Origin of the sequence: Variovorax sp. Root411 (assembly GCF_001425205.1) — a bacterium.
In the GTDB taxonomy this organism is placed as follows: domain Bacteria; phylum Pseudomonadota; class Gammaproteobacteria; order Burkholderiales; family Burkholderiaceae_C; genus Variovorax.
Map to the genome: position 1 here is coordinate 223,484 of NZ_LMDW01000015.1, position 225,552 is coordinate 449,035.

Annotated in this window: 206 protein-coding genes, 2 pseudogenes and 1 riboswitch (2 of these 209 only partly in view); of the genes and pseudogenes, 79 read left to right on the forward strand and 129 right to left on the reverse strand. The window is 67.3% G+C overall.

Annotation, left to right across the window (positions count from 1 at the left end; genetic code table 11):
- The 4 genes from ASC92_RS15140 to ASC92_RS15155 form a co-directional block, all read left to right on the forward strand.
- Positions 1–862, forward strand: the 3' portion of a protein-coding gene (locus ASC92_RS15140) for an ABC transporter substrate-binding protein (protein WP_056516944.1). The gene continues 167 nt to the left of window position 1, outside the view; the window shows 862 of its 1,029 coding nt (coding positions 168–1,029); its start codon lies off the left edge, out of view; its stop codon occupies positions 860–862.
- A 155-nt stretch (positions 863–1,017) separates the two neighbouring features.
- The gene (locus ASC92_RS15145) at positions 1,018–1,608 is read left to right on the forward strand and encodes an NAD(P)H-dependent oxidoreductase (protein ID WP_056516948.1); all 591 of its coding nucleotides are present in this window, start codon (positions 1,018–1,020) and stop codon (positions 1,606–1,608) included.
- Between the two features lie 34 nt (positions 1,609–1,642).
- Complete coding sequence (locus ASC92_RS15150) at positions 1,643–2,602, forward strand: PDR/VanB family oxidoreductase (protein WP_056516953.1); 960 nt, start codon at positions 1,643–1,645, stop codon at positions 2,600–2,602.
- Complete coding sequence (locus ASC92_RS15155) at positions 2,599–3,249, forward strand: TetR family transcriptional regulator C-terminal domain-containing protein (RefSeq protein ID WP_056516956.1); 651 nt, start codon at positions 2,599–2,601, stop codon at positions 3,247–3,249. The genes ASC92_RS15150 and ASC92_RS15155 overlap by 4 nt, the downstream gene beginning before the upstream one ends.
- Here ASC92_RS15155 and ASC92_RS15160 read toward each other — a convergent pair.
- The 11 genes from ASC92_RS15160 to mdeB all read right to left on the reverse strand — a co-directional run bounded on the left by ASC92_RS15160 (position 3,242) and on the right by mdeB (position 15,722).
- Positions 3,242–3,709 carry a RidA family protein gene (locus ASC92_RS15160; protein ID WP_056516959.1) on the reverse strand — a complete coding sequence of 156 codons (468 nt, stop codon included), beginning with the start codon at positions 3,707–3,709 and terminating at the stop codon, positions 3,242–3,244. The two genes, ASC92_RS15155 and ASC92_RS15160, sit on opposite strands and share 8 nt — an antisense overlap.
- Positions 3,706–4,902, reverse strand: a complete 1,197-nt coding sequence (locus ASC92_RS15165) for an amidohydrolase family protein (protein ID WP_056516961.1) — start codon at positions 4,900–4,902, stop codon at positions 3,706–3,708. Before ASC92_RS15165 ends, ASC92_RS15160 begins: the two co-directional genes overlap by 4 nt.
- Positions 4,899–5,717, reverse strand: a complete 819-nt coding sequence (otnI, locus tag ASC92_RS15170; RefSeq protein WP_056516965.1) for a 2-oxo-tetronate isomerase — start codon at positions 5,715–5,717, stop codon at positions 4,899–4,901. The genes ASC92_RS15165 and otnI overlap by 4 nt, the downstream gene beginning before the upstream one ends.
- A 12-nt stretch (positions 5,718–5,729) precedes the next feature.
- Positions 5,730–6,398 (reverse strand): aldolase, encoded by a 669-nt coding sequence (locus tag ASC92_RS15175; RefSeq protein WP_056516968.1) that lies wholly within the window; start codon positions 6,396–6,398, stop codon positions 5,730–5,732.
- 230 nt (positions 6,399–6,628) lie between these two features.
- On the reverse strand, positions 6,629–7,900 hold the full coding sequence (otnK, locus tag ASC92_RS15180) for a 3-oxo-tetronate kinase (protein WP_056516973.1): 1,272 nt from the start codon (positions 7,898–7,900) through the stop codon (positions 6,629–6,631).
- A 3-nt stretch (positions 7,901–7,903) separates the two neighbouring features.
- A complete protein-coding gene (denD, locus tag ASC92_RS15185; protein ID WP_056516977.1) occupies positions 7,904–8,917 on the reverse strand; it encodes a D-erythronate dehydrogenase in 1,014 nt (337 codons plus the stop codon).
- A gap of 26 nt (positions 8,918–8,943) precedes the next feature.
- Positions 8,944–9,837: an alpha/beta fold hydrolase gene (locus ASC92_RS15190; RefSeq protein ID WP_056516979.1), complete on the reverse strand. Its 894-nt coding sequence runs from the start codon at positions 9,835–9,837 to the stop codon at positions 8,944–8,946.
- Positions 9,834–10,760 carry an L-threonate dehydrogenase gene (gene ltnD, locus ASC92_RS15195; protein ID WP_056516983.1) on the reverse strand — a complete coding sequence of 309 codons (927 nt, stop codon included), beginning with the start codon at positions 10,758–10,760 and terminating at the stop codon, positions 9,834–9,836. The genes ASC92_RS15190 and ltnD overlap by 4 nt, the downstream gene beginning before the upstream one ends.
- A 16-nt stretch (positions 10,761–10,776) precedes the next feature.
- Entirely contained in the window at positions 10,777–12,111 is a 1,335-nt protein-coding gene (locus ASC92_RS15200) for an MFS transporter (RefSeq protein WP_056516985.1), read from the reverse strand.
- Positions 12,112–12,237: 126 nt separating this feature from the next.
- The gene (locus ASC92_RS15205; RefSeq protein ID WP_056516988.1) at positions 12,238–13,014 is read right to left on the reverse strand and encodes a FadR/GntR family transcriptional regulator; all 777 of its coding nucleotides are present in this window, start codon (positions 13,012–13,014) and stop codon (positions 12,238–12,240) included.
- A gap of 56 nt (positions 13,015–13,070) precedes the next feature.
- Positions 13,071–15,722, reverse strand: a complete 2,652-nt coding sequence (gene mdeB, locus ASC92_RS15210) for an alpha-ketoglutarate dehydrogenase (RefSeq protein WP_056516991.1) — start codon at positions 15,720–15,722, stop codon at positions 13,071–13,073.
- Between the two features lie 105 nt (positions 15,723–15,827).
- Between mdeB and ASC92_RS15215 the strand changes: the two genes are divergently transcribed.
- Positions 15,828–16,295 carry an Lrp/AsnC family transcriptional regulator gene (locus tag ASC92_RS15215; protein ID WP_007829154.1) on the forward strand — a complete coding sequence of 156 codons (468 nt, stop codon included), beginning with the start codon at positions 15,828–15,830 and terminating at the stop codon, positions 16,293–16,295.
- A 116-nt stretch (positions 16,296–16,411) separates the two neighbouring features.
- Here the strand turns inward: ASC92_RS15215 and ASC92_RS15220 are convergent, their stop codons facing one another.
- Both ASC92_RS15220 and ASC92_RS15225 read right to left on the reverse strand, forming a co-directional pair.
- On the reverse strand, positions 16,412–18,667 hold the full coding sequence (locus ASC92_RS15220; protein WP_056516993.1) for a PhoX family protein: 2,256 nt from the start codon (positions 18,665–18,667) through the stop codon (positions 16,412–16,414).
- Positions 18,668–18,887: 220 nt separating this feature from the next.
- Complete coding sequence (locus ASC92_RS15225) at positions 18,888–20,036, reverse strand: murein transglycosylase A (protein WP_056516996.1); 1,149 nt, start codon at positions 20,034–20,036, stop codon at positions 18,888–18,890.
- On the opposite strand from ASC92_RS15225, the gene ASC92_RS29075 reads away from it, so the two are divergent.
- The 3 genes from ASC92_RS29075 to ASC92_RS15235 all read left to right on the forward strand — a co-directional run bounded on the left by ASC92_RS29075 (position 20,035) and on the right by ASC92_RS15235 (position 21,694).
- The gene (locus ASC92_RS29075; RefSeq protein WP_200935992.1) at positions 20,035–20,196 is read left to right on the forward strand and encodes a hypothetical protein; all 162 of its coding nucleotides are present in this window, start codon (positions 20,035–20,037) and stop codon (positions 20,194–20,196) included. The two genes, ASC92_RS15225 and ASC92_RS29075, sit on opposite strands and share 2 nt — an antisense overlap.
- Before the next feature lie 196 nt (positions 20,197–20,392).
- Positions 20,393–21,052, forward strand: a complete 660-nt coding sequence (locus tag ASC92_RS15230) for an OmpA family protein (protein WP_056517000.1) — start codon at positions 20,393–20,395, stop codon at positions 21,050–21,052.
- 84 nt (positions 21,053–21,136) lie between these two features.
- Positions 21,137–21,694, forward strand: a complete 558-nt coding sequence (locus tag ASC92_RS15235; protein ID WP_056517003.1) for an OmpA family protein — start codon at positions 21,137–21,139, stop codon at positions 21,692–21,694.
- Between the two features lie 115 nt (positions 21,695–21,809).
- On the opposite strand, the gene ASC92_RS15240 is transcribed toward ASC92_RS15235, so the two are convergent.
- From ASC92_RS15240 to ASC92_RS15255, 4 genes are read right to left on the reverse strand one after another with little or no spacing between them, the layout of a single operon-like run.
- Positions 21,810–22,436, reverse strand: coding sequence for a response regulator transcription factor (locus ASC92_RS15240; protein ID WP_056517008.1), 627 nt, complete (start codon positions 22,434–22,436; stop codon positions 21,810–21,812).
- 42 nt (positions 22,437–22,478) lie between these two features.
- On the reverse strand, positions 22,479–24,530 hold the full coding sequence (locus ASC92_RS15245) for a two-component system sensor histidine kinase NtrB (RefSeq protein WP_056517011.1): 2,052 nt from the start codon (positions 24,528–24,530) through the stop codon (positions 22,479–22,481).
- Positions 24,531–24,532: 2 nt separating this feature from the next.
- Positions 24,533–25,348 (reverse strand): carbon-nitrogen hydrolase family protein, encoded by an 816-nt coding sequence (locus ASC92_RS15250; RefSeq protein ID WP_056517014.1) that lies wholly within the window; start codon positions 25,346–25,348, stop codon positions 24,533–24,535.
- A complete protein-coding gene (locus tag ASC92_RS15255; RefSeq protein ID WP_056517016.1) occupies positions 25,345–29,469 on the reverse strand; it encodes a YhdP family protein in 4,125 nt (1,374 codons plus the stop codon). Before ASC92_RS15255 ends, ASC92_RS15250 begins: the two co-directional genes overlap by 4 nt.
- Before the next feature lie 25 nt (positions 29,470–29,494).
- Here ASC92_RS15255 and glnE point away from each other — a divergent pair, with 25 nt between their 5' ends.
- Both glnE and ASC92_RS15265 read left to right on the forward strand, forming a co-directional pair.
- Positions 29,495–32,290 carry a bifunctional [glutamate--ammonia ligase]-adenylyl-L-tyrosine phosphorylase/[glutamate--ammonia-ligase] adenylyltransferase gene (gene glnE / locus ASC92_RS15260; RefSeq protein ID WP_056517018.1) on the forward strand — a complete coding sequence of 932 codons (2,796 nt, stop codon included), beginning with the start codon at positions 29,495–29,497 and terminating at the stop codon, positions 32,288–32,290.
- A gap of 130 nt (positions 32,291–32,420) precedes the next feature.
- Positions 32,421–33,563 carry a septal ring lytic transglycosylase RlpA family protein gene (locus tag ASC92_RS15265; RefSeq protein ID WP_056517020.1) on the forward strand — a complete coding sequence of 381 codons (1,143 nt, stop codon included), beginning with the start codon at positions 32,421–32,423 and terminating at the stop codon, positions 33,561–33,563.
- A gap of 18 nt (positions 33,564–33,581) precedes the next feature.
- Here the strand turns inward: ASC92_RS15265 and ASC92_RS15270 are convergent, their stop codons facing one another.
- The 3 genes from ASC92_RS15270 to ASC92_RS15280 form a co-directional block, all read right to left on the reverse strand.
- Positions 33,582–34,043, reverse strand: a complete 462-nt coding sequence (locus ASC92_RS15270) for a carboxymuconolactone decarboxylase family protein (RefSeq protein WP_056517023.1) — start codon at positions 34,041–34,043, stop codon at positions 33,582–33,584.
- Between the two features lie 90 nt (positions 34,044–34,133).
- A complete protein-coding gene (locus ASC92_RS15275) occupies positions 34,134–35,024 on the reverse strand; it encodes an RNA polymerase sigma-70 factor (protein ID WP_056517026.1) in 891 nt (296 codons plus the stop codon).
- 83 nt (positions 35,025–35,107) lie between these two features.
- Positions 35,108–35,965 carry a hypothetical protein gene (locus ASC92_RS15280; protein WP_056517030.1) on the reverse strand — a complete coding sequence of 286 codons (858 nt, stop codon included), beginning with the start codon at positions 35,963–35,965 and terminating at the stop codon, positions 35,108–35,110.
- A 128-nt stretch (positions 35,966–36,093) separates the two neighbouring features.
- Between ASC92_RS15280 and ASC92_RS15285 the strand changes: the two genes are divergently transcribed.
- On the forward strand, positions 36,094–36,708 hold the full coding sequence (locus tag ASC92_RS15285; RefSeq protein WP_056517036.1) for a glutathione peroxidase: 615 nt from the start codon (positions 36,094–36,096) through the stop codon (positions 36,706–36,708).
- A 267-nt stretch (positions 36,709–36,975) separates the two neighbouring features.
- Here ASC92_RS15285 and ASC92_RS15290 read toward each other — a convergent pair whose 3' ends face one another.
- Positions 36,976–37,587 carry a glutathione S-transferase N-terminal domain-containing protein gene (locus ASC92_RS15290; RefSeq protein WP_056517040.1) on the reverse strand — a complete coding sequence of 204 codons (612 nt, stop codon included), beginning with the start codon at positions 37,585–37,587 and terminating at the stop codon, positions 36,976–36,978.
- Between the two features lie 129 nt (positions 37,588–37,716).
- Between ASC92_RS15290 and purB the strand changes: the two genes are divergently transcribed.
- Positions 37,717–39,096, forward strand: a complete 1,380-nt coding sequence (purB, locus tag ASC92_RS15295) for an adenylosuccinate lyase (protein ID WP_056517043.1) — start codon at positions 37,717–37,719, stop codon at positions 39,094–39,096.
- Positions 39,096–39,656: a YaeQ family protein gene (locus ASC92_RS15300; protein ID WP_056517047.1), complete on the forward strand. Its 561-nt coding sequence runs from the start codon at positions 39,096–39,098 to the stop codon at positions 39,654–39,656. Before purB ends, ASC92_RS15300 begins: the two co-directional genes overlap by 1 nt.
- 10 nt (positions 39,657–39,666) lie before the next feature.
- On the opposite strand, the gene ASC92_RS15305 is transcribed toward ASC92_RS15300, so the two are convergent.
- Complete coding sequence (locus ASC92_RS15305; RefSeq protein ID WP_056517050.1) at positions 39,667–39,972, reverse strand: putative signal transducing protein; 306 nt, start codon at positions 39,970–39,972, stop codon at positions 39,667–39,669.
- A 2-nt stretch (positions 39,973–39,974) separates the two neighbouring features.
- The gene (locus tag ASC92_RS15310; protein WP_056517871.1) at positions 39,975–40,448 is read right to left on the reverse strand and encodes a DUF3717 domain-containing protein; all 474 of its coding nucleotides are present in this window, start codon (positions 40,446–40,448) and stop codon (positions 39,975–39,977) included.
- Between the two features lie 495 nt (positions 40,449–40,943).
- Between ASC92_RS15310 and ASC92_RS15315 the strand changes: the two genes are divergently transcribed.
- The 3 genes from ASC92_RS15315 to ASC92_RS15325 all read left to right on the forward strand — a co-directional run bounded on the left by ASC92_RS15315 (position 40,944) and on the right by ASC92_RS15325 (position 42,681).
- Positions 40,944–41,693 (forward strand): TerC family protein, encoded by a 750-nt coding sequence (locus tag ASC92_RS15315; protein ID WP_056517053.1) that lies wholly within the window; start codon positions 40,944–40,946, stop codon positions 41,691–41,693.
- 79 nt (positions 41,694–41,772) lie between these two features.
- Positions 41,773–42,237 carry a hypothetical protein gene (locus tag ASC92_RS15320; protein WP_056517054.1) on the forward strand — a complete coding sequence of 155 codons (465 nt, stop codon included), beginning with the start codon at positions 41,773–41,775 and terminating at the stop codon, positions 42,235–42,237.
- Positions 42,238–42,324: 87 nt separating this feature from the next.
- On the forward strand, positions 42,325–42,681 hold the full coding sequence (locus ASC92_RS15325) for a phage holin family protein (protein ID WP_056517057.1): 357 nt from the start codon (positions 42,325–42,327) through the stop codon (positions 42,679–42,681).
- Between the two features lie 9 nt (positions 42,682–42,690).
- Here ASC92_RS15325 and ASC92_RS15330 read toward each other — a convergent pair whose 3' ends face one another.
- Positions 42,691–44,253, reverse strand: a complete 1,563-nt coding sequence (locus ASC92_RS15330; protein ID WP_056517061.1) for a M48 family metalloprotease — start codon at positions 44,251–44,253, stop codon at positions 42,691–42,693.
- A gap of 54 nt (positions 44,254–44,307) precedes the next feature.
- Here ASC92_RS15330 and moaC point away from each other — a divergent pair, with 54 nt between their 5' ends.
- Positions 44,308–44,790 carry a cyclic pyranopterin monophosphate synthase MoaC gene (gene moaC / locus ASC92_RS15335; RefSeq protein ID WP_056517873.1) on the forward strand — a complete coding sequence of 161 codons (483 nt, stop codon included), beginning with the start codon at positions 44,308–44,310 and terminating at the stop codon, positions 44,788–44,790.
- A 22-nt stretch (positions 44,791–44,812) separates the two neighbouring features.
- Here moaC and ASC92_RS15340 read toward each other — a convergent pair whose 3' ends face one another.
- Positions 44,813–46,459, reverse strand: coding sequence for a PglL family O-oligosaccharyltransferase (locus ASC92_RS15340; RefSeq protein WP_056517066.1), 1,647 nt, complete (start codon positions 46,457–46,459; stop codon positions 44,813–44,815).
- Positions 46,460–46,645: 186 nt separating this feature from the next.
- On the opposite strand from ASC92_RS15340, the gene pilV reads away from it, so the two are divergent.
- The 7 genes and pseudogenes from pilV to ASC92_RS15375 form a co-directional block, all read left to right on the forward strand.
- Positions 46,646–47,245, forward strand: coding sequence for a type IV pilus modification protein PilV (gene pilV / locus ASC92_RS15345; protein WP_056517069.1), 600 nt, complete (start codon positions 46,646–46,648; stop codon positions 47,243–47,245).
- Positions 47,242–48,258, forward strand: a complete 1,017-nt coding sequence (locus ASC92_RS15350; protein ID WP_056517072.1) for a PilW family protein — start codon at positions 47,242–47,244, stop codon at positions 48,256–48,258. The genes pilV and ASC92_RS15350 overlap by 4 nt, the downstream gene beginning before the upstream one ends.
- 1 nt (position 48,259) lies before the next feature.
- Complete coding sequence (locus ASC92_RS15355; protein WP_056517074.1) at positions 48,260–48,862, forward strand: PilX N-terminal domain-containing pilus assembly protein; 603 nt, start codon at positions 48,260–48,262, stop codon at positions 48,860–48,862.
- Between the two features lie 15 nt (positions 48,863–48,877).
- Positions 48,878–53,272: a pilus assembly protein gene (locus ASC92_RS15360; protein ID WP_082519602.1), complete on the forward strand. Its 4,395-nt coding sequence runs from the start codon at positions 48,878–48,880 to the stop codon at positions 53,270–53,272.
- Positions 53,273–53,274: 2 nt separating this feature from the next.
- Positions 53,275–53,751 (forward strand): type IV pilin protein, encoded by a 477-nt coding sequence (locus ASC92_RS15365; RefSeq protein ID WP_056517079.1) that lies wholly within the window; start codon positions 53,275–53,277, stop codon positions 53,749–53,751.
- Positions 53,748–54,323, forward strand: coding sequence for a GspH/FimT family pseudopilin (locus ASC92_RS15370; protein WP_157609064.1), 576 nt, complete (start codon positions 53,748–53,750; stop codon positions 54,321–54,323). Before ASC92_RS15365 ends, ASC92_RS15370 begins: the two co-directional genes overlap by 4 nt.
- Positions 54,324–54,431: 108 nt before the next feature.
- Positions 54,432–55,485: pseudogene (locus tag ASC92_RS15375) on the forward strand (IS5 family transposase); the annotation flags it as partial.
- Positions 55,486–55,625: 140 nt separating this feature from the next.
- On the opposite strand, the gene ASC92_RS28630 reads toward ASC92_RS15375, so the two are convergent.
- The 9 genes from ASC92_RS28630 to sucC all read right to left on the reverse strand — a co-directional run bounded on the left by ASC92_RS28630 (position 55,626) and on the right by sucC (position 66,021).
- A complete protein-coding gene (locus ASC92_RS28630) occupies positions 55,626–57,641 on the reverse strand; it encodes a hypothetical protein (RefSeq protein WP_157609065.1) in 2,016 nt (671 codons plus the stop codon).
- 100 nt (positions 57,642–57,741) lie between these two features.
- The gene (locus ASC92_RS15380; RefSeq protein ID WP_056517087.1) at positions 57,742–58,245 is read right to left on the reverse strand and encodes a pilin; all 504 of its coding nucleotides are present in this window, start codon (positions 58,243–58,245) and stop codon (positions 57,742–57,744) included.
- A 206-nt stretch (positions 58,246–58,451) separates the two neighbouring features.
- Positions 58,452–59,255: a 3',5'-cyclic-nucleotide phosphodiesterase gene (locus ASC92_RS15385; RefSeq protein ID WP_056517090.1), complete on the reverse strand. Its 804-nt coding sequence runs from the start codon at positions 59,253–59,255 to the stop codon at positions 58,452–58,454.
- Between the two features lie 29 nt (positions 59,256–59,284).
- A complete protein-coding gene (locus ASC92_RS15390; RefSeq protein WP_056517093.1) occupies positions 59,285–61,537 on the reverse strand; it encodes a CHASE2 domain-containing protein in 2,253 nt (750 codons plus the stop codon).
- Between the two features lie 51 nt (positions 61,538–61,588).
- Positions 61,589–62,242, reverse strand: coding sequence for an FHA domain-containing protein (locus ASC92_RS15395; RefSeq protein ID WP_056517096.1), 654 nt, complete (start codon positions 62,240–62,242; stop codon positions 61,589–61,591).
- A 66-nt stretch (positions 62,243–62,308) separates the two neighbouring features.
- Positions 62,309–63,118 carry a Stp1/IreP family PP2C-type Ser/Thr phosphatase gene (locus tag ASC92_RS15400; RefSeq protein ID WP_056517098.1) on the reverse strand — a complete coding sequence of 270 codons (810 nt, stop codon included), beginning with the start codon at positions 63,116–63,118 and terminating at the stop codon, positions 62,309–62,311.
- Between the two features lie 28 nt (positions 63,119–63,146).
- Complete coding sequence (locus tag ASC92_RS15405) at positions 63,147–63,830, reverse strand: TerC family protein (protein ID WP_056517101.1); 684 nt, start codon at positions 63,828–63,830, stop codon at positions 63,147–63,149.
- A gap of 120 nt (positions 63,831–63,950) precedes the next feature.
- Positions 63,951–64,844 (reverse strand): succinate--CoA ligase subunit alpha, encoded by an 894-nt coding sequence (sucD, locus tag ASC92_RS15410; protein ID WP_007828710.1) that lies wholly within the window; start codon positions 64,842–64,844, stop codon positions 63,951–63,953.
- Positions 64,845–64,854: 10 nt separating this feature from the next.
- A complete protein-coding gene (sucC, locus tag ASC92_RS15415; RefSeq protein WP_056517104.1) occupies positions 64,855–66,021 on the reverse strand; it encodes an ADP-forming succinate--CoA ligase subunit beta in 1,167 nt (388 codons plus the stop codon).
- Between the two features lie 205 nt (positions 66,022–66,226).
- On the opposite strand from sucC, the gene argC reads away from it, so the two are divergent.
- Positions 66,227–67,150 (forward strand): N-acetyl-gamma-glutamyl-phosphate reductase, encoded by a 924-nt coding sequence (argC, locus tag ASC92_RS15420; RefSeq protein ID WP_056517107.1) that lies wholly within the window; start codon positions 66,227–66,229, stop codon positions 67,148–67,150.
- Positions 67,151–67,166: 16 nt separating this feature from the next.
- On the opposite strand, the gene ASC92_RS15425 is transcribed toward argC, so the two are convergent.
- Positions 67,167–67,895 (reverse strand): hypothetical protein, encoded by a 729-nt coding sequence (locus ASC92_RS15425; RefSeq protein ID WP_056517110.1) that lies wholly within the window; start codon positions 67,893–67,895, stop codon positions 67,167–67,169.
- A gap of 130 nt (positions 67,896–68,025) precedes the next feature.
- Between ASC92_RS15425 and yiaA the strand changes: the two genes are divergently transcribed.
- Positions 68,026–68,463, forward strand: a complete 438-nt coding sequence (gene yiaA, locus ASC92_RS15430; protein ID WP_056517112.1) for an inner membrane protein YiaA — start codon at positions 68,026–68,028, stop codon at positions 68,461–68,463.
- Between the two features lie 27 nt (positions 68,464–68,490).
- On the opposite strand, the gene recX is transcribed toward yiaA, so the two are convergent.
- Together recX and recA are read right to left on the reverse strand one after the other, a co-directional pair.
- On the reverse strand, positions 68,491–68,949 hold the full coding sequence (gene recX / locus ASC92_RS15435; RefSeq protein ID WP_056517115.1) for a recombination regulator RecX: 459 nt from the start codon (positions 68,947–68,949) through the stop codon (positions 68,491–68,493).
- Positions 68,950–68,994: 45 nt separating this feature from the next.
- Positions 68,995–70,107, reverse strand: coding sequence for a recombinase RecA (gene recA, locus ASC92_RS15440; protein ID WP_056517118.1), 1,113 nt, complete (start codon positions 70,105–70,107; stop codon positions 68,995–68,997).
- A gap of 146 nt (positions 70,108–70,253) precedes the next feature.
- On the opposite strand from recA, the gene ASC92_RS15445 reads away from it, so the two are divergent.
- The 3 genes from ASC92_RS15445 (at position 70,254) to ASC92_RS15455 (ending at position 72,956) form a co-directional block, all read left to right on the forward strand.
- Entirely contained in the window at positions 70,254–70,736 is a 483-nt protein-coding gene (locus tag ASC92_RS15445; RefSeq protein WP_056517123.1) for a MarR family winged helix-turn-helix transcriptional regulator, read from the forward strand.
- 65 nt (positions 70,737–70,801) lie between these two features.
- Positions 70,802–71,476: a response regulator transcription factor gene (locus ASC92_RS15450; protein WP_056517126.1), complete on the forward strand. Its 675-nt coding sequence runs from the start codon at positions 70,802–70,804 to the stop codon at positions 71,474–71,476.
- Positions 71,477–71,513: 37 nt separating this feature from the next.
- Complete coding sequence (locus ASC92_RS15455) at positions 71,514–72,956, forward strand: sensor histidine kinase (protein WP_056517129.1); 1,443 nt, start codon at positions 71,514–71,516, stop codon at positions 72,954–72,956.
- A gap of 9 nt (positions 72,957–72,965) precedes the next feature.
- On the opposite strand, the gene ASC92_RS15460 is transcribed toward ASC92_RS15455, so the two are convergent.
- Genes ASC92_RS15460 through ASC92_RS15470 form a run of 3 tightly spaced genes read right to left on the reverse strand, consistent with a single transcriptional unit; the run spans position 72,966 to position 74,604 of the window.
- Positions 72,966–73,163, reverse strand: a complete 198-nt coding sequence (locus ASC92_RS15460; RefSeq protein WP_007828694.1) for a hypothetical protein — start codon at positions 73,161–73,163, stop codon at positions 72,966–72,968.
- A 5-nt stretch (positions 73,164–73,168) separates the two neighbouring features.
- The gene (locus tag ASC92_RS15465; RefSeq protein WP_056517133.1) at positions 73,169–73,984 is read right to left on the reverse strand and encodes a biotin--[acetyl-CoA-carboxylase] ligase; all 816 of its coding nucleotides are present in this window, start codon (positions 73,982–73,984) and stop codon (positions 73,169–73,171) included.
- A 2-nt stretch (positions 73,985–73,986) separates the two neighbouring features.
- The gene (locus ASC92_RS15470; RefSeq protein ID WP_056517134.1) at positions 73,987–74,604 is read right to left on the reverse strand and encodes an SET domain-containing protein; all 618 of its coding nucleotides are present in this window, start codon (positions 74,602–74,604) and stop codon (positions 73,987–73,989) included.
- A gap of 88 nt (positions 74,605–74,692) precedes the next feature.
- On the opposite strand from ASC92_RS15470, the gene ASC92_RS15475 reads away from it, so the two are divergent.
- The 3 genes from ASC92_RS15475 to ASC92_RS15485 all read left to right on the forward strand — a co-directional run bounded on the left by ASC92_RS15475 (position 74,693) and on the right by ASC92_RS15485 (position 78,896).
- Positions 74,693–77,641: a DNA topoisomerase III gene (locus ASC92_RS15475; RefSeq protein ID WP_056517138.1), complete on the forward strand. Its 2,949-nt coding sequence runs from the start codon at positions 74,693–74,695 to the stop codon at positions 77,639–77,641.
- 3 nt (positions 77,642–77,644) lie between these two features.
- On the forward strand, positions 77,645–78,625 hold the full coding sequence (locus ASC92_RS15480) for a Bug family tripartite tricarboxylate transporter substrate binding protein (RefSeq protein WP_056517141.1): 981 nt from the start codon (positions 77,645–77,647) through the stop codon (positions 78,623–78,625).
- 88 nt (positions 78,626–78,713) lie between these two features.
- Positions 78,714–78,896 (forward strand): hypothetical protein, encoded by a 183-nt coding sequence (locus ASC92_RS15485; RefSeq protein ID WP_056517144.1) that lies wholly within the window; start codon positions 78,714–78,716, stop codon positions 78,894–78,896.
- A 30-nt stretch (positions 78,897–78,926) separates the two neighbouring features.
- Here ASC92_RS15485 and ASC92_RS15490 read toward each other — a convergent pair whose 3' ends face one another.
- Complete coding sequence (locus ASC92_RS15490) at positions 78,927–79,808, reverse strand: gamma-glutamyl-gamma-aminobutyrate hydrolase family protein (protein WP_056517148.1); 882 nt, start codon at positions 79,806–79,808, stop codon at positions 78,927–78,929.
- Positions 79,809–79,948: 140 nt separating this feature from the next.
- On the opposite strand from ASC92_RS15490, the gene ASC92_RS15495 reads away from it, so the two are divergent.
- The gene (locus ASC92_RS15495; protein WP_056517152.1) at positions 79,949–81,004 is read left to right on the forward strand and encodes a sugar phosphate isomerase/epimerase family protein; all 1,056 of its coding nucleotides are present in this window, start codon (positions 79,949–79,951) and stop codon (positions 81,002–81,004) included.
- A gap of 8 nt (positions 81,005–81,012) precedes the next feature.
- On the opposite strand, the gene ASC92_RS15500 is transcribed toward ASC92_RS15495, so the two are convergent.
- Entirely contained in the window at positions 81,013–82,392 is a 1,380-nt protein-coding gene (locus ASC92_RS15500; RefSeq protein WP_321164587.1) for a PLP-dependent aminotransferase family protein, read from the reverse strand.
- A gap of 162 nt (positions 82,393–82,554) precedes the next feature.
- Here ASC92_RS15500 and ASC92_RS15505 point away from each other — a divergent pair, with 162 nt between their 5' ends.
- The 7 genes from ASC92_RS15505 (at position 82,555) to ASC92_RS15530 (ending at position 87,847) form a co-directional block, all read left to right on the forward strand.
- Entirely contained in the window at positions 82,555–83,793 is a 1,239-nt protein-coding gene (locus ASC92_RS15505) for an MFS transporter (protein WP_056517156.1), read from the forward strand.
- 353 nt (positions 83,794–84,146) lie between these two features.
- Positions 84,147–84,416, forward strand: coding sequence for a hypothetical protein (locus ASC92_RS15510; protein ID WP_056517159.1), 270 nt, complete (start codon positions 84,147–84,149; stop codon positions 84,414–84,416).
- Between the two features lie 58 nt (positions 84,417–84,474).
- Positions 84,475–84,744 (forward strand): translation initiation factor IF-1, encoded by a 270-nt coding sequence (gene infA / locus ASC92_RS15515; protein ID WP_007828652.1) that lies wholly within the window; start codon positions 84,475–84,477, stop codon positions 84,742–84,744.
- A gap of 83 nt (positions 84,745–84,827) precedes the next feature.
- On the forward strand, positions 84,828–86,252 hold the full coding sequence (dbpA, locus tag ASC92_RS15520) for an ATP-dependent RNA helicase DbpA (RefSeq protein WP_056517163.1): 1,425 nt from the start codon (positions 84,828–84,830) through the stop codon (positions 86,250–86,252).
- Positions 86,253–86,375: 123 nt separating this feature from the next.
- On the forward strand, positions 86,376–86,546 hold the full coding sequence (locus ASC92_RS29080) for a hypothetical protein (protein WP_165403299.1): 171 nt from the start codon (positions 86,376–86,378) through the stop codon (positions 86,544–86,546).
- 80 nt (positions 86,547–86,626) lie between these two features.
- On the forward strand, positions 86,627–86,947 hold the full coding sequence (locus ASC92_RS15525) for a hypothetical protein (protein WP_056517166.1): 321 nt from the start codon (positions 86,627–86,629) through the stop codon (positions 86,945–86,947).
- A 12-nt stretch (positions 86,948–86,959) separates the two neighbouring features.
- Positions 86,960–87,847 carry an EamA family transporter gene (locus ASC92_RS15530; RefSeq protein ID WP_056517169.1) on the forward strand — a complete coding sequence of 296 codons (888 nt, stop codon included), beginning with the start codon at positions 86,960–86,962 and terminating at the stop codon, positions 87,845–87,847.
- On the opposite strand, the gene ASC92_RS15535 is transcribed toward ASC92_RS15530, so the two are convergent.
- The 27 genes from ASC92_RS15535 to ASC92_RS15665 form a co-directional block, all read right to left on the reverse strand.
- Positions 87,835–88,773: a fatty acid desaturase family protein gene (locus ASC92_RS15535; RefSeq protein ID WP_056517170.1), complete on the reverse strand. Its 939-nt coding sequence runs from the start codon at positions 88,771–88,773 to the stop codon at positions 87,835–87,837. The two genes, ASC92_RS15530 and ASC92_RS15535, sit on opposite strands and share 13 nt — an antisense overlap.
- A 62-nt stretch (positions 88,774–88,835) precedes the next feature.
- Positions 88,836–89,504: a GntR family transcriptional regulator gene (locus tag ASC92_RS15540; protein WP_157609066.1), complete on the reverse strand. Its 669-nt coding sequence runs from the start codon at positions 89,502–89,504 to the stop codon at positions 88,836–88,838.
- 23 nt (positions 89,505–89,527) lie between these two features.
- Positions 89,528–90,805, reverse strand: coding sequence for an FAD/NAD(P)-binding oxidoreductase (locus tag ASC92_RS15545; protein WP_056517177.1), 1,278 nt, complete (start codon positions 90,803–90,805; stop codon positions 89,528–89,530).
- Positions 90,802–91,050, reverse strand: a complete 249-nt coding sequence (locus tag ASC92_RS15550) for a (2Fe-2S)-binding protein (RefSeq protein WP_056517179.1) — start codon at positions 91,048–91,050, stop codon at positions 90,802–90,804. The genes ASC92_RS15545 and ASC92_RS15550 overlap by 4 nt, the downstream gene beginning before the upstream one ends.
- Entirely contained in the window at positions 91,047–92,150 is a 1,104-nt protein-coding gene (locus ASC92_RS15555; protein WP_056517182.1) for an NAD(P)/FAD-dependent oxidoreductase, read from the reverse strand. The genes ASC92_RS15550 and ASC92_RS15555 overlap by 4 nt, the downstream gene beginning before the upstream one ends.
- Before the next feature lie 11 nt (positions 92,151–92,161).
- Entirely contained in the window at positions 92,162–93,097 is a 936-nt protein-coding gene (locus tag ASC92_RS15560; RefSeq protein WP_056517188.1) for a 4-hydroxyproline epimerase, read from the reverse strand.
- 14 nt (positions 93,098–93,111) lie between these two features.
- Positions 93,112–94,245 (reverse strand): branched-chain amino acid ABC transporter substrate-binding protein, encoded by a 1,134-nt coding sequence (locus tag ASC92_RS15565; RefSeq protein ID WP_056517191.1) that lies wholly within the window; start codon positions 94,243–94,245, stop codon positions 93,112–93,114.
- A 38-nt stretch (positions 94,246–94,283) separates the two neighbouring features.
- Positions 94,284–95,198: a dihydrodipicolinate synthase family protein gene (locus tag ASC92_RS15570; protein WP_056517194.1), complete on the reverse strand. Its 915-nt coding sequence runs from the start codon at positions 95,196–95,198 to the stop codon at positions 94,284–94,286.
- A 65-nt stretch (positions 95,199–95,263) separates the two neighbouring features.
- Positions 95,264–96,580: a type II toxin-antitoxin system HipA family toxin gene (locus tag ASC92_RS15575; RefSeq protein ID WP_056517197.1), complete on the reverse strand. Its 1,317-nt coding sequence runs from the start codon at positions 96,578–96,580 to the stop codon at positions 95,264–95,266.
- Positions 96,580–97,104, reverse strand: a complete 525-nt coding sequence (locus tag ASC92_RS15580) for a helix-turn-helix domain-containing protein (protein WP_056517200.1) — start codon at positions 97,102–97,104, stop codon at positions 96,580–96,582. The genes ASC92_RS15575 and ASC92_RS15580 overlap by 1 nt, the downstream gene beginning before the upstream one ends.
- A 120-nt stretch (positions 97,105–97,224) precedes the next feature.
- Positions 97,225–98,223, reverse strand: a complete 999-nt coding sequence (locus tag ASC92_RS15585; RefSeq protein ID WP_056517202.1) for a tripartite tricarboxylate transporter substrate-binding protein — start codon at positions 98,221–98,223, stop codon at positions 97,225–97,227.
- Positions 98,224–98,245: 22 nt separating this feature from the next.
- Positions 98,246–99,451 (reverse strand): M20 aminoacylase family protein, encoded by a 1,206-nt coding sequence (locus ASC92_RS15590; RefSeq protein ID WP_056517205.1) that lies wholly within the window; start codon positions 99,449–99,451, stop codon positions 98,246–98,248.
- A gap of 89 nt (positions 99,452–99,540) precedes the next feature.
- Entirely contained in the window at positions 99,541–100,815 is a 1,275-nt protein-coding gene (locus tag ASC92_RS15595; RefSeq protein WP_056517208.1) for an aspartate aminotransferase family protein, read from the reverse strand.
- Positions 100,808–101,887, reverse strand: coding sequence for a phosphotransferase (locus ASC92_RS15600; RefSeq protein ID WP_056517212.1), 1,080 nt, complete (start codon positions 101,885–101,887; stop codon positions 100,808–100,810). Before ASC92_RS15600 ends, ASC92_RS15595 begins: the two co-directional genes overlap by 8 nt.
- Positions 101,884–102,912 (reverse strand): histone deacetylase family protein, encoded by a 1,029-nt coding sequence (locus ASC92_RS15605; RefSeq protein ID WP_056517216.1) that lies wholly within the window; start codon positions 102,910–102,912, stop codon positions 101,884–101,886. The genes ASC92_RS15600 and ASC92_RS15605 overlap by 4 nt, the downstream gene beginning before the upstream one ends.
- The gene (locus ASC92_RS15610; RefSeq protein WP_056517219.1) at positions 102,909–103,643 is read right to left on the reverse strand and encodes a GntR family transcriptional regulator; all 735 of its coding nucleotides are present in this window, start codon (positions 103,641–103,643) and stop codon (positions 102,909–102,911) included. The genes ASC92_RS15605 and ASC92_RS15610 overlap by 4 nt, the downstream gene beginning before the upstream one ends.
- 13 nt (positions 103,644–103,656) lie before the next feature.
- On the reverse strand, positions 103,657–104,574 hold the full coding sequence (locus ASC92_RS15615) for a DMT family transporter (RefSeq protein ID WP_056517222.1): 918 nt from the start codon (positions 104,572–104,574) through the stop codon (positions 103,657–103,659).
- Positions 104,571–105,965, reverse strand: a complete 1,395-nt coding sequence (locus tag ASC92_RS15620) for an aspartate aminotransferase family protein (protein ID WP_056517225.1) — start codon at positions 105,963–105,965, stop codon at positions 104,571–104,573. The genes ASC92_RS15615 and ASC92_RS15620 overlap by 4 nt, the downstream gene beginning before the upstream one ends.
- A 36-nt stretch (positions 105,966–106,001) precedes the next feature.
- Positions 106,002–106,940: a 2-hydroxyacid dehydrogenase gene (locus tag ASC92_RS15625; RefSeq protein WP_056517228.1), complete on the reverse strand. Its 939-nt coding sequence runs from the start codon at positions 106,938–106,940 to the stop codon at positions 106,002–106,004.
- Positions 106,940–108,592, reverse strand: coding sequence for an ABC transporter ATP-binding protein (locus tag ASC92_RS15630; protein WP_056517231.1), 1,653 nt, complete (start codon positions 108,590–108,592; stop codon positions 106,940–106,942). The genes ASC92_RS15625 and ASC92_RS15630 overlap by 1 nt, the downstream gene beginning before the upstream one ends.
- Positions 108,593–108,595: 3 nt before the next feature.
- Entirely contained in the window at positions 108,596–109,441 is an 846-nt protein-coding gene (locus ASC92_RS15635) for an ABC transporter permease (RefSeq protein ID WP_082519604.1), read from the reverse strand.
- On the reverse strand, positions 109,438–110,412 hold the full coding sequence (locus ASC92_RS15640; protein WP_056517234.1) for an ABC transporter permease: 975 nt from the start codon (positions 110,410–110,412) through the stop codon (positions 109,438–109,440). The genes ASC92_RS15635 and ASC92_RS15640 overlap by 4 nt, the downstream gene beginning before the upstream one ends.
- 16 nt (positions 110,413–110,428) lie before the next feature.
- Positions 110,429–111,997 (reverse strand): ABC transporter substrate-binding protein, encoded by a 1,569-nt coding sequence (locus tag ASC92_RS15645; RefSeq protein WP_056517239.1) that lies wholly within the window; start codon positions 111,995–111,997, stop codon positions 110,429–110,431.
- A gap of 70 nt (positions 111,998–112,067) precedes the next feature.
- The gene (locus ASC92_RS15650) at positions 112,068–112,859 is read right to left on the reverse strand and encodes a class II aldolase/adducin family protein (RefSeq protein WP_056517242.1); all 792 of its coding nucleotides are present in this window, start codon (positions 112,857–112,859) and stop codon (positions 112,068–112,070) included.
- A 274-nt stretch (positions 112,860–113,133) separates the two neighbouring features.
- Positions 113,134–113,988, reverse strand: a complete 855-nt coding sequence (locus tag ASC92_RS15655) for a pirin family protein (protein ID WP_056517245.1) — start codon at positions 113,986–113,988, stop codon at positions 113,134–113,136.
- Positions 113,988–114,572 (reverse strand): NADPH-dependent FMN reductase, encoded by a 585-nt coding sequence (locus ASC92_RS15660; protein WP_056517250.1) that lies wholly within the window; start codon positions 114,570–114,572, stop codon positions 113,988–113,990. Before ASC92_RS15660 ends, ASC92_RS15655 begins: the two co-directional genes overlap by 1 nt.
- 31 nt (positions 114,573–114,603) lie before the next feature.
- The gene (locus ASC92_RS15665; protein ID WP_056517253.1) at positions 114,604–115,002 is read right to left on the reverse strand and encodes a DoxX family protein; all 399 of its coding nucleotides are present in this window, start codon (positions 115,000–115,002) and stop codon (positions 114,604–114,606) included.
- Positions 115,003–115,089: 87 nt separating this feature from the next.
- On the opposite strand from ASC92_RS15665, the gene ASC92_RS15670 reads away from it, so the two are divergent.
- Both ASC92_RS15670 and ASC92_RS15675 read left to right on the forward strand, forming a co-directional pair.
- The gene (locus ASC92_RS15670) at positions 115,090–116,016 is read left to right on the forward strand and encodes a LysR family transcriptional regulator (RefSeq protein WP_056517258.1); all 927 of its coding nucleotides are present in this window, start codon (positions 115,090–115,092) and stop codon (positions 116,014–116,016) included.
- A 40-nt stretch (positions 116,017–116,056) separates the two neighbouring features.
- Entirely contained in the window at positions 116,057–116,533 is a 477-nt protein-coding gene (locus ASC92_RS15675; RefSeq protein ID WP_056517262.1) for an FKBP-type peptidyl-prolyl cis-trans isomerase, read from the forward strand.
- 24 nt (positions 116,534–116,557) lie between these two features.
- Here the strand turns inward: ASC92_RS15675 and ASC92_RS15680 are convergent, their stop codons facing one another.
- A complete protein-coding gene (locus ASC92_RS15680; RefSeq protein WP_056517265.1) occupies positions 116,558–118,105 on the reverse strand; it encodes a CYTH and CHAD domain-containing protein in 1,548 nt (515 codons plus the stop codon).
- 175 nt (positions 118,106–118,280) lie between these two features.
- Here ASC92_RS15680 and ASC92_RS15685 point away from each other — a divergent pair, with 175 nt between their 5' ends.
- Positions 118,281–118,703, forward strand: a complete 423-nt coding sequence (locus tag ASC92_RS15685; protein ID WP_007828571.1) for a VOC family protein — start codon at positions 118,281–118,283, stop codon at positions 118,701–118,703.
- 128 nt (positions 118,704–118,831) lie between these two features.
- Positions 118,832–119,899 (forward strand): pirin family protein, encoded by a 1,068-nt coding sequence (locus ASC92_RS15690; protein ID WP_056517272.1) that lies wholly within the window; start codon positions 118,832–118,834, stop codon positions 119,897–119,899.
- Between the two features lie 22 nt (positions 119,900–119,921).
- On the opposite strand, the gene ASC92_RS15695 is transcribed toward ASC92_RS15690, so the two are convergent.
- From ASC92_RS15695 to ASC92_RS15705, 3 genes are all read right to left on the reverse strand, one after another.
- Complete coding sequence (locus ASC92_RS15695) at positions 119,922–120,212, reverse strand: YciI family protein (RefSeq protein ID WP_056517273.1); 291 nt, start codon at positions 120,210–120,212, stop codon at positions 119,922–119,924.
- Between the two features lie 120 nt (positions 120,213–120,332).
- Complete coding sequence (locus ASC92_RS15700; protein WP_056517276.1) at positions 120,333–121,340, reverse strand: tripartite tricarboxylate transporter substrate binding protein; 1,008 nt, start codon at positions 121,338–121,340, stop codon at positions 120,333–120,335.
- Positions 121,341–121,407: 67 nt separating this feature from the next.
- On the reverse strand, positions 121,408–122,499 hold the full coding sequence (locus ASC92_RS15705; protein ID WP_056517280.1) for a tartrate dehydrogenase: 1,092 nt from the start codon (positions 122,497–122,499) through the stop codon (positions 121,408–121,410).
- A 221-nt stretch (positions 122,500–122,720) separates the two neighbouring features.
- Between ASC92_RS15705 and ASC92_RS15710 the strand changes: the two genes are divergently transcribed.
- From ASC92_RS15710 to ASC92_RS15720, 3 genes are all read left to right on the forward strand, one after another.
- On the forward strand, positions 122,721–123,029 hold the full coding sequence (locus tag ASC92_RS15710) for a putative quinol monooxygenase (RefSeq protein WP_056517286.1): 309 nt from the start codon (positions 122,721–122,723) through the stop codon (positions 123,027–123,029).
- 102 nt (positions 123,030–123,131) lie between these two features.
- Positions 123,132–123,725, forward strand: a complete 594-nt coding sequence (locus ASC92_RS15715; RefSeq protein WP_056517287.1) for a hypothetical protein — start codon at positions 123,132–123,134, stop codon at positions 123,723–123,725.
- 53 nt (positions 123,726–123,778) lie between these two features.
- Entirely contained in the window at positions 123,779–124,366 is a 588-nt protein-coding gene (locus ASC92_RS15720) for a hypothetical protein (protein ID WP_235505840.1), read from the forward strand.
- A gap of 55 nt (positions 124,367–124,421) precedes the next feature.
- On the opposite strand, the gene gap is transcribed toward ASC92_RS15720, so the two are convergent.
- On the reverse strand, positions 124,422–125,423 hold the full coding sequence (gene gap, locus ASC92_RS15725; protein WP_056517288.1) for a type I glyceraldehyde-3-phosphate dehydrogenase: 1,002 nt from the start codon (positions 125,421–125,423) through the stop codon (positions 124,422–124,424).
- Between the two features lie 59 nt (positions 125,424–125,482).
- The gene (locus ASC92_RS15730) at positions 125,483–127,588 is read right to left on the reverse strand and encodes a transketolase family protein (protein ID WP_056517290.1); all 2,106 of its coding nucleotides are present in this window, start codon (positions 127,586–127,588) and stop codon (positions 125,483–125,485) included.
- 147 nt (positions 127,589–127,735) lie between these two features.
- Between ASC92_RS15730 and speD the strand changes: the two genes are divergently transcribed.
- The 3 genes from speD to ASC92_RS15745 are packed head-to-tail and all read left to right on the forward strand — an operon-like array spanning position 127,736 to position 130,250.
- Positions 127,736–128,116: an adenosylmethionine decarboxylase gene (speD, locus tag ASC92_RS15735; protein WP_056517294.1), complete on the forward strand. Its 381-nt coding sequence runs from the start codon at positions 127,736–127,738 to the stop codon at positions 128,114–128,116.
- A gap of 23 nt (positions 128,117–128,139) precedes the next feature.
- Positions 128,140–128,853 carry a nucleotidyltransferase family protein gene (locus ASC92_RS15740; protein ID WP_056517882.1) on the forward strand — a complete coding sequence of 238 codons (714 nt, stop codon included), beginning with the start codon at positions 128,140–128,142 and terminating at the stop codon, positions 128,851–128,853.
- Positions 128,850–130,250, forward strand: a complete 1,401-nt coding sequence (locus tag ASC92_RS15745; RefSeq protein WP_056517296.1) for an aminopeptidase P N-terminal domain-containing protein — start codon at positions 128,850–128,852, stop codon at positions 130,248–130,250. Before ASC92_RS15740 ends, ASC92_RS15745 begins: the two co-directional genes overlap by 4 nt.
- A 72-nt stretch (positions 130,251–130,322) precedes the next feature.
- Here ASC92_RS15745 and pbpC read toward each other — a convergent pair whose 3' ends face one another.
- The 7 genes from pbpC to ASC92_RS15780 all read right to left on the reverse strand — a co-directional run bounded on the left by pbpC (position 130,323) and on the right by ASC92_RS15780 (position 145,334).
- Complete coding sequence (gene pbpC / locus ASC92_RS15750) at positions 130,323–132,611, reverse strand: penicillin-binding protein 1C (RefSeq protein ID WP_056517299.1); 2,289 nt, start codon at positions 132,609–132,611, stop codon at positions 130,323–130,325.
- A gap of 140 nt (positions 132,612–132,751) precedes the next feature.
- Positions 132,752–138,757: an alpha-2-macroglobulin family protein gene (locus tag ASC92_RS15755; RefSeq protein WP_056517302.1), complete on the reverse strand. Its 6,006-nt coding sequence runs from the start codon at positions 138,755–138,757 to the stop codon at positions 132,752–132,754.
- Between the two features lie 411 nt (positions 138,758–139,168).
- Positions 139,169–140,812 (reverse strand): FAD-dependent oxidoreductase, encoded by a 1,644-nt coding sequence (locus ASC92_RS15760; RefSeq protein WP_056517305.1) that lies wholly within the window; start codon positions 140,810–140,812, stop codon positions 139,169–139,171.
- Positions 140,813–140,819: 7 nt separating this feature from the next.
- Positions 140,820–142,376, reverse strand: coding sequence for a polyamine aminopropyltransferase (locus ASC92_RS15765; protein ID WP_414820412.1), 1,557 nt, complete (start codon positions 142,374–142,376; stop codon positions 140,820–140,822).
- Positions 142,373–142,591: a DUF350 domain-containing protein gene (locus ASC92_RS15770; protein ID WP_007828540.1), complete on the reverse strand. Its 219-nt coding sequence runs from the start codon at positions 142,589–142,591 to the stop codon at positions 142,373–142,375. The genes ASC92_RS15765 and ASC92_RS15770 overlap by 4 nt, the downstream gene beginning before the upstream one ends.
- A 51-nt stretch (positions 142,592–142,642) precedes the next feature.
- The gene (locus ASC92_RS15775; protein WP_056517308.1) at positions 142,643–144,130 is read right to left on the reverse strand and encodes a DUF4178 domain-containing protein; all 1,488 of its coding nucleotides are present in this window, start codon (positions 144,128–144,130) and stop codon (positions 142,643–142,645) included.
- A 154-nt stretch (positions 144,131–144,284) separates the two neighbouring features.
- Positions 144,285–145,334, reverse strand: a complete 1,050-nt coding sequence (locus tag ASC92_RS15780; RefSeq protein WP_056517309.1) for an SPFH domain-containing protein — start codon at positions 145,332–145,334, stop codon at positions 144,285–144,287.
- A 173-nt stretch (positions 145,335–145,507) separates the two neighbouring features.
- On the opposite strand from ASC92_RS15780, the gene ASC92_RS15785 reads away from it, so the two are divergent.
- From ASC92_RS15785 to ASC92_RS29320, 4 genes are all read left to right on the forward strand, one after another.
- Positions 145,508–147,856: an NADP-dependent malic enzyme gene (locus ASC92_RS15785; RefSeq protein ID WP_056517311.1), complete on the forward strand. Its 2,349-nt coding sequence runs from the start codon at positions 145,508–145,510 to the stop codon at positions 147,854–147,856.
- A gap of 181 nt (positions 147,857–148,037) precedes the next feature.
- Complete coding sequence (locus ASC92_RS15790; RefSeq protein ID WP_056517314.1) at positions 148,038–148,451, forward strand: ribonuclease domain-containing protein; 414 nt, start codon at positions 148,038–148,040, stop codon at positions 148,449–148,451.
- A gap of 50 nt (positions 148,452–148,501) precedes the next feature.
- Positions 148,502–148,927, forward strand: a complete 426-nt coding sequence (locus ASC92_RS15795; protein ID WP_086011111.1) for a barstar family protein — start codon at positions 148,502–148,504, stop codon at positions 148,925–148,927.
- A 77-nt stretch (positions 148,928–149,004) separates the two neighbouring features.
- Positions 149,005–149,151 carry a hypothetical protein gene (locus ASC92_RS29320; protein WP_155403714.1) on the forward strand — a complete coding sequence of 49 codons (147 nt, stop codon included), beginning with the start codon at positions 149,005–149,007 and terminating at the stop codon, positions 149,149–149,151.
- A 130-nt stretch (positions 149,152–149,281) separates the two neighbouring features.
- Here the strand turns inward: ASC92_RS29320 and rsmA are convergent, their stop codons facing one another.
- Genes rsmA through ASC92_RS15810 form a run of 3 tightly spaced genes read right to left on the reverse strand, consistent with a single transcriptional unit; the run spans position 149,282 to position 154,056 of the window.
- A complete protein-coding gene (rsmA, locus tag ASC92_RS15800) occupies positions 149,282–150,043 on the reverse strand; it encodes a 16S rRNA (adenine(1518)-N(6)/adenine(1519)-N(6))-dimethyltransferase RsmA (RefSeq protein WP_056517316.1) in 762 nt (253 codons plus the stop codon).
- Positions 150,043–151,455, reverse strand: a complete 1,413-nt coding sequence (locus tag ASC92_RS15805; protein WP_056517329.1) for a peptidylprolyl isomerase — start codon at positions 151,453–151,455, stop codon at positions 150,043–150,045. Before ASC92_RS15805 ends, rsmA begins: the two co-directional genes overlap by 1 nt.
- 21 nt (positions 151,456–151,476) lie before the next feature.
- Entirely contained in the window at positions 151,477–154,056 is a 2,580-nt protein-coding gene (locus ASC92_RS15810; RefSeq protein WP_056517331.1) for an LPS-assembly protein LptD, read from the reverse strand.
- A gap of 238 nt (positions 154,057–154,294) precedes the next feature.
- Between ASC92_RS15810 and ASC92_RS15815 the strand changes: the two genes are divergently transcribed.
- The 6 genes and pseudogenes from ASC92_RS15815 to ASC92_RS15840 all read left to right on the forward strand — a co-directional run bounded on the left by ASC92_RS15815 (position 154,295) and on the right by ASC92_RS15840 (position 162,298).
- Positions 154,295–155,392, forward strand: coding sequence for an aminoglycoside phosphotransferase family protein (locus ASC92_RS15815; protein WP_056517332.1), 1,098 nt, complete (start codon positions 154,295–154,297; stop codon positions 155,390–155,392).
- 36 nt (positions 155,393–155,428) lie between these two features.
- Positions 155,429–156,157, forward strand: a complete 729-nt coding sequence (locus tag ASC92_RS15820; protein WP_056517333.1) for a 16S rRNA (uracil(1498)-N(3))-methyltransferase — start codon at positions 155,429–155,431, stop codon at positions 156,155–156,157.
- 91 nt (positions 156,158–156,248) lie between these two features.
- Positions 156,249–157,549 (forward strand): annotated as a pseudogene (locus ASC92_RS15825) (M20/M25/M40 family metallo-hydrolase).
- Between the two features lie 100 nt (positions 157,550–157,649).
- On the forward strand, positions 157,650–158,102 hold the full coding sequence (locus ASC92_RS15830; protein ID WP_056517334.1) for a YidB family protein: 453 nt from the start codon (positions 157,650–157,652) through the stop codon (positions 158,100–158,102).
- Positions 158,103–158,207: 105 nt separating this feature from the next.
- Positions 158,208–161,120, forward strand: coding sequence for a DUF4132 domain-containing protein (locus tag ASC92_RS15835; protein WP_056517337.1), 2,913 nt, complete (start codon positions 158,208–158,210; stop codon positions 161,118–161,120).
- A complete protein-coding gene (locus ASC92_RS15840; protein WP_056517343.1) occupies positions 161,117–162,298 on the forward strand; it encodes an MFS transporter in 1,182 nt (393 codons plus the stop codon). Before ASC92_RS15835 ends, ASC92_RS15840 begins: the two co-directional genes overlap by 4 nt.
- On the opposite strand, the gene ASC92_RS15845 is transcribed toward ASC92_RS15840, so the two are convergent.
- Complete coding sequence (locus ASC92_RS15845; protein ID WP_056517345.1) at positions 162,270–163,127, reverse strand: alpha/beta hydrolase; 858 nt, start codon at positions 163,125–163,127, stop codon at positions 162,270–162,272. The two genes, ASC92_RS15840 and ASC92_RS15845, sit on opposite strands and share 29 nt — an antisense overlap.
- Positions 163,124–164,635, reverse strand: a complete 1,512-nt coding sequence (locus ASC92_RS15850) for a M20 family metallopeptidase (protein WP_056517346.1) — start codon at positions 164,633–164,635, stop codon at positions 163,124–163,126. Before ASC92_RS15850 ends, ASC92_RS15845 begins: the two co-directional genes overlap by 4 nt.
- Before the next feature lie 92 nt (positions 164,636–164,727).
- Between ASC92_RS15850 and ASC92_RS15855 the strand changes: the two genes are divergently transcribed.
- Positions 164,728–165,507 carry a DUF72 domain-containing protein gene (locus ASC92_RS15855; RefSeq protein ID WP_056517347.1) on the forward strand — a complete coding sequence of 260 codons (780 nt, stop codon included), beginning with the start codon at positions 164,728–164,730 and terminating at the stop codon, positions 165,505–165,507.
- 107 nt (positions 165,508–165,614) lie between these two features.
- Here the strand turns inward: ASC92_RS15855 and ASC92_RS15860 are convergent, their stop codons facing one another.
- Positions 165,615–166,133 (reverse strand): bactofilin family protein, encoded by a 519-nt coding sequence (locus tag ASC92_RS15860; protein ID WP_007834862.1) that lies wholly within the window; start codon positions 166,131–166,133, stop codon positions 165,615–165,617.
- Positions 166,134–166,247: 114 nt separating this feature from the next.
- Between ASC92_RS15860 and ASC92_RS15865 the strand changes: the two genes are divergently transcribed.
- Positions 166,248–167,165: an ion transporter gene (locus tag ASC92_RS15865; RefSeq protein ID WP_056517350.1), complete on the forward strand. Its 918-nt coding sequence runs from the start codon at positions 166,248–166,250 to the stop codon at positions 167,163–167,165.
- Here ASC92_RS15865 and ASC92_RS15870 read toward each other — a convergent pair.
- The 4 genes from ASC92_RS15870 to ASC92_RS15885 form a co-directional block, all read right to left on the reverse strand.
- Positions 167,110–167,697, reverse strand: coding sequence for an IMPACT family protein (locus tag ASC92_RS15870; RefSeq protein WP_056517353.1), 588 nt, complete (start codon positions 167,695–167,697; stop codon positions 167,110–167,112). The genes ASC92_RS15865 and ASC92_RS15870 overlap by 56 nt on opposite strands.
- A 19-nt stretch (positions 167,698–167,716) precedes the next feature.
- Complete coding sequence (metW, locus tag ASC92_RS15875) at positions 167,717–168,307, reverse strand: methionine biosynthesis protein MetW (protein WP_007834857.1); 591 nt, start codon at positions 168,305–168,307, stop codon at positions 167,717–167,719.
- On the reverse strand, positions 168,304–169,467 hold the full coding sequence (metX, locus tag ASC92_RS15880) for a homoserine O-succinyltransferase MetX (protein WP_056517356.1): 1,164 nt from the start codon (positions 169,465–169,467) through the stop codon (positions 168,304–168,306). The genes metW and metX overlap by 4 nt, the downstream gene beginning before the upstream one ends.
- A gap of 124 nt (positions 169,468–169,591) precedes the next feature.
- Complete coding sequence (locus ASC92_RS15885; RefSeq protein WP_056517357.1) at positions 169,592–170,155, reverse strand: TMEM165/GDT1 family protein; 564 nt, start codon at positions 170,153–170,155, stop codon at positions 169,592–169,594.
- A gap of 17 nt (positions 170,156–170,172) precedes the next feature.
- Positions 170,173–170,349, reverse strand: a riboswitch (yybP-ykoY riboswitch).
- Between the two features lie 261 nt (positions 170,350–170,610).
- Between ASC92_RS15885 and ASC92_RS15890 the strand changes: the two genes are divergently transcribed.
- Positions 170,611–171,162 carry an RNA recognition motif domain-containing protein gene (locus tag ASC92_RS15890; RefSeq protein WP_056517361.1) on the forward strand — a complete coding sequence of 184 codons (552 nt, stop codon included), beginning with the start codon at positions 170,611–170,613 and terminating at the stop codon, positions 171,160–171,162.
- An 83-nt stretch (positions 171,163–171,245) separates the two neighbouring features.
- Here the strand turns inward: ASC92_RS15890 and ASC92_RS15895 are convergent, their stop codons facing one another.
- From ASC92_RS15895 to ASC92_RS15910, 4 genes are read right to left on the reverse strand one after another with little or no spacing between them, the layout of a single operon-like run.
- Entirely contained in the window at positions 171,246–172,028 is a 783-nt protein-coding gene (locus ASC92_RS15895) for an SDR family oxidoreductase (protein ID WP_056517363.1), read from the reverse strand.
- Positions 172,029–172,679 (reverse strand): LPS export ABC transporter periplasmic protein LptC, encoded by a 651-nt coding sequence (gene lptC / locus ASC92_RS15900; protein WP_056517365.1) that lies wholly within the window; start codon positions 172,677–172,679, stop codon positions 172,029–172,031.
- On the reverse strand, positions 172,676–173,224 hold the full coding sequence (locus tag ASC92_RS15905; protein WP_056517371.1) for a KdsC family phosphatase: 549 nt from the start codon (positions 173,222–173,224) through the stop codon (positions 172,676–172,678). Before ASC92_RS15905 ends, lptC begins: the two co-directional genes overlap by 4 nt.
- Positions 173,224–174,225: a KpsF/GutQ family sugar-phosphate isomerase gene (locus ASC92_RS15910; RefSeq protein ID WP_056517378.1), complete on the reverse strand. Its 1,002-nt coding sequence runs from the start codon at positions 174,223–174,225 to the stop codon at positions 173,224–173,226. Before ASC92_RS15910 ends, ASC92_RS15905 begins: the two co-directional genes overlap by 1 nt.
- Positions 174,226–174,401: 176 nt before the next feature.
- Here ASC92_RS15910 and ASC92_RS15915 point away from each other — a divergent pair, with 176 nt between their 5' ends.
- On the forward strand, positions 174,402–176,387 hold the full coding sequence (locus ASC92_RS15915; RefSeq protein ID WP_056517381.1) for a monovalent cation:proton antiporter family protein: 1,986 nt from the start codon (positions 174,402–174,404) through the stop codon (positions 176,385–176,387).
- A gap of 54 nt (positions 176,388–176,441) precedes the next feature.
- On the opposite strand, the gene ASC92_RS15920 is transcribed toward ASC92_RS15915, so the two are convergent.
- The 7 genes from ASC92_RS15920 to rpmH form a co-directional block, all read right to left on the reverse strand.
- On the reverse strand, positions 176,442–177,398 hold the full coding sequence (locus tag ASC92_RS15920; protein ID WP_056517385.1) for a zinc ribbon domain-containing protein: 957 nt from the start codon (positions 177,396–177,398) through the stop codon (positions 176,442–176,444).
- A 93-nt stretch (positions 177,399–177,491) separates the two neighbouring features.
- Positions 177,492–177,953 carry a Crp/Fnr family transcriptional regulator gene (locus tag ASC92_RS15925; RefSeq protein ID WP_056517386.1) on the reverse strand — a complete coding sequence of 154 codons (462 nt, stop codon included), beginning with the start codon at positions 177,951–177,953 and terminating at the stop codon, positions 177,492–177,494.
- A 90-nt stretch (positions 177,954–178,043) separates the two neighbouring features.
- Positions 178,044–179,450, reverse strand: coding sequence for a tRNA uridine-5-carboxymethylaminomethyl(34) synthesis GTPase MnmE (gene mnmE / locus ASC92_RS15930; protein WP_056517387.1), 1,407 nt, complete (start codon positions 179,448–179,450; stop codon positions 178,044–178,046).
- Positions 179,451–179,564: 114 nt separating this feature from the next.
- On the reverse strand, positions 179,565–181,271 hold the full coding sequence (gene yidC, locus ASC92_RS15935; protein ID WP_056517388.1) for a membrane protein insertase YidC: 1,707 nt from the start codon (positions 181,269–181,271) through the stop codon (positions 179,565–179,567).
- A complete protein-coding gene (yidD, locus tag ASC92_RS15940; RefSeq protein ID WP_007834832.1) occupies positions 181,268–181,555 on the reverse strand; it encodes a membrane protein insertion efficiency factor YidD in 288 nt (95 codons plus the stop codon). The genes yidC and yidD overlap by 4 nt, the downstream gene beginning before the upstream one ends.
- On the reverse strand, positions 181,552–181,974 hold the full coding sequence (locus tag ASC92_RS15945; RefSeq protein WP_056517389.1) for a ribonuclease P protein component: 423 nt from the start codon (positions 181,972–181,974) through the stop codon (positions 181,552–181,554). Before ASC92_RS15945 ends, yidD begins: the two co-directional genes overlap by 4 nt.
- Positions 181,975–182,060: 86 nt before the next feature.
- Positions 182,061–182,195, reverse strand: coding sequence for a 50S ribosomal protein L34 (gene rpmH / locus ASC92_RS15950; RefSeq protein ID WP_007834827.1), 135 nt, complete (start codon positions 182,193–182,195; stop codon positions 182,061–182,063).
- Between the two features lie 307 nt (positions 182,196–182,502).
- On the opposite strand from rpmH, the gene dnaA reads away from it, so the two are divergent.
- The 3 genes from dnaA (at position 182,503) to gyrB (ending at position 187,846) form a co-directional block, all read left to right on the forward strand.
- The gene (gene dnaA, locus ASC92_RS15955; protein ID WP_056517396.1) at positions 182,503–183,882 is read left to right on the forward strand and encodes a chromosomal replication initiator protein DnaA; all 1,380 of its coding nucleotides are present in this window, start codon (positions 182,503–182,505) and stop codon (positions 183,880–183,882) included.
- 90 nt (positions 183,883–183,972) lie between these two features.
- Positions 183,973–185,079: a DNA polymerase III subunit beta gene (dnaN, locus tag ASC92_RS15960; RefSeq protein ID WP_056517399.1), complete on the forward strand. Its 1,107-nt coding sequence runs from the start codon at positions 183,973–183,975 to the stop codon at positions 185,077–185,079.
- A 145-nt stretch (positions 185,080–185,224) separates the two neighbouring features.
- Positions 185,225–187,846, forward strand: coding sequence for a DNA topoisomerase (ATP-hydrolyzing) subunit B (gene gyrB, locus ASC92_RS15965; RefSeq protein ID WP_056517402.1), 2,622 nt, complete (start codon positions 185,225–185,227; stop codon positions 187,844–187,846).
- Between the two features lie 482 nt (positions 187,847–188,328).
- On the opposite strand, the gene ASC92_RS15975 is transcribed toward gyrB, so the two are convergent.
- A complete protein-coding gene (locus ASC92_RS15975) occupies positions 188,329–188,586 on the reverse strand; it encodes a hypothetical protein (RefSeq protein WP_056517408.1) in 258 nt (85 codons plus the stop codon).
- A gap of 321 nt (positions 188,587–188,907) precedes the next feature.
- Here ASC92_RS15975 and ASC92_RS15980 point away from each other — a divergent pair, with 321 nt between their 5' ends.
- The 3 genes from ASC92_RS15980 to ASC92_RS15990 all read left to right on the forward strand — a co-directional run bounded on the left by ASC92_RS15980 (position 188,908) and on the right by ASC92_RS15990 (position 191,389).
- Positions 188,908–189,426, forward strand: coding sequence for a hypothetical protein (locus ASC92_RS15980; protein ID WP_056517410.1), 519 nt, complete (start codon positions 188,908–188,910; stop codon positions 189,424–189,426).
- A gap of 89 nt (positions 189,427–189,515) precedes the next feature.
- Positions 189,516–190,007 carry a hypothetical protein gene (locus ASC92_RS15985; RefSeq protein ID WP_056517413.1) on the forward strand — a complete coding sequence of 164 codons (492 nt, stop codon included), beginning with the start codon at positions 189,516–189,518 and terminating at the stop codon, positions 190,005–190,007.
- 134 nt (positions 190,008–190,141) lie between these two features.
- Complete coding sequence (locus ASC92_RS15990; protein WP_056517416.1) at positions 190,142–191,389, forward strand: metallophosphoesterase; 1,248 nt, start codon at positions 190,142–190,144, stop codon at positions 191,387–191,389.
- 9 nt (positions 191,390–191,398) lie between these two features.
- Here the strand turns inward: ASC92_RS15990 and ASC92_RS15995 are convergent, their stop codons facing one another.
- The 4 genes from ASC92_RS15995 to ASC92_RS16010 form a co-directional block, all read right to left on the reverse strand.
- The gene (locus tag ASC92_RS15995) at positions 191,399–191,899 is read right to left on the reverse strand and encodes a polyhydroxyalkanoate granule-associated phasin (RefSeq protein WP_056517418.1); all 501 of its coding nucleotides are present in this window, start codon (positions 191,897–191,899) and stop codon (positions 191,399–191,401) included.
- Between the two features lie 146 nt (positions 191,900–192,045).
- Positions 192,046–193,002, reverse strand: coding sequence for a lysylphosphatidylglycerol synthase domain-containing protein (locus tag ASC92_RS16000; protein WP_056517421.1), 957 nt, complete (start codon positions 193,000–193,002; stop codon positions 192,046–192,048).
- A gap of 22 nt (positions 193,003–193,024) precedes the next feature.
- Positions 193,025–194,299 carry a cardiolipin synthase ClsB gene (gene clsB / locus ASC92_RS16005; protein ID WP_056517426.1) on the reverse strand — a complete coding sequence of 425 codons (1,275 nt, stop codon included), beginning with the start codon at positions 194,297–194,299 and terminating at the stop codon, positions 193,025–193,027.
- 20 nt (positions 194,300–194,319) lie between these two features.
- Positions 194,320–195,114, reverse strand: coding sequence for an endonuclease/exonuclease/phosphatase family protein (locus ASC92_RS16010; RefSeq protein WP_056517427.1), 795 nt, complete (start codon positions 195,112–195,114; stop codon positions 194,320–194,322).
- 219 nt (positions 195,115–195,333) lie between these two features.
- Between ASC92_RS16010 and ASC92_RS16015 the strand changes: the two genes are divergently transcribed.
- Positions 195,334–195,762, forward strand: a complete 429-nt coding sequence (locus tag ASC92_RS16015) for a hypothetical protein (protein WP_056517428.1) — start codon at positions 195,334–195,336, stop codon at positions 195,760–195,762.
- A gap of 89 nt (positions 195,763–195,851) precedes the next feature.
- Here ASC92_RS16015 and ASC92_RS16020 read toward each other — a convergent pair whose 3' ends face one another.
- From ASC92_RS16020 to ASC92_RS16055, 8 genes are all read right to left on the reverse strand, one after another.
- A complete protein-coding gene (locus tag ASC92_RS16020; RefSeq protein WP_056517429.1) occupies positions 195,852–196,424 on the reverse strand; it encodes a Spy/CpxP family protein refolding chaperone in 573 nt (190 codons plus the stop codon).
- A gap of 151 nt (positions 196,425–196,575) precedes the next feature.
- The gene (locus ASC92_RS16025; protein ID WP_056517430.1) at positions 196,576–197,649 is read right to left on the reverse strand and encodes a flavodoxin family protein; all 1,074 of its coding nucleotides are present in this window, start codon (positions 197,647–197,649) and stop codon (positions 196,576–196,578) included.
- A 77-nt stretch (positions 197,650–197,726) separates the two neighbouring features.
- On the reverse strand, positions 197,727–198,623 hold the full coding sequence (locus ASC92_RS16030; protein ID WP_056517433.1) for a pirin family protein: 897 nt from the start codon (positions 198,621–198,623) through the stop codon (positions 197,727–197,729).
- A 67-nt stretch (positions 198,624–198,690) separates the two neighbouring features.
- Complete coding sequence (locus ASC92_RS16035) at positions 198,691–199,461, reverse strand: GNAT family N-acetyltransferase (protein WP_056517435.1); 771 nt, start codon at positions 199,459–199,461, stop codon at positions 198,691–198,693.
- Positions 199,458–200,726, reverse strand: coding sequence for a biosynthetic peptidoglycan transglycosylase (locus tag ASC92_RS16040; protein ID WP_056517438.1), 1,269 nt, complete (start codon positions 200,724–200,726; stop codon positions 199,458–199,460). The genes ASC92_RS16035 and ASC92_RS16040 overlap by 4 nt, the downstream gene beginning before the upstream one ends.
- A gap of 11 nt (positions 200,727–200,737) precedes the next feature.
- Positions 200,738–201,307 (reverse strand): hypothetical protein, encoded by a 570-nt coding sequence (locus tag ASC92_RS16045; RefSeq protein WP_056517440.1) that lies wholly within the window; start codon positions 201,305–201,307, stop codon positions 200,738–200,740.
- The gene (gene xrtQ / locus ASC92_RS16050) at positions 201,288–202,217 is read right to left on the reverse strand and encodes an exosortase Q (protein WP_056517443.1); all 930 of its coding nucleotides are present in this window, start codon (positions 202,215–202,217) and stop codon (positions 201,288–201,290) included. The genes ASC92_RS16045 and xrtQ overlap by 20 nt, the downstream gene beginning before the upstream one ends.
- A gap of 19 nt (positions 202,218–202,236) precedes the next feature.
- On the reverse strand, positions 202,237–204,297 hold the full coding sequence (locus ASC92_RS16055; RefSeq protein ID WP_056517446.1) for a VIT and vWA domain-containing protein: 2,061 nt from the start codon (positions 204,295–204,297) through the stop codon (positions 202,237–202,239).
- A gap of 203 nt (positions 204,298–204,500) precedes the next feature.
- On the opposite strand from ASC92_RS16055, the gene creD reads away from it, so the two are divergent.
- From creD to ASC92_RS16075, 4 genes are all read left to right on the forward strand, one after another.
- Entirely contained in the window at positions 204,501–205,994 is a 1,494-nt protein-coding gene (creD, locus tag ASC92_RS16060) for a cell envelope integrity protein CreD (RefSeq protein WP_056517449.1), read from the forward strand.
- On the forward strand, positions 205,991–206,389 hold the full coding sequence (locus ASC92_RS16065) for a glycoside hydrolase family 3 N-terminal domain-containing protein (protein WP_056517452.1): 399 nt from the start codon (positions 205,991–205,993) through the stop codon (positions 206,387–206,389). The genes creD and ASC92_RS16065 overlap by 4 nt, the downstream gene beginning before the upstream one ends.
- A gap of 17 nt (positions 206,390–206,406) precedes the next feature.
- Positions 206,407–208,824, forward strand: a complete 2,418-nt coding sequence (locus ASC92_RS16070; protein WP_056517454.1) for a penicillin-binding protein 1A — start codon at positions 206,407–206,409, stop codon at positions 208,822–208,824.
- Between the two features lie 85 nt (positions 208,825–208,909).
- On the forward strand, positions 208,910–209,527 hold the full coding sequence (locus ASC92_RS16075) for a hypothetical protein (RefSeq protein WP_056517885.1): 618 nt from the start codon (positions 208,910–208,912) through the stop codon (positions 209,525–209,527).
- On the opposite strand, the gene creC is transcribed toward ASC92_RS16075, so the two are convergent.
- Positions 209,521–210,969, reverse strand: a complete 1,449-nt coding sequence (gene creC, locus ASC92_RS16080) for a two-component system sensor histidine kinase CreC (RefSeq protein ID WP_056517456.1) — start codon at positions 210,967–210,969, stop codon at positions 209,521–209,523. The two genes, ASC92_RS16075 and creC, sit on opposite strands and share 7 nt — an antisense overlap.
- Positions 210,966–211,760 carry a two-component system response regulator CreB gene (creB, locus tag ASC92_RS16085; RefSeq protein ID WP_056517459.1) on the reverse strand — a complete coding sequence of 265 codons (795 nt, stop codon included), beginning with the start codon at positions 211,758–211,760 and terminating at the stop codon, positions 210,966–210,968. The genes creC and creB overlap by 4 nt, the downstream gene beginning before the upstream one ends.
- 566 nt (positions 211,761–212,326) lie before the next feature.
- On the opposite strand from creB, the gene ASC92_RS16090 reads away from it, so the two are divergent.
- Entirely contained in the window at positions 212,327–213,265 is a 939-nt protein-coding gene (locus tag ASC92_RS16090; protein ID WP_056517462.1) for a YcjF family protein, read from the forward strand.
- A 1-nt stretch (position 213,266) separates the two neighbouring features.
- Here ASC92_RS16090 and cueR read toward each other — a convergent pair whose 3' ends face one another.
- Together cueR and ASC92_RS16100 are read right to left on the reverse strand one after the other, a co-directional pair.
- On the reverse strand, positions 213,267–213,671 hold the full coding sequence (gene cueR, locus ASC92_RS16095) for a Cu(I)-responsive transcriptional regulator (RefSeq protein WP_056517465.1): 405 nt from the start codon (positions 213,669–213,671) through the stop codon (positions 213,267–213,269).
- Positions 213,668–213,862: a heavy-metal-associated domain-containing protein gene (locus tag ASC92_RS16100; RefSeq protein WP_007833622.1), complete on the reverse strand. Its 195-nt coding sequence runs from the start codon at positions 213,860–213,862 to the stop codon at positions 213,668–213,670. The genes cueR and ASC92_RS16100 overlap by 4 nt, the downstream gene beginning before the upstream one ends.
- Positions 213,863–214,005: 143 nt before the next feature.
- On the opposite strand from ASC92_RS16100, the gene ASC92_RS16105 reads away from it, so the two are divergent.
- On the forward strand, positions 214,006–216,240 hold the full coding sequence (locus tag ASC92_RS16105) for a heavy metal translocating P-type ATPase (RefSeq protein ID WP_056517468.1): 2,235 nt from the start codon (positions 214,006–214,008) through the stop codon (positions 216,238–216,240).
- Positions 216,241–216,246: 6 nt separating this feature from the next.
- On the opposite strand, the gene ASC92_RS16110 is transcribed toward ASC92_RS16105, so the two are convergent.
- Genes ASC92_RS16110 through ASC92_RS16130 form a run of 5 tightly spaced genes read right to left on the reverse strand, consistent with a single transcriptional unit; the run spans position 216,247 to position 220,419 of the window.
- On the reverse strand, positions 216,247–216,729 hold the full coding sequence (locus ASC92_RS16110; protein ID WP_056517471.1) for a GNAT family N-acetyltransferase: 483 nt from the start codon (positions 216,727–216,729) through the stop codon (positions 216,247–216,249).
- Between the two features lie 58 nt (positions 216,730–216,787).
- Positions 216,788–217,918, reverse strand: coding sequence for a sterol desaturase family protein (locus tag ASC92_RS16115; protein ID WP_056517474.1), 1,131 nt, complete (start codon positions 217,916–217,918; stop codon positions 216,788–216,790).
- Positions 217,919–217,953: 35 nt separating this feature from the next.
- A complete protein-coding gene (locus tag ASC92_RS16120; protein WP_056517477.1) occupies positions 217,954–219,237 on the reverse strand; it encodes a beta-ketoacyl-[acyl-carrier-protein] synthase family protein in 1,284 nt (427 codons plus the stop codon).
- Complete coding sequence (locus ASC92_RS16125) at positions 219,234–219,524, reverse strand: acyl carrier protein (protein ID WP_056517480.1); 291 nt, start codon at positions 219,522–219,524, stop codon at positions 219,234–219,236. The genes ASC92_RS16120 and ASC92_RS16125 overlap by 4 nt, the downstream gene beginning before the upstream one ends.
- Before the next feature lie 34 nt (positions 219,525–219,558).
- A complete protein-coding gene (locus ASC92_RS16130; protein WP_056517483.1) occupies positions 219,559–220,419 on the reverse strand; it encodes an alpha/beta hydrolase in 861 nt (286 codons plus the stop codon).
- 138 nt (positions 220,420–220,557) lie between these two features.
- Here ASC92_RS16130 and ASC92_RS16135 point away from each other — a divergent pair, with 138 nt between their 5' ends.
- The gene (locus ASC92_RS16135) at positions 220,558–221,247 is read left to right on the forward strand and encodes a response regulator transcription factor (protein ID WP_056517490.1); all 690 of its coding nucleotides are present in this window, start codon (positions 220,558–220,560) and stop codon (positions 221,245–221,247) included.
- Between the two features lie 7 nt (positions 221,248–221,254).
- A complete protein-coding gene (locus tag ASC92_RS16140; protein WP_056517493.1) occupies positions 221,255–222,649 on the forward strand; it encodes a sensor histidine kinase in 1,395 nt (464 codons plus the stop codon).
- 12 nt (positions 222,650–222,661) lie between these two features.
- Here the strand turns inward: ASC92_RS16140 and ASC92_RS29605 are convergent, their stop codons facing one another.
- The 4 genes from ASC92_RS29605 to ASC92_RS16160 form a co-directional block, all read right to left on the reverse strand.
- Positions 222,662–223,411: a VOC family protein gene (locus tag ASC92_RS29605; RefSeq protein ID WP_056517496.1), complete on the reverse strand. Its 750-nt coding sequence runs from the start codon at positions 223,409–223,411 to the stop codon at positions 222,662–222,664.
- An 84-nt stretch (positions 223,412–223,495) separates the two neighbouring features.
- Positions 223,496–223,981: a RidA family protein gene (locus ASC92_RS16150; RefSeq protein WP_056517499.1), complete on the reverse strand. Its 486-nt coding sequence runs from the start codon at positions 223,979–223,981 to the stop codon at positions 223,496–223,498.
- A gap of 80 nt (positions 223,982–224,061) precedes the next feature.
- Positions 224,062–225,165: an alkene reductase gene (locus tag ASC92_RS16155; RefSeq protein ID WP_056517502.1), complete on the reverse strand. Its 1,104-nt coding sequence runs from the start codon at positions 225,163–225,165 to the stop codon at positions 224,062–224,064.
- 85 nt (positions 225,166–225,250) lie between these two features.
- On the reverse strand, positions 225,251–225,552 hold the 3' end of the coding sequence (locus tag ASC92_RS16160) for an acyclic terpene utilization AtuA family protein (RefSeq protein WP_056517505.1). It continues 1,516 nt past the right edge of the window; the window shows 302 of its 1,818 coding nt (coding positions 1,517–1,818); its start codon lies beyond the right edge, outside the window; the stop codon is at positions 225,251–225,253.

The following is a 225,552-nucleotide window of genomic DNA, read 5'->3' on the forward strand; positions in this document are numbered from 1 at the left end:
GTACGGCCTCGACGTCGACATCCAGCAGGGCGGTCCGATGGTCAACAACCGGCCGATGCTGCCGGCCGGCAAGGTCGACTTCCTGATGACCGGCAACCTGCTGCAGTCCTTCGACAACGTGAAGAACGGCGTGCCCACCGTGGTCGTCGCGGCCTTCTTCCAGAAGGACCCGCAGGCCATGTTCGCGCACCCGGGCCAGGGCTTCGACACCTTCAAGGACATGGCCAAGGCGCCCGTGGCCTTCATCGGCAAGGACGGCCAGTTCAGCTTCTGGCAGTGGATGAAATCGGAGCACGGCTTCAAGGATTCGCAGCTCAAGCCCTACACCTTCAACGTCGGCCCCTTCCTGGCCGACAAGAAGTCGATCCAGCAGGGCTACGCGATTTCGGAGCCGCTGTCGATCAAGGCGCAGGCCGGCTTCGACCCGGTGGTGCAGCTGCTGGCCGACAACGGCTTCTCGACCTACTCGACCACCGTCGAGACGCGCGCCGACCTCATCAAGAACAAGCCCGAGACGGTGCGCAAGTTCGTCGAGGCCTCGATCATCGGCTGGAACAACTACCTCTACGGCGACAACAAGGCCGCCAACGAGATGATCGCCAAGATCAACCCCGACTCGCCCGTGGCCGCATCGCAGGGCTCCATCGAACTGATGAAGAAGATGGGCATCGTCGACAGCGGCGAATCGATCGCCAAGGGCATCGGCGCGATGGATGAAGCCCGCGTGAAAGACTTCTACGACAAGATGGTCAAGGCCGGCCTGTACAAGCCGGGCGAGGTCGATCTGTCGAAGGTGGTCACCACGCAGTTCGTGAACAAGGGCGTCGGTGTCGACGTCCGCAAGAAGCTGACGGGCAAGTAGACAGCTTCGTTTTTTCCCGTGGGTCGCGCGGGGCTTGCGCCGGGGTCAGATGCCGGCGCCTGGGTTGCCATAAGGCACTGCGCGGCCTTTCATCCCCTGGGCTCTGACCCCGTCTCGCCAGCGACAAAAAGCGCTGAGCGAACCGGCCCTCAACCATGAAAACGCTAGTCATCCACTGCCATCCGAACCCTGACAGCTTCAACCACGCGCTCTACCGCACCGCGCTCGAAGCGCTCCAGCCGCGGCACGCCGTCAAGGCCATCGACCTGTACGCCGAGGGCTTCGATCCGACGCTGACCCGCGAAGAGCGCGTCGCCTACCTCGACAACCCCGACCTGATCCGCGAACGCGTGAAACCCCACGTCGAGGCGCTGCTGTGGGCCGAGCACCTAGTGTTCGTTTTTCCGACCTGGTTCCACGGACCACCGTCGATGCTCAAGGGCTGGCTCGAACGGGTGTGGCTGCCGGGCGTAGCCTTCCTGCCGGCGCAGCGCAAGGGGCAGATCGCGAAGTCGGGGCTGCGGCACATCCAGCGGCTCACGGTGGTGACCACCGGCGGCTCGCCGCGCTGGTTCGTGATGGCGATCGGCGACCCGGGCCGGCGGCTGTTCACGCGCGCTTTGCGCGCGCTGTTCGCATGGCGCTGCAAGGTGACGTGGCTGCAGTTGCACGACATGAACGCCGTGACTGCAAGCGACCGCAGCCACTTCATCGAACGCGTGTCGCGCAAGCTGGGCAGCATCTAGAAGAGAACGAAGAAAGCAGGGAGACAGACACACCATGAGCCTCGAACGCACGCTCACCGTCCGCGTCGAACGCATCTCGCGGCAGACGCCTGAAATACTGGCCTTCGAGCTGGCCCATCCGTGGGGCCGGCCGCTGCCTGCCTACGAGGCGGGCGCGCACATCGACGTGCACATGCCTGGCGGGTTCTCGCGGCAGTATTCGCTGGCACGCGCGCCTTCCAGCGCCAACTCGTACGTGATCGGCGTGAAGCGCGAACCCGACAGCCGCGGCGGTTCGGCTTCGATGCATGAGCGTGTGCGCGAAGGCGACCTGCTCGCAATCAGCGCACCTCGCAACACCTTTCCGTTGCGCGAAGAGGCAAGACACCATCTGCTGCTGGCCGGTGGCATCGGCATGACGCCGCTGCTGGCAATGGCGCAGGCGCTTGCCGCGCGCGGCGCCGGGTTCACGCTGTGCGTGTTCGCGCGCAGCGAAGAGCATCTGGCGTTCGCCGAGGCGCTGCGCGCGCCCGCGCTGGCACCGCACCTGCGGCTGCATCTCGACCAGGGCGATGCCTCGCAGCGCATCGACCTGCGAGCGCTGCTGGCCCGACCCGCACCTGGCACGCACCTGTACGTGTGCGGACCCGGCGGCTTCATGCAGGCGGTGCGCGACGCGGCCTCGCACTGGCCCGAAGACGCGCTGCACGCCGAATATTTCGCCGCGCCGGCCGATGCCAGCACCACGGCCGGCCTTCCCTTCACGCTGAAGCTCGCCCGGCGCGGCATCAGCGTGCCGGTCGCCGCGGACCAGACCGCCGTCGATGCGCTGCATGAAGTCGGCATCGACATCCCCGTGTCGTGCCAGCAGGGCCTGTGCGGCACCTGCGTGGTCGACGGCGACGGCGAAGGCGCCGAGCACCGCGACTTCTGCCTCACAGGGACCGAGCGACGCACGAGGGTGGCCCTGTGCTGCTCGCGCGCCAAGGGCCTGGAACTGGTGCTTCAGCTGTGAGCGTCGAAGAAAGCGACGGCGAGGCGCCCGCCACGCGTGGCCGCTCGCGCAAGTACACGCAGGTGCTCGGCCTCATCAACCAGGCCGCCATCGAGGTGTTCGCGAGCGAGGGGCTGGCCGGCGCATCGACGCAGGCCATCGCCGACAAGGCTGGCCTGTCGAAGGCGCAGCTGCACTACTACATCGAGAGCAAGGAAGCGCTGTACCGCCAGGTGCTGCAGGACATCCTCACCGAGTGGATCGTGGTGTTCGGCTTCAGCGACGAGGCCTTCGGCCCGCGCAAGGTGCTGGGTGACCTGATCCACCGCAAGATGATGTTCTCGTTCGAACATCCGCTGCGCTCGCGCATCTTCACCGCCGAGATGATGCGCGGCGCGCCGGTACTCAACACCATGATGGACACGAGCAAGCAGCGCACCGACCAGGCCGCCGCCGTGATCCAGAACTGGATGAACCAGGGCCTGATGGACAAGGCCGACCCGATGCTGGTGCTGTTCCACATCTGGGCCGTGACGCAGTTCTATGCCGACCACGCCACCCAGGCCGCGTACTTCCGCAACGTGGCCCAGCAGGGCGACGACAAGGACCGGCGCTACCTGATCGAGCAAGTGACGGAGTTTTTGCTGAAGGGGGCGGGGGTCAGGTAGCGCGTTGCTGCGGCAGGTACATGGTCGCCTCGACCTCGACCAGCACCTCGTCCCCTGGCAGAAAACGCGACACCTCGACCACCGTGCTCACCGGCGGCTCACTCGGATAGAACAGCCCGCGCACGCGGTTGTAGAACGCGTAGTGCGGCAGGTGTCGGAAGTACTGCACCAGCTTCACCACGTCTTCCATCGTGCCGCCATGCTCGGCCGCGATCTGGCGGATGCGCTCGAGCACGAACCAGCTCTGCGCGACGATGGGCGCCTCGAACACGTCGACCGACATCTGGCCCGTGGCGTAGCCCACGCCCTGCAGTGCGGTGCGGGCTGCTTCGGGAATGTCGTCGTAGCCGGCGACGGCGCGGCGCGTGGCCGGATCGACCGCGACCACGCCGCTCATGAAGACGAAATCGCCGACACGCCTGGCGGCGGCGTAGTTGGCCATTGGCTTGCCCATGCTCATTGTGTTTTCTCCAGTACCCGGCCGCCGCGGATGACGGTGCGTTGCCGCCCGCGCGGGCCGATGAGTTCGTGTTCGTCGGTGGCCGCCAACACCAGCAGGTCCGCCGGGCAGCCCGGCGCGATGCGCCCGTTCCAAGCGAGCCCCAGGGTTTTCGCGGGGCTCACGGTGACGGCGTCGAGCCAGTCGGAGGCCGGTGCCAGGTGCGCCATCTGCACACCGAGGCCGAAGGTCTCCAGAAGGTCGTAGCTGCCGTAGGGATAGAAGGCGTCCTGCACGTTGTCGGTTGCCAGGCTCGCACGCAAGCCCCATGCCGCCGCCTCGCGGATGCGCGTGATGCCGCGCTGCACGGGCGTGCGGTCCCACGCGCCTTGCAGGTAGAGGTTGGTGGTGGGCAGCGCGACGAGGTGAATGCCCGCGCCGGCGCACAGCGCCAGCGTTTCGTTGGCAATTCCATCGCCCTGCACCGACAGCGAGCAGGCATGGCCGCAGGCCACGCCGTTCCTGAAATTGCGCGCACGCACCAGTTGCGCAATGCTGCGCAGGCCGCTGGCTTCGGCGTCGAGGCCTTCGTCGACATGGAAGTCGAGCCCCAGCCCATGCAGCTGCGCGAGATCGAACACGCGCCCGAGCTTGTGGACGATGCCTTCGTTGCGGTAGACGAACGCGCCAAGCACGCCGCCCGCACGCTTCACCTCGCGTGCGATGCGTTCGCCGGTGGCGAGGTCGGCGAACAGGTCGAGCGGCGTGAGCGAGACGAACTGCAGTTCGACGCGGCCGCGCCATTCTTCGCGCAGTGCCTCGAACACGGGCAAGGCGGCGGGCGGCTCGGGCTGCACCCAGTCGAGGTGCGTGCGCAGCGCGCGCGTGCCCGATTGCCATGCGTCGTGCAGCGCGCGCTCCATGCGCAGGCGCAGCGACTCGCCGGTCCAGCTGTCGCGGTGCTTGTTCATGCGGTCGATGGCGGCGAACAGGTTGCCCTGCGCCGCACCCACGTCCTGCACGGTGTAGTTCTTGTCGATGTGCGCATGCGCCTCGACCAGTGCGCTCAGCAGCGTGCCGCGCGCGTGCTGCTGTTGAGCGCTGGCCACGATGGAGCCGACCTTGTCGTCGGCCAGCGTGACGTCGAACAGCTGCGCATCACCCGCCGCGAAACCTCGCAGCCGCACCGGGATGCGCAGCGCCTCGAGCCTCATGTGCGCTGCTGCAAGGCGCGCAACCAGCCGAGCCCGGCCGAGGTGCCGCCCAGCTCCGAACCGCGGCGCGGCCGGTATTCGCAGCCGACCCAGCCCTGCCAGCCGCACTGCGCCGACACCTCGTCGATCACGTCGAACAGATACGGATAGTTCTGCTCGCCGATGTCGGGCTCGTGGCGCTCGGGCACGCCGGCGATCTGGATGTGGCCGACGCGGCCGGTGGGCAGGTACTTGCGGATCTTCATGGCCACGTCGCCTTCGACGATCTGGCAGTGGTACAGGTCCATCTGCACCTTGAGGTTCGGTGCGCCGACGGCCTCGACGATCTCGTGCGCCTGGTCCTGGCGGTTGAGGAAGAAGCCCGGAATGTCGCGCGTGTTGATCGGCTCGATCAGCACGTCGCGGTTTGCCTTGGCAGCTTCGGCCGCGGCCCAGCGCAGGTTGTCCAGGTACACGGGCCGCAGCGCATCGCGCTCCAGGCCTTCGGGCACGAGGCCGGCCATGACGTGGATGCGCGGGCAGTCGAGCGCCACGGCGTAGTCGATGGCCCTGGCGATGCCTTCGCGGAACTCGGCGTCGCGTCCGGGCAGGCAAGCCAGGCCGCGTTCGCCGTCGTTCCAGTCGCCGGGAGGGCCGTTGAACAGCACCTGCTGGAGGCCGTTGTGCTTCAGCCTTGCAAGGATTTCGTCCTTCGAAAAGTCGTACGGAAAGAGGTACTCCACGGCCTTGAAGCCGTCTTTCGCGGCGGCGTCGAAGCGGTCGAGAAAGGCGAGCTCCGGATAGAGCATCGAGAGGTTGGCGGCGAATTGGGGCATGGGGTGTTTCTACTACCAGCGCGCCCCGAAGGTGCGGCGCAGTTCATCGATCTGTTCGGCGTTCAGCGGTGCAGGCCTTGCGGCGCTCGCAAGCATTTGAAGCCGGGCGGTTTCCTCGAGTTCCTCGAGCACGGCCATGGCAGCGGCCGGCGTGTCGTGCCAGACATTGGGGCCCAGGCGCGTGAGCATCACGGCGCGGATCGGCGTGCCGGCAGCGCCGAGGCGCTCGATGGCCTGCGCCACCTGCTCGGCCGCTTCGGGTGCGCCGGGCCGGTGGTACGGAATGACCGGCACATGGCCGACCTTCATCACGAAATACGGCGTGAGCGCGGGCAGCAGCTCGTCACCCGGATTGTTCAACGTGAGCGCCACGCAGTGCGTGCTGTGCGTGTGGATCACGCAGGCCGTGTTCGCATCGAACTTGCGTGCGGCTGCGTAGATGCGTGTGTGCAGCGCGATGGTCTTGCTGGCGCGGTCGCCGCCGGTCTGCTGGCCATTTGCATCGAGCCTTGCAAGCCGCGCCGGGTCGAGAAAACCGAGGCAGGCGTCGGTTGGCGTGATGAGGAAGCCATCGTCGTCCAGCCGCACGCTGATGTTGCCGGCCGTGGCATGCACGTAGCCGCGTTCGAACAGGCTGCGGCCTACGCGGCAGATTTCTTCTCTTGCTTCGGGTTCTTTCATGTCTGGTTTCGTCGCTTATGTTTCTTGGCGCTGTTGTTCAGGGCGCGTGCACAGGGCACGCTGCTGGTGTGCGGCCGATCGACAAGTGCTCTGAGCGATCACGCCGATGCGGGGGCCTTTTTCGCGAAATAAAGGAAGAGCGAAGCGGGGGACATTCGCGAAAAAGGCCCCCGCATCGGCGTGATCGCGCCCCGAACAGTCCCGGTATGCACGAACACGGAACATGGGCGTCATGCGAGCACTGTAAAGGCCTTGGTGAAGAAATCGTCCCCACCGAAGTTGCCGGACTTGAGCGCGATGTGCAGGCCCGCCCCGGGTGCGGCATCGGAACGCGCGTGGCACCACGGCACGCCCGGGTCGATCTGCGGCCCGATCTGCATCTGCGCGATGCCCAGCGCCTGCACGCAGGCACCCGAGGTCTCGCCGCCCGCCACCACCAGCTGGCGCACACCGCGTTCGACCAGGCCGCGCGCAATGGCGGCGATGGTGCGTTCGACCATCGCGCCGGCTTCCTCGACGCCGAGCCTGCCCTGCACCGACTTCACCGCGCCGGCTTCGGCGGTGGAATACACCAGCACCGACTGCTTCTCGACGAGCGGTGCGGCCCATGCCAGGGCTTCGGCCGCGACATCCACGCCCGCCGCGATGCGCAGCGGATCCACGGCCAGCGCCGCGCCGCCGCGCTGGATGAAGTCGAGCACCTGCCGGTTGGTGGCGAGCGAACAGCTGCCCGAGACCACGGCGCGCAATCCGCCGGCCGCCGGCAACGCACTGGCCTGCGACGAGGGCGCGAGGCCGAAGTTGGACGGCAGGCCGATGGCCACGCCCGAACCCGCGGTGAGCAGCGGCATCTTCGCAAGCGCGGGGCCCATGCGCAGCAGGTCGTCGTTCGACACTGCATCGACCACGGCGATCGACACGCCCTCGCCCTTCAGCTGGCCGATGCGCTCGCCGATGGCCTCTGCACCGCGCGCCACCACGGCGTAGTCGATCAGCCCCACCTTGCGCGTGCACTGCGCCTGCAGCACGCGCACGAGGTTCGGGTCGGTCATCGGCGTGAGCGGATGGTTCTGCATGCCGCTCTCGTTGAGCAGCACGTCGCCCGCGAACAGGTAGCCCTTGAACACGGTGCGCTTGTTGTCCGGGAAGGCGGGCGTGGCAATGGTGAAGTCGCATTGCAGCGCGTCCATCAGCGCCTCGGTCACCGGGCCGATGTTGCCCTGCGGCGTGCTGTCGAAGGTGGAGCAGTACTTGAAGTAGATCTGCCGCGCGCCCTGCGCCTGCAGCCAGCGCAGCGCGTCGAGCGACAGCGCGATGGCTTCGGCCGGCGCGACGGTGCGCGACTTGAGGGCGACGACGACGGCGTCGACATCAGCGTCGAGCGGACCTGCCGGCACGCCGATGGTCTGCACCACGCGCATGCCCGCACGCACGAGGTTGTTGGCAAGGTCGGTGGCGCCGGTGAAATCGTCGGCGATGCAGCCGAGGAGCAGCTTGGCCATGGCTCAGTCCTTCACCGGCAGCTTCACCGCCTGCGGGTTCTCGCGCACGTAGTCGCGCAGGATCGCGTCGAAGCTCGCGTCGGCCTGGAGGCCCAGTGCCTCGGCGCGCGCCGCATGGATGCGGCTGGGCCAGCTGGTGACGATCTTCGCGATGTTTGCATCGGGTTCCCAGTCGATCAGACCGGTGGCGTCGGTGCCGGCGATGCGTTCGAGCGCATCGGCCATCTCGCGCACGGTGGTCGTCAGCGCGGGCAGGTTGACGGCGGTGCGCGCCCCCCATTCGGCGGCGCTGGCGGTGGCCGCGCGCACGATGCCGGCGACGGTGTTGCCGGGCGAGGCCAGCGCCACCGCCGTCTCGGGCGCCACCGGGCAGCGCGCACGCTCACCCGCCAGCGGCTCGCGCAGCATGCCGCTCAAGAAGCTGGAGGCCGCGCCGTTGGGCCGGCCCGGCCGCACCGAGACCGTCATGAGCCGCACGTTGCGGCCCTGCACGAAGCCCTTGCGCGTGAAGTCGGCCACCAGCTGCTCCCCGATGAACTTCTGGATGCCGTAGCTGTTCTGCGGCGTGGGCAGCGTGGTGTCCTCGATCACCGCGGGCAGGCGCTGCTCGGGCGAATCGCCGAACACCGCGACCGAGCTGGAGAACACGAACACCGGCGCATGGCCCGCGCGGCGGCAGGCGTCGAGCAGGGCGCGCGTGGTGTCGAGGTTGCTGCGCATGCCCAGGTCGAAGTCGGCCTCGCATTCGCCGCTCACGGCCGCGGCCAGGTGGAACACGGCGTGGGTGTCCGCCAGCGGCAGCGCGCCGTTGGCGGCCTGCTCGTACAGGTCGCCCTGCACGAACCGCACGCGCGCATCGCCGGCCAGGTCGACGGGCGGCGGCACGCGGTCGGCCAGGGTGATGCGCGAGATCGGCTGTGCCGCGGCGCCGGCCAATGCCAGCGGACCGCCCGCGAGCAGCGTGCGGGCGAGCCGCGCGCCGAGAAAGCCGCAGCCGCCGGTGATGAGGATGTTCATGGTGTCGTCTTCTCTTTCTGGATTCTTCAGGGAATGGCGGGCAGGAAGCGCAGCAGCGCGGCCGCCACCGCCGCGGGCGCTTCGCGCTGCGGGAAGTGGCCGACGCCGTCGAGCAGTTCGCGGCGGTAGGGGCCGCTGAAGAATCGCTCCTTGCCTGCCGAAGTATCGGGATGATTGCAGCTGTCGGCCGCGCCATGCAGCACGAGCGTGGGCACCGGCAGCACCGGCGCCGGATCGAGCGCGGCGTCGTCCGCCGCATAGCGCGGATCGCCGGACGCGTAGCCCCAGCGGTGGCGGTAGGAATGCAGCACCACCCGCGCCCAGTCGTCGCCTGCGAAGGCGGCGGCTGTGGCCTCGAATTCGGCTTTCTCGTACCAGCCCGTGGGCGCCCAGGTGTCCCACATCATCCGGGTGAAGGCGATGCGGTCGTCGTGCACCGTGCGTTCGCCGCGCGGCGTGGCCATGTACCAGTGATACCAGTAGTTGCGCGCCTGCTCGAGCGCCATCGGCTGGTCTGGCGCATTGGTGCCGTAGCCGACCGACATCAGCACCAGCGCGCGCGCCACCTCGGGCCTCAGCCCGCAGGCGTTGGCCGCCGCGCGGGCGCCCCAGTCGTGGCCGACCAGCGCGGGCTTGTCGAGGCCGAGCGCGTCGATGAAATCGAGCAGGTCGCGCCCGAGCGCGGAGAGCTGGCCGCTGCGCGGCGTGCCGTCATGCAGGAAGCGCGTGGGTGCGAAGCCGCGCAGGGCGGGTGCGAGCACGCGCCAGCCGGCCTCGGCCAGGCTCGGCGCCACGCCATGCCAGCTGCGCGGGCTGTCGGGCCAGCCATGCATCAGCACCACGGTGGCGGTGCCGCCGGGGTTCCACTCTTCGTAGCCGATGCGAAGCAGCGGCGTGTCGATGGTCTTGAGATCGCTCACGAAGCCTTTCCGTTTGCGGCCGGCAATTCGATGCCGGGAAAAATCTTGATGACCGCACTGTCGTCCTCGCGCGCGTAGCCCGAGGTCGAGGCCTGCATGAACATCTGGTGCGCGGTGGATGACAGCGGCAGCGGGAACTTGCTGGCCCGCGCCACGTCGAGCACCAGCCCCAGGTCCTTCACGAAGATGTCGACGGCCGAGAGCGGCGTGTAGTCGCCCGCGAGCACGTGCGCCATGCGGTTCTCGAACATCCAGCTGTTGCCCGCGCTGTGCGTGATGACCTCGTAGAGCGCATCAGGGTCCACGCCCTCGCGCAGGCCCAGTGCCATCGCTTCGGCCGCGGCCGCGATGTGCACGCCGGCCAGTAGCTGGTTGATGACCTTCACTTTGCTGCCCGCGCCTGCCGAGTCGCCCAGGCGGTAGACCTTGGCGGCCATGGCGTCGAGCACGGCGCCGGCCCTCTCGTAGGCGGCGGGCGTGCCGGCGGTCATCATCGTCATCTGGCCGCTTGCGGCCTTGGCGGCGCCGCCGGAGATCGGCGCGTCGAGGTACAGGATGCCCAGCCTTGCAAGGCGCGCCTCGAGCGCCACCGACCAGTTCGGGTCCACCGTGGAGCACATCACGAACAGGCTGCCGGGCTTCATCGACGCGGCGCATCCGGGCGTGGTGCCGTCGCCGAACAGCACCGACTCGGTCTGAGCGGCATTCACGACCACGCTGACCACGATGTCGCACTGCGCGCCGATCGCGGCCAGCGTGTCGCAGGCCGCGCCGCCGTCGCGCGCGAAGGCTTCGGCCACTTCGCGGCGCACGTCGAACACGTGCGGCGCATGGCCCGCGCGGCGCAGCGATTGCGCCATGCCGGCGCCCATGGCGCCCAGGCCCACGAGGCCGACGACTGGAGAGTTGGAGGAAGAGGTCATCAGGGTGTTCTTTCGATCAGCGATTCACGAGTTGCTTGGGCGTGAGCCACACGCCGACGGCACCGAGCACCAGCGCGGCGGCCAGCACGTACATGCCGATCTGCGTGCTGCCCGTCAGGTCTTTCAGGTAGCCGATGAGGTACGGGCTCACGAAGCCCGCGAGGTTGCCCACCGAGTTGATGGCCGCGATGCCCGCAGCCGCCGCCGTGCCCGAGAGGAAGGCGGTAGGCAGCGACCAGAACAGCGGCGCGCAGGTCAGCACGCCGGCCGCGGCGAGCGACAGGAAGGCGAGCGACACGGCGGTGTTCTGCGTGTACGAAGCCGCGACCGTGAAGCCGATGGCGCCCATCAGCGCGGGCACGATCAGATGCCAGCGGCGCTCCTGGCGACGATCGGCGCTGCGGCCGAAGAGGTTCATCGCGACGATGGCGCAGACGAACGGGATCGCGCTGAGCAGCCCGATATGGAGGTTGCCCTGCACGCCCGTGGCCTTGACCAGCGTGGGCAGCCAGAAGGTCAGCGCGTATTGGCCCATGACGAAAGCGAAGTAGATCAACGCCATCCACCATATGCGCACATCGCGGAACACGCCAGCCACCGAGTGCGGGCCCTTGGCGCCGTGCTCGGCATCGCGCGCCACCTCGCGCTGCAGCAACGCCTTTTCCGCGCCGTTGAGCCAGCGCGCCTGCGCAATGCCGTTGTCGAGGTACACCAGCACCATCACGCCCACGATCACGGCCGGGACGGCCTCGATGATGAACATCCATTGCCAACCGCTCAGCGACGAGGCGCCGTGGAAGCTGTCCATGATCCAGCCCGACAGCGGGTTGCCGAAGATGCCCGCCACGGGAATCGCCGACATGAACACCGCGACGATCCGCGCGCGCCGGTGCGCTGGGTACCAGTGCGTGAGGTACAGGATCACGCCGGGGTAGAAGCCCGCCTCGGCCACGCCGAGCAGGAAGCGCAGGATGTAGAAGCTGGTCGGCGTCTTCACGAACATGAAGCAGGCCGACAGCAGGCCCCAGGTGATCATGATCCGCGCGATCCAGATGCGAGCGCCGACACGGTTGAGCAGCAGGTTGCTCGGCACCTCGAACAGGAAGTAGCCGAGGAAGAAGATGCCCGCGCCCAGGCCGAACACGGTTTCGCTGAAACCCAGGTCCTGCCCCATCTGCAGCTTGGCGAAGCCGACGTTGACGCGGTCGAGGTAGGCGACCACGTAACAGAGCATGAGGAAGGGCACGAGGCGCCAGAACACCTTGGCGTAAGTGCGCTTTTCGAGCGCGGCATCGGCTGTGGCGGACGGCGTGGCGCGCGTGGCGCCGGCCGGGAGGGTGGAAGAAGTCATGAAAAGGTTTGTCCCGCTTGATTTGTCAGGTCATCATACAAATTTGAGTTTTGTTGATTGACCCGGGGAAACCCGGAGGCAACGCCTCTTGCGGCGACTTTCTGGTGTCTTTGTGTGTCGGCGGACTCAGCTGCCGACAGGCCAGCCTTCAACCAGGGGCCGCGCGAGTTGCGCGCCTTCCTGCTGCCAGAACGCGGGATCGGCCAGCTCGATACGGCGGATCGCGTTGTCCATGTGGTTCTTGGCCGCCTCGCGCGCGCGCAGCGGGTCGCCAGCCTCGATGGCCTCGACGATGCGGGCGTGCTCCTGCGCCACCTCGCGCGCGAAGTCGGCGCGGCGCGCCTCGTTGGCGCGCGTGACGCGGGTGGCGCCGTGCAGGAACTGCCGCAGGTATTGCAGCGTACCGATCAGGAACGGGTTGCGCGCGGCCTCGGCGATGGCGCGGTGGAAGCGCACGTCCTCGTCGGCGCCGTTGCCGCCCGCCTCGACCGCCGCATGCAGCCCGGCTATGGCCTCGCGGATGCGCTGCACGTCGTCGGCCGTACGGCGCTCGGCGGCCAGCGCGGCCACTTCGGCCTCGAGCGCACGGCGCACCTCGACCATCTGGATCACGGCTTCGCGCGAGGCCACGTGCGGCATCTCGAAGCGCAGCGGCTCGACGCCGGCGGGGCGCACGTACACGCCGCTGCCCTGACGCGAATCGAGCAAGCCCAGCGACTTGAGCCGCGACACCGCCTCGCGCACCACCGTGCGGCTCACGCCGAACTGCTCGGCCAATGCGGTCTCGGTCGGCAGGCGGTCGCCTTCGGAGAGACGCCCGCTGCGCACCTCGGCCGCGAGCGCATCGGCCACCTGGTCGGCGAGGCGGACGGTGGGAGCGAGGGACTGGAAGCGGGCGGTCATGGGTGGGAAGAGGTGGGCCTGCGACTCTAACGCAGGCCCTGCGCGACCGCCGACGCTCAACTCAGCGCGTGGCGAGCGGCGTTTGCAATGCTCGCGGCATCCACCCCGAAGAACCCGCGCAGCGCCGCGCGCGTATCGCTGCGCCCGAAGCCGTCGGTGCCGAGCGTGAGGTAGCGGCGGCCTTCGGGCAGGAAGGCGCGCACGCTCTCGGGTACGGCGCGCACGTAGTCGGTGGCGGCAATGACCGGTGCCTTGCCCTTGCCGAGCTGCTGCGCGATGAAAGGCGAGCCGGCTTCTCCGCCAGCGAGTGCGCGCTGCTCGCAGGCCAGCCCGTCGCGCGCAAGCTCGCTCCAACTCGTGACGCTGAACACCTCGGCCTCGATGCCTTCGTCGGCCAGCAGCTGTGCAGCTTTCACGACCTCGGTGAGGATCGCGCCCGAGCCCATCAAGGTGACCTTCTTCTTCGCCTTGCCCGAAGTGGACGCGTAGGTACCGAAGCGATAGCACCCACGCAGGATGTCCGCCTCAGCGCCCGCGGGCACATCGGGCTGCGCGTAGTTCTCGTTCATGAGCGTGACGTAATAGAAAACGTCCTTCTGCTCGACCATCATTTCGCGGATGCCCGCATCGACGATCACCGCCATCTCGCCCGCATAGGCCGGGTCGTAGGCCTTGCAGTTGGGAATGGTCGCGGCCACGAGGTGGCTGCTGCCGTCCTGGTGCTGCAGGCCTTCGCCGCCGAGCGTGGTGCGGCCCGACGTGGCGCCCAGCAAAAAGCCGCGTGCGCGCTGGTCGGCCGCGGCCCAGATCGCATCGCCCACGCGCTGGAAGCCGAACATCGAGTAGTAGATGTAGAACGGCAGCATTGCCAGGCCATGCACGCTGTAGCTAGTGGCGGCCGCGGTCCAGCTCGCGATGGCGCCGGCTTCGCTGATGCCTTCTTCAAGAATCTGTCCGTCGGTGGCTTCGCGGTAGCTCAGCACCGAGCCGATGTCTTCCGGCGCATAGCGCTGGCCCACGCTCGAATAGATGCCGACCTGCTTGAACAGGTTAGCCATGCCGAAGGTGCGCGCCTCGTCGGCCACGATGGGCACGATGCGCGGGCCGAGCGCCGTGTCCTTCATGAGGTTGCCCAGCATGCGCACGAAGGCCATGGTGGTGCTCATCTCCTTGCCGGCCGCAGCGGTCGCGAACTGCGCGTAGCTTGCGATGTCGGGCTTGGGCACGATGTCGCAGGCGGTCTCGCGGCGCGGCATGGCGCCGCCGAGGGCTTCGCGGTGCTGGCGCAGGTAGCGCATCTCGGCGCTGTCCTCGGCCGGGCGGTAGAAATCCATCGCGATGGCCTGCGCATCAGTGAGCGGCAGGTTGAAGCGGTCGCGGAATTCGATCAGGTCGACGTCGCCCATCTTCTTGTGCGAGTGCGTGGTCATCTTGCCCTGCGCGGCGCTGCCCATGCCGTAGCCCTTCTTGGTGTGGGCGAGGATTACTGTGGGCTGGCCCTTGTGCCTGGCCGCCGCGGCGTAGGCGGCGTGGATCTTCACGAGGTCGTGGCCGCCGCGCTTCAAGCGGTCGATCTGCTCGTCGGTCATGCCTTCGGCCAGGCGCGCGAGTTCGGGGTTCTGGCCGAAGAAGTTGTCGCGGTTGAAGCGACCGTCCTTGGCCGCGAAGGTCTGCATCTGGCCGTCGACGGTGTTGGCGAACACGCGGGCCAGCGCACCGCTCACGTCCTGCGCGAAGAGACCGTCCCAGTCGCTGCCCCACACGAGCTTGACGACGTTCCAGCCCGCGCCGGCGAAGAGCTTTTCGAGCTCGTCGATGATGCGGCCGTTGCCGCGCACCGGGCCGTCCAGCCGCTGCAGGTTGCAGTTGACGACCCACACGAGGTTGTCGAGCCTCTCGCGCGCGGCGAGCGTCAGCGCGCTCATCGATTCGGGCTCGTCCATCTCGCCGTCGCCGAACACGCCCCACACTTTTCGGCCTTCGCAGTTCAGCAGGTTGCGATGCGTGAGATAGCGCATGAAGCGCGCGTGGTAAATCGAGCTGATGGGGCCGATGCCCATCGAGCCGGTCGGGAACTGCCAGAAGTCCGGCATCAGGTACGGATGCGGATAGCTGCTGAGGCCGCGTGCGCCGCTGCCTTGCGTGAAGGCCGGTGCCGTCAGCTCCTGGCGGTAGTGCTTCAGGTCTTCTTCGCCGAGACGGCCTTCGAGGAACGCGCGCGCATAGACACCAGGGGCGCTGTGCGGCTGGAAGAACACGAGGTCGCCGCGGTGCTGCTTGCTGCGCGCATGGAAGAAATGGTTGAAGCCGGTCTCGAACAGGTCGGCCGCGCTCGCGTAGCTGGCGATGTGGCCGCCGAGTTCGCCATACGCCTGGTTGGCCTTGGCCACCATCGCGAGCGCGTTCCAGCGCATCAGCGAGGCGAGCTTTTCCTCGATGGCGAGGTCGCCGGGGAACGGCGGCTGGTCTTCCACCGCGATGGTGTTGACGTAGGGCGTCGCGAGTTCGGGCTGCCAGCCGATGCGCTGCTGCCGCGCGAGGCGCGCCAGTTCGACCAGCATCTGCTTCGCGCGCTGCGGCCCCTGCGTTTGCGCCAGCGCCAGGAAGGCGTCGCGCCATTCGGCGGTCTCGGCGGGGTCGGGGTCATGCGAGAGCGGCGTGTCGAGCAGCAGGGCACGCATCTGGTCGGGCGAAATCGGGGCGTTCATATCGGCACTTTAGGCCGCCACGCGAAAAATTAGCTACTGGCGAAGCCAAGTCCCTGCGCGCGCCGCAGCATAAAATTCCGTCAATCTTCCACTTGCCGGCACTTCATGCAACTCGACGCCATCGACCTGCGCATTCTCGACGAGCTGCAGCGCGACGGCGCGCTCTCGAACGTGGAGCTGGCGCGGCGCGTGCACCTGTCGCCATCGCCCTGCCTCGCGCGCGTGAAGGTGCTCGAAGCGAACGGTGTGATCGGCCGCTATGTGGCGCTCCTCAGCGCCAAGGCGCTGGGCCTCGGGCTCAACGTGTTCATCTCGATCAGCCTCACGACGCAGAGCAAGCAGTCGCTCGCCGACTTCGAGCAGCGCATCGCCGAGCACGACGAGGTGATGGAGTGCTACCTGATGACGGGCGACAGCGACTACCTGATCCGCATCGCGGTCGCGGACATGGCGGCGCTGGAGAAATTCATCCTGGAACAGCTCACGCCGATTCCAGGGATCGAGAAGATCCGCTCCAGCTTTGCGTTGAAGCAGGTCAGGTACAAGACGGCGCTGCCGTTGCCGAGAGAGTAGGTACTCCCCCAGGCTTCGCGCACTTCGTGTCATCCCCCTCGCCGGGGTCAACACCGGAGGCCCGGCAAAGCCGGTTCCTCGGTGTTTCCCGAAGGGGGTCGAGGACGCTTGGACGCTTACAGGCCGATCAGGCCGCCGTCGTCCTTGGTGATCACCAGCGTCGCCGAGCGCGGGCGCGCGGTGCCGCCCTGGGGCCAGTGGCTGAGGTACTTCGACGGATCGGCGATGTCGGCCTTGGCCGTGTTCTCGCCCGGATGCTGGATGTTCACGAACAGCGCACGGCCGTCGCCCGATTCGGCGATGCCGGTGATTTCGCAATCCACCGGCCCGACGAGGAAGCGGCGCAGGCCGTCGGTGCCCGGCGCCTTGCCGACGAACGTGGCTTGCGTGGCGGTGGTCGCGCCGTCGACGTTGGTGATGGTCTTCGCCGCACCGTCGCCCACCTGGCCCGGCAGAGCGCCGAGCAGCATGCAGTTGGTCACGTCGGTGTACTTACCGTCATCGGTCTCGAGCCACAGCAGGCCGGGAGCGGCCTGGCTGAACCACATGCCGTCGGGGCTGGAGAAGTCGTTGTCGGCCACGAGGTTGGACAGGTTGATGTCGGCCGATGCCGTGGAGCGGGCGCCGAACAGGTAGACGTCCCAGGTGAAGGTCGTGGCCGCCGGGTTGCCGCCGGCATCGGCGAAGCGGATGACGTGGCCGTTCGGGTTGCCCTTCTGCGCCGTCTGGGCCGCGCCCTTGGGGTCGTTGTAGTAGCGCGGATTGGCGGCATCGGTGTTGGCGATGGTGCGCGCGGCGTTGTTGGTAAGCGTGAGGTACACCTCGCCGTTCTTCGGGTTGACGGCCGTCCACTCGGGGCGGTCCATCTTCGTCGCGCCGGCCACGTCGGCCGCCAGGCGGGCATTGACCACCACGTCGGCGGCGTCGGCGAACGCGTAGGCCGCGTTGCCGGAAGTGATGCCGTTCACGCCGAGCGAAAGCTCCAGCCAGTTGCCGGTGCCGTCGGCATTGAACCTGGCGACGTAGAGCTTGCCGTCGTCCATGTACTTGTCGCCGGCAGCCATGCCGCCCCCGACGTCGGCCGCGTCCCAGGCCTTGGTGGAGACGAACTTGTAGAGATATTCGTTCTGCGAGTCGTCGCCCATGTACCAGACCAGCGGCTTGCCGGCCAGGACCGGGCCGAGGCAGGCGCCTTCGTGGCCGAAGCGGCCGAGAGCGGTGCGCTTCTTCGGGGTGCTGGACGGGTTGAACGGATCGATCTCGACGACCCAGCCGTAGGTGTTGGAGCCGTTGCGGAAGTCGTCGCTGGCGGTGGCGCCGACCACCTGGGTGTTCCAGCGGCCGTAGATGCTGTCGGCCGTGTCGGGCGTGACGGTGGCCCAGAGTTCGCGGCCGGTGCTGGCAACGCCGTAGCGGGTGAACGAGGCGATTTCCTTGGCGCTGCGGCTGGGGTTATCGGTCGCGGCGATGCGCCGGAAGTAGCCGGCCCAGTTCTCTTCGCAAGTGAGGTACGTGCCCCAGGGCGTGGTGCCGTTGGCGCAGTTGTTGAGCGTGCCGCGGGTCTTGCTGCCGTCGGTCGAGTACTTGGTCTTCAGGTAGTCGGTTTTCGCGGCCGGGCCCGAGAACTGCATTTCCGTCAGCGTGTGCACGCGGCGGTTGAAGCTCGAATCCTGCTTGTAGCTCCAGGCACTGCCGTTCTTGCTGACCTCGACCACGCTCACGCCGTGCAGGTAGAACTCGCGCAGCACTTCGTCGGCGACGGTACGGACGGCCGCGTTGCCGCTGCCGGTGATGGTCTGCCCCGTGGGGTGCAGGAACAGCGGCGTGATGGCTTCGTGGTTCATCGCGAGCAGGCCGCGCGAGGCGCTGGCAGCGTCCCACTTGTTCGACGCGCTCATGCCGAAGAAGGTCATGCCGTCGTGGTGGTCGCCGGCACGGCGGTCGTAGGTGGTCGCGTCGTCGGTGCCGTCGTTCTTGTAGGCAGCGACGCCCGCGGCGATCGGGTCGCCCAGGCGGTACAGCACGCTCGCGGTGTAGCCGGCGGGCACGGTCACCACGTCGGCGAGGCTCTTGGCGACGGCATTGAAGCCGAGCTTCATCGGGGTGGCCGGCGAAGGCGCAGGCGCGGGTGCAGGCGGTGCGGGGGCTGGTGCCGGCGCCGGGGGCAGCACCGGGAAGCCGGCACTTCCGCCGCCACCGCCGCCGCACGCCTGCAGCAGTGCCGTGCCGGCGGTGCCGACACCCAGGCCGAACAGGCGGCGGCGGCTCAGGCGCGAGGCGATCAGGTCGGTGAACGAGGGGTTCGACGTGGGGTTGGTGCCGATGTCGTCGAGATCGACCGAGGGATCGTCGGTGCGGGTGTTTGCGGTCATGCGCAATGTCTTTCTTCGTGGATTGGGGGGAAACCAACCCGCGAAGTTAGGCAGTTCGTATGACGGCTTAGTGAAACACTCAGCCTCCCGTCAGGTTGAGTTGGTCCCCCCCCCAGGCTTCGCGCACTTCGTGTCGCTTCGCCTTCCCCCTCGCCGGGGGCAACACCAGAGGCCCGGCAAAGCCGGTTCCTCGGTCTTCCTGGAAAGTGCCGCGCCCTGCTCAGGGAGCAGGCGACTGCCTCGGCCACAGCGCCCACAGGCGCAGCGGCTGGTTCATGCTCGCCGCGAGGCGGCCCGCGTCGGCGCCGGTGCCCGCGAAGTAGTCGGCGCGCACCGCGCCGAGGATGGCGCTGCCGGTGTCCTGCGCCACCACCAGTTTCTGCAGCTGCGCCGCCGGCCCGCTGGATGCCAACCACACCGGCGTGCCGTACGGGATGCTCTCGCGGTCGACCGCGATGGAGCGGCCGGCCGTGAGCGGCACGCCTTGCGCGCCGCGCGGGCCGAAGGCGGCGTCGACCTCGCTCATCGTCTCTTCACGGAAGAACACGTAGCGCGGGTTGCTCCACATCAGTTGCGACACGCGCTGCGGGTTCTGCGCGGCCCAGGCCTTGGTGTCGTCGGGCCACTTGCCGACCTTGGTCACGCCCTGGCTCATCAGCCACTGCTGCACGCTGCGGTAGGGCTGCTCGTTGGTGGCCGAGAAGGCCACGCGCACGGTGTGCTGCCAGCCGTTGGCCTCGGTGATGCGCAGGCGCCCCGATCCCTGGATGTGCAGCATCAGCGCGTCGATGGGGTCGGCCATCCATGCGATCTCGCGGCCGCGCAGCGCGGCCTGGGCCTCGGGCAGGGTCTCGATCTCCTGGCGCGTGTACCAGGGGCGGCGCGGCACCAGCCCTTCCGGGGCCTGGTAGATCGGCACGTTGAAGGTGGCGGTGGGCACGCGCGAGGCTTCGTACACCGGCTCGTAGTAGCTGGTGAGCTTGCCCTCGGTCTGGCCGTTCAGCGCCTCGACGCGGTAGGGCTGCAGCCGCTCGGTCATCCACTGGCGCTGCTCTTCGGGCGTGGCGATGGTCAGCTGGCGCACATCGCGGCACAGCGGCGCGAAGGCGGCGTTGGGTCGCACGCAGTTCGCCAGCAGCGCTATCCACGCTTCGTGCAGCGGGTCTTCGCCGAAGCCCGGAAGCTCGGCCCAGCCGACCGGCACCCAGCGGCTCTTGGGGTGCGCGAGCGAGCCGGTGAGCGGACCGAGGTCGCGCGGCGGAGTGGCGGAGGGGCGGGCGGGGGCCTCGGGCGTGCGCGGGCCGGTGGAACAGGCGGCGAGCGTTGCTACGATCACAAGCCCGACCAGCCACTGGAGTCCATTTCTCATGGGTTTGATTCTGCTTGAAGCCCTCGCCGCAGGACTTGTGTTCATCTTGATCATCTGGTGGACCATGTTTTCCGGCCGCAACAAGGGTGAATTGCATGACGACGACGAGCCCGAAGCCGGCCGCGACGCCAACGATCGGAATCCGCCGCCGGAAACGTGAAATGCTTGCGCAGTCCCGCGCCGCGCAGCCGTGTCGGACAAGCACCCCATTGCTATTACTTTAGTAGCAATCATCGCAGCATTCATGCGCGATGGCGAAACTTTTCTTATTTTCCGTAGGGCTTTGAGCCCGTACCATCGCGTACTTCCGGCAGCTAAGCTGTGGCCCGCCTGAATCATCCTTGAAAGGGATTGCCATGAAAAAGTTCGTACTCGCAACCACCGCCACGGCGCTCATCCTGTCCGGCTGTGCCGGCGGCATGACAGACACGCAGCGCAATACCGGCATCGGCGCCGGCATCGGCGCACTGGGCGGCGCCGCCATCGGTTCGGCCACCGGCGGCAACCGCGGTGCCATCGGCACGGGCGCCGTGGTCGGCGCGGCAGCCGGCGCGCTCGGCGGCTACCTGTGGTCGCAGCGCATGGAAAACCAGAAGCGCCAGATGGAAGCCGCCACGCAAGGCACCGGCGTCGCCGTGACCCAGACGCCCAACAACGAGCTGAAGCTGCAGATCCCGAGCGACGTGTCCTTCGACGTGGGCCGCGCCAACATCAAGCCGAACTTCGCGCCGGTGCTCGACCAGTTCGCGAATGGCCTGCGCAACAACCCGAACGCCGAGGTGCGCATCATCGGCCACACCGACAGCACCGGCTCGGACGCCATCAACAACCCGCTGTCGGTCGAGCGCGCGGCCAGCACGCGCGACTACCTCGTGGCGCACGGCGTGAACGCCGCGATCTTCCGCATCGAGGGCCGCGGTTCGCGCGAGCCCATTGCCGACAACAACAACGACGGGGGCCGGGCGCAGAACCGCCGCGTCGAAATCTACATGGGTGAACGCGGGCCGCGAGGCTGAGCGTTCACCGCACAGGGAAACCGGCCGCGTTGAAAGGCCGGTTCCCGCCACTCCCGTTCCATTGGTCCATTAAGAGGGAATCTCATGAGGAAGTTTGTCGTTTCGAGTGCGGCCGCGGCCGCGTTGCTTTTCATCGCGGGCTGCGCTTCGCAGTCGCCGCCGCCGGCCGCACCGGCCGCCGCAACGGCCGCGCCAGCCAACAGCTGGACGGCGCGCCTGGCCGCGCTGAAGACCGATCTCGAAACCTCCACCAAGGGAACGGGCGTGGTGATCGAGCAAACCGCCGACAACCAGCTGCACGTGGTGATCCCGAACGAGCTGTCGTTCGACACCGGCCGCGCCAACGTCAAGCGCAACCTCGCGCAAGTGCTCGACAAGGTCGCCGAAGGCTTGAAGAGCGCCACCGCCGCCAGCGTGCGCGTGGTGGGCCATACCGACAACACCGGCAGCGAGGAAGGCAACGAGCGCCTCTCGGTGAGCCGCGCGGACAGCGTGCGCAACCACCTGGTGGGCCGCGGCGTGTCGACCACGGCCATCACGACCGATGGCCGCGGCTCGCGCGAACCCCTGGCCGACAACGGCACCGTCGCCGGCCGCGCACAAAACCGCCGCGTCGAAATCTTCGTCGCGGAAAAGGCCTGACCCCCAGGCTTCGCGCACTTCGTGTCGCTTCGCCAACCCCCTTTCAGGGGGCAACACCTGCGGCCCGGCAAAGCCGGTTCCGCGGTGTTCGCCTGGAGGAGGCCGGGCGCCGCCGTTAAAGATCTCTGAGGCGGTTGGCGAGTTCTACGGCCGACTTCACTTCCATTTTTTCGAACACGCGCGCGCGATGGACTTCCACCGTGCGCACGCTGATCGCGAGCTGGTCGGCGATCAGCTTGTTCGGCAGCCCCTCGACCACCAGCCGCATCACGTCGCGCTCGCGGTCGGTCAGCTCGGCGATGCGCTCGCTCAGCCCGCGGCGCAGGCGTTGCACTTCCAGCGCCTGCAGCGACGCATTCAACGCATGTTCGATGCGGTCGACGAGCGCGTTGTCCGAGAACGGCTTCTCGCAGAAATCGAACGCGCCACGCTTCACCGCATCGACGGCCGTCGGCACGTCGGCATGGCCGGTCAGGAAGATCACCGGCATCGCCGGCAGCAGGCCGCGCTCGGCCAGCCGGTCGAACAGCACCAGCCCGCTGGTGCCGGGCATGCGCACGTCCAGCAGCAGACACAGCGGCTGCGCGGGCAGCGGGCCCTGGTCGAGAAACTGCTCGAACGCCTCGGCACTGCCGAAGTGCTCGCTGGCCAGGCGGCGCGAGCGCAGCAGCCAGGCCAGTGCCTCGCGCACGCTGGCGTCGTCGTCCACGATGAAGATCAAGCCGTCGATCAGTGGTTGCATGTCATGGGATCCAGCAGAAGATTGATTGTCTGAAGGCCGCCGTCAAGCGGCCGGCAGCGTGAAACGGAACACGGTGCCGCGCGGCTTGTTGGGCTCGAACACCAGCGCCCCGCCATGCTGCTCCACCACCGTGCGGCACAGGCTCAGGCCGAGCCCCATGCCGTCGGCGCGCGTGGTGAAGAAGGGCGTGAAGAGCCGCTCGGCCACGTCCTCGCCGATGCCGCTGCCCAGGTCGGCCACCGAGAACTCGAGCCAGCGCCGCGCGTCTTCCTGCCCCGTGCCACCCACCGCGACGGCACGCGCCACGCGCAGCCGCAGCACGCGGCTGCCGACGTTGTCGGGCCCGTCCATGGCCTGCATCGCATTGCGTGCCAGGTTCAGCAGCACCTGCTCGACCAGCGTGCGGTCGCACATGGCCGCCGGCAGGCGGTCTTCCAGCACCACCTCGATGATCACGCCGAGCTTGCGCGCCTGCAGCCGCACCAGGGGCAGCACCGCGTCGATCAGTGCCTGCGGCGCGACGGCCTCGCGCGTGCGGTCGCGCCGGCGCACGAAGTCGTGCACGCTGCGAATGACCTGGCCCGCACGGTCGGCCTGCTCGGCGATGCGCTTCACCGCCATCGCCACTTCGCCCTGGTCGCCCTTCGCATGCGGGCCGAGCAGGTTGAGCGAGCCGCTCGCATAGCTGGCGATGGCGGCCAGCGGCTGCGTGAGTTCGTGGCTCAGCAATGACGCCATCTCGCCGACGGTCGCCAGCCGTGCGCTGGCCTGCAGCCGCTCCTGGCTGGCGCGCGAGAGCTCCTCGATGCGGCGCTGCTCGCTCACGTCGATGAACGCACTCATCCAGCCGGTCTGCACCTTGTGCGCGTTGATGAGCGGCGCCTCGAAGATCAGCACCGGAAAGCGCGTGCCGTCCTTGCGCATGAAGACCGACTCGAAGCCTTCGCGCGGCGGCATGCCGCCGGCAAGGCGCCGTGCCTGCCGCTGCTGGTACTCGTGCGCCAGTTCGGTCGGCCAATAGGGTGCATCGGGCGCCTCGGCGTTGCCGGCCATGAGCTCCTCGGGGCTGAAGCCGACCATCTCGCAGAAGGCCGGGTTCACGTAGGTGATGCGGCCCTGCAGGTCGCGCGCGCGCAGGCCGGTGATGACCGAGTCTTCCATCGCCTTGCGGAAGGCCAGCGCGTCGGCCAGGTCGCGCTCGGCGCGCAGGCGCCGGCGCGTGTCGCGCGCAAGCAGCACCAACACCGACACCAGCGCGATCGAGATCGCCGTGACCAGCGCGGTGAGCATGTTCGGGAACAGGTCGGGCGCGGCGCGCCAGCCGTCTACGCGCAGCATCAGCGCGGCGCCCGGCAGGTCGATCAGCTGCTGCGCGGTGAACACCCGCGTACCGACGCGCCGCGAGCTGCCGAGTGCCACCAGCCGCGTGCCGTCGGCCTCGGTGAAGGCCACTTCCTGGCCGCGCGTGAGCGTGGGGCCGACCAGCTCGATCAGCGCGTCGCGCAGCGAGTAGCTGGCCACGAGGTAGCCGCCGCCATCGATCGGCAGGCACAGCTCCATCACCTCGATGCCGCCGCCGCCGGCGATCGGCACATAGTGGCTCGGCGAATAGGCCGGCGCGCCGAGCTTGCGTGCGGCGGCGCAGGCCAGCATCACGTCGGACTGGTCAGGGCCGCGGCTCTCCTCGTCGAGGATGCGCATGCGGTAGGGCGTGTTGACGGCCTGCTGCGTGCGCATGGCGGCATCGCGCCATTCGAGCCGCAGCCATTCGCGGTGCTCGCGCAGCAGCGCGGCCGCGGCCGTGGACCATTGTGTGCGGTCGGCGCCCGGGGCCTGCGTGGCGCGCAGGCTCTGCGCATTGCGCTGGAAGCCGCTGCGCAGGTCGGAGACGGCATCGGCGGTGTCGCGGTCGAGCGCGGCCTGCACCTGCTCGACCTCGTGCCGGCCGGCGAGCCACACCACCGTCACCAGCAATACCGACACCAGCACCGCCATCAGCAGCCACAGGAACCAGCGCTGCCACAGCGAGCGCAGCCGCGCGAACGCCAGCAGCGCCCACCGCTGCGGTGCGACGGTCAGCAGCGCATCAGACATCGCTAGATCACGCAGTGCGAGAGCACGGGTAGCTGCGCGCGCGTGCTCTCGACCCTTGCGGCATCGATGTCGAACAGCACCACGCCTTCTTCGCTGTCCTGCTGCGCCACCACCGTGCCCCAAGGGTCGACGATCAGCGACTGGCCCCAGGTCCGGCGGCCGTTCTCGTGTGTGCCGCCCTGCGCGGGTGCGACCACCCAGGCCAGGTTCTCGATGGCACGGGCGCGCAGCAGCACCTCCCAGTGGGCGGCGCCGGTAGTGCGCGTGAAGGCGCTGGGCACCAGCAGCAGGTCGGCGCCCTGCTTCGCGAGCGCGCGGTAGAGCTCGGGAAAGCGCAGGTCGTAGCAGACGCTCATGCCCACGCGCCAGCTGTGGCCGTCGCGCGATGGCAGGTCGAACACCACGGGCTGCGTACCGGGCGCGATGACGCGACGCTCGTCGTAGCGCTCGGTGCCGTTGTCGAAGAAGAACAGATGGATCTTGTCGTAACGCGCCACGCACTGCCCCTCGGGCGAGAAGGCCAGCGAGCTGTTGAACACGTGCTCGGCATCGTTGCTCTCGATGGGCAGCGTGCCGCCGACGATCCACAGGCCGAACTCGCGCGCCGCATCGGCCAGGAAGCCCTGCACCGCGCCCGCGCCGGCGGTCTCGCGCAGGCCCAGCTTGTCGGTGTCGCGTGCGCCCATCATGCAGAAATACTCGGGCAGCACCGCGAGCTCGGCGCCGGCTGCGGCCGCCTGCGCGAGCAGGCCGTGGGCACGGGCGAGGTTGGCTTCGCGGGCGATGGCCGACACCATCTGGATGGCTGCGACTTTCATTGCGTGGTCTCCGTTTTCTTGCCTTCGTTCGCGGCCGGCGAACCCGGCAGGCCGGGGATGGCCGGAATGCTGTGGGGCAGCAGTTGCAGCGTGCGTGGCACCTTCGCTATTTTGGGGTCGGCCCAGGTGCCTTCGATATGGAACTCCTGCGTGGCGGCCGCCGCCAGCGGCTTGCTCAATACCCATTGGGCCAGGAAGGTGCCCAGGCCGATGGCCGGGTTGATGGCGGTGGCCACGAGCGCGGCCGTGCCCGCATTGATCTCGGGCACCACCACCACGCGCAGGTTCTGCGTCTCGCGCACGATGTCGGCCGAGCCGTCCATCAGCGCGGCGGCGTTGACGCCCTTCATCTGCAGGTTGTTGGTGCTGGCGATGCCCTTGTTGATCTTCGCGTCGCCGCGGATGAAGTCGAAGGCGAAGCCCTGGCTGAAGACGTCGCGGAAGTCGAGCGTGAGCCGGCGCGGCAGCGCCTGCAGGCTCAGCACGCCGAGCAGCTTGGCCAGGCCCGGGTCGGCCTTGAGGAACTGGCCCTGCTCCACGTCGACCTGCAGCTGCCCGCCCAGGCTCGGGTAGTCGAGCGAGAACGGCGAACCGCGCCAGTTGACGTCGCCCTCGAGCCGCCCGCGGCCGCGCGACAGCACACCCGGCATGCCGAAGCGCGTGAGCAGGTCGCCGGCATCGGTGATGTCGAGCTTGAACGTCATGGCGGTGCGGCGCTGGCCGGCCGCGGCACCGGGCACCGCCGCCCAGGTGCCCTTGGCCGCGAAGCTGGCCTCGGGCATGGTGAAGGTCAGCTTGTTGAGCGCCCATTCGCGGCTCGCGCCCCCGCGGTTGACCGCATCGATCTCGGCGCGGCCGAGGCGCTTGCCGAGCAGTTCGAAATCGTCGATCACGATGTCGAGGGCCGGCAGGGTGCCGGGCTGCTCGTCGAGCAGGGTCTCGACCTGCGTGGCCTCGGCCGGTGCGATCTTCAGCCGCGCGAGCCGCGCATGGAGGCGCCCGGCCTGCGCGTGGCGGTATTCCGCATAGCCGCTGAGTTCGGTGGCGTCGATGTTGGCGCGCCAGACGGCGCCGTCGCGCGTACCGCCGAGCACCACGTTGTGCAGTGTGCGGCCCGCGATGCCGAGCTGCTGCGCGCGCACCGCGATGCGCGTGGGCAGGTAGGCCTGCGAGGGGTCGTCGGCGCGCTCCGCGGTCTCGGTGCCGGTGCCGGTCGCCTCGCCGAGCAGCGCCTGCCATGCCGCCATGTCGAGCTTGGCGACGTTGACGTTCGCGAACACGCCCTTGTCGGGCAGGCTGGCCGTCTCGCCCGCCGCGAGGCCGACGCCGATGCTACCGCGCAGCACGCGTGCCTCGTTGCCGACGAGATCGCGCACGTACTGGACGGCGCCGACGCGGCCAAGGTCGAGCGAGAGCTGGTCCTGCGTGGCCACGATGGCGCCCTGTTTCGTGGTTTCGCGTGCGAGCACCTTCTTCTCGATGCGCAGCGGCATCTGCTCTTCGGCCGTCTTCACGAGCGGCGGCGGCAGCTGCAGCGCCAGGCCCTGCAGGCTGCTGGTGAGCGAGAACTCGGGCGTGCCGTCGCGCATCGAGAAAGTGGCCGCATAGGGTGTGCTGCCGGTCGCCTTCTTCGCGAGGCGGGCGAGCCAGTCGACCTCGCGCGCGCCGCGCAGGCCCTCGGCCGTGGCCGTGCCCTGCGCCTTCAAGGCCACTTCGCGATTCGGGCCGGTGAAGCGGCCGCGGCCTTCGACGCGGATGTCGCCGCCGAGCAGCCTGGCCTGCACGCCGGCCAGCGAAAAGCCGGTTTCGGTGAAGCTGAGCGTGCCCTTGGCCTGCGTGAATGAAGGCGCCTCGGGCACGACCTGCAGCTCGTTGTCGGCCAGCGCCACGGTGGCCTGTACCTTGGCGTTTTCCATGGCCGCGAGGGGCAGTTCGAGGTGCAGCTTGTAGTCGGCCGAACCGGTGGCGCGCGCGGTTCGCATGATCTCTCCGGTTTCTCCGGCCAGCGGCGCGCCCGCGCGCAGCACCTCGCCGAGCGGCCCCTTGGCCTGCGCATCGACGCGCAGCATCGAGGCGTGGTGCGACATGTCGGGGATCTGCGCCTCGGCCTTCGTGATCTCGACACCGGGCGCACCGACGATGCGGCCGCGCGCGTTGCGCACCAGCATGCCGGCGCGCTCGAACACGAGCTCGCCCGACAGGCCGGTGAGCGGCGGCCACACCGGGGCGGGCGTGCCGTTGCGCAGCGGCGCGGAGGACGGCGGCACGTAGGCGTAGTTGACGTCGGCCACCTTGGCGGCGATGCGGAAGTCACCCTGTTTCGGGTCCATGAAGGGCATGTCGTGCAGGTCGCCGCGCACGCGGAAGTCGACGCTGCTGGCGATGCCCTTGGTGACGGCGTTGCGCACGTAGTCGCGCGTGTGCTGGGGAATGTCGAGCGGCAGGTAGCGGAACACGCGCGTGCCGTCGGCGCGGGTCAGCTTGCCCTGCAGGTCGAGCACGCCGGGAAAGCGCCCGTGGCCGCTGGAGACAGCCGGGTCGCTGGTGCGCCAGGTGGCTTCGGCATCGCCCTCGGCATCGGTGTTGGCAAAACGCAGCTTCGACAGCTGCAGCTGCGCGTTGCCGTTGTCGAGCTTCCATTGCAGCTGCGCCGAGAGCCGGTCGATGGGAATGACCGGCTCTTCGAACACGCCCGGGAACTCGAGCGTGCCCTGTGCGATGGCGAGCGTGGCAGTGCCGCCGGTGTGGGTGGCGTCGAAATCGACCGCGGCGCCGCTCAGGCCGGGAGTGCCGGGATGCGCCCTGGGCGGGGTGGTTGCCGCATCCGTCTTGCCGGGCTGCGAAGCGATGCGCAGGCCGCTGACGCGGCCCTTGGCCTGGTAGCGGCTGGGCGCCCCCAGCGGGCCCTGCCAGTTCAGGTCGACGTGCTCGACGAGGCCGCGTGGCGCGTAGGCGTCGAGCACGCGGTGCGTGGCATCGCCCAGCGGCAGCCGGTCGGCGATGAGGGCCAGCGCAGCCAGGTCGAGGCGGTCGGCGCGCAGCGCGCCGTGCTCGGGCGTGCGGCCCCGGTTCGGCGTGTGCTGCAGCCACAGGTTGCCGCCGGGCCAGCGCAGGCCGTCGCTGGTGTCGAACTGCAGCGCGGTGGTCGAGAACTCCAGCGTCTCCTCGGTGAACTGCCCCGCGAGGCGGCCGGTGACGGCGCGCAGCACCAGCGGCTGCAGGCCCTTGTCGAGCGACACGTCGACCTTGTCGAGCCCCAGGTCGGCCGCGCCGCCGACGACCTGGCCGTCGTCCACGTCGGCCCACACGCGCAGCGCGCCGTTGCCTTCGCGGATGCGGGCGTCGAGCGACACGTACTGGCCCAGCCGGGTCACGTCGATGTAGGGCAGGTCGGCATAGAGCTGGCCGTCCCAGGTCTGCCAGTGGCCGCTGCGGATGGACAGCAGCGGCTGGCGGAACTGGCCGCGCAGGGTGAAGCGCTCGCCCCAGCCGGCCGGCGGCGTGGCGTCCAGCCGCAGCCCGTGGCGCCGGGCGCTGTTGCGCGCGACGAAGCGCACGTCGGTCAGCAGCAGCGGTTCGGCCTGGCGCTGCTCGTCGGTCCAGCGCACGGTGCCGCCTTCGATGACCAGTTCGCGCTGGGCAAAAAACCAGTCGGCGCCGCGGGTTTCCCCGCTCGTGTCTGTCGCCATGTGCAAGCCGGCCACATGGAGTTTTCCCTGGGTGTCGCGGCGCACGTCGAGCTGCGGACCCTCGATGTAGAGCTGCTCGAAGTTGAGCCTCCAGAGCGAGCGCGGCGACACGCTGGCCACCACGCGCACGAGGCGCAGGGCCTCGCGGTTGCCGGCGTCGTGCAGCACCACGTCGCGCAATTCGAAGGCCGGGAAAAGCCCTTCGGAGCGGGCGGTGATCGATCCGATGCGGACCGGCACGCCGATCGCCTTGCTAGCCTGTGCCTCCAGTGCGCCGCGAAAATCGCCGATTCGCGGCACAATCCACGCGTGTAGGACAACGACTGACAGTGCCAGCAGAAGCCATGCAGCGATCAACAGACTCAGCAGCCAGCGCGCTGTCACAGCGGTTAATTTGAGCAGACGTGAAGGGGAAGACGCCGTGTCGTTCATTGAGGATCGCGCTGTGTCGGGAATTATGACCGCCAGCATTCAGAGGGGTTCCACGGAAACCAGCATCAGTGTGAACCACTTGCCAGACACTTCGACGCAGGCCGCGTCATCTTCTTACTCACGCTTCGTGCAGCGCCTGCGTCGCAGGTATGCGGCCGAGCTTTCATTGCTTCCCCCTGGTGCGCCGCGGCGCGAGTCGATGATGGTGGCTTACGAGGCATTGCGCCGGCGTGGGGACAGCGTCGGCGATGCACTTCGGATTGTGCGGCAGCTCGTGATGGAGCGGCTCGTGACGCTCGACTGCGACGAGCAGGCGCCGCTGGCCGTGGTGACCACCGCCGTCACCGAACTGGCCGAGCTGGCACTCGATATTGCGTGCCAGGACGCCTGCCACGAACTCGACGCGGTGCACGGCGCGCCGCTCGGCCCCGAGGGCCAGCGCTCGCAGCTGTGGATCGTCGGCATGGGCAAGCTCGGCGCGCGCGAGCTCAACGTGTCGAGCGACATCGACCTGATCTACCTCTACGACGTCGACGGCGAAACGAAGGGCGACGCCGACGGCCGCGGCCGGCTGGCCAACCAGGAGTACTTCTCGCGCGCCGTGAAGCGCATCTATGCGCTGGTGGGCGACACCACCGAGCACGGTTTCGTGTTCCGCGTCGACCTGGCGCTGCGGCCCAACGGCAATTCGGGCCCGAGCGTGGTTTCGCTCGATGCGCTCGAAGAATATTTCCAGGTGCAGGGCCGCGAATGGGAGCGCTTCGCCTGGATGAAGAGCCGGGTGGTGGCGCCGCGCGACATCGTGCTCGCGGGCCAGGCCCAGGGGCTGCGCGGTGCGGTGCTGCCCTTCGTGTTCCGGCGCTACCTCGACTACAGCGTGTTCGATTCGCTGCGCGTGCTGCACCGGCAGATCCGCGAGCAGTCGGCGCGCCGCAGCGCCGGGCGGCCGGAGCGAGCCAACGATGTGAAGCTGTCGCGCGGCGGCATCCGCGAGATCGAGTTCACCGTGCAGCTGCTGCAGGTGGTACGCGGCGGCCAGTTCCCCGAACTGCGCACGCGGCCCACGCTCGATGCGCTGCAGCGCCTCGCGCGCGCCAACCTCATGCCGCAGGAAACCGCCGATGCGCTGGCCGCGGCTTATGAGTTCCTGCGCCGCGTGGAGCACCGCATCCAGTACCTCGACGACCAGCAGACCCACGCGCTGCCGGTGTCCGATGACGACCTGCGCTGGATTGCCCAGACCATGGGCTACGACTGCTGCGCCTTCCTCGAGCAGCTCGACACGCACCGCGAGTTCGTCGCGCAGGAGTTCGACAAGCTGCTCGGCGGCGAGAAGCCCTGCAACGGCAAGTGCAATGGCAAGAAGGCCTCCGCCGCGCCGGCCGATCTCGCCGATCTGCTCGACGATCTGCCGGCCGCTTTCGCCGACCGCATCCGCGACTGGTGCGAAACGCCGCGCGTGCTCGCCCTGCGCGAGGAGACGCGCGGGCGGCTGCGCCAGCTGGTGCAGCGCACCGGCCAATGGCTCAAGGAGCCCGATGGCGACGGCCCGGGACAAACGCCGCGCCACGTCGACGCGGCCTTGCGCTGGGCCGACTGGATCGAGCCGCTGCTGCGCCGCGAGAGCTACCTCGCGCTGCTGGTCGAGCGCCCGGCCGTGCAGGAACGCCTGCTGCGCCTGCTCGGCGCCGCGAAGTGGCCCGCGCGCTACCTGATGCAGCACCCGGGCGTGATCGACGAACTGGCGAGCGACGAAATGCTGTCGGGCCGCTTCGTGGCCGCCGAGTTCGAGCGCGAGCTCGAGGCGCGCCACACCTCGCTCACCCGCACCGGCGAAGCCGACGAAGAGCGCCTGCTGAACCTGCTGCGCCACGCCCACCACGCCGAGGTGTTCCGCACGCTGGCGCGCGACGTCGACGGCCGCATCACCGTCGAGCAGGTGGCCGACGACCTGAGCGCGCTGGCCGACACCACCTTGCGCGTGACCGCCCACTGGTGCTGGCCGCACGTGCGCAACCGGCACCGCGAGGTGCCGCAGTTCGCGATCATCGGCTACGGCAAGCTGGGCGGGAAGGAACTGGGCTACGGCAGCGACCTCGACATCGTGTTCGTCTATGACGACGACGACGAGCGCGCTGGCGAGGTCTACGCGGCCTACGTGCGCAAGCTCATCAACTGGCTCACGGTGAAGACGCGCGAAGGCGACCTGTTCGAGATCGACACCGCCTTGCGGCCCAACGGCAACTCCGGCCTGCTGACCACCAGCTTCGAGGCCTACGAAAAGTACCAGCTCGGCCGCGGCAGCAACACCGCGTGGACCTGGGAACACCAGGCCATGACGCGCGCGCGCTTCGTGCTCGGCAGCGAGGACCACGGCGCCGAGCTGGGCGCGCGTTTCGACCAGGTGCGCGAGGCCGTGCTGGTATCGCCGCGCGACCGCGAGGCGCTGAAGGCCGAGATCATCGCCATGCGCGACAAGCTGCGTGGCGCGCGGCCGGTGAAGGCCGACCGCTTCGACGTGAAGCACAGCCCCGGCGGGATGGTCGACGCCGAATTCGCAGTGCAGTTCCTGGTGCTGTCGTCGTCGGGCGAGCACCCCGAGCTGATCCCGAACGTGGGCAACATCGCACTGCTGCTGCGCGCCGAACTCGCGGGACTGCTGCCTGAAGGCGTGGGCCGCAATGCGGCACGGGCCTATCGCGAGCTGCGCCGCGTGCAGCATCGCGCGCGCCTGAACGAAGAACCGACGCAGGTCACCCCGCCCGCACTGGCCGCCGAGCGCGACGCCATGCTGGCACTATGGAAGGCCGTATTTGGCTGACTTGGCTCACCCCCAGGCTTCGCGCACTTCGTGTCGCTTCGCCTCCCCCCTTGCAGGGGGCAACACCGGCGGCCCGGCAAAGCCGGTTCCGCGGTGTTTCTGGCGCGAACCGTATCGAGAAGCTGCGGCAGTGTGTGCTGCAGTCGCAATCGCCATCCTTCTTGCGGGCTGCGCCAGCGGTCCGCGCAGCGGGGGCGGCGTTGCCAGCGGCCGCGACGGGCCGGGCACGAACATTCCGCCGGACCTCGCCAGCGTGCCCGACGCCGAGCCCCGCATCGAATCCGTCCGTGCCAGCGGCGGCACCAGCAAGCCGTACACCGTGCTGGGCCGCGGCTACCAGCCGATCACCGACGACCGGCCTTTCCGCGAATCGGGGCTGGCCTCGTGGTACGGCCGCAAGTTCCATGCGGCATCCACCTCGAGCGGCGAACCCTACGACATGTACGCCATGACGGCCGCGCACAAGACGCTGCCGCTGCCGAGCTACGTGCGCGTGCGCAACCCCGCCAACGGGCGCGAGGTGATCGTGCGCGTGAACGACCGCGGGCCGTTCGTGGACGGCCGCGTCATCGACCTGAGCTACACGGCCGCGCTGAAGCTCGACCTGCTGCGCGGCGTGGCGCCGGTGGAGATCGAGCGGATCACCAACGAGGAGATCCGCACCGGCGCATGGCGGCGCGACGCCGGCACGGCCTACGCCGCGGCGCCCGCGTCCGCCCCTGTGGCCGTACCCGTCTCCGCACGAGTACCGCCAGCGCGCGTGGCGAGCGCGCAGCAGGTGCGGGTGCCGGCCGAATGGGTGGCGCCGATCACCGCGGCGGACAACGACATCCCTCCGCCCGCATCGACGATGCCGGTCGCGCCGCAGACACCGATGGCGACAACCAATCCGCCCGGCGCCGAAACCGAATCGGCACAGTGGCCGCCTTCCACGCCGCCGCGCCAGGCCATCGTGGTGAACGACCTCGCGCCGCTGCAGGCCGCACCTTCGCCGCCGCCCCCGTTGCGGGCAGGAGCGCCCGCACCGTCCATCGCCCTACCGGGCTTCTGGGTGCAGCTCGGCGCGTTCCGCGAACGCGAAGGCGCGGAGAGCCTGCAAAACCAGGCGTCCCGCGGCGTGCCTTCGCTGGCATCGCAGCTGCGGGTTTTCAGCGAGGCTGGCACGCACCGGCTGCAGGCCGGTCCCTTCGCCTCGCGCAATGCGGCCGGCGAGGCGGTCACGCAGTTGCGCGAGAGCCTGCGCATCTCGCCGATGGTGGTGGAGCGCCGCTGAGCGCTGCCCTGAGGCGGTTCAGGGCATGGCCTTGGCGGCCACCGGCATGCGCATGCCGACGCCCATGCGGTTCCAGGCATTGATCTGCGCGATGGCGACGGAAAGCTCGGCAATCTCGACTTCGCTGAAATGCGCCTGCAGCGCCTCGAACTCGGCGTCGCGGCCGCCATGGTGCTCGGACAGGCGCGTCAGCGTTTCGGCCCAGGCGAAGGCGGCGCGCTCGCGCTCGCTGAAGAAGCTTACTTCGCGCCAGGTCGCGAGGCTGTTGATGCGCTGCCAGTCTTCGCCCTGCTGGCGCAGGTCGCGCACGTGCATGTCGAGGCAATAGGCGCAGCCGTTGATCTGCGAGACGCGGGCGTAGACCAGGTCGAGCAGTGTCTTGCCGAGCGTGCTGGCCTCGAAGGCGCCGTTCACGCCGAGCATGGCCTGGAAGGCCTTGGGGACGGTCTTGTACCAGTTGAGACGGGGGGTGCTGTTCATGGTGCTCTGACTCCAATGAGTGGGTTGAAACGAATCTGCCTACCCCCTGAAGACGTGGCGGCCGAACGCCTTGTGACACGTCGCGCGAAATTATTTTTTCGGCGAAGAAAAATACAGGCGTGCGATGTGCGCCAGCTTGTCCGGGTTGCGCTGCGCGCGGATGCGCACGATGCGGTCGTTCTCGATCTCGAAGGTCTGGGCCGATTCGAGTTCGCCGTCGAAAAACCGCAGCATGCCGGGCTCGCCATTGATCTCGACCAGTTCCATGCGTACCGCCGGCCCCATGCGGCGCCAGAGCGCGAAGTACAGCTGGGCCAGGCGCTGGCTGCCGCGCAGGATCTTGCTGAAGCTCTGCACCTTGCCGCCGCCGTCGCCGATGAGTTCGGCGTCCTCGGCCATCAGCGACTTCAGGTCCTGCAGGCTGCCGCGCGCGGCGGCGTCGGCGAAGGCGCGCAGCAGGCGCTGGTGAGTTTCGCGCGGCACGCTGAAGCGCGGGCGCCCTTCCTGCACCTGCGCCTTGGCGCGGTGCACGAGCTGGCGGCAGGCGGCCTCGGTCTTTTCGAGCGTGCGGGCGATCTCGTCATAGTCGGCGTCGAAGACTTCGCGCAGCAGGAAGGCGGCGCGGGCCTCGGGCGCGAGGCGCTCCAGCACGGCGAGGAAGGCGACGGAGATGTTGTCGGCGCGCTCGAGCAGCTGTTCGGGGCTTTCCGACGCATCGGTCAGCACGGGCTCGGGCATCCAGGCGCCGATGTAGTGCTCGCGCTGGACCTTGGCGGCGCGCAGCCGGTCGATCGACAGGCGGGTGACCACCGTCACGAGCCAGGCTTCGGCGCTGTCGAAGCTGGCCTTGTCGGCTTCGTGCCAGCGCAGCCAGGCGTCCTGCACGACCTCCTCGGCCTCGGCCATGGAGCCGAGCATGCGGTAGGCAATGCCCTGAAGGCGGCGGCGGTGGCTGTCGAAGGCGAGGGTCGGGTCGTCCATGCCCGATTAGACGGTTGGCACCCGCAGGTTGTGAACCCCGAAACTCCAAAAAAATCGCCCCGGGGTGCGGGGCGAGGTTTTGTTTACGCGCCTTGGTATTCAGGCTTGGGGCCGAGGGTGGCCGCGACTTCCTTGCGGTAGCGGTTCAGCTCCTGCACCGTCTTGAAGCTGCGGTTCATCAGCAGGCTCAGGTTGTGCAGGATGCGCTCGCCGACCTTGGTTTCCCAGACGGCATCGAACTTGATCTGCTTGTCGAGCCAGTGCTCCAGCCAATCGGGGTCGGGCATGCGGCTCTGGATGGTGTCGTTCGGGAACAGCGCCTTGTTGACGTGCAGGTTCGTCGGATGCAGCGCCTGCGCGGTGCGGCGGGCACTGGCCATCAGGACGCCGACCTTGGTGAACGCGGCACGGGCCTCGTCGCCGAACTTTTCCATCGCGCGCTTCATGTAGCGCAGGTACGCGCCGCCGTGGCGGGCTTCGTCCTGGCTCAGCGTGGTGTAGATGTGCTTGATGACCGGCTCGGTATGCCACTGGGCGGCGCGGCGGTACCAGTGGTTCAGGCGGATCTCGCCGCAGAAGTGCAGCATGAGGGTTTCGAGCGGCGGGGCCGGGTCGAAGTCGAAGCGCACTTCGTGCAGTTCCTGCTCGGTGGGCGCGTGCTTGGGGCTGAAGCGCTTCAGGTATTCCATGAGCACCAGCGAATGCTTCTGCTCCTCGAAGAACCAGATCGACATGAAAGCGGAAAAGTCGCTATCGTGGCGGTTGTCGCGCAGGAACATCTCGGTGGCCGGCAACGCCGCCCACTCGGTGATCGCATTCATCTTGATGGTCTGTGCCTGCTCTTCCGACAGCAAGGAAGCGTCGAACGACTGCCAGGGAATGTCCTTGTCCATGTCCCAACGGACGGATTCGAGTTGTCTGAAGAGTTCCGGATAGAGCATCAATGTCTTTCTTTGGCCGCCGATTTTAGTCGGCCCGTTTGGCGCGACCATGACAGACGCGCGATGATGCGAATACGCGCGCCGTTGCGGCACGGATGCACACCTCCCTTTTGAACCAGGATCCCGCGATGCGAACCCTTTTCTTATTGTCGACGCTCTGGCGATGCGCCCCTGCGGTTTCCCTCGTGGCGGGCCTCGTTTCGATCGTGCCGGCACAAGCCCAGACGGCCTCCGCGGCACCCGCTCCGGCAGAGGCCTCGGGATGCCCTGCAATCCTGCAACACACCTTCCCAAGGCTGCAGGATGAAAAACCCCAATCTTTGTGCCAGTATTCCGGCAAGGTGGTTCTGGTGGTCAATACGGCCAGCTTCTGCGGTTTCACCCCGCAATACAAGGGGCTGGAGTCGCTGGACATGAAATACCGCTCGCGCGGGCTGGTGGTGCTGGGCTTTCCGTCGAATGACTTTGCCCAGGAATCGGGTTCCAACAAGGAAATTGCCGACTTCTGCGAAAGCACTTTCGGGGTGAAATTCCCGATGTTCGCCAAATCATCGGTGCGCGGCACCGACGCGAATCCGCTGTTCAAGCAGCTCGCGCAGGCCTCGGGCACCACGCCCAAGTGGAATTTCTACAAATACCTGATCGGGCGCGACGGCAAGGTCGTGCAGGCGTGGTCGAGCATGACGGCGCCGGATGAAAACGGCTTCGTGAACGTCATCGAGAAGCAGCTCGGACCCAATTGACACCGATGCGCCCGGTGAGGAATTTGAAGACACAAACGTTTACCAAACCAGCGGGAACCGTCCGGCGGATGCCGCGCTCCTAACTCGCGTGGGCAGTGATTGCCCACCCGTTTTCATGTTGCGAGGTCTTCCGGGCGCTTGCCGTCCGGTCGAAATCCCGAGGCGATTCTTCTCCTCCTCCCTCCCTCCCTCCTTCGCGTCGGGGCGCCTCGCAGCATTTTTGTCTTCCAGCCGCAGACGTTGAAAAGGCGCCTCGCGGCGCCTTTTTCAGGGTTTGGTGTCGATGAAGCTGGGCCTCAGCATCAGCTTGTCGTACAGCTTGGCCAGGTTGCCGTGCTCCCCGCGCCAGTCGATATCGGGAAAGCGCAGGTCCAGCCAGCCCAGCGTGCAGCCCACCGCGATGTCCGACAGGCTCAGGTGGATGCCGCTGCAAAAGGGCTTGTCGCCCAGGCCCTTGGCCATCGCGGCAATTCCGCCCTCTACCTTGTTGCGCTGGCGCTCGATCCAGGCTGCGCTGCGCTCGCCGTCGCTGCGCCCGGTCCAGGTGGCTTCCAGGCGCCAGAGCACGCCGGCGTCCATGACGCCATCGGCCAGCGCCTCCCAGGTCTTGACCTCGGCGCGCTCCCGACCCTGCTGGGGAATCAGCTTGCCGACCGGCGAGAGGGTGTCCAGGTATTCGACGATCACGCGGGAGTCGAACATCGCCTCGCCGCCTTCCATGATCAGGCAGGGAACCTTGCCGAGCGGGTTGGAATGGGAGATCGTGGTGTCGGCGGCCCAGACGTCCTCGAGCACGAACTGGTAATCGAGCCGCTTCTCCGCCAGCACCACGCGCACCTTGCGCACATAAGGGCTGGCGGCGGATCCGATCAGTTTCATGAAGACTCTCTCCCTGCTTGATTGACGTTTGTTGAAAGTCATTTTAGGTGAACGAGGAAACCGGAGCCCCGAATCAGCCGCAATCTGTCGGGACCACCCCACGGACCGGCGGCCGCCTAAAATTCGGGCATGAGCTTTTCCACCGTCTCCGCCCTCTCCCCCCTTGACGGCCGCTATGCGGCCAAACTCGCGGCGTTGCGTCCGCTGATGAGCGAACAGGGCTATATGCACCGCCGCGTGCAAGTCGAGGTGGCGTGGTTCATTGCGCTGTCCGACTGCGGCTTCGCCGAATTCAAGCCCCTTACTGGCGGCGCCCGCAAGTACCTGCTGGGCCTGGTGTCCCACTTTTCCGAGGCCGACGCGCTGGCCATCAAGGAAATCGAGAAAACCACCAACCACGACGTGAAGGCGGTCGAATACTGGATCAAGTCCAAGTTCGAAGCCCGGCCCGAGCTGCTCGCAGCCGCCGAGTTCGTGCACTTCGCCTGCACCAGCGAAGACATCAACAACACCAGCCACGCCCTGCAGATCCAGGCCGCGCGCGACAAGGTGGTGCTGCCGGCCATCGACGGCCTGATCACCAAGCTGCGCGAAATGGCGCACCAGTTCGCCGACGTGTCGATGCTCTCGCGCACGCACGGCCAGACCGCCAGCCCGACCACGGTCGGCAAGGAAATCGCCAACGTGACGGTGCGCCTGTCGAAGGCCCGCGCGCAGATTGCCTCGGTGCAGCTGCTGGGCAAGATGAACGGCGCGGTCGGCAACTACAACGCCCACCTGGCCGCCTGGCCCGAGTTCGACTGGGAAGCCTTCAGCCGCAAGGTCATCGAAACGCCCGCGCCGCTCGGCCTGGGCCTGAACTTCCAGCCGTACAGCATCCAGATCGAGCCGCACGACTACATGGCCGAGCTGTTCGACGCGGTGGCGCGCGCCAACACGATCCTGGTCGACTTCTCGCGCGACATCTGGGGCTACGTGAGCCTGGGCTATTTCAAGCAGCGCCTCAAGAAGGGCGAGATCGGCTCCTCGACCATGCCGCACAAGGTCAACCCGATCGACTTCGAGAACGCCGAAGGCAACCTGGGCCTGGCCAACGCAGTGCTGCGCCACCTGAGCGAGAAGCTGCCCATCAGCCGCTGGCAGCGCGACCTGACCGACAGCACGGTGCTGCGCAACATCGGCGTGGCCTTCGGCTATGCCACGCTGGCCTACGCGAGCCTGGCCACGGGCCTGGGCAAGCTCGAACTCAACGAGGAAGCGCTGGCCGAAGACCTCAATGCTTCGTGGGAAGTGCTGGCCGAGCCGATCCAGACTGTGATGCGCCGCTTCGGCGTGCAGGGCGCCTACGAGCAGCTCAAGGAAGTGACGCGCGGCAAGACCGTGACGGCCGAGGCGCTACACGGGCTGATCCGGTCGCTGGAGATTCCCCAGGCCGAAAAGGACCTGCTGCTGGCCATGACCCCCGCGAGCTACGTCGGCAAGGCCGCCGAGCTGGCGAAGCGCGTCTGATGGCGCTCAAGTCCACCATCTTCAAGGCCAACCTCGCGGTCGCCGACATCGACCACGGCTACTACGCCGACCATGCGCTGACGCTGGCGCGCCACCCGAGCGAGACCGACGAGCGGATGATGATCCGGCTCGTCGCGCTCGCGCTCAACGCGCACCAGCTGCAGGACGTGTGCAACGGCGACGGTACGCTGGCCTTTGGCGCCGGCCTGTCGAACGTCGACGAGCCCGACGTCTGGCTGCGCGACTTCACGGGCGAAGTGAAGATCTGGATCGAGGTCGGCCAGCCGGAAGACAAGCCCGTCATCAAGGCCTGCGGCAAGGCGGACGAGGTGATCGTCTACTGCTTCAACCACGCGGCCGAGATCTGGTGGCGCGGCATCGAGAACAAGCTCACGCGGCCGCAGAACCTGAAGGTCTATCGCGTGCCGACGAATGCCTCGCAGGCACTGGCCGCGCTGGCGCAGCGCAGCATGCAGCTGCAGGCGACGATCCAGGAAAACACGCTGACGCTGGGCGACGGCGTGAACAGCATCGACGTCGAGTTGCTCAAGTGGAAGTAGCCCCGCGCGGTTAAACCGCCGGCATCATCGCGCCGCACTGCCAGCACTGCTCGAAGCCGCCTTCGACCTGCTCGCCGCACACGCACCGCCAGCTGCGCTGCGGGCGATGCTGCAGTTCATGCAGCAGGCGCCTGGCGAGGTCGAACTGGGCCTCGTCGTCGATCCAGATCTCGGGCAGGCATTGGTCGGGCGGCAGCTGGCCCATCACCGCGCCGAGGAATTCGCGCTGCACGGTGGCGGCCACGCCTTCTTCGCGCAAGGCGTGCGCCCACACGGCCGCGATCGCAAGGTTGGGGGCTTGCGCGAGGCGGCGCATGGTCAGGGGGCCCAGTTTTTCTCGTCGTCGGGGTCGAACTCGGGCTCGGCCGCGGATGGCGGCGAGGGCTCGGCTTCGCGTGCGCGCTCGGCATAGCGGTTGAAGCGCCAGGCCGAGTCTTCCATCGTGATGCGGCGCCAGGTGGCGCGCTTCTCGACGGGCGTCATGGCGGGCCAGTGCTGCACCTCGTCGAAGCTGCGGCCGCAGCCCTTGCATTCGTCGTCGCCCTGGCTGGTGGAGCAGATCGCGATGCAGGGGGTGTCGGGCGTGCTTTCGTACCAGGCCATCCAGGCGGCCCAGGCCTTGGGCGGAAAACCGAGCTCGTCGACCTCGTCCTCGTGATGGAAGACCATGAGCGCGTAGACCTCGGCCAGCGCGCGCAATTCGGGGCCGAGCGTGACGCCGTCGGGCGACGGCGTCTTCTCGCGCCAGTGGTTGATGGCGGCCTCGATGTCGGTGATGTGTATGGCGGCCATGAACGTGAAAATGCAGCGGACGGCGATCATAGTCCGGCAATGTCCCGAAACGGCGAAGGGACAAGATTGCTATTAATAAAAGAGCATCCAGCGCACTGTTCATGCGCTTCTCGAGGCGGTTCTCTTTAAACCCCTGAAAACTTTCGATTGCGCCGCCGCGAGCTTCGATGCTCTAATTCCCCCACGAAGGGGAGTAGCTCCCGACCGCTGTCCACCGCAGCGCGAATCGTCAGGTCGTCAATACGAAGCAAAACACTTCCGGCCTGCCGGACAACGTACGTGCACTCGCACGCAGCGCTGTCGAGCGAGACCTTCGATTTGAACCTGTGCAGGTTTGGTCGAAGCGTCGCCAGTCTCTGGAGTCCCCGGTGTCACCCGGCCTTCATTCCTCGCTTTCGACCTTCCCCGCATGGGATGAATCGAAACGCATCTGCATGCGCCTCCGTCGCCGCCCCTGAAGGGAGAGACAGGGGCGCGAAGACAAAAGAGGAATCTATGGAAATGTTCATGACCCCGGAGTTCTGGGTCGCGGTCGGTCAGATCATCATGATCGACATCCTGCTCGGCGGCGACAACGCCGTCGTCATCGCGCTGGCCTGCCGCAAGCTGCCGCCGGCCCAACGCACCAAGGGCATCCTGTGGGGTACCGCCGGCGCCATCGTGCTGCGCGTGATCCTGATCTTCTTCGCGCTGACCCTGCTGGCCATTCCGTTCCTGAAGCTGGTGGGCGCGATCCTGCTGCTGTGGATCGGCGTCAAGCTGCTGGCCCCCGAGCATGACGACGCACACGGCAACATCACCGGCAGCGACAAGCTGTGGGGCGCGGTCAAGACCGTGATCGTGGCCGACCTCGTGATGAGCGTGGACAACGTCATCGCCATTGCCGGCGCCGCCCAAGGCGCGGGCGAAAGCCACCAGATGCCGCTCGTGATCTTCGGCCTGCTCGTGAGCATCCCGATCATCGTCTGGGGCAGCCAGCTGGTCATCAAGCTGATGGACCGCTTCCCGATGATCATCACGCTGGGCGGCATGCTGCTCGGCTGGATCGCCGGCACGATGGCGGTGTCCGACCCCGCGCTGGCGAACACCGCCGCCTGGACCTGGGTGCCGAAGGTGCCGCAGACCGACGTGATCAAGTACGCCGCCGGCGTGGCCGGTGCGCTGCTGGTGCTGGCAATCGGCAAGTGGGCGGCCGCGCGGCATGCCCGCAACAAGAATGAAGAACAGGCGGCGACGGCCAGCTGAACGCCGGTGGTCGCTCCCCTGCCCCGAACTTCCTGTCCGAACCAGTCCCAGTCACTCTAACTACCTGAAGGAGCACCCCATGGAAAAGGTCATTCTTTATGTCGACGACGTCACTTACGCCTGTGGGCAGTTCGCCGAACTTGCGCCGGACGCGAACAGCGTCGTGGCACGCCATTGGGTGCTCGTGGCCTGCGCGCCGCGCATGACGCATCGCATCAGCAAGTGGGTGAGCCACAGCGCGCGCGAGAACTGGCGCGCCAAGTGGTTCAGCAAGGTGCAGGCGCAGATGCTGCCGCTGCTGGAGCGCAATGGCGGCCAGGTGACCCCGGTGCTGGCCAAGGGCCCGCTGGCCGAACTGACGGCACAGCTCAAGCGCGAGCACTCGGCCGTTCACGTGGTCGATGCGCGCCGCCCGAAGATCGGCGTCGACCTGGAACCGGTCACGCCGGAGCAGACACCGGCCCATCAATCGGGCTGGGCTTTTCCCGGCGCCGTGATGGGCATGGGTGCGCTGCTGGTGCTGGCGAACGAGCTGGCCGAGTAAGACGGCACGAAACTCCCCGACGAGCCCCGGTGCGGCAACGCCCCGGGGCTCGTTGTTTTACAGGCCCTGGGGTATCCTGCCCGCCATATGCGCATCATCATCAAATGGCTGCTCAGCGCCGTCGCGCTGCTGGCGGTGGCTTATCTCTACAGCGGTGTCCAGGTTGCCAGCTTCGGCTCCGCGCTGATCGCGGCCGCGGTGATCGGCCTGCTCAACATGGTCGTGCGGCCGGTGCTGGTGGTGCTGACGCTGCCGGTCACCGTCATCACGCTCGGGCTGTTCCTGTTCGTGATCAACGCGCTGCTTTTCTGGGCCGCGTCGGGGCTGCTCGGCGGCTTTCACGTCAACGGCTTCGTGGCCGCGCTGATCGGCTCGCTGCTGTATTCGCTGCTGGGGCTGCTGATCGAGGCCGCGCTGGGCGGGCTGGTGCCCAGCAGGCGCTGAGCGCAGCGGCTACTTCAGCGGCGGCTCGGCCGCCTGCTCCTTCACCAGCACTTCCACGGCCCGTGCGCGGGTGTCGACGATCGACGCCTCGTAGTGATCGACCACCTTGGACTGGCGAATGAGTTCCTGCGCCGCCTTGAAACGGTCGCGCGCGGCCGGGTAGTCGAGGATCGCCACGTTCGCCTCGGCATCGGCGCGCACCGCGCGCAGCGTGTCGTTCTGCGCGCCGTAGAGGTTGGCGAGCGCGTGCCACGCCCCCGCATCGCGCGGGTTCGCGGCGACCCAGTCGCGCAGCACGGGAACCATCGGTGCGGGCTGTCGCATTGCCGCCGCGGCTTCGGCCGCGAGCAGCATCTCGGGCCGCTCCTTCGACCTGGCATCGAGCAGCGCGGCCGCCTTCGGCGCTGCGCCCGCGGCCAGTTCGATCTCCGCGCCAAGCCAGCGCGCCTGCTTCGCCGCGGCCGGGTCGTCCGCCGTGCGCGCGGCCAATCGCTCCGCCAGTGCGCGGGCCGTCTTGTAGTCACGCATCTCCCTGGCCGACAGCGCAGCCGCGTACAGCGTGCCGGCCTGCTGGGCCGGCGAACTCTTCGCGAACTCGCCGCTGGAGGCGGATTCGACCCAGAGCCGGAGCACGTCGACGCCCGGGCGCGTGAGCACGCGGGCGCGCGAGGCGATCATGGCGTGGTCCATCGCCAGCGGGACCGGCGGCGCCGCGTCCATGCGGAACTGGAAGCGGCCCTGCATGTCGGAAATGCGCTCGGTGGTCAGCGGATGGCTGCGCAGGTAGGGGTACGAGCCGTTGTCGTTGAGGCGCGAGGCGTACTGCAGCTTCTCGAACATCGCGGCCGCGCCCTGCGGCGCGAAGCCGGCCTGCGTCATCACGCCGAAGCCGATGCGGTCGGCCTCGCGCTCCATGTCGCGCGAAAAGCTCAGTTGGTTCTGCGCAAAGAGCGCCTGGCTGCCCATCATCACGGCCTGGCCTGCATCGCCGTTGCGGCTCTTGCCGGCCGCGATCATCCCGAGGATCAGGCCGGCGAGCATCAACGGCATCTGCTTGCCCTGCCGGGTCATGATGCGCGAGATGTGGCGCTGCGTGACGTGCGAAAGCTCGTGCCCCAGCACCGTGGCCAGCTCGTCGCGGCTGCCGACCGCGGCAACGAGGCCGAGGTTGAGCCCCAGGTAGCCGCCCGGCAGCGCGAAGGCATTGATGTTGCGGTCGCGGCCCAGCAGGATCGTCCAGGCGAAGCGCTCGTCGAGCTCGGGCGTGAGCTCGCCGCGCGCGCGGGCGGCCGCCAGCAGGCGCTGCCAGATGTCCTGCACGTAGGCGGCGATCACCGGGTCGTCGATGTAGTCGGTGTCGCGGTACAGCTCGCGGGCGATCTGGTCGCCCAGGTGGCGCTCGGCGCTGGCCGTCATCTCGCCGCCGTCGCCGAGGCCGGGCAGCACCTGCATCTGCGCCAGGGCCGATGTGGGCAACAGCACCTGCGAAGCTATCAGGAACGTAGCGCACAGCGACCGCAGGGCGGGCTTCAGCTGGCTTTTTCTGGGGTGTCGTGGAGTCAAGCGCGGCATTCCTCGTCTGTGGCTCGGGCTCGTATGATGCACCTCCAACCCGATCGTTCACACATGAGCTCTCTCACCCATTTTGACGCCCAGGGACAGGCACACATGGTCGACGTGGCCGCCAAGTCCGCCACCCACCGCGTGGCCGTGGCCACCGGCCGCATCGAGATGCAGCCGGCGACGCTGGCGCTGATCGAGTCCGGAACGGCCAAGAAAGGCGACGTGCTTGGCGTCGCGCGAATCGCGGGCATCCAGGCGGCAAAGAAGACGAGCGACCTGATTCCGCTGTGCCACCCGCTGGCGTTGACGCGCGTGGCGGTGGCGTTTGCGATTGCCGATGCGGGGGCGGTGCCTCAGGTGACCTGCACGGCGACCGTCGAGACGGTCGGGCCGACCGGGGTGGAGATGGAAGCGCTGACGGCGGTGCAGGTGGCGCTATTGACGATCTACGACATGTGCAAGGCGGTGGACCGGGGAATGCGGATTACCGATGTGCATGTGCTGGAGAAGCATGGGGGGAAGTCGGGGAGCTGGGTGGCGGGCTAAGTCACCGGGCACGCCCCGATGCTCACGGCGCGGGCGCATCGCCCGCAGGCTCCTCGAGCCAGCGATTGAACGCCGCGGGAAAGGCGATGCGGAAACGCTCGGCCTGGGCCCGCGCTTCGTCTTCGCGCCCAAGCAACTCGGCGCTTTCGATCAGCTTGATGATGACGCGTGGCTCCGGTGAAAAGTGCAGCGTGCGTTCGGCGAGCGCGTACATGCCGGCCGCGTTGGCAGGGGTCACCGTCGTGAGCGTCAGTTCGGCAAAACCCACCTGGCGCCCGAAGAGCCACGAGCCTCGCAGCTTGGCGAGCGTGTCGTCCTCGTACGCCGGCAGGCGCTCGCTGCGAGGCATGTAGATCTGGCTGATGCGGATGTAGTCCCAGCCTGCGTACACGACGATCGCCATGAGCGCTGCCGCAGCGAAGGCAGACACCCGCGGCGCCTTTGAAAATCGCACGGACGTCCGACCCGGCCACAGCATGCCGAGGCACAGGCCGAACACCAACTGGAACGGCCCGTACCAGAGCGGGTACTCGAGCAGGCTGTGCAGCACGATCATGGCCAGCACGCCCCATGCCATCAGGCGCGCCGGATCGCGCTCGCGCCACGGCTTGGCGGCAAGCACCATCCAGACGAAGCCGCCGCAGATCAGCACCGCCGCGGGAATGCCGAGCTCCACGGCCAGGTGCAGCGGCAGGTTGTGGGCGTTGTCCAGGATTTCGGAGAATCGCGGGCCTGGGTACAGCGTGCTGTAGTGGGCAAAGCTCAGCTCGCCCCAGCCCCAGCCCGTCCACGGACGCTCGGCAATCAGCGAAAGCACGTTGTGCCAGAGGATCAGGCGGCTGTGGTCGTCGGGCGCGCCCTTCTCGAGGCGCTGCAACATTCCTTCCACCCCGCCGCCAGCCACCAGGTGCGGCAGCACCCAGCAGATGGCGAAATAGAGCGGGATCGCGGCCAACAACGCCATCGGGGGCGGCAAGCTGAAAACACGCGGGCCGGCCGACCCAGGAACACTCCGGCGCTCCCTCCAGGCGATGACACTCGCCACGCCGACGATCGACAGCAGTTGCAGCAAACCCGTCCGCGAGGTGGATGCCGCCTGGGCCACCAGCAACAGCAAGGCGGCAACCACCAGCCCGCGCCGTGTGCGCGGCGAGGCCTGCGTGGCGTAGAGCCACAGCGCCGCGACGAGCGCCATGCTGATCAACGTGGCGAACTGATTGCGCTGCCTCAGATTGCCGTAGGCCTGGCCCAGCGGGGGCGAGGTGGTCCAGGGGGCCAAGGGTTCGGCGAGGCCGTAGTACTGGAGCAGGCCGAGGACGGCGCTGACGAGACCGGCGGCCAGAATCCCCCACGCCAGGGCGCCAGAAGCGGCGGCGGCACTCGACATGCGCGCACCCACCAGCGCCGCCATTGCGATAACCGCCATCGCGGCGCAGGCGGGGACCCAATAGCCCGGCACTTCGCCTCGAAAAAGCACGATGCATACAGCGCAGAGCATCAGCCAGCACAGCACGCCGCCGCTCGGCGTCTTTTCCCTCGCGTCTCCCAAGAGCAACAAGAAGGCAACGCAGGCCCACGCGCAAAGCAGCTGCCAGACATTGACGGACGGACCGGCCACCCACGGAAACAAGAAAGGAAGGGCGATCAGCGCCGCGCTGAGGGAGGGCATCGGCGGAATTGTGCAATGTCGAGGCGCACGCACCTTTAACGGTCTCGCAACAAATATTTCCGAGCGGTTGCCCGGGGCCGACGAGCGGCACGCGCGCCTCCGGAGGCCTGCGGCATCATCGCAGGTCACATTTAGCCACATTCCGGCACGTTTACTCACATTTAGCCGCGTCCGCGCCCTGCCCCGATGAACTCCTTGTCTCGCCACGTCCGAAACGTTCGCCGCGTTGCCGGCTTCACGCTGGTCGAAGTGCTGGTGTCCATCGTCGTCCTCTCGTTCGGCCTGCTCGGCATGGTCGGTCTTCAGGCTGGATCGCTGCAGGCCAACCGCGACGCGCGGCTGCAATCGACGGCCGTGGTGCTCGCTCGCGAACTCGCGGAAATGATGCGTGGCAACAAGGATCAGGCGCTGCTCGCCACCAGCCCCTATCTGATCGGCGAGATCTCGTCCAACCCGTTGGTGCCTCCCACCGCGTCCTACTGCCTGGCGATCGGCCAGAACTGCGGCACCGACAAGGCTGCCGTCGCACAGGCCGAACTCACCGACTGGCTGGCGCGTGTGAGCGATGCGCTGCCGGGTGCTCGAGTAAGCATTTGCCGCGACACAGCCCCCTTCGCCTCGGACGGCACAGCGCAATGGACCTGCACCTCGACCGACAACACCGACCCGATCCTCGTCAAGATCGGCTGGAGCCGTCCGTCATTGAAGACGGGGGATACGACAGTCCAGCAGGCGTCGGATCGACCTTCCGTCGTTCTTCCGGTCACGCCTGGGAGCACGCTGTGAGCGCCACTCCACACCGCCGCGCCATTCGCGGCCTGACATTGATCGAACTGCTTGTCGCGATGGCGGTGGGCCTGGTAGTAGTGCTGGCGGCCGTGTCCGCCCTGACCGTGGCCCGCCGCGGCTTCACCACGGTCGATGCCGCTTCGCAACTGCGCGACAACGGCCGGTTCGCGGCGGACATGATCCAGCGCATCGGCGTGCAGACCGGCTACCGGGACGTGTTCTTTGCGGCGACCCCCCGCCAGCCCACAACGACCGATCCGGCGCCGAGCATCATGGGCTTCAACAACGCCAAGGTGAACCTGACCAGCCCGCTGACCTCGTCCACCGCGCGACCCGCGACGGAGGCGGGCACGGGCAGCGACGTACTCATCATGCGTTACCAGCCGGCCCAGATCCACACCATGACAGTCAGCTCGACAGACGCTGACAAGACCATGATCGATTGCGCCGGCAACGCCCCGGCGACGGTGGCGGACATCAACACCACCGCGGCACGCGACGCGCTGATGGCCAGCGTCTTCTCTATCGGCGTCAACCAAGGCGAGCCCACGCTCATGTGCACGTACTACGACTCGGCCACGAGCGCATGGTTGTCGAGCCCCATTGTGCAGGGCGTCGAGAATTTCCAGGTGCTGTACGGGGTCGATGGCGTGACGGCGGGAACAGCGACGGCGGCGGGCGCGGCGTCGCCCAACGTGCCGAACGCCTATCTGCGTGCGGACCAGATCGGTGTGAGCGGCAACAGCACCGCAACCAACGCGAACTGGCGCCGGGTGCGCAGCGTGCGCATCGGCATGGTGCTGCGTAGCGCGAAGGGCGCCGCCCAGGATTCGCAAACGCAGACTTTCTATCCGTTCGGCCCTACCAAGGGCAGCGCAACCGGTACGACCGGCAGCGCCTTCGCAGACGCCACGAACGATCCGGGCACGGTCTTCCAGCCCACGCCGGACGGGCGGCTGCGCCAGACATTGACCTTCACGATCCACCTGCGCAACGACCAGGGGCTCTGACATGAAACACACACTTCCCCCTCGTCCCATCGACCAGCGCGGCGTATCGCTGATCATTGTTCTGTTGCTACTGGTGATCGTGTCGATCCTTGGCGTGGGCGCAGCGCAGATCGCGACCATGGGCGAGCGCAGTTCCCGGAATGACCGAGACATGCAGGTGGCCTGGCAGTCGGCCGAAGCCGCCCTGATGGATGCCGAGTTCGACATCCACGGCCCGAATACCTCCTCCGCCAACCGCCGGGCTGTGTTCACCAACATGGCCAACACCAACGCTTTCGTCAGCGGCTGTGGCAGCTCTGGCACCAGCAAGGGCCTGTGCACGCTCGAAACGACCGCGCAGCCCGCCTGGCTGTCCGTCGATTTCACCGCGACGAACAGCGCCAAGACAGCCGCTTACGGCGATTTCACGGGACGCAGCTTTCCGGCCGGCACCACCGGCATCCAGCCCGTCAAGGCGCCGCGCTACGTGATCGAGCCGATCGAAGACCCAGCCAACCGCGACATCACGGGCTCGACAACCAGCTACATCTACCGCGTGACGGCCATGGGCTTCGGCCCCCGGGCCGACATCCAGGGTGTCGTCCAGATCATCTATCGCGACTGAAGCGAACCGCCTTCCATGAAATCGTCCAACTCCAAATCCCGACCCTGGTTCGCGCGTCCGCGCACGCTGGCATGGCTCGCCTTTCCGGTAGTGGCCGCGACGCTTGCGCTGTCCTTTGCGGCCATCTCCAGCACGGCGCCCAACATCAAGGCCATTGCGCTGGCCAGCGACCCGCTGTATGCCACCACGTCCGGCGACAAGCCGGTGCTGGCGCTCGCGCTGTCGGTGGAGTATCCGACCGTGGGCGCGCAGTACACGCCCGGCGGCGACTCCGACAACACGTACAGCAATCTCACCGAATACATCGGCTACTACGACGCAAACGCCTGCTATTCGTACAACAACGCGCCCACCGAGACGCCAGCCACCGGCCTCTCGGCCGCCGACTACAAGCGCTTCGACCGCATCCTGACGAACACGCGCACCGACCGCAAATGCGATGACGGCTTCAGCGGCAACTTCCTGAACTGGGCCAGCAGTTCGGCCATCGACATGCTGCGGCTGGCCCTGTCGGGTGGCGATCGCTATATCGACAATACCGACCTGACCATCCTGCAGCGTGCCGTGCTCCCTAACGGCGATCCGATCTGCATGTGGAACTCCACCAATTTCCCCGCCAAGCAGTTGACGCGAAATGGCGGCGGCGCCGGAAGCTACTGGGGAGCAGTGCCGCAAAGCATGGTGAGTGCGGCAGGCACCAATGACATCTGGGTGGCCAACACCTTGAACCGGATCTACTTCGGAACCGCCAAGGCCGGAAGTTGCACCGACACGAGCGGCTATCGCCTCAGCACAACCTCGGCAGGCTCGGCCGTCGGCCCGGTGACTGACTACACGCGAAAGAAGCCAAACGACGTATCGAACACCAGTTGTGCTGCTGAAGGAGGCACGTGCGCATTTACGGGCGTCCAGGAAGTCTGGTACGGCAGCGACAAGTCCTGGAAGGTGGCGCCAGTTTCCAACGGCGTGGCTTGCACCAATGCGGTTTTCGGCGACCCCATCTCCGGCACAGTCAAGGCTTGCTACACGCGGCCCTATACCGGAAGCTGGACCCCCCCTGGTTCGACCAATGGCCTCAACAGCGATGGATTCTTCTATTCGCGCGTCAAGGTCTGCGAGAAGAACGCTGCGGGCAACCTGATCGACAGTCGCGACTACACCTTCTGCACCAAGTACCCCAGCGGCAACTTCAAGCCGACCGGCACGGTTCAGAAGTACAGCGACCAATTGCGCCTCTCTGCATTCGGCTACCTGCTCGACCAGACCAACAGTGCCGCCACCCCGGCGGGACGCTACGGCGGCGTGCTGCGCGCACCTATGAAATACGTTGGTGCCAAGACCTACGACACCAACGGCATCGAGAACACGCCGACCGGCGGCAATGCCGCGGCCGAGTGGGACGCGACGACCGGCGTCTTTGCCGCCAACCCCGACAGCAGCACGCTGACGGGTACCAACGCCGGCTTCGGAGTGAGCGGCGTCATCAACTACCTGAACAAATTCGGACGCACCGGGGTGGCCGGCCGATACAAGATTTACGACCCGGTCAGCGAGCTCTACTACGAGTCGTTGCGCTACCTGCAGGGCTTGCAGCCGAGCGATATCGCTGTGAGCAACCTGACAGCGGCCATGTACGACGGGTACCCGGTGTTCACCACCTGGAACGACCCCTATGGCGATGGCCGCACGAGTTCGGGCAACTATTCGTGCCTGAAGAGCAACATCGTGGTCATCGGCGACATCAACACGCACGATGGCAGCCGCTACCCAGCTGCCGATGTGGCGGCCAACATTCCAAACCTGGCCACCTGGACGACCGCGGCCCAGAACTTCGAGAAAGGCGTGGACACCACCTATCTCGACGGGCAGAAAGTCCAGCAGCACACCACCGGCAACCCCAGCACCAACACCAATCCACGCGGCGAAGCGATCATCGGTTACTCGTACTGGGCACATACGCACGACATCCGCGGCACTGACTGGACTGCCCAGACCAGCATGCAGCGCCCCGGCCTGCGCGTGAAGAGCTTCTTCTTCGACGTGAACGAATACGGCGACCAGAACAACGACGCCACCCGCCGCAACCGCAACCAGTTCTTCACATCGGCAAAGTACGGCGGCTTCGAATCGGATCCAGCGAACAGCGGTAGCAAGCCCTTCAACACCTTCGGCAACCCCTTCAAGCGGCAAGACGGCACGGTCGATGCCAACGTCTGGCAAGACAGCGTGCGTACGGGCGAGGCCAGCACCTATTACCTGCAGAGCAGTGCGCGCAGCGTGCTGAGCGCGTTCGACAGCATCTTCAGCCGGGCCTCCACTTCCGCGCGCAGCATTGCCGGCAGTGCGGTGCAGTCCAAGTCGCTGCAGACGAGCAACTCGGTCTACCAAGGTGCCTTCGACACCAGCGACTGGAGCGGCGACCTGCTGGCCCAGCCGATCACGATCACCAGTGGCAGCGTTAGCATTTCACCTACGGCCACCTGGTCTGCCTCGTCGCGCCTGTCCCAGCTTTCCGCGCCGGCAACCTCGCGGAACATCGTCGTCGGGCGTCCAGGCAACGCGGTGCCCAAAGCCAGTACGTTCCTGTGGGGCTCGCTGACCACCGCCCAGCAAACCGACCTGAACAAGATCACGCCCTCGGCCACCGCCGATGCGCTGGGCTCCGACCGCGTGAGCTACCTGCGCGGCAGCAACGCCCTGGAAGGATCGCCGTTCCGGCGCCGCAACAACAAGCTGCTGGGCGACATCATCAATTCGGGCGTCGTGTACTCGGGGGCACCGGCCAACAACATCAACTCCAGCACGTACGCGGCGTTCAGGACGGCCAACCTCAGCCGCACCGCGGCCGTGTTCGTGGGCGCCAACGACGGCATGCTGCACGCCTTCAACGCCGGCACGGGCGACGAACTGTTCGGCTACATCCCGAGCTGGATGACGCCCAAGCTGGCAGCGCTCACCGACGCGAACTACGTGTCGAACCACCAGAGCTATGTCGATGGGCCCCCAGTGGTTGCAGAAGCGCAAGTGGGCTCCGCCGGCACCGCCGCCGACTGGAAGACGGTGCTGGTGTCGGGCACCGGCGCAGGCGGGCGCGGCGTGTTCGCGCTCGACGTGACCGACCCGACTTCTTTCAGCGCAAGCAACGTGATGTGGGAGTTCACGCAGGACGACGACGTGGACATGGGCTTCGTGGTTGGCCAGCCGCAGATTCTCAAGATGCGCACCAGCGCACCGACGGCCACCACGGCGACCTACAAGTGGTTTGCAGTGGTGGCGAGCGGCGTCAACAACTACACGAAGGTCAACTCGGCCAACAACTACAGCACCGGGAATCCCGCGTTGTTCCTGCTCGACCTGTCGAAGGCGCCCGAGGCTGCCTGGACCCTTGGCAGCAACTACTACAAGGTGGCGCTGCCCTTCAACGCCACGCTGGCCGTTACCAAACCCACCGGCGTGCTGAACTTCAAGGCGGCCATCGCGACCGGCGGCAACCGTGAAGTGGCGCAGATCTATGCGGGCGACCTGCACGGCAACATGTGGAAGCTCGACTTCCGCAGCCACGGCACCTCCGAGTGGAACATGGCGAACCTGTCGGCCTTCAAGAATGCCAGCAGCAGCAACGCGCCCTATCCGCTCTTCGTTGCCAAGGACAGCGCGGGCAACGTGCAGCCGATCAGCATGGCCCCCGCGCTGGTGGCTGCGACGAACAACGTCAACGCGATCCAGGTGGCGTTCGGCACCGGCAAATATCTGGAAACGGACGACCGGTCATCGACGGCACAGAACTCGTTCTACGTGGTGTACGACGACGGCACCACCGTTGCCGATGCCACGCCCATTGGCAGCGGGGCCATCAGCGGGCGCGCGCGCCTCAAGGCGGCCAGCATCGACTCTTCTTCGGGCGCAATCACCATGCCCAGCTTCACCTGGGGCCGAGCCACAAGCGACCTCACGACGTCGTCGACCGTGAGTTCGGGTTGGTACATGGACTACGCCCTCAGCACCGAACGCCAGGTCAGCGGGGCATTGTTGACGGGCAGCACGCTGGTCTTCGGCAGCCTGATTCCCGGCACCTCGGGCGGCGCGGCCGCTTGCGGCGTGAGCGGCGGCAGCGGCAATTCGTACATCGTCGACGTGGACACCGGTAGTGGAACCCGGAGTGCATCGACCGTGGGCATCATGGGACAGCCATTGGTGATCGAAGTGGCCTCCTCGATCGAGAGCATCAGCGACAGCACGGGCCGGCGCAAGAAGAAGATCACCAGCCAGACCATTGCTCAAGGCTCCGGCGGTGTCGGCAACGCCGCGGGTGGACCGGGGAACACCGGGCAGACGAGCGTCATCATCACTGCCGGACGACTGAGCTGGCGGCAGATCAACAACTACCTGGACCTGAAGCGCGGATCGTGAATATGACCAACATCAAGAGACGCGCGTCGGTGCGTGGCTTCACGCTGATCGAGTTGATGATCGTCGTGGCTGTCATCGGAATCCTGGCGGCCATTGCATATCCGGCATACACCGATTCAGTGCTGAAAGGAAGACGGACACAGGCACGCACCGCGCTGCTGGAACTCATGCAGCAGCAGGAGCGATACATGACGCAGCGCAATACCTATTTGAAATTTGACAATATCTCGGGAACCACGACCCCTGCTACGGCGGCAGGTACCTTCAAGGTTTTTTCAGGAGATACCACTGCAAATACGGCGTACTGGCTTTCTGCAGATGTGTGTTCGAGCACCCAACCGATCACCGAGTGCGTCAAGCTCACAGCAACGCCAACACGCACTGATGCCACCGTGGGACCACTCAGCCTGACCAGTACCGGCGTAAAGACATGCAGCCTTGCCTCGACGGATGCCAAGTTCAGGCTGTGCTGGCCATGAGGACACTTGGCCAACGCCGGACTGCCGGCTTCACGCTCATTGAATTGATGGTGACGATCGCCATTGCTGCAACATTGCTCGTTATTGGCATACCAAGCTTTGTTGCCTTTCAGCGAAATTCAGAGCTCACGTCGGCGACCAATTCTTTCGTTGCTGCGCTGGGGGCCGCACGGGGAGAGGCAATGAAGCGCGGCCGACAGGCAGTCGTGGTCCCCCGCACGGGCAACGACTGGGCGACGGGCTGGACTGTTTTTGTCGACACCGACAACGACCAGCAGTTCGACGGATCGGACGTCCTTATCGTCCAGCAAGGCGCGTTGGCCAGCTACTTCTCGACAACGGGGCAAGGAACCGCACAGAACAGCCCAGCTTACATCATGTTCAACCCGTCGGGCTACACCCAGACCAGCGGGTCGGTTTTTCAGTCGGCCACATTGAAGATCGAACGCAACGACATTTCGGGCACTGCGAAGACACAGCAAACACGGATCGTCGTGATTGCAAAAACGGGGCGAGCACGAGCTTGCCAGCCCGCGACAGATACGACTTGTACAACGTCCGCGACTGAGTAGTGACGAGATTGGCGGAATTTCGCGAACGAGAACTAAACCACGCCTTTCGCGAAATCTCGCACCAACGATGCATAGTCCGAAAAGGCGTTGGCTTGGCATACAAGAGCCCCGCTGCGCCCGATCCGCACGATGCCCATGAAGCTCTGCTCAAGATGGACGGCCTGTTCGCCGGCATGTATGAGGCCAACGTCAAGGGCGAGCGTCCCAGCATCGCGCCGGAGAAGCTGCTGCGCGCAATGCTCTTGCAGATCTTCTTCAGCGTTCGCTCGGAGCGCCAACTCATGGAGCAGACCCAATACAACCTCCTGTATCGCTGGTTCATTGGCCTGGCCATGGACGATGCGGTCTGGGTTCCCAGCGTCTTCACCAAGAACCGCGAGCGACTGATTGCGCACGACGCCGTCATCGAACTGTTCAACCACATCGTGGAGACCGCGGATCGCAAGGGCTGGCTGTCGGGTGAGCACTTCAGTGTCGACGGCACCCTCATCCAGGCATGGGCTAGTCATCGCAGCTTCGTATGCAAGGATGGCGGCAGTGACGATGACAAGGGTGGAGATGGCACCACCACCGACACGAGTAGCCCAACCAGCTTCAAGGGCCAGAGCCGGAGCAATGACACCCACGCCTCGTGCACCGACGCCGATGCGCGGCTGTATCGCAAGGGCAAGACCGCCAGTGAATTGCGCTACATGGGCCATACCCTCTCGGACAACCGCCATGGCCTGATTGCCAATGCCATGGTCACCACGCCGATGGCTATGCCGAGCGGGAAGCGGCCAAGGTCATGATCAACGCGGCTTGCGAGGCGGCGCGCGATGACACGATCAGCATCACGCTGGGCGCGGACAAGGGCTATGACGCGCAGGAGTTCGTCGATGCATGCCGGGACATGGGAGTGATCCCGCACGTGGCCCGGAACACGTCTGGGCGGCGCTCGGCAGTGCCCGATGTCATTGCTGCCAGCGAGGGCTACGCCCTGTCGCAGCAAAAGCGCAAGCTCATCGAGCAGGGCTTCGGCTGGGCCAAGACGGTGGGAGGAATTCGTCAGGTGATGGTGCGCGGCCTCACGCGCGTGGACCACTTGTTCGTGCTGACGATGACGGCCTACAACTTGACGCGCATGCGCTCCCTGGGACAAATCCGTCCGCAAGCGCTCTGAGGCACACCTCCCCAAAAGCGCTTCACCAATCAGCGAAAGTGGATCCGGAATTCGCCGCCCGACGCGCCTGTGAAAGCCCTCCTCGCCGCCGACGAGGAGGGCTCGCTTCGGCGGGGAGTATTTCATCAGCCTGCTCTAGGTCAGTCTGCCAAATAGCGATGAGTCGGCAGTGAAGGACATACAAAATCCGTTGACTTGGCTTTCTCCAAAATTTCGTTCAGTTGCCCCAAGTAGGTGGGAAAGAGCACTCTATACCCAGTCATATAAAGAGCTCCATGGTCTGTGTATAAACCGGACGCCGTATTGAAATAGGAGCGAACATATTCATCATTATGGTGAATTGTGACCACTCTTTTTGGAGCAAATACCTCAGGGCATTTGTCTTCGATCAAATCGAATATCCCATCATTCGCACGGCTCTTCTTTACTGCTTCATCCTTTTCAATCGATGATGTTTTTGCGAGCTTACAGAAAGCAAATACGTAGTCCTCATTGATGCTCGGCTCAGGCGACCAGCTATGGATTTTCCTATTGAAAGGTAACCCCCCGTACTCGCAGGCGGTCGAAGCCGGCTCCCGCTCGGTCTTCAACCCATAAGGCGCCAATTTTTCATTCAGGATTTTCAGGCGCGCAACGGAAATTTGCGTCTTCTCTGAAGCATTAAATTGCCCTATAGCATAGAGAACGTACAAGTTGCTGTTGTACCTTTGAATCAAGGAATTTAAGCGCGCTGGCATTTCAGCGCCGTTGGCCACCGTGTGCATGCCGTTGATCGTTGCCATACCCGATTCAGGATGCAATGACGGAACGATGGCCGAGAACGATAACGTGTCTGTCGAAATTATCCCGGCGGGTTGATCCGTAACTGCGCGGGGCAATTGAAAGTTGAGCCACGATGATTCCCATGCGACCGGTGTCCATCGATAAGCTCCGTGAACGAGATGCATATACACCTGCAGAGAGAGCACTACTCCAAGTGTGATGCGCGCAAACCTCATACCGCCCAAGTGAACCGCAGCGAGCCCAAGCAGCGGTCCCACTAGAAGCCACAGCGAAAACGCATACCGCCCAATACGGGACGTCGTGCCCCAAAGCAGGAAAGACACTAGCGCGAAGGCGACTATGGTTAATGCAGGCGTCCAAATTGCGCCTTGGCGCGCCGACAAAGTGTTGTGTGCCGAAACTTGCGAACTGCCCTTGAGCAATCTGCGCGAGCGCCATAGGCCTAGGCATGTACCGGCTACGGCAAGTAGCACAAGCGCTGACGGGCGGACGTCCGGAGACACAGCTTCACTGTAGATCCAACTTTGCACGCGCAGCATGTCGAATGGCAGGAAAAAGAGTCCCGACAAACCGCTCCCGAGAAAGCGAAAGTCGCGATTGTTGACAAAGGAAAATTCAGGAGCCCTGAATATTGCATTGAAAAATGGAAAGACCGGACTTCCAAATTCTTGCCAAAGGCGAACAGACCAAAATCCATGAACGATCAAAAAAGCTGTCGCTGCGGCCACCGCGTAAAAGCCAAATTGCCTTACGAGAGAAACAAACGAAACACGACGCTCAAAAACAGCACGGGCCACAAAGAGAACCGCAAATGCAATTGCAAAAATAGCATTTGTCAATTTTATTCCAGTTGCAATCCCTGAACAAAACCCAACGAGGACAGCCTGTCGTTCGATGCGAGAATCGCCATGCACTAAAACACGGAGGCCCAACAAGATGAAGATGGAACCAAACGGATCATTAAACGACGAACCGTTCGCCTGCAAATATGGCGGGGCAACCATTGCCAGCAAGCATATTACGTAAATTAGCGCTCGACTGTCTTCGGCTTGTTTAGATAATAGCTTTTCTGCAATGCCTCCAACAATAACCACATTCAGAAAATGAAAGGCAGAAAGTATCAACCCAATGAGTAGCGCAGGCCAACCCCATTTAACCATCAAGTAAAATGGGACGTAGGCAATCGGATTCAAATAGGATTGAATGCTGCCCGCAAAGTAATCTTGATTCCAACGATTACCCAATAGCAAAGCGGGGCCATAGAAGTGATAATTTAGTAGATCCCAATTGTAATCTTTACCAGCAAGATAACAAAAAACCAGATTCAGTGCGCACAACGAAATCCAGTGCCCGATCGAAAGTCGATTGCGCATAGTTTTATTTAAAGGATAAATTAAAAAAGGCCCCAAGAGGGGCCTTTTATCATTTTCGACGCAATTTCAAACTTGCTCCACGAAGCGGAGCTCAGCATTTTTAGAATTGGCCGCGGCAGGATCCAGGAAGATACTTCGCCGGAACATCGGTGCCGTCGCCAGTGTTTCCGCAACGCCAGCCGTAAATGGTCTTTTGAACGTCGGTATTGGCCAGCGCAGTTGTGGCGTTTGCCATGGGGCGCATAGTGACCTTTTTGCCAGAGGCATCCTTCAGATCGGCGGCAGTGGCCGCAGTGATCGTAATCAAACCCGTATTGTCAGTCACGATCGATGCGACGTATTTGCTGGCAGCAGTAGATGCTTCGCAACCCCACTCGCCTGCTGCGGGGAGAGTGCTGCCCACCGTGCTCTGCACGGTTTCCGTAATACTCGTGCGGCAAGAAGATGCCGACAAGATCAGTTCCGAAAGTTTCGCACGAATGGTGTAGTCCTGATAGGCAGGTAGAGCCACGGCGGCCAGAATACCGATGATCGCCACAACGATCATCAATTCGATAAGGGTGAAACCCTTTTGCACGTTACGTGCGATGGAACGACGGTTCATTCACTAACTCCAGGTTGGTTGGTTGTTACGCCCGGGAACCTGCCCGGAGCGAGGTATCTTCCGCAGCATCCATGCCACCCGTTCGCGGGGCTCCCAGCTGACCGAACCCGTCACCTTCGCGCACTTCAGCGTTACACCATGTGACACAACTTGCTTCAAGATGCTACACATGATGACAATTTTGTCATGTCCGTGCGCCACCAAAGTCAGAAGGTCAGCACCCCACCCGCCTTCAACCACCGTATATCCCGCTGCGCCAACCCCGCCACCTGCTCGACCGCCAGCGTCTCGATCTGGCTCATGATCTCGTCCGTTTCGGCAGGCTTGGTATGCGTGATGTAAATGGGGTACTGCTTCCCCGGCTCGATATGCGCCAGCTCATCGGCCAGCACCGCAGGCGACAGATGCAGGCTGCGCTCGGCCAGCGCCTGTTCCCGGCTGCTGAAGGCCGTTTCAATCACCAGCATCGCCACGTCGATAGCGTTCACGCGCTCCCAGAACGGCGCGTTGCGCTCGGTGTCGCCGCTGAAAACCCAGTGGGCGCCGCCGTCGGCCCGCCGCACGGCGAAGCCGCAGGCCGGCACCGTATGGACCGCGGGCAGCACCTCGACGAGCTTGGGCTCGCGGCTCCCCAGCTGCAGCTTCTGCCCCACCGCGATGTCGTGAAAGCTCACGAAGGGCGCCTCGGCGCTGGGAATGCTCTCGAAATTCGGCCAGATGACGTTGTTGAACACATGTGTGCGCAGCGCGTCGATGGTGGCGCGCAACGCATGCACGCGCAGGGGTCGGGCGCGGCGGCCGCCGACGGCGTCGAGCATCAGAGGCAGGGCGGCGATGTGATCGAGGTGGCTGTGGGTGAGCACGACGTCGTCGATGCGGGCCATCTCTTCGAGCGTGAGGTCGCCGACGCCGGTGCCCGCATCGACGAGCAGGTCCGTGTCGACCAGAAACGAGGTGGTGCGGCAGTCTTTGGCGATGGCGCCCGAGCAACCCAGCACACGAACCTGCATTGTGAGAGACCCCTCGTATGTGTCTGCCGTCATTTGGTTTCGAACCGGGTTGCGCCGTCCCAATCCGGGTCTTGCGGGCGCAACGCCATCGAGGCTAAACGCTGGGCGTAGAGCTGGTAAAGGACTTTTTTTGCGTCCGCGGCGAGCAGGGGAGCCAGCAAGTTTCGGCCCACCGCCCAGTCCTGCCGGCGGTAGGCGGCGAGCACTTCGCTCCAGCGGCCGAGCAACGGCTGCGTCTCTTTCGCCGCTTCAGGCGTGTGCGCGGCCAGGGGCGTAAAAACGGCAACGGCTTGTGCCTTGCCCTTGACGAGCACGCTGTCGAGCTCCTGCCAGATGTAGCCGGGCGCCAGCTCGCGTGTTGCGCCGCTGGCGACGATCTCCATTCCGTAGTATCCGCTCAGGCCCTCGAGGCGGGATGCGAGATTGACCGCATCGCCGACCACGGTATAGCTGCGGCGCGCGGTGGAGCCCATGTCGCCCACGCTCATCACGCCGCTGTTGATGCCGATGCCCACGCTGATCTCGGGCCGGCCGCTGGCGCGGTGGATGCGGTTGATGTCGTGCACGGCTTCAGCCATGTCGAGCGCGGCGCGCACGGCGAGGGTGGCGTGGTCGGGCGTGTCGATGGGGGCGCCCCAGAAGGCCATGACGCAGTCGCCCATGTATTTGTCGACGGTGCCGCGGTGGGCGCTGATGACGTTGGTGAGCCGGCTGAAAACGGTGTTGAGAAAGGCCTGCAGCTCGGCCGGCGCCATCTGTTCCGACAGGCGGGTGAAGTCGCGCATGTCGCAGAACATCACGGTCATGGGCTTGCTCTCGGCGCGCATGCTGTAGCGGTCGGGCTGCGCCATCATTTCGTTGACGAGCTGGGGCGGCACGTAGGTGCCGAAGATCCGCACCAGGCCGCGCCGAGCGCGCGATTCGACGAAGTAGCCCCAGCTCATGTTGAGCGCGAAGGCAAGCGCCGTCATCGTCAGCGCCGATGCAAGTGGCAGCACGAGGCCCTGGCTCGCGTACAGCCAGGTGTTGAGGCCGATGAGCACGGCGATCGCTCCGGCGGCCAGCAGCACTGCACGCGGCGCCGACAGCAGCGACAGCCCGAAGGCCAGCACGAGCCCCGTTGCGGCGACCAGCAGCGCCTCGTAGCCCGAGGCGTAGTCGGGCACGCTGAGCAGCCGATGGTCGAGCAGGCCGGAGACGATGTTGGCATGCACTTCCACGCCAGGAAACGCGGCCTCGACGGGTGTGGCGCGCAGGTCTTGCAGGCCCGGGGCGGTGGCGCCCACGAGCACGATCTTGTCCTTCAGTTCGCCCGGCCCGAGCCGGCCTTCGAGCACGTCGGCGGCGGGCACATAGCGGAACGATCCCCCGTCCGCACCGCCGTGGCCCCGAAACGGCACTTGCATGCTGCCCGTTGCGTCGACTGGAATGCGCAGGCGGCCCACTCTCAGCGATTCGAGCTGTGGCTTGGTGCCGCCGGGCGCGAAGGCGGGCTGCACGGGCGGCAATCCGTTCGCGAGGCGGTAGACCGCGAGCCCGAGCGACTCGTAGTAGCCCGGCTGCGCCTGGTTGCCCTCGTAGCGGGCGATGAGCGGCACGCTGCGAATGACGCCATCGCCGGTGGCGCCGACCAGCGTATTCAGGAAACCCGCAATGGGCGCGGCCTGCGCCAGCGTCGGCAGGCTGGCTCCGAAGCCGTTCCAGTTGGTGGCGTAAACGCCGCCCGGGGGGAAGGCTCCCTCCGGCAGCGAGGGGGCAGGAGGCAGCTGTCCCTTGGCGCTCAGCGTGTCGGTCCGCGTGAAGTAGTAGCCCAGCGCCACGCGCTGGCCCTCGAGCGCCGCGGCGAGCGTGGCATCGTGATCGAGCGAGGGTGCAAGCCGTTCGACCTCGGCGGCCAGACCCGGCATCTTGCCCAGCGGCCCGCCGGCGATTTCCCGCAGCCTGTCGAGGCCGGAGCTGCGGTCGGGTTCGAGGAACATGACGTCGAAACCGAGCACGGCGGCCTGCTGGCGGGCCATCAGTTCGGTGGTGAGGCGGGCAATCTTGTCGCGTGCCCAGGGCCATTGCCCCTGGCGTGCGAGGCTGGCGTCGTCGACGTCGACGATCACGATCCGCGCATCGAAGGTGCCCGGCATGGTGGCGCGCAGGCGGATGTCGTAGATCAGCCGGTCAAGGCGTTCGAGCGCGCTCAGCTGCCAGATGCCGGTGGCATGCGCCAGCGCCAGCAGGACCGGCAGCAATGTGATGCCGATTCGCGGCCAGTGACGCCGCAGTTCTCTCACGGTGCGGCACCGGTGCCGGCTTTGCCGCCGCAGGCCGGAAGAAAAAGCGGCTCAGATGCGCACGAACTGCATGCGCGTGGCGCCGCCCAGCTCGAGCACATCTTGCTCTTGCAGCGCGACCGCCTCGGCCCCCAGCTGCTGGCCGTTGAGCATGACGCGTCCTTCGACACCCGCGGCCACGTAGCCCATGCGCCGGCGCGTGACCACCGCCACCGCGACACCGGGCTTGCCGATGGTGGTGACGACCTTCTGCAGCGCGACGTCCTGCCCCTCGTTGGCGCCGGACAGCACGCGCAGCACCGGAACGCCGAGTTCGACGAGGGCGCCCGATTCCGTGGGGGCCGACGACAGAGGCATGGTCCCCGAAGGGAGCTCGGCCGATGCGGTGCGGACCGAGCCGGCGCTGACGGCCAGGTTGCTGCGCGCGCGGAAATGGATGCGGCAGCCGCCGACCTCGACGACATCGTTGTCCTTGAGCGCCTGCTTCTGGATGGCGAGCGCATTGACGTAGGTGCCGTTGGTGCTGTTGAGATCTTCAATTTCGACATCGCCACCGCTCATGTGCAGCACGGCGTGTTCGCCGCTGACCGCCAGATTGTCGATCACGATGTCGTTGTAGGCACGGCGTCCCAGTGTCGTGCGCTCCTTGGCAAGCGCCACTTGCCCGATGACAACGCCATCGACCGAAATGATCATCCTCGGCATTGCCGACCCCCGGTGTCCAAAGCTTGAAAGACGGCAAGCGTATCGGCGCGATGCCGCCTGTGCCTGCTACCTGGCCGTGCGAGGCGCTTGTGCAACGCTCGCGCTGGCCAAGACAACCGAGATGTTGTCCCGTCCGCCATTGTCGTTGGCATTTGAAACCAAAAGTGATACTTTTTTCTGAAGCCCGACATCGTGTCCTAGAAGCGTGAAAAGCTGCTCGTCCGAAACCATCTCGCTGAGCCCGTCGGAGCAAAGCATATAGAGATCGCCCGGTCTTGCGCTGTGTTCGTGCATCTCCAGCAAGACTTGGGCCTCCACGCCCACGGCGCGGGTCACCAGGTTGCGCGTGGGCGAATTCAGGGCTTCCTCGGCGGTGATGGCGCCGGCGTCGAGCTGCTGCTGACGCAGCGAGTGGTCGCGCGTGAGCAGTTCCAGCTTGTTGTTGCGCACGCGGTAGCACCGCGAATCGCCGATGTGGCCGACCACCACGCGCTGCGGGCGGAACGCCGCGAGCACCAGGGTCGTTCCCATGCCCTGCAGTTCGGGGTTGGTCGTGCCGGCATGCAGGATCGAGCCGTTGGCCTCGTCCGTGGCCGCCTGCAGCGCCCGCCGGACCACGCGGGCCGGCGCCTGCATCCCGGCCTGGGCGAACCAGCGGCTGAAGCTGGCGTGCATCAGGGAGACAGCCATGGCGCTCGCCACCTCGCCGCCCTTGTAGCCGCCCATGCCGTCGGCCAAGAGGGCCAGACCGAGGGCGGGGTCCACGTGCACGGCGTCCTCGTTATGGGCACGCGTTCGGCCGACGTCGGTCAGGGAGGCGAACTCCCAGGTCAGCGCAGGGCGAGTGGAGAACAGGGAAACGCCGACACTCGCCATGGTTTGTCAGTACTGACTTTTTGAAAACTCAGTGAGCAGCGGCACGTGCGCGCCGTTGCAGCAAGCGGCCACCGGCCACGACGAACACCGCACCGGCGGCAGCCGCCGCGTAGTGCAGCCAGGGGTTGGCCGCCAGTGTGTCGCGCAGGATCGCGTCCTGCACGATGGTTTCGCCGCCGACCCAGCCGATCAGCGCCGCACCCAGCATGACGATGATCGGGAAGCGTTCCATCAACTTGATCATGAGCGTGCTGCCGAAAATCACCAAGGGAATGCTGATCGCCAGGCCGAGGACCAGCAGGACCATGCTGCCCTGCGCGGCGGCCGCGACGGCAATCACGTTGTCCAGGCTCATCACCAGGTCGGCCAGCAGGATGGTGCGCACGGCGGCCATCATGCTGCCGTATTCCTTGCTTTCTCCTTCGCCATCATCGTCTTCGCTCAGCAGCTGCAGGCCGATCCACAGCAGCAGCAGGCCGCCGATGATCTGCAGGTAAGGCAGCGCGAGCAGCTTGGCCGCCACCACCGTGAGCACGATACGCAGCACCACGGCCGCGCCCGAGCCGAAGAGCACGGCCTTTTTCTGCTGTGCGGGCGGTAACGACCGCGCCGCCATGGCAATCACCACCGCGTTGTCTCCCGACAGGATGATGTTGATCCAGACGATCTTGAGCAGACCGAGCCAGAAGTCTGTGCTTTGAAGAATTTCCATGTCTCTGATCCCACTGTGTTTTATTTGAAAAAAGCGCCCGCAATCGAGTGCGGGCGCTTTTCTGTTTCTGCGTGGTCCTCTCATGACCCGGCTCTGCGGCCGGTGTCGCGGGGCCGTCTCTTAGAGCTGTGCCTTGAGCAGCTTGGCCAGTTCCGAGAAGTTGCGCGTCACGGTGAAGCCGCATTCTTCCATGATGGCGAGCTTGGCATCGGCCGTGTCGGCACCGCCCGAGATCAGCGCACCGGCGTGGCCCATGCGCTTGCCGGGAGGGGCGGTGACACCGGCGATGAAGCCGACGACCGGCTTCTTCATGTGTTCCTTGCACCAACGAGCCGCATCGGCTTCGTCGGGGCCGCCGATTTCGCCGATCATGATGACCGCGTCGGTGTCCGGATCGTCGTTGAAGGCCTTCATCACGTCGATGTGCTTGAGGCCATTGATCGGGTCACCGCCGATGCCGACTGCCGACGATTGGCCCAGGCCGATTTCGGTCAATTGAGCCACGGCTTCGTACGTCAGCGTGCCCGAGCGCGAGACCACGCCGATGCGGCCCTTGCGGTGGATGTGGCCGGGCATGATGCCGATCTTGATTTCGTCGGGCGTGATCAGGCCGGGGCAGTTCGGGCCCAGCAGCAAGGTCTTCTTGCCGCCGGCCGCTTCCTTGGCCTTCATCTTGTTGCGCACTTCGAGCATGTCGCGAACCGGAATGCCTTCGGTGATGCAGATCGCCAGGTCCAGGTCGGCCTCGACGGCTTCCCAGATGGCGGCCGCGGCGCCTGCCGGCGGCACGTAGATCACCGACACGGTGGCGCCGGTTTGCGAAGCGGCTTCCTTCACCGAACCGAAGATCGGGATGTTGAAGATCGACTCGCCGGCCTTCTTCGGGTTCACGCCCGCCACGAAGGCGTTCTTGCCGTTCGCGTATTCCTGGCACTTTTCCGTGTGGAACTGGCCGGTCTTGCCGGTAATGCCTTGCGTGATGACTTTGGTGTCTTTGTTGATGTAGATCGACATGACTTGTTCCTTAGGCCTTCTTGACTGCTGCGACGACCTTCTGGGCCGCGTCCGCCATGGTGTCGGCGCTGATGATCGGCAGGCCCGAATCGGCCAGCAGTTTCTTGCCTTCGACTTCGTTGGTGCCCTTCATGCGCACGACCAGCGGCACTTGCAGGTTCACGGCCTTGCAGGCTGCGATCACGCCGGTGGCGATGGTGTCGCACTTCATGATGCCGCCGAAGATGTTCACGAGGATGGCTTCCACGTTCTTGTTCTTCAGCATGATCTTGAAGGCTTCGGTGACCTTCTCGGGGGTGGCGCCGCCGCCCACGTCCAGGAAGTTGGCCGGCTCGCCGCCGAACAGCTTGATGGTGTCCATGGTGGCCATGGCCAGGCCGGCACCGTTCACCAGGCAGCCGATGTTGCCGTCGAGGCTGATGTAGGCGAGGTCGAACTTCGAGGCTTCGACTTCGGCCGCGTCTTCTTCGTCGAGGTCGCGCAGGGCCACGATTTCGGGGTGGCGGAACAGCGCGTTGCTGTCGAAGTTGAACTTGGCGTCCAGCGCCATGACCTTGCCCTTGCTGTCACGGTTGAGCGGGTTGATCTCGACCAGCGAGGCGTCCGTCTCCATGTAGCAGGTGTAGAGCTTCTTGAGGATGTCGACCGTTTGCGCGGTCGAATCGGCCGGCATGCCGATGCCGTCGGCGATCTGCTTGGCCTGTTCGTCGGTGAGGCCCTTTTCGGGGTCTGCGAACACGGTGATGATCTTCTCGGGCGAGGAGTGGGCCACTTCCTCGATGTCCATGCCGCCTTCGCTCGAAGCGATGAACGCCACCTTCTGGGTGGCGCGGTCGGTCACGGCCGAAATGTAGTATTCCTTGTTGATGTCGGCGCCGTCTTCGATGTACAGGCGGCGGACCTTCTGGCCTTCGGGGCCGGTCTGGTGCGTCTTGAGCTGCATGCCGAGGATTTCGCCGGCGATCCGCTTGACGTCTTCGATGGTCTTGGCGACCTTGACGCCGCCGCCCTTGCCGCGGCCACCCGCGTGGATCTGGGCCTTGACGACCCAGACCGGGCCTCCAAGTTTCTGGGCGGCTTCCACCGCCTCCTGGACCGTGTAGGCCGGGATGCCGCGCGGCACCGGCACGCCGAACTTGGCAAGGATTTCCTTGCCTTGGTACTCGTGAATCTTCATGAGGGATGTCTCTCGGAAGGAGGAGGTTGAGAACAGGAGATCTGGGGTCTGAGGCTTCGTTGGCTCTGTTGCTCGCGGGCGACGGCAGCCTGACGGCTGGGGGCGGCGAACAACCGCGGACTGTATCATGGTGCGCCGCACCAATACCGTACGCGGGTTTGCGGTCAATACGTACTTTCTTCTAGCCACCCGAGCACACTCCATCATGGCCAAGGTTTTCATCGACGGCGAAGCCGGTACCACCGGCCTGCAGATTCGCGAACGGCTCCAGGCGATGCCGCAGATCGAACTCGTGAGCATCGCACCCGAGCTGCGAAAAGACGCCAACGCCAAGCGCGACCTGATGGCCGGTGTCGACCTGGTCGTGCTGTGCCTGCACGACGACGCGGCGCGCGAATCGGTCGCGCTGATCGACCAGCTGCCCGGCAAGAAGCCCAAGATCATCGACGCCTCCACGGCGCACCGCATCGCCCCGGGCTGGGTGTTCGGCTTTCCAGAACTGGTGGAAGGCCACTGGCAGGCCGTGGCCAAGGCCGATCGCGTCGGCAACCCTGGCTGCTACGCCACCGGCGCCATCGCCATGGTGCGTCCGCTAGTCGACGCAGGCATCCTGCCAGCCGATTTCCCGATCTCGCTGCCCTCGGTGAGCGGTTACTCGGGCGGCGGCCGGACCATGATCGAGGCCTACGAAAAGGGCGAGGCCCCGCCGTTCGAGACCTACGCGCTGGGCCTGAAGCACAAGCACATCCCTGAAATCATGATCTACACCGGCCTCACCCGCCGGCCGGTCTTCATTCCGTCGGTGGGCAACTTCAAGCAGGGCATGCTGGTGCAACTGCCGCTGCACCTCGACCTGCTGCCAGGCAAGCCGAAGGCCGGCGACCTGCAGGACGCACTGGCCGCGCACTACGCGCGCAGCAACACGCCCGAGAAATTCGTGAAGGTGCTGCCGCCGACCGAGGACGGCAAGCTCGAGGCCTTGGCGCTCAACGACACCAACGAGCTCGAGATCCGCGTGTTCCCGAACGAAGACCACCGCCATGCCGTGGTGATCGCCCGCCTCGACAACCTCGGCAAGGGCGCCAGCGGCGCCGCAGTGCAGAACCTGAAGCTGATGCTGGCGCTCTGAGCGCCGCGCCTCCTCGTCAGTTCACCAGCCAGAGTCCGACGCCCAGCAGCGCCGCGTGCGCGCCCAGCGCGATGTACAGCGGCTTGCGCGAGGGCGTCGCCATGTCCTGCAGCGTCTCGTGGATGCGGCGCGCGAGCAAGGCACGCAGGGCCGGGTCCTGCGCAGCGCCCTCGCCCACCGGCGGCTCGCCATGCTCGGCGCGGCTTTGCTGCCACTCGGCCAGCATCTCGCTCAGCGGCAGCCGGTCGAGCACGAAGGCCACCACCGAACGCACCGCCCTGCCCTCGCCCAGCAGGGGCGCGAGCTGCTTGGCCAAGGCATCGACCGACAGCCATTCGGCCGCGCGCTGCAGGGTGCCGTGGGCACGCGGCATCGCCTCGATGCGCCCGGCAATCGCGCCACCGAGCAGCTGCGACACGGCCTCCCCTCGCGCCGCGACCAGGTGCTGCATTGCACGCGCGCGGCCCTGCTGCACGCCGAGCATCGCGTAGACCGCCACGAACAGCAGCAACAGAACCGCGACCAGCAGCGGCGGCGAAGTGACGAGCGCGAGGATGGCGCCAGCCCCGCCCGCACGCGCCGCCGTGTTGCCCGGCCCGTGCAGTTGGCCCAGATAGAAGAAGAAAACGCCTCCGCCCAGGATCAGGCCGAGAAGACTGCCCTTGATCACGGAGCCGGCGAAGGAAAGGCCGGCCTTGGCGCCGGTGCGAACGAGAGACGGCTGGCCGATGGGCTCAGATGACACGGAAAAGCTCCTCCGAAAGTTGACGGCCGGTCCTTGTTGTTGGTTGCTGCGCGAGCTGCCGGCGCGCGGCGGATCATGCCATTGGCACTCCACACCATAATCGCGCACCCAATTACACGAGGAGGATTCCATGGCCATCAAATTCCAGAAGCCGACTGCGGCATTCGTTGCCGCTTCCTGGGCCGCACTGCTCATCGGCGCCATCGTCTACCTGATCGGGCTGTGGAACGCCTCCATGCAGCTCAACGAGAAGGGCTACTACTTCACCATCCTGATGTACGGCCTGTTCTCCGCCGTGTCGCTGCAGAAGACCGTGCGCGACCGCCTCGAAGGCATGACCGTGACCGGCATCTACTACGGCCTTTGCTGGATCTCGCTGCTGCTGTCGGTCGCCCTGCTTGCGGTCGGCCTTTTCAATGCCACGCTGGCTGCCAGCGAGAAGGGCTTCTACGCCATGGCATTCCTGCTGAGCCTGTTCGGTGCCGTCGCGGTACAGAAGAACGTGCGCGACATCGCCGCGCACAAGAACGAGATGCCCTCGCTCGACGACGCGCCCGAAGCGAACTGATTCAGCCCTCGGGAAGATTGCGCAGCGTCATTCGCCGGTTTCATCGAAATCGCTCCTGAGCACCTTCGACACGACGGCACCTGAAAAGCCCCGCGCCATCAGGAATCGCATCTGCTTCGCCCGCTCCTTCGCATCGGCGGGTGGGGCGTCGAAGCGGCGGCGCCACAGGGCGGTGGCGCGCTCGACTTCCGTGTCTTGCAAGCCGGCCACCGCTTCTGCAATGGCCTCGGGCGTGATGCCCTTGGCCTGCAGTTCCTGCTTGACCCGCAGTGCGCCCGAGCGGGCCGCGCGCTGGTTCAGCACCGAGGCCACCACGCGCGGTTCGCTGATGAAGTCCTTCGCGGCCAGTTCGTCGAGCGCCTTCGCCAGCGTGCCGGGCTCTTCTTCATGCCTGGCCAGCTTGCGCTCCAACTCTGCGCGCGAATGCTCGCGCTGGCTCAGCAGGCGCAGTGCGCGGCCTTTGAGGGAGGGGGCGCCGAATGCCATTCGAGGGGTCGCTCGCGCGGCCCGCGAAAGGCCGCTTTCGAGAACTTACTCCGCTGCCGCCTTGTCGGCCTTGGGCGCCTTGGCGGGCTTCTCGGCCTTTTCGGGTTCTGCGCCGGCATCGGCGGCCAGCAGCGGGATGCCCAGCGACTCGCGCACCTTGTTCTCGATCTCGCGCGACAGCTCGGGGTTCTCGCGCAGGAACTCGCGGGCGTTGTCTCGGCCCTGGCCGATCTTCTCGCCGTTGTAGGCGTACCAGGCGCCCGACTTGTCGACGATCTTGGCGGTCACGCCCATGTCGATGATTTCGCCTTCGCGGCTGATGCCCTCGCCGAACAGGATGTCGAACTCGGCTGTCTTGAACGGCGGCGACACCTTGTTCTTCACCACCTTCACCTTGGTTTCGTTGCCGATGGCCTCGTCGCCCTTCTTGATGGTGCCGATGCGGCGGATGTCCAGGCGCACCGAGGCGTAGAACTTCAGCGCGTTGCCGCCGGTGGTGGTTTCGGGCGAGCCGAACATCACGCCGATCTTCATGCGGATCTGGTTGATGAAGATGACCATGCAGTTGGTCTTCTTGATGGTGGCGGTGAGCTTGCGCAGTGCCTGGCTCATGAGGCGGGCCTGCAGGCCGGGCAGCGAGTCGCCCATTTCGCCTTCGATTTCGGCCTTGGGCGTGAGCGCGGCGACGGAGTCGATGACGATCAGGTCGACGGCGCCCGAGCGCACCAGCGAATCGACGATTTCGAGCGCCTGCTCGCCGGTGTCGGGCTGGCTGATGAGCAGGTCGGACAGGTTCACGCCGAGCTTCTGGGCGTACTGCACGTCAAGCGCGTGCTCGGCATCGACGAAGGCGCAGGTGCCGGCCTGCTTCTGCATGGCGGCGATGACCTGCAGCGTGAGCGTGGTCTTGCCCGACGATTCAGGGCCGTAGATCTCGATGACGCGGCCGCGCGGCAGGCCGCCGACGCCCAGCGCGATGTCCAGGCCCAGCGAGCCGGTGGAGACCACCTGGATGTCTTCCAGCGCCTCGCCTTCGCCGAGCCGCATGATCGTGCCCTTGCCGAACTGCTTTTCGATCTGGGCCAGTGCGGCCTGGAGGGCCTTGGCCTTTTCACTGTTGGCGACCGAGATGCTTGCGCCTTTGACGACTGCGTCCATGTGGAAACTCCTTGAATATCAACGGTTTGTGTTGGGTTTCAATCCATCTGCTTTTAATTACAGGCTGGATGCTTGAACAGTAGTGTAGGGGTTCATGGATTTGAGTAAACCCATTTTTTGGTCAGTTTGCCTTACCATTTGCGGGCATGTCCGACTCTGTTTTTCCCGCCGCCGACGCTTGGCGCCAGACCCACCTGGGCCGCCTGCTGGGCCACGCGATGCGCCGCTTCGACGAGCGTGTGCTGGAGCTGATGGCACATGACGTCGGCGTGCCGCTGGCCCTGTCGAACCTCGCCGCGCGTGCGCAGGTGAGTGCGGCGCACATCCACATCACGCGCCATCTGGCGCGCGAAGGCTCGCGCCTGACCGAGCTGGCAGAGCGCGCCGGCATGACCAAGCAGGCGATGGGCGCGCTGGTCGACCAGTGCGAGGCCTGGGGGCTGGTGACGCGCGGCCCCGATCCGCTCGACGCGCGGGCACGGCGCGTGCTGTTCACCGCCGATGGCCTGGCCTGGCTCGACGCCTTCCGCAGTGCGGTGACGCAGGCCGAAGGCGAGTTCCGCGGCAGCGTGGGAAACGACATTGCCACCGTGGTAACCATCGGACTCGAAGCCTATACGGCGGGCTAGACTCGGCGAAGAGACATATGTGAACGCGGCGCCGGCGCGGCGCCCGAACCGGCCGGAGGTGGCTCATGCGGATTCTGATTGCCGAAGACGACCAGGTGCTGGCCGATGCCCTGCTGCGCAGCCTGCGCACCTCGGGCGCGGCGGTCGACCACGTGGCGAACGGCTCGCAGGCCGACACCGCCCTCATGACCCACGACGAGTTCGACCTGCTGATCCTCGATCTCGGGTTGCCCAGCCTGCACGGCATCGAGATCCTCAAGCGCCTGCGCGCGCGCGGCTCGCAGCTGCCGGTGCTGGTGCTCACGGCGGCCGACAGCGTGGAAGAACGCGTCAAGGGCCTGGACCACGGCGCCGACGACTACATGGCCAAGCCCTTCAGCCTGCAGGAGCTCGAGGCGCGCGTGCGCGCCCTCACCCGGCGCGGCATGGGCACCACCAGCAACACGATCCGCCACGGCCCGCTGGTCTACGACCAGGCCGGCCGCGTGGCGACCATCGACGGCAAGATGATCGAGCTGTCGGCGCGCGAACTCGGCCTGCTCGAAGTGCTGCTGCAGCGCGCCGGCCGGCTGGTGAGCAAGGACCAGTTGGTCGACCGCCTGTGCGAATGGGGCGAGGAGGTGAGCCTCAACGCCATCGAGGTCTACATCCACCGCCTGCGCAAGAAGATCGAAAAGGGCCCCGTGCGCATCGCGACGGTGCGCGGGCTGGGCTACTGCCTCGAGAAGATCCAGCCCTGATGCCCCTTGCCAAGCGCGAAGCCTGGGGGCGAGCCCGGTGAAGCTTTTCCAGCGCGCGCAGCGCTCCCTGTTCGGCGAGATCCTCGACTGGATGCTCACGCCGCTGCTGTTGCTGGTGCCGGTGAGCATCGGCGTTACGTGGCTGGTGGCGCAGGGCATTGCCAACGCGCCCTTCGACCGTGCGCTCGAACACAACGTGAAGGCCCTGGCCGAGCTGGTGACGGTGAAAGAGGGACACACGCAGTTCGTGCTGTCGCAGTCGGCGCGCGAGATCCTGCGGGCCGACGACACCGGCCACGTGTACTACCAGCTGTTCGACGGGCACGACACGCTGCTGAGCGGCGAGCGCGACATTCCGCTGCCCGGGCTCGACGAGCCGCTGCCGCCCGGCCAGGTGTTCCTGCACAACAGCGACGTGCACGGCAAGCCGGTGCGCGTGGCCTCCCTGTGGATCGCCAGCGGCGACGAGGATGTACCGCCCTCGCTGCTGCAGCTGGCCGAGACGCGCGAGAAGCAGTCGGTGCTTGCGGCCGAGATCATCAAGGGCGTGCTGCTGCCGCAGTTCGCGATCCTGCCACTGGCGGTGCTGCTGATCTGGCTGGCGCTGGTGCGCGGCATCAAGCCGCTGTCGGTGGTGGAGGCGCGCATCCGCGAGCGGCGCCCGGGCGACCTGAGCCCGCTCGACGAATCGTCGGTGCCGCAGGAAGTGGTGCCGCTGGTGTCCTCGGTGAACGAGTTGCTGGACAAGCTCAACGATTCGATCGGCACGCAGAAGCGCTTCCTGGCCGACGCGGCGCACCAGCTGAAGACACCGCTGGCGGGCCTGCGCATGCAGGCCGACCTGGCGCAGCGCGAAGGTGCCAATGCCGACGAGCTGAAGCAGTCGCTCAAGCAGATCGGCCGTGCGAGCAAGCGCGCCACGCACACCGTGAACCAACTGCTCTCGCTGGCCCGCGCCGAGGGCAACAGCGCCAACGCGCACCACCAGCCCTGCGACCTGGCGCGGCTCACCATCGAGGTGGTGCGCGAGGCCGTCCCGCGCGCTATCGAGAAGCGCATCGACCTGGGCTACGACGGCGCCGAGGCCGGGGCGCCCGGTGTGGTGTTCGACGGCAACGCGACGCTGCTGAAGGAACTGGTGCGCAACCTCGTCGACAACGCGATCAACTACACGCCCTCGACGCCGCAGCGCCCGGGCCTGATCACCGTGCGCGTGCTGGCCGACCCCTTCGGCCACGTGCTGCTGCTGCAGGTGGAAGACAACGGCCCCGGCATCGCCGAGAGCGACCGCGAGCTGGTGTTCGAGCCCTTCTACCGCGTGCTCGGCAACGAAGCCGACGGCTCGGGGCTGGGACTTCCGATCGTGCTGGAGATCGCGAACCAGCACCGCGCGCAGGTGAAGCTGGAGGATGCGCATCCCGGCAAGCAGCCGCCGGGCGCGCTGTTCACGGTGCGCTTCGAGAGCGAGACGCCCTCCTGACCCGCTGGATCAGGGCGTCGGCGCCCCGGTTCTCGCTTCCTTGCGGATCTGCAGCCACTCGGGGTGGATCTGTCGCGCCACGCGCTGCGGCTCGCGCTCACTGAGCGCAGCGGGAGCCAGGCCGAAGCCGGCGAGATCGCCGCGCGCCCAAAGGAAATAGCCGGCGTTGGCAATCAGCAGAACGACGAGCAGCAGGCGCAGCTTCATGCGGATCAGAACCCCATGCCGCGAGGGCGAACGCTAACTTCGTCGCTGGAGACCAGCTGCAGGCCGGCGTCGGTGCGCACCTGCAGCTCGCCGCCCCAGGCCACGCCTTCGCACAGCCCGGCGGTGCCGTCGCTGAGCGCCACTTCGCGGCCGCGCAGCACGTCGCGTGCGGCAAAGCGCTCGGCGAACGGCGCGAAGCCCCGGGCTTCGAAGTCGAGCACGCTGCGCACCAGCGGCTCGGCCAGTTCGTGCAGCACCTCGGGCGCAGTGGCCTCGGGGCGCCACTGGCGCAGCCAGGCCGGCGGCGTGCGCATGCCGCCGGCTTCGCGCGCGCCGATGTTGATGCCGATGCCGATCACGAGGTAGCGCGACGCATCCGGCCGGCCGGTGGACGGCAGCGCGGTCTCGATGAGGATGCCGGCCAGCTTGCAGTCGCCGACCCACACGTCGTTGGGCCACTTGAGGCCGATCTTGTGCGCGCCCAAGGGGTCGAGGCTTTCGGCCACGGCAACGCCGACGGCCAGCGACAGGCCCGACCAGTCGGCCGGCGCGAGCGGCAGGCCGAGAGAGAAGGTCAGCGACGCGGGCTCTTCGTTCTGCTGCGCGCTCTGCCAGGGCCGCCCGAGGCGGCCGCGCCCCGCAGTCTGGCGCTCGGCCACGAGCAGCACGGGCTCGACGCGGCCGGCGCGCGCGCGGCGCATCAGCTCGGTGTTGGTGGAATCGATTTCGGCCACGGCCTCGACCGTGAAGCCGGGCAGCAGCGGCGTGACCGCCGCGGCGATCCGGTCTTCGAACCAGTCGGCCGTTGTGCTGCTGCTCATGGTCAGTCCTTGTCGGACTTGTCTTTCTTCGCGGACTTCTTTTCCGCCTTCTTGTCGGCTTTCTTTTCCGCTTTCTTGGCTTCTTTCTTCTCGGCTTTTTTCTTTTCAGCCTTCTTCTTGGCCTTCTTCTTCTTTTTCTTCTGTTCGTCCTCATCCTTGGGCGTCAGCAGCGTGCCGCGGCACTCCTCCGAGCCGCACCAGCAGGGAAATTCGGACAGGAGTTTCGGCGTGTACGGCTCGTCGATGATCAGGCCGTAGTCGTAGTTGAGTTCTTCGCCTGCAGAGATGTTTCGCAGCGCCTTGATATAAACGCGCCCATCGACTTCGTCCGCTTCGCAATTCGGTTCGCACGAGTGATTGATCCAGCGCGCGTCGTTGCCCTTGACGTTGCCGTCGATCACACGCCCGTCGTCGATGTGGAAGTAGAAGGTGTGGTTCGGCTGGGCCGGGTCGTGCGGATGGCGGCGCAGCGCCTCTTTCCAGCTGATGACCTCGCCCTTGTATTCGATCAGCGTCTCGCCTTCGGCCAGGTCCTGCACGGCGAAGACACCGTTGCCGTGGACATCCGAGCGCCGCATCTGGATGCGGCGGCCGGCGGAAAGTGGGGATTTGGAAGGCATCGCCGGAAGTCTGTTAGTTTGAATATGCACACATGCGCGTGTGCGCGTGTGCACACGCGGGAAGCCGCAGAGTATAGAGAGCCCTTAGATGACAAAGACTTTGGTAATCGCAGAAAAGCCGTCGGTGGCACAGGACATCGTCCGCGCCCTCACGCCGGTGGCAGGGAAATTCGACAAGCACGACGAGCATTTCGAGAACGACAGCTACGTCGTGACCAGCGCCGTGGGCCATCTGGTCGAGATCCAGGCGCCCGAGGAATTCGACGTGAAGCGCGGCAAGTGGAGCTTTGCCAATCTGCCTGTGATTCCGCCGCACTTCGACCTGAAGCCGGTCGACAAGACGAAGACGCGCCTGAACGCCGTGGTCAAGCAGGCCAAGCGCAAGGACGTGACGCAACTGATCAACGCCTGCGACGCGGGGCGCGAGGGCGAGCTGATCTTCCGGCTGATCGAGCAATACGCCGGCGGCAAGAGCCCGCTGGGCAAGCCGGTCAAGCGCCTGTGGCTGCAGTCGATGACGCCGCAGGCCATTCGCGACGGCTTCGACGCGCTGCGCACCGAGAAGCAGATGCAGGGCCTGGCCGACGCCGCGCGCTCGCGCTCGGAGGCCGACTGGCTGGTGGGCATCAATGGCACGCGCGCCATGACCGCATTCAATTCGCGCGACGGCGGCTTCTTCCTCACGACCGTGGGCCGCGTGCAGACGCCGACGCTGTCGGTGGTGGTGGAGCGCGAGGAGCAGATCCGCAAGTTCGTCTCGCGCGAGTATTGGGAAATCCACGGCAGCTTCGCGGCCGAGGCCGGCGACTACCCGGGCAAGTGGTTCAACCCCGACTGGAAGAAGGCGAATGCGCCGCTTCTCCCGAATGGAGAACCGGACCCTGAACAACGGGCGGACCGCGTCTGGCACGAGCAGGAAGCCCGCGCCATCGCCGACGCCTCGCGCGGCAAGCCCGCCACGGTGACGGAAGAAAGCAAGCCCACCACGCAGGCCTCGCCGATGCTGTTCGACCTGACCTCGCTGCAGCGCGAGGCCAACGGCCGCTTCGGCTTCAGCGCCAAGACCACGCTGGCGCTGGCGCAGAGTCTGTACGAACGCCACAAGGCGCTGACCTACCCGCGTACCGATTCGCGCGCGCTGCCGGAAGACTATCTGCCCGTCGTCAAGCAGACCATGGGCATGCTCGCCAACAGCGGCATGAAGCACCTGGCGCCGTTCGCCCAGCAGGCGGTCGACGGCAACTACGTGAAGCCGAACAAGCGCATCTTCGACAACGCCAAGGTGTCGGATCACTTCGCGATCATCCCGACCCTGCAGGCGCCCAGCGGCCTGAGCGATGCCGAGCAGAAGCTCTACGACTTCGTGGTGCGCCGCTTCATGTCGGTGTTCTTCCCGAGCGCCGAATACCAGGTGACCACGCGCATCAGCACGGTGGAGCAGGGCGGCAAGAAGTATCCCTTCCGCACCGACGGCAAGGTGCTGGTGAAGCCGGGCTGGCTCGCCATCTACGGCAAGGAAGCGCAGGACGACGAGAAGGAAGACGACAAGGATGGCAAGCGCCTCGTGCCGGTGAAGCCGGGCGAGATCGTGAAGGCCGAGTCGGTCGACACCAAGGGCCTGAAGACGCGCCCGCCGGCGCGCTACTCCGAAGCCACGCTGCTCGGCGCGATGGAAGGCGCAGGCAAGACCATCGACGACGACGAACTTCGCGAGGCCATGCAGGAGAAGGGCCTCGGCACGCCAGCCACGCGCGCGGCCACCATCGAAGGCCTGATCACCGAGAAGTACATGCTGCGCGAAGGCCGCGAGCTGATCCCGACGGCCAAGGCCTTCCAGCTCATGACGCTGCTGCGCGGCCTGGGCGTGGAAGAACTCTCCAAGGCCGAACTCACGGGCGAATGGGAATACAAGCTCGCGCAGATGGAAAAGGGCGCGCTGAGCCGCGATGCCTTCATGCGCGAGATCGCCGAGATGACGGAGCACATCGTCAAGAAGGCGAAGGAATACGACCGCGACACCGTGCCGGGCGACTACGCGACCCTGCAGACGCCGTGCCCCAACTGCGGCGGCGTGGTGAAGGAAAACTACCGCCGCTACGGCTGCGTCGGCAAGAGCGGCACGGGCGAAGACGCCTGCGGCTTCTCGTTCGGCAAGTCGCCGGCCGGGCGCACCTTCGAGGTGGCCGAGGCCGAGGCGCTGCTGCACGACAAGCACATCGGCCCGCTGGAAGGCTTCCGCTCCAAGGCCGGCTGGCCCTTCACCTCCGAGATCGTCATCAAGTACGACGAGGAAGCGAAGAACTGGAAGCTGGAGTTCGACTTCGGCGACGACAAGAACGGCGACACCGGCGAGATCGTCGACTTCAGCGAGCAGGACACCGTGGGCCCATGCCCGGTCTGCGGCGCGCCGGTGTTCGAGCACGGCAGCAACTACGTCTGCGAGAAGTCGGTGCCGACCAACGCGCAACCCACGCCGAGCTGCACCTTCAAGACCGGCAAGATCATCCTGCAACAGCCGGTGGAGCGCGCGCAGATGGAAAAGCTGCTCGCCACCGGCAAGACCGACCTGCTCGACAAGTTCGTGAGCATGCGCACGCGCCGCGCCTTCAAGGCCTTCCTGACCTGGAACGCCGAAGAGGGCAAGGTGACCTTCGAGTTCGCGCCGCGCGAGGGCGGCAGCAAGTTCCCGCCGCGCAAGACCTTCGGCAAGGCCGCGCCCGCGGCCAAGAAGGTGGCGGCGAAGAAGACGCCCGCCGCGAAGAAGGCCCCGGCAGCGAAGAAGGTAGCCGCGCCGCGCAAGCCCGGCGCGGGCCTGAAGCCCAGCGACTCGCTGGCCGCGGTGATCGGCGCCGAACCGGTGGCGCGCACCGAGGTCATCAAGAAGCTGTGGGACTACATCAAGGCCAACGGCCTGCAGGACGCGGCCAACAAGCGCGCGATCAATGCCGACGCCAAGCTCAAGCCGGTGTTCGGCAAGGACCAGGTGACGATGTTCGAGCTCGCGGGCATCGTGGGCAAGCACCTTTCGGCGCCCTGAGCCATGCGGCGCCGACATCTCGTCGCCGACTTGGCTGCAGCGATGCTGCTGGGCACGGCCTGCCTCGCACAAGCCGCGAACTGGCCCGAGAAGCCCGTCAAGCTGGTCGTGCCCTTCCCGCCGGGACAGGCCACCGACATCTTCGCCCGCGCCCTCGCCGAACAGCTCGGCAAGCGGCTGGGCCAGCCGGTGATCGTCGACAACAAGGCCGGTGCCGGCAGCAACATCGGCACCGAGTTCGTGGTGCGCTCGCAGCCCGACGGCTACACGCTGGTGGTGGCCGGCAGCGCCATGGCGGTGAACCAGACGCTCTATGCCAAGCCGGGCTTCGACCCGCGCAAGGACCTGGTCGGCATCTCGCTGATCGCCAAGGTGCCGCTGGTGTTCCTGGCCACGCCCGAGAGCAGCATCCGCACGCTGGCCGACCTCACCACGCGCGCCAAGGCCGAGCCGGGACGTCTGAGCTACGCGAGCGCCGGCATCGGCGGCACGCAGCATCTTTCGGGCGAGATGTACAAGTCGGCGGCGCACGTGTTCATCACGCACATTCCGTACCGCGGCAGCGGGCCCGCGCAGTCGGACTTCCTGGGCAACCAGATTCCGCTGATGGTCGACTCGGTGACGGCCGCGCTGCCGCACATCAAGTCGGGCAGGGCGGTGGCGCTGGCCGTGACCTCGGCCACGCGCTCCTCGCAACTGCCCGACGTGCCCACGGTGCGCGAAAGCGGCGTGGCGGGCACCGCGAATTTCGAGGCCGTGGGCTGGCTCGGCCTGATGGCGCCGCGCGGCACGCCGCCCGACATCGTCGAGCGGCTCAGCCGCGAAGTGACGGACATCCTGAAGAGCGAGCAGATGGCGCGCTTCATCCGCGAGCGCGGCTCGGAGCCCGCGCCCACCAGCGGGCCCGAGTTCGACCGCTTCGTGGCGAGCGAGATCGGCGTCTGGGGCGCGGCGGTGAAGGCCTCCGGCGCGAAGCCGGAGTAGCAACGCAGCAAGGGCCGGGGCTGTTACAAGGCCGGCTGGGGCTGCGGCCTATAGTGGTCTGCAGTCCCTCCCTTTCCTGGAGTTTTCCGTGAAGTCATTCATTGCTGCTGTGTTCGCCCTTGCGATGGGGGCCTTCCTGGCGGGCTGCGCCGGAACGGGCTCGGCCGGATCGTCCAGCTCCGCCCGTGCATCGCCGGGCAGCGGTGTCACGGTGTTCGGCACCATCGATGCCGGCGTCAGCGGCAGCACGAACCGCTCCGACCGGCGCTAGGCCCGGCCGGCGGCCATTCTCCCGATCGCGTCAGCGCCGCAGCAGCGCCTGTCGCAGCACTCGCGCCGCGCGGTCGCGGATCTTGGCGGGGCCGGACCCCGGCGACGTCTTGGGCGCGACCCTGGCAGTCGCGCAGGCCCACAAAAAGTCATGCAGGATCGGCGTGTCGTCGACCGTCTCGGTGCTGCCGTACTTGTGGAACTCGGGGTGCCACTGGGTCGCGGCGATGTAGCTGCGGCCCTTGTCGGACCGGCGGCGGATGGCCTCAGGCACGCGGTCGGGCAGGCTCCAGGCCTCGATCTCGAAGCCCGGCGCGAGCCCCTTGATGCCTTGGTGGTGGATGCTGTTGACGCGCGCCTTCTGCACCTGCGGAAAGAGCTTGGACAGCCGCGTGCCCTGCACCAGCTCGATCTCGTGGAAGTTCTGGTCGTAGGTCACCGGGTCGCGGTGGCGCAGGCCGTCGGGATGCTGCGCCTCGATGTCCTGGTAGAGCGTGCCGCCGAAGGCCACGTTGATGAGCTGCAGCCCGCGGCACACGCCGAAGATCGGCTTGCCGGCCTGCTCGAAGGCTTCGACCAGCGCGAGGTCGTAGAGGTCGCGGATCTGGTCGCCGATCCACGCATCCTTGAGCGGCACCTCGCCGTAGCTGCCGGGCCAGACGTCGGCACCGCCGTGCATCACGACGCCGTCGAGCCACTCTGCGTAGTGTGAAAGCTTGGTGTCGCCGCGCGCGGTTTCGCCGGTGGGGCAGGGCACCATCACCACCATCGCGCCGGCGGACATGAGCCAGTGCGCAATCGACTGCTCGACGTACTGCAGCGTCTTGTTGGTGAAGAGCGAGCGGGCCGGGTCGGCATGCGAGAAGCAGGCGGACAGGCCGATCTTGAGTCGGGCGGAAACAGGTTGTGTCATCGCGGGACTGTCGTCAGTGGGAACCGGACGAGGGATGCGGAAAGGAAAGTCCATTTTGGCTCGTTGGCCTCTCGCACGGGGTCGGACGACACGCCAAGTATGCTTTCAACGCCGCCCCAACGAAGAAGGAAGACAAGCCGATGAAAACCATCAAGGGCCCCGCCATTTTTCTGGCCCAGTTCGCGGGAAACACCGCCCCGTTCGACACGCTCGACGGCATCGCCGGCTGGGCCGCCGGCCTGGGCTACAAGGGCGTGCAGATCCCGAGCTGGGACGCGCGCCTGTTCGACCTCCGGCGCGCCGCCGAGAGCAAGACCTACTGCGACGAGGTGAAGGGCGCGCTGGCGAAGCACGGCCTGGAGATCACCGAACTCTCGACGCACCTGCAGGGCCAGCTGGTGGCGGTGCACCCGGCCTACGACGCGGGCTTCGACGGCTTTGCGGCGCCCGAGGTGCGCGGCGACCCGGTGCGGCGGCAGCAGTGGGCGGTCGAGCAGCTGCACTTCGCGGCGAAGGCCTCGGCCAATCTGGGCCTCACGGCGCACGCGACCTTCTCGGGTGCGCTGGCATGGCCGTATCTCTATTCGTGGCCGCCGCGCCCGCCGGGGCTCATCGAGGAAGCCTTCGACGAGCTGGCGCGCCGCTGGCGGCCGATCCTCGACGCCTTCGACGCCGTGGGCGTGGACGTGGGCTATGAGATCCACCCCGGCGAAGACCTGCACGACGGCGTGAGCTACGAGATGTTTTTGGAGCGCGTGAACAACCACCCGCGCGCCTGCCTGCTGTACGACCCGAGCCACTTCATGCTGCAGCAGCTCGACTACCTGGCGTACATCGACCACTACCACGAGCGCATCAAGATCTTCCACGTGAAGGACGCCGAGTTCAATCCGACCGGCAAGCAGGGCGTGTATGGCGGTTTCCAGAGCTGGATTAACCGGGCCGGGCGCTTTCGCTCGCTGGGCGATGGGCAGGTGAACTTCAAGGCCATCTTCTCGAAGATGGCGCAGTACGACTTTCCGGGCTGGGCGGTGCTGGAGTGGGAGTGCTGCATCAAGCACCCGGAAGACGGCGCGCGCGAAGGCGCGAAGTTCATCGCCGACCACATCATCCACGTGGCGGACCGGGCGTTCGACGACTTCGCGGCGGGCGGGGTGGACGTGGCGGCCAACAGGCGGATGCTCGGGATCGGCTGACCTGACCGTCAGAGCAACGCGACCAGCCGACGGATCGCGCCGTCGATCTGCTGCTCGGCGATCAGCCCGTAGCCGAAGGCGAGGCCGTTGGCCACGCCGGGCGCGTGCGGATCGAGCGCAAAACGCGAGAGCGGCGGCAGCGTAATGCCGGCCGCGGCGGCGCGCTCCACCACCGCATCGGCGCGCGTACCGCCGTGCAGCCGGGCCGACAGGTGCAGGCCGGCGTCCGAACGAATCACTTCGAGCCGGCCCGCACCGTGGCGTGCCAGCGCCTCGAGCAATGCGGTGCGCCGTGCGCCGTAGAGCTTGCGCATCTTGCGGATGTGGCGCGCCAGGTGCCCTTCGGCGATGAAGGCGGCCAGGGCCTCCTGGCCCAGCACCGGGCCGTGCCAGTCGGCCAGTTCGCGCGCGCGCACCAGCGCCGCGCGGGCCCAGGGCGGCGCCACCACGAAGCCCAGCCGCAACGCGGGGAACAGGCTCTTGGAAAAGGTGCCGATGTAGAAGACCGACTCGGCGCGGTCGAGGGTCTGCAGCGCATCGAGCGGGCGGCCGGCGAAGCGGAATTCGCCGTCGTAGTCGTCCTCGATGACGACCGCGTTGCGCGCCCGCGCGAAAGCCAATAGGGCGGCACGGCGCGGCGGCGACATCGCCACGCCAGTGGGGAATTGGTGCGAGGGGGTCACGCAGACCACGCGGGCCTCGGTCGGAATGCGGTCCACGCACATTCCTTCGTCGTCGGTCGGCACAGTCACCACTTTCGCGCCAGCGGCCAGCATGGCTTCGCGCAGCGAGGGATAGAACAGCTGCTCGACCGCGACCACCGTGCGCCCCGGTACGACGAGGATGCGCGCGAGCAGCCCGAAGGCCTGCTGCGCGCCGGCCGTGACCACGATGTCGCCGGCGGTGCAGCCGACGGCGCGGGTGAACGACACGTGCTTCGCGATGGCCTCGCGCAGCGCGCCCTGGCCCTGCGGGTCGGCGTAGTCGGCGGTCTGGCGTGCGACGCGGCGCAGCGTGCGGTCGCTCAGGCGGCGCCAGATGTCGAAGGGAAAGGCGCTCACGTCGGGCAGTCCGACGCGGAAGTCGTCGCGCGCTGGCAATGGCTGCAGCGTGGGTGCGAGGTCGGCGCCCGGAAGGGTGAGCGGCACCAGACGGGGGTCGCGCCGGGCTGTCGAGGCTTTGGTGGCGCGGCCGCGCCGGGAGGCCGGCAGCGTGTCGGCCACGTATGTGCCTGCGCCGGGGCGCGCCAGCAGGTAGCCCTCGCTCAGCAGCAGATCGTAGGCCGCGAGCATGGTGTTGCGCGACACGCCCAGCCGCTGCGCCAGCGCGCGCGTGGCGGGCAGGCGCGCGCCGGGCTGCAGCCGGCCGTCGAGGATGGCGCCGCGCAGCTAGCGGTGTACCTCGCGCAGCAGTTCGCGCGAGCCGGCGCCCGGCAGGCGGATGGCGAGTTCGAAAAGTGGCTCCATGAACTTCGTCAATTGTGGTTCTTTTGAAGAGCCAATTGCAAACGTACTCTGGAGGCCTCGAACACAGCTTCAACGGAGTTCCTCATGAACGGCACCGATCTCCCGACCTCGCAACCGCCTGAACGCCTGCCCCTGAGCCTGGGCTGGCTCGCGCTGGGCGCCTTCGCCATCGGCACCGAAAGCTTCATGGTCGCGGGGCTGCTGCCGGTGCTGGCGGCCGACCTGCAGGTCAGCGCCGCGCGGGCCGGGCAGTTGGTGCTGCTGTTCGCGCTGAGCTATGCGATCGGCTCGCCGGTGATGGCGGCTCTGCTGGCGCGCTTCGGTCGCCGGCCGCTGCTGATCGCCAGCCTCGCGGCTTTCTCGGCGCTGACGCTGGCGGCATCGATGGCGCATGGCTTTGCGCAGCTGGCATTCGCGAGGGTCGCGCTGGGGCTGGTGGCTGGCGTGTTCCTGCCGACCGCGAGCGCGGTGGCGGCCGCGATGGTGTCGCCCGCGCTGCGCGGCCGGGCGCTGGCCATCGTGACCGGCGGCGGCACGGTGGCGGTGGCGCTGGGCGTGCCGCTGGGTGCGTGGATCGCCGGCTGGGGCGGCTGGCGCACGGCCTACCTGCTGATCGCGGCGGCTGCGGCGCTTGCCACCTTGGGCCTCGCCCTCGGGCTGCCGCGCCAGCTAGCGCAGGCCCCGGTGGCTGCAAGGCGCGCGCCGGCCTTTGCCGTGGCCCGCGAGCCGGGCGTGCTGCCGGCACTGCTGATCAGCATGCTGTGGGCCACGGGCGGCTTCAGCTTCTACACCTACATTGCACTGTTCCTCTCGGAAACGCTGGGCTTTGGCGCCGAAGGCGCGAGCGCGGTGTTCTTCGCCATCGGCGTGGCGGCAGCCATCGGCACCGCGGCCGGGGGCTGGGCCACCGACCGCTTCGGCGCCGATCGCATGGCGCAGGGCTTCGCGCTGATGCTGGTGCTGATCCTGGGTGGGCTCTCGTTCTCGGCGCAGATGCTGCCGCGCGGTTTGGCGCTCCCGCTGATCGTGGGGCTGTCGGCGCTGTGGGGCTTCGCGGGCTGGGGGTTTGGCCCGGCGCAGGCGGTGCGGCTGATCCGGCTGGCGCCGGAGCGCGCGCCGATGACGCTGTCGCTCAACGCGTCAGCGATCTACCTAGGCATTGCGGCCGGCTCGGCACTGGGCGGCATGGCGATCGAACTGGCCGGCGTCGGCGCGGTGGGCTGGGTGGGGGCGGCCTGCCAGTTCACGGGGCTGATGCTGCTGTTGCGCGGTCCAAGCGTGGCCCGCAGCGCCTCGTCAAACTACGGTTTTGATAGCAAATAGTGCTAGAACAACGGCCCTTCGGGGCCTTTTTCATGAGACCGTTGTTTTAAAGACAAGCAACTGTCATGCCCTGCAAGCTATAATGGCGGGTTCGTTTCGATACCACGACGAAGCACTTCGTCATATTGCCGGCTGACCTGCACTGTCCCTTGGATTTTTCAGGCCCCCCTCACTTTCAGTCGGCTTCACAGTGTGTTGGAGCGCCAGACCGGGCGCCCATGATTGCCACCACTGCCTTCGTTCCTGTTGAAGCGAATAGCGCGTCCGCCGCGCCATTCCGGCCGGCCCACGCCCGTTTTCAATTATTTTTCAGGCATTTCGCGCTTTGCATCTGCGCGCTGTGCCAAGGCTTCATGGACATCATTCAACACAGTATCGCGGTGGGCAAGTACCTTGTTTCCCCGCTCATCCGACATCAGGACGACGGCAAGTACGCCGCTTCGGTCTCGATCCGCTCCGGCCACGGCAGCGGCATGCACGACCGCGTGATGCGCTTCACGCCGCGCTTTGCCAGCCATGCCGCCGCCGTCGGCTACGCCATCGACCAAGGCCTCGGCTGGGTGCGCGAACGCGCCCCCCAGGTTTCGAAGAAGGCCCCTCTCGCGCTTCCGTGCGCGGGCTGAAACAATTACGCCCAATTCCATCTCCAACAAACATCGAACGAGTCAGAGGTAACCACATATGCCCAAGGAAGAACTGATCGAAATGAACGGCGCAGTGACCGAAGTCCTGCCCGACTCGCGCTACCGCGTCACGCTGGACAACGGCCATCAGCTGATCGCCTACAGCGGCGGCAAGATGCGCAAGCACCACATCCGCATCCTGGCGGGTGACAAGGTGTCGCTCGAACTCTCGCCCTACGACCTGACCAAGGGCCGTATCACCTTCCGTCACCTGGAACGTCGCGGCCCGCCGCCGACCACCGGCGGCAACAACTCCCCCCGCCGCTGATCCGCGAGGGACGAAAGGCCTTGCGGCGCCCGCAAAGGGCGCCGGCAAGGCTTTTGTTTTTTGCACTTCCCGGCTGCTGCACGATGACCACACCCAACCCCACAGCCGGCGGCACTCCAGCCGACAACGGCTTTGCCTCGCTGGCGCTCTCGCCCCAGATGCTGGCCAACCTCACCCAGCTCGGCTACACGCAGATGACGGCCATCCAGGCCGCCGCGCTGCCGCCGGCGCTGCTCGGCAAGGACCTGATCGCGCAGGCCAAGACCGGCAGCGGCAAGACCGCCGCCTTTGCGCTGGCGCTGCTTTCCAACCTGAACCCGCGCCGCTTCGCCATCCAGGCGATGGTGCTGTGCCCGACGCGCGAGCTGGCCGACCAGGTCACGACCGAAATCCGCCGCCTGGCGCGTGCCGAAGAAAACATCAAGGTGGTCACGCTCTGCGGCGGCGTTGCGCTGCGGGGGCAGATCGCCAGCCTGGAGCACGGTGCGCACATCGTCGTGGGCACGCCGGGCCGCATCATGGACCACCTCGAGCGCCAGAACCTCGACCTCGAGGCGCTCAACACACTGGTGCTCGACGAAGCCGACCGCATGCTCGACATGGGCTTCTTCGACGACATCGTGACGGTGGCGCGCCAGTGCCCTTCGGCCCGCCAGACGCTGCTGTTCTCGGCCACGTACCCCGAAGGCATCGCCAGGCTCGCGCAGCAGTTCATGAAGAACCCCGAGCAGATCACAGTGCAGGCGCAGCATGAAGGCAGCAAGATCCGCCAGCGCTGGTACCAGGTGAAGGACAGCGAGCGGCTGCACACCGTGAGCCTGCTGCTCGACCATTTCCGCCCCGTCAGCACGCTGGCCTTCTGCAACACCAAGCAGCAGTGCCGCGACCTCGTCGAGGTGTTGCAGGCGCAGGGCTTCAGCGCGCTGGCGCTGTTCGGCGAGCTGGAGCAGCGCGAGCGCGATCAGGTGCTGGTGCAGTTCGCCAACCGCAGCTGCTCGGTGCTCGTCGCCACCGACGTGGCGGCGCGCGGTCTTGACATCTCGCACCTCGAAGCCGTGATCAACGTCGACGTGACGCCCGATTCCGAAATCCACATCCACCGCGTCGGCCGCACCGGCCGCGTGGGCCAGCAGGGCGGTTCGGAAGGCCTGGCGCTGAACCTGGCCAGCATGAACGAAATGGGCAGCGTCGGAAAAATCGAGCAGTTGCAGGGCCGCGAATCCGAATGGCACGAACTGGCCGAGCTCACGCCGGGCAAGGGCGAGCCGCTGAAGCCGCCGATGGCCACGCTGCAGATCGTGGGCGGCCGCAAGGAAAAAATCCGCGCCGGCGACGTGCTGGGCGCGCTGACCGGCGACTGCGGCTATGCCAAGGACCAGGTCGGCAAGATCAACGTCAACGAGTTCTCGACGTACGTGGCGGTGGACCGCGCCATTGCAGAAGAAGCGGCGCGCAAACTCTCGAGCGGCCGCGTCAAGGGCAAGTCGGTCAAGGTGCGGCTTATCTAAGGCTGCCCAGGCTTCGCGCACCTCGTATCGCTTCGCCAATGGCCGTTTCGGTTATTGGCATGTGAAATTTCCGCTGTGGCCTAATTGCAGGTCGAACATTCATCACTTTTACCCGAGCTTTTCATGCCCAAGACATTCCGTACCGAAGCCGAACGCGTTGCCACCCCCAAGCCGACGCCGATGCCCGGCTACACCGTGCCCCGCTCCGGTGGCGGCCAGAAGGTCAGCCTCGAACGCGGCACCGCAACGCGCAGCAAGAAGAACCCTGGCAAGCGCCCCACGAAGGGCGGCTGACCCAGCCCCGCTGGCTCCCCGGAGCCACGACGAACGCGCCCACGGGCGCGTTTTGTCGTTGGGGCAGCTATAAGCAAGCGATGTCCGACGACAACCAGATCCTCATCCCGCCCTCGTTCTTCGCGGTCTACACCGACGCGCGCCAGCGCCTGAGCGAGCCGATCGGCATGGTGCGCGAGCGCTACGAGATGTGCGAAGACCTCGCCTGCCATCTCGTGGGCCACGCGCAGATCCAGCACCACACCGAGGTGCCGGTCGAAAGCGAGATCCTGCGGCGCATCCACGCCGGACTGGCGACGCCCGAATCGGGCGTGTCGACGGCCGAGGCCATGTGGATCGTGCAGCGGCTGGCCGAGCTGCTGGGCTGGGGCGCACCCGAGCCCGAGCCGGCCGACGACTGATGTAGCGCAAGCATGACCAGCCGCACCGCCGACATCCTCCTCACCGCGACAGCGCCCGCCATCTGGGGCAGCACCTACATCGTCACCACCGAACTGCTGCCCGCGAACTACCCGCTGACGGTCGCGTTGCTGCGCGCGCTGCCCGCGGGCCTGCTGCTGCTCCTGATCGTGCGGCAGTTGCCTGGGCGGGCGTGGTGGGGCCGCATCTTCTTGCTCGGCGCGCTGAACTTCTCGATCCTCTGGGCCATGCTGTTCCTTGCGGCGTACCGGCTGCCGGGCGGCGTGGCCGCGACGATCACTTCGGTGCAGCCACTGCTGGTGGTGTTTCTCGCGAGCGCCTTCCTGGGCTCGCCGGTGCGCGCGCTGTCGGTGGGGGCGGCAATCGTCGGCATCGGCGGGGTGGCGCTGCTGGTGCTCACGCCGAACGCGGCGCTCGACGCCATCGGCATTGCCGCGGCCATTGCCGCCGCGGTGTCGATGGCCTTCGGCACGGTGCTGAGCCGGCGCTGGCAGCCACCGGTGTCGGCGCTCACCTTCACGGCGTGGCAGCTCACCGCTGGCGGCCTGCTGCTGTTGCCGGTGGCGCTGCTGCTGGAGCCGCCGCTGCCCGCGCTGACGGCGCAGAACTGGATCGGCTTCGGCTGGCTCGGCCTCGTGGGCGCCGCGCTGACCTACATCGTGTGGTTCCGCGGCGTGGCGCGGCTGGAGCCCTCGGCGATCGCGCCGCTGGCTTTCCTGAGTCCCGTGACGGCGGTGATCCTGGGCTGGGCGCTGCTGGGGCAGACGCTGTCGGCGTGGCAGGTGACGGGGATCGTCATCGTCATTGCGAGCATCTGGCTCAGCCAGCGCAGGGCGCAGCCTGTGGTGCGGGCCGTGCCGCCTGCGCGTCAGGCCGGCTGAGCCGAGGGCGAGGTCGCGCGCTTCAGCAGGCTCAGGTAGCCGGGCTGCACTTCCATCCGCGCGATCGCTCCCCGCCGCTGCAGCAGGCGATGCGCCTTCGGCAAGGCCCAGCAAGGCAGATTGGTGAACATGTGATGCTCGCAGTGGTAGTTGACCCAGTAGGGCGCCACCAGGATGCGTTCGAGCCAGCCGGCGTGCGTAGTGCGGGCCTGGCGCAGCGGGTCGGCCTCGTTCTGCGCCACGAGCGCATGCTCGGCGATGTTGCGCACGCGGCTCACGAGCGGCAGCCAGGTGGCCATGGGCAGCAGCCACATCAGCAGCCATGCCCACCAGAAGCCGGCGAGCGCAAATGCGAGGAAGCCGAGGGCGTTGGCGATGAGGAAGCGCTTGTCTTTCGCAATCTCCCGGCCGAGCACCCTCAAAGCCGACTCGCCCGGCGCACGCTTGCGAATGCCTTCGGCGACATGCCCGAAGCGCTGCTTGTAGAAGGTCTGTCCGCTCAGGTCGCGCACCACCTTGCGCCACATCGAAGCCCGCGTGACCGGGAAGGGCGCCGACAGCACGAGGTCCGGGTCTTCGGTCTGCTGCACGAAGCGGTGGTGCTGCAGGTGGTACGGCCGGTAGTCGCGCAGCGTCGACGAGCACAGCCAATAGCCCACCCAGTCGTTGATCTTGCGGTTGCTGTGCAGCCCCGCGTGCGCTGCGTCATGCATGAGAATGAACAGCCCCAACTGCCGCGCACCCACGACCGGCACCACGAGCGGAAGGGTCCACGGCCACACGATGCCCACCAGCATGGCGGCGCCGATCACGGCCCAGCAATGCAGCACCAGCCACAGGCCCTTCCACGAAGAACGCGCAGTGAGCGACTGCCATTCTTCGGCGGTGAAGAATTCTTCGGGTTGGGCGCGGGGAGCGGCGGCCATGCGGGCCAGTATGCGCCGCTGCCCGCGGCGGGGCACGCGGAATTCCCCGGAGGCCCTTCGGCCTACTTGTCGATGATCTTGCGCGCGAAGACTTCGAGGTAGTCCATCAGCCGCTCGGCGCCCGCGATGGCGGCGGCTTCGTCGCCGGTCGCGATGCCCTGCGCCAGTTCGAGGTGCGCGTTGGCGCCTTCGACGATCTCGCCTTCGTGCTGATAGGCGTACCAGAAGCGGCGGCACTGCACGATCGGCGGGATCACCGCCCTCACTGCCGAGTCGTTGTGGCTCGCCTGGTGGTTGACGAGGTCCAGCGCATGGTCGGCGCGCATGTAGCCGGTGAGGTCGCCGCGTGCCGCGGCGTCGACCATGGTCCGGGCACAGCGGACGATGTCGGTGCGCTGCTGCGCGGTGGCCCGGCGCGCCGAGCAGGCGGCGATCAGCCGTTCGAGCACGCGCCGGGTCTGAATCACGTCGAGGTGGTCGGCCAGGTCGATGGCCGACACGAGCAGCCCGCGGCGCGGTTGCTGCACGATGAGGCCGATGGACACCATGCGCATCAGCGCCTCGCGCACCGGTGTGCGGCCGAGCCCCGTGCGCTCGGCGAGTTCGGCCTCGACGACCTGACTTCCGGGCTGCAGCTGCATGGTCGACAGCAGCGTCTCGATGGCATCGTAGGCCAGGTCGGCGGCGCGACGCTTGGGCGGGGGGCGGGAGGCGGTCGTCGGGGCGGGCATGGTCTTGTTCTGCGGAGGCGGCGTCATTGTCGGGGATCGCCGTCGTTCGCCAGGCCTGCGAGCGTCGAGATGCGGGCCGGCGACAGCGGCGGGCGCGGCGCGGGCGGCGTCCATCCGAAGAGGAAATGCGCCGCGTCGCCGCAGACGCGGCCCTGGCAGGCGCCCATGCCGCAGCGGCGGTGCAGCTTGGCGTCGGTCCAGCCGCTGCAGCCTGCCAGCGCGGAGAAGGGAACGTCTTCGCAGCGGCACACGAGCGTGTCGGGCTGCGGCATCGTCTTGATAGCTGGCGCCAGCGCGAAGCTGCGGTGCAGCTGCGCGGCGAAGGCGTTCCAGCGGGCGCGTTCGCCTTCGTGCGCCTTGGCTGCGCGTTCGTTGCCGACGGCCGCATGGCCTGCGATCGTGCCCTGCGCCAATGCGCGTTCGCTGCCGCCGAAGCCGGTGCATTCGCCGGCTGCATGGATGCCGGGGACGCTGGTGGCTTGCAGGGCATCGACCCACAGGGCTTGGGCCTTCAGCGCGCAGCCGAGCAGCTGGCCGAGCTGCGTATTGGGTGTGAGGCCGAAGCCGCAGGCGATGCGGTCGCAGGCAATCTCGGTCTCCTTGCCGCCTTGCCGCAGCTGAACCGACTCGACGCGCTCCATGCCCTGCGCCGCAATGATGCGCGACGAAGTGCGGTACTGCGGATCGGCCAGCGTCACTGCCTGCGCGGCCTTGCCGGGCCAGCGCGCGAGGCTGGCGCCGAAGCGCGCGACCGAGGCGAACGACGCCTGCTCCGCGATGCGCAGCACCTTCGCGCCGGCTGCGCGCGCAGTGGCTGCAGCGGCAAGCAGCAGAGGCCCGCTGCCCGCGATGACGATGCGTTCGCCCTCGACCGGCATGCCCGCCTTGACGAGCGCCTGCAGGCCGCCCGCGCCGGTCACGCCGGGCAGCGTCCATCCGGGGAAGGGCAGCAGAAGTTCGCGTGCACCGGTGCAGAGAATGAGCTTGCGCCACCGCATGCGCGTGGCGCGCTCGGCGTCTTCGAGCAGCAGTTCCCTGGGCGAGGGCGCGGCGACGACGCGCGTGCCGCTGCGCACGCGGATGTTGGCATGGCGCTCGAGCGCATCGCGCCACTTGCGCGCCGCAGGCGGCAATGCCGCGCCGGGGCCGTCGCGCCAGATCTGTCCGCCGGGCGCGGGGTTGTCGTCGATCACGACGATCGATGCGCCGCTGGGCGCAGCCGCCACCGCGGCGGCCATGCCGGCCGGGCCTGCACCGACGACGAGCACGTCGCAATCTTCCTGTGCCATGCCGGTCGTCATTCCGTCGTCTCCACGCGCATGCCTTCGATGCAGACCGTCTGGCACGCGAGCCTGCGCCGGCCATCGACCAGCACGCGGCATTCCTGGCAGACGCCCATGCCGCAGAACGGCGCGCGCGGCTGGCCCGAGACCGAGGTGCGCGCCACGCCCATGCCGCCGGCAACGCGCAGCGCGGCAGCGACCGAGCTGCCCGCCTTCACGCGCACCAGATGGCCGTCGATGTTCAACAGGGTGTGGCCGCTCATGCGATATCCCGGAGGCTGCGCGGCGCGTAGGGCGCCGCATCGAAGTCGGGGGTCGCACCGGTCATCAAGGCAGCAAGCAGATGCGCGCTGCCCGGCGCAGTGGTCACACCGAGCCCTTCATGTCCGACAGCGAGCCAGAGCTTCTCGCGCCACGGGTGCTTGCCCAGCAGCGGAAGCCCGTCGGGCGATGCCGCGCGCATGCCGGTCCACGAGCGCACCGCGTTGAGGTTCGCGAGCCCGGGCAGGTAGTCCAGCGTGCGCTGGAGCATGCGCGCGAGCATCGGCGCCTCGACCGCCGGGTCGGTCGTGTCGAACTGGCGCGACGAGCCGACCAGCAGCTGCCCCGTGGGCCGTGGCTGCACGTTGAAGGCGACCGAATCGCCGTCACTGTGGTGCGCGCTGGTCACGTAGCCGAGTTCGACCAGTTGGTGATGCACGGTGCCCGGATAGCGGTCGGTGATCAGCAAATGGCCCTTCTTCGGGCGAATCGGGAGTTCGGGGCACAGCGCCGTCGCCTGGATGCCGTTGGCCAGCACGATCTGCGGCGCTGTGCGGCGGCTGCCGTCGGCGAGCCGCAACGTGCCGTCGTCTTCGATGGCCTCGACCTTCGCGTGCTCGACGCGGATCGATTCCGTGTTCTGGGTGAGCAGCCAGCGCGCGGCATTCGGCGCATAGAGGATGCCGTCGCCCGGCACTTCGAGCGCGCCCGACAGCCCCTTGCGCAAGGCGGGCTCGGCGGTCGCCAGTTCGCGCGCACCGAGCAGCCGGCTGTCGATGCCATGCGCGCGCAGCCGCTGCTGCTTGCGCTCGGCCTCCGCCATCTCTTCGTCGTTCGCGGCGATCCAGAGCGTGCCGCAGGCGCTGTACGCGCAGTCGTCGCTCATGCGCGGCGCCAGCTCGCGCCACTGCGCGACTGAATGGCGGCTCAGTTCGAGCTCTGCCGCGTTGTCGTCCATCACCACGAGGTGGCCCATGCCCGCGCCGGTGGCACCGCCGATGCTCGCATCGAGCACCAACACCCTGCGCCCCGCCTGTGCGAGCGCCTGCGCGCATGCCGCGCCGACGATGCCGGCGCCGATGACGATGACATCCGCGTCCATGCCGCCCGATGTCAGAGCCGGATGCCCCAGCCGAAGGGATCGTCTTCTTCGATCAGGAGCGTGGCTTCGGCGCTGATGTATGCGCGGCCGCGCAGCGTGGGAATGACCTTGCCATCCGCTATCTCGTAGCTGGCCTCGAAGCGGCTGCCGATCACGCTGGCCTGCGTCCACACTTCGCCCGGTGCGAGCTTGCCGTCGGCGGCGAGGCAGGCGATCTTGGCGCTGGTGCCGGTGCCGCAAGGCGAGCGGTCGTAGGCATTGCCGGGGCACAGCACGAAGTTGCGGCTGTCCGCGCCTTCGCTGTCGTTGGCAAAGAGTTCGACGTGATCGATCTCCGCACCATCCGCGCCGGTGATGCCTTGCGCCGCCAGTGCACGACGCAAGGCAGAGGTGTAGCCGGTCAGCGCCGCGAGGTTGTCGCTCGCCACGCGCTGGCCGTGCTCGCTCACCAGGAAGAACCAGTTGCCGCCCCAGGCCACGTCGCCGCGCACGGTGCCATGGCTCGGCAGCTCGACCGCCACCTGGTGCAGATGCCGGTAGGCCGGCACGTTGCGCACGCTCACCGAGCCGTCTTCGTGCAGCGTGGTCGTGACCGTGCCGACGGGCGTCTCGATCCGGTGCTCGCCCACGCCGATGCGTCCCATGTGCGCAAGGCTCGCGACCAGCCCGATGGTGCCGTGGCCGCACATGCCGATGTAGCCGGCGTTGTTGAAGAAGACCACGCCGGCAGCCGCATCCGGAGACACGGGCTCGCAAAGCAGCGCCCCCACCACCACGTCGCTGCCGCGCGGCTCCAGCACGGCCGCCGCGCGCCACTTGTCGTGCCGCTCGGCCAGCAGCGCACGGCGCTCGGCCATGCTGCCGCCGCCCAGATCGGGAAACCCGCCGATCACAAGGCGCGTGGGCTCGCCGCCCGTGTGCGAATCGATGACCTGGATGCGTTGCATGTGGCTGGGTCCGATCAGTAGCTGGCGAGGGGAACGGGCGCCGCGTTCTTGAAAGTGAAGACGGTGATGGGCGCCTGCTTCATGTTGCCCTTGTCGTCGTACGAATAGGTTGCGGCCACGCCCTTGTAGGTGGTCTTGTAGAGCTCGGCGCCCACCTTGTCGGGGTCGATGGAGTTGGCCTTCTTCATCGACTCGCCGATGAGCAGCACCTGGTCGTAGTACGAAGCAGCGTACGCGTCGGGATCGACGTTGAAGCGCTTCTTGAACTTCTCCTTGAAAGCCGGGCCGCTCTGCGCCTTCTCGAGGATGGAGCCGCCCTGCGCGCAGAACACGAGGTCGTTGACCGCGTCGCCGCCGAGCTTGCCGGTGGCCGGGCTGCACACGGTGTCGCCGCCCAGCAGCTTGCCGGGTACGGCCAGCTGCTTCATCTGGCGCGCCATGGGCGCGGCCTGCGGTGCATAGCCGCCAAAGAAGATGGCCTCGGGCGCCTTGGCCTTCATGTTGGTCAGGATGGCGGTGAAGTCCACGGCCTTGTCGGTGGTGAACTCCTGGCCGACCACGGTCAGGCCCTGCTTCTTCGCTTCCTTGGTGAACTCTTCGGCGAGGCCCTGGCCGAAGGCGGTGCGGTCGTCGATCACGCCGACCTTGGTCACCTTCAGCACCTTGGCCGCGTAGACCGCCATGGCGCCGCCGATCTGGTTGTCGCTCGCGATGATGCGGTAGAGGTTCTTGTAGCCACCCTGCGTGACCTTCGGGTTGGTGCCCACCGTGGAGACCATGGTGCCGCCGTCGCTGTAGATGCGCGACGCCGGAATGGCCACGCCCGAGCAGTACGGGCCCATGACGAACTTGACGCCGTCGTCGACGAACTTCTGCGCCACGCTCACGCCGGTCTTGGCGTCGCACTGGTCGTCTTCCGACACCATCTCGAACTTCAGCGTCTTGCCGCCGACGCTGAGCTTCTTAGCGTTGAGTTCCTCGACGGCGAGGCGCACGCCGTTTTCATTGTCCTTGCCCGCGAAGGCATTGGGGCCCGAGAGCGGACCGCTGTGACCGATCTTGACCACCTGCTCCTGTGCCTGTGCCTGGCCCGCGATGGCGATGGCCACGAGGCCGAGAAACGAAACCATGTTTGCTTTTGACTTCATGCTTCTTCCTAGGTTGGGACAATGAAAAGAGGGGCTTATTACATAACCGATTGATACTGCGCAGGCCGCGTGGCGAGCGCCTTCTTCACGACGGCCTCGACGAAAGCGCGCTCCTCGCCGATGAGCGGCAGGCGCGGCCGGCGCATGTGCTCGGTGCCCACGCCCACCAGCAGGTCGATGAGCTTGAGGTTCTGCACCAGCTTGGTCGACACGTCGAGGTGCAGCATCGGCGTCATCCACTGGTAGAGCTTGAGCGCCTCGGCGAACTGGCCGGCCTTCATCAGGTCGTACAGCGCGACGGTCTCGCGCGGGAAGGCACAACCCACGCCGGCCAGCAGGCCGTCGCAGCCCAAGGCCAGGCCTTCGTAGGCCAGGTCGTCCACGCCAAGGAACAGCTGGTAGCGGTCGCCCACCGTGTTGCGCAGGTCGGTGATGCGGCGGATGTTGTCGGTGCTCTCCTTGATCGCCGCGATCCAATCGCAGTCAGCCAGCTCGACCATGTGCTCGGGCTTGAGGTCGACGCGGTAGGCCACCGGGTTGTTGTAGACCATGATCGGCTTTTGTGCCGCGTTGGCGATGGTGCGCACGTTGAGCATCGCCTCGCGCGCGTCGGCCACGTAGATCACCGAAGGCATCACCATGAAGCCGGCCACGCCGAGCTTGTTGGCGCCCTCCACGTAGCGCAGCGCCTCTCGCGTGCTGGTTTCCGACACGTTGGCCAGCACCGGAATGCGGCCGTCGGCGGCGTCCAGCGCGATCTTCGCGACCTGGAGCTTTTCTTCCAGCGTCAGCGTGCTGGCTTCGCCGAGCGAGCCGCAGGTGACGAGGCCATGGATGCCGTTGCGGATCTGGAAGTCGATGTGCCGGGCGGTGCCCTCGGCATCGATGCTCTCGTCGGCGTGGAACTTGGTGGTGATGGCGGGGAAGATGCCTTGCCAGCGGGGATTGGTCACGGATGGTGCTCCTGATGGTGTGCGGTGGAAATCAGGCGCACTTTAAATATATTAAGGATATATCGTCAAGATTTTTCTATCCCCCCGAGGAAGCGCTCGGCTTCGCTTCGCATGCCCTGCGAAATGGCTTCCCAGGTCCGCGCGGGAAAGTCGCCCGGCAAAAGGGCTTCGACTTCGCCCAATGCTTGGCCGAGCGACGCCACCATCTCCAGCATGGCGTTCCACACGTCGATGCCACCGTTCTTCATTGCCAGCTGGTGCCAATGTCGCGCCTGGATGGTGTGAAAAACGTAGTGCTTGCTCTTGGAGCGAACCGCCATGGCCAAGCCTGCCTGGCGCGGCTGGAAATGGTTGGGCCCATTGCCGAAATAGGGCCACATCGAAATGATGTCGTAGAGCGGCGTCATGTCGTAGACATCGCCCTGATACAGGCGGACCGAAAAGTTCTTGGCGTGGCCGTCCGTTGCGGCGAGAAGAAAGAAGGCCAGTTGGGTCAGCAGGAACCGGGTGCTGTCGTCGGTGCTCCGGCTTCCCTGCAGGAGCTGCAGGCACCTGGGCATGCCGGGGCCTCCATGCTGCTCGTATTTTTCGTTCGACGGCAGTCCCATGGCCTGGCAAAAATCTTCTTGCGGCAGGCGCGCGATCCATGTGCCACCGTCCATCCACTCGCGATCGAAGCGCTCCACCACCAGGACCGTCTGGCCACCGAAGCTCGCCATGGATGTGGGCGCCACAGGCAGCCCGAGCGCCTCGACGATCTGCGCGCAAACCCATTCGTTCTGCACCGAGTCGGATGCGTCCACGCGCCTGGAGCCGCCAATGAGCCCGAGCGGCAGCTTGATGATGTGCGTGGTGGGCGTGGCGCCGTGCGGGCGGCACCACGCGCCGTTCCAGCGGGTCAGGGCGGTCTTCTCCTGGGCTCCGGCAAGGGAGATGCGGAACAGGTCTTCGTCGCGCATGCTTTCGGGGGTGGCGTCGGACGGAACGGCCCGCAGCAGCTCGGCGATTTCCTCTTCGTCGAGAGGCTCGCAGTTCATGGTCTTCCAGCCTTCGGGCGCGGCGCCTTCGGGCAGCAGCTGCACGGCGCCGACACAGTCGCGCCCGATGGCTTCGAGCAGGTCGAAGGTGTTGATGTCCTTGAGCTTGAAACGATGGCCCAGGCGCGCGCGGATCCCGATGTTGTCGGGCAGCAGGTTGTCGAAGTAGTTCCTGACCACCTCGCCCTGGACTTCGAGCGTGCTGTTGATCGGAATCGACAGCGACAGCGACCGCTGTCGCGGCGATTCCAGCCACCCGGGGTGATACCTGAAAGCGTGGGAGTCGCGATCGACAGACCAGGTGCCGACCAGCTCCCCGTTCATCCACGCGTTCAGCGACTGCATCACCAGGAACCTGTCTTTGGCCGGATGACGAAGCTGCGGCGCGATGTCGGCTTGACGTCCATGCCTGGGTTCAGCGCTTGAAGCAGCCGGAGCAATGCACCCGGTGCGGTCGATGGAACCTGAGCCGGCGCGTCCTCGAACGATGGCGGCGCCGGAGCGTCCGGCTCCCCGGGGGCCAGCGTCGCCAGCACGGAGCCGCCACTCATCTTCCGGGTTTCCCACCCTGGCGGGACTTTCACGGCCGTGTCCTGTGGAGGCTCGTACTTCACGCGCTCCTCCATCGCGTACAGGGGGCCGCCGCTCGAAGGTGTTTCTTCCCGCAGGTAGAAGGACGCCCCCAGCACCGACAGCAGCTTCATCAACTGCTCGAAACCCACGGCACCGGGATTCGCCTCGATCTCTGCGATCCGGGCCTGGCTGACGCCGACGAGCGCACCCGCTTGTGCCTGTGTCAGGCCGCGTTTTTTCCGCAGCGCCTTCAGGTGTGGCCGTAGCTGGTCGACGAAGCGAAGGGGAAAGTCCATCTTGCGAGCAAGATATCGGTCCTGGCTTATTTTGTCAACATACAAGCTTTGGCATATGTTTACAACTTACAAGCCTAAGCTTGTAATGACCAAAAACAAGAACTGGCTTGTAATTCGCGACTAGTCGATCTTCGCGCCCGAGGCCTTCACCACCGCTCCCATCGCATCCCAATCCGCGCGCAACAGCTTCTGGAACTCCTCGGCGCTCTGGCTGCGCGGCTCCACGCCCAGGCGCTTGAAGCGCTCCTGGATCGCCGGCTCGGCCAGCACCTTGTTGGCCGCGGCGTTAATGCGTTCCACCTCCGCCTTCGACGTGCCGGCCGGCGCAAGCAAACCGATCCACGAATCGAAGGCATAGCCCGGCAGGCCGCTCTCGGCCACGGTCGGCAGCTTGGGCAGGAAGGGGCTGCGCGACTGGCCGGTGGAGGCCAGCAGCTTGATGCGCGCATCGTCCTGGAAGCCGATCACGCCGATGCTCGACGAGATCACCGCCTGCACGCGACCTGCCAGCACCTCGTTGACGGCCTCGCCGGTCGACTTGGTCGGGATGTGCGTCATCTGCAGCCCGGCCTTCGCGAGGAACGATGCCATCGCAAGGTGCGTCGCGCTGCCGTTGCCGGCCGAGGCGTAGTTGTACTTGCCAGGGTTGGCCTTGACCACCTTGATGAAGTCGGCCGTGGTCGACACGTTCATGCCGCTCGCCACCGCCAGCACATAGCCCGCGTTGCCGACGTTGGCCACGCCGACGAAATCCTTCAGCGGGTCGTAGCTCAGCTTGTTGTAGAGGAAGCCCGCGATGTTGTGGCTCGCGGCCGCGAGGATCAGCATGTTGCCGTCGGCCGGCGCGCGCGCCACCAGGGCCGCGCCCACGGTGCCGCCCGCACCCGCGCGGTTCTCGACGATGGCGCTGGCGCCGAGCGCCGCGCCCAGCTCGTTGTTGAAGGCGCGGGCCACCGTGTCCTGCACCGCGCCGGTGGCGAAGGGCACGATGATGTGGATCACGCGCTGCTGCGCATGAGCCGGTGCGATGGCACCAAGCACCGCCGCGGCAGCAAGCGCGGTCAATGAACGTCGGGTGAGCGGGGTGGAGGTCATCTGTGTGGCCACTTTCTTGGTCATCGTCAACAGGAAGGGAACAACTTCAAGCGCCCGGCGGCAGCCAGCGCTGCACCAGCTTCACGAAGTAGCTGGCGCCGATCGGAATGATCTCGTCGTTGAAGTCGAACGAGGTGTTGTGGATGATGCAAGGGCCGGGCCCGTGGCCGTCGAGCCGGTGGTCGCCGTCGCCGTTGCCCAGGAAGGCGTAGCAGCCGGGGCGTGCGAGCAGCATGTGCGCGAAGTCTTCTGCGCCCATCACGGCGGGGAAGTTGTCGGTGACCATGTCGTCGCCCACCACCTCGCGCATCACGCCGGCGGCAAAGCGCGCTTCGGCCGGATGGTTCACGGTCGGTGGCGACGAGCGGTTGAAATACACCTCGGCCGTGCAACCGTGCGCCGCCGCAACGCCCGCGGCCACTTCGCGCAGGCGGGCCTCGAGCTTGTCGATGGCCTCGATGGAGAAGGTGCGGATGGTGCCGCCCACCGTGGCCACGTCGGGAATCACGTTGGGCGCATCGGAGCCTTGCAGCTGCGTGACCGCCAGCAGCGCACGCTCGGTGCTCGGGATGGTGCGCGCCACGATGGTCTGCAGCTGCTGCGCGAGCGTGACCACCGCCGCCACCGGGTCGATGCCCGTGTGCGGCATCGAGGCATGCGTGCCGCGCCCACGCAGCGTGATCTTGTACGTGTTGCTCGACGCCATCAGCGCGCCTTCGTTGAGCGCAAAGCGGCCCACGTCGCCGACGGGGAAGTTGTGCAGCCCGAAAACCGCGTCGCAAGGAAAGCGCGCGAACAGGCCCTCGTCGATCATCTTCTTCGCGCCAGCCTTGCCCATCTCCTCGGCGGGCTGGAAGATGAAATGCACCGTGCCGTCGAAGTCGTCGGGCCCCTGCTGCGACAGGTGCCACGCGGCGGCCAGCAGCATGGTGGTGTGGCCGTCGTGGCCGCAGGCGTGCATGCGGCCGGGGTTCGTCGACTTGTGGGCGAACTCGTTGGCCTCGTGCAGCGGCAGCGCGTCCATGTCCGCGCGCAGGCCGATGGTGCGACTGCCCGTGCCCTTGCGCAGCACGCCGACGAGGCCGGTGCCGGCAATGCCGCGGTGCACCTCGATGCCCCACCCGGTCAGCAGGTTCGCGACCTTCTCCGAGGTGCGGTGTTCCTCGAAACCGAGTTCGGGATGGGCGTGGATGTCGCGTCGGATCTCGACGAAACGCGCGGCATTGGCGAGAAAGGAGTCGGCGATGTTCATGGGGCGGCAGCGTGGACAGTTCGTTCGAAGCGAACGATTCTGGCCCAAGGCCGCCTCGCTCGCCAATGGCAAGAAGGCAAGCCGACTGGTCAGAGCCCTGCCAGCACCTCGTCCAGCGTCGAGACCAGCAGGTCGGCATTGGCTTCGGAGAACACCAGCGGCGGACGGATCTTCAGCGTGTTGGCGTGTTCTCCGGTGGCGCTCAGCAGCACCTGTCGCTCGCGCAGGCCATTGACGACGCGCACGGTATCCGCGGTCGCGGGAGTGCGCGTGCGGCGGTCCGTCACGAGTTCCACGCCCACGAACAGCCCCGCGCCGCGCACGTCGCCGATCAGCGCATGGCGCTCAGCCAGCCCAGCCAGCCCGGCGCGCAGATGGCGGCCCACGCGCTGCGCATTGGCCATCAACCCTTCGCGCTCGATCACGTCGAGCACGGCCATGCCTGCGGCCATCGACACCGGGTTGCCGCCGAAGGTGTTGAAGTAGCGGCACTCGCGGCCGAACGCGGCCAGCACCTCGGGCCGTATGGCCAGCCCGGCCAGCGGATGGCCGTTGCCCAGCGGCTTGCCCATGGTCACGATGTCGGGCACCAGGCCTTCGTGGCGCATGAAGCCCCAGAAGGCATCGCCGGTGCGGCCCAGCCCCGGCTGCACTTCGTCGGCGATGAAGATCCCGCCGGCCTCGCGGATCGCGGCGACCGCTTCGTTCAGGAAGCCCGCCGGGTCGGTGAAGATGCCGTCGCTCGAGAACACGGTGTCGACCATCAGCGCGGCCGGCCGAATGCCATGGGCGTGCAGATCGGCGATGGCGGCGCGCACGCCGGCAGCGAAGGCCCTGCCTTGGTCTTCGGGCGGCACGCGGTAGCTGTCGGGCGGCGGCACGGTGCGCACCGTCTTGCCGAGCTGCACGAAGCGACCGAGCGAGGGCGAGGCCTGCGCGATCGACTCCGTCACGCCGTGGTACGCGAAGCGCGTGACAATCAGCCCTTCGGCCCTGGTGTGGGCCTTGGCGATGCGCATCGCGAGGTCGTTAGCCTCGCTGCCGGTGCAGGTGAACATCGCATGGCCGAGCGCGGGCGGCATGGTGGCCAGCAGGCGCTCGGCGTAGTCGAGCACGCCTTCGTGAAGGTAGCGCGTGTGCGTGTTGAGCACACCGGCTTGCCGTGCAATTTCGGCCACCACATGCGGATGGCAATGCCCCACCGACGCGACGTTGTTGTACGCATCGAGGTAGCGTTTGCCGTCGGCATCGTCGAGCCACACGCCATCGCCACGCACCGGATGCAGCGGTGCTTCGTAGAACAGGCGATAGGCCGGGCCGAGCAGGCGTGCACGGCGTTCCAGGAGCGATTCTTCTTCAGGCATGTTCGTGACTCTCGTTCATGCCACAGGCGCGCCGGAACGCGGCACTGGCGACATCGTTGCCGATGCGGTCGCAGGCTTGCAGGCGGGCCCACGACAGCGGGTTGTTGCGCAGCAGGTAGGCCGCGTTGTCGGGATGGCGCGCGGCGCGCCAGCCGCTGATCGCGACCACCATCACGAGCCGCGCGGTGATGAGCGTGAACAGCACGTCGACTTCCTCGCGCGTCAACGGCAGCACGGCGTGGTACGCGGCGATGAACGGCACGATGCCGGCCAGCGCATCGCCCGCCGGATCGAGCTGGTAGGCCGCAGCCACCGCGAGGTCGTCGATCAGCGGTGCACGCACCATGTCGCCGAAGTCGAGGATGCCGGCAATGCGGTCGGTGTCACCGGGGTCGACCAGCACGTTGTAGATGTTGAAGTCGTTGTGGATGGGCTGCGTGCGCAGGCCCGCCAGCACCGGCTTTGCATCACGCTCGAAGCGGTCGAGCGAGCGTTCGGCCAGCGCGCGCCGCGCCGGGTCGGCGATGTGCGCGAGCAGGCCGCGCACACTGTCGGCGCGCTGGATGTCCCAGGGCAGGGCGAGCGCACCGGCTGGATGGTCGAAGCCGCGCAGCGCGAGGTCGAGCCGGGCCAGCGTGCGCGCGAGGTTCAGTTGCTGCACGGAACTGCGCGGCGCTTCGGGCAGGGGCACGCCCGGCAGGTAGCTGAAGAGCCGTGCCACACGCGGCAGGCCGTCGCCCGGATCGCAGAGCAACGAAGGCTGACCGTCGCATGTGGGCACGATGCGCTGCACGGGCAGCCCCGGATCGGCTCTTGCAATGTGCAGCAGCGCCTGCGTCTGGAAATCCGCCACCAGCGGCGTTTCCGACGGGTGCGAGATCTTCAGCATGAAGCGCTCGCCGCTGCGCGCCGATTCAAGGCGGTAATTGCGGTCGCGCTCGCCGGTCAGCGGCCGCATCTCGCCTTCGATGCCGTAGTGGCGCAGCGCGAACGCGCGCACCCAGTCGGGGTCGAGCTCGGGCGAGCCTTCGCTCAGGACTTCCGCGTCGTCGAACCCGACCGTTGCCGTCATGCGGCGCTCGCGAAGCCGCGCAACGCGCTGGCGAGATTCGGGCCCAGGTCGTCCGACAGGTAGCCGCCTTCCTGCACCAGCACCGTGGGCAAGCCGAGGCGCGCGATCTCGGCCAGCAGTTGCGCAAAGCCGGGCGTCGTGATCTTCATGCCCTTGTAGGGATCGCGCTCGTGCGTATCGAGGCCCAGCGCCACCACCAGCGCGCCGGGCGCGAAGGCGCGGATGCTCTCGCAGGCATCGCGCAGCGCGGGCAGGTAGCCGTCGATGTCGGCGCCCAGTGCAAGCGGCTTGTTGATGTTGTAGCCCAGGCCTGCGCCCTCGCCGCGCTCGTGTGCATAGCCGGTGAAGAAGGGCGTGAAGTTGCGCGGGTCGCCGTGCAGCGAGATCGTCAGCACGTCGGCGCGGCGGTAGAAGATGCCCTGCGTGCCGTTGCCGTGGTGCACGTCGATGTCGAGGATCGCCACGCGGTCGTGCGCCGCGCGCAAGTGCTGCGCCGCGATGGCCGTGTTGTTCAGGTAGCAGAAGCCGTTGGCCCGGTCGGCATAAGCGTGGTGGCCCGGCGGACGGCACAGCGCATAGGCCGCGCGCTCGCCCTGCAGCACGAGTTGCGCTGCATGGGTGGCCACGTGGGCCGAGCCCACGGCCGCGGCCCAGGTGTGCGGGCCGATGGAACACGCGTTGTCGCCCATGTGGAAGCCAGCCTGCCCGACCACGCTCTCCGGATACGTGCAGGGCTCGCCTGGAAAGGGATGGATATTGGGCATGACCTCGTCGGACGGGTCGTCCAGCAGCCGCCAGCGCGCGTAGGCTGTCTCCAGGAATCGCAGGTACTCCGGCGTGTGGATCGCGGCGCGCGGGCCTGCGCCGAAGTCTTCGCCCGCGACGACCTCATGACCATCGTGCTCGACCGCCGACAGCAGGCGGAAGGCCCGCTCGGGCTGCTCGTTGCTGCGCTTCAGGCGGCCGCGCACCATGAAGAGCTGCGGGTCGTGGTCCTTGTGGGCGTCGCTGTAGATGATCTTCATCTCGCGGGTCCTTGCGTGGAAGTGGTGAGGGAGACGTCGCCGTGCTGCTTCACAAACAGCGCGCGCACCTGCTGCCAGGCGTCGTCGAGATGCTCGCGCATGGCCAGGCGTGACGCCTCGACGTCGCGGCTCATCAGCGCATCGACGATGGGGTAGTGCGTGTTGGCCATGGTCTCGGGGTCGTGGTAGACCGCGTCGATCAGCGCGATGATCATCTGCATCTCGGTCTGGGTGTTCGAGAAGATGCGGTGCAGGTGCGCGTTGCCCGAGAGCTCGCTGATCAGCGTGTGAAAGGCCAGGTCGGTCGCGATGCGCACGTGCTGCGGCTGCGTGGGCGCCTCGCGCACCATGTCGTCCACCAGCGTGCGCAGGCGCCGCAGCCCTGCGTCGTCGGCCTTGCGGCAGGCCAGCTCGACCGAGGTCATCTCCAGGCTCAGGCGCACTTCGAACAGGTCGTCGATTTCCTGGACGCTGATGGTGCGCACCGCGAAACCATGGCGCGGGCGCGCCACCAGCACGCCCTGGCGTTCGAGCCGGCGCGCGGCCTCGCGAACGGGGGCGCGGCTCACGCCCATGCGGCGCGCGATCTCGGCCTCGACGATGCGGCTGCCGGGCGCGAGGCGCCCTTCGACGATGGCGCGCGTCAGCTGCGCTTCGACCAGCCCGACCAGGTCGGGCGCCTCGACGGACTCGAAGCCGGTGCTGTCGGCGGTGGAAGAAGAAAAAGCCATGGTGTTTGTCTCGTCATGTGAGGGGTAGCGGGGCCTTATTCTTGATCGGCCGTCGCGCCAGGTAGACCCCCGCGGCCACGATCAGCGCAATGCCCGCCATCGCCAGCCCATCGGGCGGCCTGTGGAACCAGAAAGTGCTGAAGACCACCGCGAGCAGCAGCTGGAAATAGTTGAGCGGTGCCAGCGTCGCGGCCTCGACGCGCTCGAAGGCGGCCAGCAGCAGCCACTGCGCCAGCCCGCTGCAGGCACCGCCCGCGAGCAGCAACAGCACCGCGCCGGCAGCGGGCCGCTCGGCCGGCAGAAAGAAGGGCGCGGGCAGGGCGGTGACGACCAGGCACACCAGCGCCGTGTACGCGTACTGCACCGGGCTCGCGACCAGCCCCGCGAGGCGGCGCGTGAGCAATTGGAAGATCGCATAGCAGACGGCCGACACCGCCATCAGCACCGTGCCCACCCAGGGCAGGTTGCCGCCGGGCCGCACGATCAGCAGCATGCCTGCGAAGCCCACGCTCACCGCCACCCAGCGGCTGCGTTGCACCTGTTCGCCGACCAGCCAGGGCGACAGCGCCACCATGAGCAGCGGCGCGGTGAAGTAGATGGCGGTGGCCTCGGCCAGCGGCATCCAGATCAGGGCCGTCATGAAGCAGGTGGCGACAGTCGCGAGCATCACGCCGCGCAACAGCAACAGCTTCTTCTGCGGCGCGCGCCAGATGCGCAAGTCGCCGTGGCGCAGCAGCATCGCGAAGGCAATGCAGATCACCGACAGGTAGCGCATCAGGTTGACGAAAGGCGCCGGGTAGAACTGCAGCATGTGCTTGCAGAAGGCGTCGTAGCTCGCGAAGGCCACCAGCGCGCAGAAGAACAACGCAACGCCGGTGCTCCTGGAGCCCGGCGGGCGCAGCAGCACTGCGGCGCTCGCGGCGGTGTTCACGCCAGCGAAGCCTCGAAGCGGCCCATCGCGCGATCGAAGCGTTCGAACATCTCGTCGATCTGCGCGGGCGTGATGATGAGCGGCGGGCAGAAGGCGACGGCATCGCCCATGGCGCGCACGATCAGGCCCTCCTGCAGCGCGAGTTCGGCCAGCCGTGCGCCGGCCTTCATCGCCGCATCGAAGGGCATGCGCTTCGCCGGATCGGCCGCAAGTTCGAGCGCGCCGATCAGCCCCACGCCGCGCACCTCGCCCACATGCGGATGGCCGGCGTAGCGGCGCAGGCCGGCCTGGAACTGCGGCGCCACCGCCTGCACGTGCGCGAGCACCTGCTCGTCCTCGTAGATGCGCAGCGTCTCGAGCGCGACCGCTGCAGTCACCGGATGGCCCGAGTAGGTGAAGCCGTGGCCGAAGGTGCCGATCTTTCCGCTGTTGGCGGCCACGGCCGCATGCACCTGCTCGGACACCATGACGGCCGAGATCGGCACATAGCCCGACGACAGGGCCTTGGCTGCGGTAAGGATGTCGGGCCGCAGGCCGAAGGTGGTGGAGCCGAACATCTCGCCGGTGCGGCAGAAGCCGCAGATCACCTCGTCGGCGATCAGCAGCACCTCGTACTTGCGCAGCACCGCCTGGACCTTTTCGAAATAGGTGGCCGGTGGCACCAGCACGCCGCCGGCGCCCATCACCGGTTCCGCGATGAAGGCACCCACGGTGTCGGGCCCTTCGGCCAGGATGCGCTGCTCGAGCGCGTCGGCCAGCCGCGTGGCGAAGGCCTCTTCGCTTTCGCCGGGCTCGGCGTAGCGGTAGTGATGCGGGCAGTCGACGTGCAGCACGCGGTCGATCGGCAGGTCGAAGTCGCGGTGGTTGGGCACCAGCCCGCTCAAGCTGGCCGCCGCCACGGTGACGCCGTGGTACGCATTGCGGCGCGCGATGATCTTCTTCTTGCCGGGCTTGCCGATGGCGTTGTGGTAGTACCAGACCAGCTTGACGGCCGTGTCGTTGGCCTCCGAGCCCGAGTTGGCGAAGAACACCTTGGACATCGGCACCGGCGCCATCGACAGCAGCTTCTCGGCCAGCGCGATGGCCGCCGCATTCGAGCGGTGGTTGAAGGTGTGATAGCAGGGCAGCGTGTGCAGCGCCTCGCTGCCGGCTTTCGCGAGGCGCGCGTTGCTGAAGCCCAGCGAGACGCACCACAGGCCCGACATGGCTTCGAGGTAGCGGCGGCCCTGGTCGTCTTCCACGTAGATGCCGTCGCCGCGCTCGATCACGAGCGGATCGACCTGCGGATGCGCCGCGAGGTTGGTGAAGGGGTGCAGGTGGGCCGCGATGTCGTTGGCGGCGCGCTCTGCATGTGCCGCTTGCAACGCGGCGGTGGAGATGGATGCGTTCATGTGGCCTGCTCCGTTGTCTTGAAATGCGAGGGCAGCTCAGTAGCCCCGGTCGAGGTCGACGGCCGTGCCCGGCCGCTCGCCGCGCCGTACGAGCGCGAGGTTGTGCAGTGTCTGCTGCGCGATCACCGACGTGTCGGTGCGTGTGGCGATGTGCGGCGTGACCAGGATGCGCGGGTCGCCCCAGAAAGGGTGGTCGGCCGGCAGCGGCTCCTGCGTGAAGGCATCGAGCGTGGCGGCGGACAACTGGCCGTTGTCGAGCGCGCGCAGCAAGTCGGCCTCGACAAGGTGTGCACCGCGTCCGACGTTGACCAGGTGCGCGCCGCGCGGCAGCCGCGCGAACAGGTCTGCGCTCAGGAAGCCCTGCGTCTGCGGCGTCAGCGGCAGCAGGCACACCAGCGTGTCGCAGCCCGCGAGGAATTCATCGAGCTGCGTATCGCCATGGAAGCCCGCGACACCGGCCGGCAGGTCGGTCTTCGCGCTGCGGCTCCAGCCGCGCACCGCATAGCCGATGGCGGCCAATGCCTCGGCACAGGCCAACCCCAGGGTGCCGAGCCCCGCAATGCCGACACGGTGGCGCCCCGGCGGGCTCATCGGCTGCTCCTGCCATGCCCCCATGGCCGCGCTCGCAAGGTACGCAGGCATTTGCCGCTGATGCTGGATCACCGCCCAGCACACATACGCCTTCATGCCCGTGGCCATCTCCGGATCGACGATGCGGCACAACGGCAACGCGCGCGGCAGTTGCGGGTCGGCCGTGATGTGGTCGACACCCGCGGCCAGCGACTGCACCAGCTGCAGCTGCGGCAAGCTCGCCAGCAAGCCGTGCGGCGGATACCAGCAGACGGCCGCATCGATCTGTTCGAGCGGGCCGAGGTCGGTGCCCAGCCGCAGGTCGATGCCGGGGCAGTGCGCGCGAAAGGCGGGCGCAAGGTAGTGCATGTCGAGCACATCGCTCAGCAGCGCAACGCAAGGCATCAGGCCACCTTCGCAGACACATCGGCCTGCCCCGCCAGACGCGGCACCGCGTCGATCAGCTTGCGCGTGTAGGCGTGCTGCGGATCATTGAGCACCTTGTGCGTCTCGCCGTACTCCACGACTTCGCCGCGCTGCATCACCGCGATGCGGTCGCACATCTGGCCGGCCACGCGCAGGTCGTGCGTGATGAAGACCATCGCGAGCTGGAACTGCGCGCGCACCTGCGCGAAGAGCTCCAGCACCTGCGCCTGCACCGACACGTCGAGCGCCGACACCGGCTCGTCGGCCACCAGCAGTTCGGGCTGCATCGCGAGTGCGCGGGCGATGCCGATGCGCTGGCGCTGCCCGCCCGAGAACTCGTGCGGATAGCGCTGTGCCGCATCGGCGCCCAGGCCCACAAGCTGCAGCAGCTCCATGGCGCGCGCCATCGCCTCGGCCTTGCCCACGCCTTGTGCAATTGGCCCGCCCGCGATGGCCGCGCCGACGCGGTGGCGCGGGTTGAGCGAGGCGTACGGGTCCTGGAACACCATCTGGATCTTGCCGGCCGCCGCACGCCGGAAGCTCTTGCCCTGCGCGAGGTTGCGGCCCTTGAAGAGAATGCGACCGCTGTCGAAGGGCGCGAGCCCCACGAGGCAGCGCCCCACGCTCGACTTGCCCGAGCCCGACTCGCCCACGAGCCCCAGGGTCTCGCCGCGGTGCAGCTCGAAGCTGATGTCCTTCGCCGCCTGCACCGCGCGGCCGCGCTTGAACAGGCTGCCGCTCGAACGGTAGGTCTTGCACAGGTCCTGCACCTGCAGCACGCGCGTCAGGTCGTCGTGCGGCACGGTCTGCGCCTGGCCGTCTGGAATGGCGGCGATGAGCTTGCGCGTGTAGGGATGCTGCGGCGCACCGAGCACCTGCGCGGCCGTGCCGCTCTCGACCACGTGGCCGGTCTGCATGACCACCACGTGGTCGGCAATTTCGGAGACCACGCCGAAGTCGTGCGTGATGAAGAGCACGGCCGTACCGCGGCGCTGCTGCAGCTCGCGCACCAGCGCGAGGATCTGCGCCTGGGTGGTGACGTCGAGCGCGGTGGTAGGCTCGTCGGCGATCAGCAGCACGGGCTCCAGCACCAGCGCACAGGCGATCATCACGCGCTGGCGCTGGCCGCCCGAGAGGCGGAAGGGATAAGCGTCGATCAGCAGCTCGGGGTCGGGCAGGCCCACGTCGGCCAGCGCCGCGAGGATGCGGCGACGCTTCTCTGCAGCAGGCACGTTGCCGTGCGCATCGAACACTTCGCCGATCTGCTCGCCGATGCGCATCACCGGGTTCAGCGCGGTCATCGGCTCCTGGAACACCATGCCGATGCGCCGCCCGCGCAGCTCGCGCATCTGCGGCTCGGTGAGCTGCAGCAGGTCATGGCCGTCGAACAGGATGCGGCCCGCGACCGGCGCCACGTGCGGGCGCGGCAACAGGCCCATGACCGCGTTGGCGATCATCGACTTGCCCGAACCCGACTCGCCGACCACGCACAGCGTCTGGCCCGGCATTACCGAGAGCGTGGCGCCTTCGACGGCCAGCGCGCGGTCGGCGCCCGAGGGCAGCGAGATGCTCAGGTCGACGATGTCGAGCACGGGATGCAGGGGTTTCATTGGCGTGACGGTGGCGTTCATTCTTCACTTGCCCTTTCCGTGCAGCCGCGTGTTGAGCCCGTCGCTCAGGCCTTCGCCCACGAGGTTGAGCGCGAGCACGGTCAGCACGATGGCCAGCCCCGGGAACAGCGCCATCCACCAGGCCTGGCGCAGCACGGTGCGCGCCGCACCGACCATGTAGCCCCAGCTCATCTGGTTCGGGTCGCCAAGGCCGAGAAAGCTCAGGCTGCTTTCGAGCAGGATGGCCGTGGCCACCATCAGCGAGGCCATCACGATGATGGGCGACATGGCGTTGGGCAGGATCTGCGTGAGGATGATGCGCGGCGTCGACTGTCCCGCGAGCAGCGCGGCCTGCACGAAGTCGCGCTGGCGCAGCGTGAGGAACTCGCTGCGCACGAGGCGCGCCACAGGCGGCCACGAGACGATGGCGATGGCCACGACGATGGACTTGATCGAAGGCTCGAAGATCGCCACCAGCACGATGGCCAGCGCGAAGCTCGGCACGGCCTGGAACAGCTCGGTGAAGCGCATCAGCGCCGCATCGATCCAGCCACCGAAGTAGCCGGCCACCGCGCCGAAGCTGACGCCGATCAGCAGCGCCACGAAGGTGGACACCACGCCTATCAGCAAGGAGATGCGCGCGCCGTAGACGAGGCCGGAGAGGATGTCGCGGCCCAGCGTGTCGGTGCCCAGCAAGAAGCCGGGTTCGGTCCACGGCCGCAAGAAGGGCTGCTCGACCATGGCCCACGGATCGTTGGTGGCGAGCCACGGGCCGAGCAGCGCGACGGCTGCCACGATCAGCAGCACGACCATGCCCGCCACGGCGCCCTTGTTGCGGCGAAAGCGCCGCCAGAAATCGCTTTGCATCATGTCAACTCGATCCGCGGATCGACCAGCGTGTACACGAGGTCGGTGATGAGGTTGAAGAGCACGGCCATCGCGGCCGTCACCAGGAAGGCGCCGAGCAGCAGGCTGTAGTCGCGCTGCAGCAGCGCGTCGAACATCAGGCGGCCGATGCCGGGCCAGGCGAAGACGGTTTCGGTCAGCACCGCGCCGCCGATCATGCCGCCGGCCTGGATGCCTGCGAGCGTGACCACCGGCAGCAGCGCATTGCGCAGCACGTGCGCGCGCAGGATGCGGCCGGGCCGCACGCCCTTGGCGCGCGCGGTCTTCACGAAGTCCATCTGCGCCACCTCGAGCATCGCGGCGCGCGTCATGCGCGCATAGACGGCCATGTAGAAAAGCGCGAGCGTGAGCGCGGGCAGCACCAGGTGCTTCGCCACGTCCAGCACCAGCGCGAAGCCGGTGTGGCCCGAGCCCACGGTCATGAGGCCGAAGCCCGGCAGCCATTCGAGCTGCACCGTGAACACCAGCACCGCCATCAGCGCGAGCCAGTACAGCGGCGTGGCATAGAACAGCAGCGCCACCACCGTGATGGCGCTGTCGACCCAGGTGCCCGCGCGCCGCGCCGACAGCGCACCGAGCGTGATGCCGAACAGCAGCGAGAGCGCGAAGGCACTGCCGGTGAGCAGCAGCGTGGCAGGCAGCCGGTCCAAGATGAGCTTGAGCACCGGCTGCTGCTGGCGGTACGAGTAGCCGAGGTCGAGCCGCACCACCTTGCCGACGTAGGTGGCGAGCTGCGTCGACAGCGGCTGGTCGAGCCCGAACTGCGCGCGCAGCTGCGCGACGAACTGCGGGTCGGACGCGCCGGCCTCGCCCGCCAGCACCGACACCGGATCGCCCGGCGCGGCGCGCACCAGCATGAAGTTGACCGTGGCGATCAGCAGGATCGCCACCAACCCCTGCAGCACGCGGGTCAACATGAACTGCGTACGTTTCATTCGCTGCTCCGCGCGGTCAGCCGATGCTTGCGGTGCCGAGGCTGTCGTTCAGCCCGATGCCCGAGCTGATGATGTTGTTGAGCTTGGTGCGGTAGAGCGTCGGGAAGTTGAGCTCCAGCAGCCAGGCCACGGGCACTTCGTCGAGCAGGATCTTCTGCGCCTGCAGGTAGGTGGCCTTGCGCTTCTCGGGATCGGTCTCGCGTGCGCCGGCATCGAACAGCTCGTCGATCTTCGGGTTCGAGTAGCCCTCGACGTTGTTGAACGGCGAGCCCTTGGCGATGTTGGCGGTGGTGTAGTTGCGCGCCACGCCCAGCGCCGGGTCCCCATACTGGTAGACATAGGTGAAGGCGAGGTCGTAGTCCCAGTCGTTCAGGCGCTGGTTCCAGCCGGCCACGTCGGTGGCGGTCATCTCGACCTTGATGCCGGCCTGGGCCAGGTTCTGCTTCAGGATCTCGGCCTGGCGCGACCAGGTCTCGCCATAGGGCAGCGGCAGCAGCCGCAGGGTTTCGCCCTTGTAGCCCGATTCGGCCAGCAGCTTCTTGGCCGTCTCGACGTTGCGCGGGTACTTGGCGACGTCGGTGCTGTGGAACTTGATGTTGCTGTTGAACGGTCCCGTCGCCGGCTTGGCAAAGCCCTGCCACGCAATCTTGGCCATGGCCTCGCGGTCGATGGCGAACATCACGGCCTGGCGGAACTTGACGTTGTCCATCGGCGCCTTGCGGTTGTTCAGCCACAGCCACGAATGCGGCGCGAAGAACTCCCAGCCCTTGGTGGTGACGGCAACGCCCGACAGCTTGGACAGCCGCTGCACGTCGAAGTACTCGACCGCGCCGCCGGGCACCAGGTCGACCTTGCCCGACTCGAAGGCCGCCGCGCGCGAAGCCGCGTCGGGAATGACGTGGAAGTAGACGCTGTCGACCAGCGGCACGTCCTTGACGTGGTACTTGTCGTTGGCCACGAGCTGGATGTACGAGCCCTTGACCCACTCCTTGAACTTGAACGGCCCGGTGCCGATGGGCGTAGCGTTGGCGGGGTTGGTCGCGAAGTCGGTGCCTTCGTAGATGTGCTTCGGGATCATCGGCATGCTGCCGACCTCGAAGATGCCGATGAAGGGCCCGAAGGGGTACTTGAGCTTGAACTCGACCGTGAGCGGATCGACCGCGCGGATGCTTTCCACCGCGGCCAGGTTGGCGCGCAGGCGTGCATGCGTCTTGCGCAGGAATACGTCGGCGGAGAACACCACGTCGGCCGAGGTGAAGGGCTTGCCGTCGTGCCAGGTGACACCGGGCTTGAGCTTGAAGGTGTAGAGCGTGCCTTCCTTGTTGACGGTCCACGCGGTGGCCAGCGAAGGCAGCGGCGTGATCTTCTCGTCGTAGCGCAGCAGGCCTTCGTAGATGTTGCCGGAGATCATCTGCGTCGGGCCGTTCTGCGTGATCCCCAGCATCAGCCCCGGCGGTTCGGGCTGGACGACGGCGTTGATCGTGCCGCCCTTCCTGCCCGCGGCCAGAAGGTGCAGGGGAACGCCAGCCAGCGTCAGGCCGGCGGTGGCGGCGGCACCCATCTGGATGAGGTTGCGACGTTTCATGGGGCGAACTCCTTCTGGCTCTTTCGAGGTGGTGGACAGGGTCAGGGAACGGGAGGGGAAAGCGGGGCGATCAGTCGCGAAACGAGGTGGCCGGCGCGGACTCGATGCGCTGCAGCAACGCGCGCCATTCGCGCGCGTTCGGGTCGGCCTGGCCGGGCAGGTGGCTGCCGCCGCCAGCTTCGTATTGCTGCGCGGTCTTCTCGCTGACCTCGGCCGACACAGGGTAGACCGGCTGGCCGCTCGATTCGATGGCCACCTGCACGCGGCAGGCGCGCTCCAGGTTCAGCATCAGGATGAAGGCCTCCGACACCGTGCGGCCCAACGTCACCAGGCCGTGGTTACGCAGGATGAGCGCGCGCGCCGTCGGGCCGAGGTCAGCCACGAGACGCTCGCGCTCCTCGGGGTCGAGCGCGATGCCCTCGAAGTCGTGATAGACCACGCGCTGATAGAACTGCAGCGCCCACTGGTTGCAGGGCTGCAGCCCGCCGGCCAGCGACGACACCGCCACGCCGGCCACCGTGTGCGTGTGCAGCACGCAGGCCGCGTCGTGGCGCGCCGCGTGCACCGCGCTGTGGATGGTGAAGCCGGCTGGGTTCACGTCGTACGGCGAGTCGTCGAGGATGCGGCCCGCAAGGTCGATCTTGACCAGCGACGAGGCCGTGATGTCGCGAAACAGCATCCCGAAGGGGTTGATCAGGAACTGGTCTTCGGTGCCCGGCACACGCGCGGAGATGTGCGTGTAGATGCTGTCGTCCATGCCGTAGTGCGCCACCAGCCGATAGGCCGCGGCCAGGTCCTGTCGGACCTGGCGCTCGGCGTCGGAGACCGGCGGGGCCTTGCGGTCCACTGCGTGCAGTTGCATATCGCGTTCCTTTTCACCGGCCCGGCTGGCAGGCCAAGCCCTTGTTTGGGTTCATCGGGGTGACTGCAAACTGTCGACAGTCAACCGACGACAGTCTTAAGCAATATGCGGGCCCGAGTTATGGGGTAAGCCCTCGGTCCTCGTCTTTGGAGGCGGGAAAAGCGGCGCCACCAGGGAAGCGGAGCGCCAAAACGCCGGCCGCGCGCACCCGAAGATGCGCGCGGCCGGCGTGGCTGGATGGGTCAGTGGTGCGCCCAGGCGCACCGATGAAGTGCTAGGGCAGGCGGCCTTCTGCGCGCAGCCGCGCACCGATGCCCCGGATCTCGGCCTCGCCCTGGTCGAGCGCCGCCTGGCTGGTGTGCACCGAGTAGTGGCCCATCGCCAACTCGTGCGGATGCTTCACCGCCGAACCCAGCACGAAGGCCGTATCGCCACGGGCCACGAAATCGATGGCCTCTTCGGACTCTTCGAAGACCGCGAGTTCGCCGGCGACGATCGGACCGCCCGTGCCGTCGTCCGCTTCGAGCCCGCCGGCGTTGACCGCGACCCAGCCCACCGTGTGGCCCGCGGGCGGCGTGTAGCGCCAACGCTCGCCGTCCTTCAGCTCCACGGCCAGGTAGTTCATCGACGCCGGCGCGGCAATCGCGCTCTGCGCCGCACCGTAGCGCCCGAGCAGCACGCGCGCCGGGCCTTCCTTCGGCACCTGCGAGGGCGCGAGGTACATGCTCTGCGCCGGTGCGTTCTCTTCCGAGGCCGGCAGCGCCACCCACAGCTGGAAGCCGCGCACGCGCTCCACGCCCGGCGCGGGTGCGCCGGTGTGCCATACGCCGTTGCCGGCGCGCATCCACTCGACGCCGCCGCCGAGCAGCGTGCCTTGCTCGCCGGTCGTGTCTTCATACAGCGTGTCGCCCTCCATCAGCCAGGTCAACGTGGCGATGCCCGAGTGCGGGTGCAGCCCGAAGCCCTTGTGGCCGCCCGTGACGTCGAAGCCGAAGAGGTCGAGGAACACGAAGGGCTTGAGGAATTCGCCCAGGTCGCCGGGGCTCATCAGCCGTGTGATGCCGCCATGGCGCGAGCCGCGCGTGCGGTAGACGATGGCGCGGGCCGGTGTTTCGACAGCGGTGGTCATCATGCGGCCTCCCTCGCGTTCTTCAGTGCCTTGGTCCACCAGGCGATGTCGTCGAGCATGGCGGTGGCGGCCTGCGCAAGGTGGGGGAAGTCGCCGAAGCTCTTGCCCTGCTGCCAGATGCCCAGGAACTCGACCATGCCGATGTGCACGGCGTTGCGCACGGGCGCCATCTGCATCTCGACGGCCACCAGCCGCAGCTGCTCGATCGCGCGCGCCGCGCCCACCCCGCCGTAGCCCACGAAGCCGATCGGCTTGCGGATGAATTCCTTGTAGGCCCAGTCGATCGCGTTCTTCAGCACCGCGCTCGGGCCGTGGTTGTATTCGGGCGTCACGACGACAAGACCGTCGAAGGTGGCCAGCTTCGCCTGCCAGCGCTGCGCGGCCTCGTTCTTTACCGGCCCCCAGGCCGGCGCGCCCGCCTCGTTGAAGAAGGGCAGCGGATGGTCGCGCAGGTCGACCAGCTCGAAGGCGAGGTCGATGCGCTGCTTTGCGATCTCATGAATCCATTGCGCGGGCTTCTCGCCGAAGCGGCCTTCGCGGGTGGAGCCGAGGATGACGCCGATACGGGGTTGCTGCTGTGTCATGGGGTACTCCGGGAACGTTGAAGAAAAGGGGTCAGGCGGCCATGACAGCCCGCCTGGACGCGGGACGCAGCCGCCAGGCTACGAAGCCCGACAGCAGCCCCAACACCACCGCCGGCGCGGGGTTGCCGCCGATCAGCACGAGGTGCATGGCCACGGCGCAGACCATGGTCGCGGCCAGCAGCAGGCCGCCGAGGAAGCCGGTCGCGGGCACCAGCAGCAGCAACGCCCCGCCGACCTCGACCAGTCCGGTCAGGTAGCGGAACCACTGGCCGAAGCCGATCGCGTCGAACACCTGGACCATCTGCTGCGCGCCGGCCAGCTTGGCGGCGCCCGCGGCGCCGAAAGCCAGCGCCAGAAGGATGCGGACGCCCCAGACGATGCGGCGCTGCACCGGGGTGGAGGAGGGAGAAGGAAGTGATGTGGAAGTCATGGGCACAAGGTTAGGCACGCACCCATTGATCGACTAGACGGTAGAGTCGGATTGCACTCGTCCACAGCTCGAAGGAATCAACCCCTCATGTTCGATCTCAACGACATCGCCTTGTTCGTGCAGGTAGTGCGCCACGGCAGCTTCGCCGAAGCGGCCCGGCGGCAGGGCCTGCCGCCGAACACGGTCAGCCGGCGCATCCAGCAGCTCGAGTCGCAGCTCGGCACGCGGCTGATGCAGCGCTCGACCCGCAAGCTGACGCTGACCAGCGCCGGGCGGGAGTTTCATGACCAGTGCGCGGGGTCGATCGACGGGCTGGTAGCGGCCGGGCAGGCGCTGGTCGCCGGAGGGCAGGAGCCCAGCGGCCTCGTGCGCGTGGCCGCGCCGGCGGATTTCTTCGATTTCTTCCCGATGGAATGGGTGTCGGACTTTCTGGCCGCGCATCCGCTGGTCAAGCTCGACTTCGTGCTCAGCGACGCGAGCGCAGACCTCATCGCGGAACAGATCGACGTGGCCTTCCGGGGCGGCGTGCTGCGCGATTCGGGCTACATCGGCCGGCGGCTGGCAACGCGCAACGGCGGCCTGCTGGCAAGTCCCGACTACATCGCGCGGCGCGGCGAGCCCCGGAACCTGCAGGACCTCGCGAACCATGACTGCGTGACACCGCCACACGCAACCGGCACCACCACCTGGCGCCTTGCAGGCCCCGATGGGGTCGAAGAAGAAGTGCAGGTCACCGGGCGATTCACCGGCAATACGGCGCAGGCACTGCGCAAGGCGGCGCTGGCCGGGCTGGGCATCGCGCAGCTGCCGCCGGCGATGGCGACGCGCGACGAACAGGAAGGACGGCTGGTGCGTGTGCTGCCGCAGTACCGGTACACCGGCCGAGGGCTCAGTGTGGTGTACCCGAGCCGCAAGCACCTGCCGCTGGCGGTGTCGGCGTTCATCGACCTGGTGATCGGCAAGCTCGACCAGATCGACGTGCTGCAGGAGCCTCCGCCTCCGCCGAAGGCCTGAGCGCCGGCGCCTTTTTCGTTTCCACTGAAAATGCCACCCCATGAAAATCGAAAAAGACACCGTCGTCACCATCAAGTACAAGGTCTCCGACGCCCAGGGCAAGCTCATCGAAGCCAGCCCCGAGCCCATGGCCTACCTGCATGGCGGGTACGAGAACACGCTGCCGAAGATCGAGGAAGCGCTCGATGGCAAGGAAATGGGCTACCAGACCGTGCTGAACCTCTCGCCCGAAGACGCCTTCGGCCAGCGCGACGAAACGCTGGTGCGCAGCATTCCCAAGACCGACTTTCCGCCGGGCGTGAAAGTGGGCGGGCAACTGCAGGGCCGGCTCGACGATGGGCGCGAGCATGTCTTCACGGTCACCAAGATCAAGGGCCCGGTCGTGCTGCTCGACGGCAACCATCCGTGGGCCGGCAAAGCGCTTAAGTTCAGCCTGCAGGTGACGGAGGTGCGCGCGGCGCTGCCGGTGGAAATCGAGCACCGGCATGTGCATGGGGCGCACGGGCACCATCACTGAACGACAGGCCCCCGGCCGTTCAGTTCAGCTCTTCTTCCAGAACCGCTGCGCATCCCCGATCTTCTCCAGCGCCTTGCGGCAGGCCCTTGCGCCGTCCGCATGGCGCGCGGAGAACCAACCCACCGCAAACCACGCACGCGCATCGCGCGCGGCGGCTTCGCGATACAGCGCGAGCGCGACGGCCTCGTCGTTGAATTCGCCCAGCGCGTCCTGTGCGGGGCGCAGGGCTTTCAGGTAGCGGCTGGCGGTGCCGCCGTCTTCCTTTTCATCGAACAGCGGCGCCACGAACTCGGCGAGGTAGCGCAAGCGCTTGAGGCGCTTGCGTACGCGGTGCTGGCTTTCGGTGTCGAGCGACTCGAAGCGCTTGCCGTCGCGCCGCACCTGTTTGTGCAGGTGCTGCAGGTGTGCACGCAGCAGGCGGAGGGCTGCATCGGCGTCGATCGGTGCGGATTCCGATGATGCTTCCGCGGGCTTCGCGGCAGTAAAGCCGATCAGCGAAACGAGCACGTTCTGGAATGCCGGGGCGCGCACGACGTCGCCGGGCGAGGGGGTGTGGGCTGCCGTGTCGTCGCCGGCCAGCGGGTCGAGATCCGGCGCGCCGGCCTCGCTCAATCGGGGCTGCGCGAGCTTCACGACCTGTTCGCGGTCGCGCAATGCCCCGAGCGCGCGGAAGGCGTCGACCAGCGGCGGCTCCCAATTGGCCGCGTCGAACAGGTCCGAAGCCGTGTCGAGCCCAGCCAGTTCGCGCAGCGCCGTGCGCAGCCGGCGGATGCCGATGCGCAACTGGTGGATCTGCTCTTCGTCCGCGCTGCCCGCTGCGATCTCGCTGGCATTGGGCAGCATCTGCGCCAGGCACGATGCCACCACGGCCTGTTGAATGCCCCGCCCGTCGGGGTGCTGCGCGCTGAATCGCGGGGCTTCGGCCTTCACCGCCTCCACGGTCTCCTGCGCCGCCAGCAAGCGCGCCCCGCGCTCCGCCTTGGACACCGTGCTGAACCACAGTCCATGCTGCTGCGACCAGCGCCGCGCGAGCGACACGAGGCCCTGCACGTCGCCGCGCTTCAGTTCGAGCTCCAACTCGCACACCGGCGATTCGCGCTGCCCGGGCGTGCCGGCGTGCGCGACGACCTTGCCGACGTCGAGTGCCATTTCCACCACCGCGCCATCGGGCCCCGCAACGCGCACGTCGCGCGTGAGCCGCACGATGTCGGTCGATTGCCGCTCGACCAGCGGCGCGCCACCGCCGTCGGCCAGCAGCTTCGCGAGCCGGTCACCCACGGGCGTGCCCTGGTGGCGCTGCGGATCGATCTGCGGCGCCGCGCCCGCCGCGCCCAGGTCGACGTTGTGCTCCAGGCGGTGCAGGGCGTTGTCGCCGGCGGCCTTCACCGTCTGCACCCAGCGCGGTCCCTCCTTGCGCAGCCGCAGCACCATGCCGTGGGCGGCCAGCCGCTGGTCGGCGGTGTCGAAATAGCGGGCCTGCAGGCGGGTGCGCACGACGGCGCCGCGCTTCAGGGCGGCTTCGACGGCTTTCAGGCGGCCGGGGGGAATGCAGAACTTGAACTCGATTTCCATGAAGCCATGATGCTCCGCCTTTTTCGCTCCCCGCAGTGGCTCGCAGTGCGCCCGATCCGCTCGATCGAAAGAAGATGTGGACACCGTCCATTTTCTTTGATATCTTTTGTGGACGGCGTACACAAATATGCCGGCAAGCAGCCAATCCAACCCTTCATCGACACAGGAAAACACCATGGCCAACAAGCAGATCTTCGTGAACCTCCCCGTCAAGAACCTGGAGAAGTCCAAGGCTTTCTTCGCCGCGCTGGGCTACACCTTCAACGAACAGTTCACCGATGCGAATGCGGCGTGCATGGTGATCCAGAAAGACAGCATCCACGCCATGCTGCTGGTCGAGGACTTCTTCAAGACCTTCACGACCAAGAGCCTCACCGACACCAGCAAGAGCACCGAGGTGCTGCTGTGCCTGTCGTGCGAGAGCCGCGCCGAGGTCGACGCCATGGTCGCCAAGGCGGTGGCCGCCGGCGGCACGGTGCCGCGCGAGCCGCAGGACTACGGCTTCATGTACGGCCACGGCTTCCAGGACATCGACGGCCACCTCTGGGAGCTGATGTACATGGACCCGAACGCCGCCGTGACGCATCAGAACCCCTGATGCCGATCGTTCCATACGCGCTCTTCACTGTTGCAGGGAAGGCGTCTACCGGAAGGCGGCGGCGGCCCGATATTCCAGGCACCGGCACGGCATCATCGGCCGAGCCTCACCTGGAAAGGAACAACCGCATGTCCGACAACAACAACGAGCGCAACAGCCCCATCGTGAAGGTCGCACCCCTCGGTTTCCCGTGGCAGACGATCGACCCGTTCCTGTTCTGCGTGTACCACGACGACGCCTACCCGAAGGCCAACGGCCGCATGGGCCCCGAGGCCTCGCTGGCCGGCCGCCAGATCGGCCAGGACTTCAGCCGCAAGGACGGCTGGAGCATGTACCACGGCGACACGGTGCCGGGCTTTCCCTCGCACCCGCACCGCGGCTTCGAGACCGTGACCATCGTGCGCAAGGGGCTGGTCGACCATTCCGATTCGCTGGGCGCCACCGCGCGCTTCGGCGGCGGCGACGTGCAGTGGCTCACGGCCGGCAAGGGCATCGTGCATTCGGAGATGTTCCCGCTGCTCGACAACGGCGCGGCCAATCCGCTCGAGCTGTTCCAGATCTGGCTCAACCTGCCCGCGAAGAACAAGATGGCCGAGCCGCACTTCACGATGTTCTGGTCGGAGGCCATTCCGCGCTTCGCATCCGATGACGCGAAGGGCGGGCGCACCGAGGTCGCGGTGATCGCAGGCCGCCTCGGCGATGCAGCGGACGGCCAGGAGCCGATCCACCCGCTTTCGCCGCCACCCGATTCATGGGCCGCGCAGGCCGGTGCCGACGTGGCGATCTGGACGCTGAAGATGACGCCCGGCGCGCAATGGACGCTGCCGGCCGCCACGGGCGAGGGCACGCGACGGATGCTCTATTTCTTCAAGGGCGCGATGGCGTACATCGCCGGCCAGCGCATCGAAGGCCCGGCCGCCGTCGAGCTGCGCGCGGATGCCGCGGTCGAGCTGGTCAACGGCGACGACGAAGCCAGCGAATTCCTCGTGCTGCAGGGCCGCCCGATCGCAGAGCCGGTGGCGCAGTACGGCCCCTTCGTGATGAACACGCAGGCCGAGATCAGCCAGACCATGGCCGACTACCGGCGCACGCAGTTCGGCGGCTGGCCGTGGAACGACCCGGCGCCGGTGCACGGCCGCGAGGCTGCGCGCTTTGCGCTCCATCCGGACGGCCGCAAGGAAACGCCCGCAGGCTGACCGGAGAGGATGAGGCGGGCGATCAGAATTTTTTCAGGGCTTCCATGCCGGGAGCAGTCATGCTCGGCACGAACTCGGTCACGTCCACCCGCGCGACGCCGCCCTGCACGAACGGGTCGCGCGCCAGCACCGATTCGAGCCCCTCGCGGTCGCCCGAACGCGCGAGGATCACGCCGCCCGTACGCGGCACCTGCCGCCCCGACGCCACGAACAATCCGCTTTCGTAGTGCTTCTTGAGCCAGGTCATGTGCGGGTCCATCAGCGCATCGACCTCTTCGAGGGGGCGGGTGTAGGTGAGGGTGACGATGAACATGGGCAGGACGGCGGCGATGAATTCGAAGGCCCCGATCCTATGGCCTGCGCACGGTGCCGGCGCCGCCGGTGTGTGTCTTGCAGGTAACGAACCGCTTCTTGCGGCCGCCCGCCCCGCGGCCTACTCGATCGTCACGCCGCCTTCTTTCACCAGCTTCCCGAATTTGGCGGTTTCTTCGCGGATCTGCCGCGCCATCTCTTCCTGCGTGCCGCCCAGCGGCTCGGCGCCGATGGCCTGCATGCGCTGAGCGAAGTCGGGCGATTTGATGATCTTCACCATCTCGGTGTTGAGCCGCGCAACGATCTCCTTCGGCGTGGCTGCCGGCGCGAGCACGCCGAACCAGGTGCCGATGTCGAAGCCCTTGAGCCCCGCCTCTTCCAGCGTCGGCACGTCGGGCAGCACCGACGAGCGGCGCGCGGTGGTCACGGCCAGCGCGCGCAGCTTGCCGCCCTTGATGTGCTGCAGCACCGGCGTGATGGTGTCGAAGGACATGGCCACCTGCCCGCCGAGCAGGTCGGTGGTGAGCGGGCCGCTGCCCTTGTACGGCACGTGCAGCAGCGAGGTGCCCGTGCTGGCCTGAAACTGCGTGCCGATCAGGTGCTGCGCCGTGCCGTTGCCGTTGGAGCCGTAGGCCAGCTTGCCGGGCGCGGCCTTGGCGAGCGCAACCAGCTCGGCCACGTTCTTCGCGGGCGTATTGGCCGCGTTGATGACCAGCACGTTGGGCACCATGGCCACCACGGTGATCGGCGCCAGGTCTTTCTGGAAATCGTAGGGCAGCTTCTTGTAGACGCTGGTGGCGATGGTGTGGTGCACCGCGCCCATCAGCAGGGTGTAGCCATCGGGCTTGGCCTTGGCGACGTAATCGGCGCCGAGTGTGGCGCCCGCGCCGGGCCTGCTCTCGACCACGACAGGCTGGCCGAACGACTGCGACAGCTTTTCGGCCAGCGCACGGGCCAGCACATCGGTGGTGCCGCCGGCCGGGAAGGGCACGACGAGGCTGATGGGCCGCGTGGGCCAGGCGGCCGGCTGCGCGAAGGCCAGTGCGGCAGCGCCGAGGCCGAGCGCCATGGCGCCGGCCTGCAGCACGGTGCGCCGGCCCTGGATGAAAGGAAAAGAAGAAGCGGTCATGGTCTTGTCTCTGGCTCGTTGTTGTCGTGCCTGCGTGCATCGAGGCACGCTGCGGCGCGGCCTGGGTTCAGGCCGAGTGGCTTTGCCGCGCACTGGCGATGTGCTCGCACACGGCGCGTGTCACCTGCGCGGTGGTGGCGTTGCCGCCGAGGTCGCGCGTGTGCAGCGACCGGTTCGCGGTGACGTGCTCCACGGCCTCCATCACGCGGCGCGCGGCCTGGGCTTCGCCCAGGTGCTCGAGCAGCATCACGACGGACCAGAAGGTGCCGACCGGATTGGCCAGCCCCTTGCCCATGATGTCGAAGGCCGAGCCGTGGATCGGCTCGAACATGGAGGGGTAGCGCCGCTCCGGGTCGATGTTGCCGGTGGGCGCAATGCCCAGGCTGCCCGCCAGCGCGGCCGCAAGGTCGCTGAGGATGTCGGCGTGCAGGTTGGTCGCGACGATGGTGTCCATCGATGCCGGCCGGTTGATCATGCGTGCAGTCGAAGCGTCGACCAGTTCCTTGTCCCAGGTGACGTCCGGGAACTCCCTGGAGATCTGCAGCGCGATCTCGTCCCACATCACCATCGCGTGGCGCTGGGCGTTGCTCTTGGTGATGACGGTCAGCAGCTTGCGGGGGCGCGACTGGGCCAGCTTGAAGGCGAAGCGCATGATCCGCTCGACGCCCGCGCGGGTCATCATGCTCACGTCGGTGGCGGCTTCGATCGGGTGGCCCTGGTGCACGCGGCCGCCGACGCCGGCGTACTCGCCTTCGGAGTTCTCGCGCACGATGACCCAGTTCAGGTCGTCCGGGCCGCAGCGCTTGAGCGGGCCGTCGATGCCCGGCAGGATGCGCGTGGGGCGCACGTTGGCGTACTGGTCGAAGCCCTGGCAGATCTTCAGGCGCAGGCCCCAGAGGGTGATGTGGTCGGGAATGTGCGGGTCGCCGGCGGAGCCGAAGAGGATGGCGTCCTTGTCACGCAGTGCGTCAAGGCCATCGGCCGGCATCATCACGCCGTGCTCGCGGAAGTAGTCTCCGCCCCAGCCGAAATCCTCGAAGGTGAAGTTCAGCGCGCCGTTGGAGGCGGCGGCCAGCGCCTCCATCACTTCACGTCCGGCCGGGATCACTTCCTTGCCGATGCCGTCGCCGGGAATGGTGGCAATGCTGTAGCTGCTCATCGATGTCCTTCATGGAATGCTGCTGGGGAGCCGGCACTTTAGGATCAGGTGCACCGAACGATTCGCACTCGAAGTCAATCCATCGTTAACCTGAGTTCAACAATCGGACAGGCACATGGGGAGACTGCGCGGCCTGGTGTTGTCGCCGACCGGACCTGCATGGCGGCGCCGTTTCTCTTAGATTCGACCGTCGCATCTTTTACCCACTGGAGACTCTTTCAATGATTCACGTCGTCGCCGTCATCACCGCCAAGCCCGGCCAGCGCGCCAGACTGCTCGAAGCCTTCGCCGAGAACCGCGCGGCCGTCCTGGCCGAAGCGGGCTGCATCGAATACGGCGCCGCGGTCGATGCGCAAGGCGTCCCGACGTCCAAGGCCAGCTTCGGGCCCGACACTTTCGTCGTCGTCGAGAAGTGGGAAACGCTGGCGCACCTGCAGGCGCATGCCGTGGCCCCGCACATGAAAGCCCACGGAGAGAAGACCAAGGAATTCGTCGAGAGCAAGCTGATCCACGTGCTCGAACCTGCCTGAGGCCGCAGGCGCAAGCCCGGCTTCGCGCGCGCCGCGATGCGTGCTACCGTCGCGGCGGGAGAGCAGGCGTCACCGATGCCCACGGAGAGAGGGACCGAAGACATGGCGATCTTTCATTCGCATGGTTTCCGCTTGCGCGCTGTCATCGCACCCGGTGGGCTGCTGGCAGCCTTTCTTCTGACGACCGGCTGCGCGCCGCTTCTCGCGCCGCCCTATGCGGCCGACTACGAGACGCTCGACCGGCTCGAGGCCACGCGCCCCGGCATGGTGGCCGTCGCGAAGGCGCAGCCCATCGACACGGAAGACAAGATCAACACGGTGCGCCTGCGCGGCGCGAAGCTGGTGTCGCCCAGCGGCAGCTTCGCGCGGTACCTGCAGGACGCGCTGATGCGCGACCTCGGCGAAATCTCGGCCTACGACCCGAAGGCGCCGACGCGCATCGCGGCGCGCATCCTGGCCAACGAGATCGACCTGGGCATCATCAACGGCACGGGCCGCATGGACGTGGAGGTGACCGTCATGCGCGACGCCACGCAGCGCCTGCGCAAGACCTACCGTGCGGAGACCGCCTTCGATTCGAGCTACGCGAACATCGTCGCCGTGCCGGCGGGGCAGGCCGCGTATCCGCGCCTCGTGCGCGCCCTGCTGCGGGAGGTGTATGCCGATCCGCAGTTCGTGGCCGCCATCGGCCGTTGACGACATCCCCAAGGTCCGGAGGCGCTTCGATGATGCCGTTCTTCTTTCTTCCAATGACCGCGATTCGACATGCCGCAACCGCGGCGTTCGCGGCCCTGCTGCTCGCGGGATGCGTGCACCCGATCACCATGATCACCGAGACCGCGCCGCCGCGCTCGCAGGCGCACCTGGTCCCGAAGAAGGTCGCCTATGTGATGACCGACGCCGACCGCGACGTGGAAGTGATCACGCCCGGTGGCAGCGGCGACCGCGTGAGCTACTACCCGTATCGCGACCTCGAGAAGTCGATACGCGACGCATTGCGCGCGGTGTACCGCGACGTGGTGGTGCTGCGCACCGCGGCCGACGCGAAGGCGAACGAGGCGACGGGCGTGTCGCTGGTGTTCGCACCGCGCATCACCACCGCTTCCAGTTCGTCGTCGTGGATCAGCTGGCCGCCGACGTCGTTCACCGCCGAGGTGGCATGCGTGGTGACCGATGCGGCAGGCGCCGAAGTCACGCGCGTGCGCGCGGCGGGCAATGGCACGGCGGAGTTCGGCGAATTCAAGGGCGACTTCGGGCTGGCGGCGCGAAGGGCTGCGACGCGGCTGACGTCGCAATTGAGCAGCGAGGTTCGCAGGAACGAGAAGCTGCTGCATTGAACGCACCATGAAAAAACGCGCCCTCGGGCGCGTTCTTCATTGAAGCCGCAAAGCCTTACTTCGACACGACCTTCACCATCTCCAGGCACTTGTTCGAGTAGCCCCATTCGTTGTCGTACCAGCTCACGAGCTTCACGAAGGTGCTGTCCAGCGCAATGCCGGCTTCGGCGTCGAAGATCGAGGTGCGCGGGTCGCCGCGGAAGTCGGTGGCCACCACCTTGTCTTCGGTGTAGCCCAGCACGCCCTTGAGCGCGCCTTCGCTCTGTGCCTTCATTTCGGCGCAGATTTCCTTGTACGTGGCTTCCTTCACCAGCTCGACCGTCAAGTCGACCACCGACACGTCGGAGGTCGGCACGCGGAAGCTCATGCCCGTGAGCTTCTTGTTGAGCTCGGGGATCACCACGCCCACGGCCTTGGCAGCGCCGGTGCTCGAGGGAATGATGTTTTCCAGGATGCCACGGCCGCCGCGCCAGTCCTTGTTGCTCGGGCCGTCCACGGTCTTCTGCGTGGCGGTGGCAGCGTGCACGGTGGTCATCAGGCCGCGCTTGATGCCCCACTTGTCGTTCAGCACCTTGGCCAGCGGCGCCAGGCAGTTGGTGGTGCAGCTGGCGTTGCTGATGATGGCTTCGCCGGCGTACTTCTTGTCGTTCACGCCGTAGACGAACATGGGGGTGTCGTCCTTCGACGGTGCCGACAGGATGACCTTCTTGGCGCCCGCGTCGATGTGCTTCTGCGCCGTTTCCTTCGTGAGGAACAGGCCGGTCGATTCGAGCACGATGTCGGCGCCGACTTCGTTCCACTTGAGCTGCGACGGGTCGCGCTCCTGCGTCAGGCGGATCTTCTTGCCGTTGACGATCAGCGTGTTGCCTTCAACCGTCACTTCGCCCTTGAAGCGGCCATGCACCGAGTCGTACTGGAGCATGTAGGCAAGGTAGTCGGGCTCGAGCAGGTCGTTGATGGCAACGATCTCGATGTCGTTCTTGAAGTTCTGCACGGCTGCGCGCAGCACGTTGCGACCGATGCGGCCGAAGCCGTTGATACCGAGTTTGATAGCCATCTGACTTGCTCCTAAGGTTGAAAAACTTTTGATCGAACGGGAAGAAACGCTTGGCGGGATCAGTCCCGCAGTGCCGCTTCCACCGTGGCGGCAACGTTCTCCGCCGTGAACCCGAAATGCTTGAACAGCGCCGGTGCCGGTGCCGATTCGCCGTATGTGTCGATACCGACGACGGCCGCGCAGCCGTACTTCCACCAGCCGCCCGTGCAGCCCATTTCCACGGCGATGCGCGGGATCTTCTTCGGCAGCACGCTCTTCTTGTAGGCCACGTCCTGGCGATCGAAGGTGGTGGTCGAGGGCATCGACACCACGCGCACGGCGATCTTCTTCTCGGCCAGCAGCTTCTGCGCTGCCAGTGCGAGCGGCACCTCGGAGCCGGTGGCGATGATGACGGCGGCCGTCTTCTTGCTCTTCAGGCCGACGACTTCGGGCTCGGACAGCACGTAGGCGCCGCGGCTGATGTCGCCGAGCTCGCTCTTCGGTGCATAGGCGATGTTCTGGCGGCTCAGCAGCAGCGCGGTCGGGCGCGACTGGTTCTGCAGCGCCACGGCCCAGGCCACGGCCGTTTCGGCCGTATCGCCCGGACGCCAGACGTCGAGGTTCGGAATCAGGCGCAGCGACGCGGCGTGCTCGATCGACTGGTGCGTCGGGCCGTCTTCGCCGAGGCCGATGGAGTCGTGCGTGAACACGTGGATCACGCGGCGCTTCATCAGCGCGGCCATGCGGATGGCGTTGCGGCTGTAGTCGCTGAAGGTGAGGAAGGTGCCGCCGTAGGGGATGTAGCCGCCGTGCAGCGCCACGCCGTTCATGATGGCGGCCATGCCGAATTCGCGCACGCCGTAGTTGATGTGGCGGCCGATCCCGCCATGCGGCGGCTCGACGGCAGCGCCTTGTGCGGCTTCGTCTTCGGCGCCCTGGAGCACCAGCGGCGCGGCGGGCGCGTTCAGCACGACGGCGCCGGTCTTGGCGTCGAAGCGCAGCGCGGCGGTGCTCTTGGTGTTGGTGAGGTTCGAGCCGGTCAGGTCGGCACTGCCGCCGAGCATTTCGGGCAGCGCGGCGGTGAAGGCTTCCAGCGCGAGCTGGCTGGCCTTGCGGCTGGCGACGGTCTCGCCCCTGGTGTGGGCGGCCACCACGGTGTCGAACGCCACCTGGTGGAAGTCCCTGGGCAGCTCGCCCTTCATGCGGCGGGTGAACTCGGCGGCCAGTTCGGGGTACGCGGCGGCATAGGCGGCGAACTTGTCGTTCCAGGCGGCTTCGGTCTTCGCGCCTTCGGCCTTGTGGTCCCAGTCGGCGTACACCTCGGCCGGGACTTCGAAGGGCGGGTAGTGCCAGTCGATCGCGTCGCGGGTGAGCTTGATTTCTTCGGCGCCCAGCGCCTCGCCGTGCGCCTTGGCGGTGCCGGCGCGGTTCGGGCTGCCCTTGCCGATGGTCGTCTTGCAGATGATCAGCGTGGGCTTCGATTCTTCCTTCTTGGCCTTGGCGATGGCCTTGGACACGTCCTTGGCGTCGTTGCCGTCGATCGGACCGATGACGTTCCAGCCATAGGCCTTGAAGCGCTCTTCCGTGTTGTCGATGAACCAGGGCTTGACCTGGCCGTCGATGCTGATGCCGTTGTCGTCGTACAGCGCGATCAGCTTGTTCAGGTGCCAGGCGCCAGCGAGGGCGCAGGCTTCGTGGCTGATGCCTTCCATCATGCAACCGTCGCCCAGGAAAGCGTAGGTGTGGTGGTCGACGACGTTGTGGCTATTGCGGTTGAACTCGGCGGCGAGCAGCTTCTCGGCCAGCGCGAAGCCCACGGCGTTGGTGATGCCCTGGCCCAGCGGGCCGGTGGTGGTTTCGACGCCCGGCGTCACGTCGACTTCGGGGTGGCCGGCGGTCTTGCTGTGCAGCTGGCGGAAGTGCTTGATTTCCTCCATCGGCAGGTCGTAGCCCGTGAGGTGCAGCACCGAGTACAGCAGCATCGAGGCATGGCCGTTCGACAGCACGAAGCGGTCGCGGTCGAACCAATGCGGGTTGGCGGGGTTGTAGCGCAGGTGTTCGCCCCAGAGTGCGACGGCCATGTCGGCCATGCCCATCGGTGCGCCCGGATGTCCGGAATTTGCTTGTTGGACGGCATCCATGGCCAGAGCGCGGATTGCGTTGGCCATCAGGGCGTGGTTTGCCATTTGCGGTGGACTTTCGGGGGAAAAGGGTGGGAGAGGATAGGGGGGAACCCGCGATTTTACCGGGCGAGCCCGGACACCCGCCGATACAGGGCAAACACCCCGCCGATGCTCCTTTGTGCAGCGGCCGGACTGCTAGAGTTGCGCCCCATGCACGGGCTGCACCTCACCGCCGACCTTCACGACTGCCAATGCGGCCTTCAATGGCTGACCGACCGGGAGGCCCTGGGCGCCGTTTGCCTCAAGGCGGTGGACGCCGCCGGGCTGCAGGCGGTGGGCAGGCTGGTCCACGGTTTCCCGGCCACGCCGCAGGGCCCGGGCGGGGTCACGGCCACGGTGCTGCTGGCCGAATCCCACCTGTGCATCCACACCTGGCCCGAGCAGCGCGGCGTGACGCTCGACGTGTACGTGTGCAATTTCAGCGGCGACCACTCGGCCAAGGCGCATGCGCTGATGGAATGCCTGGTGGCGCTGTTCCAGCCCCGCCACAGCGAACGCAACGAACTGCAGCGCGGACGGGTCCCGGCGTGAGCGCGGCGACCCGGGTCCGCGCCATGATCCTTGCCGCTGGTCGCGGTGAGCGCATGCGGCCGCTGACCGACACCACCCCCAAGCCCCTGCTCGAAGTGCGCGGCAAGCCACTGATGCAGTGGCCGATGGAGGCGCTGGCCGTGGGCGGGTTCACCGAGCTGGTGATCAACACGGACTGGCTGGGCACGCAGATCTCCGGGCGCTTCGGCGCCGAGCCCTTGTTGCAGGGGCCATCGGCACTGTCGATTTCATACTCCGACGAGGGCCGCGACTTCGGCGGCGCGCTCGAAACGGCCGGCGGCATCGTGCGTGCGCTGCCCTTGCTCGGCGATGTGTTCTGGGTCGCGGCCGGCGACGTGTTCGCGCCTGGCTTCGCCTTCACGCAAGACTCGGTCGACCGCTTCATCGCCAGCGGCAAGCTCGCGCACCTGTGGCTGGTGCCGAACCCCGCGCACAACCTCAAGGGCGATTTCGGCTTGTCTGCCGAGGGCCTCGCGCTCAACACGGCCGACCGGAAGTTCACCTTCTCGACCATCGGCCTGTACCGCGCCGAGCTCTTCGCGCCGCCGTACTGCGACATCCCGAGCGGCAACCCGGCCGGCCGCAAAGCCCCATTGGCGCCGATCCTGCGCGCCGCGATGGACAATGAACTCGTGAGCGCCGAGCTCTACACCGGCCCCTGGACCGATGTGGGCACCCCCGAACGACTCGCCCAACTGAACACGCCAAGCAGATGACTTCAGCAGCAGCCACCACCACGATCTACGCCGAGCGCCGCGCGCGCCTCGCCTCGCAGCTGGGCAAGGACGGCATCGCGATCATCCCGACCGCGCCCGAACGCCCGCGCAACCGCGACACCGATTTCCTCTACCGCCACGACAGCTACTTTTATTACCTGACCGGCTTCACCGAGCCCAACGCCTGGCTGGTGCTGGCGGGCGACGGCCGCGCCACGCTGTTCTGCGCGCCGAAGGACCTGGAGCGCGAGATCTGGGACGGCTACCGCCTCGGCCCCGACGCGGCGCCCGCGGCACTCGGTGTCGACGAAGCCTTCTCGGTCGCCGACCTCGATGCCAGGCTTCCGAAGCTGCTCGAGAACCGCTCGACCGTGTGGTTTCCGTTCGCGATCCACAAGGGCCTCGAGACCCGCATCGACGGTTGGCTGCAGTCCGTGCGCGCCCGCGTGCGCTACGGCGCGCTGTGCCCCGAGGAGCAGCGCGACCTGTGCGGCCCGCTCGACGAGATGCGCCTGATCAAGGACGCGCACGAGCAAGACATCATGCGCCGCGCCGCGCAGATCAGCGCCCGCGGCCACGTGCGCGCGATGCAGCTCTCGGCCCGCATGCTGCGCGAGGGCAAGGACGCGCGCGAGTACCACCTCGACGCCGAGCTGCTGCACGAATTCCGCCTTGGCGGCTCGCAGTACCCGGCCTACTACTCCATCGTCGCGGCCGGCGCCAACGCCTGCGTGCTGCACTACCGCGCCGATGCGGCGCCGCTGCGCAAGGGCGAGCTGGTGCTGATCGACGCCGGCTGCGAACTCGACGGCTACGCGAGCGACATCACCCGTACCTTCCCGGCCGACGGCAAGTTCAGCGGTCCGCAGCGCGCGCTGTACGACCTTGTGCTGGCCAGCCAGGACGCCGCGGCCGCCGTCACCAAGGCCGGCAACCGCTTCACGGACCCGCACGACGCCGCGGTGAAGGTGCTGGCGCAGGGCATGCTCGACTTCGGCCTGCTCGACGCCAACAAGGTCGGCAACGTGCAGGACGTGATCGACTCGCGCGCCTACTTCCAGTTCTACATGCACCGCACGGGCCACTGGCTCGGCATGGACGTGCACGATTGCGGCAGCTACGTCGAGCCCACGCAGGTCGGCGAGGTGAGCGAGCGCAAGGATCCGCTGTCGAACGAGGTCATCAAGAACCGCCCGAGCCGCATCCTGCATCCGGGCATGGTGCTGACGCTGGAGCCCGGCATCTACGTGCGGCCCGCCGACGGCGTGCCGGAGCAGTTCCACGGCATCGGCATTCGCATCGAGGACGACGCGATCGTCACGGCCACCGGCTGCGAACTCATCTCGCGCGGCGTGCCCGTGAAGGCGGACGAGATCGAGGCGCTGATGCGGGCTTGACGGCTCGCCCGGCCTCGGGTTGCGGCATCGAAGCAACCCGGGTCTGCCGGCATGACGCCGCCGTGACGCCCCTCAGGGTGCGATGTCCACCGTCACTTCGCGCGACTCCGCGCGGCCCTGGTCGTCGACCGCGCGCAGCACATAGCGCCGGCCCGACGCCGCGAGATCGGGCATCCAGGTGATGCCTTCGCCGGGCGCGGTGCGGCCGATGAGCGCATCGTCGGCAAACCAGTAGATGGCCTGCATGCCCGCTGCAGCCTCGGCGCGCAGCACCAGCGGCTCGGGCTTCTTCACGCGCAGCGTGTGGCGCACGCCGCGCAAGGGCGAGGTGATGAGCGGTGCGCTTTCGGGCGCATCGCCATCCTTCTCGCAGCCGTCCGCCGGTGCGCTCGCGCGCGGCAGGCCGGCCTGGCGGAACAGGCGGCGCATGTCGCTGCCCCATTGCTCCACCACCTGCTGGCGCGCATTGGGCTGCGGGCCGCAGACCACCTTGCCGGTCGTTTCGTCGACCCACACTGCGCGGTGCAGGTTGCTGACCTGGATCGGCGACTTGCCGGCGATGAACCACGTCGTGGTGCGCACCGGGCACAGTGCGTCGGGCAGGCCTCCCGTCGCGGCGCAGACCTCGACCTGGCGCAGGTCGGGCGGCTGACGCGACGCCACCTCGCCGGGGTCGAGCCGCTCGGCGCGCAGCGCATCGACCATGCGCAGGAACAGCGGTGCGGCCGCGTCGACGCCGACCAGCGCGGGGTTGCTGGTGCCGTCGAAATTGCCGACCCACACCACGAGCACATGCCGCCCGAACACGCCGGCCGTCCACGCATCGCGAAAGCCCCAGGACGTGCCCGTCTTCCATGCAATGGCGGGGCGCGCGGGCAGCGTGGTGTCGGGGCGCGGCGTGTGGCGCAGCATGTCGAGCGTGATGAACGATGCTTCCTCGCTCAGCAGACGCAGCGGCTGCACGGGCCGCTCGCCAGGCGCGGGCTGCGTGTAGCGGATGGGCTGCGAGATGCCGCCATTGGCCAGCGTCGCGTACATGCCGGCCAGCTCCTCGGGCGTGACCTCGCCACCGCCCAGCACCAGCGCGAGGCCGTAGTGCGATTCGCCCTGCAGCTTCTGCACGCCGGCCAGGCGCATGAAGTCGTAGAGCCCCGGTTTCGAGAGCTTGGCCGCCACGGCCACGGCCGGAATGTTGCGGCTGCGGATCAGCGCGTCCTGCGCCGGCAGCGGACCGGCGAAGCGATGGTCGAAGTTCTCAGGCGTGTACGGGCCGAAGGAAGTCGGCGCGTCCTTCAGCATCGTCTTCGGATGCAGCAGCCCCTGGTCGAGCGCGAGCGCGTAGATGAAGGGCTTGAGCGTGGAGCCCGGCGAGCGCTTGGCCAGCACGCCGTTGACCTGGCCCGAGATGGCGTCGTTGCGGAAGTCGGCCGAGCCGATCATCGCGCGCACCTGCATCGTCGATGCGTCGAGCAGCAGCGCGCTCGCGTTGGTCATGCCCACGTCGGCATGCGCGCGCAGGTACTGGCCCATCACGCGTTCGAGCGTGGCCTGCATGCGCAGGTCGATGGTGGTCCGGATCTCTTGCACGCCGCGCTCTTGCGCGAGCAGCATGTCGGTGGCGTGCGGCGCGAGAAACGGCAGGCTGCCGCGCGACTGCGCCGACAGCGCCAGTTGCGCATCGGGCGCATGCTGCTTCGCCGTCGGATCGCGCTCGGCCCACAGTGCCCACAGGCGTTCGCGCGCCGACTGCAGCTCGGCGTTGCGGCCGCGCTCGGCGATGCGCTTGACGGGGTTCTGCGGAATCACCGCAAGCGTCAGCGCCTCGGGCAGGCTGAGCTTGGCCGCGTCCTTGCGGAAGTAGATGAGGCTGGCGGCCTGCACGCCCTCGATGTTGCCGCCGTAGGGCGCGGTGTTGAGGTACGCCTCGAGGATGTCGTGCTTGCCGAAGCGCGCCTCCAGCCACAGCGCCGCGAAGATCTGCGCGACCTTGCCGGTGGGCGTGCGGCTGTCGATGCCGTAGACGCGGCGCGCGAGCTGCATGGTGAGCGTGGAGCCGCCCTGGCGGCGCTCGCCGCTGGCGATGCGCCAGGCGCTGCGCGCCAGCGCGGCGGGGTTGACGCCGGGGTGTGCATAGAAGCGGCGGTCTTCGTACAGCAGCACCGCATCGACCAGCGTGGGCGAGATGCGTTCGAGCGGCACCCAGAGACGGTATTGCTCGTCGCCTGCGAGCGTGAGGCGCAACAGCTGGCCGCCTTGTGCGTAGACGGCGCGGGAGCTGCCGACGGTTTCGCTGAGCGGGGCGTGGGGCCACAGGCGAAGCAGTGCGAGCACGAAGACGACGAACGCGAAAGCGATGCCCATCTTTCTCCCTCTTCCTCCGGGAGAGGGTTGGGGTGAGGGCATCGGCGACGGATCGAGCACGGTGGTCATGTCGGTGCCGCACCCTCACCCTAACCCTCTCCCGCAAGCGGGAGAGGGAACCAGGCGCGAGCGCGTCATGATCAATTCGCCACCACCTGGAAGCGCGCGCCGGCCGAGCGCGAGAACACGCGCCGGTCGTACATCGCCTCGCCGTACGCCGCGGGCACCACGTAGTCGCCCACGTTGGTGGCGCGCGCCTTGTAGGTCACTTCGAGCAGGTCCTTGTTCACGGCCCCGTAGAACACGACGCGGTCTTCGCGGATGTCGGCGTACTGCACCTTCCACGAACCGCTGCCGCCCAGGCGCTTCTTCCAGATCGGCGCGTCGGCGTTCGCATCGTCGTCGCCCACGGCCTGCAGCACCGGCTCCAGCCCACCGGGCAGCACGTCGACAAGCGCCACGTCGTTGATGTTCGCGCGCTCCAGGCTGCGCACGCGCACCCGCACCGTGACCTCTTCACCGAGCTTTGCCTTGGCGATCGGGTTGCCCTTGGCATCGAGCACCTCATGGAAGATCTCCAGGCCCTTGTTCACCGGCGTGGCCGGCACATTGCGCTCGAAGCCCTGTTCGGCCCAGCTGTAGTACAGGTTGAAGTCGCTGTCATTCGACAGCTTCAGCTTCGCGGTGCCGGCCGGCACCGCGGCGCGCGTGATCGGGTTGACCGCGCCCAGCGCGAGCGCGGCGGCCTGGCCCTGCGCATTGACTGTCTGCGCCGTGAGCTTGCCTTCCACGTTCTGCCCCACGGCCTCGAAGTACGAGTCGACCGCGAGCAGCATCGAGGCCGACGACAGGCTGTTGTACCAGCCATCGCGCACCATCGCGCTCATGCCTTCCCACACCGCGGGCTTCAGCGTCTTCAGGCGCGACGGGAAGTGGCGGCCCACGAGGTGCAGCGTCATGCTGTCGTGAACCAGCGGGTCGTAGTACGCGCCCCAGACGTTGCGGCGCTGCTTCTTCTCGGTACGCGCGAGCAGGTCGGCCCACACCGGGTTGAGCAGCTCGTTGGCCACCTGCTCCTGCTTCACGAGCTGGTAGCTCGCGGCGAGGTACACGGCGCCGAGGTCGTCGCTCCAGCCTTGCGTCTGCTTGCTGCGCCATGCTTCGCGCAGGTTGGCCAGCGCGGCCGGCGCGATGATGCCCTGGCGCGTCAGCAGGTAGGCGGCCTGCGTGCGCTGGCGCCAGCCGTCGAGCGAGCTGTCGCCGCTGCCGAGCCAGCCCTGCAGGTAGGTGTTGGCCTTCTGCAGCAGGTCTTGCGGCACGGGCAGCTTGTGGTCCTTGGCCTCGACCAGCAGGTGCACCGCGTAGAGCGTCGCGAAGGCATCGGTGCCGGCGCCGGGCCACAGCGAGAAGCCGCCGTCGGCCGTCTGCCTTGCGCGCAGCTGCACGAGGTAGCGCTCGAAGGTCTTGCGCGCTTCGGGCAGCGGCCCTTGCTCGGCGGTGCGGCCGCGCGCCATTTCCTTCACCAGCTCGGGGCGGCCCGAGAGCAGCACGGCCGGGAAGGTCTGGCTCGTGATCTGCTCGGTGCAGCCGTGTGGGTAGGCCTCCAGGTACTGCATGAGGCCGGTCGCGAAGGCCCACGGCGCGGCCGACACGGCCACGTCGCTCTGGCGGAAGTTCGGGTACAGGTCGGCTTGGCTCGAGATTTCTCCCGCACGCTGGAAGCTGCCGGCCTGCACCAGCGTGACGAAGGGCGATGCGGGCCGCACGCTCACTTCGGTCGACAGGCGTGCGCTGAAGGTCTTGTGCGTCGAGGTGAACACCAGCGCCGAGGAACCCAACACCGCCTGCTCGCCCGGCTTGGCGCGTACGTTGAACTTCGTGCTGGCTTCGCCGCGCTCGTTGACCTTGAGCGTCTGTGTGGCGTCGCCCACCACTTCGAGCCCGCCGGAGGCAGTGAGCGTGAGCGCGATGGGCGCTTCCTTGCCCGAGCCCGCGATGTTGTTCGCGAGGCCCACACCCACCTCGACGGTGTCGCCAGGCGCCATCGCGAGCGGCGCGTTCGGCAATATCACCATGTCGCCGCGCACCACGGTGCGGGTGCTCTTGGCGGCGGTGGTCTCATCGTTCACCGCGACGGCCATCACGCGCAGGCTGCCGTTGAAGCTCTCGGGCACGGTGTAGCTGAACTCGCGGCTGCCGTTCACATCCACCAGCCCCGACCAGTAGGCCACCGGCTTGTCGCGCTTGCGCTTGAACGGGTTCAGGTGCTTGCCGAGTTCGCCTTCGCCGTCGCCGCCGGGTGCGGCGCCCTGCATGAGCTTCTTGAACTCCGGCAGGATCAGGTCGAGCGTCTGCAGCGTGCCGACCTCGAGCGCGCGCTTCTGGAAGAAGTGCTTCAGCGGATCGGGCGTCTTGTAGCGCGCCACCTGCAGGATGCCCTCGTCCACCGCGAACAGCACGGCGCGCGTGGGCTTGTCGCTGGTGAGCTTCATCTTCACGGTCTGGCCGGGCTTCACCAGCTCGCTGCTGGTGAGCTGCAGGTTGGCGGTGCGCTTGGTCAGCGCGGTGGCGAAGGGCACGACACCGTACGACAGCGGGCTCATGTAGACCTCGTCCGAGGCCGGGTCGCGCACGAAGTGCACGTTGACGTAGCCGGTGCCCTCGAAGTCCTTGGGCAGCACGATCTTCTGCACCGAGGCGGTCTTGTCGGTCTTGAACCATGCATGGGCGTAGACCTTGTCGCGCTCGATGGTGATAAGGCCGGCGCCGACGTAGGGCGCGCGGATGCTCACCGCAATCTCCTGCCCCGGCTCGTAGTCCTTGCGGTCGAGCGTGAGCTGCAGCTCGGCATTGCGGTCGAGCGAGCGCGACACGTTGGCGTTGCCCGCCACGCTGTATTCCACGCGGTTGAGCTCCAGCCCGTCGGCATTGCGCACCACGTAGGCGAAGTTGCCGGGCGCGGCGGTGTCCAGCGCCACGGTGTTGCCGGCGGCAGCGATGGCGAAGGGCTTCTCGTCGAGCACGATCTCCTTGCGGCGCGACTCGTAGCGGTACAGGCCGCTGTCCTGCTTGATGAGCACCGACAGCACCTTGCGTTCGACGCGCTCGATCTTCAGGCCGGGCACGGCCGTCTTCCTGGCCTGCGGATCGATGGCGATCACGGTGGCGTTGCGCGCGGCGCCCTTGCTCACGTAGCTGGTGTCGCCGTCGACCTTCATGCCGACGAGATAGGGCATGTCGCTCACCAGCGTCTGCGCCTCGGCCGACACGCTGCGCCCACCCTCGGGCTCGAAGGCCTTGGCGAGCACGTGCACCTGGTAGGTGGCGGCGTCGAAGCGTGACAGGCGCAGGTCGAACTCGGCCTTGCCGTCGGCGCTGGTCTGTACGCTGCCCAGGTCGTCGACCTGCTTGTCGGCGGCGCGCTGCGGATCGAAGAAGGCGTAGTCGGTGAACGCGCGGAACACCGGGAAGCCGGGGCTCAGCGTGAGCGTGCCTTCGACCTTGCGGTCGGGCGCGGGTGTGCCGAACAGGTTCTGCACGTCGATCAGCGCCTTCAGGTCCTTCGGCTTGACCCAGCCTTCGGCAACTTCGCTGCTGAGCTTGACCGTGACCTTGGTGCGGTCGGGCAGGAACTCCTGCACCTTGACGGTCGTGCTGCCGATCAGCAGGCCTTCGACCTCGGGCGTGCCGGGCGACGATTCGCGCGGCAGGTAGAGGTTGACCGTGTAGTTGCCGGTGGGCGAGCTGTCCTGCGTGGTGTGGGCGATTTCCGCGGCGCCGCCGGGGCCGAGCTTGAGTTTTTCGCGGCGCACGCTGAGGCCGCGCGCATCGATGATCTCGGCTTCGAGCGGCAGGTCGCGCAGCGAGGTGCCCCAGTTGCCGGCCTTGACCATCATCGCGATGTGCATGGTGTCGCCGGGGCGGTAGATGCCGCGGTCGCTGAAGACGTAGGCCGTCATCTGGTTCGGCACGCCGGCCGCGCGCAGGCCGCCGACGTCGAAGCGCGAGATGTCGAGCGTGCGGTCGCTGCGGTTGAAGGGCAGGAAGCTCAGGTCACCGTCCTTGCGCACGACCAGCACCACCGGCGCCTTCTCGCGCTGGTAGCCGGCGAGATTGGGCAGCCTGGCAGCGCCCGTGGCATCGGTGGCCTGCGACGCGACGATCATGCCGTTGCGGCCCCACACCTCGACCAGCGCGCCGGCCACGGGCTGGCCGTTGGCAATGCTCTGCACGAACACGTCGCGCGTGCCGTCGAGCGACTTCTTGGCGACGATGCCGAGGTCGGTGACGAGCACGAGGCGCTGGTCGAGTTGCTGCTCGGGGTTGCCGCCTTCGCCGTTGTTGCCTTCTTCCTCGGACGATTGCTCCTGCTGCTGTTCGTCTTCGGGCTGGGCCTGCGCATCGCCTTCGGGCTTCTTCTTGGCCTTGGGCTCGTAGCCCTGCACCTTGAGCAGGAACACGCCGCGCCGGTCGGCCACGTCATTGCGCAGGTATTCGGCGAAGTCGACCGTTTCGTAGTGCGCCTTGCCGGCGGGAATGCTGAGAGGAATCTCCTTCTGGAAGCGGTCGACGAGGTTGTCCGACTGCAGGCCGCCGTAGAACTGCGGATGCGCGAAGTCGCCGTTGGTCTGCGTCACCAGGTGCTGCAGCTGCTGCGGCAACAGGCGGCCGATTTCGAGTCGGATGCCGGGCAGGTCGCGCACCAGGATCGGCAGCTTGCGTTCGCCCGACAGTGCGAGCAGCGAGCCCTGGCTCATGATGGTGAGCTCGGGCGCGAAGGTCTTGAGCAGCAGCACGTCTTGCCGCGCAGCGCCGAGCTGGTAGCCGCCCGGCGTCTTCAGGCCCTTGGCCACGCGCACCAGCAGGTAGCGGCCGCCTTCTGCCTGCGGCATGCGAAAGCTGACCATCTCGGTCACTTCACGCTCGCTGGCGATGGGCTGCAGGTTGATCTTCTTCGCGCGGCGCAGCACGGCGTCGGTGATCTTCGCGGGCTCGGCCGACCAGTCGAACTTGTCGTCGGGGTCGCCCTTGGCTTCTTCCGTGGCGGGCAGCAACCAGGCCTGCACCACGCGCGCCATTTCGCGCTCGTGCACCGGCATCGAGGCGGTGACGTGCATCACGTGCTCGGGCTCGCCGTTCTCGCCGGTGACGATGGTGGGCTCGATGCCGGCGATGGCCAGGCTGAAGAGGCCGGGAATGTCGACCGCGCGCGACTGGTCGTTGCGCAGCGCCGGGCCGCCCTTCTGCGCGACCGTGCCAGCCGTGAGGCTGAGAATCGCTGGACGCGTCTTCTCGGGAATCGGCAGCGGCTCCGACTGCAGGGTGGCGTTGAGGCGCAGCTTGTCGTAGCTGACCGTGAACTTCTCGCTCGCGCACTTGCCGACGCTGAAGAACGAGGTGCTGCAGGGCTGGTCGTAGGTCAGCACCAGGCGCTTCTCGAACTCGGCGGTATTGACGGGGTGCGAGAAGCGCACCTGGAAGAGGGCGCGGCGTACGTTGGCCTGCACCGGGTCCTGATAGAACTCGGCGCTGGCGATCTGGGCGGTGAATTCGGGCGAGGTGAACTCGTACTTGCGCTGCGCCATCTCGATGTGCGGCGCGAGCGCGTTGCCGGCGATCTGTACCTTGTAGGGCTGGCCGATGGGCCAGTCCTGCGCGGGCAGGAATTCGAGTCGGTTCTGTTTGGTCCAGCTCCAGCGGCCGGCAATGGCAGGCTCGATGGTGACGCCGGTGGCCTCCTGGCCGATGCGCGCAATGGGCGCGACCGACGCGGAGAAGTTCATGACGAAGGGGTTCGGCCCCTTGTCGAGCTCGATCTGCGTGCGCTGCGGCAGCTCGGTCTTCGCGGTGGCGACGACGGGCTCGACGCGATCAGGCGTGAGGCCGTGCCACCACTTCAGCACATGGGGGCTCGCCATCCAACCGGCCAGCACGAGCAGGAGGAGCAGCACCAGCCACGCCAACCGCTGCTGCAGCCACTGCAATCCGAGCAGCAGGAAGGCGCCGGCAATGCGCAGCCAGCCCGGGGGTCGCCAGGAACCGATGAGCCCGCGGGCCAGCGGACGCAGGAAGCCGAGCACGCGGCCCAGTCCGGTGAAGAGCACGTCGCTGAGCGACGCGAGTTTTCTGTTGGCGACTTGAAGCATGGAAGCTCCCCCGATGTTTTTGTTGGCGTTCGCGAGTTTGCCGACCGTCTGTGAAGCAATGGCGCCGTGTGTGAAGTCCGCGTGAAAACTGCACAGGGCGGCCGGGGCCGTTTCAAGGGTTCATGGTGCGTTTGCTTTGCTGGGTGTTTTTTTCGGGGCGAGTGCGAAGGACACCGGGTGTCCCCCTCCGCGAATGTCCCCCGCTTCGCTCCTCCTTTATTTCGCTGCGGGGGACACCCGGTGCCCTTCGCACAGGACACGCTGCTTTTCTTCCGCTCGATCAATCAGTGCTCCGAACGATCACGTCGATGGGGTGCTCTGCGCAGCGAAATATAGGAGGAGGCCGCAGGCCGGGGGACGTTCGCGGAGCAGAGCACCCCGTCGGCGTGATTGCACCTCGGACGTGTGTCCTCATACCGCCGCTGCGCTCATCCCCGCGAGGTGCCCACGCGTGAACGCCTCTTCGAAGATCGAGTAGCCCGACCAGTCGGCATGCGCGAACGACAGGCGGCCGGCCACGACGCTGCCGCGGTGTGCGCCGTCCGGCGCGTTGCGCTGCGAGCCGATTTGCGAGAGCAGTCCCGGTCTGGGAATGGACATGGCATGCCCATAGCGCGTGATGTCGATGCGCGTGGCGAGCGACGGCAGGTCGGAGTGCGGCACCGACAGCTCGGCAAGCAGATCGTCGCGCCAGCCGCTCCATGGCCGGTCGAGCAGCAGCTTGCGGCCGTCTGCCGTGTCGTAGCTGCTCGGCCCCAGCGGGCGGTACCAACTGAGCACCGTGCCGCGCGGCGTCGGGTCGAGCGACTGGTGCCGCGCGTCGACGTAGCCGAGGCCGCGCGTGCCGTGGATCACGTTGTCCCAGCTCGGCGCGGCGCCGTGGCGGTCGGCCAGCGGGCCGCGCAGGTGGATGTTTGCCACGAGCCAGGGCGCGTAGCGCACGTGGGCCGCGGCGTTCTTCAGCACGGCCGGCGGGTTCTCGACCACGCGCGCGGCGATGAACACGGGCAGCGCGACGATGCAGCGTTCGGCCTGCCAGCGCACGAGCGATTTCGTGGCCGCATCCCACGCATCGACCTCTACACCGTCGCGCACTTCGGCAATGCGCGTGACGACCTGGCCGGTGCGCAACCGGTCGCCGAGCGGTGTTGCCAGTTGCTTCGTGAGCCAGCCGTTGCCTTCGGGCCAGGTGAGGATGCCGTCGCGCTCGGGGCTCGAATCGTTGACGCTGCCGGTGGGATCGCCGGGCGCATGAAAGCCGTGGCGGCTCGCGAAGTAGTGGATGCCGGCCCAGGCCGAGACGTGTTCGATGCCGGCCCCGTAGTCGTCGCGGCAGCAGTAGTCGAGGTACCAGCGCAGCTGTGCATCGCTGAAACCTTCGCTGTCGAGCCAGCTGGCGAAGGTGATGGCGTCGAGCGCGAGCAGCTCGGGCGTGACGGCGACCTTGAGCGTGGGAATGGCGAAGTGCGCCGCGTGCTGCATCGCGTCGATGCGCTGTGCGAACTTGCGGTATTGCACGAGCGTGCCTTCGCCCACGCCGTGCATGGGCAGCAGGCCGTCCTGCCACTCGCCGCGGAAGAACAGGCGCTCCTGCGGGCTGTGGCAGAGCGTGGCCTCGTCGTATTCCCAGCGGCCCGCCACGCGGCGGCGCAGGCCGAGTTCTTCGAGCAGGTCCTGCACTTCGCGCGCGTCGTCGCCGGGCACGGGCAGGTAATGCGCACCGAGCGGGCAGGCGATGCCGTTGACCATGCCGCCGCGCGCGTTGCCGCCGGCGGTGTCTTCGAGTTCGAGCAGCGCGAAGTCGTCGATGCCCGAAAGCCGCAGGGCGCGTGCAGCCGCAAGGCCCGCGACGCCACCGCCGGCGATCACCACGCGTGTGCGTTTCACGATGGTCGGCGGCGAGTTCTTGAGTGCGCCATCGCGCATGGCGTGGCCGCGCGTGACGTCGATGCCGGTGAAGCCGCCTTCGATGGGCGGTGGCGGCGCCTTGCAACCAGCGAGCGCCAGCACGCCCGCCGCGCCGGCCGCCACCCCGAGGAATTCGCGCCGTTGCATGACTCGGCTAATGCGCCATGACCTTGCCCCATTCCTGTTCGTAGGTGGTGACAAGGGTCTGGTTCGACAGCCGGTTCACTTCGGCCGGCACACGCGCCATGTCGAGCGGGAAGTCGAACATCAGCGGCAGCGTGGAGGGCGAGAGAAAACGCAGGCCCGGCGGCAGCGCATCGGGCATGCGGTACGGCCGCCGGCTCGCGATGATGTAGCCCCACTCGCCGAAGCTCGGCACGTGCGCGTGGTACGGCGTGGCCGTGAGACCCACGGACTCGATGGTGGACGCCACGGTCCAGTAGCTCTTGCGCGCCACCAGCGGCGAGGTGGTCTGGATCACCGCGTAGCCACTGGCCGACAAGCGCTTTTCGAGGAGTGCGTAGAAGCTGTTGGTGTAGAGCTTGCCGATGGCAAAGTTGGTCGGATCGGGAAAGTCCACCACGATGACATCGAAAGTGTCCCCGGGCTGCTGCAGCCACTGGAAGGCATCGGTGTTGACGATCTTCACCTTCGGCGACGAGAGCGAATGGCCGTTGAGCGCGGCCAGCGTCTCGTGCTCGGTGAACAGCTTCGTCATGTTCGGATCGAGCTCCACGAGCGTGACCGACTCGACCGAGGGGTACTTGAGAATCTCGCGCACCGCCATGCCATCGCCGCCGCCCAGCACGGCGACCTTCTTCGGCGCCCCTTGCGCGGCCATCACCGGGTGCACGAGTGCCTCGTGATAGCGGTATTCGTCGCGCTCGGCGAACTGCAGGTTGCCGTTCAGGAACAGGCGATGCCCGAGCAGCCCGCGCGTAACGACGATGCGCTGGTAGGGCGAGGTGGCACTGAAGACGATGCGGTCCTGGTAGAACTTGTCCTCGGCCAGCGTGGTGATGTGGTCAGCCCAGGCGAAGGCCGCGACCAGCGCGGCCAACGCCAGAAAGCACGCGACCGCATGCGCGCCGACGCGGCGCAGCTCATGGCGGAACAACCACAGCGCCCACACCGCCACGGCCGCGTTCATGAAGCCGAACAGCAGGCCGGTGCGGATCATGCCGAGCTGCGGCACGAGGACGAGCGGAAACGCCACCGACACCGCGAGCGCGCCGAGGTAGTCGAAGGTGAGCACTTGCGACACGAGGTTCTTGAGCACGATGTTGCGCTTCAGGATGCGCATCACCAGCGGAATCTCGAGCCCCACCAGCGTGCCCACGACCATCACGAGGCCGTACAGCAGCAACCGGAAGGCGCTCGGCACGTAGGCGTTTGCCAGGAACAGGATCGCCGGCAACGCACCGCCGACGAGCGCCACCATCAGTTCGATGCGAAGGAAGTGCGCCGGCAGCTGTCGCTCGAAATAGCGCGAGAGCCATGAGCCCACGCCCATCGCGAACAGGTAGGTGCCGATGATGGTGCTGAACTGCAGCACCGAGTCGCCGAGCAGGTAGCTGCTCAGCGCGGCCGCGCTCAGTTCGTAGACAAGCCCGCAGGCGGCGACCACGAACACGCTGGCGAGCAGCGCGATTTCCACGGGTTGCGGCCCCCGCGCATCCGGGGTGCGCGCGGGCAGGGCCGCGCCGCTCAATGGATTGCAGCAGCCACGATGATGCTGATGCCCAGACTCATTGCCGCCACGACGAGGCCCAGCGCCACGTTCTGCTTCTCGACGATCTCGCCCCACAGGTCATAGGGTGTGATCTTGTCGATGATCAGGAAGCAGAGCCAGAAGACCAGGACGCCGATCAGCGCATACACGAGCGATCCGAGGACCACGCCCGGTTTCAGCCATTCAAATCCCATGGGGACCTCCAGTCGTAGTAGTGAGAAACAACATCGCGTGCATCTTCGCCGTCATTTGTGGCCGCCGCCACTCGAATAGCCGCCGTACGAGCCGCCCGAGCTGCGGTAGCCGCCCGACGAGCCGCTGGAACTGCTGCAGGTGCTCATGATGATCAACACGATGATGATCACGACGACGATGAGGACGATGGTGCCGCAGCCCATGCCGGATGCGGCACTCACCGGCAGCGCGTCGGCGCGCTTGAACATGTCCTTCCTGGCGTCGAGCTTGAAGGCGGTGGCCACCAGGCCGCTGTCGAGCTTGCTGCCCGACGACCACGTGAGCTCGTTGGCCGAGCGCTCCATCGACAGCAGTGCGCCGCCGCTGGCGAAGTCGCGGTTGAAGGTTTTCTGCCCGCGTTCGACCTGCCAGTAGAACTCGCCCGCCACGTAGGTGGTCTCGGCGTTGTAGGCGTACTGCTGCTGGTAACGCTTGTTGAGGTAGGTGGCGGTGTTGCCGCTCTCGGCCATCACGGGCGCGCCGGTGGTCGGCTTGACCATGCTCCAGCCGTCCTCGGCGTCCACCAGGAAGCTGAAGCCGCGCTTCTTGTTGTAGAGCAGGTACTCGTCCCAGCCGAACAACTCGTCGTCGCCGGGCTCGCTGCCCATGCGGTGCTGGAAGCCGACCACCTGCCACTGCGCGCCCTGCAGCTGGCCCATGCTGCCGAGCGCGATGAGCGGGCGCACGGGCTCGTCCTGCGCGGCGTGCTTGAGCTCGCCGCCGATGCCTTGCGACAGGTCGATGATGCTGTTGCACGAGCGGCAGGTGATGCTCTTGCTGTCGGCGAAGTTGACGGTGACGGGCGAGCCGCAGTTGGGGCAGTTGAAGCTGCGACCCTTTTCGTCCTTGGCGGATTCCTCGCGCAGGCCGGTGAGCTGCAGGTCTTCGAGCTGCACCGAGCGGCCGAGGTAACCCGCGGGCGGCTCCGTGCCGTAGTCGATGCTGAGGACCAGGCCCTTGTCGTTGCGCAGCTCGACCATCGCGAAGGAACGGCCGAGCTCGGGCAGGTGCGGCAGTTCGCCCTGCGCGGAGGTCAGCGCCACTTGCTCGTTGGAGGTGACGGTGTAGCTCTGGCCGGCGAAGGCGGTGGTGGCGCCCACGCGCAGTTCGTTCCAGGGCGGCGCGGTGCGCTGCAGGTCGAAGGGCAGCGCGAAGACGTAGGCGCCGTTGTCCTCGCTGAGCACACCCGTGCGGTCACCGTCGAGCGCGGCGATCCACTCGGTCCAGCGGCCGCCGGGGTACGTGTACTGCAGCCGACCGATCAGCGTGAAGGGCTTGTCCTGGATGCGGCCGGCGGCGAACAGCTGCAGTGGGCTGAAGTCGTCGAACAGCTCGGCCATCTTGCCGGTGCGCGCGAGCGTGTCGCCCTGGCGCACGACGGTGCTCTGGCAGTAGGGGCAGACCGCATGCGTCGATTGCGCCGAGCGGAATTCGACCGGTGCGCCGCAGCCGGGGCAGGGCGCGCGGTAGTAGCGTTGGTTGCCGTTTTCCTCAGCCATGGCGGCTCAGGAGATCGACGGCTGTAACCACGGATGCAGTTGCGGGAAACACCACGGAACCGGCTTTGCCGGGCCGTCGGTGTTGCCCCCTGCAAGGGGGGAGGAGAAGCGACACGAAGTGCGCGAAGCCTGGGGGTTAGACCAATACTGGGGGTCAGACCAGTTTTTTAAGGAGTTCCACCTTCTTGGCGTCGAACTCTTCCTGGGTGAGGATGCCCTTGGCCTTGAGTTCGCCGAGCTTCTCGAGCGTGGTCATCACGTCGGTGGGGCTCACCACGGCCACCGCGGGTTGTTGCTGCGTCGCGGCAGCGGCCGCCGCCGCGTTGGGGCTCAGGCCCTGCGCGAGGTTCTGCGCCAGCACCTGGCCCAGCGCCACGCCGGCGCCCAGGCCCATGGCATCGCCCGCAATGCCGCCGCCACCGGCCGCGCCTTCTGCGAACTTCGGAATGGCCTGCGCCGTCTGGTACTGCATGAACTTGCCCATGTCCTGGCCGACCATGCCCATGCCGATCTTCTGGTCGAGGATCTTCTGCAGCTCTTCGGGCAGCGAGACGTTCTGCACCGTGATGTTCTCGAGCTTGATGCCGATCTTCTCGAACTCGGGCACGAGCTGCGCGGCGAGCGCCTGCGCGAACTGGATCTGGTTCGCCGCAAGGTCGAGGAAGGGCACGCCGCTCGAAGCGATGGCGTTGCTGATGTTCTGCAGCACCAGCCCGCGCAGCTGGCCGTCGAGGTCGGCCACGGAATAGATGTCGCGCGTGCCGGAGATCTCGGTGTGGAAGGCCTTGGCGTCGCCGATGCGGAAGCTGTAGTTGCCGAAGGCCCGCAGGCGCACCGCGCCGAAGTCCTTGTCGCGGATGGTGATCGGCTGGGGCGTGCCCCACTTCTGGTCGACCTGCTGGCGCGTGCTGAAGAAGTAGACGTCGCTCTTGAAGGGGGACTCGAAGAGCTTGTCCCAGTTCTTCAGGTACGTGAGCACGGGCAGCGTCTGCGTCGTGAGCTTGTACATCCCGGGGCCGAATACGTCGGCCACCTTGCCTTCGTTGATGAAGACGGCAACCTGCGATTCGCGAACGGTGAGCGAGGCGCCGTTCTGGATTTCCATCTCGGCCATCGGGAAGCGCCAGGCCAGCGTGCCATCGCCGGTCTCGGTCCACTGGATGATGTCGATGAACTGCTTCTTGATGAAATCCATCAGGGCCATGGTCGCTCCTCGTTTTTTCAGGTTTTGTCCGAACCGTGCATATTGCCACATCGATTTGACGGCGCACCAGGGCTTTTGGCCATGGCTTGCACCAGCCATGCGGCTTATGGCCGGTGCGCAGCGAGGTCTACAATCGGCGCCCCCAGAAGAAGCGCCACCAGGAGCTACGGCACATGTCAGATTCGACCCCCTCGACCTCATCGACTCCCACGCCCGAAGACAAACGCGCCGAGTTGCGACGTGCCGCCCTCGAGTACCACGAGTTTCCCGTGCCCGGCAAGATCGCCATCGCGGCGACCAAGCAGATGATCAACCAGCGCGACTTGTCGCTGGCCTACTCGCCCGGCGTGGCCGCGCCCTGCGAGGAAATCGTCAAGGACCCGGCCAATGCGTTCAAGTACACCTCGCGCGGCAACCTCGTGGCCGTCATCACCAACGGCACCGCCGTGCTGGGCCTGGGCGACATCGGCCCGCTGGCGTCCAAGCCGGTGATGGAAGGCAAGGGCGTTCTCTTCAAGAAATTCGCCGGCGTCGACGTGTTCGACATCGAGATCGACGAGAAGGACCCGGCCAAGCTGGTCGACATCATCGCGTCGCTGGAGCCGACCTTCGGCGCCATCAACCTCGAAGACATCAAGGCCCCGGACTGTTTCTACGTCGAGCGCGAGCTGCGCAAGCGCATGAAGATCCCGGTGTTCCACGACGACCAGCACGGCACGGCCATTACCGTGGCGGCGGCCATGGTCAACGGCCTGAAGGTGGCGGGCAAGGACATCGCCGAGGTCAAGCTGGTGGCGTCGGGCGCGGGTGCCGCGGCGCTGGCCTGCCTGAACCTGCTGCTGAAGGTCGGCCTGAAGCGCGAGAACGTGTTCGTCACCGACCTCGCCGGCGTGGTCTACGAAGGCCGCACCGAGCTGATGGACGACGACAAGCGCCAGTACATGCAGAAGACCGACGCGCGCACGCTCGCCGAGGTGATCGAGGGCGCCGACGTGTTCCTGGGCCTGTCGGCCGGCGGCGTGCTGAAGCCCGCGATGGTCGCCAGGATGGCCAAGCGCCCGGTGATCTTCGCGCTGGCGAACCCGAACCCCGAGATCGCGCCCGAAGACGCCCATGCGGTGCGCGACGACGTCATCATGGCCACCGGCCGCACCGACTACCCGAACCAGGTCAACAACGTCCTGTGTTTCCCGTATATCTTCCGCGGCGCGCTCGACTGCGGCGCGACCACGATCACCGACGAGATGGAGATCGCCGCGGTGCACGCCATTGCCGACCTGGCGCAGGCCGAGCAGAGCGAGCGCGTGGCTGCGGCCTACGTCGGTGAAAAGCTGTCCTTCGGTCCCGAATACCTGATTCCGAAGCCCTTCGATCCGCGCCTGATGATGAAGATCGCGCCCGCCGTGGCCAAGGCGGCGGAGGAAAGCGGCGTGGCGTCGCGTCCGATCAAGGACATGGACGCCTACCGCGACAGGCTGCAGAACTTCGTCTATGCCTCGGGCACCACGATGAAGCCGATCTTCGAAGCGGCCCGCCGCGCGGCGAAAAAGCGCGTGGCGTATTGCGAGGGCGAGGAAGAGCGCGTGCTGCGCGCCGCGCAGATCGTGGTCGACGAGGGCATTGCGCGTCCGACGCTGATCGGCCGCCCGGCCGTCATCGCCCAGCGCATCGAGAAGTTCGGCCTGCGCCTGAAGGAAGAGCTCGACTACGACATCGTCAACGTCGAGCAGGACCATCGCTACCGCGACTTCTGGCAGACCTACCACCGCATGACCGAGCGCAAGGGCCAGACGGTGCAGACCGCCAAGATCGAGATGCGCCGCCGCCTCACGCTGATCGGCGCGATGCTGCTGCACAAGGACGAGGTCGACGGCATGATCTGCGGCACCTGGGGCACCACGCTGATCCATCTGCACTACATCGACCAGGTGATCGGCAAGCGCCCCGGCGGCTGCGAAAGCACGCCGCAGGACGTGCCGGTGTACGCCTGCATGAACGGCCTGCTCCTGCCGGACCGCCAGGTGTTCCTGGTCGACACGCACGTCAACTACGACCCCTCGCCCGAGGAACTGGCCGAGATCACGACGATGGCGGCCGAGGAAATGATGCGCTTCGGCCTGAAGCCGAAGGCGGCGCTGCTGTCGCATTCGAACTTCGGCACCAGCAACGAGCCCAGCGCCATCAAGATGCGCAAGACGCTCGAACTGCTGCGCGTGCAGGCGCCCTGGCTCGAAGTGGATGGCGAAATGCACGGCGACGTGGCGCTCGACAGCAAGCAGCGCGCGGTCGTCATGCCGCACAGCGCGCTGGCCGGCGACGCCAATCTGTTGGTTTTTCCGAACATCGATGCCGCCAATATTTCGTACAACCTGCTCAAGACGGCGGCTGGCGGCAATATCGCGATCGGCCCGGTTCTGCTCGGAGCGGCCAAACCTGTGCACATTCTCACGGCCAGCGCGACTGTTCGGCGCATCGTGAACATGACGGCCTTGACAGTGGCTGACGCAAACGCCGAAAGATAGGCCCTTTGGCGAGAGTGGTCGCCAACTTAAAGTACCACTCACTCCCCTTGCGACTGCTCAAACTTTGAGCAGTCGCTTGCTATTTTCGCCAGCGTGGTGCACACTCGCGGGCTTGAATTTGCGGGTTAACCCCGACGTTGATCGCCGATTCGAACCCCCCGCTCTTTTCTTGTGGTGCCCCATGGCGGCTTACGCCTCGATCACGTCCTCGTTCACAAAGTTTGCGCTCACCAGCCTGATGCTGGCGGCGTTGGCGACGGGGGCCGAGGCCCGCGGATGGTTCAGCGCCGGAAAAACGTCCGCCGAGGAAACAATTGCACTGTCCGACTTGCCGGTGCAAGGCCAGCGAACCTACCAGGCCATCCTCAGTGGCGGCCCCTTTCGGCATGACAAGGACGGCACGGTGTTCGGCAATCGCGAGCGTCTTTTGCCGCCGGCGCGGCGTGGCCATTACCGCGAGTACACGGTGCAGACGCCCGGTTCGCGCAATCGTGGTGCACAGCGGATCGTCTGCGGCGGCGAACAGCGCACGACACCCGAGGCCTGCTGGTACACGGCAGATCACTATGCGAGTTTCAGACGGATTGCGCCATGAGCGATGAAAACGACCTGAGCGGCGCCCTGAAGCGCCCCGACGAAATGATGATGACTATGGAAAGACCAGCGGAGATGACCTTATCCCTTCGTGCCGTACGCCCGAACATCGTGCAATCGATCCGCGCGTTCCGCGTGAACGACCTGCAGGACGCGGCCAACGCGGCCGGCCAGCACTTCCTGTACGCCAACCTGGGCAACGCCCAGACCAAGCAGGACGTGCTCGACCTGATCGCGCAGCAGTTCACGTTCCCGGCCCACTTCGGGAAGAACTTCGACGCGCTGTACGACTGCATGACCGATCCGTTGCATAAATCGGGCCCACAGCCGGGCTTCGTCATCGTGCTCGAGCAGATCCCGGCCAACGCCAAGTTCGACAAGGAAGCGCGCGAGCAGCTGCTCGACATCTTCCGCGACGCCTCGGACTACTGGGGCGACCGCAAGGTCCCGTTCCGGTGCTTCTATTCTTTTCTGTAGCCCGTTCTGCATCTACCAGCCAAGCAGAACGGGCGAACGAGGCTCAGCCGAACGCTGAAACCCTCGATGGCATCGAAGTGAACCCCAACGCCGCCGCAACGGCCGCCGCCAGCACCGAGCCGGCCGGCGAAAAAATGCCGACCGACAAACTGGTCGACGTGTCGCCCCTGGCGCTGCGCATGAGCAGCCCCTTCAACGCTGGCTACTGGCTCGCCGCCGCGTAATCGGCTCACCCCCAGGCTGCGCGCACTTCGTGTCGCTTCGCCTACCCCCTTCCGGGGGCGACGCTGGCCGACCGGCAGAGCCGGATCGGCGGCACCCTGGAATTGAAAGCCCCGCTTCTGCGGGGCTTTTTCATGGGGGAACGGCTTGGGCCAGGGCGACGTATTCGGCGACTGGCACCTCCTCGGCGCGGCGCTGCGCATCGAATTCGCCTGTGTAGCCATGCGTTTCGAGCCATTTACCAAGCGTATGCCGCAGGATCTTGCGGCGCTGGCTGAAGGCGGTCTGCACGATCTCGCCGAGCCGCGCCGCATCCACGGCCGGCGGTTCGGCCAGTGGCACCATCCGCACCACGGCGCTGTCCACGCGCGGCGGCGGGTCGAAGCTCTCGGGCGGCACGAACAGCACGTTTTCCATGTCGTAGCGCCACTGCAGCATCACGCTCAGGCGGCTGTAGTCCGAGGTGGCGGGTTTCGCCACCATGCGGTCGATCACTTCCTTTTGCAGCATGAAGTGCTGGTCGGCGACCAGGTGGGCATAGCCCAGCAGGTGGAACAGGATCGGCGTGGAGATGTTGTAGGGCAGGTTGCCCACCACGCGCAGGGGCTTCGACGCCTTGGCCGCGAGTTCGGCGAAATCCACCTTCAGCACGTCGGATTCGATGACGTCGAGCTGCGGATGCTCGCGCAGGCGCTTGGCCAGGTCGCGATCGAGCTCGATGACCGTCAGGCGGCCGAGCCGCTCGACCAGCGGCTGCGTCAGCGCCGCGAGCCCCGGGCCGATCTCGACCATGGGATCGCCGGGCTGCGGTGCAATCTCTTGCACGATCGCGTCGATGATCCCGCCGTCGGACAGGAAGTGCTGTCCGAACCGCTTCCTGGCGATGTGTGCCATCAGGACGACTGGGGCGGGTCGCGGTATTCGACGTAGGCGCGCGCACGCACTTCCTGCACCCAGGTGGTGAAGGCTTCGTCCACGCGCTGTTCGCGCAGCGCGGCGCGCGCGGCTTCGCGCTGCTCCGACTGGCTGAGCTTGGCATCGCGGCGTCCGACCACCTGGATCAGGTGCACGCCGAAGCGCGACACCACGGGGTCGCTGATCTGGCCCGGCGCGAGCCGGTCCATGGCTTCCTCGAATTCGGGCACGAACTGGCCCGGGCGCGACCAACCGAGGTCGCCGCCTGCCTTGGCGCTGGCGTCCTGCGAGTTGTCGCGCGCCAGGCCGGCGAAGTCGGCGGTGCCGGCCTGCACGCGGCGCTTGAATTCGGCCAGCTGCGCCACCGCCTGCGCCGTGGTGCGCTTGGGATCGTTGAGCAGCAGGATGTGGCGCACCTGCGTCTGCGTGACCGTCGCGTCGCCCGAACCGATCTGGGCCTTGGCCAGCACCTTGAGCACGTGGAAGCCGGCGCTGGAGCGCACCGGCCCGGCGATGCCGTTCACCGCCGTCGATTGCGTGGCCTCGACGAACAGCGACGGATAGCGGTCGGCACTGCGCATGCCGATGGCGCCACCATTGGCGCGGTCGGGCGAATCGGAGTTCTCGCGCACCAGCTTGGCAAAGTCTTCGCCGGAGCGGGCGCGCTGGGCGAGGTCCTGCGCCTTCTTCTGCGCAGCGGCCACCTGCGCGTCGGTGGCGTTCTCGGGAACGGCCACCAGCACCTGCGCGAGGTTGAGGTTTTCCAGCGCCGCATTCTTGACGGCGAGGTTGCGCTGGTCGCGCAGGTATTCGTCAGCCTCGGCGTCGCTGATCTTGACCTTCGACTCGACTTCGCGGTCGCGCAGGCGCGTGAGCAGCAGCTGGTCGCGCAGGTCGTTGCGGAAATCCTGCAGCGCGATGCCTTCGGCAGCCACGCGGCGGCGCAGCTCGACGAGGCTGATCTCGTTCTGGCGCGCCACGGTCTGCTCGGCCTGGTCGATGGCCACTTCGTCCACCTTGAGTCCGGCTTCCTTCGCGAGCTGAAGCTGTGCACGTTCCGTGATCAGCCGCTCGAGCACGAGCCGCGTGAGCTCGCTGCGGGGGACGCGTTCGGCGTCGGGGTTCTCCTTGATCAGCCGCGACACGCGCGTCTGCACGTCGGTGTTGGTGATCGGCTCCGAGTTGACCAGCGCAACGATGAATTCAGCCGAGCGCTGCACGGGGGCCGCAGCGGGCGCCGCCGCCGGCGCACGCGCTGCGGGCGGGCCCAGGCGCGGCCCGGCGCGCATGATGTCCGTGATGCCGCTGCCGGCGCGGTAGCCCTGTGCGCCCGAGCTTGCAGCGATTGCCGCGAGGCAGCCCAGGGTGATGATGGAACGGATGTATTTCATGGCGTCGCTCAGTCAGTCGTCTCAGTCGTAATTGGTGAAGCGGCTCGGCGCCTCGCCCGGTTGGCGCAAGGGTTCGTAGCGCTGGATGTTCTGCCGCAGGGCCTGCATGGGGCTGGAGCCGATGCTCGAGAAACCGACGAATTCGAGCTGGAACATGATGCGGGTGTTCGCCGTCACCTGGCCCGTGGTGATGCGTTGCAGCACTACGCGTCCGATCCAGCAGCAACCGTCGTACTCGAAACCGAGCACGCCGTCCGTGAGTTTCTTGTCCTGCAGGCTGTAGTTGAGCCGGCCGACCGCATACCAGCGGCCGCCGCCCTGGCCCTTGCCAGGGCCGAGGTTCTTGCCTTTGTCGCCCCACAGGTCGTTGATGGGCCATTGCCAGCCCACGTCGAGCGACTTGTTGCCGTCGGTCGCGGTCGGGGTGCTGGGCGCCTGGTAGCGGAAGGCCGCGCTCAGGTTGTGGTACGGCTCGGGGTTGTAGCGTGCGCTGATGGCCGATCGCTCCGACTTGCGCGTGTCGGGGTTGTACTGCACGACCGTGTCCAGGCTCCACTTGGGCGTCCAGTTGATCTGGGCGCCCACGAGCAGGTCGCTCTTGCGGTCGGTCACCGGCGTGCCGCCGGGCAGCGTGACCTTCTGGTCGCTGAAGCGCAGCCGCTGCGCGATGCCGAAGCGCGCGGCCTCGACGCCGGTTGCCGGATCGATCAGGCGCGAGGTCACGCCCAGCGTGAGGGCGTTGGTGTCCGAGATGCGGTCGCCGCCCGAGAACGCGTTCTCGGTGTAGATGGTCGCGAAGCTGAAGTCGTTGGCCGCCGAGTCGTAGTTCGGCAGCATGCTCTGGTTGCGGTACGGCGTGTAGACGTAGTACGCACGCGGCTCCAGCGTCTGGCGGAAGGCGCGCCCGAAGTAGCTGGCGTCGCGCTCGAAGATCAGGCCGCTGTCGAGGCTGAAGGTCGGCACCGTCCGGTTGCTGGAGGTCGGGAAGAAATACAGCGAGTTGGCGTTGTAGGGCACGCCATTGACGTACTGGACTCCGTTGAGCGTCAGCTTCGGAATGTCCGACTGCGGCAGGTAGTAGTTGTACGAGGCCGCGTTCAGCATCAGCTTGGGAATGACGAACGAACTCGGCGTGATGAACGGCCGGCTGATCGAGGCGACGGCCGAGGCGCGGTCGCCGTCGGGCTGCGACTGCTGGGTGGCGTCGTAGCCGGGCTGCCCCGCCAGGATCGTGTTCACGCGGAAGCGCGTGTAGTCCAGGTTGAGCGCCACGTCGAAGCCGTGCCAGTCGTACTTGTTGTAGTTGGCCGTGATCTGCGGCATCCGGTCGTACGCGGGCACGATCGGCGACAGGTTGTACTGCAGGTTCTGGTACTTCAGCGTGCGGACCATGCCGCTCCAGTCGCCCTTGCTCCAGCTGAGCGATGCGTCGTTGGGCAATTGGCGCTGCGTGAGCGACGGCGTGCGCGTGAAGTCGCGCCAGTAGTCGTTGTCGCTCACCCTGTTGATGATGATGCTGGCCGACAGCGAATCCAGGCCCAGCGCCTTGGCATCGAAGTCCTGGTGATGCGTGGCCCACAGCCCCCAGCGCTTGGTGCTGCCGGGCGCCGGGGTCAGGTCCTTGGCCTGGATCTCCCCGTTGGCCAGCTGCTGGAGCTGGCTGGCGCGCAGTTCGTTGTAGCGCTGGCCCACGAGCCGGTCGCTACCCATCAGGTCGAGGCGCATCGTTCCGTTGTAGCCTTTCTCGAGGTAGCGGAACTCGTTGCTGAAATCGACGCCGCGCTTGCTCATGACCGTCGGCGTGAACGTGGCGTCGCGGTTGGGGGCGATGTTCCAGTAGTACGGCTGCGCGATCTCGATGCCGTTGATGTTGTCGATGCCGATGGTGGGCGGCAGCAGGCCGCTCTTGCGCTCGTTCGACAGCGGGAAGCTCACGCTCGGAATCGGCGGCGTGGTGATGCCCATGAAGCTCAGCCGCGCATTCTTGGCCACGCCCTCGTTTTCCTCGGTGTCCGTGGTCATCGTGGTCGCGGTGAGCAGCCAGGCCGGCATCCAGCCCGGGAAGTCCTCGCGGCGGCAGGTGGTGTAGGTGGCTTCGCGCGCCACCGACACGTTGGCGTCGACGAAGTCGATGCGCTTGGCCTCGCCGTGCGCTTCGTTCGCGAGGAACTTGTAGCGCACGTTGTTGAAGAAGCCCTCGAAGGTCTCGAGCTTGAGCTCCAGCTCTGGGCCTTCGTACACGTTGCCGGCCTGGTTGACCCGCACGTTGCCGGTGGCCTTGGCGCGGTCGTCGGGCTGGTAGTACTCGAGCCGGTCGGCAGTGATGGACACCGCGCCGCGCCGCAGCGTGGCGTTGCCCTCGACCACGGTCTCGAGATCGGGCCGGCCGGAGATGCGGTCGCCGGTGACGATGCTGGGCATCTGGCTGCGGTCCGCGGGCGTCAGGGTTTCGGTCAGCAGCGGCGTGCGCTTCAGCGTGAGCGGCCCGTCGAGGTTGCCGACCTGCTGCGCGGACACGCCGTGCGCGTGCATCAGGGCCAGCGACAGAACGGCCAGCGGCAGCGGCGGGGTGGAGCGCCGCAGGGCGACACGCCGGCGCATCAAGCCACCCGCCCCGCTGTTCCGAGAGAAGCCGCCGACTCCCCGAGGGAGAGCGGCAGCGAGCGCACAAGGTGCCAAGCGTGGGGGCTTTGGGTCGTAGGCATCGGTTCGGAACGAAGGATCGTCGGGAGACGGCGCGGCAGGCCGGCGGGTTGCAGGGGCCGGCAGCAACCCGCATCGGCCGGAAGCCGGCCAAGGGGGATTGCCGCGCCAGGCGGATTTGTAGAATCGATTATCCATGACAGCACCCCCGCCCCCGGCCTCATTGGCCCCAAGCCCCGCCGAGACCATCCCCTGGACCGATCCGCAGCGGGCCGAAGCATTCCGGGCCTGGGTGGCCGCCATCGCGCCTGCCCACCGGCTGCTGCCCGACACGGTGCGGCTCGCCTCGGCCGACGCGAGCTTCCGCCGCTATTTCCGCCTCGACACCACCGACCCGGCCGCGCCCACGCGCATCGTGATGGACGCCCCGCCGGACAAAGAAAACAGCGCCCCCTTCGTCCAGGTGGCGCAGCTGATGGCCGGCGCCGGCGTGCTCGCCCCCACGGTGCTCGAATGGGACCAGCCCCACGGCTTCCTGCTGCTCGACGACCTGGGCCGCCAGACCATGCTGGACGTGATCGATCCGGCCCGGCCCGACGCGAGCCGCCCGCTCTACGACCAGGCCATCGACGCATTGATCCGCTGGCAGTTGGCCTCCAAACCCGGCGTGCTGCCACCCTACGACCGGGCGCTGCTCGAACGCGAGCTGGCGCTGTTCCCCGAGTGGCACATCGGCCGCCACCGCGGCATCGCGGTCGAGGGCAAGCTGAAGGAGCGGCTGGAGCGCAGCTTCAAGCTGATCGTCGAGAGCAACCTCGCATCGCCCAGCGTCTACGTGCACCGCGACTTCATGCCGCGCAACCTCATGGCCGGCAACGGTCCCGCGCTGGGTGTGCTCGACTTCCAGGATGCGGTCTACGGCCCGATCACCTACGACGTCGCCAGCCTGATGCGCGACGCCTTCCTGAGCTGGGACGAGGAATTCGTGCTCGACGTCACCATCCGCTACTGGACGGCGGCGCGCAAGGCCGGCCTGCCGGTCGACGAGGACTTCGGCGCCTTCTACCGCGCGGTCGAGTGGATGGGGCTGCAGCGCCACCTGAAGGTGGCCGGCATCTTCGCGCGCCTCACGCTGCGCGACGGCAAGCCCAAGTACCTGGCCGACACGCCGCGCTTCATCGCCTACATCCGCGCCACCGCCAGCCGCTACATGGAGCTGACGCCGCTGCTGCGCGTGATCGACGAAGTCGAGGGCACCTCGGCCCTCACCGGCTTCGCCTACGGCCGCGTCTGAAGGAAAACGGCTCCCCACCGCCATCGATTTCACAGCATGCCGCGTTTTCACTGTTCCGTGCCGCTGACCACCGGCGCCAGCCTGGCGCTGCCGGCCGGCGCCGCGCGCCATGTGCAGGTGCTGCGGATGCAGCCCGGCGATGCGCTCACGCTGTTCGACGGCACAGGCGGCGAATACGCGGCGACGGTCGAGCGCATGGGCCGCAGCGAGGTCGCGGTGACGGTCGGCGCGCACCAGCCGGCGGAACGTGAAGCCCCGCGCGCCGTGCATCTGGCGATCGGCATGCCGGCGAACGAACGCATGGACTGGCTGGTGGAAAAAGCCACCGAGCTCGGCGTGGCGAGCATCCAGCCGCTGGCCACGGCCCACGGCGTGCTGCGCCTGTCGGGCGAGCGCGCCGAGAAGAAGCGGGCGCACTGGGAGGCGATCGCGGTCGCGGCCTGCGAACAGTGCGGGCGCAACCGCGTGCCAGTGATCCATCCGGTGCAGTCCTTTTCGGGCTGGCTCGATGCGCAGCACGACACGGGATCGACCGCCGTGCGCCTCGTGCTGAGCCTCGCGGAGGGCACGCGCGCCCTTCCTGCGGTGCAACAGATCCCCGATGGCCACGGCGCGGTCGTGCTGAGCGGCCCCGAAGGCGGCCTGAGCAGCCCGGAAGAACAGCAGGCCATCGCCCGCGGCTTCGCCCCCGTCACCCTCGGCACGCGCGTGCTGCGCGCCGAAACCGCGGCGCTGGCCGCGCTGGTGTGCCTCGCCGGGCTCTAGGCAGGCCGCGCAAGGTGGTGTTTTCCGCAACGCGCGCGCGGAAAGCCTGAGAAACAATCGTTACTCTACTGAGACAAAAGAAGGACTTTCGATGTCCCGCTCGCCAGGTCCACTGCGCCTCGCCCCTCTCGTTCTTGCCGCGCTGGTGTGCACCGCGCACGGCGCGCTCGCCCAGAGCCCAGCTGTCGCCCCCACGCCCGCGCAGGTCAGCCCCGATGTCGACAAGGCCTACACGCAGTTGATGGCATCGCCCGCCATCAAGAAACTGCTCGACGCCGTCAAGGCCGACCACGAGCGCTCGGTCGAAGACCTGATGATGCTCACCGAGATCGAGGCGCCGCCCTTCAAGGAACAGCAGCGCGCCGAAGCCTTTCTCGCGCGCATGAAGGCCCTCGGCCTGACGCACGCGAAGATCGACGCCGAAGGCAACGTGGTCGGCCTGCGCAAGGGCACGGGCAACGGGCCGAAGCTGCTGATCTCGGCCCACCTCGACACCGTGTTTTTGCGGACGACACCCGCGGGCTCGCCGTGCTGCTGTCGTGGCTGAAGGTGCTGAACGACAACAAGGTCCAGACGGTGGGCGACCTGCTGTTCGTGGGCAACGTGGGCGAGGAAGAGCTCGGCAACCTGCGTGGCATCAAGGCCGTCTTCAACGACCACCTCGACATCGACGGCATGGTGGGGCTGGAGCCGTCGCCGCCGGGCGCGGTGCTGGTGCTCGGCACCGCGAGCCACCGATACGAGGTCACGTTCAAGGGCCCGGGCGGCCACAGCTTCGGCGCCTTCGGCCAAGTGCCGAGCGCCATCCACGGCATGGGCCGCGCCATCGCGAAGATCGCCGACGTGCACACGCCGAGCTTCCCGAAGACGACCTTCACCGTCGGCACCGTGGGCGGCGGGACCTCGGTCAACACCATCGCGCCGGATGCGCGCATGGCCATCGACATCCGCTCGGACGACATGGGCTCGCTGCTGGAGACCGAAAAGAAGATCCTCGCGGCCGTCGACGAAGCCGTGGCCGAGGAAAACAGGCGCTGGAACGTCAACACGCTGAGCGTGAGCACCAGGCTCATCGGCAACCGCCCCGGCGGCCGCACGCCGCCCGACTCGGTGATCGTGGAGGCCGCCGTCCGCTCGAACAGCGCCTTCGGCCACAAGACCCTGCTGCGCGGCGGCAGCACCGACGCCAACGTGCCGATCTCGCTGGGCATTCCGGCCATCATCGTCGGCGGCGGCGGCAAGGCCTCCGGATTCCATTCGCTGAGCGAGTCCATCGACGTGACAGACGCATGGAAAGGCGCGCAGAATTCGCTGCTCACCGTGCTGGGCCTGGTGGGAGTGCAAGGGGTCAGTCCCGCGTTGCTCCCCAAACGGACGGCCCGTACCAAGTAATTTGTCACGTTGCCAGTTTGAAAGTGATGTTCCACTTTCAGCTTATGGTCCGCCGCGCCTAACAATGCTGTCGGTCTGTCACACACCAAAAGGAAAAGCCATGGGATTGCTCGATTCAGTACTCGGTCAGGTGCTCGGGGGCGCTGCCCAACAGCAGCAACCGCAAAGCGGTGGACTGGGCGATCTGGGAGGCCTGGCCGGTGCGCTGGGCGGCCTGCTCGCCAACAACGGCGGGCAGGGAGGCCTGGGCGGCCTTGTCTCGAAGTTCGAGCAGGCGGGCATGGGCGACGTCATCGGCTCGTGGATCGGCAAGGGAGAAAACCAGCCGGTTTCGGGCGATCAGCTGCAAAGCGCGCTGGGTGGCGACACCATCGCCGCCATCGCGTCCAAGCTCGGCATCAATGCGCAAACGCTGCTGCCGATGCTGGCCACCATGCTGCCGGCGCTGATCGACCAGCTCACGCCGCACGGCAAAGTCCCGGACCAGGGTCTGGGCAACCACGACGACCTGCTGGGTTCGCTCAGCGGCCTGCTGCAAGGCAGGCAGTCCTGATTCGAAGGACTGTCTTCTTCCTGAATTCATGCGCCCGCGAGGGCGCTTTTTTTTGGCCGCACGTGTTGGCCGACAATCCCGCTGGCATCAATCGAGGGAAATGGCATGGCGGGCAGTCGCAAGTCGAAGGAAGAAGGGCTGGAGGCGCAGCCCGACGGCACCGTGCGGTGGTCCAAGGGCATGCGCGAGGCGCTCGCGCAGTTCAACGACCGGCCCTGCGGCCACTGCGGCGGCCTGCTCTGCGATGAACGCAGCCTCTGCGACAGCCTCGACTTCTTTCGCCGCCACCGCTCCAGCTTCTACCCCCCGCGCGCCGCACGGCTGCGCATGCTCGACATGCATGGCTCCGCCGCGGCGGAACTGTTCTTCGAACCGTCCCCGCACAAGGAAGCCGTCACCGACCTGCTGGCCATCCACGATGCGGCGGTCGTCGGCTTCTTCGTGGCTCAGGTCAAGCAGATCGACTGCAAGAACGCCCTCGTCAAGCAGGCTGGCCGCTGGCCGCTGTTCGTGCTGCGCGAGTTGCTGTCGGCGAACCCGGCGCGGCACCAGGCCGGCGCCGCTCTGGTCCTGGAGCTGCTGGCCGCGAATCCCGACTGGCAGAAACCGCTGGAAGCCTCCTGCGATGACGCTCAGCGCAAAACACTCGCGCGCCTGCAGGAAGACAGCTCCGGCGGCGTGACCGATGCCGCTCCCGATGCCTGGCCCGCGCTGCTGCGGCGCCCGCCGTGGAAGAACCGGCAGGCGCTGCCCGTCATCCCGACGCTGGCCTTGCAGCCCCTGCCGCCGACGGCGCTGCTGCACTGGAGCGATCTGCCGCCACCGCAGTACCTGCAGGCCACGGGCGAATCGTCGGACTGGCTGGCCCGCGAACTCCGGGTCTCGCGCGAAAGCGCCGACCGGTGGATGAAGGGGTTCGCGCGCAACCAACCCGACGCGCCTGCAGAGGTGCGCGAGGGCGGCACGGTTCACAAGGCCCTGTGGATGCTGGGCCTGCGCCCCGAGCTCATCGAGGCCGTCGCAGCGAACGGCCGCGAGATCGGCCCGGAAGACTTCGGCACGCTGCCGGGCAACCACTGGGGCGTCGCCGAATGCATCTGGCACCTGCCCCTGCCGCTGGCCATCGCGGTATTCATGCATGGGCCACCCCCCATCCTCTACTCGGGCGATGTCTCGCGCGTGCGGCCCATCCTCCATGCGTTCGGCGCTGCCGCGCTGCCGGGGCTGCCGCGCTTCCTCAAGCAGGGCTCTCGCGCAATGTTCGAGCTGGCCTCGGTCATCGAATGGGATCCGCTCGCCGGCTGGATCGCCAGGGGCTTTCACACCAACCGCTGGGTCCGGCGCGAAGCCGGCGACTGGCTGGCGCGCTATCCCGACACGGCCGCGCGCGGCCTTGTTCCCGTCGCGCTGGGCGAACCCGGCCCCGCGCGCGAGGCGGCGCAGGCCGCGCTGCGCTGGCTGCACGGCGCCGGCCACGCCGAAGCGGTGCGCAACCAGGCCCACGCCTACGGCGCCGAAGCCGCCAATGCGGTGGCGCAGCTGCTGGCCATCGCGCCTGAAGAACTCCTGCCCGACAACCTGCCCATGGTGCCGAAGGCCTTGCCGCTGGCTGCGTTGCCCCGCCTGATCCTCAAGGCAGGCGGCCACGCGCTACCGCAGGCGGTGGTGCCCGACGTGTTGATGGCGATGATGCTCGGCAAGCCCGACGCCCCCTATCCGGGGCTGGCCGGGCTGCTGGATGCACTCACGCCCGATTCCCTCGCGCGCTTCGGCCGCGCGCTGCTGGCCTGGTGGATCGGCAACGGCCGCCCGGCCAAGGAGCGCTGGATGTTCACGCTGCAGGGGCGCCTCGGCGACGGTGAGACCGCGCGCCAGCTCTACGGCCTGCTGCGCCAGTGGCGCGTCGCGCTCGACCGCGTGCGCGCCTACGACGCGATGGCGATGCTCGGCGAGATCGGCAGCGATGCCGCGCTGATGCACCTGGCCGAACTCGCGCGCCAGACCCGCCACGACGACCTGCGCACACGCGCCGACCGCATGCTCGGCGAAGTGGCCGAACAGCGCGGCCTCAGCCTCGACCAGCTGGCCGACCGCACCGTGCCCGACCTCGGCCTCGACACGCGCACCCGGCTGACGCTCGACTTCGGCCCGCGCAGCTTCGAAGTGCGCATGGACGACAACTTCCAGCCCGTGGTGCACGACGCCAGGGGCAAGGCACTCAAGGCGCTGCCCAAGCCGGGCGCCAACGACGACGCCGGCAAGGCCACCGCTGCAACCACGCAGCTGAAGGAGCTGCGCAAGCTCGCGAAGACCGTGGCCACCACGCAGGTCAAGCGCCTGGAGGCCGCGATGTGTGCGCAGCGCCGCTGGGGCCCCGACGAGTTCATGCCCTTCTTCGCCAACCATCCGGTGCTGCGGGTCTTCAGCCGGCCGCTGGTCTGGGGCCTGTTCGACGCATCGGGAAGACAGCTCGAAGGCAGCTTCCGCATCAGCGCCGAGGGCGAACTGACGGATCTGCAAGACAACGCCATCAAATTGCCCGAGACCGCGCGCATCGGCCTGCCGCATCCGCTCGAAATCGCGGCCCTCGACCCGTCGCTGGCGACCGCCTGGGCGGCCGTGCTGGCCGACTACGAGATCGTGCAGCCCTTCGAACAGCTGATGCGACCGGTCTTCGTGCTCGACGAAGCGCTGCGCCCGCGCCGCGAGCTGCCGCACTGGGCCGGCCGCGCCGTGTCGAACGCCGCCCTCATGGGCCTGGAAACGCGCGGCTGGCAGCGCGCGGTGGGCGACGGCGGCATGGTCGACAGCTTCAACAAGGCCGTGCCCGGCGGACGCCGCATCTGCCTGCAACTCGAAGAAGGCTGGTTCGTGCAGGACAGCCCCGACGGCAAGGAACTGCAGGCCGTGCGCGCGGTGGCGCTCGACGGCACCGAAGGCACGTTGGACGACCTGCCGCCCATCCTTTTCAGTGAAATCGAACGCGACCTGCAACGCGTGATACGGGACACACCATGAACCGCAACCTCTGGCTGCTCGCCATCTGCCAGGGCCTGCTCCTGACCAACAACGTCACCTTCATCGCCATCAACGGGCTGGTGGGCCTGAGCATCGCGCCGCGCGGCTGGATGGCGACGCTGCCGGTGATGAGCTACGTGATCGGCGGTGCGCTCAGCACCGGGCTGGTGGCCCGCACGCAGCAGCGCCTCGGCCGGCGCGGTTCGTTCCAGACCGGGTTGGCGGTGGCGCTGGTGTCTGCCCTGCTGTGCTGCTATGCGGCCGCCACGAAGAATTTCTGGCTGCTGTGCTTCGCCACGGTGGTCGCGGGCTACTACAACGCCAATGCGGGGCTCTACCGCTTTGCCGCAGCCGAACTCGCGGCGCCGGCGTGGCGCGAGAAGGCGGTGTCGGTGGTGATGGCGGGTGGGCTGATCGGCGCGGTCGCGGGGCCTAACCTCGCGACGGCCACGCGCCAGGTCTTCGCCGTGCCGTTCGCGGGCGCCTACATCGCGCTGGCCGCGGTGGCGCTGCTGTCGATGGCGGTGATGCACTTCATCGAATTCCCCGCCGCGCCCACGCGCACGGGGGCCGCCGGGGGCCGGCCATTGGGCGAGATCATGCGGCAGCCGGTGTTCATCGTGGCCGCCGCCGCGGGCGCGCTGGGCTACGGCGTGATGAACCTGCTGATGGCCGCGACGCCCATCGCGATGCAGATCTGCAGCCTGCCGTTCTCCGATGCCGCACTGGTGCTCGAATGGCATGTGATCGGCATGTTCGCGCCGGGCTTCTTCACCGGCCATTTGATCCGCCGCTTCGGCGCGCTGCCGGTGATGGGCGTGGGGCTGGTGCTCAACCTCGGGTGCATCGCGATCGCGCTTTCGGGCGTCGAGCTGCACCACTTCGTCGTGGCGCTGTGCTTGCTCGGCGTGGGCTGGAATTTCCTGTTCACCGGCAGCACCACGCTCTCGCTCACGACCTACACCGCCGAGGAGCGCGACCGCGCACAAGGTGCGCTGAACTTCTGCGTGTTCGCCACGCTGGCGGTGACTTCGTTCGCCTCGGGCGTGCTGGTCACCACGCAGGGCTGGCAGCTGCTGAACCTCGGTTCGCTGGTGCCGGTGGTGCTGACCGGCGCGGCGTTGCTCTGGCTCGCGCGCAGGCGCGCCGTCAGGCCGGCGGCGGAAAGCGCCGGTTGAGCCAACGCTGCAGCGCTTCGAAGACGGGGTCGGCCTCGAGCTCGTTGAAGATCTCGTGGTACAGCGTGTCGAAGCAGTGCGCCTCGACCTTGCCGCCGGGCGCGGCGGCCGCGGCAAAAGCGCGGCTGGCGGCGGGCATCACGAGGCGGTCGTCTCCCGCATAGAGCAGCAGCGTCGGCACGGGCCAGCTGGCGGCCCGCTGCTGCACCGTCGCGCCTTCGTACGCCAGGAAGCGAGCGAGCCGGCCGCCGATGCGGTCGTGCGTGAGCGGGTCGTCGCGGTAGGCCTGCACCACGGCCGGGTCGTGCGAAAGGTAGTTGTCGTCGAGCCCATTGCCCACGCGCAGGTTCGGCGCTATGCGCGGCAGCACCGCGAGCAGCGCCTTCTGGAAACCGCTCAGCCCCGGATCAAGCCCCGGCGAAGAAAGCACCAGCCCGTCGACCGGCCGCACCCCGCGCGCCACCAGGCTCGCCGCGGCCAGCCCGCCCAGGCTGTGCCCCAGCAGCACGAGCGGCAGGCCGGGGTTCTCGCGGCGCGTGTCGTCGATCACGAGGGCGAGGTCGTCGACCAGCCGCAGCTCGCCGGGCAAGCCGCCGCGCGCACCGGTGGATTCGCCGTGTCCGCGGTGGTCGTGCGCCCATACCGCGAAGCCCCATTCGTGCAGGCATTCCGCGAGCGCGTGGTAGCGGCCCGCGTGCTCGCCGAGCCCATGGACCAGCATGATCACGGCGCGCGCCGGGCCGGGCGCCGGCAGCCGGCGCAGGGCGAGCGTCTCGCCATCCGGCGTGGACAGCGACACGCGCTGCGGCAATGGCGGCGCCTCGCTCAAGCGGCCACTGGCTCCGATGCGGCAGCGCGGTGCGCAGCCGGCAGCGCAGCGATCACCTCGGCCACGGCGGCCGTGAGTTTCTTGGCATAGGGCACATGCAGGAACTCGTTCGGGCCGTGCGCATTGCTCTTCGGGCCGAGCACGCCGCAGACCATCATCTGCGCCTTCGGGAAGCCGGCGCTGAGCATGTTCATCAGCGGGATCGTGCCGCCCTGGCCGATGTAGCCGCATGAGGCGCCGAAGTGCGCCTGCGAAGCCTTGTTGAGCGCGTCCTCGAACCACGGCGTGATCGTCGGCGCGTTCCAGCCGGTGGCTCCGCCGCCGCTTTCGAAAGTCACGCGGGCCTGGTAGGGCGCGTTGTCCTCGAGCAGCGCCTTGAGCTTCTGCACCGCTTCGGCCGCATCGACCAGCGGCGGCAGGCGCAGCGAGAGCTTGAACGCGGTGTACGGGCGCAGCACGTTGCCCGCGTCCTTCAGCGCCGGGAAGCCTTCGGCGCCGGTCACCGACAGCGTGGGTTTCCATGTGCGGTTGAGCAGGGCCTCGACCGGATCGGTGGTGGTCGGCAGCGCGAACGTGGTCGAACCGCCGCAGTCGTAGTGCGCCCACGGAAAGCGCTTGTAGACCTCGTCGCCGAGGATCGCGGCGGTGGCCTTGGCCTGCGCCAGGCGGTCGGCCGGCACTTCGCAGTGGAAGCTCGCGGGCAGCAGGCGGCCGGTGGCGCTGTCCTCGAGGCGGTCGAGCACCTGCCGCATGATGCGGAAGCTCGAAGGCACGAGGCCCGAGGCGTCGCCCGAATGGATGCCTTCGGTCAGCACCTCGACCTTGAGCGTGCCGCTGGCCATGCCGCGCAGCGAGGTGGTGAGCCACAGCTGGTCGTAGTTGCCGGCGCCGGAATCGAGACAGATCACCAGCTCGACGTTGCCCAGGCGCGGGCGCAGTGCGTCGACATACGGCAGCAGGTCGTAGGAGCCGCTCTCCTCGCAGGTCTCGATCAGGCCGACGATGCGCGGATGCGCCGCGCCCTGGTTCTTGAGCGCCTGCAGCGCGGCGATGCTGGCGTACACCGCATAGCCGTCGTCGGCGCCGCCGCGGCCGTAGAGCAGGCCGTTCTCGTACTTGGGCGTCCACGGGCCGAGGTCGTTGCGCCAGCCGGTGAATTCGGGCTGCTTGTCGAGGTGGCCGTACATCAGCACGGTCTCGCCCATGTCGGTGCCGGTGGCAGCCACTTCGAAGAACAAGACGGGGGTGCGGCCTTCGAGGCGCACGATCTCGAGCTTCAGGCCTTCGACCTTCTGCGCCTCGACCCAGGCCGCGGCGTTGCGCAGCACGGTCTCGAGGTAGCCATTGGCCGACCAGTCCTTGTCGAAGCCGGGCGACTTGGCGGGAATGGCGATGTAGTCGGTGAGCTGCTTGAGGATGTCGCCGTCCCACTGGGCGGTGACGTCGGACAGGGCACGCTCGGCGTCGAGCGTGCCGGCGGGCATTTCGCGGTGCAGGGGGGCGTTCATCGAGGGGTTCTCCGCGGGTGACGAGAAAAACGCATTTTGCGCCCGGAGGCGAGCCCGCGTAGAGTGCGGGCGATCTCAACCCGGAGCGCAATGTGAGCAAGGCAGCATCGACTCGGATCAAGGTGGGCATCGGCGGCTGGACCTACGAGCCGTGGCGCGACAACTTCTACCCGAAGGGCCTCGCCCATGCGAAGGAACTGAACTACGCAAGCCGGCAGGTGAGCGCCATCGAGGTCAATGGCACCTACTACAGCACCTTCAAGCCCGAGACCTTCCGCAAGTGGCACGACGAAGCGCCCGAAGACTTCGTGTTCTCGATGAAGGCCTCGCGCTTCGCGACCAACCGCAAGCTGCTGTCCACGGCCGGCGATTCGATCAAGCGCTTCATCGACAGCGGCGTGGCCGAGCTCGGCGACAAGCTCGGGCCGATCGTTTGGCAGTTCATGCCGACCAAGCAGTTCGATGCGGAAGACTTCGAGGCTTTTCTGGAGCTGCTGCCGAAGAAGGAGGGCAGCCGCGTGCTGCGCCACGTGATGGACGTGCGGCACGAAAGCTTCATCGTGCCCGCCTACAAGGCGCTCGCGAAGAAGCACAAGGTCTCGACCGTGTTCACGGACGCTGACAAGTTTCCGTCGTTCGAGGAGCCCGAGGGCGATGTCGCCTACGCGCGGCTCATGATGGCCGACGCCAAGCTCAAGACCGGCTACGCACCCAAGGCGCTCGACACCTGGGCCGAGCGCGCGCAGGGTTGGGCCGAATCGCCCAAGAAGCGCGACGTGTTCGTCTATTTCATCAACGGCGCCAAGGAAAAGGCACCGGCCGCGGCCGATGCCTTGCTGGAGCGCCTGGGTTGGACTCCGCCTGCTGAATGACGGGCGCCTGCGGGCGCCGCCGGGCCGCTCCCAAGGCGGCCCGCGCCACCCCCTCGGGGGGTGGAGTTACACGCAGCGAAGCGAAGTGAAAAGCCGGGGGGCCAATGTCAGGCCGCCGCGTGCAGCGACGGCTTGGCGCCGAAGCTGATCTCGCCCGAGAGCTGGCCGCCTTCCTCGATCACGATCTTGCCGTAGCGGATCTTGCCGGTGACCTTGCCGGTCGAGTGGATCACGAGCTTTTCGCGCACCGTGAGGCTGCCGTCGAACACGCCGCGGATTTCGGCGATGTCGATCTCTGCCGAGCCCTTGAACTCGCCCTGCTCGGCGATCTGCATCAGGCGCGAGTCCATGGTGGCCTCGACGAGGCCTTCGACCACGAGCGTGTCGCAATCGGTGATCTCGACGCCCTTGAGCTTGATGTTCGGTCCGACGGTGAGCTTGCTGCCGCCTTCCTTGGCCGCGGGTGCGGCGGCTGCGTTCAGGCCGCCTTGCTGTGCGGTCAGCGACGAGGGATTGACGGGGGTTCCGGAGAGATTGGTGCCCGAACCGACGAGCGGCGCGGGGCGCGATGTCAACGAGTCGGTGTCACGATCGCGCTTGCCGAAGAAGGGGGACTGTGTAGCCAATGGGGAGCTCCTCAAGAAAGCGACTATCGTAAGAACGCGCTCACGGCCTGCGGCACTTCATTGCGCAATAAGCGTAACTGAATAAATCGCGGGCGGCCCCGACAATGTCGCGGCATGACCCGTCCGAACACCGAAGCCATTCCCGCCGTCCGCGCGATCTCGTCCACCATCGACGCACGCTTCGACAAGCCCGCGAGCGGATGGCGGCGCCGGCTGTTCACCGTGATCTTCGAGGCCGACACGCGCGCGGGGCTGATGTTCGACCTGGCGCTGATCGCGGTGATCGTGACCAGCGTGCTGGTGGTGATCCTGGACAGCGTGCAGCCCATCCGCGAGCAGTGGCGACCGCTGTTCAATGTGCTCGAATGGGTGTTCACCATTCTCTTCACGCTGGAGTACATCGCGCGGCTCTCCTGCGTGAACAAGCCGCTGCGCTATGCAACGAGCTTCTACGGCGTGATCGACCTGCTCGCGCTGCTGCCGACTTTTCTCGTGGCCTTCGCGCCCGAGATGGCCTACCTGATCGACGTGCGCATCCTGCGGCTGCTGCGCGTGTTCCGCATCTTCAAGCTGTCGCGCTACTCGGTGGAGTACCGCGCGCTGGTGTCGGCGGTGGCATCGAGCCGGCGCAAGATCACCGTGTTCGTCGGCTTCGTGATGCTGGTGGTGCTGGTGATGGGCACGCTGATGTACGTGGTCGAAGGGCCGGTGCATGGCTTCACCAGCATTCCCGTGGCGATCTACTGGGCCATCTCGACGATGGCCACGGTGGGCTTCGGCGACCTCGTGCCCAAGACCGACCTGGGCCGCGCGATCGCCTCCGTCATGATGCTGCTGGGCTGGGGCGTGCTCGCGGTGCCGACCGGCATCGTGACCGCGGAGATGGCGCGGCGCGGGCCCGATGACGAAGCAATGCCATTGGCACCGCGCGGCATCCTCGCGATGACGGCGCCGCTCAGCGTGCCGCCGAAGCGCGTTACGCCTGCGGCCAGACGACGCGCCCTTGCGCAGCATCGCCGAGGCGGGCGATGAAGGCATCGGCATCGGGCTCGGGGAGCGAGAAGGCGAAGGCGACGTCGTCGCCATGCTGCACGCCGTCGAGCACCGCGCCGGCCGCGGCGAGTTCGCGCCGCACGAGTCCTTCGAGCGCATAGGGCACGGCGCAACGCAGGCTGCGCTGGCGCAGTAGCGGCACGAGCGTGGCGCCGAGCAGGGCCTGCGCGACCGCATCGGTGTAGGCCCGCACGAGGCCGCCCGCGCCGAGCTTCACGCCGCCAAAGTAGCGCACCACGGTCGCGAGTGCGCCTTCGACCTGCTGGTGGCGCAACACCTCCAGCATCGGACGGCCGGCCGTGCCGCCGGGCTCGCCGTCGTCGTTCGCGGCCGACTGGCCGCCGGCCATCAGGGCCCAGCACACGTGCGCGGCCGCGGGGTGCTCGGCGCGCAGCGACGCGACCACGGCCAGCGCAGCGGCGCGGTCGGCCACCGGCTGCACGCAGCCGATGAAGCGGCTTTTCTTGATGAGCAGCTCGCTGTGGACCGGCTGTGCAAGCGTGAAACTCATGCGCTGTTCGCAGTGGCGTTCAGCCGCCGCCGCGCTCGAACTTGAAGACCGCCGTGCTGGCGCGCGCGTTGGGCAGCCAGCGCACGTCGCGCCCGTTCTGCAGGCCGAAGGCGTCGAGCACGCGCAGGTTGTTCTTGCCGGCCAGCACCTCGAAGTCCTTGAAGGTGCCCACGCGGATGTTGGGCGTGTCGTACCACTGGTAGGGCAGGCGGCGCGTCACCGGCATGCGGCCGCGCGCCACGCTCAGACGGTTGGGCCAGTGCGCGAAGTTGGGAAAGGCGACGACGCCGATGCGACCCACGCGCGCGGTCTCGCGCAACATCACCTCGGCATTGCGCAGGTGCTGCAGCGTGTCGATCTGCAGCACCACGTCGAAGGAGGCGTCGTCGAACATCGCGAGGCCTTCGTCGAGGTTGAGCTGGATCACGTCGACGCCGCGGCGGATGCACTGCAGCACGTTGCCGTCGGCGATCTCCACGCCATAGCCGGTGCAGCCGCGCTCGCGCTGCAGCAGGTCGAGCAGGGCGCCGTCGCCGCAGCCCAGGTCGAGCACACGCGCGCCTCGCGGCACCAGCTCTGCGATCAATCGTTGATGCTCGAGGTCACTCATTGCAGGAACTCCTTGGCGACGCGCTCGAAGTAGGAGCGCACCACGCCCATGTAGCGCACGTCGTCGAGCAGGAAGGCGTCGTGGCCGTGCGGCGCGTCGATCTCGGCGTAGCTCACGTTGCGGCGGTTGTCGAGCAGCGCCTTCACGAGTTCGCGGCTGCGCGCGGGCGAGAAGCGCCAATCGGTCTTGAAGCTCACAAGCAGGAACTGGGCGGTGGCCTGGGCCAGCGCGGTGCTGAGCTTGCCGCCATGGCTGCGCGCGGGGTCGAAGTAGTCGAGCGCGCGGGTGATCAGCAGGTAGGTATTGGCGTCGAAGTACTCGCTGAACTTGTCGCCCTGGTAGCGCAGGTAGCTTTCGATCTGGAACTCGACGTCCTGCGTGGAGTATCGGTAGTCGAGCCCCGCCGCTTCGCCCTCGACGGCGCTGCGCAGGATGCGGCCGAACTTGGCGTTCATCACGTCGTCGCTGAGGTAGGTGATGTGGCCGATCATCCGCGCGATGCGCAGGCCGCGCTTGGGGATCACGCCGTGCTCGTAGAAGTGGCCGCCGTGGAAGTCGGGGTCGGTGACGATGGCGCGGCGCGCAACCTCGTTGAAGGCGATGTTCTCGGCCGTGAGGTTGGGCGCGCTCGCCACGACGACGGCGTGGCGCACGCGGTCGGGGTACTGCAGCGTCCACGAGAGCGCCTGCATGCCGCCGAGGCTGCCGCCCATCACCGCCGCGAGCGTGCGGATGCCGAGCGCGTCGAGCAACACGGCCTGGGCGTCCACCCAGTCCTCGACCGTGAACACCGGGAAGTCGGCGCCGTAGACGCGGCCCGTGGCGGAGTTGACGTGCATCGGCCCGGTCGAGCCGAAGCAGGAGCCGAGGTTGTTCACGCCGATGACGAAGAAGCGGTCGGTATCGACCGGCTTGCCGGGGCCGACCATGTTGTCCCACCAGCCTTCGGAACGGGCCTGGCCTTCGTAGACGCCCGCGACGTGGTGCGACGCATTGAGCGCATGGCACACCAGTACCGCATTGCTGCGATCGGCGTTCAGGGTGCCGTAGGTTTCGTAGGCGAGCGTGTAGTCGCTGATCGACGCGCCGCTGCGCAGGGCCAGCGGGCCCGCGAACTGCATCGACTGCGAGGTGACGACCAAAGATGGTGACGACGACATGAATGAAAAAACCCGGCCTCGCCAAAAACGAGCCGGGTCTGCCGCGCCTGTCTTTAGCTGAATTTATAAAGCGCCCGCAAGCTGTAGCAAATCGGCGCAAGAGGCAGTATATCGCCCGATCTGATTACCAGCCGATGATCATGATGATGCCCAGCACCAGGAAGATCGCGGCCGAGATGCCGTGCACGAGCTTGATCGGCACGCGCCGCACGATCTTCTCGCCCAGCCACACCACCGGCGCATTGGCCAGCATCATCCCGAGCGTGGTGCCGGCGACGACCCAGAAGTAGTCGTGCGTGAAGCGCGCGGCGAGCATGACGGTGGCGATCTGGGTCTTGTCACCCATCTCGGCGAGGAAGAACGCGATCAAGGTGGTGCCGAAGACCCCGAACTTCGACGCGCCCGGGGCATCGTCGTCATCGAGCTTGTCTGGAATCAGCATCCAGGCGGCCATCGCGATGAACGAGCCGCCCAGGATCCAGCGCAGCACCTCAGGCCCAAGCCAGCGCGTGATGTAGTTGCCGACCGCGCCGGCCAGCGCGTGGTTGACGAGGGTGGCGGCGAAGATGCCGAGGACGATCGGCCAGGGTTTCCTGAAACGGGCTGCGAGCAAGAGGGCCAGGAGTTGGGTCTTGTCGCCCATTTCGGCGAGCGCAACCACGCCGGTGGCAACCAGAAAAGCTTCCATGATGATGAGGGGTTCCTTGGGCCGAAGGACGCAATTGACCGTGCAACACCTTCGGCCATATTCCCGAAGTTGCACGGTCAAAGGTCTCGCCAGGTGTGTTCACTGCACGCGCCATGTCCCGTGGGGCAGGACAAGTCTGTTGACGCGGGCCCTTCTCGCAAATCGGAAGGCGGCTACTCCCCAATGACGGGGCGAATTCTACATGTAGCACCAAGGACCTCGCTTAATTCCGCAAGTAGGCGCTAGCTTCCAGGAGTTTGGACAAGTGCTACCTCAAGACGCAAATTCCCGCTTGCATTTCGGCCATTTCACCCATAATGCACGAGCCTCCCTCTTCATTTTGGTCGGGGGGCAAGTTCGGTGATCGGTCAGTTTCGCGCGGCTCGACGGCTCTCGTTTGAGTGATGCTTTCGGGACTCCATCGCTTTTCTTGATGTGTTTATAGGAGTCCCTTGATGGGCAACAAACTGTACGTCGGCAACCTGCCTTACTCGGTGCGCGACGGAGATCTCGAACAGGCCTTCGGGCAGTTCGGCGCAGTGACCAGCGCCAAGGTCATGATGGAACGCGACACGGGCCGCTCGAAGGGCTTCGGCTTCGTCGAGATGGGCAGTGACGCGGAAGCACAGGCCGCCATCAACGGCATGAATGGCCAGCCCCTGGGCGGTCGCAGCGTCGTCGTCAATGAAGCACGTCCGATGGAAGCACGTCCCCCACGCAGCGGTGGCGGCGGCGGCTACGGCGGCGGCGGTGGTGGTTATGGCGGCGGTGGTGGCGGTGGCTACGGCGGCGGTGGTGGTGGCGGCTACGGTGGTGGCGGCGGTGGCCGCTCCGGCGGTGGCGGCGGCTACGGCGGCGGCGGTGGTGGCCGCAGTGGCGGCGGCGGTGGTGGCGGCGATGGCGGTTTCCGCAGCCCCTACGGCGCCGGTCCCCGTGGCGGTGGCGGCGGTGGCCGTTCCGGCGGTGGTGGCGGCGGCTACGGCGGCGGCGGCAACAGCGGCTACTGAGCCCTGCACTGCAAGGCACGGACAGACAAAGGGCTCCCTCGGGAGCCTTTTTCAATGGCCGATCGCTCGGCGCGTGCGGTTCGTCAGGCTTCGCCGCTGCGCTTCTTGCGTGCGCGTCCCTGCACCGCCCGGTCGAGCACGGCGTTGGGCAGCACGCGCATGATCTTGGCAACCACGCCCATCTGCCACGGGATCACGCGATAGCTTGTGCCGGCCTCGATGGCGCGCAGCGCCTGGGCGGCGAAATCCTCTGCCTTCATGAGGAAGGGCATGCCGTAGCGGTTGCCCTGCGTGAGTGGCGTGTCGATGTAGCCGGGACAGAGGGTGACGACCTTGACGCCGCTGCCGTGCAGCTCGCCGCGCAGGCTCTCGCAGTACGCCACCACGCCGGCCTTGCTGGCGCAGTACGCGCCGTGCCCCGGCAACCCGCGGATGGACGCCACGCTGCCGATGCCCACCAGCCGCCCGCTGCCGCGCTGCACCATCGCCCGCACGAATGGATGGAAGGTGGCGGCCAGGCCGACGTTGTTGGTGGCGAAGGTCTGCGCCAGCACGTCGATGTCGGAACGCTCGGCCGTGTCGATGCCGACACTGATGCCGGCATTGGCGATCACCACGTCGGGCAGCCCCTGTTGCGCGATGCAGGCATTGCCGGCAGCGACGATGCTGTCGGTCTGCGCCACGTCGGCACTGTAGATCCGGTAGCGGTCTGCGCTCAGCTGGCGCGCCGCCGCCCACGATTCGATCTCGCCCGTGCGCCGGGCGACCAGCGCCAGGCGGTAGCCCGCATCGTAGAAGCTCGCAGCCAGCGCCTGGCCGATGCCGCTCGAGGCGCCGGTGATGAAGACAAGCGGAGACGAAGTCATTCAGCGCTTCCCTGAAGGAGTGGCCGCCGAAGGAATCAGCACGCCGCGCACCCGGCCGTTCAGATTCGCCACGCCGCTCAGGTTGTCATAGTCGAGCGTGTCGCCGGTGAACTGGTCGGTGCCGCGGATCAGCGTGACCGGCTTGTTCGACGTGACGCGCTCGGTGTCGACGTAGGCGTGCAGGAAGTCGCCACGGAACTCGAGGCGCGGCGCGGGCTTGCCATTGGGGCCCACAGACGGATCGCGGATGACGACCGCGTTGCCGAACAGCTGGATCTCGCTGCCGTCGGAGTTCGACACGCCCCGGTCGGCCGTTGCGCGCGTCACGAGCCCTTCGGGCGACACCGTTCGCATGCGCACCTTGTCGACCTCCATGGTGTCCGAGTCCGGGTAGTGCCGGCCTTCGGTGCCGTGCAGTTCGCTGCGCAGGTCGCCGTTGGGCAGGAAGTTCTTGATGACGAAATCGCGCATGAAGTAGTCGGGCTCGTGCGTGGGCGCGGCCTTGGCCGTGGGCTCCAGCAGCTTGGGCGCGTTGCGCACCAGCCAGTAGGTGCCGAGCGCGACGGCCGCCGTCAGGATGATCGGCAGGTAGATAGTGGCGCGGTCGAGGACGTCGCGCACCGCGCTCCATGCGCGTTTCACGTTGTTCATGGATTCGGGCCCCGGGCAGCGTCGAGCATCGCGCGGTACTGGCCACAGGCCGTGAGCAGCAGGTCGCAGAACTCGCGCGCCGCGCCTTCGCCGCCGCGCGCCCGGGTGACGTAGCGCGCAATGCCGCGCACTTCCACATGGGCATTGGCCGGCGCCGCCGCGAAGCCGACGCGGGCCAGCACCGGCAGGTCGGGCCAGTCGTCGCCGATGGCCGCGGCCTGCGGCCAGCCGAAGCCGAGCTGGTCGAGCATGGCCTGGGCGGCGGGCAGCTTGTCTTCGGTGCCGTAGCGCACGTGCTCGATGCCCAGCGCCTCGAGCCGCACGCGCAGCGGCTTGGAGTCGCGCCCCGTGATCACGGCCGGCACGATGCCCGCCTTGCGCAGCAGCTTCAGGCCGTAGCCGTCGAGGATGCTGAAGCGCTTGAGCGTTTCGCCGTGCTCGGTGAAGTACACGCCGCCGTCGGTCAGCACGCCGTCGATGTCGAAGAAGACGATGCGCACGTCCTGCGCGGCGAGCAAGGTCTCGGCCTGGAACTCGAGCGGCATCAGATGACCTTCGCGCGCATCAGGTCGTTGGTGTTGATCGCGCCGACGATCACCCCAGCGCCGTCGATCACGAACAGGCGGGTGATGCCGCATTGCTCCATCAGCTCGGCGGCTTCCACCGCCAGCGCGTCGACGCGGATGGTGCGCGGATCGCGGTGCATGACGTCGACCGCCTTGGGCGTGCGCAGGTCCGCACCCACCTCGATCAGGCGGCGCAGGTCGCCGTCGGTGAAGATGCCCGAGGCGCGGCCGCCAGGCTCGACCACCGCGGCGGCGCCGAAGCCCTTGATGCTCATCGCGCGCATCAGCTCGCTGATGGTGGCCGAGGGCGGCACGCGCGGCACCTCGTCCCCCGAGCGCATCACGTCGCTCACGTGGGTGAGCAACTTGCGCCCGAGCGCACCGCCCGGGTGCGAGCGCGCGAAATCTTCCGAGCCGAAGCCGCGCGCGTCGAGCAGCGCCACGGCCAGCGCGTCGCCCATTGCCATCTGGGCGGTGGTGCTCGCGGTGGGGGCGAGGTTGAGCGGGCAGGCCTCCTTGGACACACCCGCGTCGATCACGATGTCGGCATGGCGCGCGAGGGTGGATTCGGGGCGACCGGTCATGGCGATCAGGGGCACGCCCTGGCGCTTGACGACCGGCAGGATGACGGTGAGTTCGTCGACCTCGCCGCTGTTGGAAATGGCGAGCACCAGGTCGACCGTCTTGATCATGCCGAGGTCGCCGTGGCTGGCCTCGGCTGGGTGCACGAACATCGCGGGCGTGCCGGTGGAGGCGAGCGTGGCGGCGATCTTGCGGCCGACGTGGCCGCTCTTGCCCATGCCCATCACGACCACGCGGCCGCGCACTTCGAGGATCTTGCGCACGGCATCGACGAAGCTCGGGCCGACGCGGGTCTTCAGACCGGTGACGGCTTCGGCTTCGATGTCGAAGGTGAGGCGTGCCCGAGCGAGGATGGCTTCGGGGTCGACCACGGGGGCCGGGACGGGACGGGAGCTCATTGCCGGATTTTACGGGCCGGAGGGTTGCCCCCACGCTCGGCACTGCGTGTCCTCGCTGCCCCCCAAGGGGGCGCTCGCGCCTTGGGGCGGCCCGGCGGCGCTCGATGCCCCCACGCTCGGCACTCCGTGTCCTCCCCGACGCGCTGCGCACGGGTCTTGCTCTAGCATCGCCGCCTATGTCTTCGTTCGATCTCACGCTGTTGTATCTCCTCGCCGCGGTGATCGGCGTGGTGGCGTGCCGCTCCCTCAAGCTGCCGCCGATGCTGGGCTATCTCTCGGCTGGCGTGCTGATCGGGCCGCATGCCTTCGCGCTGGCGCAGAACACCGAAGGCATCCAGCACCTGGGCGAATTCGGCGTGGTGTTCCTCATGTTCGTGATCGGACTGGAATTCAGCCTGCCCAAGCTGCGCGCGATGCGAAAGCACGTGTTCGGGCTCGGCCTGCTGCAGGTGCTGCTGACGATGACCTTCGCCACGATCGGCGCGCTGCTGATCGCCCACTGGCTGCCGCCGTCGTGGCGGCTCGGCTGGCAGACCGCGCTGGCGCTGTCGGGCGCGCTCACCATGAGCAGCACGGCCATCGTGGTCAAGCTAATGGCCGAGCGGCTCGAACTCGAGAGCGAACACGGCAAGCGCGTGATGGGCGTGCTGCTGTTCCAGGACCTGGCCGTGGTGCCGCTGCTGGTGCTGATTCCTGCACTGGGCGCGCCGCCCGAGGCGCTGGCCAAGGCGCTGGGCTTCGCGCTGCTGAAGGCGAGCTTCCTGATCGGCGTGCTGCTGTACGGCGGCCCGCGCATCATGCGCTGGTGGCTCACGCTGGTGGCCCGGCGGCGCAGCGAAGAGCTCTTCATCCTGAACGTGCTGCTGATCACGCTCGGCCTGGCCTGGCTCACCGAACTGGCCGGCCTGAGCCTGGCGCTGGGCGCCTTCATCGCGGGCATGCTGGTGTCGGAGACCGAATACAAGCACCAGGTCGAGACCGACATCCGTCCCTTCCACGACGTGCTGCTGGGGCTGTTCTTCATCACTGTGGGCATGTCGCTCGACTGGCACATCGTGGTCCAGCGCTGGCTGCTGGTGGGCGTGCTGCTGCTGGTGCCGCTGGCGTTCAAGCTGGGGCTGGTGACGGTGCTGGCGCGGGTGCTCGGGGCCACTTCGGGCGTATCGCTGCGTACCGGCCTCTACCTGGCGCAGGCCGGCGAGTTCGGCTTCGTGCTGCTGACGCTGGCGCAGGAGCGCAGCCTGCTGCCGCCGTGGCTGGCCAACCCGGTGCTGGCGTCGATGGTGCTGTCGATGCTCACGACGCCGTTCATCATCATGTACAGCAACGCCATCGTGCGAAAGCTCGTGGCCAGCGACTGGCTGCAGCAGTCATTGCAGATGACGACCATCGCGCGCAAGACCATCAACACCGCGCAGCACGTGATCATCTGCGGCTACGGGCGCTGCGGCCAGAACCTGGCGCGCATCCTCGAGCGCGAGGGCATCCCGTACATGGCGCTCGACCTCGACCCCGACCGCGTGCGGCAGGCCGCCGCCGCCGGCGACTCGGTGGTGTTCGGCGACGCGGCGCGACTGCAAGCCTTGATGGCGGCCGGCTTGGCGCGTGCGAGTGCCGTGGTCGTCACCTACCTCGACGTGCCCGGCGCGATGAAGGTGCTGGCCAACACGCGCGCCCATGCGCCGCACGTGCCGGTGATCGTGCGCACGCAGGACGATCACGACCTGGAAAAACTGCAGGCGGCCGGCGCGACGGAAGTGGTGCCCGAGGCCATCGAAGGCTCGCTCATGCTCGCGAGCCATGCACTGGCGCTGGTCGGCGTGCCGATGCGCCGCGTGATCCGCGTGGTGCAGGACCAGCGCGACGCCCGCTACAACCTGCTGCGCGGCTACTTCCACGGCGCCGACGACGACAACGCCGACGAACTCGACCACGAGCGCCTCAACAGCTTCACGCTCGACGCCGGAGCGCGCGCAGTCGGCCAGACGCTGGAACGGCTGGCGCTGCCCACGCTGGGCGTGCGCGTGGCCAGCCTGCGAAGGCACGACGGCCAGCCGCGCGCACTGGCCGACGGCACGGTGCTGTCGGAGGGCGATACGCTGGTGCTGTCCGGCAAGCCGGCCGCGCTGGCGATCGCCATCGACCGCCTGCAAAAAGGCTAGTTTTTCGTTCGGGGAAGGCGAAGCGGCACCCAGTGCGCGCAGCCTGGGGCGAGTTCAGTTGAGCAGGCCCGGGTTGCGCTTTTCTTCTTCGATGCGCTGCTGGCGGCGCACCGCTTCGCACTGCGCATGGGCCTTGAATTCAGGCTTCAGGCACTGAGCCGCCATGCATTGCGCCTTGGCGATGAAGTTGCGGTCGCCGCACATGGCCTGGGGCTCGGCCGCAACGGCAGGTGCCGGCGCCGGGGCAGGAGCTGCGACCACTGCAGCGGGTTCGGGCGCGTTCGATGGTAATGCGGCGGTGGTCGCCTGCTTGTTGCGCGGCTTGGCAGCGGGCTTGGGCGTCGCGGCGGCAGCTGGTCCAGCTTCCTCGGCAGGCGGCGTCACGGCCGGCTCGGCGGGCTGGGGTTCAGGCGCCGCCGGCGATGGTTCGGCGGGCGGCTGCGACGGGGTCACGGGCACTGGAGTTTCGGCGGCTGGGGCGGTGGCCTCTTCGGCAGCCGCAGGCGCCTTTCGCGTCCCGTTGCCAGACCAGCCGGCGACGATCATCGCCACCGCGACCACCAGCAGACCGAGCCACAGCAGGATCACGCGCTTGCGCGGCGGCCGTTCGGCCGGCACGGATTGCCGGACCTTGGCCCGGCTTCTCTTCTTCGTTCCGGGCTGCGAGGCCCAGGTCGACTCCAGGCCCGGCGACGAAGCGGGCGGCGTGGGCGACCGCGGCAGTTCGTCGTCGTGCACCATGAGCACGGTCTGTTCATGCTCGTCGCTTTGCCGCGCGGCCGACCTGCCAAAAAAAGACGCGCGCGCAGGCAGCGGCTCGTCCGGATCGAACAGGGGCGCCGGAATGGTCGGCGCGCGCAACTGGGCGGGCGCGGTGGTGGCCCATTCGCGTTCGGGGCTCGGCGGCGGTGGAATCCGGTCTCCTGCGGCAGGCAGCTTGACGCCGCAGCTTCTGCAGAAATTCGCGCCGCCGCGGTTTTCCGTGCTGCAGACCGGACAGATCAAGGCCATGGATTGCTTACTGACTACTCTCGGGGGTCAAAACGAAAAGCTGGCTGGCCTGCCCGCATGTGGCAGATCGATCCGCCGGCGGACAGCGCAGCCTCAGGTCACCGCGACGCGTTTGGAGCGGTGCGCCATGCGCTTGGCGATCACGGCGCCGAGCGCCATCGCGATCTCCAGCGCCATGTTGGGCTGGCGGTTCGACATTTCCGCAAAGCGGATCGCCGTGAGCCGCCACACGCGGCCTGCGCCGGTGACCACCACGTTGGCCGAATGCGGCTGGCGCGAGAAGAACGAGCCTTCGCCGACCACCGAGCCGGGCGTGAGCACGGCCAGCCGCATCTGCTCCTTGCTGCTGACGCGGTGCACGCTGATGGCACCGCTCTCGATGAAGAACACCGAGCGGTCCGGCGTGCCCTGTTCGATCAGCACGTCGCCAACGCCGGTCTCGATGGGCTGCAGATAGCCCGCCAGTGTTTCCCACTGCTGGACGTTGAACGTCAACGCGAACGCGTCGGTGCTCATGTTCTCCGCGATGGCGCGGCTCAGGTTCTGGATGGACATGTTTTCTTCGGCCCCCGCATGTGAGCCGAAGTATCCGCGATGCTCAGGAGATTCGGCTACAACTGTTTACGTTTTTCAAACCAGCTGTCGCTATTTACCAATGCAGAAGCGCGAAAAGATGACGCCGAGCAGGTCGTCCGCGCCGAACTCGCCGGTGATCTCGTTCAGGGCGTTCTGCGCCAGCCGCAGTTCTTCGGCCAGCAGGTCGAGCAACTGGGCCTGCGCCGCCAGATGGCCGGCCGCCAGCGCCAGGTGCGTTTCGACCCGGGCCAGCGCCTGCACGTGGCGCGCCCGCGCGAGGTAAACGCCCTCGGGCACGGCCTGCCAGCCGGCCATGGCCAGCAGCTGTTCACGCAGGGCCTCGATGCCCAGGCCGGTCTTGGCGGACAAGGCGATGCCATGCCCGGCGTGGGTGACGGGCGCGGCGTCCTGCTTGTTCCAGACGTCGAGCACCGGCACGCTCGCAGGCAGCTTCTGGCGCAGGCCGGCCAGGATGTCGGCATCGGCGGCGGCGTAGTCGGCCAGATGGGCGCGCGTCAGGTCGTGCAGGAACAGCACGGCATCGGCGCTTTCGATCTGGCCCCAGGCGCGCGCCACGCCGATCTGCTCGACCTCGTCGCTGCTCTCGCGCAGGCCGGCGGTGTCGGCCACGTGCAGCGGCACGCCGTGGATCTGGATGGTCTGCGAGACCACGTCGCGCGTGGTGCCCGGCACGGAACTCACGATGGCCAGTTCGGCGCCGGCCAGCGCGTTGAGCAGCGAGCTCTTGCCCGCGTTGGGCTGGCCCGCGATCACCACCTTGATGCCTTCGCGCAGCAGGGCGCCCTGGCGCGCGCGCTGCTGCACGGCGGCGAGTTGCGACTGCAGCCTCACCAGCTGCCCGGCCGCGTCGGCCTTCTGCAGGAAGTCGATTTCTTCCTCCGGAAAGTCGAGCGTGGCCTCCACCAGCATGCGCAGGTGGATCAACGCATCGCGCAGCGTGTGGATCTCGCGCGAGAACTCGCCCGACAGCGAGCGCCCGGCGCTGCGTGCGGCCGCCTCGGTGCTGGCGTCGATCAGGTCGGCAATCGCCTCGGCCTGCGCCAGGTCGATCTTGCCGTTGAGAAAGGCGCGCTGACTGAACTCGCCGGGCTCGGCCACGCGCAGGCCGGGCAGGCGAGGGCGGCCGGTGACGGGGTCAGGCTCGGCCGCGGCTTCGAGGCAGCGCGCCAGCAGCAGCTGCAGCACGACCGCGCCGCCGTGGGCCTGCAGTTCGAGCACGTCCTCGCCGGTGAAGGAATTCGGCGAGGGAAAGTGAATGGCCAGGCCATGGTCGACCGGCTCGCCGTACGCATCGCGAAACGGCAGGTAGGTGGCTTCGCGTGGCTTGAGTGCGCGGCCGCAGATGGCGTCGATCAACGGCGCCAGCTTGGTGCCTGACACCCGCACGATGCCGACAGCGCCGCGGCCCGAGGCGGTGGCGATGGCGACGATGGGATCTTTGGTGCGGGCAAGCATGGGCTCTCCTGCGATATCAGGAGTACCGCGGAACTGGCTTTGCCAGACCGCTGGTACTGCCCCCGGAAGGGGGTTGGCGTAGCGACACGAAGTGCGCGCAGCTTGGGGGCGAGCCTATGACTTGCCGAGCACGCCCAGGCGCTTGTTGATGAACCACTGCTGCGCGATCGACAGCGTGTTGTTCGTGATCCAGTACAGCACCAGGCCGGCCGGGAAGAAGATGAACATCACGCTGAACGCGAGCGGCATGATCCACATCAGCTTGGCCTGCATCGGATCGGGTGGCGTCGGGTTGAGCCAGGTCTGGAACAGCGAGGTGGCCGTCATGACGACCGGCAGGATGTACCAGGGGTCCGGTGCCGACAGGTCAGTAATCCAGCCGATCCACGGGGCGTGGCGCATTTCGACCGACGACAGCAGCACCCAGTAGAGCGCGATGAACACCGGGATCTGGATCACGATGGGGAAGCAGCCACCCATCGGATTGACCTTCTCGGTCTTGTAGATCCGCATCATCTCCTGCTGCATTTCCTGCGGCTTGTCCTTCAGCCGCTCGCGCATTTCCATGATCTTCGGGTTGATGGCCTTCATCTTGGCCATGCTGGCGTAAGCCTTGGCGTTGAGCCAGTAGAAGGCCGCCTTCAGCAGCACCACCAGCGCGACGATCGACCAGCCCCAGTTGCCCAGGATGCCGTGCAGCTGGTTCAGCAGCCAATACAGCGGCTTGGAGATGATCGCGAAGATGCCGTAGTCCTTCACCAGGTCCAGGCCGGGGGCGATGGCTTCGAGCTTCTTCTCTTCCTCGGGGCCGGCGAACAGCGTGCTGTTCACGACCTGCGTGGCGCCCGGGGCGATCTTGGGCAGCGTGGCCACCATGGCCACGGTGAACAGGTTGTCGCCCAGGTCCTTCACGCGGAACTCCCGGCGCAGCTGTTCGCTCGCCGGGTCGCCCTTGAGCAGCCAGGCCGACACGAAATAGTGCTGCACCATCGCGATCCAGCCGTCGTTGGCCGGCGGGGGCGGTTCGATCTTGCCCTTGGCGATGTCCTTGAAGTCGAGCTTGTGGAACTTCTTCTCGTTGGTGTACGCGGCGGGACCGGTGAAGGTGTTGGTGCCGAACATCGTGCCGGCGGCCACGGTGCCATGGCGCAGCAGCTGCATGTAGAGCTGCGCGTCGCGCGGCTGGTCGCTCACGTTGACCACCTCGTGGCGCACGCCGACCGCATAGTCGCCGCGGTGGAACACGTAGGTCTTGACGTACTTCAGGCCACCGACGGGGGCGCTTTCGAAGCCCACTTCCAGCGTGTTCTGGCCATCGGCCATTTCGCGTGGGCCAGCCTTCGCCGTCATCGGCGTCAGGTGGTTGGGAAAGCGCTCACCCGAATCGACGGGGTTCAGCAGGCCGGTCTGCGCCACATAACGCGTGGCCGGCGAGCCGTTTTCGAACAGCACGACGCGCTTGGTGCGGTCGGCCTCGTCGTACTTCAGCAACTCGAGGTGGTTGACCGTGCCGCCTTCGCTGTCGATCGTGGCCTTGAACAGGTCGGTGGTCACGTTGACCTGCTCGCGCGGTGCGGCGGCTGCGGCCTGCGTGGGCACGGCACCGGCGCTGCCGCCGCTCGCGCCCGACGAAGATGCGGTCGGCACGCCGTTGCTGGCGGCGGGTGCGCTGCCAGCGGCCGGGGCGGAGGCCACGGCAGCCGGCTTGCTCGACGGCAGGAAGGTCGGCTTGTTGCCGTTGAAGACCTGCCATTGGTCCCACAGCAGCACCAGCGAGAACCCAAAAATCACCCACAGGATCGTGCGGCGGATATCGTTCATGACGAAGACTTCTTGTCGGAGGAGAGAAGAGACGAAAACAGCGAGCCTGACTTGTCAGTGCGACGCTGTGATTTCGGTGGAACCGGATCGTGCCCGCCATCGCACCATGGCTGGCAGCGTGCGATGCGATGCAGGGTGAGGTAGCTGCCCTTGAGCGCACCATGCACTTCCAGCGCCTCGATCGAATACACGGAGCAGGTCGGCGTGAAGCGGCACGACTGGCCGAGCCAGGGGCTCAGCAGCAGGCGGTAGCCCTTCACAAGGCCGATCAGCAGGCGTTTCATGACGAGGAGGAAGCGGGCGGAGAAGCCGAAGCGGGCGCGGAAGAGCGCGCCGCCCGCGCCAGCAGCTGCTGGAGCTCGGCGCGCACGGCGGCCTTGAGCTTGTCCGAGGTGGCGCTCACGAATTCCTTGCGGTCGAAACCGGCGCGCAGCCGCACCACGTGCGCAGCACGTGGCAAGCCGACACCGGGTGCGGCACTCACCGTATAGATCTGGCGCTTGATGGCGTTGCGCGTGACCGCGCGACGCGCCCAGCGCTTGGGCACCATGGCACCCAGCCAGACATCGTCGGACGCGAACAACGGCGGTGCGCCCAACGCGAGATCGAGCGCACAGCGGTGCAATGCGAAATGAGCAGTGCGCGCCACGGTGGCACCTGCGAGGACGGCCTGGAACTGCGCGCGGGTCTTGAGCCGCTGCATGGAAGCCGGACCGGACACGCCAGAAGCGCTGGCTGTGGAGGCCTGCGCTGGCGTGTCGGCTGCTGGCAACGGCAGGTGGGCTGCCGTCAGACGGCCAGGCGCTTGCGGCCCTTGGCGCGGCGTGCGTTGATCACGGCGCGGCCGCCGCGGGTCTTCATGCGGACCAGGAAGCCGTGGGTACGGGCGCGGCGGACTTTGGATGCTTGATAAGTGCGTTTCATGGTGATTTCCTATTTCCCTGTTCGCGCCGGTTCTTCGCACAAAAAGCATGAAGTACCTGCGGGCCGCCGGGGGAGCGTGTTTCGGATGGTCCCCGAAAGACGCAAGAGGTTTTCAGGGAAACCCGCAATTATCGCAAACATTGGCCGCCGGAACAATCTTCGAGTGGATTTGCGGGCCTTTCGATCGGCCCGACGGCGTGTGGATAAGGTTTTGACAAGTTAGAATGCCGGGCGCCTTCCAGCAGAGAATATCCACAATACCTATACCAAAAAATGCCCGAGGGTTTCATCACTTTTTCAAGCGCCCATGTCGACTGACGGCATCGGCGAAAGCCTCTGGCAGGCCTGCGTCGACCAACTCGCGCAGGAGCTGTCCGAGCAGCAGTTCAACACCTGGATCAAGCCGCTGACAGCGCAGGTCGCCGACGACCTCTCGCGCATGACGGTGTTCGTCGCCAACCGCTTCAAGCTCGACTGGATCCGGGCCCAGTACGCCGGCAAGATCGCCGCCATGGCCGAGAAGATGTACGGCCAGCCGGTCGCCATTGAGTTAGCGCTTGCTCCTCGTGAAGCGCCCGTGCGCCCTGCGCCTGTGACCGTCATGGCCGAAACCGACGTGCCGCGCGACGTGGCCGGCCCGGGCGAGGAGCCGGCCGCCGCCGGCTTCAAGAACAGGCTGAATTCGGGACTCACTTTCGACACCCTGGTCGAGGGCACGGCCAACCGCATGGCGCGCGCCGCGGCCATGCACGTGGCCGGCATGCCGGGCCATCTTTACAACCCGCTTTTCATCTACGGCGGCGTCGGCCTGGGCAAGACCCACCTGATGCATGCTGTGGGCAACCGGCTGCTGGCCGACAAGGCGGATTCCAAAGTTCTCTACATCCACGCCGAGCAGTTCGTCTCGGATGTGGTCAAAGCCTATCAGCGCAAGACTTTCGATGAGTTCAAGGAGCGCTATCACTCGCTCGATCTGTTGCTGATCGACGATGTGCAGTTCTTCGCCAACAAGGACCGGACGCAGGAAGAATTCTTCAATGCGTTCGAGGCCCTGCTCGCCAAGAAATCGCACATCGTGATGACCAGCGACACCTATCCGAAGGGCCTGGCCGACATCCACGAGCGGCTGGTGTCGCGCTTCGATTCGGGCCTCACGGTGGCCATCGAGCCGCCCGAGCTTGAGATGCGGGTGGCCATCCTGATCAACAAGGCGCGCGCCGAATCGGCCGAAATGCCGGAAGAAGTGGCCTTCTTCGTCGCCAAGAACGTGCGCTCCAACGTGCGCGAACTCGAGGGCGCGCTGCGCAAGATCCTGGCTTACTCGCGCTTCAACCAGAAGGAGATCTCGATCGCCCTGGCGCGCGAGGCGCTGCGCGACCTGCTGTCGATCCAGAACCGTCAGATCTCGGTCGAGAATATCCAGAAGACGGTGGCCGACTACTACAAGATCAAGGTTGCCGACATGTACAGCAAGAAGCGCCCGGCCAGCATTGCGCGGCCGCGGCAGATCGCGATGTACCTGGCCAAGGAGCTCACGCAGAAAAGCCTGCCCGAAATCGGCGAGCTGTTCGGCGGGCGCGATCACACGACGGTGCTGCACGCGGTGCGCAAGATCTCGGGCGAGCGCCAGCAACTCACCGAACTCAACCAGCAGCTTCACGTGCTCGAACAGACGCTCAAGGGCTGACCGCCGAATGTCATCAGGAAAGCCCCTCGCGACAGCGGAGAATGGCGCCCTTACAAGCTGATTCAAAGAGATAGAGAAGAGGAAGAAGACATGATCGTTTTGAAGGCAAACCAAGACAAAGTCCTCGCCGCGCTGCAGTCGGTGGCGGGCATCGTGGAGCGGCGTCACACCTTGCCGATCCTGGCGAACGTGCTGATCCGCAAGACCGGCGGCCAGCTGCAGCTGACCACCAGCGACCTCGAAATCCAGATCCGCACCACCGCCGAGCTCGGCGGTGACGAAGGCAGCTTCACCACCACGATCGGCGCGCGCAAGCTGATCGACATTTTGCGCACCATGCCGGCCGACCAGACCGTGAGCCTCGAATCGAGCGCGAGCAAGCTGGTGCTCAAGGGCGGCAAGAGCCGCTTCACGCTGCAGTCGCTGCCCGCCGAAGACTTCCCGCTGGTGCAGGAAGCCGCCAACTTCGGCCCTGTGTTCAGCGTGCCGCAGAAGACGCTGAAGGACCTGCTCTCGCAGGTGTCCTTCGCGATGGCCGTGCACGACATCCGCTACTACCTGAACGGCATCCTGTTCGTGGCCGAAGGCAAGCAGTTGAGCCTGGTCGCCACCGACGGCCACCGCCTGGCGTTTTCTTCCGCCATGCTCGACGTCGAAGTGCCGCGCCAGGAAGTCATTCTTCCGCGCAAGACCGTGATCGAAATGCAGCGCCTGCTGTCGGACGCCGAAGGCGCCATCGAGATGCAGTTCGCGAACAACCAGGCCAAGTTCAGCTTTGGCGGCATGGAGTTCGTCACCAAGCTGGTCGAGGGCAAGTTCCCCGACTACAACCGCGTGATTCCGAAGAACCACAAGAACAGCGTCACGCTCGGCCGCGCGCCGCTGCTGGCCAGCCTGCAGCGCACCGCCATCCTGACGAGCGAGAAGTTCAAGGGCGTGCGGCTGAACATCGAGCCGGGCACGCTGCGCATCGCGTCGAACAACGCCGAGCAGGAAGAAGCGCAGGACGAACTCGACATCGACTACGGCGGCGACGCCATCGAGATCGGCTTCAACGTGACCTACCTGATCGACGCGCTGTCGAACATGGACCAGGACATGGTCAAGCTGGACCTTGCCGACTCCAACAGCTCGGCGTTACTGACCATCCCCGAGAACGCATCCTTCAAGTACGTCGTCATGCCCATGCGGATTTGAGTCGTTATCGATTGAACGTGTCGTCGCGCCGGAATACCGCGGAACCGGCTTCGCCGGGCCGCTGGTATTGCCCCCGGTAGGGGGTTGGCGGCCACACGAAGTGGGCAAGCCTGGGGGCGAGCCAAAGCTATAGAGGAATATCCGAATGAGTGCTGAAGAAAACAAGCCCGACGTGCCGCACACCGAGCCGGTCTACACCCCTGAAGTGCAGGTCGTGCCGCCCGAGGCCGTAGCCGCCGACACCAGCTACGGTGAAGGCTCGATCACGATCCTCGAAGGTCTCGAGGCCGTGCGCAAGCGCCCCGGCATGTACATCGGCGACACCTCCGACGGCACCGGGCTGCACCACCTGGTGTTCGAAGTCGTCGACAACTCGATCGACGAAGCACTCGCGGGCCACTGCGACGACATCGTCGTCACCATCCACTCCGACAACTCGATCTCCGTCACCGACAACGGCCGCGGCATCCCGACCGGCGTGAAGATGGACGACAAGCACGAGCCCAAGCGCTCGGCGGCCGAGATTGCGCTGACCGAGTTGCACGCCGGCGGCAAGTTCAACCAGAACAGCTACAAGGTGTCGGGCGGTCTGCACGGCGTGGGCGTGTCCTGCGTGAACGCGCTGAGCGTGATGCTGCGCCTCGTGGTGCGCCGCGAAGGCAAGATCCACGAGCTCGAATTCAGCCGCGGCTTCGTGCAGGACCGCCTGCTCGAAACGGTGAACGGCGTCGAAGTCTCGCCCATGAAGATCATCGGCGACACCGACAAGCGCGGCACCGAGGTGCACTTCCTGCCGGACACCCAGATCTTCAAGGAGAACTCGGACTTCCACTACGAGATTCTCAGCAAACGCCTGCGCGAACTGAGCTTCCTGAACAACGGCGTGCGCATCCGCCTGAAGGACGAGCGCACCGGCAAGGAAGACGATTTTTCGGGCGCTGGCGGCGTGCGCGGCTTCGTGGAGTTCATCAACAAGGGCAAGACCGTCCTGCACCCGAATTCGTTCTATGCCGAGGGCGAGCGCCCGGCCGACACCTACGGCGGCATTCCCGGCACGCACATCGGCGTGGAAGTGGCGATGCAGTGGAACAGCGGCTACAACGAGCAAGTCCTCTGTTTCACCAACAACATCCCGCAGCGTGACGGCGGCACCCACCTCACGGGCCTGCGCGCCGCGATGACCCGCGTCATCAACAAGTACATCGAAGAGAACGAGTTCGCGAAGAAGGCGAAGGTCGAAGTCACCGGCGACGACATGCGCGAAGGCCTGTGCTGCGTGCTGAGCGTGAAGGTGCCCGAGCCCAAGTTCTCGAGCCAGACCAAGGACAAGCTGGTGTCCAGCGAAGTGCGCGCGCCGGTGGAAGACATCGTCGGCAAGCTGCTGACCGACTACCTGCAGGAACGCCCGAACGACGCCAAGATCATCTGCGGCAAGATCGTCGAAGCCGCCCGCGCCCGCGAGGCCGCCCGCAAGGCCCGCGAAATGACGCGCCGCAAGGGCGTGCTCGACGGCATGGGCCTGCCCGGCAAGCTGGCCGACTGCCAAGAAAAAGATCCCGCCCTGTGCGAGGTCTACCTGGTGGAGGGTGACTCCGCCGGTGGCTCCGCCAAGCAGGGCCGCGACCGGAAGTTCCAGGCCATCCTGCCGCTGCGCGGCAAGATCCTGAACGTCGAGAAAGCGCGCTACGAGAAGCTGCTCACCAGCAACGAAATTCTCACGATGATCACCGCGCTGGGCACCGGTATCGGCCGCGCCGGCGCGACCACGGCGGGCGGCGGCGCGGACGACTTCAACGTCGCCAAGCTGCGCTACCACCGCATCATCATCATGACCGACGCCGACGTCGACGGCGCCCACATCCGCACGCTGCTACTGACCTTCTTCTACCGGCAGATGCCGGAGCTGGTCGAGCGCGGCCACATCTACATCGCGCAGCCGCCGCTGTACAAGGTGAAGGTCGGCAAGGAAGAGCAGTACCTGAAGGACGGCCCCGCGCTCGACGCCTTCCTGCTCAAGGTGGCCTTGAAGGACGCGAGCCTGCAGACCGGCGGCGCGAACTCCACCACGCTGAGCGGCGACACGCTGGGGGAGCTGGCGCGCAAGCACCAGGTGGCCGAGGCCGTCATTGCGCGCCTGCGCAACTTCATGGACGCCGAGGCGCTGCGCGCGATTGCCGACGGTGTGGCGCTCGATCTCGACACCACGCCCGCCGCAGAGGCCTCGGCCATCGCGCTGCAGGCCAAGCTGCGCGAACTCAACACGACCGGCGTGCCGGCCGAGGTGAGCAGCGAGTTCGACGCCCGCACCGACAAGCCGCTGCTGCGCATCAGCCGCCGCCATCACGGCAACATCAAGAGCAGCGTGCTCACGCAGGATTTCGTGCACGGCGCCGACTACGCAGCGCTCGCCGAAGCCGCCAACACCTTCCGCGGCCTGCTGAGTACCGAAGGTGCGCTGGTCAAGCGCGGCGAAGGCGAACGCGCCAAAGAAGAAAAGGTCGACGACTTCCGCCAGGCCATGAAGTGGCTGATCAGCGAAGCCGAGCGCGCCACCTCGCGCCAGCGCTACAAGGGCCTGGGCGAGATGAACCCCGAACAACTGTGGGAAACCACCATGGACCCGACCGTGCGGCGCCTGCTGCGCGTGCAGATCGACGATGCGATCGAAGCGGATCGCGTGTTCACGATGCTGATGGGGGATGAAGTCGAACCGCGTCGGGAGTTCATCGAGCAGAACGCCCTGCGGGCTGCGAACATCGACGTGTGACCGTCATCAACATCCGCGGCCATTCGCCGCGTCGCTGAAATCCAAACGCCCGGTCTCCCCGGGCGTTTGTCATTGGAGGTGCAAGGTCGTGGCGCGGGTGCCTTCCGAGCACGGGCCGTCGGAGTATTCGGCTTCGCCTGACGGCCCGACGCACTTGGTCACCTCGAGGGCAACGGGCGTTGCCGCGCGAGGAGCCTCGGCGGGCGCGCGCGCCAAGGGAACAAGGGGCGCAACATGGGGCGCGACCGGCAGGGCGGCCAGCCTCGCGACAGGCCACACAGCTTCCTCGCGATCGCGCGCCAGGGGCCGCTGGACCGACGCAGGTGTCACCCTCGCCTGGACCGGCGCGCGTGCCGCGCTCTCCTGCACCAGCCCTTGGAGCGTTACATAGAACAGGAACATCGCCACCAGTGCCACCCCGAGGCACGGCGCCCAATACTTCGGCGAACCCCACGGCCCGAAGGCCGGGGCGGGCCGGCCTCTCAGCGCCGCAGCCATGTCCAGCCCCCGCCCTGCAAAGCAGCCGCCAGCCTGGCGATTCCACCGGTGCCGCTCGCTGCACGCCCAATCAGCGCGCCGCCCGCCGCACCGATCGCGAGGCGCGCCAACAACGAACGGCTGCGGCCCGCAGCGAGCAGCAACAACACGCCGGCGCCCAGCACGGCGAGGTGCTCGCCGGGATAGTCGGCGCGTGCCGCGTCCACCTTCCTGAACTGGTGGATAGTCGATTCGAGGTCCATGGCTGAAGCTCCTTTTCTGCCGGTTCAACCATTCGTATCTCGCTCCAACCTGCACCGCTGTAGGCGCGCACCATCCCCGAGTGCGGATTCCGACGCCAAAACGCTGCAGGCATCGCGAAAAGACGAGGGATCAGGGTTTCCGTGAGGTTTGTTAGCAAAAGTACCGGGGAGGCATGTCACGCGGCCGTCACCAGCTATGAAAACAATAGCATTCACCTTCAACCCGAAGATCGTTCCTCGTAAACGCTATATCTAGCCCGACTCTTGCTAAGCAAAATCCTCGACGGATTTCACGTCACGCAAGATCGAGGACAAACAGCAATGAACCCTACGCGTCTCCGCCGGCCCCTGGCCGCGCTGGTATTGGGCGGTACAGCAGCATTCCTCGGGGCCGTGACTTCAGCCCACGCGTTCTCGAACCCGCCCATCCAGGTGGCACAGGGCATCGAGTACATGTGCGGCGGCGCCGCCAAGGACGAAGCCGCGTTCATGGAAATGGTGTCGCCGCGCTGGGCCGCGACCATCGATTTCGGCGTGAGCGACGGCAAGGGGGCGGAGGTGCGCGGCTTTCCCGCCAAGGCCCTGATCGAAGTACGCCAGAAATACACCGGCCAGGTCGTGATGGACGTGCAGTCGCAAGGCCCCTACATGCTCGCACGCCTCAATCCGGGCGCCTATGACGTGAACGTGACGCTCGGCGGCCTCACGCTGACGCAGACGCTGGTGGTGATTGCCGGCCTGCCGGCGCGTGCGTCGTTCGTGTGGCCGTCGAATTTCGACATGGCCTCGGTCGCGCCGTCGTTGCCGCAGGCGCTGGCGCAGACCTCCGCCGCCCGCTGAGCGTTTTTTCAGGTCAGCCTTTCCTAAGCCGCGCGCCGCACAGTGGCACCGTGGCTTCTCGCTACGCCGACAAGGAAAGGATTCAGACCATGGGCACCCGTTTTCCATCATCGCGCACGCCGCGGCCGCTGGCGGCCGCGGCGTTCTGCACCGCCGTTGTGCTCGGCGCGTTTTCGCCGGCCCAGGCAGCGGTGAACCCGCCGATCTACATGGCGCACGGTATCGAATACATGAGCGGCGGCATCGGCAGCGACGAGGCCCGGCTGATGGAGACGGTGTCGCCGCGCTGGCCCGCCACCTTCGAGTTCGCGGTCAAGGACAGCAAGGGCGCTGATTTCGCGGCCAGCGTGCACGTGACGGTACGCGACAGCAGCGGAACCGCGCTGCTGGACAACGTGGTGTCGGGCGGCCCTTTCATGGTGGCGCGCCTCGATCCGGGCACCTACGAAGTCGAGGCACGCATCGGCAGCCAGGTGCTGAAGCAGCAGTTGCACGTGCTGCAGGGCGCGCCGGCCAAGGTGAGCTTCGTCTGGCCGGCAGGCACCGACATGGCTTCGGCCGGCACGCGCACGGTGCAGTAGCGCGGCAAAGTGGGCGCCGGCACCGGAGGCCGGCCGACGCCCATCCTTGCGGGTTTGGTCGAGGCACAAGTCCGCTATCCGGGCATCTTGCGCTATAGAAAAAATAGCTATTTCGGCGCCTTCCGGCGTCTTGAATGCGCGGCATGCGCCTTGCAGATGGGGTATCCCGGGCAGTGCCCGACCCTATTGCCCCGATGCCGATCCGTCCCCTGAGCGCCCTGACCGCGCTGTTGCACGTCTATCTCGCGATGCGCCTGCTGCCCGCGCTGGCCGTGCTCACGCCCGCGTGGCCGCTGGCGCTGCTCGCGCTGGCGGTGTCGGCGGTCACGATTCCGCTGCCATTCGTGTCGCGCCGCGCCGGTCGCAACGCCTCCACGGGCGATGTGCTCAAGTGGATCGGCCTGATCAGCATGGGCTGGTTCTCGTCGATGTTCGTGCTCACGCTGCTGCGCGACTTCGGCCTGCTGCTCGCCTGGCTCGCGGGCGCGCTGGGCGGCGTGCCGGTGCAGTGGAATGTGCTGCAGCCATGGAGCGCGCTGGCGGTGTTGGCGATGGCCACGTCCACGTCGGCGATCGGTTTCCTCAATGCGCGCCGCACGGCCGGCGTGAAACGGGTCGACGTGCCCATCCGCGGCCTGCCGCAGGCGCTCGAAGGCTTCACGATCGCGCAGCTCAGCGACATCCACGTGGGGCCGACGATCCGCAGCGCCTACATCCAGCGCATCGTCGATGCGGTGAACCGCCTCGACGCCGACGCCGTCGCGATCACCGGCGACCTGGTCGACGGCACCGTGCCCGAACTGCGCGAGCACATCGCGCCGCTGGCCGGTCTGCGTGCGCGCCACGGCACCTTCGTGGTCACGGGCAACCACGAGTACTACGCGGGCGCGCATGCCTGGATCGACGAGCTGCGCCGGCTCGGCCTGAAGGTGCTGCTCAATGAACACGTGGTGCTCCAGACGCGCAACGTGCGCGGCGCGCAGACCGACGAAGAGCTGTTCGAAAGCGCGCTGGTGCTAGCCGGCGTGACCGATTTCACCGCCGGCCATTTCGACGCGGCGCACGCCAGCGATCCGCACCTGGCGCTGCACGACGCACCGCCGCTGGTGCACACGCGCGTGCTGCTCGCGCACCAGCCGCGCAGCGCGCCGCTGGCTGCGGCAGCCGGCTACCAGCTGCAGCTGTCGGGCCACACGCACGGCGGCCAGTTCTTTCCGTGGAACCTGTTCGTGCCGATGCAGCAGCCTTTCACGGCCGGGCTGCATCGCCTGCACGACATGTGGGTGTACGTGAGCCGGGGCACCGGCTACTGGGGTCCGCCGAAGCGCTTTGGCGCGCCCTCCGAAATCACGCTGCTGACGCTGGTGCCGGCGAAGCCCTGAGGGGCTTGCTCAGGATTCTTCCAGCTCGGCCAGCCGGCGCGCGTTCGAGGTAGCCGCCGCGTGGATCGGCTTGAGGCCCTCGCGCGCGATGCGCGCCGCAATGCCAGGCAGCTGGCTCGCGGCGTTGACCGTGCCCGCGGCCGACTGCACGAAGGCATCGCCATGCGCAGCCGCCTGGGCCGGCGTGATGCTGCCCGCCAGCATGAAGAACGCCGTCGTGCCCTGGAGCCATTGCTGCAGCAGCCGGCTGGCGAGCGAGAAATGGCTGCTGTGCCACTGCTTCGCCATCGCGATGCCCGCTTCGCTTGCAGCCGCCAGCTTTTCATGCCCCATGAGCTGGAATTCCGCGAGGTCGTCCGCGCTGGGCGTGAGCCCCGCCTTGGCGATGCGCTCGGTGCGCATGCGGATCACGGAGCCGGACGACAGCAGCATCTCGTGGGTCTTGAACGCCAAGTCGAACCACTGCATGAGCGGATTGGCCAGACGGGCGGCAGAGGTGAGAGATGACATGTGGGGCAGTGCGCTTGGAGGAGGTGGGAGCACTATAGGCTTCGCCGGCCGAAAATGTTGCAGTGCAACAAAAAACACTCTGCATTTTTGTTGATCAGGTCCTTTTTTCCGACGTGGAAATCGTGTGCCGGGCGATTGCAGTGGTTCTAGCGCCCCGCCACACGCAGCCGCCTCGCTCTCGCCTCCGTGACCAAGTAGCCCAGCACGGCCACCACCAGCGGCAACAGGTAATACAGGCCGCGATAGGCCAGCAGCGCGCCGAGCAGTTGGGTTTCCGGCACCTCGTGCGACAGCAGCGCCACGAACACCGCCTCGAGCACGCCGAGCCCCGCCGGCACGTGCGTGACGACGCCGGCCACCGCTGCCACCAGCAGCACGGCGAGCACCTGCGGGTAACCGACCTGACCCTGCAGCAGGAACCAGATCACGCCGCCGATCAGCGACCAGTTGGTGCACGACATGGCGAGCTGCAGCAGCGCCATCGCCAGCCCCGGCGTCCTGAACGCATGGCCGCGCACGCGCCAGACGCGCCCCTTCGACACGGCACATAGCACTAGATACGCCAGCGCCACCATCAGCAGCATCGCGCCGAGCATGCGCAGGCCCTCGTTGTCGATCTTCCAGCCGGGCGGCAGCGTCATCGGCCAGAAAAGGAATGCCGCGCCGGCCACCACGAGGTAGCCGAGCCAGTTTGTCAGCATGCTGAAGCCGAGCACGCGCGCGATGGTCTCGTTCGCAAGGCCGAGCCGCGAATAGAGCCGGTAGCGGAACGCCACGCCGCCCACCAGCGACCCGAGGTTGAGGTTGAAGGCGTAGCTGATGAATGTCACGCCCATCACCGTGCCCGTGGCGAGCCGGTGCCGCGTCAGGTACCGGCCCAGCAGGTCGTAGGTGCTGTACAGCGCGAAGCTGCAGGCCGCCAGCGCGCCGGCCGCAAGCAGTGCGACGGCAGGCAGCGCGCGGATCGCGTCGAACACCTCGCCCCAGTCGATGGTGCGCGCCTGCCGCACGAGCAGCCACGCGATCAGCGCGAAGAAGCCCCACGTCGCCGCGCGGCGAACCCAGGGCCACCAGCCGCGGCGGGAAAGGGCCATCGTGCTCATCGATTCGATGCGGCGCTTCCGCTCAAGCGGCTTCCGTCTGGGTCGCGCCGCCGGCCGGGTCGCCGCGGCCGCTGTCGCGCTGGCTCGCGAGGTCGGTGGCCTCGGCCAGCGTCAGGCGCGGCGCGTGTCGCGGCAGGCGGCCCAGCAGGGCCGGGTACCAGCGCAGGATGTGGAAGACGAAGAAGCTGCGCACCAGCCGCCAGCCGCTCCATTCGCTGGCGAGGTCGGCCGCCTCCACCTGTTTGCAGCTGTGCTGCATCAGCCGGTCCATGCGCTCCCACAGCACCTGGTTGAAGGCCGCGTCGCGCACGATCACGTTGGCCTCGAGATTGAGCGACAGGCTCAGCGGGTCGAGGTTGCTCGAGCCTACGGTGCTCCACCTGTCGTCCATGAGCGCGATCTTGCCGTGCAGCGGACGGTCGCAGTATTCGTAGATGCGCACGCCGGCGTGCATCAGGTGGTGGTAGAGCATGCTCGCGGCGGTCTTGACGATCGGCATGTCAGGCTCGCCCTGCAGGATGAGGCGCACGTCCACGCCGCGCCGCGCCGCGCGCCGCAGTTCCTTGATGAGCAGGTAGCCTGGAAAGAAATACGCGTTGGCGATCACGATGCGCTTGCGCGCCGCGCGGATGGCCGCACGGTACTGCCACTCGATGTCGTTGGTGTGGCGCCGGTTGTCGCGCGTGACGAACATCGCGTCGGCCTCGCCGGCGCGGGCCTGGCTCGAGGGCGGCGCCAGCTTCAGCCGGCGGCGGAGCCAGCCCGCGCCCTTGCCGCCGAGCGCGATGGCGCGCAGCACGAACTGGTGGATCTCTCCCACGATCGGGCCCGCGAGTTCCACCGCATAGTCCTGCTTGGCCTTGGGTCCGAAGTCGAGCAGGTGGTCCGCCGAATAGTTGATGCCGCCGACGAAGGCGCGCTCGCCGTCGACCACCACGATCTTGCGGTGCATGCGGCGGAACACGTTCAACCGCTGGCCCATGAAGCGCTGGCCCGGATCGAACACCCGCACCTTCACGCCGGCCGAGGTCAGGCCCTCGATGAACTCGTGCGAGAGTTCCGGCGAACCGAAGCCGTCGATCATCAGGTCGATCTTCACGCCGCGCTGCGCCGCCTCGCGCATGGCGGCGTGCAGCTGCAGGCCGACCTTGTCCTCGAACAGGATGAAGGTTTCGACGATCACTTCGCGCCGTGCCTTGCGGATGGCGTCGAACACGCGCGGGAAGAACTGCTCGCCGTTCTCCAGCAGCTCGATGCGGTTGCCGCCGGTCCAGTGATTGTTGTTCCTGCTGCTCATGGCTTGCGCGCTCACTGCGCTCACAGGTCGATGTCCGCCACCAGCGGGGCGTGGTCCGACAGGTGCGACCACGGCCGGCGCGGCAGCACCACGGGCGCATGCACGCCGGCATTGCGCACGTAGATTCGGTCCAGCGGCAGCACGGGGAAGCGCGCCGGAAAGGTCCTGGCCGCGCGGCCGTTGGCATGCACGAACACTTCGCGCAGCGCGGCGCCTTTTTCCAGGATCTCGTGCGCGCGGCCGCGCCAGTCGTTGAAGTCGCCCGCCACGATCAGCGGCGCGTCGGGCGGCACCTCGTCGCGCACGATGTGGCAGAGCAACTCGAGCTGCTGCTGCCGGTGCGCCTCGGCCAGCCCGAGGTGGGCGCAGACCGCGTGCACGTCGACGACGCGGCCCGGCAGCCGCAGCACGCAATGCAGCAGCCCTCGCTTCTCGGGGCCGCTCACGGACACGTCGTGGTTGCGGAAATGCACGATCGGGAATTTCGAGAGAACCGCATTGCCGTGGTGGCCTTTCGGGTACACCGCGTTGCGCCCGTAGGCGAACTGCGGCCACATGGTGTCGGCCAGGAACTCGTAGTGCGGCGCCTCGGGCCAGTTGCTCACCCTTCGCGAATGGCGCGAATGAGTGCCGAGCACCTCCTGCAGGAACACCACGTCGGCGCCCACGGTGCGCACGGCGTCGCGCAGCTCCGGCAGGATGAACTTGCGGTTGAGCGCGGTGAAACCCTTGTGGGTGTTCACCGTCATGACCTTGAGCGAGGTCGGCGAGGCCTGCGTGGACGCCGCGGCGTCTGGAATGGGAGAGGAGGACATCGTTGTGCAAGTTGTACGTTGCCGCGCCCCTCCTGACTGTAGGAACTCGCCACCTCCTTCCGCCCCCTTTCACGCGTGGGCGGCCGGCTCCTACAGGCAGGCCTGCCGCACCCCCACACGATGGGAATTTCGCCGCTCCTACGGTGATTTTCGAGGGTTCGGGAAGCAGCCCCCCTTTTTCATCCTCGACACCGGCACCAAGCCACAAGGAGCAGCTCCATGAAGCAAATTACTTTTCACGCCACGGTTCTCGCCGCCCTGCTGGGCATGGCCGGCATCGCGTCGGCACAGGCCACATCCATTCCCGCCCAGCCCAACCCGTCGGTGGGCGGCGAAGCCAGCACCATGACGCCTGCCGGCGTCGCAAATCCGCCGCAGCGCCCCGACGCCTCGATGCCGGTATCGCGTGAGGCGGTGAAGGCCGAGGCCCGTGCGCAAAACCGCAACAATGCCAACAGCGTGGTGCCCAAGGGCGAGGCGTCCACCACAGTCAACCACCAGCCCAACGCCATGCCGCGGCCGACCGGCGAGATGTCCCGCGCGGAGGTCAGCCAGACGGGGCGCAAGATCAAGCCGCAGTTCGGCCAGAAGGGCGAACGCCCCGAAGTGGTGACCAATCCGACGGACAAGACGGGCACGCCGCAGTAAAACCCGCCCGTCGATGAAAAAAGCCCGCAGCGCTTTCGCGTTGCGGGCTTTCATTCGATGGCACCGTCACCGGCGCATCCGGGTGCGGATCAGCCCTTGGCAGGGGCCGCCGCACCGCGATGGCCTTCATGGCCATGATGGCCATCACGGTCACCCCGGTGGCCGCCGAAATGCACGGTCTCGGCATCGAAGGTCTTCTGCTGCTCGGGCGTCAGCGCGGCGTAGAAGGTCTTCGTGGCGTCGGCGCGCTTGGCGAACATCGCGCTGCGTTCGGCACGGCGAGCCTCCATGCGCTCCAGGCGCTGCGGCGTGGTCAGCTTGGCGAACTCGGCACGGTCCATGTGCGGACGCGGGCCGCCGGGCGGCTGCGTCGCGGCGGTGAAGCTGCTCCACGCGCCTTCCTGGGCAGCGGTGATCTTGAGCTTGTCCTTCAGGGCGGCAAGACGCTTGGTGCGGCGCTCCTGCATGCGCTCCATGCGCTGGGCGGGGTCCATGCGCTTGTGCTGCGCCTTGGGCGCCGCGGCGTTGTCGGCCTGGGCCACCGCGGCGGTGGGTGCGGCTGGGGTGGAGGCGGCCGGCGCTTGAGCGAACGCGCCCGAAGAGGCGAGGGCGGCCGAACCCAGCAGGCTGGCCCAGACGATGCGTTGGCGAAGAGAAATCATGAGAAGTGCTTCCTTTCGAAGAAGCCCGCCGCCGATGGGCAGCAGGTGAGACGAAGTGTGGAAGCGCTCTGTATCGCCTCCGTTAGGCCAGCGTGAGCTTGCGTAAAGAATGATGAACAGCGAGCGCGAACGCGGCCTGTGGCGTGACTTTTTACTTGGGCCGCGGCCGCTTCAGCCCGCGGTCGGGCACCTGCAGCCTCCCGGCGCGCAGGTCGCCGACCGCCCGGGCGACGGCGCGGGCCACGTTGCGCACTTCTTCCTGCACGTCGGCATCGGCATCGAGCGCGTCATGGCTGGTGGCGTAGGGTTCGTAGTAGCCGATGTAGCGATCGAGCACCGCCTGCGTGCCGGCGTCGACCAGCCCCATCCAGTCGAGCCAGTCGGCGAGGCTGCGGCGCACGCTCTCCACGCCTGCCACGTCGCCGTGCACCACCACGCCGTAGACGCGGCCGTCGAGGTGCTTGGGATAGCCCCAGCCTTCGAGCTCGAGCGCCTTGGCTTCCTCGGGTTTCTTGCCGTGCGTGCTGGTCGGGTCCGGGTTGCCGCCGTCGGCGCAGACGAGCCGGTCGATCATGAGCTTCAGCGGACTCGCCGCCTGGTACCAGTGCGTGGGCGTGAGCAGGATCACGCCATGCGCGGACACCCAGCGTTCGTAGATCTCATTCATCCAGTCGCCGGTCTGGCGCAGCGAATGGTTGGGGTAGCAGCTGCAAGGCCAATGGCACAGCGGCATCGCAGTGGACACGCAGCCCTTGCAGGGGTGGATCTGCCGGCCGTACTCGGAGGTGAGCAGGCTCAGGTCGAGCAGGTCGGTCTCGATGCCGCTGCCGTCGAGCACCTCGCGCGCGAGTTCGGCCAGCCGCCATGTCTTGGAGACTTCGCCGGGGCAGGTGCCGTCGTTGCGCGGCGAACCGTTCACCAACAGCACGCGCGAAGGCGTCTGCGGCAGACCCCAGGCGAGCTGTGCCGCGTCGATGCGGGCCTTGGCTTCGAGCCAGTCGACGGACAGTTCGTAGTCCGGGTCTGCATAGCCGGGCCCCGCCTTGCGGGTGACGGGCGCCTTGCGGCCTTGCTCATAGGCTTCCCACGCGATGATCTCGATGCGCCGCAGCGAGTCGGCCTCGGCCTGGAAGGCCGGGTCCTGGAAGGGCTGCATGAAGCGTTCGTGGAACTGGGCGCGTTGCAGCGTGGCGGGCGCCTGTCCTTTTCGGATCGTGGTGGGCATGAGCGCAATCTAGGGGGCCCATGCGATGGCCGGAACCCTGCCCGATGCCGACTTTCGGTAGGTGGGCGACTACAGGCTCAGCCCAGCTTGCCGTTCTGGAAGTCGTGCACCGCCTGCTGGACCTGCTCCTGCGTGTTCATCACGAAGGGGCCGTACTGCGCGATGGGCTCGTGCAGCGGCTTGCCGGCAATGAGCAGCGCACGCGCGGGGCTGTGGTTGGTCGCGCCGGCGCGCAGCACCACGCCGTCGCTGCCCGCGTCGTTGGCCAGGATCGCCATGCGCCGCGTCGGGACTTCGCTGCCCGCGATCCACAGCGATTCGCGGAACACGTAGACCAGTGCGTTGTGGTCGTCCGGCAGCGGCTGCGCGAACTCCGCGCCCGGGGGCAGCGTGACGTCGAGGTACAGCGGCTCGGTGTGCTCGCGCCGCACCGCACCCTCGATGCCGTGGCTCGCGCCCGCGATCACGCGCACGTGCGCGCCGCCGGTGGTGGTGAACTCCGGGATCTCCTCGCTCTGGACGTCGCGGTACCAGGGCTCGCGCATCTTGTCCCTGGCGGGCAGGTTGAGCCACAGCTGAAAGCCCTCCATCAGGCCTTCTTCCTGCTCGGGCAGTTCGCTGTGCACGAGGCCGCGGCCGGCGGTCATCCACTGCACGCCGCCGTTCTCCAGCAGGCCTTCGTGGCCGGCGCTGTCGCGGTGGCGCATGCGGCCGGCGATCATGTAGGTGACGGTCTCGAAGCCGCGGTGCGGATGGTTGGGAAAGCCGCCGATGTAGTCGCCCGGGTTGTCGCTGCCGAAGGCATCGAGCATCAGGTAGGGATCGAGCCGCTTCTGCAGCGGCTGCTGAAGCACGCGGGTGAGCTTGACGCCGTCGCCGTCGCTGGTGGAAACACCGGCCACGATGTGGTCGATACCGCGCGGCGTGGCGACGGGATCGGTGGGATGGTTGGCGTGGTGGTTGGCATTCGTCATCCGTCCATGGTGGCACTAACGCGCCCACCGCGCCACCCGCGGCCCTGTCAGCCGGCGGCTTGAAATTTCATGGCCACTGCTGGCGCTGCCAGTAGCAGTATTTCCACTGCGTTTCGAAGCCGGCGCGGCGGTACAGCGACAGCGCCGCGTGGTTCTGCGCATCGACCTGCAGGAACACCCGCTCGAAGCCGCGCGCCGACGCGGCCTGCGCCAGCCCGGCCAGCACGCGCGCCGCCAGGCCCCGCCCCCGCTGCGCCTGGTCGGTGCGCATGCCGTGCACGCTGGCCCAGCCGTGCCCGAACGCCATCGCGCCGGCCGCCACCGTGCGGCCGCCTTCGCGCACGCTGGCGTAGAGCGAGCCCTTGGCGCGCGACAGCATCCGCACGCGATGGGCACCGTCCACCGGATCGAAGCCCTCGCCGAGGAACAGCGCCGACCAGGCCTCGTCGGGCGCGTGATCGACGTCGGCCAGCGCGCCACGCGGTGCGACCACCTGCCGCATGCGCTGCGCCGAGCCGGCCTGCACGCAGGTCGGACTGTCGTCGATGTAGTGGCGCCGCTCCAGTTCGGCGCGCAGGCCCTCGAAGCAGGGTGCGTCGGCCAGCCGCAGCGCGGGCGCGACCTGGCGGCTGTCGTAGCGGTCCTCGATGCGGTCGAGCGTGCCGTTCTCGACCTCGCTGCGGTGCAGCGGCACGGCCGACCTGGCGCGTTTCACGGTGCCGCTGGCAAAGGGCAACAGCCAGCCGTCGAGTTCCTCGGTCAGGTCGGGCGACACCGCCGCGATGGTGGCGCGCTCGATGGCTTCGATGTCCGGGACGCCCAGGGGTTTGGTGTTCATTGTTTCGTGGCCTCCGGCGCCGTGAATTTCGCCGCGGCCACGCCCTTGAGCAGCGCTTCGCGCTGGTTCCGGCTGATCCCGCGGATACCCTCGGCAATCCACTTGATGCGGTCGGCGTCGACATGGCCATCCTGCCGCCATTGTTCGAGCACGGCCTGCGGCTTGTGCAGCATGGCGGCGAGCCACACCGCCTGTGCCGGCTCGAGCGTGCGCGCGCTGCGCTTGAAGTAGCGGCGCGCCGCGGCCTCGGCGCCGCAGGTGCTGCCGCCCCACGGCGCGTTGTCCAGGTACAGCTGCAGGATGCGGGCCTTGCCCAGCGTCTGCTCCATCTCGACCGCGTAGAGCAGTTCGCGCAGCTTGCGCTCGGCGGTGCGGTCGCTGCCCGTCACCAGCAGCTTGGCCAGTTGCTGCGTGATCGTGCTGCCGCCGCGCCGGGTCTGGCCGGGCTTCTGGTTGTTGTCGATCGACGCGAGAATCTCGGTCAGGTCGTAGCCGCTGTGGGTGAAGAAGCGCTGGTCTTCGGCGGCGATGACGGCGCGCGCCAGCCAGCTGTCGTTGGCGAGCCTGGCCGACGGTCCGCAGCTGGTGCGCGCGCCGAGCATGGCCTCGGTGCCCAGCCCCTCGACGGTGAACTGGCTGATGACGGGCTGCACGGCGAAGGTGGCTTCGGGCAGCACGAGCTGGCCGCGCAGCGCGAGCGTGCCGCCGATGCGTGCGCGCTGCAGCTCGGGCAGGGTGGGCACCAGCACCGCGTACCAGCGCTCGATGGGCGCATCCTGCACGCTGGCGTTGAGCTGCAGGTTCTTCAGCGTGACCTTGCCGTCCCAATGACCCTGCAGCCGGGTGGTGTCGGTGCTCTGGGGCGTGGCCTCGAAGGTGCCGTTCAGCGTGTTGCCGTCGCGTTTCACTGTGGCGAGCAGGCGCTCGACGCGGATCGGCTGCGTGCCGAGCGCCGGTACTTCGGCGCTGCAGGGCGCGCACTGCATTTCGAGCAACTCTCCCGCCGGCTTCCAGGCGAAGCGCACGGTGCCGAAGCGGGTGTCCAGCGAACGCCCGTCGAGGTAGGGCGCGAACCACGACGAGGTGGCCACGCGCACGGCCGTCGGAACGCCGATCTCGAAATTCAGCGGCCCCGCCTTCACCGTGGTGCTCCATTCGCCGGTGGCTGGCGCGAGCGCCAGCTTGACTATCAGGAAGATAGCCACGCAGGCCGTCACGACCAGGGCCAGAAGGCCGAAAAGCACGAATCGCAGGGTCTTCTTCACAGGCACGTTTCTCAGATCGGTCTCGCCACGGTGACAGCTTGCCACGGCCCATGGGATTGGCCGCTGGCCGCCGCCCAGTACCAGCTTGAAGTGTCTGTGAAAGCGGTGCCCCGGGCATCGACGATGCGCTCGCAGACGCGGATTTTTTGCGCTCCGTGCCGTTGCGCAACAAAACAGCGCCACAAGCGTTCCTGCGCATCGCGTTCCAGCCGCGCCTGTTCGATGCGATAGCCCAGCGCGCGGTAGCAGTCCGCCGCCGGATGCAGCATGCGTGTGGGCTGCGTCACCTCGCGCATCACCAGCGTCTGCGCGCCGTCGGTCATGCGGCCGATGGCGCCGGGGAAGCGCTCGGCAAAACGCTGTTCCACATCGCTCAGGGCCAGCGGGCGCAACGGAACGCCATCCCATTCACTCGGCCATTCGTGCGGCACCACGGCGGCGACCGGTTCGGCCGGCGCACGCACGGCCGCACCGGCCGACCACAGCATGCACAGCAGCATCGCCAGCGCGAAAGCGGTCTTGTGGCCGATGCGATTGATGAAATGGTTTGCAAACCAGCGCTCAAAGAACGGTGTCGACATGGCGGCCTCCGTGGGTGGTGATCAGGCCCTGAATCGGTTGCTCGACGGGTTCGGGCACGGCTCGTGCCGGCGCCATGAGGCGGGCGATGGCGCCGCACACGACGGCCAGCACCAGCAGGCCCAGCGCGTTGTGCGCCCAGGGCGCGAGCGGATGGCCTGCGCCTTCGAAGGCGATCAGCACGCTGTTGCGCACGATGTTCCCGGCCAGCACGAAGAGCCCGATCATCGGCAGCCGCCCCATGAAAGCCCGGTCGCTGCGCGACGCCCACAGCGCCACCGCGCAGGCCGTGAAGTAACCGAGCCACACCATCTGCACGCCGGAGCAGGGCGCATCGACGATCACCAGGCGGCCGTCGATCACCAGGCTCGATCCTTCACGCGCCACCTCGAAGGCGGGCGCGAGCAGCCAGCGGCTGGCCTCGGCCGTCACCACGCGCAGCGGATAGCCGGCATAGAACTGCAGCGACGACAGCAGCGGCAGCGCGAGCACCGACAGGCCCGCCACCGGCAGCGCGGCCACGCGGCGCGGCAGGAAAGCGAGCAGCCCGCACGCCAGCGACAGCACGGCCACCAGCCCCGCCGCGAGCGGCGGCATCGCGGGTACGACGCCGAGCCCCGTGCGCAGCAGCGTCGCGAGCACGGTGCCTGTGCCCGCCAGCGCGAGCCAGCCCAGGCGCGGCGAGGCGCGCAGTTCGCGCCGGCGGCTCCAGGCCAGCGCGGCGAGCGCGACCAGCGCCAGCAGGCCCATCGGATCGTCGGAGCCGTCGCGCATGCGCTGCACCATCCAGGCCCAGGTCGGCATCAGCGCAATGAACTGCAGCCCGAGCCAGCCCGCGGCCGGCGTGCGGTCGATGTGGATGCCCCAGTCCACGATGCGCGGGTGGCGATGGGCGAGCGTTGCCAGAGACATTCTTTTCTTTCTCGATGGATCAGGCGGTAAAGCGGCGGGCGTCGTTGCGGCGCGCGCGGCGGCGCAGCATGGCCAGCATCGACAGCACGACGGCGATGGCGCCCAGCGATTCGGGTTCGGGCGTGCTCGGCACCTCGGCGCCCAACGCGAGGTCGCTCACGCCTTGCGGCATCGGCAGCGGCAGGTTCACGTCCACACTGTTCTGCGGCGCCACGTTGCGCACCACCTTGTCGACGGCGATGAAGCTCGTGTACTGCGTGAGCAGGCTGTACTTCAGGCCGAGTTCGGTGATGCGCTCCTTGAAGGCCGTGCCGCCTTCCAGCGTTTCCTGGTCGCTCAGGCTCTGGATGCGGTGGCGGGCCCACAGCGTGCGCAGCGCGGCCGAGTCCTGGCGCGTGCGCTCGTCGATGCGCACTTCCTGGCGGTAGGGCCCATTGGCGCTGCGGCCTTCGATGATCACGCGGCCCTTGGCTTCACCTCTCCACTTGCCGAACACGATCACCGGGCGCTCGCCGAGCACGTCGGGCAGCGCCTGCGGCTCCACGTCGTACACGTCGAGCCCGCCGAAGGTGGCCTTCACGCTGGTGAGCACCGGCGACTCGACCATGCGGCGGAAACGCGCGGCCTGCTCGGGCGCCTGCACCGGGTCGGTGATGATGAAGGGCTCGCCCATGCCGGCGCGCGCAATGCCTTCCATCAGGCTGCGGTTGACCGACGAGCCGATGCCGAAGGCGAACACATTGGCCTTCGAGAGGTTGTTGCGCACCAGCTCGAAGGCTTCGCGCTCGACCGTCACGTAGCCGTCGGTCACCACCACCACCGTGCGCGACACGTTCTCTTCCTTCGGTTCGGCGTACACGCGCTTGAGTGCCGGAATGAGTTCGGTGCTTCCGCTGCCGCTGTAGTTCTGGATGGTGGCCAGGGCCTGCTCGATGTTGGCGCGCGTGGCCGGCACCGACTTGGGCGAGAGCATCCTGTTGCTGCCCGAGAACAGCAGCACGTTGAAGGTGTCGCTCGGGCGCAGGCCGCCGATCAGGCGTTCGAGCACCGTCTTCGCGGTATCCAGCGGAAAGCCGTGCATCGAGCCCGAGATGTCGACCACGAAGATGTAGTCGCGCGGCGAAATCGCGCTGGCGGCCACGGCCTTGGGTGGCTCGACCATGGCGAGGAAGAAGTTCTCCGCGTTCTCTCCCTGGCCCTTGTAGAGCATCAGGCCCGATTCGATTTTTTCACCCGCCAGGCGGTAGTCGAGCACGAAGTCGCGGTTGTCGGCGGGGCGGCCGTCGGCGGTGAGCACGACGTCGGCGTGCTGGTCTTCGTCGCTTTTCTTCACGTCAATGGCGTGCGTGGCCGAGCGGATTTCCTTCAGGCCCATCGGCGTGTCGATACTGGCCTTGAGCTTGAAGTTGGTGTTTGGCGCCACGCCCGCGGCCAGTGTCGGTTGCGCGACCCATTTGGCTTGCGCGTTCTCCGACTGCGGGCTGTTGTAGCGCGGCCCGACCACGGCCGGAAACACGAACTGGTAGTTGCCGGACTGCGGCACCAGCAGTTCGGTGTAGCGCAGCTCCACCTTCACATCGTCGCCCGGCAGGATGTTGGCGACGTTCATCTGGAACACATTGGGCAGGTGCTGCTCGAGCAGCGCGGCGGTCTTGCCTTCTTTCTTCGCCGTGTCGTATTCGATCCGCGCCTGCTGCTTCTCGCGGATCTGCGCGGTGATGAGGCGGTCGGCCAGGCGCACGTTGAGGCCGCTCACGGCGGCCTTGGTCGAGCCGGGAAACACGTACTTCGCCTCGATGGCGCGCTGGCCCTCGTTGCGGTAGGTCTGCGTGACCGTCACGTCGGCGATCACGCCCGAGATCTTCACCGAGACCTCCGTGCCCTTCAGGGGCAGGCGGTCGACCGAGGGGTCGTCGCTCTTCACGAAGAAATAAGGGCTCTCGGTCTTCTGGCGCGCTCCAGCGGGCGCCTCCTGCGCATGCGCCGGGCGCACGCCCATGGCGATGAAGCCCGCGGTCGCCAGGCTCACGGTGGCGAGCCAGAGCCAGCGGCCGGGACGTGGGGTGGTGTGGGCATCCATGGCGGGGGTCCTTGTCCGTGCGAACTTGCACAACCGCAACTGTGGTCACCGCACGAGAAGGCAGTTGGAAGGCGCGTTGAAGTCGAACGGCGCCGTCGGCCGCTGTGTGAAGCCTGTGTGAAGCGAGGCGGCGCGCACGCTTCACACGGCCTTCGGGTTGCGCGGCGAGCATCGCGGCTTCGCTACAGACGAGGAGAGAAAAAATGCTTCAGTTGTTCAAGGCCATGCTGAATTCCATGCTGGCCAAGGTCGCCGGCCTGTTGTTTCTGCTGCTGCTGCTGTGCATTCCGCTGGGGGAGATCCACTCGATCAACCGCGCCCGCGGCGAGAGCCAGCGCGAAGCGGCCGACGAGCTCTCCGCCACCTATGCCGGCCGTCAGACGATGGTCGGCCCGCTGTTGCTGGTGCCGTATGTCGAGCGCTGGATGGAACCGCTGCGCAACGCACAAGGCAAGGTGATCGGCCAGGAGCCGCGCAGCAAGGAAATGGCCCACGTGGTGTTCCCGGACAAGCTGCACATCGAAGGTTCGATGGCACCGCAGGAACGCTACCGCGGCATCTTCAGGATTCCGTTCTACACGCTCAGCGCCGCGCTCACCGGTGGCTTCGCGGCCTTCGACCCGAAGGCCGTGGCACACAGCGAGACCGATTCGAAGATCGAATTCAAGGCGCCCTTCATCGCCTTCAACGTGAGCGACCTGCGCGGCCTCGACGGCTCGCCAGCGATGACGATGGGCGGCGAGGCCCTGCGTTTCAAGCAGCGCGTGCCGGGCCTGGCCGATGGCGCATGGTTTGCAGATGGCATCCACGCACCGGTCACCGGCGCAGCGCTCACCGCATGGCAGGCCGGTACGCCGGTTTCGTTCGACATGAAGCTCGGCCTGGTCGGACAGGACACGCTCGCCATCGCGCCCATCGCCGAGGAAACGACCGCGCACCTGAGTTCGCCCTGGGCGCACCCCAGCTTCAGCGGCCGCTTTCTCGCGGCCGAGCGCAGCGTGACGCCGCAGGGCTTCGACGCGCATTGGCGCGTGTCCTCGCTCGTGACTTCGGCGCGCGAACAGGTGCGCGCGGGTCTCTCGGCCCGCGGCAGTTCCACGGACAACGCCGCCGCCGAAGCCGTCGCCTCCCCGTCGCGCTACGCCGGGGAGACTGCTGTCGCTGTGGCACACCGCAACGCCGGCCCGCTGCAGACCTTCGACGTGTCGCTCGCGCAGCCGATCAACGTCTATTCGATGAGCACGCGCGCCGGCAAGTACGGCGTGCTGTTCATCGGGCTGGTGCTGATGGCTGCCTTCATGTTCGAGCTGTTCCGCAAGCTGCGCCTGCATCCGATCCAGTACGGGTTGGTCGGTTTATCGATTGCGCTGTTCTTCCTGCTGCTGCTCGCGCTCTCGGAGAAATTCGCGTTCTGGATGGCGTATGCGGGCGCCGCCGCAGCGAGCGTGGTGCTGCTGGCCGTGTACTTCAGCGCGGTGCTCGCAGGCTGGCGGCGCGGCCTGTCGTTCGGTGCCTTCGTTGCGCTGCTCTATGGCGCGCTCTACGGCCTGTTGGCTTCCGAAAGCAACGCGCTGCTGCTGGGCGCGCTGCTGATCTTCGGCATGCTGGCCGTGCTGATGCTGGTCACGCGCAAGGTCGACTGGTATGCGCTCTCCCGCCGCGTGGAGCCGGCTTCGGTCGAAGCGCAGGCGCCATGAAGCTGCTGCGGGCGCACGACCGGAAACCGTTTCAAGACGTGTCGAAACATTCGGATGCCGCGATCATGCCGAGCCATGTCATCCTTGCGGAACTCGACGCCGAATATCCGGTCTCTTTCTCGCGCAAAATCGTGCAACAGGTGGCTCGAGGCGAACGGGGCTCCCAGGGCCTGCTCGTCACCGACGGTCTCACGATGGGCGCGGCCTGCAACCGCGGTCTTTGCGATGCCACCGTCCGCGCCCTCGGCGCCGGCGTGGACCTGTTGCCGATCGCCTTCGACCAAGACAAGTATTTCGATGCCATGCATTGCGCGCAGCAGGCGGCGCAGTGCGGCGCGCTCGACCGCCCGGTGCTGGAACGCAGCAGCGCGCGGCGGCTCCAATCCTTTCGCTAGCCAGTTAGCCAATTCCTATGTTCAAACGCTCAAGCCCCAAACCTTCCGACGACGACAGCGCGGCGCCGGACGATCCCCGCCGCCGCTGGAAACGCGTTGCCGGCTGGGGCGCCATCGGGGTGGGCTCCGGCGCGCTGGTGGTGCTGGTAGCGGCCATCGTCGCGGTGGTTGCCATCTACCCGAAGCTGCCCGACGTCTCGGAGCTTTCCGACTACCGCCCCAAGCTGCCGTTGCGTGTGTACTCGACCGAGGGGCAGCTGATCGGCGAGTTCGGTGAAGAGCGCCGCAACCTCACGCCCTTCGCCAGCATTCCGAAGGTCATGAAAGACGCCGTGCTGGCCGTTGAAGACGCGCGCTTCTACGACCACGGCGGGGTGGACTACAAGGGCTTCCTGCGTGCTGCGGTCGCCAGCCTGAAGGGTGGCCGCAAGCAGGGTGCATCGACCATCACGATGCAGGTGGCGCGCAACGTGTACCTGAGCTCCGAGCGGACGATGAGCCGCAAGACCTACGAGATCCTGCTGGCACTGCGGCTCGAACGGCAGCTCACCAAGGACCAGATCCTCGAGATCTACCTGAACCAGATCTACCTCGGCAACCGCGCCTACGGCTTTGCTGCTGCCGCCGAAACCTACTTCGGCAAGCCGCTGCAGAACGTCACCGTCGCCGAAGCCGCGATGCTGGCCGGCCTGCCGAAGGCGCCCGGCGCCAACAACCCGGTGGCCAATCCGCGCCGCGCACGTGCACGCCAGCTGTATGTGATCGACCGCATGCATGAAACCGGCTTCATCACCGCCGAACAGGCCGCCGAAGCCAAGAAGGAAGAACTGCACCTGCGCGACGCCGCCGACCCGAACCGCCTGCATGCCGAATACGTGGCCGAGACGGTGCGCCAGATGATGTACGCGCAGTACGGCGACAGCATTTACACCAGCGGCATGAAGGTCTACACCTCGCTCGTGGCGGCCGACCAGGCCGCGGCCTACCGGTCGCTGCGCAAGGGCATCATGGACTACGAACGGCGCCAGCCCTACCGAGGCCCGGAGAAGTTCGTCGACCTGCCGACCGAGCAGAAGGAAGTCGACGAGGCCGTGGACGAGGCCGTGGACGACGCGCTCGCCGAGCATCCCGACAACGGCGACGTGGTCGCGGCCGTGGTGCTCGACGCGAACGCCAAGGAAATCAGCGCCGTGCGCGCCAATGGCGAAACCATCCAGATCACGGGCGATGGCCTCAAGCCCGCGCAGTCCGGCCTTGCCGCGAAGGCGCCGCCCAACATCAAGATCCGCCGCGGCGCAGTGATCCGCGTGGCGAAGACGCCGAAGAACACCTGGGAAATCACGCAGCTGCCGGAAGTCGAAGGCGCCTTCATTGGCATGGACCCGCGCAGCGGCGCCATCAAGGCGCTGGTGGGCGGCTTCGATTTCGGCAAGAACAAGTTCAACCACGTCACGCAGGCCTGGCGCCAGCCGGGCTCGAGCTTCAAGCCCTTCATCTATTCGGCCGCGCTCGAAAAGGGCTTCACGCCCGCGACCGTGGTGAACGATGCGCCGTTGTACTTCGATGCTGCCGTCAACGGCGGCCAGCCGTGGGAGCCGAAGAACTTCGAAGGCACCTACGAAGGCCCGATGCCGCTGCGCACCGCGCTGATGAAATCGAAGAACCTCGTCACGCTGCGCGTGCTGCAGTCGATCGGCGCGCCCTATGCGCAGGACTGGGTCACCAAGTTCGGCTTCGACAAGGACAAGCATCCCGCCAACCTGCCGATGGGATTGGGCGCCGGCTCGGTCACGCCGATGCAGATGGCGGTGGGCTACTCGGTGTTCGCCAATGGCGGCTATCGCGTCAATCCGTACCTCGTCACGCGCGTCACCGACCTGAGGGACAAGGTCATCATGGAAACCGAAGCGCCGGTGCTCGACGAAACACGCCGCGCCATTCCGCAGCGCAACGCTTTCATCATGGATTCGCTGCTGCAGAGCGTGGTGAAAAGCGGCACCGGCTTCAAGGCCCACCAGGCGCTGAAGCGCGACGACCTCTACGGCAAGACCGGCACTACCAATGACTCCTTCGACACCTGGTTCGCGGGATTCCAGCCGACCATGGTCGGCATCGCGTGGATCGGCTACGACACGCCGCGCCAGCTCGGCGTGCGCGGCGAAACCGGCGGTAGCCTGAGCCTGCCGATCTGGATCGGCTACATGCAGACAGCACTTCAGGGCGTGCCCGTGACGCAGCCGGCCGAACCGGCGGGTGTGGTGAATGTCGACGGCGAGTGGTACTTCGACGATTTCACGCCGGGCCACAGCGTGGCGAGCCTGGGCCTGGAGAACAGCGAGACGCCGCCACCGCCGGCCGAAGAACTCACGGGTGCGCCCATCGGGGCACCGCCACCGCCTGAAGAGCGCAACAAGATCCTCGATTTCTTCCGCTAGAAGGCGAAACGGAAAAAGAGAAGGCGGGTCGCGGTGCCTACACTCGGTGCTGCTTCCCGCCTTCTCTTTTTTTCTCCACGCATACATGGAAATTCTTACTCTGGTGGCGCTTTTTGCTGCCGGCTTCTACATCCTCAAGTCCAGGGAACAGCGCCTGCGCATCGCGCTGCTGGCCAACCACCTCGGCCGCCATCAGATCGAGAAGCTGATGGAAAGCCTCACCTCCGGCTACATGCGCTGCCTCGGCGAAGACGACGCCGAGCGCCGCCAGCAGATCTGGCACTTGCTGGACGCCACCGAGGAAAAGCTCTCCGTCCAGCTCGACAGCTTCGCCACCGAGTTCTCGCGCATGCCCGAGGCCGTCACGCGCGTGAGCAAGCTGCCGGTGGCTATTCCGATGTTCACCCAGCTCTTTCCGGCCGCGACCTTCGACATGCGGCAGGCCCTGCTGATCCACGCGAGCGGCATCGCTGGCGTGATGCGCAACGAAGCCGGCCGCACACCCAAGGCCAAGGCCTTCACCATGTCGGCCGAGCTGTTCCTGATGCAGCACACCTGCCACTGGTACTGCCGCTCGAAGACGGTGGCGTCGGCGCGCATGATCGCGCAGCACCAGACGCAGTACCTGCAGGCGCTCGGGGCGGTGAGCCCGGAGACGCGCAGTGCCTACAGCGCATTGATCGGCCGTCCCGCGGCTCAGTGATTTGACAGCAGCGGCAGCGTGAGCGTCGCCACGGCGCCGCCGCGCGACGCGTTGCCGAGCTCGATGCGACCGCGGTGCAGGGCCGCGATCTCTTTCACGAACGCCAGCCCCAGCCCCGTGCTCTTCTTCTTGCTGTGCGGCCTGGCGAGCGAATAGAACTTCTCGAAGACCTTTTCCTGCGCGTACTCCGGAATGCCCGGGCCATGGTCGCGCACGCTCACGCGGGCCAGCTTCGACGTGGTTTCCAGCGTGAGCAGCACTTCGCTGTCGCGCGGTGAAAAATCGATGGCGTTGTCCAGCAGGTTGCTGATCGCGCGTCGCAGCAGGAACGGGTCGCCTTCCGTGCGGGCTTGGTCGCGGATGTTCACGAGCAACTTGATGTTGCGCATGGCCGCCGCGGGCTGCGCGCTGATGGCGATGTCGTCGATCAGCGAAGCCAGCGCCACCGGCTCGGTGCGGTCCAGCGTGCGCCGCGTTTCGAGCGCGGTGAGCTCCATCATGCGGTCGACGATTTCCTGGATGCGTTGCGTCTCGCCTTCGATGTTCTTCAGGAAGCGTTCGCGCTCTGCATGCGGCATCGACGGTTCCTGCAGCAGCTCGGCCGCGCCGCGGATGGCGGACAGCGGACTCTTCACCTCGTGCGTGAAGGTCTGCACGTAGTCGGCCACGTAGTTGCGACCGGTCAGCGCATCGCGCATTTCGCTGAAGCCGGTGCGCACGCCGTCGACCGCGCGCCGCGCCATGCGCGCCAGGCTCAGGCTGCCCACGCGGTTTTGGGCGCGCACCCACGTCCAGTAGTCGCGAATCAGGCCGAAGGGGCGCACCAGCCACACGGAGACGATGAGCGTGAGCAGCAGCAGTGCGAGCGCCGAACCGACGCCGACCCAGATGGTGCGCACGCGCGCGTCTTCCACGAACTGGCCGAAGCTCTGCACCGGCTTGCCGACGCTGACCATGCCGACGATCTCGTTGTTCCAGCGAATGGGCGCGCCCACGTACATGACCGAAGTGCGCGGATCGCCATCGACATCGCGCGAAGTGCGTGCGCCGTACAGGCCGGCGAGCGTGCGGCTCACGTCGCTCCACTGCGAATAGTCGGCGCCGAGGTGCCTGCCGAGCGAATCGAACATCACGCGGCCGCTGCGGTCGGTGACATACACGCGCAGCTCGACGCGGCTCTTGTGCAGGTTGTAGATCTGCGCCGAGAACTCGCGCGCATAGACGGTACGGAACAGCGGCTCGAGCCGCGCGGTGTTGATGGCACCGGCAATCACGTCCTGCTCGACCAGGCTGGCCACGAGCTGCGAGGTCTCGACCAGCGATTCCTCGGCCGACTCGCGGTAGCGCGGGTCGATGTCGGAAACGACGCGATAGAGGAGAAAGGCGATGCCCGCCGTGTAGATCAGCAGGATGCCGATGAAGATGCGCGTGCGTCTTGTCACGACGCCTTGGTCGGCAGTTCTTCGTTCAGTGCGTAGCCGGTGCCGCGCAGCGTGCGGATCGGCTCGACTTCGGGCGCGATCGCCTTGAGCTTGGCGCGCAGGGTCTTGATGTGCGCGTCGACCGTCCGGTCGAAGCTGTCGCTGGAATCGTCCCAGACCAGTTCGAGCAATTCGTCGCGCGTGAAGACGCGTCCCGGGCGTTGCACCAGCAGCCTCAGCAGGCCATATTCGTAGCGCGAGAGCTCGAGCACGCGGCCGTAATAGCGGATCTGCATGCGCTCATGGTCGAGCGAGAAGGGCAGTGCGGGTGCCTGAGGACTCTCAGGAGGCATCTGGGCCGGGATTTGATGGGGCACCCCATGGTTTGCAACCGCGGCTGTTGCCGGGGCTCCTGCGCCGTTTCTCGCGCTGCGCCGCAGGATGGTCCGCACGCGGGCGACCAGTTCGCGCGGCGAGAACGGCTTGGCGATGTAGTCGTCCGCGCCCAGTTCGAGGCCCACCACGCGGTCTATTTCGTCGCTGCGGGCCGTCAGGAACACCATCGGCACCTCCGGGCCACCCATGGCCTGGTTCAGTGCCTGGAGGCGCTTGAAGAGCTCGAAACCGTTGAGGTCGGGCAATCCGATGTCCAGGATGGCCAGCGCCGGCGGCTCCTGCGCGAACTGGACAATGGCTTCCTCGGCCGTGGCGCACCAGACAGGGGTGAATCCGTCGCTCTTCAGAACGTACTGCAGCGTGTCGGCAATGCCCGATTCGTCTTCGGCGATCAGGATCCGGGGTTTGAAGCTCATCCGCGGATGTTAGCGAGGGGAACGCGCCGGGAGGACCGGTTGGGATCGAAGGCGCCGTGGACCGGCGCGGCCGTTCGCGGCTTTTTTTTCGGGCGCAGCTTTCCCTTTCCCCATCTTCTTATTCTTCTTATTCAAATTAGTAGTAGTAGATAAGGGTCGCCCACTTCTGTGGACAGGACGCTTTTTTCGTTATGCGACAAGCACTTGTCATACCTCTGTCACTGTGCGCACCCGTGCTTCGGGTTTGTACCCGGCATATGAACAAGATGGGGTACCCGGTCCGGCCTGTGGATAACCGATGCCTTGTTCAAGAAGTGTCCCCAGAGTTGTCCTTTGACGCACTCCGGAAAATCTGCGAAAGGCGATTTCCGGCCGGAGAAATTCATTGCTGAAAATTTGGGCAAAGTGTTAAATTTCCTTGTAAATCAACGACTTGCCGAACCCCTACACCGAAGTGCGGACGTTATCCACAGAGTTGCCCAAGGTTTGTGGGGAGAACCGGCGGCGGAACCTTCACTCGCCACAGCGACCGAACTGGATCCTTCATATTGCGAAATTTCGTACAAATGACACCTTCAGAAACAAAGTCGATAGTTACCCTGTCGCTGCTGGCTGCCTTTGTCGATGGCGAGAAGCACGAACGCGAGCGCGCCGAGATCAAGCGGATTGCCGAGGGCCTGTCGCAGGCCGACGGCCTGAACCTGCCGACGCTCTACCAGGACGTGCTGATGAAGCGCGTGTCGCTGCCCTCGGTGGCCGGGGAACTGAAAAGCACCGAGTCGAGGCAGCTGGCCTACGAGATGGCGGTGTGCGTGTGCGATGCGGACGGCATGCAGTCGGAGGCCGAGCGGATGTTCCTGGCGGACGTGCGAACTTCGCTGGGGCTGGATGCCTCGGCGGCCGCGTTCTCGCAGCAGGCGGAAGACATCGCGGCGGTGCCGGTGGCTACCGCCGCTGGGGGCAGCGCCGTGGCGGCGCCCGGCACCCCGGACAGCGCCGAACTCGACAAATCGATCCTCAATGCAGCCATCCTCAACGGCGCGCTGGAACTGCTGCCCGAGACGCTTTCGACCATGGCGATCATTCCGCTGCAGATGAAGCTGGTCTACCGCATCGGCCAGTCCTACGGCTACCAGCTCGACAGCGGCCACGTGAAGGATTTCCTGGCGACCGTCGGCGTGGGCCTGACCTCGCAGTACCTGGAGCAGGCCGGTCGCAAGCTGCTCGGCGGATTGCTCGGAAAAGTCGGCGGTGGCTTGCTGCGCGGGCTGGGCAACCAGGCCGTGAGCTCGGGCATGAGCTTCGCCTCGACCTATGCGCTGGGCCACGTGGCCAAGCGCTACTACGCCGGCGGCCGGACCCTCTCGACGCAGATGCTGAAGGATGCGTTCTCGGGCGTGGTGAAGGAAGGGCAGAGCCTGCAGACGCAGTACCTGCCGGCGATCCAGGAAAAGGCCCGTACGCTGGATGCCGGCAAAGTCTTGTCCCTGGTACGAGGCGCCTGATCTAGACCTTGCTCAAGTCGTCGAGGATGGGGCAGTCGGGGCGTGCATCGCCATGGCAGCAGTGCACAAGGTGGGCCAGCGTGTTGCGCATGGATTGCATGTCCGCAATGCGCTGCTCCAGTTCGCCGAGGTGCTTCTCGGCGATGCGCTTCACGCTCGAGCTCGCGCGTCGGCGGTTGTGCCACAGCCCGACGAGTTCGGCGATTTCTTCCATCGAAAACCCGAGGTCGCGCGAGCGCTTGATGAAGCGCAGCGTGTGGATGTCGGCATCGCCGTATTGGCGATAGCCGCTTTCGGTGCGCGGCACCGCCGGCAGCAGGCCCAGCCCTTCGTAGTGGCGGACCATGCGGGCCGACACGCCGGAGCGCTGCGCCGCTTCGCCGATGGCGACGTGGCCCGCGCTCATTGAACGGCGTAGCCCGCGTTCTCGATCGCGGCGACGATGTCCTTGCGCGGCTGTTCGCTCAGCACGTCGACATGGCCGGTCTCGAGGTCGACCGTGACCTGTGCTTCGGGGTCCACCGTCTGCACCGCGTTCTGCACCGCGCTCACGCAATGGCCGCAGCTCATGCCCGTGACCTGGAATTTCTGGCTCATCGTGATGGCTCCTTTGGAAATGATTGAAGTGATGGAAGCAAGTGAGACGCAAGTTTGAACCCTCTCACGATGTCAATGTCCAGCAAAGGGGCACTGGATCTGCCGCTTGACCTTGCCATCGTGTGAGGCTTTAGCCTCGGCACATGGAAAATCTGCAATCTGCTCCGACCACGCTGGACCTCTCGGTCGGCGGCATGACCTGCGCCTCGTGCGTGATGCGCGTCGAGCGCGCGCTGAAGAACGTGCCCGGCGTGCAGGACGTGAGCGTGAATCTCGCAACCGAATCGGCTCGCGTGGTGACGAGCGGCAACGAAGGCATGGACGTTCGCCTGCGCCGCGCCGTGCGTGCCGCCGGCTACGAGCCGCGTGCGGCAAGCACAGCGGCCGACGAAGCCGCTGCGCTGTCGCCCTGGCATGGTTTCGGCCCGGTCGCCGTGGGGTTGGCACTGTCGATCCCGTTGCTGGCGCCGATGCTCGGCGATCCTTTTGGGCAGGACTGGATGCTGCCGCCATGGTTGCAGCTGCTGCTCGCGACGCCAGTGCAGTTCTGGCTGGGCGCGCGCTTCTATCGCGCGGGCTGGCATGCAGCGAAGGCACGCACCGGCAACATGGACCTGCTGGTGGCACTCGGTACCAGCGCGGCGTTCGGCCTTTCGCTCTGGCTCTGGTGGCGCGCGGCGACCGGTGAGCATGCGGGCCATGGCGAGATGCCGCACCTGTACTTCGAGACCTCGGCGGTGGTGATCACGCTGGTGCTGCTCGGCAAGTGGCTGGAGGCGCGCGCCAAGCGCCAGGCCACGTCGGCGATCCGTGCGTTGCAGCAGCTTCGGCCCGAAGTGGCGCACCTCGTCGGCGTGCGCGGCAAGGAAAGCGACGTGCCGCTGGCCGAGGTGATGGTGGGCGACCGCCTCGCGGTGCGGCCCGGCGAGCGCGTGCCGGCCGACGCACGGGTGATCGAAGGGCAGTCCGAGGTCGACGAATCGATGCTCACCGGCGAGCCGCTGCCGGTGGCCAAGGGGCCGGGCGATTCGTTGACCGGCGGCGCTGTGAATGGCGACGGGCGCATGGTCATCGAAGTGAGCGCGGTCGGCGCCGAGAGCGTGCTCGCGCGCATCATCCGGCTGGTCGAAGATGCACAGGCGGCGAAGGCGCCGATCCAGCGGTTGGTGGACAAGGTCGCGGCCGTGTTCGTGCCGGTGGTGCTGGTGATTGCACTCGTCACGTTCGCTGGCTGGATGATGGCGGGCGCGGGCATCGAGACCGCATTGATCCACGCCGTGGCGGTGCTCGTCATTGCCTGTCCATGTGCGCTGGGCCTTGCGACGCCGGTTGCGGTGATGGCGGGCACGGGCGTGGCGGCGCGGCACGGCATTCTGATCAAGGACGCGCGTGCGCTTGAAATTGCGCACCGCGTCGATACCGTCGCGTTCGACAAGACAGGCACGTTGACGGTGGGCCGGCCGGTGTTGACCGCGCTGGTACCGGCGGCAGGTATTCAGGCAACCGAAGACCAACTGCTGGCAACTGCCGCCAGCCTGCAAAGCGGCAGCGAGCATCCGCTGGCCAAGGCGGTGTTGGCTGCCGCGGCGCAGCGCAACCTGCAGTCGCCCGCATTGAGCGCAATGCAGGCGATGCCGGGCCGTGGTGTGCGCGGCGATGTCGATGGCATCACCTGGGCCATCGCCAGCCTGCGCTGGTGCCGCGAACTCGACGCGATGCCCGAAGCCGCCGAAGTCGATGGCCTGCAGGCGCAAGGCGCCACCGTGTCGGCATTGCTGCGCTTCGGCGAGGCGGGCGCTGCGCACGTGCAGGCGTTGCTCGCCTTCGCCGACGAGCCCAAGCCGCAAGCCGCCGAAGCCATCCGCACGCTGCACGCGCGTGGCCTGCGCGTGGTGATGATCTCGGGCGACAACCTGCGCGCGGCCCTGGCCATGGCGGCACGGCTCGGCATCGCGGCCGAAGACGTGCGTGCCGACGTGCTGCCCGCCGACAAGGCGGCGCAGGTCGCAGCGCTCAGGAAGAACGGACATGTCGTCGCAATGGTCGGCGACGGCGCCAACGATGCGCCTGCGCTGGCCGCGGCCGATGTGGGCATCGCGATGGCGCCTTCGGGCGGCGGCACCGACGTGGCGATGGAAGCGGCCGGCATCACGCTGATGCGCGGCGACCTCGCGCTGGTGGCGCAGGCCTTCGAGCTTTCGGCGCGCACGGTCGCGAAGATCCGGCAGAACCTGTTCTGGGCCTTCGCCTACAACGTGGCCGGCATTCCGCTCGCGGCCTTCGGCCTGCTGAGCCCGGTGGTGGCCGGTGCGGCCATGGCGTTGTCGAGCGTGAGCGTGATGGCGAATGCGCTGCTGCTGCGGCGCTGGAAGCCCTGAAGTCTTTCAGTCGAGCAGCAGTGCCATGAGGTGATCGTCGATGGCCTCGGGCTCGCCGGCGCGCTGGTAGAACTTGCGCAAGGTGCCTTCGCGTTCGAAGCCGAGCTTTTCGTAGAAGCGCATCGCCGGCGCGTTGTCGCTCTCGACGAAGAGCTCGACGCGCCTGATGCCGACGGCCTTCAGCGCGTCGATGGCTTCGCTCACCATGGCGAGCGCGATGCCCTGACCGTGAAACGCGGGATCTACCGCGAGCGTGCCCAGGCAGGCCACGTGCCGCACGCGGCCCGGATAACGCGTGGCCCGGTAGAACCCGGCGATGCGCCCTTCGCGCTCGTAGACGTAGAAGTTGCGGCCGTCGAGCAGCTCCTGGTAGATGGCGCGGAATTCATCGAGCGGCATCGGGTCGTAGCCCAGGAAGGGAACGATCTTCTCGTGCATGTAGAGGACGAAGACGGTGTCGATGTCCTCGGGTGTGGCCAGCCTGCGCATGATGGGTGCCTTGCAACGATGAAGGCGCCGAGCATAGCGGGGGGCGAGCGGATGTCGATCAGGCGAAGAGCAGCACCGCAGACATCGCCAGCAGCGCCGCCTGCGCGCACCAGGCCCATCGCAGCCGAAGCTGCGAATCGAGCACCGCGCCGATGGACCAGAAGCCGCCGACCGCCAGCAGGAGCAGCGTCAGCCCGGTGTGGAACGCGAGGTCGTCGGCGCGCCAGAGAAAGGCCAGCGTCACGCCGACCCAGCATGCGAAGTGGAGGGCGGCTGACGCGACCTGCGGGCGCGTCAGCACGGGGACGTGGATGTGCATGGCTTCTTCCAGCGAAAAGGGCGGTTCCGGAAACCGCGCCGCGACGTCGGCCGGCCGCCAGCCCGGGGGCTTGAACCACACGGCGATCTTGTCCTGCCAGCGCTTCGCATGCCATGCATCGCGCAGCAGCGGCACATAGGGGCCGAGGATCGCGCGCATCGGGTCGAAGCTCGCGAGCGCCTTGCGCGTGCCGTAGACGCAGCGTTCGGTTTCTTCGGCGAAGGTGCCGAACATCCGGTCCCACACCACGAGCATGCCGCCGTAGTTGCGGTCTACATAGCCGTCGTTCACCGCGTGGTGCACGCGATGGTTCGAGGGCGACGAGAACACACGATCGAACCAGCCGAGCTTGCCGATGTGCTCGGTGTGGATCCAGAACTGGTAGACCAGCACGATGAGTCCCGCCAGCCCGAACTGCTCGGGCGGCACGCCCACCACGGCCATCGGCAGGTAGAAGGCCCAGCCCAGGAAGGCCACGGTGCTTTCCTGGCGCAGCGCGGTGGAGAAGTTGAAGTGCTGGCTCTGGTGATGCACCGAGTGCGCGGCCCAGAACACGGCCGACTCGTGGCCCGCGCGATGCAGCCAGTAGTCGAAGAAGTCGAACAGAAGCACGGCAACGATCCAGCCCGCGGCGCTGTCCCAGAAGCCGGGCCGCGTCCAGATCGCGACCAGCGGATAGACCATGGCGTAGAGCCCGATCTGGAACAGCTGCGTGCACACCGCGAGCGCCTGGCTCAGCAGCCCCTGGCTCAGGCTGCCGAGCGTGTCGCTGAAGCGGTAGGTGTTGCGCCGCTGGAGCCAGCCCCAGGCGAACTCGCAGGCCATGAGCAGCGCGAACACAGGCACGACGAAAACGACCAGCCGGTGCACCGCGTTCGTTTTTTCAGAGAGTGTTCAGCGAATCTTCAGCGTTCGCACGCGCGGCCGGCCACGATGACGGCGTTGGTGCCCCCGAAGGCGAAGGAGTTGGACAGCGCATAACGGATGCCCCTGGCCTCGCGCGCCTCGCCCTGCACGAAATCGAGGTCGAATGCGGCGTCGGGCGTCTGCAGGTTGGCGATGGGCGGCAGCGCCTCGCGCGCCAGTGCGCGCAGCGCGGCGATGAGTTCGATGGCACCGCCACCGCCGAGCACGTGGCCGTGGATCGCCTTGGTCGCGCTGACCGGCGTGGCCTTGCCGAATACCTCGCGGATCGATGCGGCCTCGGCCGCATCGCCGGCCGAGGTGGCCGTGCCGTGTGCGTTGATGTGGCCGATGTCCGAGGCCTCGATGCCCGCGTCGCGCAGCGCGGCGCGCATCACGCGCACCTGGCTCGCGGCGTCGGGGTTGGTGATGTGTGTGCCGTCGCAGTTGGTAGCGTAGCCTGCGAGCACGAAGGGCGCTGCTTCGGCGCCGCGTGCGGCCGCATGCGCTTCGGATTCGAGCACCAGCGCGGCCGCGCCTTCGCCGATGGCGAAGCCCGTGCGGTCGCCCGAGAACGGACGGCAGGCCGAGAAGGGCGCATCGGCCGGCGGCGGCGCCATCACGCGCATCGCGTGCCAGCTGGCCATCACGCCGGGCGTGAGCATGGCGTCGTGGCCGCCGACGATGGCCACGTCGATCCAGCCGCCGCGGATGGCGCGCATCGCCTCGCCGACGGCCACGGCCGAGGAGGCGCAGGCACAGGCGTAGGCAATGGCCGAACCGCGCGCGCCGAAGTGCAGCGCGAGTTCGGCCACGGCGGCGTTGGGCATCACAGTGAGCACGGTGGTCGGGCGCATGCGGCGCTGTTCGCCATACAGCGCGCTGGTGGTGTTGTCGAAGGTGCCGGCGCCGGCGAGGCCACTGCCCCAGAAGATGCCGAGGCGGTCGCGGTCGATGGTGTCGAGATCGATGTTCGCTTCGCGAGCCGCGTCCTGTGCCGCAGCCAGGGCCATGGCGGTGCCGCGGTCCAGCGGCAGGCGGGAGGTGCTGCGCATGCCATTCGAATCGAAGTCGCAGGCGGCGACCGCGAGCGCCATCGGGTCCATGCCCTCTATCTCCAGTGTTTGCGCACGCACGGCCGAGCGGCCCGCGAACAGCGCTTCGTCGAAGGCCTCGACGGTGCGGCCGATGGGCGTGACGAAACCGATGCCGCTCACGCGCACCGGCGCCGAGGCGGCGCGTGTGGCCGAAGCGGCGAGCACGGCGTGGGCGGCGCCGCTGCTCATGCGGCCGCTTCGGCGGGCTGGACGGCGGCCACGGGGGCGTTCTCGGCGTCGATCACATCGCACAGGCGTTCCAGCGTGATGCCGGCTTCGCGCGGGTCGAGGCGGTCTTCGGGAATGCGCAGGTGGAAGGCGTCCTCGACGGCGAAGACGAACTCCATCAGCGCGAGCGAGTCGAGGCCGAGGTCCGACAGCGCGGTGGATGGCGAGATGGCCGAGCGCTCGACGCGGAAGTCGGTCTCGAGGATCGCCGCGATGCTGTTGAAGGTGGGGGAAGCGGAAGAAGACATGGAGATGCTTTCCTTTCAGGCGTGGCGAACGAGGTCAGGCGTACAGCGGATGTTCCGGCGTCGCGCCATGTGCCACGGCTTCGGCGAACGACACCGTTTCGCGCACCACCTGCTGTCGGTCGTTGTCGATCGTGATCATGTGGTAGCTGTTGGCGACCACCACGGTGCGGAAGTCGCGGCAGCGCAGGCCGCGCGCGAGGATGTCGAGGTTGGCCACGCTGGCCACCTCGTCCTGCTGGGCATGCAGCGCGAGCACGTTGCCGCATTGCACGCCGCTGAGGTTGCGCCGCACGTGGCGGATGAGCCGGTCGTGCTCGCGCAGATGTCCCACGCCGATGACGGAACTGCCCGCGCGCGAAACCTTGCGATGGCGCAGCTCGCGCTCGATCCAGGCGCGCACGCGCTCGTTCTTCACGCCGTAGGGCGGGCGCTCGCGGTATTGCCAGAACCGGCCGAGCGGCGTGTAGAAGGCCAGCGGCAGCAGGAATTGCGTGCGCGGGATGGCCCAGCCATCGAAGCGCAGCGTGGTCGACATGAGCACCAGCGCATCGACGTCGCTGCCGCAGCGGATGGCCGCGCCGAGCGCGAGCGAAGCGCCGGCGGAAATGCCGACCAGCATCACGCGGTCGTGCTGCGCGCGCAGCGCCTTCACATGGGCCTGGATGGCGTCGAGCCAGCGTTCGTACGGCGCGGCGCGCTGCATCGGCGCAGCGGCATCGAACGAATAACCCTCGATCGACAGCGGGTGCACCGGGTAGCCGCGGCTGCGCAGTGCGGACTGCACGGTCAGCAGCTCGTCAGGCGTGCTGCATAAACCGTGCAGCAGGACCACGGCGGTGCGCTGCACTTGCGGAGGCACAAGGCTCAACAGATCGGAAGGTTCACGCGCACTCATCGTGTGGTGCCAGCCATGAAAATGGCCCGTGTTTCATCGTGCTGTCGTATGCTCATGCAGCGTTTATCGCTTGGAGCGACTGACCGGCCGCTGACCCGTCGTTCGCAAGGCAGATTACCCCCCAACCATTCAAACACCATGCGAATTCTGCTTGTCGAAGACGACGCCGTTTTGCGCGACGTGATGGTGCGCAGCCTCGCGGATGCCGGCCATCGCGTCGACGTCTCGACCAACGTCGAGGATGCCGATCACCTGTGGCGCGTGCAGCCCTTCGATGCCGTGCTGCTCGACCTCAACCTGCCGGCCACCGCAAGCCCGACCAGCGGCCTCGCGAGCGGCCTCAACGCGCTGCGGCAGGCGCGCGCGCGCGGCGACCGCACGCCGGTGCTGGTGCTCACGGCGCGCGGGCGCACCGAAGAACGCATCGCGGGCCTCGACGCGGGTGCCGACGACTACCTCGGCAAGCCCTTCGACCTGGCCGAGGTCGAGGCGCGCCTGCGTGCGCTGGTGCGCCGCGCGAAGGGCACCGAAGACCTCGTGCTGCTGGGCCAGCTGAAGCTCGACCGCAAGGCGCGCCGCTTCTCGACCGCGGGCGGTCCGCTCGACCTGCCGGCGCGCGAGTTCGAGGTGCTGTGGGAACTCATGAGTCCGCCGGGCCGCACCGTGAGCAAGCGGGCGCTGTCCGACAAGCTCTCGAGCTTCGACGAATCGCTGGGCGACAACGCGCTCGAGGCCTTCATCTCGCGCCTGCGCAAGAAGCTGCAGGGCTCGGGCGCGAGCATCCGCACGCTGCGCGGCATCGGCTACCTGCTCGAAGCCGAGGTGTGATCCGAGCGTGACCGAGCAGACGACAGAACCGCAGCCCGCGGCCGTTCGTGCGCCATCGCTCACGCGGCGCGTGCTGCGCAACGTGCTGGTGCCGCTGGCGCTCACGTGGATGGTCGGCGCGGTCATCGCGCTGGTCATCGCCAACTACTTTTCCGAGCAGGCCTTCGACCGCGGCATGCTCGACGACGCCTATGCGCTGTCGGCCAACGTGCAGGCGGGCGAACGCGGCATCGAGCTGCTGCTGACGCCGCGCGAAGTGGCCACCGTGCTCTTCGACCAGGTCGACAAGGTGTACTTCGCGGTGCAGCGGCTCGACGGCACGCTGATCTCCGGGCAGTCGGGCCTGCAGGCGCCGCTGCCGGCGGACGGAGCGCGCTACCGCTTCGCCGACATCGACTACGAGGGCAGCGTGCTGCGCGCGGTGGTGCTCGAGCACGACGCCGAGCCCGACATCAGCATGCCGTACCGCGTGGTGATCGCGCAGACCACGCTGAGCCGGACCGCACTGGTGCGGCAGTTGCTGGGCTACGCGCTGGCGCCGCAGATCGTGCTGCTCATCCTCCTGGCCATCTGGCTCTGGTACGGCATCCGCAGCGACCTGCGGCCGCTCGGCGACCTGCAGCGCGCGCTCGACCGGCGCGACGTGCGCGACCTGTCGCCGGTGGCGGTGGCGCAGACCTCGCGCGAGATCCAGCGCCTGGGCAACGCGGTCAACTCGCTGTTCGAGCGGCTCGGCCACAGCGTGCAGGCGCAGCGCGAGTTCGTGGGCAACGTGGCACACGAACTGCGCACGCCGCTGGCGGGCATCCGCGCGCTGGCCGAGTACGGGCTGGCGCAGCACGATACCAATGTGTGGCGCGAGCAGCTGGAGCGCGTGTCGGAACGGCAGGCGCGCGCCAGCCACCTGATCGACCAGCTGCTGGCGCTGGCACTGGCCGAAGAGGCGCGCACCGAGCTCAAGCGCGTGCCGGTGCGGCTCGACGTGCTGGCCGAGCAGACGGTGCTGCGGCACCTTGCGCGCGCCGACGCGCGCGGTGTAGACCTGGGCGCGCGCGGCCTCGACGACGGCGTGGTCGTGCAAGCCAACGAGGCGCTGGTCGAAGGCATCCTCGACAACCTGATCGACAACGCGTTGCGCTATGGCGGGCGCACGATCACGGTCGAGCTCGCGGGCCGCACGCTGAGCGTGATCGACGACGGGCCCGGCATTCCGCTGGAGGCGCAGCGCGACCTGATGCAGCGCTGGGCGCAGGGTCCGGCCGGCGAGAAGCTGGGGCAGGGCTCGGGACTGGGCCTGTCGATCGTGGCGCGCTATGCCGAGCTGCTGGGCGCCGAGCTGCGGCTCGAAGCGGCGGAGCCCACTGGCTTGCGCGTCAGCGTGGCATTCGGTGAAGCGAGCTGAAGCACCTGCGAGCTAGAGCGGCGTGCCCTGGTGGAACGCCATGCGCCAGCGGCCATGCCGGCGCTTCCACAGCGAGCTGCGCAGCGAGTCCGCTGCAGGGCGCTGCGCAATGGCCTGGCGGTGTGCGCGGTAGGTGACCAGCGCCACGTCGGGCGCCATGCGCAGCACGCGGAAGTCCGACATCGTTCGTTCCGAGAAAGCCTCGCCGCGCAGCGCTTCGACGATGGCGGCGCGTGTCCACACCGTGCCCGAGATGCCGAGTTCATGGAAGTCGTCGTCGAGCAGTTCTTCGAGTTTCGCGGCACTCGCGCGCACCTCGCGAAGATGCAGTGCGCCTTCGAGTTCGAACAGCAGCGCTTCGAGGTTCTCGGCCGGCGCGGCCTCGTAGAGTTCGAGCGGAAGGCCGTCGGGATCGGCGAAGAAGATGAAGCGGCGGCCCGTATATTCGTCGATGCGCAGTGGCTCGACCGCGATGCCCTGCGATGCGAGTTCATCGGCCGCGGCCTGCACGTCGTGCACTTCGAACGACAGGTGGCGCAGCCCTTGGGCTTCGGGGCGCGTGGGGCGCGCGGGGGCACCGGGAAAGGAAAAGAGTTCGATCTGCGAGCCGTCGGGCAGGGCGAGGTCGAGCTTGTACGAGTCGCGCGCGGCGCGATGGTTTTCGGCGACCACGCGCAGCCCGAGCACCTCGGTGTAGAAGCGCTTCGACACCGCGTAGTCGGCGCAGATGATGGCGGCGTGGTGGATGCGGTCGAGTTGCATCGGAAGGATCAATTCAAAGGCTTGCGCAGGAACACGCGGGCTGCGCGGCGATCACGTCGATCAGGAAGCCTTCGTCGGCGGTACTCATGCGCCGATTTCCACCTCGCCCTCGATCTCGACCGGGATGTTGAACGGCAGCTCCGCCATGCCCACCGCACTGCGGGCATGCGCGCCGATGTCGGGGCCGAACAATTCGAGGATGAGGTCGGAGAAGCCGTTGATGACGGCGGGCTGCCTGTCGAAGCCGGGTGCGCTCGCGACCATGCCGAACACGCGCGTCCACGCGGTGATGCGGTCGAGGTCGCCGAGGGCGCGTTGCAGGCTGCCGAGCATCGCGAGTGCCGTGAGGCGTGCAGCTGCGTAGCCCTGCTCGATGCTCACTTCGCGGCCCAGCTTGCCGAGCGGTGCAGCGATGGTGCCGTCGGCGTTGAGCGGGCCGTGGCCGGAGATCAACGCGCGCCGGCCGACGACGCGCACGAACTGGAAGGGGAGGATGACGCCGGCCGGCGGGATCGCGGGCGGCGGCAGCACGAGGCCGAGCGAGGCCAGTCGTTGCGCAATGAGGGCCATGGCATTTCTCTCCTGTCGGCGGATGACGGCGGATGGATGGGTCCGCCGCATCTTGCCATGGCCCCCGTACGCGGCGTGGCTCAGGTCAGTGCCGGATAGTCCGTGTATCCCTTCGCGCCGCCGCCGTACATGGTGGCCTTGTCGAGCTCGTTGAGCGGCGCGTTTTCGCGCAGGCGGCGCACGAGGTCGGGGTTCGAGATGAAGGGCTTGCCGAAGGCCACGAGGTCGTCGCCTTCCTTCAGCGCCTCCTCGGCCAGCGGCCGGTCGTAGCCGTTGTTGACCATCCATGCGCCCTTGCCGCCGGCTTCGCGGTACGCGGCCTTGAGCGCTTCGTAGTCGAAGGGGCGGTCTTCCATTTCGCGCGGGCCGCCGGTGGCGCCTTCGATGATGTGGATGTAGGCCAGGCCGAGCGCGGCGAGCTGCTTCACCACGTAGGTGAACAGCGGCTGCGGGTTGCTGTCGTGCGCGTCGTTGGCGGGCGTCACGGGCGACAGCCGGATGCCGGTCTTGCCGCCGCCGACCGCGTCGACCACGGCGCGTGCGGATTCGAGCAGCAGGCGGGCGCGGTTTTCGATGCTGCCGCCGTAGTCGTCGGTGCGCTTGTTGCTGCCGTCCTTCAGGAACTGGTCGAGCAGGTAGCCGTTGGCACCGTGAAGTTCCACGCCGTCGAAGCCGGCGGTCTCGACCGCGCTGCGTGCGGCCACCGCGTACGCGTGCACGATGCCGGGCAGCTCGCCCGCATCCAGTGCGCGCGGTTCGGAGGTCTCGACGAAGGTCGGCACGCCGTCCTTGATGAGCACGGTCTTGGTCCTGGCGGTGATGGCCGAGGGGGCGACGGGCTTGCCGCCACCGGGTTGCAGTTCGCTGTGCGAGACGCGGCCCACGTGCCACAGCTGCACCACGATCTTGCCGCCCTTGGCGTGCACGGCATCGGTCACGCGCTTCCAGCCATCGAGCTGCTCGGTGCCGTAGAGGCCGGGCACGTCGGCGTAGCCCTGGCCCTGGTGGCTGATGGCGGTGGCTTCGGTGATGAGCAGGCCGGCGCTGGCACGCTGGGCGTAATAGGTGGCGGCGAGCTCGGGCGGGATCGCATTCGGCGAGCGGTTGCGCGTGAGCGGCGCCATGACGATGCGGTTGGCGAGCTTCAGGTCGCCGGCCTGGACGGGGTCGAAGAGGTTGGACATCGTGCGATCAATGGCAGAGTTGGAACAGGCGCAAGGCTAAGCGCCCGGCCTCAACCCTGCTGTCGCACGGTTGTCCGGATTGATGCTAGGCAAGCAGCACCAGCAACGCGGGGCTCACACGCAGCGGCACGGCGAGCAGGATCTGCCCCATGCCCTTGCCGAGCGCGTCGTTGCGCAGCGAGGCCATGCCGCCGCCGCCCAGTGCCTGTTCGCAGACGAAGTTGAAGGCATCGATGCCCGGCACCTCGTAGCGCGTGACGTGGCCCTTGACGAGGTGTGCGAGCCATTCGGCCACGCGCGCCTCGGTGAGCTGTTCGCGCAGCAGCGGCAGCAGGGCGGGGTGGCGTGCGATGACGCCGACGTTCGAGGTGTCGCCCTTGTCGCCGC

Coding starts and splice junctions, on each gene's coding strand:
- cueR (WP_056517465.1), bottom strand. CDS start 213,671: ATGAGCGCGGGCCACGTCGCCATCGGCGAAGCGGCGCAGCGCTCCGGC.
- ASC92_RS15835 (WP_056517337.1), top strand. CDS start 158,208: ATGGCGGGCAGTCGCAAGTCGAAGGAAGAAGGGCTGGAGGCGCAGCCC.
- dnaA (WP_056517396.1), top strand. CDS start 182,503: ATGTCGACTGACGGCATCGGCGAAAGCCTCTGGCAGGCCTGCGTCGAC.
- ASC92_RS15780 (WP_056517309.1), bottom strand. CDS start 145,334: ATGGCCCTGATGGATTTCATCAAGAAGCAGTTCATCGACATCATCCAG.
- ASC92_RS16090 (WP_056517462.1), top strand. CDS start 212,327: ATGACACCTTCAGAAACAAAGTCGATAGTTACCCTGTCGCTGCTGGCT.
- ASC92_RS15480 (WP_056517141.1), top strand. CDS start 77,645: ATGCGGCGCCGACATCTCGTCGCCGACTTGGCTGCAGCGATGCTGCTG.
- ASC92_RS15575 (WP_056517197.1), bottom strand. CDS start 96,580: ATGCAGTCGCTGAACGCGTGGATGAACGGGGAGCTGGTCGGCACCTGG.
- ASC92_RS16075 (WP_056517885.1), top strand. CDS start 208,910: ATGGAAATTCTTACTCTGGTGGCGCTTTTTGCTGCCGGCTTCTACATC.
- ASC92_RS15815 (WP_056517332.1), top strand. CDS start 154,295: ATGACAGCACCCCCGCCCCCGGCCTCATTGGCCCCAAGCCCCGCCGAG.
- ASC92_RS15840 (WP_056517343.1), top strand. CDS start 161,117: ATGAACCGCAACCTCTGGCTGCTCGCCATCTGCCAGGGCCTGCTCCTG.
- speD (WP_056517294.1), top strand. CDS start 127,736: ATGCACGGGCTGCACCTCACCGCCGACCTTCACGACTGCCAATGCGGC.
- ASC92_RS15580 (WP_056517200.1), bottom strand. CDS start 97,104: ATGGACTTTCCCCTTCGCTTCGTCGACCAGCTACGGCCACACCTGAAG.
- ASC92_RS15700 (WP_056517276.1), bottom strand. CDS start 121,340: ATGACCGCTTCTTCTTTTCCTTTCATCCAGGGCCGGCGCACCGTGCTG.
- purB (WP_056517043.1), top strand. CDS start 37,717: ATGAGCTTTTCCACCGTCTCCGCCCTCTCCCCCCTTGACGGCCGCTAT.
- ASC92_RS15370 (WP_157609064.1), top strand. CDS start 53,748: ATGAGGACACTTGGCCAACGCCGGACTGCCGGCTTCACGCTCATTGAA.
- ASC92_RS15710 (WP_056517286.1), top strand. CDS start 122,721: ATGATTCACGTCGTCGCCGTCATCACCGCCAAGCCCGGCCAGCGCGCC.
- ASC92_RS15720 (WP_235505840.1), top strand. CDS start 123,779: ATGACCGCGATTCGACATGCCGCAACCGCGGCGTTCGCGGCCCTGCTG.
- gap (WP_056517288.1), bottom strand. CDS start 125,423: ATGGCTATCAAACTCGGTATCAACGGCTTCGGCCGCATCGGTCGCAAC.
- glnE (WP_056517018.1), top strand. CDS start 29,495: ATGACCGCCAGCATTCAGAGGGGTTCCACGGAAACCAGCATCAGTGTG.
- ASC92_RS15755 (WP_056517302.1), bottom strand. CDS start 138,757: ATGCTTCAAGTCGCCAACAGAAAACTCGCGTCGCTCAGCGACGTGCTC.
- ASC92_RS15165 (WP_056516961.1), bottom strand. CDS start 4,902: ATGAGGCTCGAGGCGCTGCGCATCCCGGTGCGGCTGCGAGGTTTCGCG.
- ASC92_RS15865 (WP_056517350.1), top strand. CDS start 166,248: ATGACCCGTCCGAACACCGAAGCCATTCCCGCCGTCCGCGCGATCTCG.
- recX (WP_056517115.1), bottom strand. CDS start 68,949: ATGGCATTCGGCGCCCCCTCCCTCAAAGGCCGCGCACTGCGCCTGCTG.
- ASC92_RS16025 (WP_056517430.1), bottom strand. CDS start 197,649: ATGCCCACCACGATCCGAAAAGGACAGGCGCCCGCCACGCTGCAACGC.
- ASC92_RS16155 (WP_056517502.1), bottom strand. CDS start 225,165: ATGTCCAACCTCTTCGACCCCGTCCAGGCCGGCGACCTGAAGCTCGCC.
- ASC92_RS15320 (WP_056517054.1), top strand. CDS start 41,773: ATGGAAAAGGTCATTCTTTATGTCGACGACGTCACTTACGCCTGTGGG.
- ASC92_RS15885 (WP_056517357.1), bottom strand. CDS start 170,155: ATGGAAGCTTTTCTGGTTGCCACCGGCGTGGTTGCGCTCGCCGAAATG.
- ASC92_RS15670 (WP_056517258.1), top strand. CDS start 115,090: ATGTTCGATCTCAACGACATCGCCTTGTTCGTGCAGGTAGTGCGCCAC.
- ASC92_RS15285 (WP_056517036.1), top strand. CDS start 36,094: ATGCGAACCCTTTTCTTATTGTCGACGCTCTGGCGATGCGCCCCTGCG.
- ASC92_RS16150 (WP_056517499.1), bottom strand. CDS start 223,981: ATGGCCCTCATTGCGCAACGACTGGCCTCGCTCGGCCTCGTGCTGCCG.
- ASC92_RS15405 (WP_056517101.1), bottom strand. CDS start 63,830: ATGGAAATTCTTCAAAGCACAGACTTCTGGCTCGGTCTGCTCAAGATC.
- lptC (WP_056517365.1), bottom strand. CDS start 172,679: ATGAACAACGTGAAACGCGCATGGAGCGCGGTGCGCGACGTCCTCGAC.
- ASC92_RS15980 (WP_056517410.1), top strand. CDS start 188,908: ATGAACCCTACGCGTCTCCGCCGGCCCCTGGCCGCGCTGGTATTGGGC.
- pbpC (WP_056517299.1), bottom strand. CDS start 132,611: ATGGGCATCGCTTTCGCGTTCGTCGTCTTCGTGCTCGCACTGCTTCGC.
- ASC92_RS15660 (WP_056517250.1), bottom strand. CDS start 114,572: ATGACACAGCAGCAACCCCGTATCGGCGTCATCCTCGGCTCCACCCGC.
- ASC92_RS15745 (WP_056517296.1), top strand. CDS start 128,850: ATGACTTCAGCAGCAGCCACCACCACGATCTACGCCGAGCGCCGCGCG.
- ASC92_RS15290 (WP_056517040.1), bottom strand. CDS start 37,587: ATGAAACTGATCGGATCCGCCGCCAGCCCTTATGTGCGCAAGGTGCGC.
- ASC92_RS15395 (WP_056517096.1), bottom strand. CDS start 62,242: ATGCCGAGGATGATCATTTCGGTCGATGGCGTTGTCATCGGGCAAGTG.
- ASC92_RS15255 (WP_056517016.1), bottom strand. CDS start 29,469: ATGAACGACACGGCGTCTTCCCCTTCACGTCTGCTCAAATTAACCGCT.
- ASC92_RS15385 (WP_056517090.1), bottom strand. CDS start 59,255: ATGCAGGTTCGTGTGCTGGGTTGCTCGGGCGCCATCGCCAAAGACTGC.
- ASC92_RS15545 (WP_056517177.1), bottom strand. CDS start 90,805: ATGACGACCGGCATGGCACAGGAAGATTGCGACGTGCTCGTCGTCGGT.
- clsB (WP_056517426.1), bottom strand. CDS start 194,299: ATGAGCAGCAGGAACAACAATCACTGGACCGGCGGCAACCGCATCGAG.
- ASC92_RS16070 (WP_056517454.1), top strand. CDS start 206,407: ATGTTCAAACGCTCAAGCCCCAAACCTTCCGACGACGACAGCGCGGCG.
- ASC92_RS15945 (WP_056517389.1), bottom strand. CDS start 181,974: ATGCAGCGGCTCAAGACCCGCGCGCAGTTCCAGGCCGTCCTCGCAGGT.
- ASC92_RS15645 (WP_056517239.1), bottom strand. CDS start 111,997: ATGAAACGTCGCAACCTCATCCAGATGGGTGCCGCCGCCACCGCCGGC.
- ASC92_RS15525 (WP_056517166.1), top strand. CDS start 86,627: ATGTCCGACGACAACCAGATCCTCATCCCGCCCTCGTTCTTCGCGGTC.
- ASC92_RS15220 (WP_056516993.1), bottom strand. CDS start 18,667: ATGACCGCAAACACCCGCACCGACGATCCCTCGGTCGATCTCGACGAC.
- denD (WP_056516977.1), bottom strand. CDS start 8,917: ATGAACATCCTCATCACCGGCGGCTGCGGCTTTCTCGGCGCGCGGCTC.
- ASC92_RS15555 (WP_056517182.1), bottom strand. CDS start 92,150: ATGGACGCGGATGTCATCGTCATCGGCGCCGGCATCGTCGGCGCGGCA.
- ltnD (WP_056516983.1), bottom strand. CDS start 10,760: ATGACCTCTTCCTCCAACTCTCCAGTCGTCGGCCTCGTGGGCCTGGGC.
- creD (WP_056517449.1), top strand. CDS start 204,501: ATGCTTCAGTTGTTCAAGGCCATGCTGAATTCCATGCTGGCCAAGGTC.
- ASC92_RS15850 (WP_056517346.1), bottom strand. CDS start 164,635: ATGAACGCCCCCCTGCACCGCGAAATGCCCGCCGGCACGCTCGACGCC.
- ASC92_RS16020 (WP_056517429.1), bottom strand. CDS start 196,424: ATGATTTCTCTTCGCCAACGCATCGTCTGGGCCAGCCTGCTGGGTTCG.
- ASC92_RS15610 (WP_056517219.1), bottom strand. CDS start 103,643: ATGGCTTTTTCTTCTTCCACCGCCGACAGCACCGGCTTCGAGTCCGTC.
- ASC92_RS15240 (WP_056517008.1), bottom strand. CDS start 22,436: ATGCAACCACTGATCGACGGCTTGATCTTCATCGTGGACGACGACGCC.
- ASC92_RS15460 (WP_007828694.1), bottom strand. CDS start 73,163: ATGAAGCTGCGCCTGCTGCTCGTCGTTCTGCTGATTGCCAACGCCGGC.
- ASC92_RS15910 (WP_056517378.1), bottom strand. CDS start 174,225: ATGAGCTCCCGTCCCGTCCCGGCCCCCGTGGTCGACCCCGAAGCCATC.
- ASC92_RS29605 (WP_056517496.1), bottom strand. CDS start 223,411: ATGCAACTCGACCGCATCCACCACGCCGCCATCATCTGCGCCGACTAC.
- ASC92_RS15985 (WP_056517413.1), top strand. CDS start 189,516: ATGGGCACCCGTTTTCCATCATCGCGCACGCCGCGGCCGCTGGCGGCC.
- argC (WP_056517107.1), top strand. CDS start 66,227: ATGGCCAAGGTTTTCATCGACGGCGAAGCCGGTACCACCGGCCTGCAG.
- ASC92_RS16130 (WP_056517483.1), bottom strand. CDS start 220,419: ATGAGTGCGCGTGAACCTTCCGATCTGTTGAGCCTTGTGCCTCCGCAA.
- ASC92_RS15680 (WP_056517265.1), bottom strand. CDS start 118,105: ATGGAAATCGAGTTCAAGTTCTGCATTCCCCCCGGCCGCCTGAAAGCC.
- ASC92_RS15215 (WP_007829154.1), top strand. CDS start 15,828: ATGCAACTCGACGCCATCGACCTGCGCATTCTCGACGAGCTGCAGCGC.
- ASC92_RS16105 (WP_056517468.1), top strand. CDS start 214,006: ATGGAAAATCTGCAATCTGCTCCGACCACGCTGGACCTCTCGGTCGGC.
- ASC92_RS15990 (WP_056517416.1), top strand. CDS start 190,142: ATGCGCGGCATGCGCCTTGCAGATGGGGTATCCCGGGCAGTGCCCGAC.
- ASC92_RS15790 (WP_056517314.1), top strand. CDS start 148,038: ATGGCGGCTTACGCCTCGATCACGTCCTCGTTCACAAAGTTTGCGCTC.
- ASC92_RS15675 (WP_056517262.1), top strand. CDS start 116,057: ATGAAAATCGAAAAAGACACCGTCGTCACCATCAAGTACAAGGTCTCC.
- ASC92_RS15585 (WP_056517202.1), bottom strand. CDS start 98,223: ATGACCAAGAAAGTGGCCACACAGATGACCTCCACCCCGCTCACCCGA.
- otnI (WP_056516965.1), bottom strand. CDS start 5,717: ATGCCCCAATTCGCCGCCAACCTCTCGATGCTCTATCCGGAGCTCGCC.
- ASC92_RS15310 (WP_056517871.1), bottom strand. CDS start 40,448: ATGGCCGCCATACACATCACCGACATCGAGGCCGCCATCAACCACTGG.
- ASC92_RS15805 (WP_056517329.1), bottom strand. CDS start 151,455: ATGAAATACATCCGTTCCATCATCACCCTGGGCTGCCTCGCGGCAATC.
- sucD (WP_007828710.1), bottom strand. CDS start 64,844: ATGTCGATCTACATCAACAAAGACACCAAAGTCATCACGCAAGGCATT.
- ASC92_RS15275 (WP_056517026.1), bottom strand. CDS start 35,024: ATGGACGACCCGACCCTCGCCTTCGACAGCCACCGCCGCCGCCTTCAG.
- ASC92_RS15730 (WP_056517290.1), bottom strand. CDS start 127,588: ATGGCAAACCACGCCCTGATGGCCAACGCAATCCGCGCTCTGGCCATG.
- ASC92_RS15770 (WP_007828540.1), bottom strand. CDS start 142,591: ATGGGATTTGAATGGCTGAAACCGGGCGTGGTCCTCGGATCGCTCGTG.
- ASC92_RS16045 (WP_056517440.1), bottom strand. CDS start 201,307: ATGTCGACACCGTTCTTTGAGCGCTGGTTTGCAAACCATTTCATCAAT.
- ASC92_RS15360 (WP_082519602.1), top strand. CDS start 48,878: ATGAAATCGTCCAACTCCAAATCCCGACCCTGGTTCGCGCGTCCGCGC.
- ASC92_RS15475 (WP_056517138.1), top strand. CDS start 74,693: ATGACAAAGACTTTGGTAATCGCAGAAAAGCCGTCGGTGGCACAGGAC.
- ASC92_RS15810 (WP_056517331.1), bottom strand. CDS start 154,056: ATGCGCCGGCGTGTCGCCCTGCGGCGCTCCACCCCGCCGCTGCCGCTG.
- ASC92_RS15635 (WP_082519604.1), bottom strand. CDS start 109,441: ATGATGCAAAGCGATTTCTGGCGGCGCTTTCGCCGCAACAAGGGCGCC.
- ASC92_RS15915 (WP_056517381.1), top strand. CDS start 174,402: ATGTCTTCGTTCGATCTCACGCTGTTGTATCTCCTCGCCGCGGTGATC.
- ASC92_RS15470 (WP_056517134.1), bottom strand. CDS start 74,604: ATGCCTTCCAAATCCCCACTTTCCGCCGGCCGCCGCATCCAGATGCGG.
- ASC92_RS15530 (WP_056517169.1), top strand. CDS start 86,960: ATGACCAGCCGCACCGCCGACATCCTCCTCACCGCGACAGCGCCCGCC.
- ASC92_RS16120 (WP_056517477.1), bottom strand. CDS start 219,237: ATGAGCAGCGGCGCCGCCCACGCCGTGCTCGCCGCTTCGGCCACACGC.
- ASC92_RS16065 (WP_056517452.1), top strand. CDS start 205,991: ATGAAGCTGCTGCGGGCGCACGACCGGAAACCGTTTCAAGACGTGTCG.
- ASC92_RS15270 (WP_056517023.1), bottom strand. CDS start 34,043: ATGAACAGCACCCCCCGTCTCAACTGGTACAAGACCGTCCCCAAGGCC.
- ASC92_RS15820 (WP_056517333.1), top strand. CDS start 155,429: ATGCCGCGTTTTCACTGTTCCGTGCCGCTGACCACCGGCGCCAGCCTG.
- ASC92_RS15895 (WP_056517363.1), bottom strand. CDS start 172,028: ATGACTTCGTCTCCGCTTGTCTTCATCACCGGCGCCTCGAGCGGCATC.
- ASC92_RS15705 (WP_056517280.1), bottom strand. CDS start 122,499: ATGAGCAGCTACAGCATTGCCACCATTCCCGGCGACGGCATCGGCAAG.
- ASC92_RS15510 (WP_056517159.1), top strand. CDS start 84,147: ATGGACATCATTCAACACAGTATCGCGGTGGGCAAGTACCTTGTTTCC.
- ASC92_RS15230 (WP_056517000.1), top strand. CDS start 20,393: ATGAAAAAGTTCGTACTCGCAACCACCGCCACGGCGCTCATCCTGTCC.
- ASC92_RS15550 (WP_056517179.1), bottom strand. CDS start 91,050: ATGAGCGGCCACACCCTGTTGAACATCGACGGCCATCTGGTGCGCGTG.
- moaC (WP_056517873.1), top strand. CDS start 44,308: ATGAGCTCTCTCACCCATTTTGACGCCCAGGGACAGGCACACATGGTC.
- ASC92_RS28630 (WP_157609065.1), bottom strand. CDS start 57,641: ATGCGCAATCGACTTTCGATCGGGCACTGGATTTCGTTGTGCGCACTG.
- ASC92_RS15740 (WP_056517882.1), top strand. CDS start 128,140: ATGATCCTTGCCGCTGGTCGCGGTGAGCGCATGCGGCCGCTGACCGAC.
- ASC92_RS15625 (WP_056517228.1), bottom strand. CDS start 106,940: ATGCCTTGCGTTGCGCTGCTGAGCGATGTGCTCGACATGCACTACCTT.
- ASC92_RS15490 (WP_056517148.1), bottom strand. CDS start 79,808: ATGACACAACCTGTTTCCGCCCGACTCAAGATCGGCCTGTCCGCCTGC.
- yiaA (WP_056517112.1), top strand. CDS start 68,026: ATGGCCATCAAATTCCAGAAGCCGACTGCGGCATTCGTTGCCGCTTCC.
- ASC92_RS15505 (WP_056517156.1), top strand. CDS start 82,555: ATGAACGGCACCGATCTCCCGACCTCGCAACCGCCTGAACGCCTGCCC.
- ASC92_RS15605 (WP_056517216.1), bottom strand. CDS start 102,912: ATGAAGATCATCTACAGCGACGCCCACAAGGACCACGACCCGCAGCTC.
- ASC92_RS15995 (WP_056517418.1), bottom strand. CDS start 191,899: ATGTCATCTCTCACCTCTGCCGCCCGTCTGGCCAATCCGCTCATGCAG.
- ASC92_RS15760 (WP_056517305.1), bottom strand. CDS start 140,812: ATGCAACGGCGCGAATTCCTCGGGGTGGCGGCCGGCGCGGCGGGCGTG.
- ASC92_RS15205 (WP_056516988.1), bottom strand. CDS start 13,014: ATGACCGCCCGCTTCCAGTCCCTCGCTCCCACCGTCCGCCTCGCCGAC.
- ASC92_RS15690 (WP_056517272.1), top strand. CDS start 118,832: ATGTCCGACAACAACAACGAGCGCAACAGCCCCATCGTGAAGGTCGCA.
- mdeB (WP_056516991.1), bottom strand. CDS start 15,722: ATGAACGCCCCGATTTCGCCCGACCAGATGCGTGCCCTGCTGCTCGAC.
- ASC92_RS16135 (WP_056517490.1), top strand. CDS start 220,558: ATGCGAATTCTGCTTGTCGAAGACGACGCCGTTTTGCGCGACGTGATG.
- ASC92_RS15595 (WP_056517208.1), bottom strand. CDS start 100,815: ATGCCTGAAGAAGAATCGCTCCTGGAACGCCGTGCACGCCTGCTCGGC.
- ASC92_RS15890 (WP_056517361.1), top strand. CDS start 170,611: ATGGGCAACAAACTGTACGTCGGCAACCTGCCTTACTCGGTGCGCGAC.
- pilV (WP_056517069.1), top strand. CDS start 46,646: ATGAACTCCTTGTCTCGCCACGTCCGAAACGTTCGCCGCGTTGCCGGC.
- ASC92_RS16015 (WP_056517428.1), top strand. CDS start 195,334: ATGAAGCAAATTACTTTTCACGCCACGGTTCTCGCCGCCCTGCTGGGC.
- ASC92_RS16055 (WP_056517446.1), bottom strand. CDS start 204,297: ATGGATGCCCACACCACCCCACGTCCCGGCCGCTGGCTCTGGCTCGCC.
- rsmA (WP_056517316.1), bottom strand. CDS start 150,043: ATGGCACACATCGCCAGGAAGCGGTTCGGACAGCACTTCCTGTCCGAC.
- ASC92_RS15785 (WP_056517311.1), top strand. CDS start 145,508: ATGTCAGATTCGACCCCCTCGACCTCATCGACTCCCACGCCCGAAGAC.
- ASC92_RS15695 (WP_056517273.1), bottom strand. CDS start 120,212: ATGTTCATCGTCACCCTCACCTACACCCGCCCCCTCGAAGAGGTCGAT.
- ASC92_RS15160 (WP_056516959.1), bottom strand. CDS start 3,709: ATGAGCATGGGCAAGCCAATGGCCAACTACGCCGCCGCCAGGCGTGTC.
- ASC92_RS16100 (WP_007833622.1), bottom strand. CDS start 213,862: ATGAGCCAGAAATTCCAGGTCACGGGCATGAGCTGCGGCCATTGCGTG.
- ASC92_RS15315 (WP_056517053.1), top strand. CDS start 40,944: ATGGAAATGTTCATGACCCCGGAGTTCTGGGTCGCGGTCGGTCAGATC.
- ASC92_RS15355 (WP_056517074.1), top strand. CDS start 48,260: ATGAAACACACACTTCCCCCTCGTCCCATCGACCAGCGCGGCGTATCG.
- ASC92_RS15975 (WP_056517408.1), bottom strand. CDS start 188,586: ATGGACCTCGAATCGACTATCCACCAGTTCAGGAAGGTGGACGCGGCA.
- ASC92_RS15245 (WP_056517011.1), bottom strand. CDS start 24,530: ATGTCTGATGCGCTGCTGACCGTCGCACCGCAGCGGTGGGCGCTGCTG.
- ASC92_RS15715 (WP_056517287.1), top strand. CDS start 123,132: ATGGCGATCTTTCATTCGCATGGTTTCCGCTTGCGCGCTGTCATCGCA.
- ASC92_RS16110 (WP_056517471.1), bottom strand. CDS start 216,729: ATGCGCAGGCTGGCCACACCCGAGGACATCGACACCGTCTTCGTCCTC.
- ASC92_RS15465 (WP_056517133.1), bottom strand. CDS start 73,984: ATGAGCAGCAGCACAACGGCCGACTGGTTCGAAGACCGGATCGCCGCG.
- ASC92_RS15325 (WP_056517057.1), top strand. CDS start 42,325: ATGCGCATCATCATCAAATGGCTGCTCAGCGCCGTCGCGCTGCTGGCG.
- ASC92_RS15445 (WP_056517123.1), top strand. CDS start 70,254: ATGTCCGACTCTGTTTTTCCCGCCGCCGACGCTTGGCGCCAGACCCAC.
- ASC92_RS29080 (WP_165403299.1), top strand. CDS start 86,376: ATGCCCAAGACATTCCGTACCGAAGCCGAACGCGTTGCCACCCCCAAG.
- ASC92_RS15365 (WP_056517079.1), top strand. CDS start 53,275: ATGACCAACATCAAGAGACGCGCGTCGGTGCGTGGCTTCACGCTGATC.
- ASC92_RS15925 (WP_056517386.1), bottom strand. CDS start 177,953: ATGTCCATCCAGAACCTGAGCCGCGCCATCGCGGAGAACATGAGCACC.
- ASC92_RS15620 (WP_056517225.1), bottom strand. CDS start 105,965: ATGAACGCATCCATCTCCACCGCCGCGTTGCAAGCGGCACATGCAGAG.
- ASC92_RS15590 (WP_056517205.1), bottom strand. CDS start 99,451: ATGAACATCGCCGACTCCTTTCTCGCCAATGCCGCGCGTTTCGTCGAG.
- ASC92_RS15200 (WP_056516985.1), bottom strand. CDS start 12,111: ATGACTTCTTCCACCCTCCCGGCCGGCGCCACGCGCGCCACGCCGTCC.
- ASC92_RS15400 (WP_056517098.1), bottom strand. CDS start 63,118: ATGGCGAGTGTCGGCGTTTCCCTGTTCTCCACTCGCCCTGCGCTGACC.
- dnaN (WP_056517399.1), top strand. CDS start 183,973: ATGATCGTTTTGAAGGCAAACCAAGACAAAGTCCTCGCCGCGCTGCAG.
- ASC92_RS15235 (WP_056517003.1), top strand. CDS start 21,137: ATGAGGAAGTTTGTCGTTTCGAGTGCGGCCGCGGCCGCGTTGCTTTTC.
- ASC92_RS15535 (WP_056517170.1), bottom strand. CDS start 88,773: ATGGCCGCCGCTCCCCGCGCCCAACCCGAAGAATTCTTCACCGCCGAA.
- creB (WP_056517459.1), bottom strand. CDS start 211,760: ATGAGCTTCAAACCCCGGATCCTGATCGCCGAAGACGAATCGGGCATT.
- ASC92_RS15655 (WP_056517245.1), bottom strand. CDS start 113,988: ATGACCACCGCTGTCGAAACACCGGCCCGCGCCATCGTCTACCGCACG.
- ASC92_RS15280 (WP_056517030.1), bottom strand. CDS start 35,965: ATGCTCTATCCGGAACTCTTCAGACAACTCGAATCCGTCCGTTGGGAC.
- ASC92_RS15795 (WP_086011111.1), top strand. CDS start 148,502: ATGACTATGGAAAGACCAGCGGAGATGACCTTATCCCTTCGTGCCGTA.
- ASC92_RS16010 (WP_056517427.1), bottom strand. CDS start 195,114: ATGTCCTCCTCTCCCATTCCAGACGCCGCGGCGTCCACGCAGGCCTCG.
- ASC92_RS15540 (WP_157609066.1), bottom strand. CDS start 89,504: ATGCCCGCCCCGACGACCGCCTCCCGCCCCCCGCCCAAGCGTCGCGCC.
- mnmE (WP_056517387.1), bottom strand. CDS start 179,450: ATGCTTGCCCGCACCAAAGATCCCATCGTCGCCATCGCCACCGCCTCG.
- ASC92_RS15630 (WP_056517231.1), bottom strand. CDS start 108,592: ATGAACGCCACCGTCACGCCAATGAAACCCCTGCATCCCGTGCTCGAC.
- ASC92_RS15300 (WP_056517047.1), top strand. CDS start 39,096: ATGGCGCTCAAGTCCACCATCTTCAAGGCCAACCTCGCGGTCGCCGAC.
- ASC92_RS15600 (WP_056517212.1), bottom strand. CDS start 101,887: ATGACGGCAACGGTCGGGTTCGACGACGCGGAAGTCCTGAGCGAAGGC.
- dbpA (WP_056517163.1), top strand. CDS start 84,828: ATGACCACACCCAACCCCACAGCCGGCGGCACTCCAGCCGACAACGGC.
- ASC92_RS15225 (WP_056516996.1), bottom strand. CDS start 20,036: ATGAGAAATGGACTCCAGTGGCTGGTCGGGCTTGTGATCGTAGCAACG.
- ASC92_RS15775 (WP_056517308.1), bottom strand. CDS start 144,130: ATGGCTGAGGAAAACGGCAACCAACGCTACTACCGCGCGCCCTGCCCC.
- ASC92_RS15380 (WP_056517087.1), bottom strand. CDS start 58,245: ATGAACCGTCGTTCCATCGCACGTAACGTGCAAAAGGGTTTCACCCTT.
- ASC92_RS15330 (WP_056517061.1), bottom strand. CDS start 44,253: ATGCCGCGCTTGACTCCACGACACCCCAGAAAAAGCCAGCTGAAGCCC.
- ASC92_RS15830 (WP_056517334.1), top strand. CDS start 157,650: ATGGGATTGCTCGATTCAGTACTCGGTCAGGTGCTCGGGGGCGCTGCC.
- ASC92_RS16035 (WP_056517435.1), bottom strand. CDS start 199,461: ATGAACACCAAACCCCTGGGCGTCCCGGACATCGAAGCCATCGAGCGC.
- ASC92_RS15905 (WP_056517371.1), bottom strand. CDS start 173,224: ATGCCGCTCGAGTTCCAGGCCGAGACCTTGCTCGCCGCGCAGGACGTG.
- ASC92_RS15495 (WP_056517152.1), top strand. CDS start 79,949: ATGAAAACCATCAAGGGCCCCGCCATTTTTCTGGCCCAGTTCGCGGGA.
- ASC92_RS29075 (WP_200935992.1), top strand. CDS start 20,035: ATGGGTTTGATTCTGCTTGAAGCCCTCGCCGCAGGACTTGTGTTCATC.
- ASC92_RS15150 (WP_056516953.1), top strand. CDS start 1,643: ATGAGCCTCGAACGCACGCTCACCGTCCGCGTCGAACGCATCTCGCGG.
- sucC (WP_056517104.1), bottom strand. CDS start 66,021: ATGAAGATTCACGAGTACCAAGGCAAGGAAATCCTTGCCAAGTTCGGC.
- ASC92_RS15665 (WP_056517253.1), bottom strand. CDS start 115,002: ATGACTTCCACATCACTTCCTTCTCCCTCCTCCACCCCGGTGCAGCGC.
- ASC92_RS16000 (WP_056517421.1), bottom strand. CDS start 193,002: ATGAGCACGATGGCCCTTTCCCGCCGCGGCTGGTGGCCCTGGGTTCGC.
- ASC92_RS15685 (WP_007828571.1), top strand. CDS start 118,281: ATGGCCAACAAGCAGATCTTCGTGAACCTCCCCGTCAAGAACCTGGAG.
- ASC92_RS15650 (WP_056517242.1), bottom strand. CDS start 112,859: ATGCAACTGCACGCAGTGGACCGCAAGGCCCCGCCGGTCTCCGACGCC.
- ASC92_RS16030 (WP_056517433.1), bottom strand. CDS start 198,623: ATGACGAATGCCAACCACCACGCCAACCATCCCACCGATCCCGTCGCC.
- ASC92_RS15305 (WP_056517050.1), bottom strand. CDS start 39,972: ATGCGCCGCCTCGCGCAAGCCCCCAACCTTGCGATCGCGGCCGTGTGG.
- metX (WP_056517356.1), bottom strand. CDS start 169,467: ATGTCGTCGTCACCATCTTTGGTCGTCACCTCGCAGTCGATGCAGTTC.
- ASC92_RS15560 (WP_056517188.1), bottom strand. CDS start 93,097: ATGCAACGCATCCAGGTCATCGATTCGCACACGGGCGGCGAGCCCACG.
- ASC92_RS15340 (WP_056517066.1), bottom strand. CDS start 46,459: ATGCCCTCCCTCAGCGCGGCGCTGATCGCCCTTCCTTTCTTGTTTCCG.
- ASC92_RS15250 (WP_056517014.1), bottom strand. CDS start 25,348: ATGAAAGTCGCAGCCATCCAGATGGTGTCGGCCATCGCCCGCGAAGCC.
- ASC92_RS15920 (WP_056517385.1), bottom strand. CDS start 177,398: ATGGCCTTGATCTGTCCGGTCTGCAGCACGGAAAACCGCGGCGGCGCG.
- ASC92_RS15565 (WP_056517191.1), bottom strand. CDS start 94,245: ATGAAGTCAAAAGCAAACATGGTTTCGTTTCTCGGCCTCGTGGCCATC.
- yidD (WP_007834832.1), bottom strand. CDS start 181,555: ATGAAACGCCTGCTGATCGGCCTTGTGAAGGGCTACCGCCTGCTGCTG.
- ASC92_RS15175 (WP_056516968.1), bottom strand. CDS start 6,398: ATGAAAGAACCCGAAGCAAGAGAAGAAATCTGCCGCGTAGGCCGCAGC.
- ASC92_RS15145 (WP_056516948.1), top strand. CDS start 1,018: ATGAAAACGCTAGTCATCCACTGCCATCCGAACCCTGACAGCTTCAAC.
- ASC92_RS15640 (WP_056517234.1), bottom strand. CDS start 110,412: ATGAAACGTACGCAGTTCATGTTGACCCGCGTGCTGCAGGGGTTGGTG.
- otnK (WP_056516973.1), bottom strand. CDS start 7,900: ATGGCCAAGCTGCTCCTCGGCTGCATCGCCGACGATTTCACCGGCGCC.
- recA (WP_056517118.1), bottom strand. CDS start 70,107: ATGGACGCAGTCGTCAAAGGCGCAAGCATCTCGGTCGCCAACAGTGAA.
- metW (WP_007834857.1), bottom strand. CDS start 168,307: ATGAGTGACCTCGAGCATCAACGATTGATCGCAGAGCTGGTGCCGCGA.
- ASC92_RS15450 (WP_056517126.1), top strand. CDS start 70,802: ATGCGGATTCTGATTGCCGAAGACGACCAGGTGCTGGCCGATGCCCTG.
- infA (WP_007828652.1), top strand. CDS start 84,475: ATGCCCAAGGAAGAACTGATCGAAATGAACGGCGCAGTGACCGAAGTC.
- gyrB (WP_056517402.1), top strand. CDS start 185,225: ATGAGTGCTGAAGAAAACAAGCCCGACGTGCCGCACACCGAGCCGGTC.
- rpmH (WP_007834827.1), bottom strand. CDS start 182,195: ATGAAACGCACTTATCAAGCATCCAAAGTCCGCCGCGCCCGTACCCAC.
- ASC92_RS16125 (WP_056517480.1), bottom strand. CDS start 219,524: ATGTCTTCTTCCGCTTCCCCCACCTTCAACAGCATCGCGGCGATCCTC.
- ASC92_RS15870 (WP_056517353.1), bottom strand. CDS start 167,697: ATGAGTTTCACGCTTGCACAGCCGGTCCACAGCGAGCTGCTCATCAAG.
- yidC (WP_056517388.1), bottom strand. CDS start 181,271: ATGAACGATATCCGCCGCACGATCCTGTGGGTGATTTTTGGGTTCTCG.
- xrtQ (WP_056517443.1), bottom strand. CDS start 202,217: ATGTCTCTGGCAACGCTCGCCCATCGCCACCCGCGCATCGTGGACTGG.